Here is a 211478-nt window from a genome sequence, read left to right as displayed (position 1 = left end):
TGGTTCACAGGTCATGTCATTAATACAAAAATGCCATATTTAATTATAGATGCTGCTTGGTATGGTGGGAATGAAAATATGTTGTGCCTAGGTTGGGAAGCATGGGCGAAAGAAGAACACTTTGAAGTAGAGTGGTTCCATGCTTATTCAAAATATCCAGCAGGTTATGGTATTAACACATATGATGGTCCAAATGGAAATTATAAAGGAAATGTAGATGGATCTTATCCATATGGCGTTTTTGCGAGAAAAGATGGCTATATCGATATTGGACAAAATACATGGGTAAAAGAAGAACATTTTAATGTAAGGTAATAACAAAGGGTTTCTTATTCTGCGATTATAAATATTAAATTTAAATATAAAGAAAAAATGTTATGAAAGGGTGCTTTTTTAAGTGCCTTTTTATATCACTTATAAATAGGAAGGAAGATTATTATGGCGAAATTTATTTATCCAACCGATACAACGAGAGTAACAAGTGGTTTTAGGGGGAGTAGACCAGATCATCATGGGATAGATCTGGCTGAATCGGGTTATCATCCGATTTATGCAGCGGCTAGCGGACGAGTTAGTCGTTCTTATGTTTCATCTAGTTATGGTGAATGTATTATGATTGTGCACACTATTGATGGGGGTACATGGGAAACAGTATATGCTCATATGCGTAGCGGTTCTCGAACGGTGAAAGAAGGTGATTATGTTACGCAAGGACAAACTATTGGAGTTATGGGTAGCACGGGAGAAGTTACTGGTCAACATCTACATTTTGAATTGCATAAAGGGTCTTGGAACGTTAATAAGAGTAATGCTGTGAATCCATTAGATTACTTAGGAAAAGGAGACGGTGGTGGTACAACAGATCCTTCTAATAAACCACTACAACCAAAAGGGCTAGGTATCGCAACGTCTAAATACCCAGAAGGATCGGGTATCAATTTATATAGTGGCCCTGGAAAAGATGCCTGGTTCACAGGTCATGTCATTAATACAAAAATGCCATATTTAATTATAGATGCTGCTTGGTATGGTGGGAATGAAAATATGTTGTGCCTAGGTTGGGAAGCATGGGCAAAAGAAGAACACTTTGAAGTAGAGTGGTTCCATGCTTATTCAAAATATCCAGCAGGTTATGGTATTAACACATATGATGGTCCAAATGGAAATTATAAAGGAAATGTAGATGGATCTTATCCATATGGGATTTTTGCAAGAAAAGATGGTTATATCGATATTGGACAAAATACATGGGTAAAAGAAGAACATTTTAATGTGAGATAAGGATATTAGAGTAGGGTCACTCGTGTGATTCTTTTTAATTTTTGAAAAGGAGATGAGAACGATGGAAGAACAAATCTTCAATTCAATGATTCAACAAGGAGCATTCGCAGCTTTATTTGTGTGGATGCTGTTTACTACGCAAAAAAAGAATGAACAGCGCGAAGAACAATATCAAAAAGTTATTGAAAAAAATCAACAGGTCATTGAAGAACAAGCAAAAGCATTTAGTTCGTTGTCAAAGGATTTATCAGATGTTAAGCAAAAAATATTGGGAAACGGGGATGAGAAATAAAATATGATATTAAATTATTTGTCGCGTATGTAGGTTCTCAAATAGAAATTCAATTAATATATAATAATGAGAAAAAGCCCTAATACCGATAAGTATTGGGGCTTTTTCTCATTAGCTATAGTGAATAAGGTTGTGGTGGATTCTTCAAGAGGAAAGAGTGAATGAAGTCTAATATTTAATGTAAATGAAATGAAACCTTGAAGGATGCTTAGTTATAACACAGTCTTATTCAGGGATTCGTTAGTTCGCTTTCTAAATTTAGGGAATAAATATAGCTTAGTACCTTGCAATAAATAATACTAAGTGGTATATTATGGATAAATCAGGTACCGTGTATTGAACAGTACTGAGATAGGGAAGGAGGATGGCACTTGAACGTTCAGTTTAAAAAAGGTGTGCTTGAACTTTGTGTATTAGCACTTGTAAAACGTAAAGATAGTTACGGTTATGAACTTGTTCAGCAAATCTCTAATAAATTTTTAATATCGGAAGGGTCAGTATACCCTTTGTTACGTCGTTTGACGAAAGAAGGGTATTTTCAAACGTATTTAAAGGAATCTACGGAAGGGCCACCTCGTAAATATTATCAATTAACAGAACAAGGGGAGACGCAATTTCATTTGTTAGTAACAGAATGGCGTGATTTTGCGAAAGGGGTACAAGAAATTATTGAAGGGGTGGAATGGGATGAGTAAAGAAGGGTTTCTTAAAGAATTATCAAGTTATCTTAGAAAGTTACCAGAGGAAGAGAGGCAAGATATTTTATTGGATTATGAAGAGCACTTTCAGTTTGGACTAGAAGAGGGGAAAACTGAATCAGAAATAATACAGGGCCTTGGTTCTCCGAAAGTAATCGCAAAAGAATTACTTGCGATGTATCGCTTCGATGAAATGAAAAAAAATCCATCGACTTCAAATGTGACAAGAGCTGTTATGGCAGCGATTGGACTTAGTTTGTTTAATTTTATTATTGTGTTAGGCCCGTTAGTCGCAATTATTGCTTTTATATTTTCTTTTTGGATTGGTGGTATTGCTAGTGTAGTAACACCATTTTTCGTTATTGGAAAAGTATTTATGGGTACTTTTATATGGTTGGATCTTTTCGTTAGTATAACGTTTGTTGGAGTAGGTTTGTTGTTATGTATTATCGCTTTTTATAGTACAAAGTGGTTTAAGAGATTGTGTGTACGATACGTAATATGGAACTTCAAAATGATAAAAGGAGAGTAAATGATGAAAAAACTATTTTTAATCGCTATCGCTTGTATCATTATTGGAGTAATAGGAATTTCCCAAACATATGAAAAAGCAGTACAAACTGCTGAAAAAGGCGATAAAGAAGATGTAATTAAAAACGAAACATTAAAAAATATAGAAGTTAAGTTAGATGCCGGAGATATTGTTATCCAAAAATCTCCTGACTCTTCTTTTTATGTAAAGCAATCAGGAGATGTACGTAAACAAGTGATTCGTATTGCAGAAGATGGTGACACATTAAAAATTATTGGGGAAAGAGAAAAAGGTGCTTCATTTGATTTTTCTTTTTACGATTTTAGGTTCCAAACGTCTAAATTGACTCTCCTTGTGCCCGAACGCTCTTATCAAGATGTAAAAGTAAATTCATCTGCTGGACAAATCGAAATGAGTGATGTGAAAAGTGATAGTGTAAGTGTTAGAACACTTGCTGGAGAAGTAGAGCTGAAACAAGTAACGTCTAAGAATGTGGAGGGATCTACAAAAGCTGGTGAGGTGAACTTTAAAAAAGTAATAGGGAAAGTGACCGCAAAAACAACAAGTGGGGAAATAAATATTCAAGATCATGATTCTAAGTATAATCTAGAAGCAAGTTCAACTGCGGGAGATATAGATATTACTTTATCGGAAAAACCACAAGATGCGGTAATTACTGGGCAAAGTGCTGCCGGAGATGTAACAATTTTTAATGAAGAAAATAATAACGTAACAATTGGAAATGGTAGTAAAAAGATTAGCGGTAAAACGGCTGCTGGAGATGTCACGATTGAAACTCGTTAATAAGAAATAGAGTGCATGGAAATCTATCAAAATACAAAAAGAAGATAATTACCGTATATAAATAAGGTAATTATCTTCTTTTTGTTATTTTTAATGTAAATCACGATATACGCCAATTACTTTCCCGATAACTGACACTTGTTTTAAAATGATAGGTTCTAATGAAGAGTTTTCTGGTTGTAGACGGAAATGGTCTTTTTCTTTATAGAAACGTTTAACAGTTGCTTCGTTATCTTCTGTTAAAGCGACTACAATTTCACCATTATATGCAGACTGTTGTTGGCGAACAACAACTAAATCTCCATCGAAAATACCAGCTTCAATCATACTATCTCCAGAAATACGTAACATGAACACTTGGTCTGCTCCGGAAACAATGCTAGCTGGAAGTGGGAAATGTTCCTCTACGCTTTCGACCGCTGTAATTGGTAAACCAGCAGTAACTTTTCCGACAATTGGAACTTGAATAACAGATTGTGTTTCCGTATCCATTCGGTCTTCGCCTAAAATTTCAATGGCACGTGGTTTTGTTGGATCGCGTCGAATGTATCCTTTTTCTTCTAATCGTGATAAATGTCCGTGCACTGTAGAACTAGAAGCGAGGCCGACTGCTTGACCAATTTCACGTACGGAAGGTGGATATCCTTTTTCTTGTACTTTTAGCTTAATAAAGTCGAGAATGTCTTGCTGGCGTTTCGTTAACTTTTCCATGTTTTCTAACACCTCGTTTTCTTTCATTTTTCTTATTAATAAGTATAACATGTGAAAAAACATTCTACAAACATAAGTTCGAACAAATGGCAGATTTATGTTACACTATAGGGAAATGATAGGGAGAAAGAGGGGTTCAAAATGAATGCAATTATTTATGCACGTGTGAGTACAACGAAAGAAGCGCAAGAAACATCATTATTACGTCAAAAAGATGAATTATTGCATTTAGCTGAGCGCTATCAAATGAATGTTACTAAGGTGATTGAAGAGCAGGCTAGTGGGTATACAATTGAACGTGACGGTATATTAGAGGTGTTAGATACAATTCGGGACGAACAAATTGATGTGTTACTTATACAAGATGAAACGCGCCTTGGTAGAGGGAATGCGAAGATTGCATTAATGCATTGTTTACATAAAGAAGGCATAAAAGTATATACACATACACATAATGGTGAATTACAATTGTCGGATTCTGATTCGATGGTATTAGATATTATTGGTATTGTTGAAGAATATCAAAGGAAGATTCATAACTTGAAAATTAAACGAGGTATGCAACGTGCAGTAGAAAAAGGTTATCGTCCAGAAAATAATTTAAAAAATCGTCATTTAAGTGTAGGAAGAGAGAAAAAAGAAGTGCCAATTGAGGAAATTGTACGTTTGCGAAAAAGTGAACTCACGTTTGAAGAAATTGCAGCAACACTACGTGGATTTGGTCATAATGTTTCAAAGGCGACTGTACATCGTAGATATGTAGAGTATACGAAGCAATTGCTTGATAAAGAAGAGTAACTATTGTATGATAATAATCAGTTTTGATTAGAAGGGGGATTCGAGATGATTAATCACGAACTCGTTGAACGCATTAACTTCTTAGCGAAAAAAGCAAAAGCTGAAGGTTTAACTGAAGAAGAGCAACGTGAGCGTCAATCGCTACGTGAACAATATTTAAAAGGATTTCGTCAAAATATGTTAAACGAACTTAAAGGTATTAAAGTTGTTAACGAAGAAGGTACAGATGTTACACCGACGAAATTAAAAGCTTTAAAAAAGCAAGATAATGCAAAATTAAATTAAAAGATGGGCGAAGCCCATCTTTTTTATTTGTAAAAATCCTTATTTAATAACTTTCCAGTTGTTATTAACGGTTGCTTCTATCGTTCTATGTTCCAATATATAATTAGCGATAAGTTCAGACATATCAGTGGGTATATCTTTTACTATCGGTTTGTTTTGAAACATAAAGAAATTTCCCCCGCCACTTGCACGATAATTATTCATTACAACGTCATATTCGTCATTCATATTAAGAGGAGCACTTTTATGCTGTAAAGATTCTACTCTTTCACCAATTGGTTTTGAAATGTTTAATACATATGAAATCCCTTCCCACATATCATAATTATAATGTTGTGGCTTTGGTTCTATGTAGGTAGGGCTTACGATGATGGATCCATCTGTTTTTAATGTGAAATAAGAAGCAGAGAGTTCAAGAGCATCTTTTATATCTGCTCCAGTTATTCTAATTACTTTTAATGTGTTTGGATAAATATAATTAGAAACGATGTCACGCATTGTTACATGTTCTGGGAAGCCTGGAGATGTATTATGGAACAAACTTGTACAAGAAATTGATACATTAGCTATATCCATCTGTATTTTATTTATGAACTCGATAAAAGGATGATCATGCAAACGAGTTTGCATAGCATCTGAAATTTGCATGTCCCCCTCAATAATTCCAATAGGTTGATCAAGCCACTTTTGTGTTTTCTCTTCGTAATCGGCTACCAATGAAAGTACATCTTGGTCCGCTGCAACCCCTTGTACAGATAATAATTCAGAAGAACTCTCTTTTTTCACCCATTTATGTTTCATTTTTTCGAATGTTACTTTTACTTTTCCAACTGAGTGTCCATTGCATCCGGTCTGTAAAATTGTTACACCGTTAGCCATTGTGTGAGAAATGTCTCGGTGTTGATGACCTGTTAGTAAAAGATCTATGCCTTCAATTTCCTGGCACATTGCATATCCTTGGTTTTCACCTGTTAACACTTCAGTCGGTTCCCCGGTTTGTAAATCACTTTCAAATCCACCGTGATAGGCTACGACTAATAAATCTGGTTTCTCGTGTTCGTGAATATAAGAAACCCATTTTTTTGTAGTCTCTAATGCATCTTCAAATAGTAAATCTTTAATATGATGGGCCTGTTCCCAATTTGGGATGTAATGTGTTGTTACCCCTAAAATAGCAATTTTTATATTTGATTCAATCTGTTTGATTATATAAGGTTTTCCGAAATAGGGTTTCTTTATGTTTTTATCTAAAATGTTTGCTGATAGGTACGGGAAGTTCGCAGTAGTCACAGCATTATTTAATATGTCCATCCCGTAATTAAATTCATGATTGCCGATAACTGCAGCATCATACTGTAGGTAATTCGCTAATAAGGACATTGGGTTTTTTTTGTTTTTTTCGTATGTAACATAATGATAAGTAAATGGTGTTCCTTGAATGAAGTCACCATTATCAATTAAAAGAACGTTTGTATTTTGGGAACGTTCTTTTTTTATAAGAGTAGAAATTTTAGCTAAACCAAGTTCTGCCGGGGAGTTATCTTGGTAGTAAATGGGATAAACAGTGCCATGTATATCGCTTGTTAATAAGATGTTTAAAGTTACAGTTTGATTTTGTTCCAATATGACTCACCTTTTCTATTGTTATCTTCCAATTCATCATATCAAATATGTGAAGTGAATTTTGATGTGAATGTATAGAATGTGTAAAGATTCTGTAAATAACAAATTGTGCATCAAAATATGTGATATATTTCTTCATGTTTACGGAAGCTTATTTCATAACAAGAAAAATGGAGGCAATAATATGTTGAAAAAAGTTTTTGCAATGAGTACAACAGTTGTACTAGCGGCGGGATTATTAAGTGGCTGCGGAGCGAAAGAATCAAGTGCAAGTAAAAATGAAGATACGAAAAAAGGTTATGTACCAAAGACCTTAAATGTTCAATTTGTTCCTTCTCAAAATGCGGATACGCTAGAGGCGAAGGCAAAACCATTGGAAAAGCTATTAAGCGATAAATTAAATATTCCGGTAAAAGTTAGTATTTCAACTAACTACAATACAATTGTAGAAGCGATGGCATCTAAACAAGTAGATGTAGGGTTTTTACCGCCAACAGCGTACGTGTTAGCACATGAAAAGAAGGCTGCTAATGTAATTTTGCAAGCACAACGTTTTGGAGTAGAGGATGAAACAGGAGCTCCTACAAAAGATTTAGTAGACTATTATAAATCTGAGTTTGTTGTTAAAAAAGACTCTAATATAAATAGTGTAAAAGATTTAAAAGGTAAAAAAATTGGTTATCAAGATGTAACATCATCAGCAGGATATGTATGGCCTGCAGCTGTTCTATTAAAAGAGGGAATTGATCCGCTAAAGGATGTGAAACCTGTTACATTAAAAGGCCATGATCAGTCACTTATTGCACTTTTAAATGGTGATGTAGATGCAGCTGTTGTATTCCAAGATGCTCGTAATATTGTAAAAAAAGATTATCCGAATATATTTGATCAAACGAAAATAGTGAAATTTACTGAGAAAATTCCGAACGATACAATTTCTGTACGCTCGGATTTAGATGCAGAGTGGAGTAAGAAATTACAAGATGCTTTCATTGAAATTGGAAAAAATGAGGAAGGCCGTAAAATCATTAAAGAAGTATATTCCCATGAAGGATATATTAAATCTGATGATAGTAAATTTGATATTGTTCGTGAATATGGAAAGACAGTGAAGACGCAATAATACATAGTGAAATGGCGGCTAGCTGGAAGGTGTGAGATTTCAGTTAGTTTGCCGTTTTTTAGTTATTGATAATACATTGAAAGTAGGTAAGATGTGTGATAGAGTTTCGAAATGTTTCCAAAATGTATCCGAATGGCACAAAGGGATTGAATAATATAAATTTAAATATTCAAAAAGGTGAGTTTATTGTAATGGTCGGATTATCCGGAGCCGGAAAATCTACACTTCTCAGATCCGTAAATCGTCTTCATGAGATTACCGAAGGAGAAATCATTATTGAAGGTGAGTCTATTACTTCTGCGAAAGGAAAAGGATTAAGGCGTATGCGCCGGGATATCGGTATGATCTTCCAAAGTTTTAACCTTGTAAAGCGATCAACAGTATTAAAAAATGTATTAGCTGGTCGTGTTGGATATCATTCCACACTACGTACAACGTTAGGTTTGTTTCCGAAAGAAGATGTGGAGCTCGCATTTCAAGCATTAAAAAGAGTGAATATTTTAGAAAAAGCATATGCACGTGCTGATGAATTATCAGGAGGACAACAGCAACGTGTATCGATAGCTAGAGCATTGGCGCAAGAAGCAAAAATCATATTGGCAGATGAGCCTGTTGCATCGTTAGATCCACTTACGACAAAGCAAGTGCTAGATGATTTGAAAAAAATTAATGAAGATTTTGGAATCACGACAATTGTAAATTTACATTCTATTGATTTGGCTAGACAATATGCGACACGCATTATCGGATTACATGCAGGAGAAATTGTTTTTGACGGTTTAGTAGAAGAAGCAACGGATGAAAAATTTGCTGAAATTTATGGGGACGTTGCTCAGAAAAGCGAATTATTAGAGGTGGCAGTAAAATGAATGACATGACGATATATTCAAATGAAATACCGAAGCCGCCGAGTAAATTGAAACATATGTTAACGTTTATTTTAGTTATTTTAATGCTGTGGAGTAGTAGTGTACAAGTAGATGCATCATTTTCAAAACTGGTAGACGGTTTTCCAAATATGGTAGATCTATTGAAAGAAATGGTGCCACCTGATTGGAGTTATTTTCAAGTTATTACAACAGCGATGTTAGATACAATACGTATGGCGATTATTGGGACGACCTTAGGAGCGATTTTAGCTATTCCACTTGCATTGTTTGCAGCAAGTAATGTGTTTACTAACACATTTTTATATAGTCCAGCTCGAATGATTTTAAATTTTATACGAACGATACCAGATTTATTATTGGCGGCTATTTTCGTAGCGATTTTTGGAATTGGGCCACTTCCAGGTATTTTGGCTCTTACTTTTTTTTCAATTGGACTTGTAGCGAAATTGTTGTATGAATCAATTGAATCAATTGACCCTAGCCCACTAGAAGCGATGACAGCTGTAGGGGCTACTAAGGTGCAATGGATTGTTTATGGAGTCATTCCACAAGTAAAAGCACACTTTGTTTCCTATGTACTATATACATTTGAGGTGAATGTACGTGCAGCGGCTGTCCTAGGTTTAGTAGGAGCAGGTGGTATTGGACTATATTATGATCGTACACTTGGATTTTTACAATATCAACAAACTGCTTCTATAATTATTTATACCCTTATTGTTGTTTTGTTAATTGACTACATTAGTACATTGTTGCGGGAGAAACTATAATGAATAGAACGACGATGATTGTGCCAAAACCGAAGAAACTGAGTGTATATCGCTGGGTTATTTTTATAGCAATTACATTTGTTTATGTTTGGGCCTTTTCAGGAGTACCATTAGAAGGGATAAAGGACACAGCAGGTGAAATCACGAAAGCAATTATGACAGGGGTATTGAATCCAGACTGGTCGTATGTATCTTTGCCAGATGGTGAAGATTTATTGCATGGATTAATTGATACGTTGGCAATTGCGATATTAGGTACATTTATTTCTGCATTTTTATCTGTTCCGTTTGCCTTTTGGGCGGCAACGAATATGAGTAGTGGAAAATTAACTTCAGGATCTGGAAAATTTGTACTTAGTTTTGTTCGTACGTTTCCTGAATTAGTTATGGCTCTTTTATTTATAAAAGCTGTTGGTCCAGGCTCTTTTGCAGGAGTATTAGCCTTAGGATTACATTCTATTGGAATGTTAGGAAAACTATATTCAGAAGGAATTGAAAACATAGATAAAGGACCGACGGAAGCGTTACTAGCAACAGGAGCAAACCGTTTTCAAATACTTTGGTATGCAGTGTTACCACAAGTGTTACCAGACTTTCTATCGTATACGTTATACAGATTTGAAATTAATGTACGATCCGCTGCGATTTTAGGGGTTATCGGAGCAGGAGGGATTGGTACACCTTTAATTTTTGCGCTGAGTTCACGGAATTGGTCTCGTGTTGGGATTATTTTATTAGGTATTATTTTAATGGTAATTATAATTGATTTGATTTCAAGTTCGATTCGCAAACGGATTGTTTAACTTATTTGAAAAGCATCGAAGTTAGATGCTTTTTATATTTTTAAAAACGTATTTAAAAACGTAAGTATAGAAGAAATTTGTATAAATATACAGATAATTCTCTTTCTTTTTAAAATAAAAATAATGAAAAAGTATGTCATATTGAATGCCCATACATTCCCGGAAACATTGATTTTTTTATAAAAAATCAAAAAAATATCAACATATTTGTCGATACATGTTGTATAATCTTGCGTGGGAAGCTATCATATAAATGTATAAAACGTTTACTAATATAAGCGAAGGGAAGAATAGCATGTCACATTCAATCGAACAACTTTCTATCAACACGATTCGCACATTATCCATCGATGCGATTGAAAAAGCAAACTCTGGTCACCCAGGAATGCCAATGGGTGCAGCACCAATGGCTTATACATTATGGACTCAATTTATGAAACACAATCCAAATAACCCAACGTGGTTTAACCGTGATCGTTTCGTATTATCTGCAGGTCATGGTTCAATGTTATTATACAGCCTACTTCATCTATCTGGTTATGATGTAACAATGGATGACTTAAAGAACTTCCGTCAATGGGGAAGCAAAACTCCAGGACATCCTGAGTACGGTCATACAGCTGGTGTAGATGCAACGACTGGTCCACTTGGACAAGGTATTGCAACTGCTGTAGGTATGGCAATGGCTGAAAGACATTTAGCTGCTAAATATAACCGTGATGCGTATAATGTAGTAGATCATTATACATACGCTATTTGTGGTGATGGAGATTTAATGGAGGGCGTTTCTGCTGAAGCATCTTCATTAGCTGCTCATTTACAATTAGGTCGTCTTGTTGTGCTTTATGATTCAAACGATATTTCATTAGATGGCGATTTAAATCGTTCATTCTCTGAAAGTGTAGAAGATCGTTACAAAGCATACGGATGGCAAGTGATCCGTGTTGAGGATGGAAACGATATTGAAGCAATCGCGAAAGCAATTGAAGAAGCGAAAGCTGACGAAAAACGCCCAACGCTAATTGAAGTAAGAACGACAATTGGTTTCGGTTCTCCAAACAAATCAGGAAAATCAGCTTCACATGGTTCTCCACTTGGTGTAGAAGAAACAAAATTAACGAAAGAAGCATATGCTTGGACTGCTGAACAAGACTTCCACGTAGCAGAAGAGGTATACGACAACTTCCGTAAAACAGTACAAGATGTTGGTGAAACTACGCAAGCAGAGTGGAACACTATGCTAGGTGAATATGCGCAAGCATACCCAGAATTAGCAAACGAATTCCAAGCAGCAATGAACGGTCAACTTCCAGAAGGTTGGGAGCAAAACTTACCAACTTATGAATTAGGATCAAAAGCAGCAACTCGTAATTCTTCTGGTGCTGTAATTAATGCAATTGCAGAGTCTGTACCATCATTCTTCGGTGGATCTGCTGACCTTGCTGGTTCTAACAAAACATACATGAATAACGAAAAAGACTTTACAAGAGACGATTACAGCGGTAAAAACATTTGGTACGGTGTACGTGAGTTCGCAATGGGTGCAGCAATGAACGGTATTGCATTACATGGCGGTTTAAAAACTTACGGTGGTACGTTCTTCGTATTCTCTGATTACTTACGTCCAGCAATTCGCCTTGCAGCATTAATGCAATTGCCAGTAACGTATGTATTCACACATGACAGTATCGCTGTTGGTGAAGATGGTCCAACACATGAACCAGTCGAACAATTAGCAGCGCTTCGTGCAATGCCGAACGTTTCTGTTATCCGTCCAGCTGATGGTAACGAATCTGTTGCAGCTTGGAGACTGGCTTTAGAATCTACAAACAAACCAACTGCTTTAGTATTAACTCGTCAAGACCTTCCAACATTAGAAGGTGCAAAAGATGATACGTATGAAAAAGTAGCAAAAGGTGCATATGTAGTTTCTGCAAGCAAGAAAGAAACGGCTGATGTTATCTTACTTGCAACTGGGTCTGAAGTAAGCCTAGCTGTTGAAGCTCAAAAAGCATTAGCAGCGGACGGCGTTGACGCAGCTGTTGTCAGCATGCCATCTATGGATCGTTTTGAAGCTCAACCTGCAGAGTACAAAGAATCTGTATTACCAAAAGCAGTAACAAAACGTTTCGCAATCGAAATGGGTGCTACATTCGGATGGCACCGTTACGTAGGTCTTGAAGGAGATGTGTTAGGTATCGATACATTCGGTGCTTCTGCTCCTGGTGAGAAGATTATGGAAGAGTATGGATTTACTGTAGAGAACGTTGTTCGTAAAGTAAAAGAAATGCTTTAATGATTTCAGAAAAATCTCTCCGGCATGGAGAGATTTTTCTATGTAAATGAGTTTTTTCGACAGAAAAAGTTTTTTATCTCTCCGCAGTCAGACAATCATTGCAAATTTTCTTATATATAATGAAGGGAAAAGGTTGTCCAGATTGGGAGGGGAAAAATGAAAACGTATGAATTGTATTTAATTCAAGAGGATATTGCGAAATCTTATTTTGGTCGTGAATATTTGTTTTTTGATTTATTTGCTCGATTTTCAGAATCTGGGTCCCTTTCGGAGAAAAAAGTGTTATATAAACAAATGATGTATATAACGAAACCATTGCAAGTAATGAAAATTCATCATAAATTAGAACAAGCTTTGCGCGTTCTTGGTAAATATGATAGAACACATCATACACATACACTTTATACGGGAGCGGAGTACGGTGAAATAATGGTGAAACCGCACTATATTCGTATGAATACCTCTGGAAATGTCTCTATGGAAACGACTTTCTTTGAGGTGTTAAGAAAGTGTGAATTAACATTTTTAGCTATGGATTATGAAAATACAAAGTACGGATGGCTGAATCCTCTAAAACAAGTACGAACATATGTGTAAAAAATGTCGAATTGTATCTTGTCTTATTGAAAAGGTTTTAGTACACTGTAAGGTAGACAACATGAAGGAGGAAAATATATGCCAATTTGGTTAGGTATTCTAGTGGGCGTAGTAGCACTAGTAGCAGGCGTGGCGTTAGGATTTTTCATTGCCCGCAAATACATGATGAATTACTTACAAAAAAATCCACCAATTAACGAACAAATGTTAAAAATGATGATGATGCAAATGGGACAAAAACCTTCCCAAAAGAAAATCAATCAAATGATGAGCGCGATGAACAAGCAACAAATGAAATAAGCGCTAAAAGACACTCACTAAGAGTGTCTTTCTTTTTGTTAGTTACAGTTTTTAAAACTTTTAAAAATTCTGTATTTTTGGTAAACTGAAAACATCGCTCATTTTAAGGGAGGAGGAAAAAAATGAAAGTGTTTATGAATTTAGCGTGGTTTTTTAAACAAGAAAAACGAGCGTACATAACCGGAATTATTTTATTATTTGGCGTTGCACTTTTAGAGCTCGTAGCACCAAAAGTAATTGGAATCGTTGTAGATGAAATTAATGATGAAACATTGACGACCGATAAGTTACTAAAATGGGTTGTACTATTAGTAATTGTAGGTATTACGATGTACATATTGCGTTACATATGGCGTATTATGATTTTCGGGTCTTCGTTAAAATTAGCTCGCCAATTACGAAAAAATTTATATGAACATTTTACAAAGATGAGTCCATCTTTCTATCAGTCAAATCGAACAGGTGATTTAATGGCACATGCGACTAATGATATTCAAGCAATCCAGCAAACTGCTGGAGCGGGTGTTTTAACGCTTGTTGATTCATTAGCTGTTGGGGGATGTGTACTCGTAGCGATGGGTTTTACAATTAGTTGGAAGTTAACATTGTTAAGTTTAATTCCGATGCCGATTGTAGCCATTTCGACAAATTATTATGGAACGTTATTACATAAAAGGTTTCATAAAGCACAGCAATCGTTTTCGGAAATTAATGATAAAGTGCAAGAGAGTATGAGTGGAATGAAAGTGATTCGATCGCTTGGACAAGAGAAAGAAGATTTGCAGGCGTTTCGAAAAAAATCAGAAGATGTTGTGCATAAAAATGTGTTAGTTGCACGTATTGATTCGTTATTTGATCCGACAATCGCTCTTATCGTTGGATTTTCTTTTTTAATTGCAGTATGTTACGGATCGGTATTAGTTGTAAGAGGTGAATTAACAGTAGGTGATCTCGTTACATTTACGACATATTTAGGTACCCTCGTTTGGCCAATGTTAGCGTTTGGATGGTTGTTCAATATTATGGAGCGTGGGCGTGCTTCATATGACCGTGTAGAAAAAATTCTTTCACAAAAATCAGATGTAGTAAATAGAGAAAATGCTGTACATACGATAGCGAGCGGTAATGTTTCATTTGCCATTGATTCATTTTCGTATAAGAAAAATGAACTGTTACATTTAAACGATATTCACTTTGATTTGAAGAAGGGCGAAACGCTAGGAGTTGTAGGACGTACAGGTGCAGGGAAAACGACTTTATTAAAATGTTTAATCCGTGAGTATGATCATTTTAATGGTGAATTAAAAGTTGGGGAGCGAGATATTCGAGATTTAACACTTCATGGTGTCCGTTCTGCCATTTCATATGTGCCGCAAGATCATTTTTTATTTTCAGCAAGTATTGGTGAGAATATTGCCTTTGGAAAGGCGGATGCTACATATAATGAAATTACCCAAGCTGCAGAGATTGCTTGTATTCATAATGATATCCTCCAATTTTCAGAAGGATATGAAACAGTAGTAGGGGAAAGAGGCGTTTCGTTATCTGGTGGTCAAAAACAGCGAATCTCTATTGCTCGTGCTTTATTAACAAATGCTGAAATTTTAATTTTGGATGATTGTTTATCAGCGGTAGATGCAAAAACAGAAGAGACAATTTTAAGTGCCTTAAAGAGGGAAAGAGCAGGGAAAACGACGATTATTACTGCACACCGATTAAGTGCAATTCAGCATGCTAATCTTATTCTTGTTGTTGATGAAGGTAGAATTGTACAAAGAGGTACACATGAGGAATTAATGAAGGAAAACGGCTGGTATAAGGAAATGTATGAAAGCCAGCAATTAGAAGCTTTAGTCGAGAAAGGAGGCGTATGATGGTAGAGAAGAAGCGAAGTGATTTAAGTAGATTGCTTTCTTATATGAAGCCATATAAAGGGTTGCTATCTTTAGCATTTATCTTTTTAGTTGGTGCGACAGTAACGGAAATGATGGGGCCTTTTTTAATTAAACAATTCCTTGATGAACACCTAGTACCGCGGGATTTTGAACGATCAGCACTCGTTACTTTATTTGTAATTTACATAGTTGCTCATTTATTAAAAGTATTATTTACGTATTTAAATCTATTGTACTTTCAGAACATTGCTTTTAAGATTGTTCAAGATATGCGAGTTGAAGTATATGAACATGTTCAAAAGCTGTCATTAAGTTTCTTTGATCGTACGCCAATTGGTACGCTCATATCTCGTATAACGAATGATACGGAAGCGATTAAAGATTTTTATGTCAGTGTATTATCAACATTTGTGAAAAATGTAGTCTTTTTAGTAGGTATTTTAATAGCGATGTTTTTATTAGATGTAAAATTAGCGTTATTTTCTCTCATATTAATTCCGATAATGTTCGCGATTATGGTATTATATCGCCGGAAAAGTGCAGCTTTTTATTTAGAAGTACGTAATCAACTAAGCGTGTTAAATGCAAAATTGAACGAGTCCATACAAGGAATGAATATTGTTCAAGTGTTCAGACAAGAAAAACGTATGAGAAAAGAGTTTGAAGAAGTGAATAATAAACATTATAGTGCAGGGCGACGTACTTTGAAGTTAGACGCATTACTTTTACGACCAGCTACGGATTTAGTACATATTGTAGCTATTGCGTTAGTACTAGGTTTATTTGGGATTGATGCTTTAAAGAGCCCTGTTGAAGTAGGAGTTTTATATGCTTTTGTTAACTATATACATCGTTTCTTCCAACCTGTAAATGAGATGATGATGAAATTGTCCTTTTTCCAACAGGCACTTGTTTCGTCATCACGTGTATTTCATTTAATGGACGAGAAAGATTTAGCACCGGTTCAAAAAGGCAATGAGAATCCTCAAGTTGTCGATGGAGATATTGAATTTAAAAATGTTACTTTTTCATATGATGGAAAGCGTGACGTTTTAAAAAATGTATCATTTCACGTGAAACAAGGGCAAACGGTTGCTTTTGTTGGGCATACTGGTAGCGGAAAAAGTACGATTATGAATTTGTTAATGCGATTTTATAATATTAAGTCGGGAAATATTGTAATAGACTGTGTAGATTTAGAAAAATTTGAAGAACGAGAAATTAGAAAGAAAATAGGACTCGTATTGCAAGATGCATTTTTATTTGCTGGAAATGTAAAGCAAAATATTCGTATGTATAATGAAGAAATTACGGATGAAGAAGTAAAAGAAGCTGCTCGATTTGTGCAAGCGAATACGTTTATTGAAAAGTTACCAGAGCAGTATGAAACAGAAGTAGTAGAAAGAGGTGCAGCATTTTCAAGCGGTCAACGACAATTAATTGCTTTTGCTAGAACGATAGCAACGAATCCGAAAGTATTAGTATTAGATGAAGCAACAGCTAATATCGATACAGAAACAGAAGAGGCTATTCAAACAGCGTTGCAACAAATGCGAAAAGGTAGAACTACGATAGCCATTGCGCATAGGTTATCTACAATTCAAGATGCAGATCAAATTTTTGTGATGCATGATGGAGAGATAGTAGAAAGAGGAACACATCAAGAATTACTAAGTGAGCAAGGTTTGTATTATAATATGTACTTGTTACAAAATAAAGGGAGTTTGCAAAAGGCCTTGTAAATACAAGGTCTTTTTTATTTTGTATACAAAATATATTTACTCTTTGTTTCTATAGCATAAATGTCGTGTCCTCTTATGAAATTTGTACATATTGTATGTATACGAAGTAAAAAAATTAATAGGAGATTTTATATGCAAAACAGATCGAGTTCAAATGTTACGTTAATTGATGTGTCTCATTGGGAAGGGAATATTGATTGGAATGCAGTGAAGGCATCTGGAATTCCAGCAGCGTATGCAAAAGCGACAGAAGGTGTAAATTACATTGATCCTACTTTTACTAAAAATGTACAAGCAGCCCGAAGTGCGAATGTATTAATTGGTGCATACCATTTTGCACGTCCAGAACAAAATGATGCAATTTCAGAGGCGAAATATTTTGTGAGTATATTACAAAGTAACCAGACAGACTTAATGCCAGTTCTGGATTTAGAATCACCAAAAGATCCGAGTAATAGTAATTTAACTGGTAGCGCTATATCGAATTGGGCAAGAAGCTTCATAAATTATGTGAAACAGGCTACTGGAAAAGATGTAATGTTATATACAGGAGTTTGGTATATTAATGAGTTCGGAATTAGCGGATTAAGTGATATTCCACTTTGGATTGCTAAATACTCGAGTACACCGCCTGCTGATGCTGGTGGATGGACAGCGTGGACAGCATGGCAGTACACAGATTCTGGACAAATTTCAGGTGTAGGAAATTGTGATGTATCAGCTGCAGTTTCACTAGAAGCTTTACAAGGGAATGGAGCAAGTGGTGGAGGGAATGTTTCTCCGCCTAATAATGCAACTCCAGTGTACGGGGTTGCTATAATTAATGGAGATAATGTGAATTTGAGAAGTGGACCATCTTTGCAGTCTAGTGTAATTCGCCAATTGAATCGTGGCGAAACATATGAAGTTTGGGGAGAACAAGATGGATGGCTTTGTTTAGGGACAAATCAGTGGGTATATAATGATCCGAGTTATATTCAGTATAAACATTATGTGGCGACTATTACTGGTGATAATGTAAATTTGCGTGATGCTCCATCATTAAAAGGAAATGTTATAAGACAGTTACATCATGGTGAATCGTATCGAGTATGGAGTAAGCAAGATGGATGGCTTTGCTTAGGGACAAATCAATGGATATACTACGATCCAAGTTATATTCAGTATGGTGTACAATAGAGTGAAAATAAAAGGTGCCCCGTCAGAGGTGCCTTTTATTAAAAATATACAACTTTTACAAAGTCTGTATCGAAACCATAGTATACTATAGTAGATATATTTATAAAAAATAATCGAAAATGAAATAAAGGGGTAAAAATATGAATTATGTGCTAATAGGTGCGGTTTTAATATTATTAGCTGTAGTATTTGTGCTGTTTTATAAAAATAAACAGTTAGAATCAGAGAGTCAGCAAGTAGAATTTGAAAAGAAACAAGCGATTGAAACGTATAAAAATGAAATTGCAGCTACGGTGATAGAGCATACAGAACAACAAAATAATTTGAAAAATATGGAACAGAAAAAATACAATGATTTACAAGTAAGTGCAAATAGAGAAATTGAAAATATGCGTATGATGAAAAATCAATTAGCTGTGCAGCATAGTAAAGAACGTAGTGAAATACAAAATAAACATAATAATGAAATACATATGTTTCAAAAATTAATTGCAAATTTACGAGAATATACTAAAAACGGCGCTGAAATGAATACGTACGAAACATTACATTATATGAAGCGAGGATTCATAGAGCAAGGCATCATATTAGATGCTGAAATTCAAATCATGCCGAATGTTTTTATTAAAAATAATAGTGAAGTAAACGATAATCGAATCCATCATCTCATCTTGTGCAAAACTGGTATTTATCTACTTGAGACGAAAGAATGGGAAGAGAAATTAGTTCATGGTTTAACGAAAGAAAATGCTGGTATATATTCATTTATGATTGATGAAATGGGTAAGTATCAACAAGAAGTTGAAAAAGAAGAGACATTTGAATATATAGTAGGTAAAGATTCGTCAACTATACAAGTGAAAAATGAAGGGAATCCAGTATATAAGGCGAAGAAACTATCTCAAATTTTATACAATTGTTTGAAAGAAATGCAGACTAATAGTATAAAAGAAAAGGTAAAACCAGTTGTATATTTTTATAATGAAAATGGAAAAGAAATAATAGATCTTTCTAGTGAGGAAACACCTAGATTAAAAGATCGGGAGCAAATTGTAACGTTCTTCAGAAATGAAATCTTAGCAGGGAAAATAGTATATACAGTGCAAGAATTAGAACAGATTCGAGAAATGATTAGCAGGATGAATTATATAGTGAGTTAAAAGGGGGGATCTTTCTGAGCGCTATGCTACGTGGCATTTTGTATGTCTATTTTTGTTTGTATATAGTAATGTACATTCTATTTATATTCGTCATCGATATGATCCATATGCCCTTAAGTGTAAGGAGCATTTTTGTAGTATTCATACCATTTGTTTTATTAGTCATGGTTCAAAGGGTTATTTTATATGCTTCTAAAAATCGTAATGAAGAAAAGAAGCAAATGTCTGGGGTTTTAATAGTAGCACTCATACCATTAATAGTATGCACTGTACAACTAAGTGTAAATGAATATACGTCAAAGTTTAATCAAAATAGATGGTTAAATCATGCAGAGAAACGGATACATATGGTAGATGATCTATTACAAAAATATAAATTAATAGGGAAATCAAATGAAGAAATTACACAATTGTTAGGCGCTTCAACGGACACGAGAAGTGGGGAAGAAGGAGTTATCACTTTGTATTATCTTGGGACTGAACGTGGCTTTATTCCAATAGATAGCGAACAGCTTGTTTTCCAATTTGATAGAGATGGAAAAGTCATGGAATATACGGTGCATAAAGATTAAAGAAATGTAGAGGGAAGCTATATGTTATAGCTTCTTTTTTATTTTTCAATATGTCACGGAAGGGGGAGAAGGTTTTTGAGTGGAATAAGGAATGAAAGCGGAGGTGATGCATATATATAGATGCATTGGGTGATTATTAGTCCGATTGGTGAGGGGTAATAATTAATAAGTACGGAAAAAACCCCCACTGATTAAAGTTTCATTTTATCATATTGTATAAATGAAAAGGAGGTAAGACGGTGAAAGCAATCCCGACTGATGTCCTGAGTAAAGAATTGATGGAAAGAGAAGGAGTTATCTCTATTACAGTAAAGGAATTTGAAAAGATAGAAGTAGCTGGAGTGGTGGTCGCTGGTCCAGCAGTTATTTTGATTAATCAAGATTAAGTACATATCATTGAAATAAAAAGCATCCGTCTAGGATGCTTTTTATTTGTATGTAAGGATAAATATGATGGATAATTGTGTTACTGGAGGGAAAGTCTGTGGCAATTATTATAACAATGTTAGTAATGGGTATTTTATTAGGATTTGTTGGAGCTGGAGGAGCTGGATTTATTATCGCGATACTCACTTTGGTATTCCAAATTCCTATTCATGTTGCTCTTGCAACATCTTTAACTGCAATGGCATTTACGACATTATCAGGTGTTGTAAGTCATTACCGTGAAGGCAATGTTGCACTTATTATAGGTGGGATTGTTGGGGGATTTGGCGCAATTGGCTCTTATATTGGTTCTAAATTTGGTTCACTTATACCAGCACATCTTCTTCATTGGTTTACAGCTGGGATGTTATTTTTATCGGCAATTTTTATGTTTATTAAATTAATTATGTTCCAAAAAAAAGAACAGTCGTCTTTATATAAACATAAAGAGTTTTCCGTGAAATACTTGTTGAAATGTGTATGCCTTGGATTAGTTACTGGAATGATGGCTGGTTCATTTGGGATTGGTTCTGCACCGTTTATTCAACTTGGATTAATGGTTCTATTGGGACTTACGATTCAGCAATCTGTAGGGACAACAATGCTTGTTATATTACCGATTGCAATTGGAGGCGGGCTAGGATATAGTTCGGAAGGATATTTAGATTATATATTGTTATTGCAAGTATTGATTGGGACCATGTTAGGGGCATACATTGGTGCGAAGTTTACAAATTATGCACCGCGAACGCTTTTGAGGTTTTCGATGATTATGACACCGGTTTTAGCTGGATGTATGCTATTGATGGAATAAAGTGAAATTATAATCAGCAGGGGGTTACTGCCTACAAATAGCGGGATAAAATTAATATAGCAAACTATTAATATATTTTACGAATGAATTATATAGGTAATTCATATTTCCCATATAAAAGGATTTGTTTTAATATTATGAGTGTAAAGTTCGAGTATTCGAAGTACTACTTGAATTATATCCCTATCCCTTTTCTAAAAATGCGAACAAGTTTTGCCCTATTCTATTCAATAGTTAATTGCATAGAAATATATTGTTCGATGACCATTATGGAACGTACATAATGGGAAAATCCCGATCCTTAAAGAGGATGCCCCTAATCTTCATGTGAAAATATGATCGGATATGAAAGCTGACCAATTTATGGTCAGCTTTCTTTTTGTTCGAAAATTATTTCTTCTTTAATTTCTGTTTGCAATAATACAGTTTTTCCGAAGCGACGTTTGCATTCCGCGCGCACTTTTTCAAGGGCTAGTAGCTGAGTAGTGGCGGGAACTGTGACAATAGCTTGGCGAGGTTTTCGATTTTCTTCACAAAAGACACATTCCACAACATAATTAGAAATCATATTTTCATCCTTCCAGTTTTAATTTCTAAGAAGGGATTGTCTATGAAGTTGATGTAACTTTTCGTCGTTGTTTTATTATTTTCCTCTTTTTTTCAAGGGGAAAATAATAAAGAAGGCGAATTTTAGTAGGGGAGGGATGTTTATGGAGAGATGGATAGGTAGTGCAGCGGTATGTGTAAATGAAAAAAATGAAGTTTTAATGGTATTGCAGGGCAAAGAGGGAGAAGAAAAAAGGTGGTCTGTCCCAAGTGGAGGACTTGAAAAGGGAGAGACACTAGAAGAATGTTGTATCAGGGAAGTTTGGGAAGAAACGGGTTACAATGTGGAAGTTGTAAATAAAATATATGAAAAAGAGGGTATTACATACGGAATTCCAGTGTATGTCCATTATTATTTTGTTAAACAAATAGGCGGTAATATGAAAATCCAAGATCCTGATGAGTTAATACATGAAATTGCTTGGAAAGGGATACATGAAGTTGAACAATTGTGTTTAGCTTTTCCAGAGGATTATGAATTGCTGTGCCAATATATAAATAAAGAAGCAAGTATGTAAATACTTGCTTCTTTAATGTATCCAAGACAAGAAAAGCGGAACGATAACCAAACTAGCGCCTGCTGTTAAAAGCATGGATAAACTTGCAATTGTTCCTTCCACAGGACCGATTTCGAATGCTTTTGATGTACCGGTTCCATTTGCGCTCGTTCCTAACATAATACCTTTTGCGATTGCTGTTTTAATACGGCAAATACGTATGAGAGAAGGACCGAGCAATGCTCCTGTTAAGGCAGTTAAAACGACAAATACAGCAGTTAATTGTGACATACCACCAATCATTTCTGAAATAGCCATTGCGATTGGTGTTGTTACGATATGTGGCGCTAAACTATGTTCTAGTGATGAATCAATTTGAAAATAATTTGCTAGTAGTGCTGAAGTAATGACTGATAAAAACGAACCGACAATGACATTAAGTAAGATAGCCATTCCATGTTTCTTTAATAAATCAAAGTATTTATAGATTGGCCATGCAAAAGCAACTGTTGCGGGTTTTAATAATTCAGTTAACCAGTGACCACCAGATTCATATGTTTCATAAGGTGTATCTAATCCGAGCAATAAAGCAATTAAAATAATGGGACAGACGAGAAGAGGAGAAAGTAGACTCCAATTCCAGCGTTGATACATTTTTTTTGATATCCAATATGTGAATAGTGTTAATAGTAAACAAAGAAATCCGATCATTGCGTTGATCCTTTCCGCTTTAGTAGCAATTCTGTTAAAAGTCCTGTAACTAAGGTAACGCAAAGAGTGCTAATCATAATAATTAAAATGAGATCGATTCCATATTGTGTTAGTGTATCTCTGTAACGTATGACAGCGACTGCAGAAGGGATGAAAAATAAAATAAGTTCTTTTAATAAAAAATCTGCTCCGTCCTGTATCCATTCTTTTTTAACTAGGTTAAATTTTAATGAAATTAATAATAAAAAAATACCGATTATACTTCCTGGAACTGGGAGGTGTGCCTGTTTTGCAATCCATTCACCTGTCCAAGCGAAACAAAATAGTAACAAAATTTGTCCGCTTAACTTCCACCATTTCATACAGTAACCACCTCTTTCTTTTTTTACATAAAAATTGTAAAAAAGAATTAACAATTTCTACTATACGTTCATTCAAAATATTTGTCTAATATATAAATTATATGTTATTAATATATTAGACATATTAATCGAAAGTGAAAAGGGTGTCCAAAAATGGAATTACGGCATTTGCAATATTTTGTTGTTGTGGCAGAAGAGTTACACTTTGGACGGGCGGCTGCTCGTTTACAAATGACACAGCCACCACTTAGTCAACAAATACAGCAATTAGAAAAAGAAATGGGAGTTACATTATTTTCAAGAACGAAAAGAAAGGTTGAACTAACAGAAGCAGGAGAAATGTTTTTAAAAGAAGTAAAAAAAGCGTTTGAACAAATTGAAAAAGCAGTAGAAGTTGCACAAAGTGCGCAAAGGGGAGAAGTGGGATCACTTTCAATTGGTTTTGTAGGTGCAGCGATATACGATATTTTACCATCAATTGTTAGGGAATATAGAAAGAAATTTCCGAGAGTGTCTGTTGCATTACATGAATTGTCAACACCAGATCAAGTTCATGCACTTCATGATAACCGTATTGATATTGGCTTTTTACGTCCGCCAATTCCAACACAATTATTAGAATTAGAGCCAATTCAAAGGTTATCTTGCACCTTATGTTTACCAAAGGCACATCCGCTTGCAGAGAAAGATGAAATACATATAGAAGATTTACGAGATGAGCCGTTTGTATTTATTACGAGACCAGTATGGCCAGCTTTATATGATACAATTTTATCTCTTTGCAGAGAAGTTGGATTTAGTCCGCGTATTGTACAAGAAGCAACAGAGTATCAAACAGTTATGGGGCTTGTAGCAGCAGGAATTGGAATTACAGTAATACCCGTGTCGGCAAATAAGTTATATAAAACAGAAGTTGTATATAAAGAGTTATATGATTCTAATTTTGTTGCAGAAATGTCAGTGGCTTACAAAAAAATGAATAGTAATCCAGAGCTACTAGAGTTTTTAAAAATTGCAAGAGAGAAGAAAAGAATAGAAGTAGAAGATGAGTAATAGTAGTAACAGAAAATGGATTTAATTCAGATTCATAAAAGTACACCTTATTAAACAATAAAGCGGAAATGCAACTTAAGTTGCATTTCCGCTTTATTGTTCTTTTTTTAGCTCGATACTAAATAGATAAACGTGTTCATTTTCTTTTAAGAGTAGATCAATGCCTGTTTCTTCATCAATGATAGGAACGATTACAGTTTCTTTACTGGTTTGGATTACAGCAGCTAAAATCGTTTTTTGATTGTATTTTAAATTTTTTATAGATTGGATTGTAGTAGTTGCAGAGCTATTTACGATTGGTGGCGCTTCTTCAGGAACAAGTGTTGCACCACCATTAATATTAATATACCATTGCCCTTTTTCTGGTACATCTTCATTAAAGTAGGGGTATGGCGATATGAAAGAGAGTTTTATTTTCTTTTCTAGAAAATGTGAGGTAGCAATGTAAGCAATTTCTTTTGTTTTTTTACCATTGTTATAATAATCAATTGTAGCATTTATTTCATCTTTATCATTTTTAAGCGTAATGTTATAAAACATGCTATTTCCTTCTTGAAAAGGAGTCATTTGTAAAATAGAAGCTTGCTCTTTTGTTAATTTGTATGGCTCAACAATGGCAACTTCATTGTTTTTTAGTGGGCTACAACTTGTGAGTAATAATAAAGACAAGATTGATAGTAATTTTATACGCATGCAATCTCCTCCTTTTTACAATTATATTCTAAATGTGATTTTTTTATCATTTCGTTTTCTAGGACTAAAGACTTAGAAGAAATTCCGATTGTAGTGCGATGTTTAAAATGTCATATTTTTATACACTAGTAGTATAGAATGCGTATGTAATAAGGTAGGGGAAGAATTTTATGTCTTTATGTCGGCTAGCGAGAAAAAATATTAGAACATTTGCTACCAAAAGGATGAAGCAATTTATTTGGATTGCTATGAGTACTATGATTTTGTTTTTTATGATATCGTTACAATTTAATGAAGGAGCCATTTGGAAAGTAGGGGATACATTTGTATTTCAAATGTATTTTTACACGCTGTTTATTGTACTAATTTTCATATGTATTTTTACTACATATCAAATGATGTACTCCCTTTTGCATGTGAGGAGAGAGGAGTTTACATCTTATGTAGCAGAAAATATGAAAAGAAAAGAAGTGCTATGTTTATTATTTCAGGAGCAATTATTCATTTATGGAGCAGCATTTGTTTTCGGATTAATTAATGGGATGCTATTTTTAAAATTATTTACGGTTATCTTTATGAAAATCGCAGGGATACAAGGAGTAAATAGTGCGCCAATTACAATATATGCAATAGTAGTAGTGAGTATAATTATGATTGTTATCCTTCTATTATCGATGGTGCAATGTTTTCGATTTGTTCAAAGTTTACAAGATAAAAATTCGTTGCATTTTAAGAAAAACAGAAACGTACGTTCTTTTTTGCTGTAATATCCTTAACGAGGAGGTGAATAAAATGACAAAGGAAAATCCATCAAACTATAAAACTCTTCAAATTTGGATTAAAAAAGGGCATCGTATGTATTCTTATTTTCAAGAATGTTGTCATAACGCTAAGAATATGTATAACACCACAAACTTTTATATACGCCAGGTGTACACTGGATTAACACAAGAAAAAGAGTTGCAGCCTTTGCAAAAAGAAGTTCTGGATAATATTCATAAAAATATTGATAAGATGAATGACACACAACTCCTTGCCTATAGGAAGAAATTGGAAAAAGAGAAATTAAAGCCTAAAGAAGAACAGAAAGAGATTACATGTAATTTGTTTTCAGAACCTAATTTTGAAAAACCTTATGTAGATTACAACTTTCTAGATGCACTATTTAAGGCTATGATTCAAAATGATTATCGAGCTTTGCCTACGCAATGTAGCCAGTCAATCATGAAGGGTTTGTTCCAAAATTGGAAATCTTTTTTTGCTAGTTTAAAAGACTATAAAAAGAATCCAAACAAATATGCTGGAACGCCTAGGATTCCAAAGTATATTCGTTCTTCTGAAAAAGAGATTCTGTATACAAACCAAGATTGTATCATTAAAAACGGTAGATTTTTAAAGTTTCCAAAGACGAAATTACAATTAAATATTGGGAAACTAGGTTTCACTGAAGGTAAACTGAAACAAGTTCGTGTGATTCCAAAATACAATGAATATGTAGTGGAATTGGTAATTGATGTTCCTTCTGAACAACAAATGATTGAAGAGAATGCTCGTTATATGAGTATTGATTTAGGGATTGATAACCTTGCAACCATCGTAACAAACACAGGTATGAAACCTGTCCTTGTTAAGGGCAAACATGTCAAAAGCATAAATCAATATTACAACAAAATGAAGAGTCATTTTACAAGCATTCTTAGAAATGGAAAACAAACGAATGAAGGACCTTTTACTTCTAAAAGGATAGAAAAACTTCATCAAAAACGTTACTTGAAAATAAAAGACGTCTTCCATAAAGTTAGTCACCATATCGTAAAACTAGCTCAAGAAGAAGAAGTTTGTAAAATCGTTATTGGTCAAAACAAAAGTTGGAAACAAGAAACGAATATGGGAAAAAGAAATAACCAATCGTTTTGTCATATCCCGCACAATTTACTGATTCAAATGATTACATACAAAGCAAATGCTGTAGGCATTCAAGGTGTTGTAACTGAAGAATCATATACATCGAAAGCAAGTTTTCTGGATAACGACTTCATTCCAACGTATGGAGAAAATGACCAAAATACAACTTTTTCAGGAAAACGAATAGAGCGCGGCATATATCGTTCAGCAAATAAAACTTTAATTAATGCTGATGTAAATGCTGCGGCTAACATTTTACGAAAAGTAATCCCAAATGCATGGACAAATGGGATAGAGGGGTTAGGCGTGAAACAGCTCGCTAATGTGTTAACTCCTCTGACGTTAATCGTCCGTTAGGTCGAAACGTTAGAAACCCCCACTTCAAGCTTTGCTAAGTGGGGGAGTGTTCATTTTACACATAAAAATAATCATGTTACAGTGAAAAGACCTGACAAAGAATGGGAAGGAAAGGTTGTATAGAATGACAAATGAACAATCAATTGTAAAAGTCGATCGGTTAACGAAGCGAATTGGCTCAAAGACACTTGTACAAAATATTAGTTTTGAAGTGAAAAAAGGCGAGGTTGTCGGTTTACTCGGACCAAACGGTGCTGGAAAAACGACTTTAATGAGAATGATGGTTGGTATGATCCGTATGACAGAAGGTGAAGTATGGATTGATGGTCAATCTGTGAAACAGCAATTTGAAAAAAACGCTGCGAAAATTGGGGCGGTAATTGAGACACCCGAATTTTATCCTTTTTTGAGCGGGTATGAAAATTTAACATATTTCGGACGAATGAATGGTAATGTGACCGAAGAACGTATCGATGAAGTAGTGAAATTGTTAGGAATGGGACAAGTAATTAATCGTAAAGTAAAAGCATATTCACTTGGCATGAGACAACGTTTAGGAATCGCTCAGGCGCTTATTCACGATCCGGATGTGTTGGTACTAGATGAACCGACGAATGGATTAGACCCTAGTGGAATACATGAAATGAGAATGTACATAAAAAAAATTGCACATGAACAAGGAAAAGCTGTACTTGTATCGAGTCACTTACTTTCAGAAGTTGAATTAATGTGTGACAGAGTTATCATTATTCAGCACGGGGAATATGTGGCTACGCAAAACATTCAGCATAGTCAAAGTGAAGAGATGGAGACGATCCGTATACGTGTAGATGATGCGAATAAAGCAGCGGAAATGTTAGGGCATGATGTTTTAGTAAAAGATAATGAATTAATTATTAACGTAAAAGATGAAGAAATCCCAAATGTTATTCGTACATTGCTTGAGAAAAACATTCAAGTGTATCGTGTATATGAAGAAAGAAAAACGTTAGAAGAGCAATTTTTAGAATTAACAGGGGGAAAAGATATTGTTTAATTTAGTATATAACGAACTGTATAAAATATTTAAGCGGAAGCGAACGATTATTCCATTTGCGGTTATTGCAGTATTAATAATCGGATTAGGGTGGGTTACGGTAAAGTATTTTGAACCGGAAACAAAAGGATGGAAAGTAGATTATACAGAACGTACTGTAGAAATTGAGAAAAAGCTTGGCATGAAAAAAGAAGCTATTTTAGCAGAAAAATCAGGGGATGAGCTTGTAAAAGAATACCAGCTTAAGATGAAGCATTTAGATACGGATACAGCACCGGCAAGCAGTTCTCCACTTTCTTTCATGAGAGATACAGGTTTTATCGTATTTCCAATTTTGCTCCCATTTATCCTCGTGTATGCAAGTACAATTTTTGCGAATGAATATAGCTGGGGAACATATAAATTTTTAACAATCCGTCCGGCGAGTCGATTTAAAATTTTAACAGCAAAGTTTTTAGCAATCGTTATATTTGCAGCTTTATTGTTTATATTTAATATGATTTTCTCCGCTTTATGTGGACTTGTTATTTATAAATTCCAACAGCCTGCATGGAGTGAGTTTATTTTCCAAGATGGAAATATAATAAAACAAAATATTTTTGTGGAAGCAAGTAAATATTATGTTTTATCGTGGTTACCAACGGTTGTGTATGCATCGTTTGCATTTATGATTTCTGTGTTAACGAGATCTAGTGGAGGTGCAATTGGTATTTCACTATTCCTTGCTTTATCAGGCAATATTGCGTTATTAGCAGCCACTAGATATAACTGGGCGAAATATTTATTGCCAGCAAACACAGATTTATATAGTATTTCAAAGAATGGAAGTTTTATTGATGGAGTAACATTCCCGTTTGCATCATGTATGTTACTACTTTATTTGTTCGTATTTTTATGTATTTCATATACTGTGTTTTTAAAACGTGATTTAACTTAATAAGAAAAGCCGTTCAGGGTGCTGAGATGCACTTTGAACGGCTTTTTTTATGAGAATTGTTTAAGTGCTCTTTCGGCTAGTAAAGCAAAGTATTCGGCACTTATAGGCAGTGCCTCTTCATTAATTGTAAAAGCAGGATGATGCCATTCATGTGTACCGCTCGTTCCCATAAAGACGAATGAACCTGGTATTTCCTGTTGGTAAAATGAAAAATCTTCTCCAGCCATTGACGGACTAGGCGAGATGATATTAAGATTCATCTTTGTGGCAACGTGAGTAGATAAGTCTGTAAGAGCTTTATCGTTGTGAACAGCAGGAGGACCTGAATAAAAACGAAATTCCGTTTTTACACCTAATGCATCAGATACACCTTTAATAATACGCTCCATGAGTGCTGGGATCTTTTCACGTGTTTCAGCTTGGAACGTGCGAATAGTTCCTTCTAACGTAGCTTTTGCAGGAATCACGTTCCACGTATTTCCCGCATGAATATTTGTAACACTAACAACTGCATTATGAGATGAACTTATATTTCGGCTTACAATTGTTTGCAGTGCCATCACAATTTGAGAGGATGCGACAATAGGATCTACGCCAGCATCTGGTACAGCCGCGTGTGTACCAACTCCGTGAATTTCAATTTCAAATCGATCAACTCCGGCCATCAGTGGACCATCTTTAATGCCAATTGTACCTACTGATAAATCAGGTTTATTATGCATGCCGAAAATCGCTTGCACATTACGTAAATGTCCAGCATTAATAACTTTGCAAGCGCCATTACTACTTTCTTCAGCTGGTTGGAATATGAAGCGAACCGTTCCATTTAGGGAAGATTCTCTTTCTTTTAATAAGAAAGCAGTACCTAAAATAGCAGCTGTATGAAAATCGTGTCCACAAGCATGCATTTTCCCTGGTACTTTAGATGCATAGGACAAATGTGTTTCTTCTTGAATAGGAAGGGCATCAATATCAGCACGAACTGCTACAATTGGTCCGTTTTTATTACCAGACACTTCAGCGATAATTCCTGTTTCTAAATTGGAATCAATGATAGTAATGTTTTTTTCTTCTAACCAATTTTTTATTGCTTTTGTTGTTTCGAACTCTTCATATGATAGTTCTGGATACTCATGTAAATGTCGACGGATGGAAATAAGTTTTTCTTTTAGTTGATTTGAAATAGATACCATGTAGTATGCCTTCTTTCTTCAGCAAAATCTTTACTATAAGTATACAACAATAAAAGAGAGGATTTTCAAATGAAAATCCTCTCTCGTTCATGCTGCTATTTTTTTATGCGTATGATGCTTACGATAACGTCCGCGTCCACGCATTGCGTATGCAATTTGCGGGATTGCAATCCCGATTAAAATAAGTGATACACCGAACCATTGTGAAGATAGTACAGCCTCTTTTAAAACGAATACTGACATAATTGTTGTAACCGGTAGTTCCGCTGCACCAAGAATAGTCGCTAAGCCAGAACCGATTTTTGGAATTCCGATTGTAAAGGCAATAGATGGAATTACGATACTAAATGTTCCTAATCCTAAACCGTATTTCCAAAGACCTTGAGAAATGGCACCATTAAAAATAAATGTTGGTGGAAATACAATCATGACTAAAGTTAAAGCACCAGTCATTAAGAGAACACCGCGCGGTAATGAAGGTACTTCAACAGCAACTTTTCCGCTCACGAAAATGTATGTTGCGAATGTAACAGCAGATAATAAACCTAAAATGATTCCAGTCGTATCGAAAGCACCTGCTGATTGTTCTAGTAAACCACTGGATAAAAATGTCCCTACAAGTAAGAAAATAACAGAAATAACTTTTTCTCTTGAAGGTAATGTTTTTGTTGCGACTGCTTCAATGATAATTCCGACCCAAACGAATTGGAATAAAAGAATAATTGCAATAGAAGCTGGTACAGTTTTTAATGAAGCATAATAAAAAATTCCGGTAAAACTTGCAGATGTTCCTGCAACGAATAAAAGTAATGCTTGCTTTAAAGGAACGCGATGTCTAGAAAATAGAAGTGTAATAGCAAGCAAAATAATCCAACCGAACAAATATTGGCTGCCAATTACTTCTCCAAGTGAAAATCCTTCTGCATATGCAAGCTTAACAAAAATAGCTAAAATTCCATAACTACACGCTCCTAATAAAACTAAAAGAGAATAACGAAGCATGAAAAATTCCTCCCATCTATATGAAGTTGTTCCGTATCGAAAATATATAACTAGAGGGAAGTATACAAAATTAGAAATAAAGGGTCAAATGAAAGAAAAGTATGACATTTTATAGAATAATAATAAAAGTATGATATTTATGCATAATCTTGAAATTATTAATAGTAGAAGTATTATAAAATCAACTTTGCATTGTATAGAGACAGCATTTGAAAAAAATATTTTTTAAACCAATATGTAAATAGGCGTACTAGTAGCGTGCTAATTATTTGAGAAACTATGTTACCTTTGTTATGTTAATAACAATTAAAGGAGTTTCATAATCCATTTGAGTTTTTTCTATATAATAGAAGGAAATGAAAACGTTTTATTAGAAACTGTGGGGAAGTGTGGTTTTTCTTATTGCCACGTTGTAAAAGTGATTTCACGAATTGTTCATAGTATTTTTATGTGTTTTTGTTACAATATTTAGGGAGAGGAGTGGAATGATGCAAGATATTAGTATTTTTTTAGCGTTTGGCGCCGGGTTCTTATCATTTATTTCCCCATGTTGCTTACCGCTTTATCCGGCATTTTTATCGTACATAACAGGTATGTCGGTTTCTGAATTGAAAGAAGAAAATGCAATGCTTCGCAAAAGAAGTATGATACATACAGCGTTTTTCTTACTTGGATTTTCAATTATATTTATTGCAATTGGATTTGGTACAAGTTTTATTGGAGGAATCTTTACTGACTATAAAGATTTAATCAGACAGTTAGGTGGTATCTTTATCATCGTGTTCGGCTTAATTATTGTCGGGGTGTTTAAGCCGAAATTTTTAATGCAAGACCGTAAATTTACATTTAAAAATCGTCCAAGTGGCTATTTTGGATCAGTACTAATTGGATTAGCCTTTGCAGCAGGATGGACGCCATGTACCGGACCAATTCTAGTGTCCGTAATTGGATTAGCAGCAACAAACCCAGAATCTGCAATGATTTACATGATTGCTTACATACTTGGATTTGCTATCCCGTTTTTCGTACTGTCATTCTTTATTACGAAAATGTCTTGGATTAAAAGAAATAGTATGGCCTTCATGAAAATCGGAGGATATATTATGATTGTTATGGGTGTCTTCTTATACTTTAACTGGATGACGAAAATTATCGTATATTTCTCAAGTTTATTTGGTGGTTTTACCGGTTTTTAGTATTATTCTGCGAAAATGTTGGAAATACTAACGGAAAAGCATATAATGAAAGTATATTTTGCATATAGCCACAAAAAAGGATGAGAAAATATGAACATAGTTGTTTTATCCAGTATCGTTGCTGTTTGTATGGCTGTCGGTGCGATGTTTATTCGTTTAAAAGCAGCTAAGAAACCTGCAACATTGAAAAAAATTATACTTCCACCATTTTTTATGAGTACGGGCGCATTGATGTATGTTTTTCCTGAATTTCGATTAACTCCAGCAGAAATGTTAGAAGCAATTGGTGTCGGTTTGATTTTCTCTATTTTTCTTATTAAAACATCTAAATTTGAAATTAGAGGACAAGAGATTTATTTGAAGCGTTCAAAAGCCTTTGTTTTTATATTAATTGGATTACTTGTAGTGCGGATTGTATTTAAAACATACTTAAGCCAATCTCTTGATTTAGGACAACTTAGTGGCATGTTCTTCTTACTTGCGTTTGCGATGATTGTGTCATGGAGAATTGCAATGTATCGTTCCTTTACGAAATTACAGAAGGAAATGGAAAAAGAAGATGGTTTTTATAATGAAAAAGATATGAAGCTAACTTAAAAACTGTATATGTACCAAATAAAAAGACAGCGTCAAAGGCGCTGTCTTTTTTATCGAAAATAATATGAAGTTACTTTGCGAGTAAAGATTGATAGTTAGAATAATCAATCTTTTTTTCTTGTAGTTTTTTAATTAAAAATTTATGATCACGCTTTGGTGTGGCAATGATATATCCTTTAATAATTAAGTCTTGTGTAATTTGAGAGGCATTTTCTTGTAATGCAAGTTCCCCAATTTTGCCAGCGATTTTTGATTTTGCAACATCGCGAAATAGTTCTGGAACAGGACTTACAAGCTCTTCTAACAATTGTTTTTGTTCGTCAGCCCATAAATGTCTCGTTTTATTTATGTAGTGTTCTTCCCAATCCAAAATGGACATGCCGTCTTCTTTTGGTAATCGTTTTAAAAATTTTCTGAACATAAAGTATCCACCGATAGACATAAGTCCTAATAAAATAACCGTCCACAATACAATGAACCAACTGAACCATCCTTCGAGCAAGCATATCCCCCCTTAATGATTACGGTTTTCTTTTATTCATATTATATACAGTGAGATTAATAGAAAGCAAGAACGCTTGGTCATTTTGACCAAGCGTTATAGTTTAAACGAAGTATAGTTGTTCAACACATAAATTATTATTATCGTCTTCAACATACTCAATAATAAGTGTGCCAACTTTACGATCTTTATCTTCAGTTGTGAAAATAGAGTAAGAAGTAAAACGTGTTTTTGATAGGCCGCTTATATGTGTAGGTAAAGAAATGTAGTCGTTATCGCGGAAGAATTCCATCAGTTCAATATCCTCAAATTCTTTTCGGTCAACTTGTTTGTTTGTATAGCGGCGTTGAAGTTGTTTTAAAGATTCATTCCAAGAAATTGCTTTTGTGTCGTATACCATTGTTCTATCTCCTTACTGTATGTAATTATTAAGAACATACGTTCCAATCTAGTATACTCTTTTTATTAGAAAAGGGAAAGCAAAAAATAATGTAAGCTTGGATTTCCAAGCTTACATTATTGATGCGTCCGTCATAATCTCTATTTTTCATTATAAGTTAGATAAGAATAAGAAACAAGATGATATATATAATGTTGAGAGTTTTCAAATTTCTGTATATTATAGGTGTACTAAAGTGTAAGGGAATGAGAGGCATGGCATACGTAATTTCACTGCAAGGGCCGATGGCAAGCGGAAAAACAACATTGGCTAAAAGATTAGAAGAGAGAGGATATTCGGTTATATATGAAAATCCTTATCCAATTGTAGAAAAGCGAAAGCAATTAAATTTGGATGTGAATTCAAAAGAAGGGTTTATCATAAATCAAAAAATGTTTATCGAAGTAAAAATAAAGGAGTTTCAAAATGTGAAAGATTCAGTTGTTATTTTTGATCGTGGACCTGAAGATATTGAATTTTATACACTTTTTTATCCAATGATTATAGGGAAAGAGTGGGATATAGAAACTGGATTGAAAGATGAATTATATAAATTAAGAGAATGTCGTTCAGATGCTATTTTTTATTTAGATGTGACGAAAAAGAATGTATATGATAGAAAAAATAACGATAGGACAAGAAAACGAAGTACATTTGATGAGCAATTTAAATTAGTAGAAACGGAAAAAGATTGGTATAGACAATTTCCTGTAACTTATTTGGACACGAATAGATTAACAGTGGACGAATTAGAGGCATATTTTATGAGATGGTTGAAGGAGAAAGCGTTATGAAAAAAATACTTTTATTCGTATATCCAACATTTGCGGAGTTTGAAATAACGGTAGCTACAGCATTGCTGAAAAAGAAATATGACATCATTACAGTAGGTTTAACTAAGGAATTGGTTATAAGTGAAACTGGGTTGCAAGTGCAGCCGCATATAGAAGTAAGTGAAGTACGTGTAGATGAGTATGAGGGGATACTTATTCCAGGTGGAGAAGAAGTACAGTTAAAAGATGCAAAAACTCTTTTTTCAATCATTCGGCAATTTCATGAACAAGAAAAATTAGTGGCGGCAATTTGCGCTGGACCGTATGCGCTAGCAAAAGCAGGCTTATTTAAGGGGATTTCTTATACTGCGACTATAGATTATCAAAAATTCGATTGTTTTCCAGTAAAAAATTTTGTGTATGAAGAAGTTGTGAAACATTCAAATATTATTACAGCACAGGGGCATGCATTTGTAGCATTTGGAATAGTGATTGCCTCTTATTTTGGAGTGGCAGACGAACATAATACAAATTTTTATTGTGGTAAAGGCAATGTAGTAATGGAGAAACTTTTACGAGAAAACGTGTAAAAGCTAGCAAATGCTAGCTTTTTTCTTTTTTACACCGATAAATTACTAACGTTTTTGGATCGCGCCATATACCGTTATGGAGAGATAATTCCTTGTTGATTTCTTCTGTTAGCCATTCTTTCATCTCGGCTTGAAGATACATATTATCGGGTATATTTAGCGATGGAAACATGCTAGAAATATAGTTTACTATTGGGGTAGCATGATGAAAAACGAGCGCATTATGAATAACTGTTTCTTCAACAGTTGGAAAAACGGATTGTAATATCTCTTTACCGTTTTCTAAACAAAATGGAGTGACTGATGATGTTGTTTTCGGTAAATCAAATGCGTCTAACATGCGGTTACACATTTCAATTATACGAGGTAGTGTATCGTTAGAATTTGTTGTAGCTAAAAGTGAGCCGCCGGGACGAATTACTTTATGTAATCCTTGAATTGTTGTTTCAACGTCTTTCACATGGTATAACATATGTCTTGCAATTATTAGGTCATAACAATTTGTTTCAAAAGGAAGTTTATTAGCATCCCCTCGTTTCCATTCTATTAAGTTATTCGTCTTAGCAGCTTGAGCAAGCATAGCTTGGGATTGATCCAACCCGGTTAATGGGCCTTTATGACCATTTGTTTGTAAAAGGGAAAGGAATTTTCCACTAGCGCACCCAACCTCTAATATGCTTTCTTCCCCTTGAAGTTGTAAATGTTCAATAACGATTTCATCTAAATTCACTTGTTTTTCTTCGTAATGTTTATGCGTATCGATACGTGTTTGTAAATTGTTACTGACGCTATATTGCCGTTTTACATCATTCATTTTTTCACATTCCACCTTCGTGCAAAATTGCTGAATCGCATGTGTTAATACGTCGGTTTTCTTTAAACCTTCATATTGAAGTGCAGATTCAAACCTTTCAAGTAATTTTTCTTCAATTCGAAAATGAATATCTTTTCGCTTCGTCATTGAAATATCGCCCCTTTGCATCTGTTAGTGAGACTATAGCACGTCTGAAAAATTTGTGTAAATCATTTGTGTACACAAATGGAGGAGATGAAAAAAATGTTTGAATGTGAGTTTAAACTATTGACGATTTAACCGTTTTCATATATTCTTAAATTAAGAAATATTCAAATAATTAAAAGAAATGAGAGAGTCACATGCTTCTCCAAGGAACACATCGAATTGGTCGTATGGCCATGTTGTTGGCACTTGCGGATGAGAATGAAAGCCCTGTATTATCTATTCCAAAAGGTTGGAAGTATTGTACGGGGAAAGTGGGTTCGATGAATTCGCAAAAAGTTGTAGCAGCAATGGAAACAGCGGCTAAGAGCAACCAAGTTATTGAAACAGATGTTTACAGAGAAACACATGCACTTTATCATGCAATTATGGAAGCATTGTACGGAGTGACGAGAGGTCAAATTCAGTTAGCAGACGTTCTTCGTACAGTAGGACTTCGATTTGCGATTGTGCGCGGTAGACCATACGACGGAAAAAAAGAAGGCGAATGGGTTGCTGTTGCGCTATATGGAACGATTGGTGCACCTGTAAAAGGATCTGAGCATGAGGCGATTGGTTTAGGAATTAATCACATATGATTTGCCCATAGTCTATTAGTTAGAAGGGGGCCTTACTTTTTTAGGACAGAAGTCTGTCTTAAAAAGATAAGGTCCCCTTTTGCCTTTTTAAGGAGGAAAAAAAGAATGATTACGTTAACAGGACACACATTGACAATTGAAGAAATGAAGAGATTGTTACTTGAAGGGGAAGGTGTAACAGCCTGTCCAACTAGTATGCAAAAGGTGGCGGAGTGCCGCGAAGTTGTTGAGAAAATTGTCGAGGACGGAAAAGTCGTTTATGGTATTACAACTGGATTTGGAAAGTTCAGTGATGTGCTTATTCAAAAAGATGATGTAAAGGCACTTCAACACAATTTAATTCAGTCACATGCATGCGGTATAGGCGATCCATTCCCTGAAGAAGTATCACGCGGTATGTTAATTTTACGAGCGAACACGATGCTTAAAGGAGTATCTGGTGTTAGACCGCTTGTTGTAAATATGCTTCTTGAGTTTGTAAATCGTAAAATTCACCCAGTTGTCCCGCAACAAGGTTCACTTGGTGCAAGTGGAGATTTAGCACCTTTATCTCATCTCGCTCTCGTATTATTAGGCGAAGGTGAAGTGTTCTATAAAGGGAAACGCGTTCATGCAATGGTTGCTCTTACAGAAGAAGGGCTTGAGCCAATTGAACTTGAAGCGAAAGAAGGTCTTGCGTTAATTAATGGTACGCAGGCGATGACAGCACAAGGAGTTCTTTCTTATATAGAGGCAGAAGCAACGGCGTATCAAGCTGAACTAATTGCTTCGATGACAATTGAAGGGTTACAAGGCATTATTGATGCATTTGATGAAAATGTTCATAAAGCACGTGGTTATAAAGAGCAAGTAGATGTAGCAAGCAGAATTCGTGACATTCTTCATGATAGTAAGTTAACAACAAAACAAGGAGAACTACGTGTACAGGATGCCTATTCACTTCGCTGTATCCCGCAAGTACACGGTGCTTCTTGGCAAGTTTTGAATTATGTGAAAGAAAAATTAGAAATTGAAATGAATGCAGCAACGGATAATCCGCTAATCTTTGATGGCGGAGAAAAAGTAATTTCGGGCGGGAATTTCCATGGTCAACCGATTGCGTTTGCGATGGACTTCTTAAAAGTAGGAATGGCGGAACTTGCAAATATTTCGGAGCGTCGTATTGAGCGTTTAGTAAATCCGCAATTAAATGATTTACCTCCATTTTTAAGTCCAGAACCAGGACTTCAGTCTGGTGCAATGATTATGCAGTATGCAGCAGCATCACTTGTTTCTGAGAATAAAACGTTAGCACATCCAGCGAGTGTAGATTCAATCCCGTCGTCAGCTAACCAAGAAGATCATGTAAGTATGGGAACAATTGCTTCACGCCATGCACATCAAATTATTCAAAATGCAAGACGTGTTCTTTCAATTGAGATGATTTGTGCAATGCAAGCAGCAGAATATCGTGGTATTGAAAACATGAGTACAGTGACGAAGAGCTTCTACCATCAAGGTCGTCAGCAAGTACCTTCTATTACAAATGACCGTATATTCTCAACGGATATTGAAAATATTGCGCATTGGTTAAAAACGAATTATTCGATAAAAGAAAGATTAGATGTAAACGCAGCACTATAAAATGAGAAAAGGGAGAGATTGAAATGGAAAAAGTACAACAAACAATTCGCGCGCCAAGAGGTACAGAGTTACAAACGAAAGGGTGGGTGCAAGAAGCTGCACTTCGTATGTTAATGAACAATTTAGATCCTGAAGTTGCTGAAAAACCAGAAGAATTAGTTGTATATGGCGGAATTGGCCGTGCAGCTCGTAACTGGGAAAGCTACAATGCAATTGTAGATTCATTAAAAACGTTAGAAAGCGATGAAACGTTACTTGTTCAATCAGGAAAACCAGTTGCCATTTTTAAATCACATGAAGATGCACCGCGCGTTCTGTTAGCGAACTCAAACTTAGTACCAAAATGGGCGAATTGGGATCACTTCCGAGAACTAGAGAAAAAAGGACTTATGATGTACGGACAAATGACAGCTGGTAGCTGGATTTACATTGGAACACAAGGGATTCTACAAGGAACATATGAAACATTTGGTGAGGCAGCTCGTCAACATTTCGATGGTTCATTAAAAGGTACATTAACACTTACTGCTGGTTTAGGTGGTATGGGTGGTGCACAACCTCTTGCTGTAACGATGAATGGCGGTGTTGTCATTGCTATTGATGTAGATAAGCGCAGCATCGATCGTCGTATTGAAAAGAGATATTGTGATAAGTATACAGAATCATTAGAAGAAGCATTGGCTATTGCAAACGAGTATAAAGAGAAGAAAGAGCCTATTTCAATTGGATTATTAGGTAATGCAGCAGAAATTTTACCTGAGTTAGTAAATCGTAATATTATCCCTGAATTAGTTACGGACCAAACATCTGCTCATGATCCATTAAACGGTTATATTCCAGTAGGTTATACGTTAGAAGAGGCAGCGAAACTTCGTGAAGAAGACCCAGAACGTTACGTACAATTATCAAAAGAAAGTATGACAAAGCACGTAGAAGCAATGCTTGCGATGCAAGAAAAAGGCGCAATTACATTTGATTACGGAAATAACATTCGCCAAGTTGCTTTCGATGAAGGTTTGAAAAATGCTTTCGATTTCCCAGGATTTGTTCCAGCATTTATTCGTCCATTATTCTGTGAAGGAAAAGGACCATTCCGCTGGGTAGCTCTTTCTGGTGATCCAGAAGATATTTATAAAACAGATGAAGTAATTTTACGAGAATTCGCTGACAATGAGCATTTATGTAACTGGATTCGTATGGCGCGTCAACAAGTGGAGTTCCAAGGGCTTCCATCACGTATTTGTTGGCTAGGTTACGGTGAGCGTGCGAAGTTTGGCCGCATCATTAATGAAATGGTGGCAAATGGTGAATTATCAGCACCGATCGTTATTGGTCGTGACCATTTAGATTGCGGTTCAGTAGCATCTCCAAACCGTGAAACAGAAGCGATGAAAGACGGTAGTGATGCAGTAGCAGACTGGCCAATTTTAAATGCATTAATTAATAGTGTAAACGGTGCGAGTTGGGTATCTGTTCACCACGGTGGCGGCGTTGGTATGGGTTATTCACTTCACGCTGGAATGGTTATTGTTGCAGATGGAACAGAAGCAGCAGCAAAACGTATTGAGCGCGTATTAACTTCTGACCCTGGTATGGGTGTTGTTCGTCACGTTGATGCAGGATATGACTTAGCAGTGGAAACTGCGAAAGAAAAAGGCGTTAACATTCCAATGATGAAATAAGGGGGAGAAAACATGCTGGACACTTTACTAATAAATATCGGTCAATTACTAACAATGGATCAAGAAGATGGCTTGTTAAGGCGGGAAGCGATGAACACGCTTCCTGTTATCGAAAACGGTGTGGTTGGAATTGAAAATGATGTAATCACTTTCGTTGGAACAGCGGAAGAAGCGAAAGGACTTCAGGCGAAAGAAGTTATTGATTGCGGCGGGAAAATGGTTTCTCCTGGTCTTGTTGATCCGCATACTCATCTTGTATTTGGTGGATCTCGCGAAAATGAAATCGCACTAAAATTACAAGGAGTTCCGTACTTAGAAATTTTAGAACAAGGCGGAGGTATTCTTTCAACTGTAAATGCAACGAAACAGGCGTCGAAGGAAGAACTTGTTCAAAAAGCGAAATTCCATTTAGACCGTATGCTATCTTTCGGAGTTACTACTGTAGAAGCGAAGAGCGGTTACGGATTAGATGATGAGACGGAATGGAAACAATTAGAGGCAACAGCACAATTACAAAAAGAGCATCCGATCGATTTAGTTTCCACATTTTTAGGTGCTCATGCAGTTCCGAAAGAATATAAAGGTAGATCGAAAGAATTTTTACAATGGATGTTAGACTTATTGCCAGAAATGAAAGAGAAGCAATTAGCGGAGTTCGTTGATATTTTCTGTGAAACAGGTGTGTTCTCTGTCGAAGAATCAAAAGAGTTTTTATTAAAAGCGAAAGAGCTTGGCTTTGATGTGAAAATTCATGCGGATGAAATAGACCCTCTTGGTGGCGCGGAAGCAGCGGCAGAAATTGGTGCAGCATCAGCGGACCATTTAGTTGGCGCTTCTGATAAAGGGATTGAAATGCTTGCAAACTCGAATACAGTAGCAACATTATTACCAGGAACAACTTTCTATTTAAATAAAGAAAGCTTTGCTCGTGGTCGTAAAATGATTGATGAAGGTGTTGCAGTTGCGTTAGCTACAGACTTTAACCCAGGTAGCTGTCCAACTGAAAATATTCAGCTTATTATGAGCATTGCGATGCTAAAACTGAAAATGACACCAGAAGAAGTGTGGAATGCCGTAACGGTTAACTCATCATATGCCATTAACCGTGGTGATGTAGCTGGGAAAATTAGAGTTGGTCGTAAGGCAGATTTAGTTTTATGGGATGCTTATAATTATGCTTACGTACCGTATCATTACGGCGTAAGTCATGTGAATACAGTATGGAAGAATGGTAATATTGCATATACAAGAGGTGAACAATCGTGGAGCACGGCCACTATTTAAAGAAGAATGCAAAGTTTATTGATCGTGAAGTGACAAAATGGAGTGAGATGATTAAAGATTGGGAGGAAGGCGTAGAAATATTCGGTGCTGCCTTAATTGGAGCACCCCTTTCTAAGCCATCTATTAGTCATTCAGGAGCAAGTTTTGCTCCAAAAACAATTCGTGCGATGTTAGATGCATATAGTACGTACGCAATTACAGAAGAACACGATATGAAAGAAAGTGTCTTATATGATTGCGGCGATATCACGATGCATGTGACGGATATAAAAGAAAGTCATAACCGAATTGAGAAAACAGTTGGTCATGTAACGAAAGTAAATCCGAACATGGTACCAATCGTTCTTGGTGGTGACCACTCGATTAGTTTTCCGAGTATAACAGGCTTTACAAACAGTAAAGGAAAGGTCGGGATTATTCAATTTGATGCTCATCATGATTTACGTAATTTAGATGATGGAGGCCCGTCAAATGGTACACCATTCCGTAGTTTATTAGAAAATGATGTCATTACAGGGAAACAACTTGTTCAAATTGGAATTCGTAATTTTTCTAACGCACGTGCGTACCATGAATATGCAATAGAGCATGGCGTAACAGTGTATACAATGAAAGACGTACGAGAGCGAGAAATAAAAGATATTATCACGGAAAGTATTGAAGTATTAAGAAAACAAGGTGTGACTTCTATTTATATTTCTCTTGATATGGATGTACTAGACCAAGCGTTTGCACCAGGTTGTCCAGCAATTGGGCCTGGTGGAATGGATAGTACGACTTTACTAGATGCGATTGAATTCCTTGGTAAAGAACCGCTCGTTCAAGGAATGGATATAGTAGAGATTGATCCAACTCTTGATTTTAGGGATATGACGAGCCGAGTAGCTGCGCAAGTAATTATGAGTTTTCTTTTAGCGAGGGAAACAATTAGTAAGCGGGTTAGTATATAGACGGAAAAGTAGATCTTTATCTATGCATTATCAAAAACACATTACTACTCAAAAGTAGTGATGTGTTTTTATGTTAAAAGAGAATGAATGTGTATGGAACCGTTAATAAAATTGCGGGTTGTTATAGTGTATTGTGTAAATTTAATTTCTTGCTTCTGAAGTGTTGACTTGTAAAATAATTTTATGATAAAATAAAATTTTTGCTAAAAAACTAAAAGTATGTTAAGCTTGAGAAGGTTACCATATATGGAGGTGGATTATTTGTTTCAAATTGGCGATAACATTGTTTATCCAATGCAGGGAGCAGGTATAATTAAAGCCATAGAAGAGAAGGAAATCTCAGGAGAAAAACAACAGTATTATGTTATAAAAATGTCGGCTAGTAATATGGAACTAATGATTCCAGCAGGGAGAATATCGAATTCGAATATACGACCAGTTACGGATATAACCGCATTAGTACACATAATGGATATTTTTCAACATGGGGAGTCAGATAGATTACTTACGTGGAAACAAAGGTATAAATTGAACACTGATAAAATAAAGACGGGTAAAATGCAAGAAGGTGCTGAAGTTGTGCGTGATTTAATGCGTATACAGAAAGAAAAAGCACTTAATGCAAGCGAAAAGAAGATGTTAGATAACGCATATGAATTTTTGATTAGTGAGCTGGGATTAATTGAAGGTATCACAGAAAATCAGATAAAAAGCTTTTGTTAAGGTTCATTACAAATAATGTATTATATCCCAAAAAAGATCTTGAATTTTTTGGGAACATAATTATAGAAAATTTATCATTTCAAAGACATTCAACTCTTTCACACCACTTTTAGAGCATTACCTCTATTGTTATTACTACAATCAAATCCATTTTTATTTTTTAATTTCATTTATGAATGTTCGAAGTTTAATTGAATACTTCGATAAAATAGTTACTTGATTTTTGCAATCCTGATTCACACTGGCACGGACGAGGAGCCGTAAGGATGAAAGAGAGGTAGGGCTTTCATTGTTTTAGGTATATAAGTTATTATTTTTAGAAGAATACTGAACCATATTCACTTCTATTGATAAGGTATTTTTTATATTAAAGAGATAAATGAATTGACAACCATATATGTTCAACAAAAAAGGTTTCCTTCTAAGGAAACCTTTTTAATATTATTTATAGCATTTTATTTTTTTTATATTCGAATTTTTTATTGTAAAGTCGTAAAAATTGACGTTACTATCTAAAAGTAAGTATGATGCGATTATAGTAAGATTTTTTAGGGGGAAGAAAGATGACAAGTTCAAGTAATAAAGCAGCGAGTATTTATGAAGGAACAAATGTAAACGCTGGGGGATCTTTTGAAAACGTTGAAGAAACAAAGTTGTTTGATCCAATTCAAATTGGAGCTTGGTCTCTTCGTAATCGTATAGCAATGGCACCAATGACAAGATGCTTTGCAGATAATGAGACTGGAGCAGTGGGTGCTGATGTAGTGGAATACTATAGAAAGCGTGCTGCTGACGGAGTTGGATTAATTATTACAGAAGGAATTGTCATTAGTCCAAGAGCGAAAGGGAATCCAGGAGTACCAGGAATTTATACACAAGAACAAATCGATTCTTGGAAACCTGTTACAGAGGCAGTACATAAAGAAGGCGGGACGATTATTGCTCAAATATGGCATGTTGGGCGTATGAGTCATCATGAAATAATTGGTGGCCAAATGCCGCAAGCACCATCTGCTATCGCTGCAGAGGGAAATGTTCCACGTTTTCGTAAACCGTTTGATACGCCAGAAGCAATGACGTTAGAAGAAATACAAGAAGTGATTGGTCAATACGCACAAGCTGCGAAAAATGCAATCGAAGCTGGATTTGATGGAATAGAAATTCACGGTGCACACGGATATTTAATTGATCAATTTACGTATGACTCTGCGAATAAGCGAACAGATAAATATGGCGGTAATTTAAAACAAAGGTTAACGTTTATGAAAGAAGTAACGGCTGCTGTAATAGAAGCTGTTGGAGCTAATAAAACACTTCTTCGCTTCTCTGCTTTCAAAGGTGATAATCCTACTTATATGTGGGAAAATCCTGAGCTTGCAATTGAAACGTTCGTAAATATGTTCAAAGAAGTTGGATTAACGATGATCCATCCTTCAACGATGAATTATACGCAAGAAATTGCTGACGGAAAGAATTTTCATCAACTAGTAAGAAAATATTGGGATGGTACAATTGTTGGGGTTGGTAATTTAAATCCGAAAGAGGCCGAAGAAGCGTTGCAAGAAGGAACGATTGATGTAGTGGCATTCGGCAGACCGTTAATTGCTAATCCAGACTTTGTTCATCGAATTAAACATGCTGAAAGTTTAGTTGAATATGACGCGAAAGAGCATCTTGTTACGTTAGTATGAATAAAGATAAAAGGAGAACACATCGAGTGTTCTCCTTTTATTATGGGATTTTATAGGGGGAAGCGGGATGAGTGAAACGCTACTCGTTATTATTAGTATATTACTATTTTTAATGTTGCTTTTAATCGTCTTTTTTATCATTACATTTTTTATAAAAAAACGAACACATCATTCTATTTTAAAGTTACATCCATACTTAGGAAGAATGCGCTACTTACTGGAAAAGATAGGACCTGAATTTCGACAATATTGGTTTGATCATGATACGGATGGAAAGCCTTTCTCACGTTATGATTTTCAAAGTGTTATGTTTTTAGCGAAATATCGCTCTGAAATACTTGGTTTTGGATCAAAACGAGATTTTGAAGCTTCTGGCTATTATATTGCTAATACATTATTTCCGATATTGACTGAGGAATTAAGTGTGAATCTCACGCAAGAGCGAGAAGGTAAAAAGTACGTGATTCATAAAGAAGGGTTATTTTCAAGAAGAGAAAAATTGACAGCGGATACAACGAATCTTTGGCTGTACGAAGAAGATGATGCAATTATAGTCGGTGAGAACCGTAAATATCCGTGGAAGCTACATGGTATGTTTGGTGCATCTGCGACTTCTTACGGCGCGATTGGAGAAAATTATATTTTAGCGAGTGGTTTTGGAGCAAAAATGGCAGGCGGATCGTGGATTAATACTGGTGAAGGTGGCGTTATTCCAGAACATTTACATACAGGAGCAAATATCCTTGCGCAAATTGGTCCAGGGTTATTTGGATACCGCGATGAGGACGGTAATTTTTCAATGGGAAAATTCAGGGAGAAAGCAAAAGAAAGTAATATTAGAGCATTCGAATTGAAATTTGGGCAAGGTGCTAAAATACGTGGTGGTCATCTAGAGGGACAAAAAGTAAATGAGAAAATTGCTTCTGTTCGCAACGTCAGAAAGGGAGAGACGATTAATTCACCGAATCGATTTTCATTTTTAAAGAATGCAACGGATACACTTTGTTTTATTCAACAGTTGCAAGAAAGCGGCGGTAAACCAGTTGGAATGAAAATTGTAATTGGTCAGCAGGAGCCTTTGGAAGATTTATTTAAAACGATGAAAGAGTTAAATATCTATCCAGATTTCATTACAATTGATGGTTCAGAAGGTGGATCAGGAGCGACGTATAAATCGATGGCAGATAGTATGGGAATGCCGCTTATTCCAGCGTTACTGACATGTATTGATACAGCGAATCATTATGGTGTTCGGGACAAATTCAAAGTGTTTGCATCGGGGAAATTAATCACACCAGATAAAGTGGCGATTGCTTTAGCGATTGGAGCGGATGCTGTAAGTTCAGCCCGCGGATTTATGATGGCAAGCGGCTGTATTATGGCCCTTCAATGTAATTCTGGCCAATGTCCATCTGGTGTAGCCACGACGAATCCGCATTATCAAAAAGCGTTAGATCCGTATGAGAAGAAGTGGCGAGTCATGAATTATATTATTAGTATGAGATATAGTTTATTTTCATTAGCAGCGGCAGCGGGAGTGAAGAGCCCGCGCCATTTAACTAGAGAGCATATTGTGTTTAAAGACGAGATGGGGAGAGTAGTTCCTCTTTCGGAATTGTTTCCTATAGTAAATCAAATCTAAAAGTATATTTGATATGTAAGATTTTTCAGAGGAATAATCATATTGTTTGGAAAAATTAGGAGTATAATAGGGAAGTGTTTTTAAAAATGACTATTTTTAGGGAGAGATTTACTTGCAGCAAGGTTCGTACAGTATTACAATTTTTTTACTCGTCATAGGGCTCGTTATATTTAGACGCATGCGTTCTATGAATCGACCAATTAAAAATAAAGGAAGACGATTACTATTGCCATTATTCTTCTTATTACCAGGTTTTTCTTTATATGCTGCACCGATACAACTTGTTGGTTGGCAAATTGGTATAGCTGCTGGGATCGGTCTGTTATTGTCAATTCCACTTATTATTTTAAGTGGGTATGAAGTTAGAGAAGATGGCCAAATTTATGCGAAAAAAAGTATCGCTTTTATTGCTACATTTTTAGTTATCGTTCTTTTACGTGCTTATTTTAGAAGACATTTACAAGGTTTAGATCCAAAGTCAATTGGCATTCTTTTCTACACTCTTGCGGTTTGTTATATAGTACCCTGGCGTATTGGATGCTATATGAAATTTCGTAAAGTATATGTAGAGAAAGAGAAAATTGAGATGTCAATAAGCTAAAAGTCATACATTTGTATGGCTTTTTCTTTTAAAATTTATCGGGTAAACGAATGAAAATAAGGTGTGAAAAAAACATCGTTTAATTTTCTGAATATTTTTACTTGAATTTCTTGAAAAATCATTGTAATCCACTGGGATAAAGGCGTTTATAAAGGTTTTCACATGTAATGAAAAGTGCTCGTTCACTTGAAAGAACAAAAAATGTTTGTTAAGGTAGGGAACCATAAGCGAATACAAGAAAATAGAAAAAGTCATTTTTCGAAATTTTGAATGGCTTATGGGCTAAGGGAGAGATTTGGTGAAGATTGAAATTATGGTTTCGCTTGCTATTTATATGGCAGGTATGTTGTATATCGGATATTGGTCTTATAAGAAGACATCCGATTTATCAGATTATATGTTAGGCGGAAGAGGACTCGGTCCAGCAGTTACAGCTTTATCAGCTGGTGCTTCTGACATGAGTGGTTGGATGCTAATGGGATTACCTGGTGCGATGTATGCAACAGGATTATCAAGTGTATGGATTGCGATAGGTTTATTAATAGGTGCTTATGCAAACTATTTAATCATTGCCCCGCGTTTACGAACGTATACAGAAGTGGCAAATGATTCAATTACGATTCCAGACTTTTTAGAAAATCGGTTTAAAGATCGTACGAAAATACTTCGTTTTGTCTCCGCTATCGTCATTTTAGTATTTTTCACATTTTATGCGTCGGCTGGTTTAGTTTCAGGTGGACGTTTGTTTGAAAATTCTTTTAACCTTGATTATAAAATTGGTTTATTTGTAACAGTGGGTGTCGTTGTTGCGTATACACTATTTGGTGGTTTTCTAGCCGTAAGTTGGACGGACTTTGTGCAAGGGTGTATTATGTTTATTGCGCTTGTACTAGTGCCAATTGTTGCTTTTACGGATGTCGGTGGTGTAACAGAAACATTCAATACGATTAAGCAAGTTGATGCATCACATTTAGATATGTTTAAAGGGACTACAATACTTGGTATTATTTCATTTTTAGCATGGGGTCTTGGGTATTTTGGTCAACCACATATTATTGTCCGCTTTATGGCAATTACCTCTATTAAAGATTTAAAAACTTCTCGTAGAATCGGTATCGGTTGGATGACGATTTCAATTATAGGTGCAATGCTTACTGGTCTAATTGGTATCGCTTATTATGCTAAAAATAATGCGACATTACAAGATCCAGAAATGGTCTTTGTAACATTCTCAAATATTTTATTCCATCCATACATTACAGGATTTTTATTATCAGCTATTTTGGCTTCGATTATGAGTAGTATTTCCTCACAATTACTTGTTATTTCAAGTGCAGTAACGGAAGACTTTTATAAAACATTTTTCCGTCGTAACGCAAGTGACAGAGAACTTGTATTTATCGGTAGATTATCAGTATTAGTAGTAGCTATGATCGCAGTTGTTTTAGCGTATCATCCAAGTGATACAATTTTAACACTTGTAGGTTATGCCTGGGCTGGATTTGGTTCAGCATTCGGACCAGCTATTTTATTAAGTTTATATTGGAAAAGGACGAATAAGTGGGGCGTTCTTGCAGGTATGATTGTTGGTGCAGTAGTTGTTATAGCATGGGTACAAATTCCAAGTTTAAAAGCGACTATGTATGAAATGGTACCTGGATTCTTCTGTAGTTTATTAACTGTTATCGTTGTAAGTTTATTAACGAAAGAACCCGTTAAGGCAGTTCATCGTGAATTTAATGAGATGGAAGCAGTGCTGGAAGAGGAAACGAAATAATTAGCGAAGAGAGTAAACGAAACTGGCGTTTACTCTCTTTTTATTTAAAATGAAAATACGGAATTCGTTGACAACTAAAAGTAAGTAACTTATAATAAATTTGAGTTCAAGATAATTTATGTTACGAATACAGATTTTAAATAGAGTAAATATTTTTTGAGAATTATCTCGAATTTGAGATGATTTTGATAAAGTAGACATTCAAGTGTGATATTATAATTAATATCTCGAATTCGAGATAAGATTATAATGACGGATTTTACTTTTCAGTATGGACAAAATGAATAATGAATTTTAATGAATAAAAGTTTTTAAAATGAAATAAAAAGGGGCGGAGAAAATGACAAAGAAAACGATGGGAATTCACCACATTACAGCAATCGTAGGACATCCACAAGAAAATGTAGATTTTTATGCTGGTGTATTGGGGTTACGTTTAGTGAAACAAACAGTGAATTTTGATGATCCAGGTACGTACCATCTTTATTTTGGAAATGAAGGAGGAAAGCCTGGAACAATTATTACGTTTTTCCCATGGGCAGGTGCTCGTCAAGGTATTATTGGAGATGGTCAAGTAGGAATTACGTCTTACGTTGTACCAAAAGGTGCAATGGAGTTTTGGGAAAATAGATTAGAAAAATTCGATGTTTCGTATACAAAAATGACTCGTTTTGGAGAACAGTATTTAGAATTTGATGATCCGCATGGTTTGCATATAGAATTAGTTGAAAGAGAAGAAGGCGAATTAAATAATTGGAGTTTTGGAGAAGTTACACCAGAAGTAGCAATTAAAGGGTTTGGAGGTGCTGTTCTTTTATCTGCACAGCCTCAAAAAACAGCTGAATTGTTAGAACATATTATGGGTCTTGAGAAAATTGGAGAAGAGGGTGAATTTGTTCGATTCCGTTCTTCTGCTGACATTGGAAATATTATTGATTTGAAATTATCAACAATCGGTCGTGGCCAAATGGGCGTTGGCACAGTTCATCATATTGCTTGGAGAGCGAGTGACGATGCAGATCAGCTAGACTGGAAAGAGCATATGACTCGTTTTGGATATCACGTAACTCCTGTACAAGACCGAAATTATTTTAACGCGATTTATTTTAGAGAACATGGTGAAATCTTATTTGAAATTGCAACAGATCCTCCTGGTTTCGCTCATGATGAATCGTTAGAGACGATGGGTGAGGAATTAAAGTTACCGGAACAATATGAACAACATAGAAAACAGATTGAACAAACGCTTTTACCATTTGAAGTGAGAAATTTAGATTAAAGTGATTGAAGGGGGAAAAGGATTATGATGAAACATGTTTTTCAAAAAGGAAAAGATACGTCAAAACCAGTGTTGTTATTACTTCATGGCACAGGTGGTAATGAATTAGATTTACTATCACTTGCAGAAATAGTTGATCCGGAAGCGTCGGTATTAAGCGTTAGGGGAAATGTGTTAGAGAATGGGATGCCGCGTTTCTTCCGCCGATTAGCAGAAGGCATTTTTGATGAAGAGGATTTAATTTTCCGTACGAAGGAATTAAATGAATTTTTAGATGAAGCGGCTAAAGAATATAAATTCGATAGAAATAACATTGTAGCTATCGGTTATTCGAATGGGGCAAATATCGCAGCAAGCTTATTATTCCATTACGAAAATGCATTGAAAGGTGCTGTGCTTCATCACCCAATGGTACCAAGAAGAGGAATGCAATTAGCAAATTTAGCAGGGAAATCTGTGTTTATTGCTGCTGGGACAAATGACCCAATTTGTTCATCAGCAGAGTCCGAGGAATTGAAGGTACTATTAGAAAATGCAAACGCGAATGTAACAATACATTGGGAAAATCGAGGGCATCAATTAACGATGGGTGAAGTAGAAAAAGCAAAAGAGTGGTATGACAAAGCATTTTAAAAAAGAAGCATCTGCTAACGATTAGCAGATGCTTCTTTTTTATTTAAGACTGGATTGCAAGATGAGATGAAGAAAGTGGTAGCTCAATATCAACAATCGTACCTTTATTTAATTCGCTTGAAATGTGTAATTTACCATGATGTTCTTCAATTATTTTGTAACACATCATTAATCCTAGTCCTGTGCCTTTTTCTTTTAAACTATAAAAAGGTTCGCCTAGACGGGAGATACGATCTTCTGGAATGCCACAACCTTCATCGATAATTCGTATTAAGATGAAATTATCCTCTAATGGTTTTGTTTGAATGAAAATATTTCCGCCATTTGGCATCGCTTCTATCGCATTTTTTAATATGTTTATAAAAACTTGTTTTAATTGGTTACCGTCACATTGAATATCATATACGTAATCAAAATGATCCATGATGATATGAACGCTATGCATAATTGCAGTCGGTAAAATAAATGTAACTACCTCTTCAATTAAAGTTTGTATGTTACAAGTTTGGATAGATAATACTTGTGGCTTAGACATCGCCATAAATTGACTCGTGATGGATTCCATTTGTGAAATCTCACTTAACATAACATCGATATACCATTTTTGCTCCTCATTTATTTCAGGGAGGAGCAACGTTAGAAAACCTTTTAGAGAAGTGAGTGGATTTCGAATTTCATGGGCAATTCCAGCTGTCAGTTGTCCGACTACTGCGAGCTTCTCAGATTTTCGTAATAACTTTTCAGTTTCTTTTAGCTCAGTAACATCTCTCCCCATCACGATAAGACCTTTGCGAGAACCGTCAGGATGATAAAGCGGGACTTTTGATATACTTAAGATTAGATCGAAATCATCTCTATGTATAATAAATTCCTCGCCATGAAGAATTTGTCTTTGTTGCCATGCTAGTTCATCAATTTCTTCACAATGTAAAAAAGCTTCTCGGTATGCTTCATTATATTGAATGAGTTCGCTATCTTTTTTCCCATGGTAAGGTACATGATGGAAATTGAAGCAAGAAAGTGCGTAGTCATTTGCCTCAAGCCAGCGCCCTTCATGATCTTTAAATATAACAAAGGCAGGCATGGAGTTTACTAATGTACGTAATCTCTTCTCACTTTCTTTTAGCATATTCTCAATTCTTTCTGATTTTTCAAGCGGCTTCATAATAGCATATACGCCAGTAAGACGATTTTGAACAAAAATAGGAACTAGTTTTGTCACAACATCTAATAAGAATCCATTTTTATGATAAATAGATAAGATATACTCTTGTTGATTATCCGCTTCAGTATTCTTTATATTTTGTAATACTTGCTCAGAAATATGGGCTTCTAAAATAGAGGTAATATTTTTCTGTTCTAATTCTAAAGAAGTGTAACCTAATATTCTTTCGGCAGAAGGATTTATATGTAGAATAACTCCTTCTAAATTTAATGAAATAATACTATCAGGATTGTGTTCGAACAGAGATGCGTACATTTCTGTTAATGAACGATCTTGTATATGGTTTCGCAAACGTCTAGAAATGTTCGGATGACGTTTTTTTTGAGTTGGTGAATATTTTTTACGACTCATAATAGTTCCTCCGTACAAATAGCATCTAAAAAGATTTGTCTATTCATAACTATAATATAGATGTAATGTGTATTTCTATAAAAAATGGAAGTTATAGAATAAATTTTGTTTTTTTTATTTTTTGCAAGGTGAATGCAGGATGTTAATAAGGGGAGCTTATATTGTTTTATAAACCTCTTGTAAGTTACAGACGGCTGTTTTCCGTATAACATTAGGGTAGAGGAGGGGGAGAGAAAATGAAAAATTATATTCAAGGGATTAATCACGTGCAAGTAGCTGCACCTGTAGGGTGTGAAGAAGAGGCGCGTGATTTTTATGGGAATACAATTGGTATGGAAGAAATTCCAAAGCCAGAAAAGTTGAAAAAACGAGGTGGATGTTGGTTTAAATGCGGAAATCAAGAAATCCATATTGGTGTGGAGCGGAACTTTACACCAGCTAAAAAGGCTCATCCAGCTTTTTATGTGAATGAAATTAATGAATTTAAGCAAACACTTATAGAGCAAGGTGTTAAAGTGATTGATGATTATGCACGGCCAGATGTAATTCGATTTTACGTGTCAGATCCATTTGGAAACCGAATTGAATTTATGCAAAATAAAGACTAGGTGGATTCCCACCTAGTCTTTAACTTCTTCTGAAAAGTCCTAATACTTCTACAGTTTCTGTAATATTAACGAATGCATTCGGGTCGATTTCAGAAATTGTTAGTTTCATACTTGCTAATTCTTCACGAGAAACGACGGTCATAAGTACACGCTTTTTCTCGCTTGAATAAGCACCTTCGCCATCAAGTAACGTTATTCCACGTACAACAGTTGAAAGAAGTTGTTTTTTCATTTTTTCTGCTTCATTTGTTACAATCATAAGTGTAACTTTACGATGTTTTGTATGAACAGCATCAATTACTTTACCAGTTACATAAATTGAAAGTAAGCTTGTAAGTGCAACATCCCAGGTGAAGAAGAATCCTGCGATTATTACAACGACTGCATTTAAAATAATAAGGAATCCGCCAAGTTTAATGTCTCGCTTGCGGGATAAAAGCATACCGATAATATCAAATCCACCAGTGGATCCATTACAGTTAAAAACAAGACCAATACCAGCTCCGGCGATGACACCTCCGAAGATAGAAGATAACAATGGATCTGTTGCTACGACTTTTACTGGAACGTAGTATAATGCAACAGATAATACAACTACAGAGACAACTGTGTTAAAAATTACTTTTTTTCCAAGACCTATGTACCCTAAAATAAGGATAGGTAAGTTTAATACAAAGTTAATAATGCCTGTGTTTACAGGGGTTACAATTCCTAAAATAATAGCAATTCCGCCAATTCCACTACTTAAAATTTTGTGGGGGATAAGGAAAAGATTAAAGGCAACCGCAATAATAATAGAACCGATAATAACACCAAGGAATCTGACCATTTCTTTCCCGTCCTTCACTGAAAAATTCATATTATTTCAAGATTATATATGATATTGAAAGTTTTGGGTAAAAACAGTTTATTTCGGTAAATTAGATTAATCAAAAGAATTTGAGTATTTTATTATTTGAAAGGGGATACAGTTGTGAAGATAAAAACATATCAACAGAAAAGCCCGTTGAAGCAAGAATGTGAGGATTCTTATTTTTGTAATAAAGAAAAAAAGATTTATGGTGTATGTGACGGTGCAACACCACTTGTCCCGTTTGGTGATGAAAATGGACATAATGGAGCATACATCGCTTCGCATTTATTTGCAAGTTATTTTACTTCATTACGAGAGAATCATAGGTTACGATTTGCAGTTGCAAAAGCAAATGAAGCATTGCAAAGCAAAATGTTGGAATATAAAGTAGATACGAGAAAGAAAGATCATTTGTGGTGTACATGTATTGCGGCAGTTCAAATAGATGGTGAGAAAATTGAATATGCGCAGCTTGGGGACTGTATGATTGTCGCAACTTTTCAAAATGGAACGATGCAAGTATTAACGAAAGACACAGTTAAAGGAATTAGTAACCGAGCAAAAAGGAAGAGGGAAGAAGATCGTAAGAAAGGTTTATCTGTCCCGGAGGAACATGTTTTTCAAGATGTTCGAGAACAGTTAAAGTACAATCGTTATCTTGCAAATATGCCAAATGGTTATTCAGTTGCAAATGGAATGAAAGAAGCGATACATTATTTACAACATGGTGAATTACATATAGATGAAGTGAGTGGAATTTTTATTTGTTCAGACGGGTTATTTCACCCAGATTGGCCACTCGAACAAACAGTTGCATATATAAGAAAGAATAGTATAAACGAATATGTAGCAATCATTGAAGAGCTGGAAGGGGAAAAGAGAATAAGACCAGATGATAAAACGATTATTATGATTGATTTTTAAGAGGAGGCAGTTCAAATGGAAATTAAACGTGTCAATCTAACATTTCAAGATGAATTAGTTCCTTTAGAAAAAGTAAACAAACTGATTATTCACCATACAGCTGAAGATGGATGGGACGTGTATAAAACGCATGAATTTCATCAAACTGTAAAAGGGTGGAGTGGGATTGGTTACAACTATTTTATCGAAGAGGACGGAACTGTAGTGGAAGGACGAGGTTTACATATTGGAGCGCATGCGAAAGATCATAACCGCCATACAATTGGGATATGTATGACGGGAAATTTTGATAAATACGATCCAACTCCTGCACAAGTGAATGCATTATATTCTTTATGTAAAATATTTATGAAGCAATTTGCTATAAAGAAAGAGAATATACTCGGTCATAGGGAGTTAGAAGGAGTTACAAAAAGCTGTCCTGGTAATCGTTTTTCTATGGTAGAGTTAAGGAAGATATTATCTTAAATATAGAGGAGTAACAACGATGATGAATATAAAAATACCAAATGATAAAAAAGAAGAGCTTGTAGCACAAATTCAGCAATTTTTCATGGAAGAAGATTTAGATGAAATTGGATGTTTCCAAGCAGAGCGTTTAATAGAAGAGATGATTAAATTAGTTGGACCATTTGCATACAATCAAGCAATTGGAGATGCAAGAAAGCTTGTAAGTGAGAAATTAACGAATATTGAAGAAGATTTATACGTGTTAGAGAAGAATGAAGGAAAATAAAAAAGAGCCGATGGGCTCTTTTTTATTTTTCTTTCTTATGTTCTTTATATTCATGTACTTTTTCTTTCACATTACCAACTGTATCTTTAGCAGTGCCTTTCACCTTATCCCATTTTCCTTCAGCTTGTAATTTCTTATTGTCAGTTACTTTCCCAACAACTTCTTTTACTTCACCCTTTACCTTATCAATAGCACCTTCTACTTTTTCTTTTAAACCATGATCATGTTTAGTCATACATTTCTCCTCCTTGTAGTTTGATTAGAATTCTCTTTTCATAGTGCAAGTTGAATGATGTATCTAGTAATAGCGTAACAAATATAGTTTGAATATTCAAATGATTAATAGGATAGAAAAGAAAGTGTCATAAAATTGTAATGAGAAGAGAAAGAATGTAAATTACATGTCTTTTGCAGTCCATATTGATTTCGTATAAGCAATTTTCATATGGGCACGTTCCATATTATTTTGACTGCTGCTACCGAACTTTGCTTGTCCAACTACTAAGTTACAGTTGGATTCAATAGCCGTCTCTATTCGTTTTTGAATTAATGCAGTATGACAGCCTTTACGCTGAAATTCTGGCAAAGTAGCAGAAGCAGCTAATGATGCAATCCCATTATTTATATACAGGACACCAATACCCGCAGGAGTGTTTTGAACTTCGGCTATGAAAAAATGCCAGCCAGGTTTATTGTAGAGAATTTCGTTATTTTGATGGACGCCATCTTTTGTAAAGGATGGCATGTTAAATCCGCGTACGTATATGTCTGCAAAAATATGAAATTCATTTTCTTTTAGTTCGCGTACTGAAATGTTAGAAGGAAGAAGGGAAGGGTCTTCTCTCGGTATACTATATAAAGCGGTATGGAAGCTGGATTGGTAAAATCCTCTTTGAGATAAGTATTGAAATAATTTGGCTGTACCTTGAGCGGGTGTAATTTCAAAACGACAAGGGATTTGTAGCGATTGATAATAAGAGACGATTTCATCTATCTCATCTGTATTTGTAAATGTAATACCTTTTACCGTATTAAAAGCTGGACCAGCAATTATTTTTGATGAAAAGGCAGTGGCACTCCCGAACTTTTTCATTTGTACTTGCATTGGATTTTCAGCTAATGCTTGTAATGCTTTTAGTCTAGAAGAGAGCATATGTATTTCTGCGTTTTCAATTTCTGTGGCTATATCGAGTGTTATAACAGTAGTCATAAAATTCCTCCATTAATAAATATATTTCATGGTATATATACGATTTTTGTTTTGAGATTCCTGTTGAAATGTGAGAGAATAAGAGGTTTTTTGGAAGGGAAATGGAAGTGAGCTGTCGAAGGGAGTGGAAACAGATTAAAGGTGGTGCTCTCATGAAACAAAAAGCCGTGCAGGCATGCTCTAATTGTGGTTCTCAAAACATAGGAGAAGGTGAGTTTGTCGGATATGCACAAATACGGAAAAAGGAAACGATGTTCACATCTTCACCGGTGGATGCTTATATTTGTACAGATTGCGGGAATATCCTTCTATTAAAAGTACGACATTATGAAAAGTTTAAGCAGAAGCCGTTATGATTATTGGGAAGTGGTCATATCCAACGTTGTATACGAAACGACTTATGTTAAGGAAAATGAATATGAGTGATAGTTTACATATATACGAGTATGCTACAGATAAAGAGATGACAACTTTTACTGTATGGGATGCTCATCGATCGTTATGTGACACATATAACTATGTAGAAGAAATTGTGGGTCAATATAATGAAGGGCAAGTAGCACCTCTTGGAATTGTATTAAAAGAGGAGAAAAAACTTATAGGCACGTGTGGATTTATAAAATATGATTTGGTCACACATACAGCAGAAATTGCATACGCCTTATCTCGAAAATATTGGGGAAGAGGATTAGCTACCGAGGCTGCGTTAGCTTTTTTCTACTATGGTTTTCATGATTTGTATCTTAATAGTATTGAAGCGGGATGTGATTCAGAAAATGAAGCATCTGAAAAATTAATGAAACGTTTGAATATGGAGTACGAGTGCACGATTCAAAAAAATATGTTCATTAAAGGTAAGTATCGTGACACGAAAAGATATTGTATATCTCGAGAAAGATATATGGATAAATGAAATATTTCATATTAAAAACTCCTTTAAATGAATAAGAGAGTTTTTATTTTTTTATAACAATAATTACCTTTAATCGTTATAATTGGTTATTAAAAGGTGAAGGTTTATTAACACCATATTTTTAGAAGGAAAATAGCTAAATCGTATACAAAACCGCTATATAACACAATCGCAACCGTAAGTTGACAAAGTGCAACCGTAGGAAGATAGAGATAGTGACAATGTTTACATACAATTTAGTTAAGAAAACGAAGGGGGACACACATATGGAATTTGGTGAGAAGCTTTTTAAATTAAGAAAGGAAAAGGGTCTTTCTCAAGAAGTGTTAGCTGAGAAATTAAAAACAACAAGGCAAGCAGTTAGTAAATGGGAAAACGGTCAAGGATTTCCTGAAACTGAAAAGTTAATAATGATTGGAAAGGTATTTGAAGTATCACTTGACTATTTATTAAAAGAAACTGCTGAGCAAAGTAACGAAAAGGAAAATGGTTATTATGTAAGTAAGGAAATGGCAGAAGGGTATGTAGTGTATGGGCAAAAAATTTCTAAATATATTGCGCTAGGATTTAGTTTGCTCATTTTATCTACAATACCGTATTTATTATTTAAAGAAAATGCAACAATTTCGACATTCCTTGTTATTATCATTGCTGTCCTTGGAATTGGAGCAATGATGGTACCTGTAACAATAGAAGAGAGTAGATACAATGTATTAAAAAAAGAAGAACTACTATTTGATCAAAACTTTCTAAAAGAATTGACAAAAAGATATGAAGTAATTAAGAAGAAGTATGCTGCAGTAATGATCGTTGGATTTTGTTTTATAGCAGCAGGAGCGATACCATTTTTATTTGAGAAAAAGCATATCACTTCAGGAGAATTAGTACAGTATTATCCATACTGTGTTGTACTTATTGCGATTGGAATCTATCTTTTTGTTCGTGTTGTAGGAGTGTGGGAGATGTATCGGATTTTAGTAGAGAATAAAGAATATAGCAATCGTATTATTTTTAAACTAAAAAAGAAAGTGAGAGATAAAGTGGATAATTTTTAATAGGAGAAAATCTATTTTATTAAAAGCTAAGATAGGAGTGAAATGATGTCAAACATTCTGGAAATTAAAAATTTAAGTAAATCATTTGGAAGCAACGTTGTTTTAAAAGATGTTACATTCAATGTGCCATCAGGGGCAATTATTGGATTCATTGGTGACAATGGGGCAGGTAAATCAACAACATTTAAAACAGTACTAGAATTAATTTCTAAAGATAGCGGTACAGTAAAAATATTTGGTGAAGAGAATATAAATAAAGATGCCAAGAATAAGGGGAAGATTGGAGTCGTATTTGATGCTATGAATCTACCGGCTCATCTTACGATAAAGCAATTAAACAAAGTTTTTAAAAAGATGTTTGAATCTTGGGATCAAGATAATTTTTATCGATTAGTTAATACTTTTTCTTTACCTACTAATGAGAAAGTAGGTAAATTCTCGCGTGGAATGTCAATGAAACTAACTATAGCTGTTGCATTGTCGCATAATGCAAAATTATTAATTCTAGATGAAGCGACAGGAGGTCTTGATCCTTCATCTAGGGAGGAGGTGTTAGAGGAATTAAAAAGTTTTGTGAATAAAAGTAATGGTGGTATATTACTTTCTTCACATATTATGAGTGATGTAGAAAAAATAGCTAGTCACCTTATTGTGATAAAAGATGGAGAAATTTTATTGAATGAAGAAAAGGATAAGGTTTTGGACAATTATGCCATTGTAGATGTTGATGAGGAACAACTAACTTTAATCAACAAAGATATAGTTGTGGTGAAAAGGAATAATGGTTCTTATTTCAATGTACTTGTATCAGATGTGCATAAATTACCAAGTGATATTGCTCATAGAACCATCTCGATAGAAGAAATGAGTGTCTTATTAACGAGGAGTGAAAAATAAATGAAAGGTTTATTATTGACAAACTATTATCTAGTGTATCGAACTTTCTTTACGTTCATGGGAATAGCGATATTAGGAGCCGGATGCGTTTTTTATTTTGGTGATGCTTCAATGTACCGTTTAATTGCTACGTTTATTATCTTTTTTGCTGCAATTCCTGCACTTGAGGTTATTAAATATGAGAGTAAGTCGGGGTATGAAAAATATGTACTTACTTTACCGGTTACTAGAAATAATATTGTACAAAGTCACTATCTTTTCTATTTTTTAGTTGTAATTATTGGTACTTTATTATCGTATGGCATATTTTATGTACATGGTTTAGTTTCAGATACACCAATTGATGATGGTATATTTAAGAGTGTTTCTTTAGGGACGTTCATCATTCTTAATGCCGGAGCAATAGCTTATCCGCTTCTCTATGTTTTTGGAGCAGAAAAATCTGATGCTATTACAATTGGAGGCGCATGTGGGGGACTTGTTACTTATTTTGGATTACAAAGTGTAATTGGATATCTAATAGAACAATTTCCAATATCAAATTTAAATTCATCTGTATACGTTTCAATTCTATATACAACATTTGGCGTTATCATATATATATTTTCTTATTTCATTTCGATATTTATATATCGTAAGAAGGAATTTTAATATATTTTCTCTTAGTATTTTCTGAATTATTTCCAAAGAAATAATTCAGAAAATACAGAAAAATGTCGTAATCATTTGTAGAAGTCTGTTATAATAAACGAAAAAATGAAAACGCTTTAAAGGGGGATATAACCAATATGATGATGAATGTACCGCTAACAATTAGTTCTATGATGGAAAGAGCAGAAAAACTGTTTTCAAAGAAAGAAATTGTTTCACGGACACATGATACAGTTACGACGTTAACGTATAAGCAGTTAGGTGAAAGGACGAGAAGGCTTTCTAGTGCGTTAAAAAAATTAGGAATTAAAGAAGGCGAGCGTATAGGAACGTTAGCGTGGAATCATCATCGACATGTGGAAGCTTATTTTGCTATTCCTGGTATTGCTTCTGTTTTGCACACAATTAATATTCGTTTATCTCCTCAACATATTTCATACATTATTCAGCACGCAGAAGATCACATTCTACTTATAGATGAAGATCTCGTACCACTCGTTGAAAATATTCAATCACAATTATCAACTGTACAAGCCTACATTATTATGACTGATAAAGATGAGCTTCCAAATACTACGCTAGAACCTGTATATCATTATGAAAAACTATTAGAAGAAGGCGATCCAAATTTCAAATTTGTAAAAGATATTGATGAAAATACACCTGCTGGTATGTGTTATACGTCAGCGACTACAGGGAATCCAAAAGGTGTTGTATATACGCATCGTAGTACTGTACTGCATTGTATGGCACTCGGTTTAGCGGATACAGCTGCTTTATCGGAAAGTGATGCGGCGATGGCAATTGTACCGATGTTCCATGTGAACGCTTGGGGACTTCCTTTTGCAGCTACTTGGTTTGGAACTAAACAAGTTCTGCCAGGACCAATGTTTACTCCAAAAATTTTATTAGAGATGATCCAAGCTGAAAAAGTAACGATAGCAGCAGGTGTGCCGACAATCTGGCTCGGTGTATTACAAGAATTAGAAAATAATAGTTACGATTTATCTAGTATAACGAGAATATTATGCGGTGGTGCTGCTGCACCGAAAAGCGTTATTAAAGCATTTGAACAAAAATATAATGTTCCTTTCGTACATGCATATGGTATGACTGAAACAAGCCCACTCGTAACACTTGCACGTTTAAAAAGTTATGAAACAGAATTATCATATGAAGAGCAATTAGAAATCCGCTCAAAACAAGGATATCTTGTCCCTGGTGTAGAGATGAAAGTAGTCGGTACAAACGGTGAAGTGAAGTGGGATGGTACTGAGATGGGAGAGTTATGTTTACGAGCACCTTGGATTGCTGAAAGCTATTATAACGATGATCGTACTGTCGAAGGATTCCGAGACGGTTGGTTGTATACTGGTGATGTTGTTACAGTTGACGAGGAAGGCTGCGTGAAAATTGTTGATCGTACGAAAGATGTGATTAAAAGCGGGGGAGAATGGATTTCCTCAGTTGACCTTGAAAATGCTTTAATGGCACATGATGCTATATTTGAAGCGGCCGTTGTTGCAGTTCCACACCCGCAGTGGCAAGAGCGTCCAGTTGCCTGCGTTGTACAAAAGGCAAATAGTACTGTTACAAAAGAAGAACTATATGAATTTTTAAAACCACAGTTTGCAAAGTGGTGGTTACCAGACGATATTGTATTTATGCAGGAAATTCCGAAAACATCTGTTGGGAAGTTTTTAAAACAGGCGCTTCGGAAAGAACTTGAGCATTTGCATAAGGAGAAATAATTGAAAAAATAATTGTAAACCTATATTTAAAATAAGTTGACAAATACTAAATAGAAAGATAATATAACTCCTATAATATGTTATCTAAAAATCATTTTAAGTTTACAAATAGGAGAAGCAAATATGAATACAAAAAACTTAGTTTTCGTCGCTTTATTTAGTTCTATTATGGGAGTGTTAGGGTTAATACCTCCAATTGCTCTTGCTATTACACCAGTTCCGATTACATTACAATCACTCGGTGTTATGCTTGCTGGTGGATTGTTAGGATCACGTCTTGGTGCGTTAAGTCAGCTTATTTTCTTACTTATTGTTGGAGTTGGGGCACCATTACTTGCAGGTGGACGAGGTGGTCCAGGTATATTTGTTGGGCCAAGCGCAGGATATTTACTTGGTTATATTGTAGGAGCATTTGTTATTGGTTATTTAATTGAGCGTTTACGTGAAGTTTCTATTATAAAAGTATTATGCATTAATATAATTGGTGGTATTTTCGTAGTTTATGTATTTGGTATCATTGTACAAGCATTCGTAATGGATATTTCTATATGGCAGACGATGAAAGTGAGTGTCGTATTTTTACCAGGTGATTGCATAAAAGCGATTATAGCAGCAATTCTTGTAACGAAATTACATCGTTCATTGAAACATATTATTACGCCTGCTCTAAAGAGTGGGAAATATACAAATGCGGGATAAGAAAGAGAAGAAACACGTTCATTGCGTGTTTCTTTTTATTATTTTGTAAAGAAAGGACGTCTCAAATGGGGATTACAAAAGAATATAAAAAGTATGCCTCTTTACTATCAAGTAAAATAGCAATAAAGGAAAATGATCGAGTATTAACATATAAAGAGTGGTTTGAGTCAGTATGTAAAGTAGCAAACTGGTTGAATGAAAAAGAATCGAAGAATAAAACGATAGCAATTGTATTAGAAAATAGTATGGAGTTTTTACAACTATTTGCTGGGGCTGCGATGTCTGGATGGGTTTGTGTGCCGTTAGATATAAAGTGGAAAGAGGATGAGCTCAAAGAAAGAATTGCGATCAGTAACCCAGCTATGATTGTGACAGAGCGATATAAGGTAAATGATCTACCGGATGAAGAAGGAAAAGTAATTGAAATTGATGAGTGGAGAAGAATGATAGAGAACTATCTGCCTGCATATGCCCCTGTAAAAGATGTACAACATGCTCCGTTTTATATGGGATTTACATCGGGATCGACTGGGAAGGCGAAAGCATTTTTACGTGCACAACAATCGTGGGTTCATAGTTTTGATTGCAATATACATGACTTTCATATGAAAAAAGAAGATTCTATTTTAATAGCTGGGACGCTCGTTCATTCTCTTTTTTTATACGGCGCAATAAGTGCATTATATGTAGGGCAAACGGTGCATATTATGAAAAAGTTTATTCCAGATCAAGTGCTGGATAAGTTAGAAACGGAACACGTTTCGGTCATGTATACAGTTCCGACAATGCTAGAATCTTTATATAAAGAAAATAGAGTAATAGAAAATAAAGTGAAAATTATTTCGTCAGGAGCGAAATGGGAAGCTGAAGCGAAAGAAAAAATAAAGAATATATTTCCTTATGCGAAAAGATATGAATTTTATGGTGCATCAGAGTTAAGTTTTGTAACAGCACTAGTCGATGCAGAAAGCGAAAGAAGGCCAAATTCAGTAGGAAAACCTTGTCATAATGTGCAAGTTCGAATATGTAATGAAGCAGGCGAAGAAGTACAAAAAGGTGAAATAGGAACTGTTTATGTGAAAAGTGATCAGTTTTTTATGGGATACATAATAGATGGGGTTTTAACACGGGAGTTGAATGCAGAAGGCTGGATGACAGTGCGAGATGTAGGCTATGAAGATGAAGAAGGCTTTATATATATTGTTGGTAGAGAGAAGAATATGATTTTATTTGGAGGAATCAATATTTATCCAGAAGAAATAGAAAGTGTATTACATGAACACCCAGCTGTTGATGAAATAGTTGTAATTGGTGTGAAAGATAGTTACTGGGGTGAAAAGCCCCTCGCGATCGTAAAAGGAAGTGCTACGAAACAACAATTAAAGAGTTTTTGCTTACAGAGATTATCCTCTTTTAAAATACCGAAAGAATGGCATTTTGTAGATGGAATACCTTATACAAATAGTGGGAAAATCGCTCGTATGGAAGCAAAAAGTATGATTGAAAACCGGGAGAAAATATATGAATAGAGCAGTTATTGTAGAGGCGAAAAGAACACCTATCGGTAAGAAGAATGGGATGTTAAAAGAGTATGAAGTTCAGCAATTAGTAACGCCGCTTCTTACGTTTTTAAGTAAAGGGATTGAGAGAGAAATAGACGATGTCATGTTAGGGAATATTGTGGGGCCAGGAGGGAATATTGCGAGACTATCTGCTTTAGAGGCGGGACTTGGCTATCATATTCCTGGTGTAACGATTGATCGGCAATGTGGTGCTGGTTTAGAAGCAATTCGAACTGCGTGTCATCTCATTCAAGGCGGGGCAGGTAAGTGTTATATCGCCGGGGGAGTAGAGAGTACAAGTACGTCACCTTTTCAAAAAAGAGCACGATTTTCACCTGAAACAATTGGTGATCCTGACATGGGAGTAGCGGCTGAATATGTTGCGGAGCGTTATAACATAACGAGAGAAATGCAAGACGAGTATGCTTGTCTTAGTTATAAGCGGACACTGCAAGCGTTAGAAAAAGGATATATACATGATGAAATATTTTCTTTTAATGGATTATTAGATGAATCTATAAAGCTAGAAATGAATTATGAACGAATCATTAAAAGAACAAAGCCCGCATTTTTACAAAATGGAACAGTAACGGCAGGTAATTCGTGCGGTGTAAATGATGGAGCATGTGCCGTTCTTGTAATGGAAGAGGGACAAGCCCGAAAGTTAGGTTATAAACCTGTCCTTCGTTTCGTTCGTAGTGCTGTAGTGGGAGTGGATCCCAAGCTTCCAGGGACTGGTCCGATATTTGCGGTGAACAAATTATTAAACGAAATGAATGTAAAAGTAGAGGACATCGATTATTTTGAAATAAATGAAGCATTCGCCTCAAAAGTTGTTGCTTGCGCAAAAGAGTTACAAATTCCGTACGAAAAAGTAAATGTAAATGGTGGAGCAATTGCGCTCGGTCATCCGTACGGTGCATCTGGTGCTATGCTTGTAACACGTTTGTTTTATCAGGCACAAAGAGAGTCTATGAAATATGGAATTGCTACATTAGGAATTGGAGGCGGGATAGGGATTGCGCTATTATTTGAGAAAGTAGAAGACTAGCGAGGTAACTAGTTTTCTACTTTTTGAGGAACATAAATATTGCTACCAGGCTTCGCTTTCATTTCGTTCCAAGCAGCAATCGCATCAGCTTTTGCTTTCCCTTTATTATTTGGATCTTCGAAAAAGTCACGAGTAAAGCGATTGTATTCAAATTGTGCACCGATAGTTGTTTTGTATGTAGGGTCTTTTTTTCGTTCGTTTTCTTCATGCCAAAAAGCTACCGCGTCTTCATATGTTTTTCCAACATTCTCTTTGAAAAATTTTTGAAGAGCTACTGTAAAGCGGAAGTTTGTTCCGATTTTTTCTTTGAAAAAAGCACGAACATCTTCGCTACAGCGGTGATTGTTAGTAATAATCGTTTGAAGAGAAAGGTCTTTATAAGAGAGGGAAGCTTTACGCACTTTTTGCCCAGAGCTGTTTTTTAAGACTTTCCCCGTAGTTAAATAATGTGAGATACAATCGGTTATTTCAATCTTAGAGCCGCTAGCTGGCAACCCATTCTCACGACAAAATGTTTGGAGTTCTGCTTTTAACCAATAATAGTTTTGGAAATCTTCAAGTGATATAGACTTTGTTAAAGGTGGACGCATGAATGTAACAACTACTTTCTTCCATAATTTTCTTCAATTATAAAACGTACGTTCTTTTTATGGAAGGGGTAATTTGTAAATATAATGGGAAGAGGAGATTACATATGGAAAATGTAATGCAAGTTCGTGTTACGGGAATTTTAATTGAAGGTGAAAAATTATTGCTAGTAAAGCAAAAAGTTGCTAATAGGAATTGGTCTTTACCTGGAGGAAGAGTGGAGAATGGTGAAATGTTAGAAGAGGCGATGATTAGAGAAATGAGAGAAGAAACGGGATTAGAAGTTAAAATTAAGAAGCTACTCTATGTTTGTGATAAACCGGATGCCAGTCTATCTTTATTACATATTACATTTCTACTTGAAAAGCTTACAGGGGAAATTATGTTACCCTCTAATGAATTTGATCATAATCCAATTCATGATGTGCAAATGGTACCGATTAAAGATTTAAGTCAATATGGTTTTTCGGAAACTTTTATCACTCTTATAAGTGAAGGTTTTGCAAGTGCAGGGAGTTATCAAGGCTTGAAACAAAATATTGGTTTGTAAGTATAGAGTAAGGATAGCTGTTAGCTATCCTTACTAAAAATGCTTTACACCGCCGACTGTAAAGAAGAAACAAGCTGATTTAAAAATTCATCTCCGCTCATAATTGCTCTCCCGCCACCGCGAGCACTCTTCTTATTTCCGCCACCTTTTCCTTCGATTGTAGGAAGAGCGTCTTTTAAAAGAGCATTCATATCGAGTGATACTGATTTTCCGCAAGCGAGAATACATTGTAGTTTGTCATCATTTTCGATGACGAAATACGTAATTGCATGCTCTTGTTGTTCTGTAATAATAGCGGAAAGCTTTGCGATTTCTTGCATAGAACGATTTGTAAATACTTTAGAAATAAGTATGTCAGCATGAATTTTTATGGGCTGTAGAAGTAGTTCATTTGCCTCTGCAAATAATAATTTTTCATTCATTGTTTGTATTGCTTTTTCATTTTCTTTTTGAGAAGTAAGAAGTTGTGCTACTTTTGCTGGGATATCACTCTCGCTACTGTTTAATTGTTTAGAAACATCTTTCATAATTTGTTGCTGTTGTCCCATTAATTTAAGTGTACGCCAACCAGCGATAAACGTTAAGCGTATACCACCTTTATTGCGCTCCCATCCTAGTACTTGAATAGGACCAACTTCACCAGTTCGTTTCGGATGCGTTCCACCACAGCCGTTGTAGTCAAAGTTTTCGATAATAACAACCCGTATATTTTCTGTTATAGTCGGTTCTTTACGAAGGGGGAATGTTTTCGCTTTTTCTAAGTTCATCCATTCGATATGGATTTGATGGTTTTCGAAAACAATTTTGTTGGCAATGTTTATTGCTTTTTCAACCGTTTCTGTATGAAGATTTTCTATTTCTAAATCAATTGTTACCGTTTCTTTACCAAGGTGGAATCCAATCGTAGGTATGTTAAAATGATCCCAAAAAGCAGCAGATAAAATGTGCTGAGCCGCATGTTGCTGCATATGATCAAAACGGCGCTCCCAATTGATTTTACCTTCTACTTCTTCTGTATGTAATTTTTCTACAATGAAGTGACGAATTTCCCCATGTATCTCTTCTACATTGATTACATCGATATCATTTAATGTGCCAGTATCATGCGGTTGTCCGCCACCTGTCGGATAAAATGCGGTCTCGTTTAAAACGACGTATAAGTTACCGTCTTTATCATAATCTTGCTTTATAATTTTTGTAGTAAAGTCTTGCTTATAAGCGTCAGTGTAATATAATTTTTGCTCCAATTTTCTTTCCCCTTTCGCGTTCACTAGTTTCATTGTAAAGCAATTGAAATTAGTTTCCTAATATTTCAGAAGAAAGAAACTATTTTTAGAATTTTCTTGCTATAATAAGAAAAAGAAAATGCGGGGGTGGAATGAATATGTTATATGAAAACGGCGTAGATAAACTTCTTAGTTTAAGTAAAAATATTTCTGAATTGTATCGAGAATTAAATGAAATGACCCGGATTTTAACGGATTGTAATCGAGAAAGTGTGAAGTTTGATCGGTTATATGTAAAAGAGTTACTGTGGAAGAAAGAAGATGTAATAGAGAAATATGACCAGCTACTTGTGCAACTTTGTATAAATGAATGCTTTGATTTAAAAAGTGTCATTACAGGGGAATATAAGTATACATATGAAGAAGTAGAAAACATAGTTTTACAATTTAATGAAAAGTATAATGTCGCAATCTTAATTAAAGATGTGTGTAAAGAATTACAGTTCACATATGGAATTGATATGGACATAACGAGAACAACTCGGGTATCAACAGCTCAAGTATAGAAAAAGGAAAAGAAAGCAGATCCTTTGCTTTCTTTTTTTTATGTAAGAACGGGGAGAGTAGGTTTAGTGATGAAGGGGAAGTTACAAAATATTCATCCGTTAGGAATGACAATTATAATAGGGACTTTATTTGCGAGGTTCGCCACGTCAATGAGCATTCCTTTTTTAGCAATTTATTTAACGACTGTTAAAGGTGTATCAGCTGGAATGACAGGTGCTATTATCGGAACGAGTGCACTTGTTGGTGTTTTTGCTAGTTTTATCGGAGGGAATTTATCAGATCGATTTGGCCGGAAAACGATTATGCTCTGGTCCATGATCGTTTGGATTTTTGTGTTTATAGGTTTTTCACTTGCGGATCATGTTTTAAGTTTCTTTTTATTAAACGCTTTAAATGGATTATGTAGGTCGTTTTTTGAGCCAACATCAAGAGCATTATTATCAGATTTAACGAAACCAGAGTATCGTTTACTCGTATATAATTTGCGTTACGGTGCAATCAATGTTGGAGTGGCGATTGGCCCTCTTGTCGGATTACAGATTGGAAGCGCAAAATCTACAATTCCTTTTTTAGTAGCAGCTGGAGTGTACATTCTATATACAGCTATATTAGCATTCCAATTTAAGAAGTATCCAATTGAAAAAAAGAAAATAAATACAGAAAAACCTGTCACAATGTTAAATGCAATTCGCATTTTGCGAAAGGATGTCGTATTTTTAGTTGCTTTAGTCGGTATTATTTTGAGTAATTGTGGTTTTTCTCACTTAACGACAACAGTATCTCAATATTTTGCAAATGCACATATATTTCAGGATGGAGTGAAATTATTTTCATATATGTTAGCTTTAAATGCGATTGTTGTAGTGATTATCCAATACCCTGTTATTCAAATGTGCAAAAAGTATACACCGTTAACATCAATTATGGTGGGGACTTTATTTGTAAGCGGAGGATTATTTGGCTTTGGAATAGTAGAATCTATGCTAAGTGCTGCCGTTTGTACAATTATTTTTACAATTGGAGAAGTCTTAATGTTTTCGATGACGGATGTATTTATTGATGATATTGCTATTGCGCATCTAAAAGGAACATACTTCGGTGCGATGGGCTTTTCGGGAATTGGAGCAGTAATAGGTCCGTGGTTTGGAGGAGTACTTCTCGATTACTACGGCTACCAAAATGGGTTTGTAGTATTTTCAGCACTAGCTATATTTTCAACTGTGGCATTTCCTGTGCTTTTAGTTACAAAAGGTTTATCGAAAAAAAGATATGATGCAAATTCTAATATAGAAATGCATGCGAAATAACATAAGCCCCAGTAACCAACTGGGGCTTAGTTTATATTATATTAACTCTTAATTTGAAAAAAGAACTTTTTTTTCATGCTTATCAGCAACTTCATTTTTGGAAATATGAATGGCTAAAAATCCGTTTTCTAAGCAGGCTAGCATCTTTTTATAAATGATAGTAGTAGGTAAAGGGATTGTTCGTTGTAAGGAAATGTTTTTATGAAGTATGCATATAGCTAGGCCTGTCTCTAACTTTTTAATGAGTACATTTTGTTCAGTGACATTTTGTACATCTGTTTCCAAAATATATTCTTCTTCGGTTTCGCAAAGGTCGATGTGAATTTGATTTGGAAAGCTAAAGTTACTATAAGAATCGGAACAAAATTGATCCATCCATTCTTCGAAACCATCAACATGAAAAAGACAATTCTTCTTTTTCTTGCCCATGTAAGACACCCTCCGTAAAATATCAATTCATATCATGTTATGCATGAATGAAACAGAGGTGAAGAATAAATGATGAAATACAAACATTTTATGTTGAATGTGCACGGTATGTGAATATTTTTTATTACATATCATGATGTGCATGTTTTTTTTGGCGTGAATGGTTACGGTTTTTTACTTTATGAGATCCGCTTAATGGCTCAGGTTGTCCTTTTTTCTCTTTAGATTCACGATTGTTTTTACTCATTATATGTTACACCTCCTCTTTCTTTTTAGAATGAGAGAAGTTGACGATTTTATACAAGAATGTTTTTAGAAAAAAAGGTAAAGATAAAGGGGACTAACTATTATAGAAAGGGGATTATATAATGCCATATCATAAAGATAAGCAACAAGCCTTTCAAGCGGCACAGCAAGGAGTTACACAAGCAGAAAATGCATTTAATAATATTGTGAAGAATGACCCTAACTATGGTCATGATTTAAAAGAGTTACGCCAAGAGGTTCAGGAAGCATATGAACAAATTCAAAATGCACTAGAGGTAGCTTCAGAAACACAACGTCCACAACTTGAGCAATATGAAAATAATCTCCAAAATATAATGCGAAATGTAGATCAATTAGAAAAGTAAATGAGGTTGTTGTCTATTCGACAACCTTGCTGCTTTAGTGAACGTTATGTTAAAACAGAAAATTCTTTTAATAGTTTTTTCTTTATTATGCGCAGTACATATATTTCAAGTGGAAAAAGTGGAAGCGAAAATGTTGCTCAGAAAAGAGTTAGAACCAACTGGTTATGTAACATGGGAAGTACCTAATAATGAAAAAATTATTGCAATTACATTTGATGATGGGCCAGATCCAACATATACACCGCAAGTTTTAGATTTATTACGTCAATATAAGGCTGAAGCGACATTTTTTATGATTGGATTTCGAGTTCAGCGCAATCCATATTTAGTGAACCAAGTGTTAAAAGAGGGACATGAAATTGGAAATCATACGATGAATCATTTGTATGCGAGTAATTCGTCAGATGAAAAATTAGAAAATGATATTTTAGATGGAAAGAAATTTTTTGAAAAATGGGTGAAAGAACCTTTGCTATTCCGTCCTCCTGGTGGATATATTAACGATGCTGTATTTAAAACAGCGAAAGAAGCTGGTTATCAAACTGTTCTATGGTCATGGCATCAAGATCCACGTGATTGGGCAGATCCAGGGGTTGAATCCATTGTAAATCATGTAGTGAAAAATGCTAAAAGTGGCGATATTGTATTGTTACATGATGGAGGAAATGATCGTAGTCAAACGGTAGCAGCGCTAGCAAAAATTTTACCTGAGTTGAAAAAGCAGGGCTATCGATTTGTAACGGTTTCGGAATTACTACGTTATAAACATTAGAAAAAATCCCAAAAGGAAAATAGACCTTTTGGGATTTTTCTTTACTGGTTCTTTTTACGTTTCTTATTATTTTGTCGCTCTGCTGGAGTTAAAGGCTCGTTTGCAAATTCTTCATTGTAACCAGTTCCTTGTCCTTGTGCAGATGCAACATTCATTCCTGAAATAGTATGATTTGCTTTTCTTTTACCCATTTTATTTCACCTCTATAACATTTTTTGTATGTTGAATGATGAGCAGTTCATAGTATGTATGAACTGTAAGTAAATCGCTGATAGAGCACTTTACTTTATGATAATAGTATTCATAAGGAGCATGAAAGCTATTCAAATTTAGAAACATAAAGAAAACTTATGATAATCTATAAGTTTCTTATTATTTACTTATTTAGAAAGTTGTAATAAGATATTATCGTAAGGTATTGAAAAGTTTGTCTACATTTTATATTCAGACAACTTAGTCACGTTTAACAGGGGGGAAACATAATGGTCAAACATAATCCATTTCAATCACGTGCAACTTTTGAAGTAGATGGAAAAACGTATCATTATTATGATTTGAAAGCGCTTGAAAATGCAGGGGTTGGCAACGTATCTCAATTACCATATTCCGTGAAAGTTTTACTTGAATCAGTACTTCGTCAAGTAGACGGACGTGTAATCACAGAAGAGCATGTTACAAATTTAGCGAAATGGGGAACGAAAGATGTGCAAGATATCGATGTTCCATTTAAACCATCTCGTGTAATTTTACAAGATTTCACTGGTGTTCCAGCTGTTGTTGATTTGGCTTCGCTTCGTAAAGCAATGGCAGACATGGGTGGGGATCCTGACAAAATTAATCCTGAAATTACTGTAGACCTTGTAATTGACCACTCTGTACAGGTTGATAGAGCGGGTACGGCAGACGCGCTTGCATTCAACATGGACTTAGAGTTTAAACGTAATGAAGAACGTTATAAATTTTTAAGCTGGGCACAAAAATCATTTGATAACTACCGTGCAGTTCCACCAGCTACAGGCATTGTACACCAAGTAAACCTTGAATATTTAGCACCAGTTGTTCATGCTGTGAAAAATGCTGAAGGTGACTTAGTTGCATACCCAGATTCATTAGTTGGAACAGACTCACATACAACAATGATTAACGGTATCGGCGTTCTTGGATGGGGCGTTGGTGGTATTGAAGCAGAAGCAGGAATGCTTGGACAGCCTTCATACTTCCCAGTACCTGAAGTAATCGGTGTGAAATTAACTGGCACACTTCCAAGTGGTACTACGGCAACAGACGTTGCATTAAAAGTAACACAAGTATTACGTCAAAAAGGTGTAGTTGGTAAATTTGTTGAGTTCTTCGGTAATGGACTAAAGAGTATGCCTTTAGCTGACCGTGCAACAATTTCAAATATGGCACCAGAATACGGCGCAACTTGTGGATTCTTCCCAATCGATGATATTTCATTAGAATACTTACGTTTAACAGGTAGAGATGAAGAGCAAATTCGTATTGTTGAAGAATACTGTAAAGCGAACGGTTTATTCTATACAGCAGATAGTAAAGATCCAATCTACACTGATCTTGTTGAAATTGATTTAAATACAATCGAATCTAACCTTTCTGGACCGAAACGCCCACAAGATTTAATTCCACTTTCAGATATGAAAGATGCGTTCCACAAAGCTGTTTTAGCACCAGTTGGAACACAAGGACTTGGATTTAATGAGCAAGAGTTCGATAAAGAAGTGAAGGTTACATTAGAAGATAAAGAAGTAACGATGAAAACAGGTGCAATTGCAATCGCTGCAATTACAAGCTGTACAAATACATCAAACCCATACGTATTAATTGGAGCAGGTCTAGTTGCGAAGAAAGCAATTGAAAAAGGACTTGTAGTACCTGAGTACGTAAAAACATCATTAGCACCAGGATCTAAAGTTGTTACTGAGTACTTAGATAAATCCGGTTTAACAACATATTTAGATCAATTAGGTTTCCAAACAGTTGGTTACGGTTGTACGACTTGTATCGGTAACTCTGGTCCATTAGCGCCAGAATTAGAAGAATCAATCGCAGCAAACGACTTACTAGTAACATCTGTTTTATCTGGTAACCGTAACTTTGAAGGTCGTATTCATCCTCTTGTAAAAGCAAACTACTTAGCATCACCACCACTTGTTGTGGCATATGCACTTGCAGGTACTGTTGATATTGACCTGAAAAATGATGAAATCGGTAAAGATGCAAATGGCAATGCTGTTTACTTCAATGATATTTGGCCATCAGCTAAAGAAATTGAAGATGTAGTTCAAAGCGTTGTTACATCTGAATTGTTCAAGAAAGAATATGCACAAGTATTTAACAGCAATGAGCGTTGGAATGAAATCCAAACTTCAAACGAAGCTTTATATACTTGGGATAATGATTCAACATACATTCAAAACCCACCATTCTTTGAAGGTTTATCTAAAGAGCCAGGTGAAGTTGAAACGTTATCAGGTTTACGCATAGTTGGTAAATTTGGTGATTCTGTAACAACAGACCATATTTCACCAGCAGGTTCAATTGGTAAGCACACACCAGCTGGACGCTATTTATTAGAAAACGGCGTACAACCAGTTGACTTTAACTCTTACGGTTCTCGTCGTGGTAACCATGAAGTTATGATGCGTGGTACATTTGCAAACATCCGTATTAAAAACCAAATCGCACCAGGAACAGAAGGTGGATATACAACATATTGGCCAACTGGTGAAGTAACATCAATCTATGATGCTGCTATGAAATATAAAGAAGATGGAACAGGTCTTCTAGTTGTTGCTGGTAAAGATTACGGTATGGGAAGTTCTCGTGACTGGGCTGCGAAAGGTACTAACTTATTAGGTATTAAAGCAGTAATCGCAGAAAGCTTCGAACGTATTCACCGCAGTAACTTAGTATTAATGGGTGTATTACCACTTCAATTTAAAGATGGCGAAAGTGCTGAAACGTTAGGTCTTGTTGGTAACGAGTCATTTGAAATTCAAATTGACAAAACAGTTAGACCGCGCGATCTTGTAAAAGTAGTTGCAACTGATTTAGATGGCAACGAAAAACAATTTGAAGTAGTAGCTCGTTTCGATAGTGAAGTAGAAATTGACTACTACCGTCACGGTGGTATTCTGCAAATGGTTCTTCGTGAGAAAATCGAAGAGTCAAAAGTGTCAAACTAAATAATTGAAATGAAAAATAAGGAAGCTAACAATAGTTAGCTTCCTTATTTTATGGAAAGGGATGAAACCATATGGTTTCATCCCTTTCTTTTTACTACGAAAAGTGGAGGGAACGTCATGAAAGAATATAAAAGAATATTGTGGCCGTTACGAAAAGAGAAAATATTAGTAATGGCAGCTGTATGTAGTGGGATAATTGCTGCCATTTTAAATTTATCACGCCCAATTTTCATGGGATTAATTGTAGACAATCTTATTCAAAGGGAGCTAAAAGGTGCGTATTTATATATAGCTTTGTTTGCGGGTATTCGCTTTTTAATGTGGACGAACAATCTTTTATTTGATTATATAAGTTCAAAAGCGAGTCAACGTATATTACAAACGAAACGTATAGAATTATTGCGTCACTATTTCTCATTACCGTTTGAAGAGAGTGAGAAGATCAAGCAAGGGGAGTTAGAAACTTGGGTCGTATCTGATATTCCGAACTGGATCAGATTATATGGCTTTATATTAATAGAGTATATACACGCTATTGCCCAATTTATTGGAGCTTTCATAGCACTACAACATATAGATATACAGTTTATATTGTGGGTAACTCCGTTTTTATTTTTAAGTACAATTGTTCCAATACTGATGGGAAAAAAGGTAAGAGATATTGCAAGCGTTGCTCAAAAAAATCAATCGAGTGTTGTAGAGATGGTGTCACAGTTTGTAAAGGGTATACAAGATTTACGTAGTTTACAAAAAGAAAAATGGGCTATTCGCTTATTTAAAGGAGTAACGGCACAATCTTATAAATCGGAAGTAAAGAAGACGATGATGCAACACTGCATTGGAGTAGTTGGAACAGTGATTGAAACAGGGGCATATATCGTTGTTCTCATTATAGGCGCGCAAAAAATAATGAAGGGAGAAATGGAAGTTGGCTCAATTGTTGCCGTGTTAGCCACAATTGAAATGCTCTTTTTTCCAGTCCGTTACGTTGGCGATTTATTAATGATGACACAAGTTGCAGTCGCTTCGGCAAATAGAATTTTTTCCTTTTTAGATAAACGAGTGGCAGATAGTAAGGTAGAAAGAGCGATGGGGATGACAGTAACAAATGTTTCATTTCAGGAGAATGATGAAGAGAAATGCAGAATTCATAATATTGATTTGCAAATTAATCCAGGTGAACTCGTTATTATTGTAGGAGAAAGTGGCGCAGGAAAAACAACGCTTTTAAAATTAATGACAGGGTTGTATAAACCATCTAATGGTAACATTGTTTATTATGGTGATGAGGCTCGTATGACTACAGTGTGGCAAGAACCTCGTTTCTTTCGGACGACAGTAAAAGAGAATATGTATTTCGAGGAAGAGGGTTTAGAAAATCAGTTAGAAAAAAATATTGAGCTTGTAAATGTGAAGCCGATAATTAGAGGTTTATCGGAAGGGCTTCAAACTGTACTACATAAAAGCGGTGAAGAGTTTTCGGGGGGGGAAAGAAAACGTCTTGCATTATTACGTGCCATTGTTTCAAATCCGAATCTTATTATTTTAGATGAACCAACTGCGGGATTAGATCCGAGCAACCAAGAAACTATTTGGAATATGATAGAAGGATTAGGAAGAGAGGTCACGAGAATTGTGGCAACACATGATGTAGAGAAAGCGATACTAGCAGATCGTGTTGTCATAATGAAAGAAGGACGTATTGTTGCATGTGGAAGTCCTAAAAAATTAATAAATAGTCATTCGTTTTGCAAGTGATGTGAATAAAGATAAGAGTACTGCTCTTATCTTTATTCAGCATCATTTATTTGATACTCGATAGATTCTGAATGATTCAGATCAACGTTAAAGGTAGCGGTCGTAAGGAAAGTGGCAATTCCAAGAATTAAGAAAAGGACGAATGAGACTAGAGAGACGTAGAGACAAATACGCCCTACTTTCTTTTTTTTAAGGTCTTTACTAAAGAGTGAAATGATCCATGTAATAATACCGACTGGGTATAAAAGAAAACTAAGAATATATAATGTTGTTTTTTCGAATGAATTCATAAAAAATCCCCCTTTTGTTGTAGGTTTATAACTACGAGAGTAAAAAGGTGAATGGGTCCATAAGAAGATAAGCAACACTTCATTTATTTTTCTAATTATATGATAAAAAGGAAAAAATTTCACTTTAAATAAGAATATTCTAATTATTTCGACTGTGAATATTTCCAAGCTCGTCCGTATAAGCTAAAATAAGGTATATAGTATTTGGGTAATTAGGTTAATAAGAAGATAAATACGTTAGGGTGATATAAAATGTGGCGGAAGCTTACGATTATTGTAGTGTTACTTTGTTTAGCGGGATATGCAGCTTATGAACAATTTGGTAAAAAAGATCAGGCGGTACAAGGGGAGCAAGAAAAAAGTGAAGCTGCTATGAAAGAGATGATTGCAAGTAATGGTATCGAAATAGGGAAGAGTGCGCCAAACTTTGAATTAACGAAGTTAGATGGAACGAATGTAAAGTTATCGGATTTAAAAGGAAAGAAAGTGATTTTAAACTTTTGGGCAACGTGGTGTGGACCATGTCAGCAAGAAATGCCGGATATGGAAGCTTTCTATAAAGAACATAAAGAGAACGTAGAAATTTTAGCAATAAATTATACGCCTTCAGAAAAAGGTGGGGGAGTAGAAAAGGTAAGCAATTTTGTTAAAGAAAAAGGAATTACTTTTCCTATTTTATTGGACAAGAACATTGATGTGACAACAGCGTATAAAGTAATTACGATTCCAACTTCGTATTTTATAGATACAAAAGGTGTCATTCAAGATAAGTTTATTGGGCCGATGACGCAAAAAGAGATGGAGAAAAGAGTTGCTAAATTAAAATAATGGTGAAAAGGTAGAGGTGGAGAGTTCCCATTTCTGCCTTTTCTTTTTCAAGTAGTAATAACTTCATGATATGATGTAAGAAATATAAACGTTTAGAGATAAAGGAGTGTATGGAGTGGGGAATGTATCCTTACCGTTAGATTATGTTGTAATTGATTTTGAAACAACAGGATTTAACCCTTATAATGATAAAATTATTCAAGTTGCAGCAGTGAAATATCGTAATCATGAATTAGTAGATCAATTTGTTTCATACGTGAATCCAGAGCGGCCAATTCCGGACCGAATAACGAGTTTAACAGGTATTACTAATTATCGCGTTTCAGATGCACCGACGATTGAAGAAGTGTTACCTTTATTTTTAGCATTTTTACATACAAATGTTATTGTGGCCCATAATGCTTCTTTTGATATGCGCTTTTTGAAAAGTAATGTAAATATGCTAGGGCTACCTGAACCTAAAAATAAAGTAATTGATACTGTATTTTTAGCGAAGAAATACATGAAGCATGCGCCTAATCATAAACTTGAAACGTTAAAGCGAATGCTTGGCATTCGTTTAAGTTCTCATAATGCATTTGACGATTGTATTACGTGTGCCGCTGTTTATCAAAAGTGTGCAGCTATTGAAGAAGAAGGGAACCGAAAAGTAAATAAGGCTGTGCTTGATGAAACTGCGGTATACGAAGCGGTGAAAGAAATGCTTGTATGTAATAAACGTAATGTAGAATGGCTACGTTGTATGAATGTAGGAAGTTATTTAGATATAAAAGCTTTTTATCCAGTTATGAGAGTAAAGGTAAAAGGGCGAAAGAAATATGTATTAACAGAAATATTAGAAGATGATGTGAAAGAAATATGTACAAGCTTAAAATGTGAACCAGCGTTAAAAAGTGAAGTTGGTAATACGAGAATTATGCTTAATAGCTTAGAGGATGTTATGAAATTAGAAAGTTATATTTTAGAACAGTATGATTTTGTGTTACAGGCGCTTCATGATTATAAAGAAAATGAAATGAATGCAGATGAAAAGTTGAAAGAGTATTTAAATATTATGGTATGAAAAACTCCGTGTGCAATATATTGTACACGGAGTTTTTTTAGGAGTACTAAAACATAAAATTTTCTTACAAATCTGATTAAAGAGTTTTTCGTTTGCTCATACTATGTAATAAGAAAGCGAAGGAGAGAGGGTGAACAACATGAGAAGAAGTCGCCGTAAATCGTTTGAAGAACTTGTAAATGAAAATAAACAACAATTATTAAGCGATCGTGATGCAATTGATCGCATTGAAGAGCGCATCGAAAAACGTTATGAAATGAAACTTTTTAAGCAAGCTGAATAATTCTTAACACTAGTACGATACTAGTGTTAAGGAGGCGATAGTAATGGGTAATCCGAAAAAAAATTCAAAAGACTTTGCACCAAATCATATTGGAACACAATCGAAAAAAGCTGGTGGAAATAAAGGAAAGCAAATGCAAGATCAAACAGGTAAACAACCGATTGTTGATAACGGTTAAAAAGGAGAATGTTATCATTCTTCTTTTTTGTGAGGAAATGAAAGATGAGTTTTTAGCAGTAATATGAAAAAAAGGGCTGACTTTTGTCAGCCCTTTTTCGTAATCGTGAAATTTTCAACGAGTAAACGCCAATTTTGCGGGAATGGTAAACCGATTTTCCAGTAACTAATACCACCTATACCTTGTTCTTTCATTAAATTGAATTTACTTTGAACAGACCGTGAATCTTCAAACCAAACTTCGTGTTGCACGCCGTTTTCATCAAAATAATTAAAATGAGGAGCTTGGGCTGTGAAATCATAACGAATAGGAACATTATATTTACGAGCTAGTGCAACAGCTGCGACGGAGCTAATTGCTTTTGCAGGTGGATTTCCTTGTTTAAATGGAAGTTTCCAATCAAACCCGTATAAATTTTGCCCCATCATAATTTTTTGTGGAGGCATTTGAGATTTTGCATATTGAAGTACTTCTTTCACTGGACCGATAGGAGAAATCGCCATCGGTGGCCCGCCCTGCCATCCCCAGTCATATGTCATAATGACGACGAAATCAACAATTTGCCCTTGCGCTTTATAATCATGAGCTTCGAAAAATTTGCCCTTTTGATTGGAACTTGTTTTCGGTACGAGAGTTGTGCTCAATGTGTACCCACTAGGTAAGCGTGTTTTTACATTTCGTAAAAAGCGATTATACGCCTCGCGGTCTTCAGGTGCTACACTTTCGAAATCGAAATGAATGTCTCGCATGCCATATTTTTCAGCTGTTTGCAAAATGTTAGTAATAAATTTGTTTTGAATCGTTGCGTCGCGTAAAATAACTGATGTTAGATCGGCACTGAAATTACCATTTTCAATATTTGTAATAACGAGCATAGGGATTGTTTTACCTTGCGTTGCAATATTAGCAATTTTAGCTGTTTCAGTAGGTTCTTTTAATGTGCCATCTCTTTTTGCCTCAAAACTAAAATAGGCTAAGTATGTTAAAAATGGATTGATGGCGCGTGTCGCATTAACTAAACTCTCTTTAATCGGTATAGTTGAAGGTTGTAAATAAGCGATGGATTCTACAGCTCGTTTTGTGCCTTTTGGTACATATAATTGTTGTCCGACATGGAGAATAGATTTTAAAGATAAATTATTAACTTTAGCTAAACTAGCGAGGGGGACATTATATGTTTGAGAAATTCGATATAGGCTGTCACCAGGCTGTACATAATAATTATTTCCTTTCGTATTAACGATAAGTGCCTGACCAACAACGAGCGTTTCAGCTGGATTTAGTCCATTGTCTTTTACTATTTCGTCAGGTGTTGATCCATATTTTGATGCCAAGCTATATACGCTATCACCACTACGAACAGTTACAATTTGAATCATATGCTGGCTCCTTTCAGTAAAAGATTCACTGTTTTTATTTTATTTTTGATGTTACTGTATTATGATTAAATGTATGCAAGGTAGCAGAAGTGAAAGAAGGCGAATACATATGTTTGTAGCAGAACATGAAGTTGAAATCCGTTATGCGGAAACAGATCAAATGGGTGTTGTTTACCATTCAAACTACTTAGTGTGGCTTGAGTTAGGTCGCACGAAACTTATACAAGATTTAGGTTTTTCATATGTTGAAATGGAGAAAGAAGGAATTATTTCTCCTGTGTTAGATTTACAAATTTCATATCGTAAAGCGATGCGTTATGGAGAAAAGGCAATCGTAAAAACATGGGTCGATACTGTGAGCCCGCTTCGCGTTGTATATGGATATGAAATATATAATGGTGATGGTGATCTTTGTATTACTGCAAGTACGACGAATATTTGTGCGAAAAAAGAAGGGTTCCGCCCTGTATCATTTAAAAAGTTATATCCTGAGTGGTATGCGAAATATGAGGAAATTAAGAAAAAATAAAAAAGCGTGGCAGAAGCCGCGCTTTTTTATTTTTCATAATTAAATTGTGGGAAGTCGTCACCTTCATGAAGTGTAACAGATAAATTATGTCCATCGAAGAACCATTCATCATCGCCTTCAATAAAGAAGTTAATACCTTCTTCTTGAATTTGAACAGCAGGGTGTGCAGGATCATCTTTACGAATACCTAAAGAAAGTCCTTTTTGCACAGTACTGCAACCACCGTATTGTACGAAAAAGCGTAGTGTTTCATTTGATTGTAAGTTTAATTCATTTTTATACCATTGTGCTGCTTCTTTTGTTACGGAAAGATTCATGTATAGTTCCTCCAAGTTATGTTGCTTTTTCTTTAGTATAAAAAATAACGCAAAAAGACGCTATTAATATGCTTCACGTTTTCTTTTTGCGTTATGTGGGTTACGATCTTATTTTTGCTTTTTTGAAAAGTTTGCTTTTGGTTCAGTTTTATTTATAATTCGTCCGATATTTGCACGGTGTTTATAAATAACCATACCTGCTAATAAACACATCGCAATAATGAAGATTTTATCCCCGCTAACAATGGATGCAATAACAGCAACAACTGCTGTTACCATAGAAGAAAGTGATACGTATCTTGTTGTAAATAAAAGGGTGAAAAATACAACAGCCAATATTGCAAAAACAACTGGTGAATAGCATAATAGCACCCCAGCAGAAGTTGCAACTGCTTTACCACCACGGAATTTCGCGAAGATCGGGTAGACATGTCCAAGAACAGCCGCTAACCCGAACCATAGTGGGTGAATATCTAATCCGAAAATCATTGGTAGACTTGTTGCTAATGTCCCTTTTAAAATGTCAGCAATTGTAACGGTAAAACCTGCTTTTTTCCCTAATGTACGGAATGTGTTTGTTCCGCCTAGATTACCGCTCCCGTGCTCACGAATATCGATTCCGTAGCCAATTTTTCCAACAACTAGTGCAAATGGAATCGAGCCAAGCAAGTAGGCAACGATAAATAAAAGATATGTAGTAACCATAAGTTCAGTCTCCTTTATTCAAATGTGTTGATAAAGGGTAAAAAGAGTTTTTCCCGTATATTGTACCATACATTTGTAAAGAGCACATTTCTTTTTTGTAAATGAAAAATTCATTATTTCGTGAAAAAAATTTCACAGTAATGTTACATTTCTCACAGAAACAGCAAGACTATATGTAGTAACATTTTAATCAAAAGACAACAACATATTGGTGGAGGGTTATAAATGTTACAAAATAATACACGTGGAGAAGAATTAATGAAAGTGTTCGAGACGATAGTCCACGGCAATGAACAAGATTTAATGCAAGAAAATGCAAATGTAGACGGCCGCTCTCCAATGGGTGTAATGGGAACGTTCGCATCTGAGAGTGCAAAATATTATGCTGTTGAGAATTTATTGTCAGATCAAGTGAAAAAAGCGATAAATGAAAATATATTATATCCACATGATTTAGATTTTTATGCGACAGGAACGACGACTTGTTCGCAAATTCCGTTAGCGCAAATGCTTGCTAACGGTTTTCATACTGGACATGGACATATGAGACAACCACAAGACATTAAAAGTGCATTGGCTCTTTCGTCTATTATTTTTCAAGCGAATCAAAATATGCAGCATGGCGGTCAATCGTTTGCACTCTTTGATATTGATTTAGCACCTTATGTACGAAAAACAATTGAGAGACATAAAAAACGATTACAATCATATCCGCTTACGAAAGAACAAATAGAAGAATTTGCATGGAAAGAAACGGAAAATGATACGTATCAAGCGTGTGAGGCTTTCGTTCATAATTCGAATAGTATGCATAGTAGGGGCGGAGGACAAGTACCGTTTATTTCTATTAATTACGGAACAGATACATCAAAAGAAGGAAGAATGTTAATTAAACAACTATTAAAAGCAACACAAGCTGGACTTGGTAAAGGAGAGACACCAATTTTTCCGATTCAAATTTTCAAGATGAAAAAAGGTGTGAATTTTGAAGAAAGTGATCCGAATTACGATTTATTTGAATTAGCATTAGAGACAACTGCAGAGCGATTATTCCCTAACTTTTCATTTTTAGATGCTCCGTTTAATACAGTGCATTATGATGGAAGACCAGAAAGTGAAGTATGTTACATGGGATGTCGTACCCGTGTTATGTCTAATATACATGGAGAAGAAACAGCGATTGGTAGAGGGAATTTATCATTTACGTCTATCAATTTAGTGAAATTAGCGTTAATTAGTGGTTCAAAAGAAGCATTTTTTGAAGCGCTAAACTACTATTTAGATTTAGGAATTAAGCAGTTATTAGAAAGATTTGCGTATCAATGTAAGAAGCGAGCAAGAGATTTTCAGTTTTTATATTCACAAGGTGTATGGCGTGGTGGAGAAGCATTGCAGCCTGAAGACTCCGTAGCTTCGATTTTAAAACAAGGGACGTTAAGTGTTGGTTTTATCGGTCTTGCGGAATGTTTAGTAGCTTTAACAGGAAAGCATCATGGGGAAGATGAAGAATCATGGAAACTTGGGTACGAAATTATTTCCTTTATGAGAGATAGAATGGATAAAGCGACAGAAGAACATCAACTAAATTTCTCGATAATTGCAACTCCAGCAGAAGGATTATCAGGAAAGTTTGTGAAAAAAGATAGAGAAGAATTTGGCGTGATTAGCGGTATAACGAACCATAATTACTATACGAATTCATTCCATATTCCAGTTTATTATAACATTCAAGCGATAAATAAAATCCGTTTAGAAGGCCCGTTCCATGCTCTCTGTAATGGAGGACACATTACGTATATTGAACTGGACGGAGCAGCGATGCATAACAAAAAGGCATTAAAACAAATTATACAAGCCATGGCAGAACATGGCGTTGGATACGGTTCAATTAATCATCCTGTTGACCGTTGTAAGTGCTGTAGTTATCACGGGGTTATTGGAAATGAATGTCCAAGTTGCGGGAATGAAGATGAGGCTAATATAGAAAGAATTCGCCGTATAACAGGCTATCTTGTAGGAGATATGTCGAAGTGGAATAGTGCGAAACGTAGTGAAGAGATAGATCGGGTGAAACATAAATGAAAGTGATGAATATTATTCATGATAGTGTAGTAGATGGAGAAGGATTGCGGACAGTCGTGTTTTTTGCGGGCTGTCCGCATCGTTGTGTCGGTTGCCATAATCCGAAATCGTGGAATATTTGCAACGGAACGGAAATGACAGTAGAAGAAATTGTGAAAGAGATTGCAAGTAATCCATTAACTGATGTAACATTTTCAGGTGGAGATCCATTTTTTCAAGCTGCTGAAGTGAAAAAGGTAGCAAAAATCGTGAAAGATTTGAAAAAAAACCTATGGATGTATACAGGTTATATGTTAGAAGAGATACAGAGTTCCCAAAATAATGATATGATAGAGTTGTTACATTATGGGGATGTTTTAGTCGATGGAAGGTTTGAAATTGAGAAAAAAGATTTAACACTTCCATTTCGCGGAAGCTCCAATCAACGTATTATTCGATTGAAAGAGTAAAAAGGCGGGATAGATTATATGAATAAAACAGTATTGCTTGTTGAAGACGAAAGAAGATTACGTGAAATTGTTAGTGATTATTTTCGTAATGAAGGCTTTGAAGTAATCGAAGCAGAAGATGGAAAGAAAGCGTTAGAGTTATTTGCAGAGCATGAAATTGATTTAATTATGTTAGATATTATGTTACCGGAAATAGATGGATGGTCTGTTTGTAGACGAATTAGAAAAGAATCAGCAGTACCAATTATTATGTTGACAGCACGTTCGGATGAGGATGATACATTGCTAGGTTTCGAATTAGGTGCAGACGAGTATGTAACGAAACCATTTAGTCCGAAAGTGTTAGTAGCTCGTGCAAAGACGTTATTGAAACGTGCGGATGGCGCGGTAGGAGTAGCGGAAGAAAATGCTATGTCTTTAGCTGGAATTGAAGTGAATCGTCTATCTAGAACTGTTTTAGTAGATGGAGAAGAAATTATATTGACACATAAAGAATTTGAACTTCTCGTTTATTTAATGGAGAACAAAGGAATCGTATTATCACGTCAACATTTATTAGACCAGTTATGGGGATATGACTATTACGGTGATGACCGAACGGTTGATACCCATATTAAAAAACTTCGAAATAAGTTAGGAGATAAAGCGAAGCATATCGGTACTGTTATTCGAGTTGGTTATAAATTTGAAGAATAATCTAGAACAATTTGTGTAATTTAGCCTAGGAAAATGGCAATTTTATACTCTCTTTTGAAGGTAGAATGTACAAAAAATACTTTTCTTGTCTACAATGTTAGATAGGAGTATTTTTTTAATTGGATTTCACGATGAGTTCACAAGAAGGACACAAAACGTGACTATACTGAAAATACGAATTCACCAGAGAGGGGAAATAAAACATGGGATATTACGACGGACCAAATTTAAATGAAGAGCATAGTGAAACGAGAGAAGTGAGAAAATCAGGTAGTAAAAAAGGCTATTTCTTCACAGGTTTAGTGGGAGCTGTAGTCGGAGCGGTTTCGATTAGTTTTGCAGCACCATATATGCCATGGGCTCAAAATAATGGAGCACCAGTATCATCATTTAGTTCGGATTCAAAAGTAGAAGGTACTGTAGTTCCTGTTGTAAATAAAGCGAAAAATGAAACTGATTTACCTGGTATGATTGAAGGAGCGAAAGATGTTGTTGTAGGCGTTATTAATATGCAACAAAGCGTTGATCCATTTGCAATGCAACCGACAGGTCAAGAACAACAAGCTGGTTCAGGATCAGGTGTTATTTATAAAAAAGCAGGAAATAAAGCATATATTGTAACAAACAACCACGTAGTAGATGGAGCGAATAAACTTGCTGTAAAGCTAAGTGATGGTAAAAAGGTAGATGCAAAGTTAGTAGGGAAAGATCCTTGGTTAGACTTAGCTGTTGTTGAAATTGATGGGGCTAATGTAAATAAAGTTGCAACTTTAGGTGACTCAAGTAAACTTCGTGCGGGTGAAAAAGCGATTGCAATCGGTAACCCACTTGGATTTGACGGAAGTGTAACGGAAGGTATAATCAGTAGTAAAGAACGCGAAATCCCAGTTGATATTGATGGGGATAAACGCCCAGATTGGCAAGCACAAGTTATTCAAACAGATGCAGCGATTAATCCTGGTAACAGTGGTGGTGCATTATTTAACCAAAACGGTGAAATAATTGGGATTAATTCAAGTAAAATTGCACAACAAGAAGTTGAAGGAATTGGATTTGCTATTCCAATTAATATCGCAAAGCCAGTTATTGAATCACTTGAAAAAGACGGAGTAGTAAAACGTCCAGCTCTTGGAGTAGGTGTCGTTTCGTTAGAAGATGTGCAAGCTTATGCAGTCAATCAATTGAAAGTACCGAAAGAAGTAACTAATGGTGTTGTATTAGGTAAAATTTACCCAATATCACCGGCAGAAAAAGCTGGTTTAGAGCAATATGATATTGTCGTAGCATTAGATGATCAAAAAGTAGAAAATTCACTTCAATTCCGTAAATATTTATATGAAAAGAAAAAAGTAGGCGAGAAAGTAGAAGTCACATTCTACCGTAACGGTCAAAAAATGACGAAAACAGCTACTTTAGCAGATAATTCAGCTACAAAGAATCAATAATCGAAATAAAAGAAAGTCTCTTTCATATTGAAAGAGACTTTCTTTATCGGCTATACTAAAGGAATAGGAGGGATTAATTATGACAATTGAAAACCCAACTCGTACGGAAATTGGTGAAGTGTTAAAGAAAAGCAAAACAATTGCGGTTGTTGGATTATCAGATAAGCCAGAACGTACATCGTATATGGTTTCAAAAGCAATGCAAGATGCTGGATACCGCATTATTCCAGTTAATCCAACAGTAAATGAGGTGCTTGGAGAAAAGGCAGTTTCTTCACTAAAGGATATTAAGGAACACGTTGACATTGTAAATGTATTTCGTCGCTCAGAGTTTTTAATGGATGTTGCAAAAGAATTTGTCGAGATTGATGCAGATGTTTTTTGGGCACAATTAGGAGTACAAGATGAAGATACATATAAACTTTTAAAAGAAAAAGACTATACTGTAATAATGGATCGTTGTATTAAAGTAGAACATGCGATGACAAAATAGTATAGACTTAAAGTTAGAAAGATTGATTCAGCCCTCATTATAGATAAGTAGGGCCGATGAACGAGGTGTTCATCATGAGATTTTTTAAAGGCTGTTTTTGGGGATTGTTATTTGTAATCCCATTTTGGATTTTGATCATTTGGATCATAATAAAGGTTTGGAATGTGTAATCTTGGAATACATATCCATTTCTCGTTGACAAACGATTATTTTTCTGAAATAGTAGCCTAGAGGAATCCTTGTGAGAAAACAAGGATTTTTCTATTGAAAATGGTATATAAAAGAGATAAGATAACTTGCCAAAACTATAGTCGAGGCGTTATTCTATAATAGAAACATATGTTCTGATTTTGGATTAGGAAAGGGGCAAGGAGTTTGGCGAAGCATCAGTTCCAATATAATGAAGATGCGATTCAAGTGTTAGAAGGACTTGAAGCCGTTCGAAAACGCCCGGGTATGTATATCGGGAGTACGGATAGCCGTGGATTGCATCATTTAGTATATGAAATAGTAGATAACTCCGTTGACGAGGCGTTAGCGGGATTTGGCGACGAAATTTCTGTCGTAATACATAAAGATAATAGTATTAGCGTTATAGATAAAGGGCGAGGAATGCCTACGGGAATGCATAAACTTGGGAAACCTACACCTGAAGTTATTTTAACTGTACTTCATGCAGGTGGTAAGTTTGGTCAAGGTGGCTATAAAACGAGTGGTGGTTTACACGGTGTTGGGGCATCAGTTGTAAACGCCTTGTCAGAATGGTTAGTAGTAACAATTAAACGTGATGGTAACATTTATGAACAACGCTTTGAAAATGGTGGCGTTCCTGCAACAACGTTAGAGAAAATCGGGAAAACAAAAGAGTCTGGTACAACAATGCATTTCAAACCAGATACAACGATTTTTAGTACGACAAATTACAATTATGAAACATTATGTGAGAGATTACGTGAATCTGCATTCTTATTAAAAGGAATGAAAATCTCAATAAAAGACGAACGTAATGATTTAGAAGATATATTTCATTATGAAACAGGAATTGAAGCTTTCGTTTCATATTTAAACGAAGAAAAAGATTCAATTCACCCGGTTGTATATTTCACTGGTGAACAAAACGGGATTGAAGCAGAACTAGCATTCCAGTTTAATGATGGTTACTCAGAAAATATTCTTTCGTTTGTAAATAACGTACGTACAAAAGATGGTGGAACACACGAAGCTGGATTTAAAACAGCAATGACGCGTGTGTTCAATGAGTATGCTCGTAAAGTTTCATTATTAAAAGAAAAAGATAAAAATTTAGAAGGTACAGATATTCGTGAAGGTGTAGCGGCTATCGTTTCTGTACGTGTACCAGAAGAAGTACTGCAGTTTGAAGGACAAACGAAAGGGAAACTTGGTACAAGTGAAGCTCGTTCTTCTATTGATGCCATTGTATCAGAGCATCTAGCTTACTTTTTAGAGGAAAACCCGGATGTAGCTACACTTCTTGTGAGAAAGGCAGTTAAAGCAGCGCAAGCACGTGAGGCTGCTCGTAAAGCGAGAGAAGAAGCACGTAGTGGTAAGAAAAAGAAAAAATCAGAAGGTACTTTAAGCGGGAAGTTAACACCTGCACAATCACGTAACCCTCAGAAAAACGAATTGTATTTAGTAGAGGGTGACTCGGCTGGCGGTTCAGCAAAGCAAGGGCGAGATCGTCGTTTTCAGGCGGTACTACCATTGCGTGGTAAAGTAATTAATACGGAGAAAGCAAAGCTTGCTGATATTTTTAAGAATGAAGAGATTAATACAATTATTTATGCAATTGGCGGCGGTGTAGGAAATGAATTCGCTGTTGAAGATATTAACTACGATAAAGTTGTTATTATGACCGATGCAGATACGGATGGAGCTCATATTCAAGTATTGTTATTAACGTTCTTCTACAGATATATGAAGCCACTTATCGAAGCCGGTAAAGTGTTTATCGCACTTCCTCCTTTATACAAGGTAAGTAAAGGGAAAGGTAAGAGTGAGGTAATTGAATACGCTTGGTCAGATGAGGAATTAGACGGTGTAACGAAAAAAGTTGGCAAAGGCTATATGTTACAACGTTATAAAGGACTTGGTGAAATGAATGCGGATCAATTATGGGAAACAACAATGAATCCTGAAACGCGTACATTAATTCGCGTGAAAATTGATGATGCAGCAAGAGCAGAGCGTCGCGTTACAACATTAATGGGCGATAAAGTAGAACCGCGCCGTAAATGGATTGAACGTAATGTACAGTTTGGTATGCAAGAAGAAGGAAATATTTTAGAAAATGAAATGATTATGGAGACGGAGGTGGAATAACATGCAAGCAGAGAAGTTTCATGACCTCCCGCTTGAAGACGTGTTAGGTGACCGCTTTGCACGTTATAGTAAATATATTATTCAAGATCGTGCACTTCCAGATGCACGTGATGGCTTAAAGCCAGTACAAAGACGTATTTTATATTCTATGTATGTAGAAGGTAATGTACATGATAAAGCGTTTCGTAAATCAGCTAAAACAGTAGGTAATGTTATTGGTAATTATCATCCACATGGAGATTCCTCTGTATATGAAGCAATGGTTCGCTTAAGCCAAACTTGGAAAGTACGTAATGTTTTAGTTGAAATGCATGGTAATAACGGTAGTGTTGATGGGGACCCAGCGGCAGCGATGCGTTATACGGAAGCTCGTTTATCACCAATCGCATCTGAATTATTACGTGATCTTGATAAAGAAACAGTTGAATTCGTGTCAAACTTTGATGATACGAGTGAAGAACCGGTTGTATTACCAGCAGCGTTCCCGAATTTATTAGTAAACGGATCTACAGGAATTTCTGCTGGTTATGCAACAGAAATTCCTCCGCATCATCTTGGAGAAGTTATTGACGCTACAATGATGCGTATTGATAAGCCAAATAGTACTGTTGATGATTTATTAACAGTTATGAAAGGACCAGATTTCCCAACAGGCGGTATTATTCAAGGGATTGATGGTATTAAAAAGGCGTATGAAACAGGAAAAGGTAAAATTATTATTCGCGGAAAAGCAGAAATTGAAACAGTGCGCGGTGGGAAACAACAAATTGTAATCACTGAAATTCCTTACGAAGTGAATAAGGCAAACCTTGTAAAGAAAATGGATGAATTACGTCTAGATAAAAAGTTAGATGGCATTGCTGAAGTACGTGATGAGACGGATCGTACTGGTTTACGAATCGTTGTTGAATTAAAGAAAGAAGTAAACGCCGAAGGTATTTTAAATTATTTATATAAAAATACAGATTTACAAATTCCATATAACTTTAATATGGTAGCGATCAATAATCGCCGTCCAACACTTATGACATTACCGAAAATTTTGGATGCTTATATTGGACATCAAAAAGAGGTTATTACGAGACGTTCACAATATGAATTAAGAAAAGCAGAAAATCGTCAACATATTGTAGAAGGTTTAAAGAAGGCATTATCGATTTTAGACCAAGTAATCGAGACAATTCGAGCTTCAAAAGATAAACGTAATGCGAAAGATAATTTAAGTGCAAAATTTGGCTTTACAGAAGCACAAGCAGAAGCAATTGTATCCTTGCAATTATATCGCTTAACGAATACAGACATTACGGCGTTACAAGAAGAAGCAGATGAGCTTAATAAGAAAATTCTAGAGCTACAGTCAATTTTACAAAGTGAAAAAAGATTACTTCAAGTCATTAAAACTGATTTGAAGAGAGTTAAGAAAACATATAGTGATGATCGCCGTGCTATTATTGAAGAACAAATTGAAGAAATTAAAATAGACGTAGAAGTGATGATTCCACAAGAAGATGTCATCGTTACTGTAACGAAAGAAGGATATGTGAAACGTACTGGATGGCGCTCACATAATGCATCAAACGGCAAAGACTTCGGTATGAAAGAGGGTGACATCTTACTTGAACGATTCGATACGAATACGACTGAAACAGTTCTTTTATTCACAAGTAAAGGGAACTATATATATCTTCCAGTATACGAAATGCCAGATATTCGTTGGAAAGATTTAGGTCAGCACGTTGCAAATATCGTTTCACTCGACCGAGATGAAACGATCATTTGGGTAACGGTTGTACCGAACTTTGAGGAAGAAAAACGATTTATCGTATTTGTAACACGAAATGGTATGATAAAGAAAACAGAATTAAATCAATATAAAGTTCAGCGTTATTCAAGGGCATTCGTTGCTGTAAACTTGAAAAAAGGTGATGAAGTTGTCGATATATTTGCGACAGATGGAACGAGTGATATCGTTCTTGCTACACATGGTGCATATGCACTTATTTTCCATGAAGATGAAGTAAGTCCAGTCGGTGTAAGAGCTGCTGGTGTGAAAGCAATTAATTTAAAAGAAGATGACTATGTCGCTTCTGGTAAACCGTTAAATGGTGACAAAGATCAACTTATTCTCGTAACGCAGCGCGGTGCTGTAAAACGTCTAAAAGCATCAGAAATTGAGAAATCAACGAGGGCGAAACGAGGTCTTGTTATTTTCAAAGAGTTAAAACGTAATCCATACCGCATTGTCGGTATTGAAATTGTTCGGGACGATGAATTAGTTTATATGAAGACAGAAAAAAATATTGTAGAAGAGATTGATCCGAAAGCGTATCGAAATAAAGACCGGTATAGTAATGGTAGCCTAGTGCTAGATGTTAATGATACTGGTGAAGTAGTAGAAACGTGGACGAAAAAACGACCGGAGTAAAGTGAAACTATAATCAGTGGGGATTTTGTTCATCCCCACTGATTATTAGTTGAACCAATCGGACTTTAACGGGCAGTTGGTCTCCCATCTAACTCCTTCGCGGTCGGGAGCCTTACTGCCCGTTAAAGCGGGTTAAAAAAAGCATCTTGCTATGAATAGTAGCAAGATGCTTTTTTCTAGGCAATTTATTATGTAAATAATAATAATCTTGTTATAATAACTGAATGAAATCGTTCTCATAAAGTGAAACTTTAATCAATGGGGATTTTCTTTATCCCCACTGATTATTAGTTGAACCAATCGGGCTTTAACGAGCAGTTGACTCCTCACCTAATTTCTTAGCTTTCGCTGGATTTTGAGTTAGGAATCTTACTGCCCGTTAAAGCGGGACAAATGGAGGGGCAACATGAAAAAAATAGGTGTAGGGATTGTAGGATTTGGTTTTTCTAGTACGACATTTCATATCCCACTATTACAAACAATAGAAGAATATGATATTCGTGCTGTATTATCCTCAAAAGAAGAGGTAGTAAAAGAAACATTACCAAACGCTAATGTTGTTAGTACAATTGCTGAATTGGTGAAGCGAGCTGATGTTGACTTAGTTGTTATTACATCACCTAATACAACTCATTTTCCATATGTAAAAGAAGCAATTTTAAACGGTAAGCATGTTGTTGTAGAAAAACCATTTGTTGTTTCAATTGAAGAAGGGGAAGAGCTTATTTCATTAGCAGAGCAGCATAATGTAATGTTAAGCGTATATCATAATCGTCGTTTTGATAATGATTTCTTAACAATTAAGAAATTGTTAGGAGAAAACAGAGTAGGGAATGTATACGCATATGAATCAAATTTTGATCGTTTCCGTCCACATGTGCGTGATCGATGGAGAGAAAAAAATCTACCAGGTTCCGGTATATTATACGATTTAGGATCGCATTTAATTGACCAAGCGTTATCAATATTTGGAAAACCAGATGCGATAAGTGCAGATGTAATAAAACAACGACCAGGTGCAGAGGTGGATGATTATTTCCACATAGTACTGCATTACGGAGCTAAACGTGTCATTTTACGTAGTAGCAGTTATGTGAAAAAAGCTGGACCGCATTTTATAGTGCATGGAGAGAAAGGTTCTATCGTGAAGTACGGTATGGATTCGCAGGAAGAGCAATTAAAAAATGGAATGAAGCCAGGTGATAATGGTTATGGAGTAGACGATGAAGAGAATTTTGCTACTTTAGAAACAGAAGAAAGCTTAGAGCGCATTCCAACAGAAGTCGGTTGTTATGATAATTATTATAAAGGTGTACGAGATAGTATATTAAATGGTGAGAAACTACCTGTAACAGCAAAAGAAGGCTTAGATGTTATTAAACTGATTCAATTAGCGATTGAAAGCAGTGAAAAGGGTAGAGTCATTTCTATAAAATAAAAAAGACACGAAATTCGTGTCTTTTTTATTAGGAATATGTGAATATGATTAATTATTTAGTTTAGTCGTTTATCATACATTAATTGGATTTGTATGCCATAAGGATCTTCAATAATACCATATGCTTCACTAAATATATTTTTTTCTAGGGGAGAGATTATTTTCACATGCTTATCGGAAATTAAATTATTATAAAACCTTTGTATTTCTTCTAAATTAGCGCTTTGAATGCAAAGTGACATGTTATTTCCAACGTTATAACGTTCATTAGGCTTCATTGTATCTTCTGCTATCATTAGCTTTGTATTCCCAATTTGTAAAACAGAGTGAGCAATATGATCTTTATTTTCACTTTTAATTTTAAAAGAACTATCTCTTTTCGCCAGTTCTTCATACGTAACAACCATTAACTTTTTGGCTTCTAAATGACGTGTATAAAAGTTAATCGCCTCCTTTGCTTGCCCATTCATTGAAAGAAAAATAGCTATTTCTAATGTCATAAATATATAACTCCTTTATTAGTTGATAATTATAATATAGATTAAAAGGGTTTCAATACATGACACCTTTTTGGGAGGGAAATATGAAAAAAACGGAACGAATAAATGATATGCTTATTTTCTTAAATAATAAAAGATATTTTAATTTAAAAGATTTAATGGTTAGATATGATATTTCTAAAAGTACCGCTTTGCGAGATATTCAATCATTGGAAGAAATAGGTGTACCCATATATTCTGAATTGGGTAGAAATGGAAGTTATAAAATTATAGAAAATAGTGTTTTATCACCAATTTATTTTAGTGTGGATGAAATGTATGCCTTATATTTTTCAATTCTTACGCTAAATGGATACAAGACAAAACCATTTAATGTAGAAAGTATTGCGCTTGAAAATAAATTTAAACATGTATTACCTGATAATGTGAGTAAAAATATTTCAATTATGGAACGAACGCTTTCCTTTGAAGTAACAAATCATAGTAATTTTAGTCCGTTCTTAAAAGAAATTTTACAGGGGATTTTTGCTGAGCGAGTTTATCATTTAACATATTTAAAAAAAGGTGAGGAGAAAGCATTGGTTGCCCAATTTATTCGAATAGAATCTAAATTTGGCCAGTGGTATGCTAAAATCTTTAATTTTGAGACGAATAATGTTCAAATAATTAGATGTGATAAAATTCTTTCTATTGTGGAAACGAGCAATATTAATCCAAAAAATCTTGAAGAATTATTAAGTTATCTTACTACTTTTCACAGAAAGCCTGATGCAATTAATTTTAGCGTCATTGTTAATCAAAAAGGAAAAGACATTTTTGATAAAGAGAATTACCCTTCCATGAGGATGCAAAAGGAAAATGAAAATTACATTATAACAGGCTATTTTAACAAGCAAGAATTTGATTTTATTTCAAATTATTTTCTGAATTTCGGTGAAACGATTATTTCAATTCAGCCTGTTATGCTAAAAGAGTTAATCTATAATAAGGTGTTATCTATAAAGAAGCATTTAACTTCTTTAAGATAAAGTTAGTTTTAGACATTTTTTGATATGAAAAAGCCCTTGCGATTTAAATATCCAAAGGGCTTTTTGGTAATTCTATTTGTTCTTTAGAAAAATTATTTTTCTGGGACGGAGAGTCCATAAAAGAACATCGTAACGATATCTTGTATATGTTTTTCACGATCTCCTTCAAGAAGTTGTGCTCCAAATTCATCACCTAATTTTGTAAACATTTGAATGTAAAGTAACATCATTTCTTTAGTAAGGTGAGGATTAATTTCGTTTTTGCGCTGCGCTCGTTCTAATATTTCTAAATACCAGGGCAGGATTTTTTCATTTTGATAACTATAAATAAACTTCCGGAGTTCTTCGTCCCTTTGCATCATTTGTAGTAACATATCAGGTTGAAATAACCCGCCAGTATTCATTTTTCTTACAATCATTTTTTGCATCATATCATGAAAAGGTAATTTTTCTTCTGCAAGCTCTTTATAATATTGAAATTCAGATATGATAAATTCTTGTATAAGCTCCCTAAATAACGCATCTTTACTTCCGAAATGATTATAAATTGTAACTTGAGAAACGTTCGCTTCTTTTGCGATATGTTCTATTTTCACTTCATTAAATCCACGTTCTGAAAATAATACGAATGCTGCTTCTTTAATGGCACGTTTTTTCTTTTCTTTTACTCTTTCAAATCCGTTCAATGCAATCACCTCACTTAAAATATACAAGAAAAAATAATGGAAAACAATAATTTTGAAATATGGACTAATAAATATTTCAAAAAGTTGTTGCGAATATGAAAGATGAGGAGTACAATGATTTTGAAATATCACATATTAAATATTTCAAAAAATGAGGTGGAATTATGATTTCAGTTCAGGATGTCACAAAACAGTTTTTGAATGGAAAAGGTTTGTTTCATATTACATTTGATGTAAAAGAGGGAGAAGTATTCGGTTATTTAGGACCGAATGGTGCCGGGAAATCAACGACGATTCGTAATTTAATGGGATTTATAAAACCGACAGCTGGTAAAGCGACAATTTTTGGATTAGATTGTTGGAATGAAGCAGCGAAAATTCAAAGGGAAGTTGGTTATCTACCGGGTGAAATTTCTTTTATTGAAGGAATGAACGGATTAGAGTTTTTAAAATTAATGCAAGGAATGCGTGGATTAAAGGATACGAAAAGACGAGATGAACTGATAGATCGTCTGCAATTTGATGTGAAAACACCGATTCGCAAAATGTCTAAAGGAATGAAGCAAAAAGTGGGGATAGTTGCTGCATTTATGCACGATCCAGAGGTGTTAATTTTAGATGAACCAACATCTGGACTTGATCCACTTATGCAGCAAGTATTTATAGAATTAATATTAGAGGAAAAGCAAAGAGGAAAAACAATCTTAATGTCATCACATATTTTCACTGAAATTGAGCGTACGTGTGATCGAGTAGCGATTATTAAAGATGGTCGACTCGTAACGGTTGAAAATATTCACGATTTACAAAGTATGAGACGACAGGTAATAGATGTAACCGTATCATCGCAAGAAGAGATTGAATCTCTTACAAAGTGTAATTTGCAATTTGAAGTGGTAAAAGGTAGAGAGGCATCTATCATTGTACAAGGAAACTATCAAACTGTTTTACAAACAATTTCAAACTATAATGTAACGGCACTTCAAACGAGAGCGATGGATTTAGAACATTTATTTATGCATTATTACGATAAGAAAGAAGGGGTAACGCATGAATAAGCAATTATTTTTAGCTAGTTTGAAAGAAACACAAAAAAATATTTTGAGTTATGCGTTTGGTGCGGCTTTATATTTGTGGTTATTAATTTGGATATTCCCGTCAATGGTATCAGCGAAAGGGCTAAATGAACTAATAGCTGCCATGCCTGATAGTGTGAAAAAAATCGTTGGTATGGAAAGTCCGATTCAAAACGTAATGGATTTTTTAGCTGGTGAATACTATAGTCTATTGTTTATTATCATTTTAACAATTTTTTGTGTAACAGTTGCAACACATTTAATTGCTCGTCATGTAGATAAAGGAGCAATGGCATACTTGTTAGCAACACCTGTATCTAGAGTGGAAATTGCTATTACACAAGCTGCTGTTCTCATATTGGGACTTCTGATTATTGTATCTGTTACGTATGTAGCTGGGTTAGTAGGTGCAGAATGGTTTTTACAAGATAATAACTTAAATAAAGAATTATTTTTGAAGATAAATGTAGTCGGAGGGCTCATATTTTTAGTCGTTAGTGCGTATTCATTTTTCTTTTCTTGTATATGTAATGACGAAAGAAAGGCACTAAGTTATTCAGCGAGTTTAACTATCTTATTTTTCGTATTGGATATGGTAGGTAAATTAAGTGATAAGTTAGAGTGGATGAGAAGTCTATCATTATTCACGCTGTTTCATCCGAAAGAAATTGCTGAAGGAACGTATAATATATGGCCGGTAAGTATAGGTTTAACTGCTGGAGCACTTTGTATTTTCATAGTAGCAATTGTAGTTTTTAAGAAGAGGGATTTACCGTTGTAAAGTAGAAAGTCCACTGAGAAAGTGGGCTTTTTTTATTTGTAAATTAAATCTAGTATGTTTATTACATAACACTTATAAAGGATATTTATCTTTTTATTTACAAAAATATTCAAAAAAATGAACCTTTTCCTAGGTTCCTACGTCTAATACATGTAAAGTTAAATTTGAAGTGAGGATGAAACAGGAGGAGCAATTGTGAAAGTAATCCCTTTATATAAAATGATTATAAAAGAAGAAACCGATGTTTCTTTAGCGAAAAAAGGCGATCATGAAGCCTTTATAACGCTTATACATACAGAAAAAGTGAAGATGTATCGAATAGCAAAGGCGATGTTACGTGATGAGACAAATATAGAGGACGCGATACAGACAACAATTTTAAAAGCTTATGAAAATATAAAAAAACTAAAAAAAGAAGAGTTTTTTCAAACTTGGTTAATTCGAATTTTAATGAATGAGTGTAACAATATTATTAGAGCGTATAAAAATGTAATTGTGACAGAAGAGAATGATTACAATATGAGTGCGTGTGATCAGTATGAAGATGTAGATTTGTATAATGCGATTCAATCGTTACATGAAGAATTAAGAGCTGTTACGGTGCTTTATTACTATGAAGATATGAATCAAGATAGTATTGCGAAGCTGTTAGAAATACCGAAAGGAACAGTGAAATCAAGATTATCGCGTGCGAGGGAACAACTACAAAAACGATTAAAGATGGAATAGGGGGTGTAAAGGGTGGATAGTGAAAAATTATTTGAGGAGAAATTAAAAAAGAGAATAAAAAATGAAAATGTTATAGTACCTCCAGAGTTAAATGAGAAGATTAATGGTACACTACATAATCTTCAGGTAAAAAAGAAGAGTTACAAAATCCATATGATGATAATTAGTGCAGCGGTTTGTATACTTTCAGTGGTATCTATGTCTGAGTTTTCTATACAAAGTTTTGCGCAAAACGGTGGAGTATTTGAATATGTAAAGAAAAAAGCGTTTTCTGATTATGAAAATGAAGAAGAAATAAAATCAAATGTACATTATCCAGATAAAGAAAAGATTCATCAAAAGATGCTAGATTCTATTGATTATTTTAAAAATAGTTCAGGACAATTTGAGGAATATTCTAGCTCATCAAGAATTGCTACAACATATAAGTATGCAATTGATACGGAAAAACAAAGAGGTATCTCTTCGAAAGAAGATAAACTAGCGAAAAAACGAACAATTATATATAACGAGGGCAAGAAAAAAGAGTTTGATGATGAGAAGTATACCTATAAAGAGACAAAATGGAACCCGAAAGAAAGAAACAATGAATTATTAAAGTTAAATCCTACGGAAAGGTTATTGAGAAAATCAGGTGAAAAAAAGCGATATGATGATGAATATGTAGGACTAGCGAAATATAGTATTCAATCAGAATTCGCAGATTTGTTAATTCGATATAAAGATTGGAATTATAAAGAAACGAAATATCTTGGATTAGATTGTTACAAAATTGAAGGAGTCATCAATATAGAGATGCCTGTTAGCACCTCTGAAGATTTAAGAGGGAAATTCGAAATGGTTGTGGAGAAAAATACAGGGATTATGTTGAAATTTCTTAGTTTTCAAGAAGGCTTGATTCAATATTCACTTACGACAGAATGGATACAAATAGATAAGGGATTGAAAGAAAGTATGTTTCAAAAGGATAGCGCTAAATATGAAAAACATATTGGATGAATAGAAACAGGAGGAGAGTAAATGGGGAATCATTCATCTTTAAGAGAAGAGAAAAATAAGCAAAAATATAAAAAGAAAACGATAATAAGTTTATTACTAGCGGTATTGCTATTTGGTGGAATTGGCTATGGAGCCTATGTATATATGAAAACTTCTAGTCTCGTACAAAAATCTAATTTGAATTTAGCACGAGGTGAAAAATCCAATTTACGTGAGAAATCTGTAAAGCCAATTGCAAATCATGTTTCACTTTTAATTATGGGAATTGATGAAAATCAAGAACGACAAAAGGAGTATAATGGTGCATTTCATACAGATGCATTATTGTTAGCGACTTTTAATAAAGACGATAAAACAGTGAAATTAACGAGCATACCGCGTGATACATATACATACGTTCCAGTTGAAAAGAAAAAAGATAAAATAACCCATGCATATGGAAGTGGTTTCGTTAAAAATGGTAAAGATGGAGGACCGCAAGCTTCTGTGGAAGCGGTAGAAAAATTGTTACAAGTGCCCGTTGATTATTTTGTGAAATTTAATTTTGGTTCCTTTACTAAAATTGTTGATGGGTTAGATGGTATTGAAGTAGATGTCCCAGTTGAATTTACGGAGCAAAATAGTAAAGATGAACCTGATGCGATTCATTTGAAAAAAGGATTGCAAAAATTAAATGGGGAAGAAGCACTTGCACTAGCAAGAACGCGCCATATTGATAGTGATGCGATGAGAGGGCAGAGGCAACAACTTGTTATTGAATCGATTTTAAGTAAATTAAAAAGTGTAGGATCGATTACGAAGCTAGAAAAAATAGTTGAGGCAGTTGACGACGATTTTAAAACAAACTTAGTAATGGATGATATTTTATCTTTTTATAAATACGGTTTAAACGGTTCAGTTGAAAAAATACAACTAGCTGGTGATGATTTATATTTACCTAATGGTCCAAATGGGCAACGTGTATATTATTATAATCCTAATAAAAAAGATTTGCAGAGTTTGAGTAATACTCTTAGAACACATCTAGGGTTAAGTGAAAAGCAAATTGAGGAGAATTAAAGCAGACGTAATGTCTGCTTTTTATTGTGTATAATAGTATGTCATTTATTCTTAAATGTTATATACTATTTTCGAATTAAAGATAATAGTGTAACATAAAATTGTGGTTTAAGTTAAATAGCAAGGGGGCTATCACATAGAATAAATGTTATTGCTTAAAATAGTTTGGGAGAAATGAAAATACAGGGGAGTAGCAAAAATGAGAATTGCAAAGAATTTAACATTCCAAGTTATTGTGGCCATTATTTGTAGTATTGCAGTAGGGGCAATTTGGCCGAGTGTTGGACAACAAATGAAGCCAATTGGTGAAACATTCATCAATATGATTAAAATGGTTATTGCACCGATTATCTTTTTAACAATTGTGCTTGGTATTGCAAGTATGGGAAGTATGAAAAAGGTAGGCCGTGTTGGTGGGAAGGCACTATTATATTTTGAAATTGTTACAACAGCGGCTTTAATTATTGGTATCATCGTAGCGAATGTTGTGCGTCCCGGAGACGGATTAGATCCCTCAAAACTAAAGGGCGGAGATGTTTCGCAATATGTACAAAGCGGACAAGAAATGAAATGGATGGATTTCTTTTTACATATCGTGCCGTCTAACATGTTTGAAGCATTCGCCAAAGGTGATATTTTACAAGTTCTGTTCTTCTCCATTTTATTCGGCGCAGGGTTAACGATGTTAGGGAAAAATGGACAACCGGTTATTGACTTTTTTGAAAGATTATCGAAAGTATTTTTTAACATTTTATCAATTGTAATGAAATTAGCACCGGTTGGAGCATTCGGTGGGATGGCATTTACAATTGGGAAGTATGGTTTAAGCACGCTCATACCACTTGGCAAATTAATGATTTGTGTATATGCGGCAATGGCATTATTTGTTTTTATTGTTTTAAATTTTATTTGTAAACTGTACAAATTTAGTTTGTGGAAATATTTAGCTCACATTAAAGAAGAATTACTCATTGTTCTCGGGACATCGTCATCAGAATCAGTACTGCCGCGAATGATGACAAAGATGGAAGACTTGGGATGTTCGAAGCCAGTAGTAGGTTTAGTCATTCCGACAGGATACTCATTTAATTTAGATGGAACGACAATTTATTTATCGATGGCTACTATATTTTTAGCTCAAGTCTTTCATGTCGATCTTTCACTAGGTCAACAATTAACTATAATAGCTATTTTATTAGTTACATCTAAAGGTGCAGCAGCAGTAACTGGTGGAGGTTTTATTGTGCTAGCATCTACTTTATCTGCAATGAATGTTATCCCATTAGAAGGTTTAGCGCTATTACTTGGTGTAGATCGTTTCATGTCAGAAGCACGTGCTATCGTTAATTTAATTGGTAACGGTATTGCAACTGTAGTTGTTGCAAAAAGTGAAAATGAATTTGATGATGAGAAGTATACGAAAGTAATAGAGGAAATGAAAAGAGAAAAAATAGCCGGGTAAAAAGTCAGTTTTGCTGACTTTTTTTATTTTTGTAGGAAAGGAGTTTCTAAAAATATACATTATTTATTAACAAGAGCTCATAGATATTTAATGTGTAAATATGATAAATACCATTAAAGTGGTACATTTATATGAAAGAGAAATAGAATTTGAAGATCATATGGAATTTTTATGAATATTACTGTAAGAAAATAATTTTTTAAAAATTTTCAATAATAATACTTTACAAATTTTAAAAAATTAGTAGAATAAGAAGTAGTAAGAATCGTCTGATAAATATATAGAGAAAAACAGAATTATCAGAAAATTCTTGAATAGCTATCGTTTAGAATTAGGGAGGGTACAGAAAATGAAAAAGAAACAAATGAAAAAACTAACAGCAGTTGTAGCACCGGTTTTAGCAATGAGCATGGCGTTAACAGCATGTTCTACATCAGGTGGAGATAAGAAGACAAGCACAAATTCTAGCTCTGGTGGAGATAGTAAGTCAGGGGAAAAATTAGCAACGAAACAAGTGTTCAATAAAACAGAAAATCAGGAAATTCCAACAATGGATACGTCGAAGAGTACAGATACTTTGGGCTCTCAAATTTTAGGGAACACAATGGAAGGCTTATACCGTTTAGATAAAGAGAATAAACCAATCCCAGCTGCGGCAGAATCAAGCACGAAGAGTGAGGATGGTAAAAAATATACATTTAAATTACGTAAAGATGCAAAATGGTCAAATGGTGATCCTGTAACAGCGAAAGATTTCGTATTTGCATGGCAACGTTTATTAGATCCAAAAACAGCTGCTGAGTATGCATTCATTGCATTCCCAATTAAAAATGCAGAAGCGGTTAATAAAGGTGAAAAACCTGTAACAGAACTAGGAGTTAAAGCAGTAGATGACCTTACTTTAGAAGTTGAATTAGAACAAGCAGTACCATACTTCTTAAACTTAGTAGCATTCCCATCGTACTATCCATTAAATGAGAAATTTGTAAAAGAAAAAGGGGATAAATACGGTTTAGAATCTGATACAACTGTATATAATGGACCGTTCGTTCTTACTGATTGGAAGCATGAGCAAGGTTGGAAACTGAAGAAGAATGATCAATATTGGGATAAAAAGACTGTGAAATTAGATGAAATTAACTATAGTGTTGTAAAAGAGCCAGCAACTAATGTGAATTTATATGATAGTGGTCAAATTGATTTCTCCTTATTAACAGGTGAATTTGTTGACAAATATAGAAATAATAAAGAGGAATATGGGGTGTATAACGAACCAAGTACGTTCTTTATACGTTTAAACCAGAAACGTGGTGGACAAGATACACCATTAAAGAGCAAGAAATTACGTGAAGCAATTGCGCTATCAATTGATAAAAAGAATTTAACAAATGTTATTTTAAATGATGGGTCAAAACCTGCAGATTATTTAGTGCCGAAAGGCTTAGCAGCTGGACCTGATGGGAAAGACTTCCAAGAAACGTTTAAAAACGGTATTAAACCAGATGCGAAAAAAGCAGCTGCTGCATGGGAAGAAGCGAAAAAAGAACTTGGAAAAGATCAAGTTACAATTGAGTTTTTAAACTATGATACTGGTAATGCGAAAAAAGTTGGGGAATATGTAAAAGATCAAATTGAGAAAAACTTAAAAGGTGTAACAGTAAATATTAAACTGCAGCCGTTTAAACAAAAACTTAAATTAGAATCAGATCAAGATTATGATATTTCATATGGTGGATGGAGCCCAGATTATGCGGATCCAATGACATATTTAGATATGTTTGAAAGTAAGCACTCTCATAACCAAATGAGTTTCTCTGATCAGAAATATGATGAAATAATTAAAAAAGCTGGTGGGGAATTAATGAGTGATGCGAAGAAACGCTGGGAGGAACTAGGAAAAGCAGAGAAACTACTTCTTCAAGAAGATGTAGCTCTTGTACCTTTATATCAAAGTGCTAGATCTTATGTTATGAAACCGCATGTAAAAGGTGTTGTTAAGCATAATATTAGCCCAGAATACAGCTATAAGTGGGCATATGTAACTGAAAAATAATAGAGTTGAAAAAGCATTTAAAAGTGGCTTAGCTACTTTTAAATGCTTTTTTTGTGAGCTTAAAATACTAATTTTTAGTATGGTTAAATAGAGGAGAATAAGGTGTATAGTATGTACATATAGTAGATAGAAGATAAATCCTACTAAATAAAAAACAGAATATTTAAAATAAACCTATTTGCAATTACGGAAAAAAGAGTAGAATGACATTAGTTGTAATCTTCTAAAAAAAAGTCTTTAGTAAGGGGTCTCTCAAGGGTTGGTAATGTACATATAATTAGGGAGGGTACAAAAATGAAGAGAAAAAAATGAAAAAGTTAACGGCAGTTGTAATACCAGTTTTAGCGATGAGTGTTGCATTGACAGCATGTTCTGGATCAGGTGGGGAAAAGAAAACGACTACTACATCAAATAGTGGGGAAGAAAAAAATCTGATATTAAATATGCAGCGAAACAAGTATTAAATCGTACGGAAAACCAAGAAATTCCGACGATGGATACTTCTAAATCTACTGATACATTAGGTGCGCAAATTTTAGGGAACACGATGGAAGGCCTATATCGCCTTGATAAAGATAATAAGTCAATTCCTGCTGCGGCAGAGTCTAGTACGAAAAGCGAGGATGGCAAAAAATATACATTTAAACTACGTAAAGATGCAAAATGGTCAAACGGTGATCCTGTAACAGCGAAAGATTTCGTATATGGATGGCAACGCTTACTTGATAAAAATACAGCGGCAGAATATGCGTTTATCGCTTTCTATATTAAAAATGCAGAAGCAATTAATAAAGGTGAAAAACCTCTAACAGATTTAGGAGCAAAAGCGGTAGATGATTATACACTAGAAGTAGAATTAGAAAAGCCAGTACCGTATTTCTTGAATTTAATGGCATTCCCATCGTACTATCCTTTAAATGAAAAGTTCGTAAAAGAAAAAGGAGATAAGTTCGGTTTAGAAGCAGATACAACGTTGTATAACGGACCGTTCGTTATGTCTTCATGGAAACATGAACAAGGTTGGCAGCTAAAGAAAAATGATAAGTACTGGGATAAAAAGACTGTGAAATTAGAAGAAATTAACTATAGTGTAGTAAAAGAGGTTGCAACGAAAGTAAACTTATATGATACAGGATCAATTGATTTTACATTACTATCAGGAGAGTTTGTAGATAAATATAAATCGAACAAAGAAGAATATGGTGAGTATGCGGAATCAAGTACATTCTTCTTACGTTTAAATCAAAAACGTAACGGACAAGATACGCCTTTAAAGAGCAAAAAACTTCGTGAAGCAATTGCATTATCAGTTGATAAAAAAGGCTTAGCGAACGTTATTTTAAATAACGGTTCAAAAGCAACAGATCAATTAGTACCAAAAGGGCTTGCGACAGGTCCTTGTGGTAAAGATTACCAAGGTGCATTTAAAAATGGTCTAAAATATGATTCGAAAAAAGGTGCAGCAGCTTGGGAAGCAGCGGAAAAAGAACTTGGAAAAGATCAAGTTACAATTGAATTGCTAAGCTATGATGATGGAACTGCGAAAAAGATTGCTGACTATGTAAAAGATCAAATTGAGAAAAATTTAAAAGGTGTAACAATTAATACAAAAATTCAGCCGTTCAAACAAAAATTAAAATTAGAAACTGCGCAAGATTATGAAATTTCTTATGCAGGTTGGAGTCCAGACTATGCGGATCCAATGACATTTATTGATATGTTTGAATCGAAGAGCCCGTACAACCAAATGAGTTATTCAAATCCAAAATACGATGAAATGGTAGGAAAAGCAGGTAATGAATTAATGAGTGATGCGAAAAAACGCTGGGAAACGTTAGGGAAAGCTGAGAAATTATTCCTTGAAGAAGATGCAGGGTTAGTTCCTTTATATCAAACAGGAAGATCGTACGTAATGAAACCGAATGTAAAAGGAATTGTGAAACATAACATCAGTTCAGAATATAGCTTTAAGTGGGCGTATGTAACTGAGGATGGCGGAAAAAATAAAGTGAAATGCTTTTTAGTATGTATAAGGGAATAAATCTCGTTAGCCTATTGAGAATCGGATAGGTAATAAAGAAGGTTCTATCCGAGGAAATTAGAGAGGTCAGTAAGTAGTAAGAAAGATGAATGATAGTAAGAGACCTCATGCTAATAAGAAAAATATAGAACGTAGTAATAGAGTGGAATAAGGGAATGGATGTTTACATATAGTAGACGGGGGATAATTCATATAGTAGTTAAAACAACAAGTTACTATCATAAAAAAATAAATTTTTAGAAAATTTACAAAAATACTTTACAAAACTAGAAAAAACAGTAGAATATTAATTAATAAGAATTTTCTGATAACGAAAGTTAGTAGGGAATCTCTAAATGTTAATAGCGTACATATAATTGGGGAGGGTACAAAAATGAAGAGAAAAAAGATGAAAAAATTAACAGCGGTAGTAGCACCAGTTTTAGTAATGAGTATGGCATTAACAGCTTGCTCTGGATCTGGGGAAAAAGATAAAGCAAGCACAACACCAAAAAGCAGTGAAAAAGAAGGCGGAAAGCTAGCGGCGAAGCAAGTGCTTAATTTAACAGAGTCTCAAGAGATTCCATCTATGGACTCTGCTAAAGCGACAGACCAAGTATCGTTTCTCGCTTTAAACAACGTAATGGAAGGTTTGTATAGACTTGATAAAGATAATAAAGCAACACCAGGGGTTGCTGAATCATATAAAAAGAGTGATGATGGTAAAAAATATACATTTACATTGAATAAAAATGCAAAATGGTCAAATGGAGAGCCTGTAACAGCAAAAGATTTCGTATTCTCTTGGAAACGTGCGGTAGATAAAAATACAGCAGCAGAATATGCATACATTATGTTTGATTTAAAAAATGCACAAGCGATTAATGAAGGAAAAGCTGAGCTAGATACGTTAGGAGTAAAAGCTGTAGATGACTATACGTTAGAAGTAGAATTAGAAAATCCAGTTCCTTACTTTGTAGAATTAACTTCATTTGGAACATTTTATCCATTAAACGAGAAGTTTGTAAAAGAAAAAGGAGAAAAGTACGGTTTAGAAGCAGATACAACGTTATACAACGGACCATTTACATTAACAGACTGGAAACATGAAGAAGGTTGGAAGTTAAAGAAAAATGCACAATACTGGGATAATAAAACAGTTAAGTTGGAAGAAATTAACTTTAATGTGGTAAAAGATAGCGGTACACGTGTCAATTTATATGAAAGTGGACAAATTGATCGCTCAGGACTTACATCTGAATTTGTTGACAAATATAAATCAAGCCCCGATTTCTTTACACAAAAAACACCGTCAACGTACTTCTTACGCTTAAACCAAAAACGTGGTGGGCAAGATACAGTGCTAAAGAGCAAAGATTTACGTTTAGCGATTGCAAAAGCGTATGATAAAAAAGGCTTAACGAATGTAATTTTAAATGATGGTTCTACACCTGCAGATTACTTAGTACCAAAAGAATTTGCTAAGAGCCCAGATGGAAAAGACTTCCGTAAAGAAAATGGAGATATTTTAAAAACAGATGTGAAAAAGGCAAAAGAGCATTGGGAAAAAGCGAAAAAAGAACTTGGAAAAGATGCAATTACAGTAGAACTATTAAACTATGATGGTGATGGTGCGAAAAAAGTAGGAGAGTTCTTAAAAGGAGAACTTGAGAAAAACTTACCAGGCTTAACAGTGAATTTGAAAAACCAGCCATTTAAACAAAAGTTAAAATTAGAATCAGATCTAGATTATGATTTATCTTACGCTGGTTGGGGCCCTGACTACTTAGATCCAATGACGTTCATTGATATGTTCGTTACAAATGGGCCTCATAACCAAACAGGATATTCAAATCCTAAATATGATGAAATTGTGCAAAAAGGTAAAGGCGAGCTATTAACGAAAACGAAAGATCGTTGGGATAGCTTACTGAAAGCGGAGAAAATGTTACTGGAAGATGCAGCAATTGCACCATTATATCAACGTGGTGATGCAATTGTTCAAAGAGCAAAAGTAAAAGGAATTGTTCACCACCCAGTTGGTGGAGATTACAGCTACAAATGGGCATATATCGGTGAGGAAAAATAAGCTGAGGGGGCGCGTGATGCGCCCTTTTTTTATGCACTTTTCATTCTTCCTTGAATATATAAAATAAAAAAGGGAGAATCCCATGGAACGAAATACTTACATCGATTTCTTAGCTTATTACGGAATAGGAAGTGCTCATCCTGGTGGTTTTACGTTAACAAAACAATTGCTAGCACAACTGCCTCTTAGACAAGGAGCGGATGTCCTTGAGATAGGTTGTGGTACAGGGAAAACAGCGGCTTACATGACAAAAGAATTCGGTTATAAAGTAACAGCGGTTGAAAAGAATGAAATTATGATTCAAAAAGCGAAAGATAGATGGTTGTTTGAAAGATTGAATGTACAATTGATTCAAGGTGATGCAGAGCGATTACCTTGTTTAAATGATTCATTTGAGTTTGTGCTTGGGGAATCGATACTCGCTTTTACAGATAAAGAAAGGGTTATATCAGAGTGCTATCGTGTATTACAGAAGGATGGTAAGCTTGTTGTCATTGAAATGATTATTAATACACATATTGAGAAGAGTGAGGAAGAAAAAATTGCCCAATTATATGGCATGAAAGAATTATTAACTGAGAATGAGTGGGTACAACTATTTCAGAAAGCAAATTTCAAAAGAATTACAATTGCTGGCGGTGGTACAATTGCAGAAACGATATCTAGCTATATAGAAGAGCCGGAATGGAATGTATCAACATATATTCCGAATGAGTTATATGAGGCATGGGTACAGCATGAAAATGTACGGCTTATGTACCAACATATTTTAGGGCATCGTATTTTTATATGTGAAAAATAAAGAAAAAGAGTTGGCTAAAGGTAGTCAACTCTTTACTATGTTAAATGAAAAATAATGCAGCTAAAGTAATTCCGAAGATGAAACCAAATCCAAGTTCAACGCCCCAGCCACAACCGCCACCACAGCCGCCGCCACCACAATTACCGCAACCACGACCGCCACATCCACAGCTACTGAATCCACCACCGCAACCAAATCCGCAACTATCACACCTGCTAATGCCGCCGCAAAGATCACAACCACCGTTTGCATATGCGTCATAGTATCCGAATCCTGTATCAAAAGATGAGCGCTGTTGCATTGGTTCGATCCATACAGATTCATTTGTCACATCGATTATTTTGCCTAAATGAATGCGACCATCGCGATCTTCAATTCGAACAACTTTACCGAAATAACGTCGGCACGTATCATAACATCTTTGTCTATGCATGTTCTGTCCTCCTTCCCCCTTACAGTAATACGATATGTAAGGGGGACAAGTGCGGCTTGTACGAATGACCTACCTATCATAATTGTTATATGAAAGGGGAAATATAGAGAAAGGATATAGTAAGGAGGGAAAGGCAATGAAATCTACAGATCAGTTTCAAACATACGAAGTACCGTGGAAAGAATTTATAGAAGCATTGCGAGATGAAATGAAGAAACAAGTAGGAGCGGATATTATTGATACAGTAGTTTGCAATTTAGAGGATGGATTTGAAGTGTATACATATATACAGGGGGATTTAGAGTTTGAATATAAAGAAGCGCTTGAAAGAAAATACGGAAGTGATGCTAAGACTCCTAATTTGTTAACAATTATGCTATTAGCCAGCATTTATAATACGAGTGAAGCGAATATACGCTTACATGCAGATAACAAAGATAATCCAATTGTTGAAGTATATGTGAAGCAATGAAACACGCTGTGAAAGGCGTGTTTTTTATTTGTATGATAAAATATTAGAAAATTGAGAAAGAAGGTGGAGGATTGGGAATTAAACATCTTAATTTAACAGTTACAGATGTAACAGCATCTAGAGAGTTTTTAGAGAGGTATTTTGGTTTAATTTGTAGTGGAACAAGGGGGAATGCCTTTGTAGTTATGCGTGATAATGATGGATTTATACTAACTTTAATGAAGGGAAAAGAAGTTCAGTATCCAAAAACATTTCATGTAGGATTTCCACAAGGAAGTGAAGAACAAGTAGATAAGATAAATCAAAGATTGAAGAAAGATGGATTTTTGGTGGAGCCTCCTAAGCATGCCCATGCATATACATTTTACGTTGAAGCACCTGGTGGATTTACAATTGAAGTAATGTGCTAATTAAAAAATCAAACTTTTTGTTGTGTGTTTTTAATATGAAAAGTAGGAAAAGTCTGTTTTAAGTATGAAGCTTAGACAGGCTTTTTTGCTTATATAATTGGATAGAAAATGCTATAAAGAATATTACCAAGTGTATATATATGTTTACATAATAAAGTTATGGTGGGTTAGTTGTCCTAAAATACAAGTCATATATCTTGTTTCCTCTCATAAATTTAAACATAGGAATTTGTCTACAAAGGTGGCGAAGCCTCATCATGAAAATTCGAATTTGTGCCACATTCATGTTGTTTCTATTTATATGGTTACATCCTTATTGGACTTTTGCAAAAGGAGAGGAGGCAAAGGAAAGGGTCGTTTCACTTGTATATGATGATTCGGGCAGCATGAGAAATAACGATCGCTGGAAATATGCCAATTACGCTTTGCAAAGTTTAGTTGCGCTATTAGATGAAAAAGATACATTTTCTTATGTTCCAATGAGCAAGCCGAATAATCCGTTAAACATTTCGTTAACGAAGGATAAAAGGCAAACAGAAATTGAAGGAATTGGAGCGTGGAAAACGTATTTAAATACTCCTTTTAGCGCAGTAGAGACGGCGATGCAATCTATAAAAAAGGAAGCAGATATAGATGGAAAACGTGAATTTTGGCTTATTGTATTAACTGACGGGGCATTTAATGATCTAGAAAAAGATAAAGTTGGCGGAAAAGAACAAATTACACAGAAATTAGCCCAGTTTAAGAAAGAAATGGATGCAAAAAAGATATCGTTACATCCAGTCTTAATTACGATGGAAGAAGATTTAGGACAACAAGAAAAAGAACAACTAAATACGTTCAAGGAAATATGGAAGAAAGAGATAAACGGAGTTACGATGCCGTCAAGCGGAGAGGATGGCATTGTAAAAAGTGTAAATCAAGTGGCAGCATTAGTTGCGAATCGTGATCCATTCTCCTCCGTTGAATCGATTGTAAAAACGAAAGTAGTAGGAAAGAAAGTAGAGATTACAACGCCGTTCCCATTAAAGCGTATGACGCTTGTACGACAATCGCCTTCGCTGTCTAATTATCAGGTCACACAAATTTCGAAACCATTACAGTTACAGTCTTCTTTTTCCATACATGCACCCGGAGAAGCGAAATTATTTGGAAATATAGTTCATATAAGCACGGAAAATCAGGAAGTCATTAAACCAGGAACATATACGATAGAAGTGGATCGGGATATTGAGAAAGAAGGATTGCAAGTACTTGTTGAACCAGCGCTTAACTATACGGTTTCTACTTATGACAAAGATGATAATAGTCAAAAAAATGTTGAACAAATGTACGAAGGTGTTACTGCTGTTATTGAAGCAAAGCCTACTGAGTTACCAATTCAGTCTTCTTACTTTCAAGCAGAAGTAGAAATAGACGGAAAACAATATCCGATGAAGTGGAACGATAAGAGGCATGTGTTTTATTACGAAACGAAGATTGGTAAAGGGTTAGTACGTGGAAAAGTTCATATGAATATAAAGGGATTTTACAGACAGACGAAAGAATTCAAAATTGAAACAACAGAAAAGCCAAAATTATCACTTCAAACTGTTACGAAAGATTATGAAGAAAAAGTAACGAATTTAGAGAATAGTAAACCGTTTATTTTACAACCAAAGTTAGATGGTAAGCCGATGACAGAAGGGGCTGTAAAGAAACTATTAAAATCTACTGGTGTCACATCTAAACAATCAATCAACTATGAAATAAAACAACGTGGTAATCAAATTTACGTTTATCCTCGTCCTTATTACTCCGACACATTCAATTTCACAGATACTGGCACCGTAGAAGCTACCATCGTTATACAAGATGCGAAATTACAAGAAGTAAAGAAGCAAATATCACTCCATATTCAAAGTGCGCCGTTTTATGAAAAGTATGCGCTTATTTTTAAGTTTGTCATTCCTATCACTTTATTGCTGCTAGTAGTAGGCATAATCGTTTTAGGATGGATTGTTCGTCCAAGATTTCACCGGAAAGCGCTATTGTATTACGAATGGGATCAAGAAGTAGCGAAAGATTGGTTATATCAATCTGAACCAGAATTACTTCGAAATAAATGGTGGAAACATTATTTTGGTATCCCATTTCGAGCAGAAAGAAAAACTGTGCAATCCGTTACGTTTATAGCCAAGAAAGGTTCGAAATCTGTCTTTGTAGCGAAAGAGTCACAAGTAGTAGGAATGATTATTGATGGGATGTTTATAACAGAGGAAGAAGTAGGAATGGAGCATAAGACACTATATCCAAATGAACTTTTACTAATTGATAGAGGATATGGTAAGGAGATTTACAAATACGAATGTGAATAGTAGATAGGGAAAAGAAGGGGATGGAGTATTGATTCTCTTTCCCTTTTTTCAAACAAGCAAGAATAGGAAGGTGGTTCACATGACATTACAAGTTCCAACAATATTAATTGGTTTAGGTGGGATCGGTAGTACTGTGACGCATCAAATATATGAAAAACTGCCTGAAGAGCGCCGAAAAAAGGTAGCAATGCACGTATTTGATACAGATGTGAATACTTTGAGTAAATTTGATCATATTCGAAAGTTTAAGACACAAACAAGTTCTAGTAAAACGCCTAGGGAGTATATTGCGGGAGATCCAACGATTCCAGAGTGGTTTCCGATGGATCCGACTATACTTGATAAACCATTAACAGAAGGAGCAGGACAGTTACGTGTCATTTCACGTTTAGCGTTACGTGCTGCGATGAAAGAAGATAAATTGACCTCTTTTTGGCAAGAAATCGAGAAAATTTTTCCTGTTACAAGTGATCAAACAGAATATGGTGTGCGTGTCATTATAGTAACATCACTAGCAGGCGGAACAGGTTCGGGGATGTTTCTACAAATTGCATTATATTTACGTGAAATGCTTCGGAAAAAATTGCAGCATCATAACATTTTAATACGCGGTGCGTTTTTAATGCCTGATGTTTTAGTAAAGACGAGAACAGTTAGTGCGAAAGAGTTTGAGACGGTGCAAGCAAACGGATATGCATCGTTAAAAGAATTACATGCTATTACGCTCGGTTCTACTGGAGAATTATCAAAACGCGGCGGGGTAACAATTGAATTAGAGTATCGCCCTGATCAAGTAGATGAAGACGGAAGAACGAATCATACAATTAAACAACATCATTTACCGTACAATTATTGTTTCTTATACGACTACGAAAACCTACATGGACACCATTTGCACAATTTATCAGATTATATGGAGCAAATGGCAAATACAATTTATTTACAGTTATTTAGCCCGATGTCTACAAGTCATTTTGCACAGGAAGACAATCAAATTCAGCAATTAGCAGAATCAAGCGGAAAAGGACGATATTGCGGGGCAGGAACGGCAAAACTCATTTATCCGTATGAGCATGTGTTAAAATATTGTGCTTTAAAATGGGCTGTGCAAGGTTTAGATGAATCGTGGCTTCATTTAGATCAACTGTTTCAAGAGAAGAAGCAAAGATATGACCAAGATGTAAAACGTGGGATGCAGCGTGAAAAGCCGGAGAGAGGTAAAAGTTATTTAGAGGACTTGGAACATCTTGCTACCCGTCCAGAGCAAGCTCATATTTTCTATAGACAAATGTACAATGAAACGCGTGAAGGAGCAGAGGGTGGTAAGCTCGGAGTTGCGAAATCAAAACTGTTTTTAGAAGCTGTAGAAAGTTATGTACAACGCACGGTGCAAAAAGATGAGGAATTAAATCGTCTGCAACATGAGTGTAAAATTTCAGCTGCGAAGCTGAAAATGATGGAACAAATGAAAGGTGAAGTGGCAAGAGTGGATCATGCGGTGCGTTTATATGCGTATGCGATTCCGAGCCGTGTACATGAACATGTAACGACACTTTTATATGACATGATTGAATCAGACCGCTTTTCACCAAGTGGTTCTGAAGGGCAGTCCTATCAACTAAATACATGGTTTTTAAAGAAAACAGATCCAGTTCACCCAGTAGCAGCACGTTTTATGTTATATGAAATTCGAAAGCAGTTAGTAGAAAAAATGAATCGACTACATGAAAATAATGAACAAAAGCGTAATGTAATTCAAAACTACGATAAAAAATTTAATGTGGGTAATATCGATGGAACGGTAACGGCTGTACGCCGAGTAGAAATTGCTCAACAACAAGGCTGGTTTGGAAAAATGATTAATAATCAGCAACGTTTATTCAAAAGAGAATTTGAAGACATCGTAACGCAATATGTACACAAATTAAATGAATATCGAAAAGAAATGCTATTAGAACTTGTGTATCAATCGCTATATCAAACAGTTAATAAAATGATTCAATATTGGGAAAGGTTTTTTGATAATTTACATGAAACACGTGAAAATTTATTGTTTGAAATCCAAAAGCGCAGTAAGGAATTTGAAGGGAAAACAAACCCGACGAATGTATATGTATTAGCTGAGGAACAGCTGCAAGAAAAGATATGGCAAGATATGCAGCAACATTTAAATTTAGGTGTACTACCGAAAGATATATCAGCGGAAATTTATATGAGTTTGTACGGGGAATATTGTCGTGATGCGAAAACAGAAGAGATTCAGTCGAAAAAGGTAGAGGATTTCTACCGAGAACATATACTGAGCTATTGTTATGACGAACTGCAAGTACGCTATCGTGATAAATTAGAACTGAATATCATTGAGGCGTTGCGAAAAGAAGCGGATTATAAGAAACGTGATCGCGATGAATACGTTCGTGAAAAAATTGAAGACCTGTTCCATTTAGCGAGTCCATTCGTTCCGAAAGTTGCTCATCATAGGGAATTACAATATTGGGGTATACATCCTTCTTTAAAGAAAGAGCTGCAAGAGGAATTAATTCAAGAAATGTTTAAAGAAAAAGATACAGTACATGAAGCCTTTTCGCCATTTGAAGTGATCTGTTATCGAGCACATTACGGCTTATCGCTGCAAGACTTTCCTAAATTATCATCAGGACATATTTCAAACGGATTTATGAATGATAAAGGTGACTATTTCCAATCGTATTATCGCCGTGTAAACAAATTAAATAGTAAAAAATCTAGTTTAACGCCGCATTTAGATAAGTATTGGCACTTACCAGCCTTTATGCCAGATTTAAACGCGACTCAAACAAAATTAGATTATGATAAATGTAATCGTGCATTACTATACGCATATATGTATCGCTGGATTAGTTTAGTTGCTGTTGATGGACAGTTTGTGTATCAATATAACGGTGTGGGACGTAGCTTTTTAATTCAGTCGATGGGGAAAAATATTTCAAGCGAAAGTTATAAATTACACAGAGCATTGCTTCATAATCCGTTTATTTATGAAAACATCTTGTCACGATTTGAAGAAGAGCAAGAAAAGGCGATGATACAAGGTGGACATTTATATACACATCCGTTCGTATTAGGAGCCCAAGATGTAAGATGGCTTAGAAAAGAACATGTCCACAATCTTTTAGACATGATTTTAATGTATGACCGTGAAGCGAAGTATGATCCGACGTTAGAAGAAACATCAGATGAATTATTAAGACTATTCCTTGATGAAATCGAGTTGTATTTCCAGAACTATTACGGTACAGGTGCCGATATGGTGGCAAAGAAAGAGAAAGAAATGTTTATTAAACAATTGTGGGATCGCTCGCATGCAAAAGGATATGTAGATCCAAATAGCGCTCCGTATAAAAAATGGCAAAATTTATTAAGTGTTCAAGATGAAGAAGAAACGCCAAAAACGAATGTATAATGAATGAAAAGGGAATCCTTAAAAGTGGCAATACAACTTTAGAAAAGAGGGATTCTGATGCCGTTTTTAGGAAGTGTATATCAAATATTTGGATTATATCCAGAAATTTATTATGGAATGATTTCAGCTGAACTTGCGGAGCAGCAAAGGTTGGAACAAGCGGAAAACGAAGAACCAGAAACAGAAGCGTAACTGCATAAGCTTCAAAATAAAAAATGAAAACACGCTACTTGCTCTTTAAACGTATAAGAGCAAGTAGCGTGTTTTTTCTATTTAATAATCCCATTTTCTAAAATTTTAATAGTTGGTGCTACTTTCACATTAGCTTTTGAAAAGGCACGTGGCCAATCATCTTCAACTTGTTTCCATTCTTTATAGTGAAATGCTCTCGCATAATCACCAAATCCGAATGGATCGAGTTGCTGTTTTTGAATTTTGTAGATTAATTCGTTTAAATCTTTGTTTAGTTGTTTTGTAATAAGAGAAGTTAATTTCTTTCTATCTTTATCTATATCCATGTTGAATGTAAGTTCAGATACGGCAATTTTTAAATCCATTTTAATATTAAATTTGAAGCGGTTATCGCTATAGTCTGTATCGATATCATGATTCATACTAAGAACGTTTATTGTTATGAAATCGTCGCCTTTTGTATCTTTTAGATGGCTATTACTTTCAACTAAATTAGAGGGGATTTTCATTGTAAGTGAAACGGGTATATTAGCTTTCTTTTGCACCATAAGAAGAAGGGCACTTTCATAGCGATTTAAAGACATCTTATAAGTTCCACGAGAAGTTAATAGTGCCGAACCGGTAACAATAACATCTTTCTTCCCTTTTTTTATTTCTGAAATAGCAGGAGTTACGCCTTTATTAAAAGTTTGTCTATGAAATTCATGGAATGTCGTAAACACGGTCCGATTGTATAGTTTGTTCGTATTAATTAAATCTGTTAAATATTCAGGAAGAGCAGGCTTATCTTTGAAATTATTATATATAACAGAAGAAATGGGGCCATCTACTGCAACCATGCGCATATTTCCTGTATTTTTAGGATCGCGATACCAAACATCCAGATAAGGCATAGCTCCTTCTTGTTTTAAAAAATTTGTGCTAAACAATATGAGCTGTAACTTTTCTGTGGACACTAAACCGCTGCTTGAACTGTTAAACGTATCTTTTGCTTCTCGGGGTGTATGTACTTTCGCTTCATGAATTTCGTACTTTTTCTCTACATCTTCATTAAAAATAGGGTTTACGTGATATACAATTAATTTTCCTTTTGGTTTTGCGTCAAAACCGTAAATTAATGAGATGGATTGTTTTTCTAAATCAAGCCGATCTTCACAGCCTACTAAAAAAATTATGAGGAAACAAAATATAATAAAATGAATACAACGTCTCATTTAAATTTTTCTCCTTTTCCAATGCTGATAAAGTGTCATGTATAAGAGAAATACCACTGGGAATAGAAAAACGATAAAATAACTAGCAGTTCCCCAAAATTCCCGCAACGCACTTATCTGATAAGAAGAAGGGATATAAAAGAATAAGATGAAAATACATCCGAATAATAAAAAATAAATAGGTAATGAACTGCCTTTTTTGTTAAGTAATTGATTAATTCCATCTGAAGCAGTGAAAATATAAGGAATACAGGAATCAAAAATAATAAAGAGATAAAATGACAAAAAGATAATTTCAAATCGCTCAAGAAATGAGAAGTGAAACGGTGTAACAAGAGAAAGTGTCGGCCATAAAAACTTTGTTATACCATCTGGACTAAAATAAATAAAAGAAACGAACGTGATTTGAAGATAAATAAATAACGTAATCAAATTCGCAATAACGATTCCTTTTTTTGCAGATGCTTTGTTAGTTAAATAAGGATAAAGGACAAACGAAAACTCGAATCCGAGAAACGCAATGATAGTTGATTTCACGGTGTTTATAATTGGTAGCCATCCTTCCTTGATAAGAGGAAGTAGATATATAAAATGCCCATCTTTAAGAGGAATAAATAATAATAATGGCATCCAAAGTGTAAAGATGACAGTGAAAACAGCAAAACGACTAATAATAAGTGCTCCTTTACATGCAAGCATAAGCATTGGAATAGATAGCAAAATCATAATTAAAGACATAGGAGATCTAGGTAAAATCCAAATGTGAATAACGTATAAGAGGGAAAAAATTAAGGAAACAGCTGCGAGTACAGCATATAAAATCCAAAAAATCATTACTACTCTTCCTAGCCATTTTCCAAGATAGCGTATCAGCACATCAAGTAAAGTATATCCTGGATGTTTTTCCATAATTTTTACAATACATAGACTGACTAAAGTAGTAATGACACATCCGATAATAATAGACATCCAGCCATCTGTATTCGCCCCTTGTGCAACTTCACGCGGGAGTGTAAGTACGCCGAATCCGACTTGAACACCACTAATAGTTAAAATGTATTGAAATAAAGTGATTTCCCTCTTTGCACGTTTTGTCACTTATTCTCCTCCTTTTCCTCAACATCGCTTTGCCGGTTATTTTGTTTTAATTGTAGAGATAGTGGCCGTTTCTTCATGATTTTCCATGGGAAACGTACAAGGGTATCTTTTAAGTCCGAAGCATATGACGGAGAAAAAGGACTACCATATGGCACACCAAGTGATTCCATAGAAAGAATATGGATGATAATGATTGCCATTCCAACCATAATTCCAATGACGCCAAATAAAGAGGCTGCTATCATCATTGGGAATCGAAGAAGCCGAATTCCTGCTGACATTTCTAAGTTAGGAATAATGAAAGAGGCAACCGCAGTAATTGATACGACGATAACCATAACGTTACTAACAATCCCAGCTTGAACCGCAGCTTGTCCAATTACAATTCCTCCTACGACGCCGATTGTTTGTCCAACAGGCCCAGGAAGCCGAATCGCTGCTTCTCGGAGCATTTCGAGAACTAATTCCATTAATAAAGCTTCTAATATGGGGGGGAAAGGAATTTTGGCTCGAGATTCTCCAATCGTTAACAACAATTTGAGCGGAATTACTTCATAATGGAAGGAAATCATAGCAATATAAAGAGCAGGAGCAAATATTGCAATAAATAGCCCAGTGAAACGAAGAAGTCGTATAAAAGATGGAATCATAGGTCTGAAGCTGTAATCATCTATCGTCTGAAAAAAGGATGAAAAGGTCATAGGTCCTATTAATACGCCTGGTGAGCGATCTACAACAACAGCGATTCGCCCATTCAAAATATGATGTGCCGTTGTGTCAGGACGTTCAGTGATAGACAATTGTGGGAAGAGAGTATAGGAATTATCTTCAACAAATCCTTCTAATTCACCGGTAGTAAGAATAGCATCTACTTTGATTGATTCGATGCGGCATGTCATATCTTGTACAACATCTTCGTTTGCAACATCTGCAAGATAAAGTAAAAAAACTTTAGAGGTTGCTCGTTCGCCAACAGTGAATTCCTTCACTTTTAATTCGCGATTTGGAATATAGCGACGAATAAGTGCGATACTATCACTTGCCACTTCATTAAATCCTTCGTGTGAGCTTTTTATGGAAGTCTCTGTTGTAGGTTCTTCAATGCTCCTTTTTGGCGCCGCTTGTGTATCTAGTTCTAAAGCCGATAATTGACCGTTTATAAATAAAATACTTTTGCCATGTAAGAGAGATTGCTCAATGTCTATCCACTTCTGAACTTTTTTAATATTCCCTATAGAAACAGAAGATTCCCAAAAATCGTCTTCATTCCATTCTTTAAATAAGAGAGGCCGAAGAATATCTACATTAATAACAGTTTTATCTACAAGTCCTTCCGTATATATAAGAGCAGCTTCTTTTCCGTTTTTTAACGGGAAAGTGCGTGTAATTAATTCTGGAATACCACTAAATAATTTGGATAAGTGTTTAAGATTAAGCGGCATGGAGGAAGAAATTTCTTTATGTAATACAGTTTCAGATTGCTCGTGTGTAGAGAAAGATTTTTCGCCCCTTATCCATTTTCGAAAAGAACCCATATATTCACCTTATTCCTCGTTGAACTTTATATGGGTTATTATGGATAGTTACATACAGACATATGCGCAGTTTAAAATTTATATTGTATATTTGTACATTTAACGCTATAATTATAGTGTTAAAGATGGAATCGTGATATGACCTGTTATGAATCTATCGTTTTATTTATGAATAAATGGATTGGTATTTTAGCAAGATGTGCTAATAAACTACTCCACCATGATAATAGCGTGCCAAAAATGTGGTGCGTATATTTTCGTGGTGGAGTTTTTTTATTCTCAAAAAGGGGGAAAGACCATGAATGACAACATGGTTCATATTACAATTGACGGAAAAAAGTATGCAGCGGAGCCTGGTTCAACGATATTGGGTGTGATTAATGAGAACGGGATTGAACATCCGCAAATTTGTTACGTGCCAGAAGTAGATTCTATTCAAACATGTGACACTTGTATTGTAGAAGTTGACGGAAAGTTAATGCGTTCTTGTTCGACGATAGCAACGGAAGGTATGGACATTGAACGTGCTTCTGTTCGCGCAAAAGAAGCACAAACAGAGGCGATGGATCGGTTACTAGAAAATCATTTATTATACTGTACAGTATGTGACAATAACAATGGGAACTGTAAACTGCATAATACAGCAGAATTAATGGAAATCGAACATCAAAAATATCCTTATGAACCGAAAGTAGATGTAAGTGAAGTTGATATGACGCATCCGTTTTATCGCTATGACCCTAATCAATGTATTGCATGCGGTCAATGCGTTGAGGTGTGTCAAAACTTACAAGTAAATGAAACGTTATCGATAGACTGGGAAGCGGAACGCCCACGAGTTATTTGGGATGAAGGAGTAAATATTAATGATTCTTCATGCGTTAGCTGTGGTCAATGTGTAACGATTTGCCCTTGTAACGCTTTAATGGAGAAAACGATGCTCGGTGAAGCTGGATTTATGACGGGATTAAAACCAGATATTCTTGAACCGATGGTAGATTTAATTAAAGAAGTTGAGCCTGGATATAGCGGTATTTTTGCGGTATCAGAAGTGGAAGCGGCCATGCGTGATACTCGTACGAAGAAAACGAAAACAGTATGTACATTTTGTGGTGTAGGTTGTTCGTTTGAAGTGTGGACGAAGGGGCGTAAAATCCTTAAAGTACAGCCATCTTCAGATGCACCAGTTAACGCAATTTCCACTTGTGTAAAAGGGAAATTTGGTTGGGATTTCGTAAATTCTAAAGAACGAATTACAAAACCTTTAATTCGTAAAAATGGAACGTTTGTTGAATCTACATGGGAAGAAGCATTGAATGTAGTTGCAAGTAAATTAGGATCGATTAAAGAAGAGTATGGTAAAGATGCTATCGGTTTTATTTCTTCATCTAAAATTACGAATGAAGACAATTACGTTATTCAAAAACTAGCCCGACAAGTATTTGAAACGAATAATATTGATAACTGCTCACGTTATTGCCAATCACCAGCAACGGATGGTTTGTTCCGTACAATTGGTATGGGCGGTGATGCAGGAACGATTAAAGATATTGCGCAATCTGGTCTTGTTATTATTGTAGGATGTAATCCGACAGAAGGTCATCCTGTTTTAGCTACACGTATTAAACGTGCACATAAATTACACGGACAAAAGTTAATTGTAGCTGATCTTCGTAAAACAGAAATGGCAGAGCGATCAGATGTCTTTATTAGTCCAAAACAAGGAACAGATCAAGTATGGTTAATGGCTGTTACGAAATATATGATTGATCAAGGTTGGCATGATCAAGAATTTATTAATGAGAATGTAAACTTCTTTGAAGATTTCAAAGAGAGCCTGAAAGAATATACACTTAAATATGGAGAAGAAATGACTGGTATTTCAAAAGAAACACTTATTCAAATGGCTGAAATGATTCGTGATGCAGATGGTACATGTATCCTTTGGGGGATGGGAGTAACGCAAAATACAGGTGGCTCTGATACTTCCGCTGCGATTTCAAACTTACTTCTTGCAACAGGGAACTATCGTCGTCCAGGAGCAGGTGCATACCCACTTCGAGGTCACAATAACGTACAAGGTGCTTGTGATATGGGTACTTTACCAGGATGGCTTCCAGGATATCAGCACGTTACTAACGAAATGGAACGTGCGAAATTTGAAACTGCTTACGGAGTGAAAATTGATAGTGAACCAGGTCTTAATAATATTGAAATGCTTCACGCAATTGACGAAGGAAAAATGAAAGCAATGTATCTTGTCGGAGAAGATATGGCTCTTGTAGATTCTAATGCAAATCATGTACATGAAGTGTTAACGAGCCTTGATTTCTTCGTTGTGCAAGATGTTTTCCTTTCTAAAACTGCTCAATATGCAGATGTTGTATTACCAGCAGCGCCATCTCTTGAGAAAGAAGGTACTTTCACAAATACAGAGCGCCGTGTCCAAAGATTATATCAAGTTCTTCCTACGCTAGGAGATGCGAAACCAGACTGGTGGATCGTCCAGGAAGTTGCGAATAAACTAGGTGCAAACTGGAATTATAGCCACCCAAGTGAAATCTTTGCTGAAATGGCAAGTTTATCACCATTGTTCTCGCAAGCGAACTATGAAGTGCTTGAAGGATGGAACAGTTTCCATTGGGGAAGTTTTGATGGAACGAATACACCACTTCTGTTCCAAGATGGATTTAACTTCCCAGATAAAAAAGCTCGTTTTGCGATTGCTGACTGGGTACGTCCAGCTGAATTTCCAGCCGAGTTTGACCTTCACATTAACAACGGTCGTATGCTTGAGCATTTCCATGAAGGGAATATGACAAATAAATCAACAGGTATTCAAACGAAAGTACCTGGTGTTTTCGTTGAAATCTCTCCAGACCTTGCAAAAGAACGTGGCGTAAAAACAGGTTCGTTAGTTCGTCTTGTCTCTCCTTTTGGAGCATTAAAATTACGTGCACTCGTTACAGATCGTGTAAAAGCGAATGAGTTATATTTACCGATGAACTCTACAGATAACGAAACGGCAATTAATTTCTTAACAGGTCCTGCTGTGGATGTACGTACGAATACACCTGCGTATAAACAAACGAAAGTACGTATGGAAGTGTTAGAAGTTGATGGCGAAAATCCGATGCCAAAAGCGAACCCACGCAATAAAAAACGTCACCCTCAAGCTGGAATTGAGGTACATCGTAAGTGGGCACGTACAGGGTATGTGCATTTAACGGATAAGTAGGAGGAGAAAACTATGGCTGCACCTATAAAAATGATTCAAAAACAAGAATTAACTGAGGAAGAAATAAAACAGCAAAAGTTAGATGATTTAAAAGAGCTTCTAACTAATAATGAAGAAGCTCTAAATCAGATGTTTAATATAGTAGGGGAATTAAATGACATTGGAATGCTAGAAGCTGCAAATTCTATGCTAAAAGCGAAAGAACCAATTGCGAAGATTGTTCTAGGTCAAGTAACTCGTGAGCCTGTTACAAATTTAATTAATAATATGATGGGCGCTGCAGGTGCGTTAACTGAACTTGACCCAGAACTTACGAAAAAGCTTATAGGTAGTTTATTAGTCGGGCTAGAAGAAGGTAATGAACATCTAGAAAGTAATAAAAAAGTAGGGGTATTCGATCTTATGAAAGTATTGAAAGACCCAGATATTAACCGTGCGATCGGGTTTGGGCTTCATTTCTTAAAAGGAATGGGGAAAGGGTTAAAAGACGAATAAACTTCATGAAGTGAACCTTTTCGCCCAAATATTTGTACGAAATAGTTTGGGCGGAAGGCTCATTTTGGTAAAATATATAATAAAGTAAAATGAGGCTTTTGGGAGGTATAATTGTATGTCAAAAAAAGTACATGAATTTAATGATATGATCCGAAAACTTCGAAAGGAACTTTTCGGAAAAGGACCGGAACGAATTCATACTGTTTTTGCAGAAAATATGGCTATAGCGACTCTTTATGGAAACTTAACACCTACTGAAAAATTTATTTCAAGTACGATGGACGGTGCGGAAATGGTTCATCTGGCTAGAACAAAAATGATTCAAGAAGTGTATGCTGCGAATTCCCGTGAACATTTGGAGGAACTTGTTGGCGCGAAATTAGTGAATTTGTTTTCAGATATGAAAGTAGAAGAAGATATTGCAGTTTCGGTATTTGTTTTTGATAAAAATATAACGTGAGAGAAGGATACTGATCGTGAAACCGATACAGGTAGAAAGAGAAATCTTTCGTTATGAACAAGAGGTATTTAAGCATATAGAGGACAGCATTGTAACAGAGTTTCCTGTCACCATTAAAATGAACGGACAGGAGTTTGTTACAATGGTTAGTACTCCAGAATATATAGAAGATATGGTAATAGGCTTCTTAGCATCTGAAGGAATCATTCGAAAGTATGAAGATATTGATAGTGTATGGGTGCAGGAGAAAGAAGGATTTGTACATGTAACAACGACAAAAGTAAGTCCGTATTATGAACAAATGCAAAATAAACGATATATTACGTCTTGTTGTGGTATGAGTAGGCAAGGATTTGTTTTTGCAAATGATGCACTAAGTGCAAAAAAGATGAAGGGTGTCCATGTACAGGTTGCTGCCGATGATTGTTTTCGGTTAATGAAAGAAATGCAGCAATCTGCGGATACGTTTCATCATACTGGCGGGGTTCATAATGCAGCTTTATGTGATGTGAATGGTATTATTTTAAGCCGAATGGATATTGGTAGGCATAATGCACTAGACAAAATTTACGGTTATTGTTTAAAAAACGATATTTCTATAAAAGATAAAATCATTGTTTTTAGTGGTCGTATTTCTTCGGAAATATTATTGAAAGTTGCAAAAATCGGTTGTGAAATTATACTATCAAAATCAGCTCCAACTGAGTTAGCTTTGCAACTAGCGGAAGATTTAGGTATTACGACAATAGGATTTATTCGTAATCACTCCTTAAATGTGTATACCCATCCAGAGCGTGTTTTAAATATAAAATAAAAGTGAGGCAATGAAGATGAAATCAGTTACATTAGACAAGTTGCAACGTCCGTTAAAGGATTTACGTATTTCAGTTACTGATCGCTGTAATTTTCGCTGTCGATATTGTATGCCAGAAGAAATATTTGGTCCTGATTACTCGTTTTTGTCTAATGACAAAATTTTATCTTTTGATGAAATTGAAAGGATAACACGTATTTTCGTTTCTTTAGGTGTGAGAAAATTAAGGATTACAGGCGGAGAACCGTTACTTAGAAGAGGGCTTCCAAAGCTTATTGAGCGGCTTCATAAAATAGATGGTGTAGAAGATATCGGTTTAACAACCAATGGATCGTTACTTAAAAAATTTGCTCCTGATTTATATAAGGCGGGACTATCACGTGTAACAGTTAGCTTAGATTCCTTAGAAGAAGAGCGGTTTTTCTATTTAAATGGTAATAGGAGCAAAGTGCAAAGGGTTCTGGAAGGAATACAGGCTGCAGCTGAAGTTGGAATGAAAATTAAAATAAACATGGTCGTTCAAAAGGGAAAAAACGAACAGGACATTTTGCAGATGGCGCAATACTTTAAGGAAAACAAGCATATTCTTCGTTTTATTGAGTATATGGACGTTGGAAATTATAATGGTTGGGATTTAAAAGAGGTCGTCTCTAAACAAGAAATAGTAGATACGATTCATCAAGTTATGCCGTTAGAACGGATAGAAGCAAATTATTCTGGTGAAGTGGCTACTAGGTATCGTTATATAGGAAGCGACGAGGAAATAGGTATTATTTCATCGGTAACAGATTCTTTTTGCTTATCATGTACGAGAGCTCGTATTTCTGCAGAAGGAAAATTATATACTTGCTTATTTGCTTCTAAAGGAAATGATTTAAGAGAATTGCTTCGTTCTGAACATACAGATGAGGACATTACAGATGTAGTACGCGATATATGGAATAATAGGGAAGATCGTTATTCAGATGAACGCTTAAATCATAAAAATAAGAATACAATACCTAAAATTGAAATGTCACATATCGGTGGTTAATATATAAAGCTAGCGTCATAGTGAAAAATGGGGAATTTACAAGAGTTGTGGATTTTCTATTTTATAGTAAAAGTGATGATTGATATCTCTGTAAAAGATGTGCAGAGAAATTAAGCAGCATTCAAAAACCTTTATTTTGAGGAGGTTTTTTGAAGCTGCTTTTTTATTTGGAGAAAATGGAGGAATGGGTAATGGCATTTCATAAGCCGGAACAAATTGCTGAGCTTGTCATTGAGGCCGGTGTTCAAAAAGTAAGACAGACATTGCCAGCGATGCTTATTCTCGGTTTTTTAGGAGGAGCGTTTATTGCGATAGGTTTTTTACTTAACATTCGAGTTTTAGGGAATTTACCTGAGCGCTGGGGGAGTCTAGTGAATGTTTTAGGAGGAGCGGTATTTCCTGTTGGACTTATGCTCGTAGTATTAGCAGGAGGAGAATTAATTACGGGAAATATGATGTCACTGTCTATGGCGCTTTATGCAAAGAAAATTACATTGATAAGTGTACTGAATAACTGGGTTTGGATTACTCTCATGAATTTTATTGGGGCAATTTTCGTTGCGTATTGCTTTGGACATCTTGGCGGATTAACAGAGGGAGAGTATTTAAATAAAACAGTAGCGATAGCGGAAGGGAAGTTACATGAATCATTTGGAAGAACTTTAATTTTAGCAATTGGTTGTAATTGGCTCGTTTGTCTTGCTCTTTGGCTCGCTTACGGGACGAGTGATTTTGTCGGAAAAATCATCGGAATTTGGATTCCAATTATGGCATTTGTAGTGATTGGATTTCAGCAAGTAGTAGCAAATATGTTTGTCATTTCCGCTGTTATTTTTGCTGGTCATCTAACGTGGATGGATTTGGCTAAAAATTTTGTTCCTGTTTTTATCGGAAATGTAATTGGAGGAGCTGGGTTTGTTGGTTTTGCTTACTTTGCTTGTTATCAGAAACAACATTCTAATATGAAATAGAGTTCTTGAGAGGAAGGGTATGTAATGGCTGATCGGTATTCACGACAACAGTTGTTCAAACCAATTGGGAGTAAAGGACAAGAAAAAATTCGAAATAAACATGTGTTAATTGTAGGGGCAGGCGCATTAGGAAGTGCAAGTGCCGAAAGTTTCGTACGTGCAGGTGTTGGCAAGTTGACGATTATTGATCGTGACTACGTTGAATGGAGTAATTTACAAAGGCAACAATTGTACTCTGAACAAGATGCGAGAGAGAAAATGCCGAAAGCAATTGCTGCAAAAAATCGGTTAGAACAAATTAATTCGGAAGTACAAATACATGCTTTCGTAATGGATGTAACTTCAGAAAATATGGAAGGTCTATTAAAAAATGTAGATGTAATCATTGATGCAACAGATAATTTTGATATTCGATTTGTAATAAATGATTTATCACAAAAACATAATATTCCTTGGGTATATGGTTCTTGCGTTGGATCGTATGGTATGAGTTATACAATTATTCCGCAAGAGACACCGTGTTTACATTGTATGCTGAAAAATATTCCTGTTACAGGTGTGACATGTGATACCGCTGGAATTATTAGCCCGACTGTTCAAATCGTCGCAGCATATCAATTGGCAGAAGCACTCAAAATTTTAGTGGAAGATTTCTCAGCAATTAGAAAAACATTTTTCATGTTTGATATATGGAGTAATCAAAATCATTTTATAAAATTAGGGAAAATAAAAACAGACGCTTGTCTCTCATGCGGTTTGAATCGAACTTATCCTTATTTATCATACGAAAATCAAACGAAAGCAGCTGTTTTATGCGGAAGAAATACAGTTCAAATTAGAACAGTAGACAATAGGAAATACAATTTTGATGATATAGAAAAAGTATTACAAAAACTGGGGAAAGTAGATCGGAATCCGTATTTACTATCTTGCCAATTCGATGATTACCGCGTGGTTGTTTTTCGAGATGGTCGTGTTTTTATTCATGGTACAAATGATATTTCGAAAGCGAAACAACTATATTATCGCGTATTCGGTTAATAGAGAGGGTGTCAACAATGGAAAGAAGAGTGCCAATTACGGTTGAAGAAGCTGTTCGTAAAGTGATGGGATTTGCTGATAAAGGCTTAAAGGAGCTATTACCAATTGAATTAGCTTATGGACGTATATTAGCAGAGGATTTAATAGCTGACCATGATGTACCGTCATTTAATCGTTCGCCGTATGACGGATTTGCTATTCGAGCAGAAGATACTAATTTAGCAAGTTATGAAACGCCAATTGTATTTGAAGTAGTGGGTGAAATTGGTGCAGGATCGCTATTCCATGAGAAAGTAGGTCCGTTTCAAGCAGTTCGAATTATGACGGGAGCACAAATTCCGAATGGGTGTGATGCGGTTGTTATGTTAGAGCTGACTCGTCAATATGAGAAGAATGGCAACAATTATATGGAAGTGAAGCGATCATTCAAAAAGGGCGACAATATTTCTTTTCAAGGTGAAGATGCTCGTAAAGGAACGGTTCTTGCAAAGAAAGGATCGTACATTAATCCAGGTATTTCAGCTCTTCTTGCTACATTCGGTTATAGTGAAGTGCCAGTTGCGAGAAAGCCTGTAATTGGACTGTTAGCGACTGGGAGTGAATTGCTTGATGTCGATGATTCATTACAGCCAGGGAAAATCCGAAATAGTAATACGTATATGATATTGTCTCAAATTCGAAGAGCAGGCGGCAGAGTAAAATATTTTGGGAAGTTTAGTGATGATTTTAATACATGTTTTACAGCTGTGAAAGAAGCGCTTGGCCAAGTGGATATGTTAATTACAACGGGCGGTGTATCAGTAGGAGATTACGATTATTTACCAGCTATTTACGAAAAGTTAGGTGCCTCTGTTCTTTTCAATAAAGTTGCAATGCGGCCAGGGAGTGTTACGACTGTAGCACAATTAAATGGCAAGTTATTATTTGGTTTATCAGGAAATCCATCAGCTTGTTATGTAGGGTTTGAATTATTCGTAAGACCGTGTATTCGGGCGTATATGTTTAGTGAAAAAGTACATTTAAAAAGAGAAAAAGCGTTATTAGGAGAAGATTTTCTAAAACCGAATCCATTTACAAGATTTGTACGAGCGAAATTGCAATATGATGAGGGGAAATTAATAGCTTATCCATCAGGTTTTGATAAATCTAGCTCAGTTTCCTCATTGGCAGAATCAAACGTGTTTATCGTATTGCCGGGCGGGACAAGAGGATATAAAAAAGATATGTTTGTCGATGTTCTTTTATTAGAAGATAACGAAGGTAGTGAATGGCCTTGGACATTTCATAAAGTGAGAGGTGGTTCTAATGGGACAAGTGTTATTTGAGATTGTAGATAATCCGATTTTAGTTGAAGAAGTAACGAATAAAGTCGCAAGAAGGGAAGCGGGTGCGATTACAACATTTATTGGTACCGTGAGAGAACTTACAAAAGGAAAACGAACGCTACATTTAGAGTATGAAGCATATAAACCGATGGCAGTAAAACAACTTATGAGAATTGGTGAAGAAATTAGTGAAAGATGGCCGGATGCAAAAGTAGCAATTACGCACCGTGTAGGGCGGCTAGAAATCATGGATATTGCGGTAGTCATTGCAGTTTCATCACCGCATCGTAAAGTAGCTTATGAAGCGAATGAGTACGCGATTGAACGTATAAAACGAATCGTTCCAATTTGGAAAAAAGAATTTCGGGAAGATGGAACGATGTGGGTTGGAGATCAACTTGAAAACACACCATATCCAGAAGGAAAACCAAAGAAGGAAGAATGAGAAAATGATTACAATTTTATTGTTTGCAAATTTGCGTGAGGAAGTCGGATTGGATCAATTAATAATTTCAGAAAAACAAGAAATGACTGTTGGGCAATTAAAAGAATGGTTGAAAGATAGTTATCATTTGCAATCCTTGGATACAGTAATGGTTGCAATTAATGAAGAGTTTGTAACGAATGAAGAGATGATAAAAGTAGGAGATATAGTCGCATTAATCCCGCCCGTTAGCGGAGGGTAATAAGCTTTTTCAACAGATGAAGCGCCGAGAAGATGTTGTATATAAATTAGAATAAGAGAAGGGATGAGTTCTATGCTTACTCAAGAACAAATAATAAATGCATTAAAACATGTAGAGGATCCAGAGTTACACAAAAGTGTTGTAGAATTAAATATGGTTAGAAATATACAAATGAACGGAACAGAGGTTAAACTTGAAGTAGTACTAACAATACAAGGTTGTCCGTTAAAAGCAAAAATTCAACAAGATATTGAAGAATCACTTCACGCAATTGGTGCCTCTAAAGTGGATGTAACATTTGGTTCTATGACACAAGAAGAACGTGCAGCTTTAACAGAGAAGTTAAAGAAAAATAGTAGAACAGAAACTGGTATGCCGAGCATGCTTCGCCTTGATTCAGGAGTACGGTTTATTACTGTAACGAGTGGAAAAGGTGGAGTTGGAAAATCAACGGTGACAATTAATCTTGCAACTGCACTAGCTCGTATGGGGAAAAAAGTGGGGATATTAGATGCGGATATATATGGTTTTAGTATTCCAGCTATGATGGAAACGAATACGAAACCAACGATGATTGATCAAACGGCAATTCCAGTCATTAGTCACGGTGTTAAAATCATGTCGATGGGATTTTTTACAGAAGGAAATAACCCAGTTATGTGGCGCGGTCCGATGCTAAATAAATGGATTCAAAATTTCCTTGCGAATACGCACTGGGGAGAATTAGATTATTTATTACTTGATTTACCACCAGGTACAGGAGATGTTGCGATTGATGTTGCAGCAATGATCCCGCAGGCGCAAGAAATTATCGTTACAACACCACACAATGTAGCTTCGTTCGTAGCATCTAGAGTAGGAGTTATGGCAAAGCATACGAAACACGAGATTTTAGGGATTGTAGAAAATATGGCTTATTATGAAGAGCAAGATGGATCGAAAAACTATCTCTTCGGAAAAGGTGGCGGCGAAATGCTTGCAGAACAATTGCAAACAGAAGTGATCGCGCAAATACCTTTTGCAAAACGAGAAGAAAATAACGGTTCATCTGTATATGATGAAGACTCTCTTGTAGGAGAAGTGTTTACATCGTTAGCTGAGGATATTATTTATAGAGGATAGAGGGGGAAGTTTAATATGGCATGTAACATTGATCATTCTATTGAAGATGTGATGAATAAGCTTGAAAGTCAAAAGAGTTTTTTACCTGAAGGGATCTTTAAAGAGTTAAAGAGTTTTTTGCAAGGTATTCATTCACAGAAATTATTAAATGATGTTTTTCACCTCCTAAAAAAGTATGATTTAGTCAGTGAGGAAGAACGAGAGACGAGAAACGCACAATTATTGTACATTTTGAATTAAGTACTCTTTGGCTTTAGAATTTTTTCAGAAGGGGTGAATGTAATGAATATGAAAAAGATGATTGAAATGGTAGAAGCAACTAAAGTGACTGACGAAGAATTATCGATTTCTACTTTACATCAAAAGCTTGTGAAGTTGTATAGTCAAAAAGATTGTGCAGAGTATACGGAGTTATTAAAATATATTTTATCATTATCCGTGCAGCTGAAGTTGAATCTCGTATTGAAATATTTTGGTGTGCGTCTGGTTGTTGCTGCAGACGAGCGTATGCAATTTCAAGAGATATTTAAATGCTTAGCTAAGAAAGATGAGAATGGGGAATGGTTTCTAAATTTTGTTTCTTTATATGTAGGGCTAATTGTAGTTCTTCATTTTGATGAGAAAGTGATTGAGAGCAATTTTTTTGATGATATGGTAGTGGGTGAATGTAATGAAATATAAGATTCTGCTCATAACGTTTTTCTATTTAAATGCTTTAATTGCGATTTTAGTTGGTTATATAAATATGAAGGCAATTAATTAAGAAAAAGGAATGAAACTAGTTGGATAAAAAGAGTTCTTCAGTTGTTTCCGTCGTTTTTTCGTGTTACTATTAATCGAATTTTTCATAAGGAGAGAAAGCGATGAAATGGATTTATTTTCTTATTATTAACGTTATAGCTTTTAGCCTTATGGGGCTTGATAAACGAAAAGCAAAGAAGAAACAGTGGAGAACGCCAGAAAGTACGTTGTTTTTATCGGCGGCAGCTGGAGGAGCAGTTGGAGCTTGGATCGGCATGTATATGTTTCATCATAAAACTCATAAAAAGAAATTTGTTTTCGGCATACCGTTACTTGTTGTAATAACGGTATGTTTATTATTCGTTGTATGAGAAATGTCGAAAGAAATGCAGATTGATTATTGGTAAAGTGAGCATGTGAGACCGTATAATGGAGAAAAAATGAGAAGGGGAGAAAAAGGAAGATGGGGAGTCAATCAGCAGAGCAAAAAAAAGGGATACTATATGCGGCTGGTGCTTACACGATGTGGGGAATTCTACCGATTTATTGGAAATGGGTTGAGGAAGTTCCAGCAGATGAAATATTAGCGCACCGCATCGTTTGGGCATTTGTTTTTATGTTACTTGTATTAGGTGTTACGAAGAGGTTTCGCCAGTTTATTGGGGAATTTGTGAATCTTTTTAAACGACCTAAATTATTAATGTCATTAACAATAGCTTCAGTCTTGATTAGCGGAAACTGGTTTGTTTACATATGGGCCGTTAATCATAATCATGTTATTGAAGCGAGTCTTGGCTATTATATTAATCCGCTTATTAGTATTTTACTTGGTACAGTCGTTTTAAAGGAAAAGTTAAACTTTTGGCAATATGTTGCAGTTGGTTTAGCAGGAGTAGGGGTTGTCATTTTAACAGTACGTTTCGGATCTATTCCGTGGGTTTCTCTTTCACTTGCCTTTTCATTTGGATTATACGGATTAACGAAAAAACTATTAAACTATGATGCTACAATTGGACTTACGATGGAAACCATGTTAGTGACGCCGTTTGCGATCATTTATCTTGTTATGACAGGAGCACATGGTTTCGGCTCATTTGGATCTATTTCAATGTTATCAACGTTACTTTTAATAGGAGCAGGTATTGTAACAGCATTACCACTATTTTATTTTGCAAAAGGAGCACAACTTATTCCGCTTTATATGGTGGGATTTTTACAATATATTGCGCCAACAATTAGCTTAATTTTAGGTGTATTTGTATTTGGTGAACATTTCACATCTACACATATGATTGCATTTTTCTGTATATGGGTTGCTTTATTTGTATTCTCGGTAGCGAAAACAAAGTTTTTAGTGCAGAAACAACCGAAATTTATAAAAAATAAATCAGCAAAAGTATCATAATGCGTAGTATTTTCTACGCATTTTTCTTTATACTTATATTATATAGAATTTCCATTATAGTCAGTAAGGAGCTGAGAACATGGAAACAATTTTACATAATGATCCGCTTATGGCAGCTGTAATTTCATGGTTTTTAGCACAATTAACGAAAGTAGTCTTTAAATTAGTTAAAACGGGTGAATTTGATTTTGCAAAGTTTTTTGCTTCAGGTGGGATGCCAAGTTCTCATGCTTCAACAGTTACAGCGCTTGCTACAGGAGTTGGAGTTGTGGAAGGTGTGGAAAGCTCGATGTTTGCGGTTGCTGCTATTTTTGCCATTATTGTAATGTATGATGCTTCAGGAGTAAGGCTTGCAGTAAGTAAACAAGCAAAAATATTGAATGACTTTTTTCACGGTAGAGAAACAGAATATAAGAAGTTAAATGAACTTGTTGGGCATACACCGTATGAAGTAGTAGTCGGTGCTTTATTAGGGATTATTGTCGGAGTAGGATATTGTTTATGAGCAGAACATTTTATATGTTCTGCTTTTCTTTGTTTTCATACATATTCAGCTACCTTTTTGAATATCGTTATACGGATTTCGAAAGGGTGGGTGAGTAACTTGTTATTATATGAAAAAGTGCATGAAGAAATAGCGAGAAGAACAACTGCACTTCAAACGATGCAACGGCAAGATGGTACGTGGCGGTTTTGTTTTGAAGGAGCGCCACTAACAGATTGTCATATGATTTTTTTATTAAAATTATTAGGTAGAGATAAAGAGATAGAACCGTTTGTAAAAAGATTAGCATCACTCCAAACAAATGAAGGAACATGGAAATTGTATGAAGATGAAGTGGGTGGTAATTTATCTGCTACAATTCAATCTTATGCTGCCTTACTTGCATCGGAAAAATATACAAAAGAAGATGCGAATATGAAGCGAGCGGAAATGTTTATAAATGAGCGCGGGGGGGTGGCGCGTGCTCATTTTATGACGAAGTTTTTATTAGCGATTCATGGAGAATATGAATATCCTTCTCTCTTTCATTTGCCAACACCAATAATGTTTCTGCAGAACGATTCCCCCCTCAGTATATTTGAATTGAGTAGCTCAGCACGTATCCATTTAATTCCGATGATGTTGTGTTTAAATAAAAGATTTCGAGTAGGGAAAAAGTTATTGCCAAATTTAAATCACATTGCAGGCGGGGGCGGAGAATGGTTTCGGGAGGATCGGTCTCCAGTTTTTCAAACGTTATTAAGTGAGGTGAAGAAAATTATAACGTATCCACTTTCTTTGCATCATAAAGGATATGAGGAAGTAGAACGTTTTATGAAAGAGCGTATTGATGAAAATGGAACATTATATAGTTACGCAACTGCCTCGTTTTATATGATTTATGCTTTACTTGCATTAGGGCATTCTATTCAATCGCCAATTATTCAGAAGGCTATAACGGGAATCGCATCTTATATATGGAAGATGGAGAGAGGGAGCCATTTGCAAAACTCTCCGTCAACTGTATGGGATACAGCTTTACTCAGTTATGCTTTGCAAGAAGCTCAAGTTCCGAAAGCAAGTAAAGTGATTCAAAATGCATCAGCGTATTTACTAAGAAAACAGCAAACGAAGAAAGTAGATTGGAGTGTACATGCACCGAATCTATTCCCAGGTGGTTGGGGCTTTTCGGATGTGAATACGATGATTCCAGATATTGATGATACAACTGCTGTGTTAAGAGCACTGGCGCGAAGTAGAGGGGACGAAAATGTAGATAATGCTTGGAAGAGAGCGGTTAATTGGGTTAAAGGATTGCAAAATAATGATGGTGGTTGGGGAGCTTTTGAAAAAGGGGTAACGAGCCGTATATTAGCAAATTTACCAATCGAAAATGCAAGTGATATGATTACAGATCCTTCTACACCAGATATTACAGGAAGAGTGCTAGAGTTTTTTGGGACATATGCGCAAAATGAATTGCCCGAGAAACAAAAACAAAGTGCGATAAATTGGTTAATGAATGTACAAGAGGAAAATGGATCATGGTATGGGAAATGGGGAATTTGTTATATATATGGTACATGGGCAGTGTTGACTGGTTTACGGTCACTAGGAATACCATCTAGCGATCCATCATTAAAACGAGCAGCTTTATGGCTTGAACATATACAGCATGAAGATGGTGGCTGGGGAGAATCTTGCCACAGTAGTGTGGAGAAAAGGTTCGTTACTTTACCATTTAGTACACCATCCCAAACGGCATGGGCGTTAGATGCTCTCATTTCTTACTATGAAAAAGAAACACCAATCATTCGAAAAGGTATTTCATATTTGCTCTCCAACCCTTATGTAAATGAAAAATATCCTACTGGAACAGGTTTACCAGGTGGGTTTTATATTCGTTATCATAGTTATGCTCATATATATCCGTTGCTTACTTTGGCTCATTATACAAAAAAATATAGAAAATAAACCGAGAGATGTCTCTCGGTTTATTTTGTTGGGTAGTAGGTCCCTTTTGAAAAGAATAAGGTTGTGATGTACCTTATTTTTCGGTTGACTGGGGTTTTTGACGTGCATCAGCGGCATTTGCACGTGCGTTTGCTTCTAAGTCATTGTGGTCAGCGAGTTCGCGAGAGAACTCAACATCAATGCCATCAGTTGCTTTGCTTTGTTTGAAATTCTTTTTGTTCATTCGACACAATCTCCTTGCGTTTATGCGACGTTGCAAAGTTAGTTTGACACAAATAGACTTTTTTATACAAAGAGGAATTGGAAAGCAAAAAGCCGAAATATACAGTATAAGTAATAGAAATGGGGGATAGGAATGGAGTTTTTAAATGGGAAAACAGCTGTTGTAACAGGAGCTGCACAGGGAATTGGAAAAGAGATTGCAAGGGTTTATGCAAAACTAGGGGCGAAAGTATTAATTAGCGATGTAAATGAAGAGAATCTACAAAAGACGACACGTGAGTTATCAGATGAAGGATATGAAGTGTGCTCATATCGATGTGATGTGAGTAATCAAAATGAAGCAAAGTCGTTAATTGAATATGCGGTTCAAAAATTTGGTACATTACATATTTTGGTGAATAATGCTGGAATTACAAGAGACGCAATGTTACATAAAATGGAGAAGTCTGCTTGGGAACAAGTATTACAAGTGAACTTAACTGGAGTTTTTTATTGTATGCAACCAGCGCTTCTTTACATGAGACAACAAGGGTATGGACGAATTATTAACATATCTTCAATTAGTAGAGAAGGAAACATAGGTCAAGCAAATTATGCGGCTACAAAGGCAGGAGTTGTAGGATTAACAAAAACAGCAGCGAAAGAAGTTGGAAGTTTCGGTATTACTTGTAATGCGATTTGTCCGGGGTTTATGGATACAGATATGACAAAAACGATACCAGATAAAGTGAAAGAAAAGATGGTGGGCGCTATTCCAGTTGGTAGAATTGGAACGCCAGAAGATATTGCGAACGCAGCAGCCTTTTTAGCATCAGAATACGCATCTTATATTACAGGTGAAGTATTAAATGTGAGCGGAGGACTGCAAGTTTAAAGGAATACATAATGAAAAGAACCTGACCAGGTAAGTCAGGTTCTTTCTCATTAATTTAAGTTAAGCCAAACGCTCTTCACTTCTGTATAGTTATTTAATGCGTAAGATCCCATTTCACGGCCGAGACCAGATTGTTTAAATCCTCCAAATGGAGATGCTGCATCAAAGACGTTATAACAGTTTACCCATACTGTACCTGCACGTACTTTACTTGCAACATAGTGTGCAGTTTTAACATTTTCTGTCCATACACCAGCAGCTAAGCCAAATTGAGATTTATTCGCACGTTCAATTACTTCATCAATATCGTTAAACGGTATTGCAGAAATAACTGGACCGAAAATTTCTTCTTTTGCGATCGTCATTTCGTCATTTACGTCAGCGAATACTGTAGGAGAAACGAAGTAGCCTTGATCGAATGGATTATTTCCTCCGCAAAGTACTTCAGCGCCTTCTTCAATCCCTTTTTCAATGAAGCCCATTACACGTTTTTGTTGTTCTTCGGAAACGAGAGGACCGATTGTAGTTTCTGGACTTAGACCAGCGCCTTGATTTAATTTTTTAGAATAAAGGACGAGATCAGCCATGACATTATCATACATTTTCTTCGGAACAAATAAGCGTGATCCAGCAGAGCATACTTGTCCTTGGTTAAACATAACACCAGAAAGTGCACCAGGAATCGCGCGAGATAAATCAGCATCTGGCAAGATGATATTTGGTGATTTACCGCCTAACTCAAGTGTAACGCGTTTTAATGATTCGGATGCTTGTCGCATAATTTGTTTACCGACAGGAGTAGAACCGGTAAATGCAATTTTATCAACGAGTGGATGATTAACGAGAGCTTGTCCAGCTGATTCACCGAATCCAGGTACGATATTAATAACACCTTTCGGGAATCCAGCTTCTTCAATTAATTCAGCTAAGTATAGAGCAGATAGTGGAGTTTGTTCTGCAGGTTTTAAAACGATTGTACATCCTGTAGCAAGCGCTGCTCCCATTTTCCACATTGCCATAAGAAGCGGGAAGTTCCAAGGGATAATTTGACCAACGACACCAACAGCTTCATGGCGTGTATAGTTAAAGTAATCACCGGAAACAGGAATTGTTTGACCAACGATTTTCGTAGCCCAGCCAGCGTAATAGCGCATATGCTCAATTGCAAGTGGTATGTCTGCTGCCATTGTTTCACGGATTGGCTTTCCGTTATCTAATGTTTCGAGCTGTGCAAGCTCTTCTTTATGTTCTTCCATTAAATCAGCTAACTTGTACATGAGACGGCTTCGCTCAGCAGTGCTCATACGAGACCAAGGACCTTCGTCAAAAGCCATACGAGCTGCGACTACAGCTTTATGAATATCTTCACGACCAGCTTCAGAAACGACGGCAAGTGTTTCACCAGTTGCTGGGTTAGGTGTTTTAAATGTTTTTCCGGAAGCGCTTTCAATGAAAGATCCATTCACATATAACTTTTTTGTACCTTGAAGAAAATTTTCTACCTTTTCATGAAGATTTACAGCTAGTTGACTCATTGTATAACCCCCTTGAAAATATAATGTAAACGCAGTACGAGACGGCGCTTATTCCGAAATCAAGGATGTGGAAACTAGATGGAAAGCCTCTAATTAAAATCATAATTAATAAATACTGAAAATTCAAATTTCATTTGTGTTACAATTGTAAAAAATATGTAATGTAACAGAACCTTCTATATGATTGTAAAAAATCCTGCTTGTTTTTGCTTTCTAGTAGGAAAAACTAGAAGAACAATGGTACAATAATACATCGTGAGAGGAGGGGGAAAAATGAAAGATTATCATGATGATCCACGCTTTCGAATAGCCCATAGAGAAGCGTTAATTGGTCTTGGACTTGCTATTATTAATTTTATAATATGGTACGGATTCGCTTATGGGCTTGGTAGTAAAAATCCGAGTGAATATACATATGTATTCGGTTTTCCCACATGGTTTTTTTATAGCTGTATCGTTGGATTTATCGTTATGGTTATTTTACTTAGTTTAGTTGTTCGTTTTGTATTTCAAGATATTTCACTCGATGAGGAAGAAAAAAGTGAGGAATAATAGATGAATTGGTATGTAATCATTCCAATGATAATTTCGTTTATCGTTGTATTTTTAATTGGTGTATATGCTTCAAGACGCGTGCAAGCAACTGCTCATAATAAATTTTTACAAGAATATTTTCTAGGTGGGCGTGAGCTAGGCGGTTTATTATTAGCGATGACAATGATTGCTACGTACGGTAGTGCAAGTAGCTTTATTGGTGGCCCTGGTATTGCTTACAATATGGGGCTTGGATGGGTACTGTTATCTGCGATTCAAGTTGTAACAGGGTATATCGTTTTAACGGTTATCGGTAAAAAGTTTGCAATTATCGCTAGGAAGATGGAAGCAATTACTCTTATCGATTATTTAAAAGGGAGATACAATAATAAAGCAGTTGTTATACTTTCTGCGTTATGTATTATTATCTTTTTATTTTCGGCGACAGTAGCCCAGTGGGTCGGCGGTGGACGATTAATTGAGTCACTAACGGGTCTATCGTATACAACAGCACTATTTTTATTTACTTTTTCTGTACTTGTGTACGTATTAATTGGTGGATTTCGTGCAGTCGCGCTATCAGATACATTATTAGGAATCATTATGTTAGTTGGAACGACAATCATTTTAATTGCTACTGTCATTGCTGGTGGTGGAATTGAAAAGATTATGCAGGAACTTGTTCAAATTAATCCAAATTTAATTACACCATTCGGAGCAGATGGCAGTTTAACGAAATCATATGTTACATCATTTTGGATTTTAATTGGAATTGGCGTTGTAGGTTTACCGCAAATTAGCGTGCGTGCCATGTCTTATAAAAATTCAAAAGCTATGCACCAAGCTTTAATAATTGGAACAGTTGTCGTTGGTACAATTATGATCGGTATGCATTTAACAGGTGTATTTGCAAGAGTAGTACTTCCAGGTATAACGGTACCAGATAAAGTAATGCCGCTACTTGCGATGGAAGTGTTGCCACCGTGGTTAGCTGGAGTTTTCTTAGCCGCACCAATGGCAGCGATTATGTCTACAGTAAACTCTTTATTATTACTTGTAAGCTCGTCAATTATTAAAGATATATACGTAAATTACATAAAGAAAGATGCAGCAGACAGTACGATAAAAAAAGGAAGTTTGTGGATTACTGGTATTGTAGGACTACTCGTTTATGCAGCGGCGATTAAACCACCAGATTTTTTAATATGGCTAAATTTATTTTCTTTCGGTGGATTAGAAGCAGCATTCATTTGGCCAATCGTATTAGGGTTATATTGGAGGAAAGGAAATGCTACAGGAGCGCTTGCTTCCATTTTCGTTGGAGTAGGTTCATATATGTGTATTCATCTTTTCTATCCAAATCCGTTCGGTATACATACAGTTGTCTTCCCAATTTGTTTTGCGTTTATCGCTTATGTTATTGGAAGTATGAGTGCTGTAAAAAAAACAGTATAGGTTAGCTGAAGAACGTAGTCCTTATAGGACTGCGTTTTTTCGTATGAATTTGTTCTTTTTTATTCTGTATATCCACGTTTATTCATAAATTAATAACAACTGAGGGGATGGAGTTGAGGTCGATGAAAAAAGTGTTATTTTTAGGAGACCCAGGCATTGATGACTCTTTAGCAATTATGTATGGATTGTTGCATCCTGATATTGATATTGTTGGGGTAGTAACGGGATATGGAAATGTAACACAAGAAAAGGCGACAAGTAATGCCGCATATTTATTGCAAATGGCAGGACGGGAAGATATACCTGTTATTAATGGTGCGAAAATTCCTTTATCCGGAGATGTTACAACGTATTATCCAGAAATTCATGGGGCAGACGGTTTAGGGCCAATTAAACCTCCAAAAACTTTTTTGCCAAATATAAAGCCTTTTTGTGCATTTTTTGATCTTCTTGAAAAATATAAAGGGGAATTAATAATAGTCGATGCTGGTAGATCAACAACACTAGCGACGGCATTTATTTTAGAAAAGCCGATGATGAAGTATGTGAAAGAATATTATATAATGGGCGGTGCTTTCTTAATGCCTGGCAATGTAACACCAGTCGCAGAGGCGAATTTTCATGGTGATCCGATTGCGTCGCAATTAGTTATGCAAAATGCTAAAAATGTGACATTAGTACCACTTAACGTTACATCTGAAGCAATTATTACGCCGGAAATGGTAAAATATATTACGAAACACTCTAAAACGAGTTTTAATAAGTTAATCGAGCCGATATTTACGTATTATTATAAAGCTTATAGAAAGTTAAATCCGAAAATAAAAGGAAGCCCAGTACATGACGTCGTTACAATGATGGTTGCGGCAAATCCATCCCTTTTAGACTATGTATATCGTCGTGTCGATGTAGATACAGTTGGAATTGCAAAAGGAGAGAGTATTGCTGATTTTCGGCCTCAACCTGATGCAAAAGCATTAAAAAATTGGGTGCGAATTGGTTGGTCGTTACATTATAAAAAGTTTCTTGAGGATTTTGTGAAATTTATGACGTAGACATAATGGGAGCATACAAGTTAAAATAATGGAGATGGTTATTTAAATGACCATCTCCATTAATTTGTTTTTTAATGATAAATAGAGAAGAGTTACACAATAGGAGAGGAATTTTACTTGAAAAAAACTATAGTATGCGCAGTAATTGTGGGTATTTTCGTTTTGCTAATATCGGGTAACTTTTTAGTGAAAAAAGTATGGAGTTCAAATAATGATGATGCACAGTATATTGCATCTTTTATTGAAGAACATAAAGATGAAAAAAATAGTGCACTTCTAGTAAAGAGAAATGATAAAGTTGTTTATTCTGTAAATCCCAATGTTGTATTGCCAGTCGCTAGTACGATGAAATTAATTGTGGCGCTTGAATATACGAAACAAGTTACTGAAGGGAAAATTGATTCGTCTAGTTTAGTTTCGATTAATGATGTGAATCGTTATTATGTTCCGAATACAGATGGAGGTGCACAAGATAGATGGCAAAAGTATTTGGAGAAGACAGGCAAGATAACTGAAGGAGCGGTTTCTTTAGAAGAAGTGGCAAAAGGAATGGTTAAGTTTAGTTCGAATGCGAATGCTGAATACTTAATGGAATTGTTAGGATTAGATAACATTAATCGGAATTTACAAAGTTTATCACTTCCTGCACATCAACCACTATTTCCAATCGTTTCATCTTTATATATCCCGGGATATTTGCATAAAGAATTGCATGTTCCAAAATATAAAATAGAAAAAAAGTTAAAAGAAATGTCTCAAGAGCAATATCGTGAATATGCGATGAATATTCATGAACGCTTAAAGAAGAAGGGACCATTATTACAGAAGGAAATTCCGCTTTATTTAGAGGAACGTTACGACAAAATTTGGTCAGATAGATTACCAGCAGCTTCCGCAAATGATTATATGGTATTACTTCAAAAAGCAAACCATAAAGGCGGCTTGACAGAGGCTGAAGAAAAAGTATGGGCAAATATCGTTGAAACAGACATGAGTGCCAAGAAATACCGTAAAACATTTAGACATGCTGGGCAAAAGAATGGTTACACACCATGGACGGTGACAAAAGCAGTTTACGCTATGGATAAACGTGGAAACTGTACAGAAATTGTGTTTTTAGCGAATAATTTAAATGAAGACGATAGTGCAGAAATACGGAAACATTTAGCAAACTTACATTTCCAAGTGTTGCAAAGTGATAAGTATGATGCGACTTTTATTAAATAAACTCGGTGCAGAGAGCACCGAGTTTATTTTTATGTACAAGCACTTTTTTTCTATCTCTGGGTATGATGGGTAGTAATACTTAGGTGAGAGGGGAAAAGGTGATGAAACAGAGTAAGGAAGAGTTTATAAAGAGTGAAGGCGCTGATTTCCCTGGAAAAACATATGTGGATTGTGTATTACAACATGTATTTGATTTTCAACGAAATTACTTATTGAAAGATATGTTTCAAGTGCATAAAGCACATATTACGATGTTGACTGAAGAAAGTTTAATGAAAATAGAAGAAGCTAAAGTTATATTAAACGCACTTAGAAAAGTAGAGCGAATACCAAAAGATAAATTGGTATATACAGAGCAGCATGAAGACCTCTTTTTTTTAGTCGAACATTTAATTTCTCAAGAAGCGAAATGCGATTTTGTAAGTAATATGCATATTGGTAGGAGTAGAAATGATATGGGTGTAACGATGTATCGCATGAGTTTAAGGCGATATGTACTACGGTTAATGGAGCATCATTTGTTATTGCAAGAAAGTATATTACAACTTGCCGATAATCACAAGGAAACGATTATGCCAGCTTATACACATACACAACCAGCACAGCCAACAACATTTGGTCATTATACTTTAGCAATTTATGATACGATGCAAAGAGATTTAGAACGAATGAAAAAAACGTACCAACTTTTAAATCAGTCTCCAATGGGGGCGGCTGCACTCTCTACAACAAGTTTCCCGATTAAACGAGAACGAGTTGCTCATCTACTTGGATTTACAAATGTAATTGAGAACTCATATGATGCTGTTGCCGGGGCGGATTATTTATTGGAAGTTAGCTCGCTACTTATGGTAATGATGACGAACACGAGTAGATGGATTCATGACTTTTTGTTGTTAGCAACGAAAGAATATGACGGTATTACTGTTGCAAAGCCATATGTACAAATCAGTAGTATAATGCCGCAAAAACGAAATCCAGTTTCAATTGAACACGCTCGTGCAATTACGAGTGGTGCTTTAGGAGAAGCATTTACAGTATTTCAAATGATCCATAATACGCCATTTGGTGATATTGTCGATACGGAAGATGACTTGCAGCCGTATTTATATAAAGGAATTGAAAAGACCATTCGTGTTTTTTGTATGATGAATGCAGTTGTTCGAACGATGAAAGTAGAAGAAGAAACGTTGAAAAGTCGTTCCTATAAACATGCAATTACGATAACTGATTTCGCAGATGTTTTAACAAAAAATTATGACATTCCATTTCGGCATGCTCATCATGCAGCAAGTGCTATTGCAAATATGTCATTGGAGCAGAAAAAAGAACTACATGAATTACACTTCAAAGATGTAAATATGTATTTGCAAGAACATTTTAAAATAAATTTATTAGAAAAAGAGTGGAAAGAAATTATATCGCCAGAAGCTTTTATTCAAAAAAGAAATGTATACGGTGGACCGAGTAAAAAAGAAATGGAGCGCATGATTAAAAATCGAAAAGAGTCATTTCAAAATGAAGAAGAGGTATTTGAAAGGGAAAAACAAAGAATTTTACAAGCTGAAACGAATTTGAATTCATTAACTTTGAATATTGTTGAATCGTAAAAGAGGAATTTAGTGAATTAATCGCCAATACTTTATGAAACTATAAATAGAGAGAAGAGATTGTCGATGATTCAATTATATGTATATGAAGAGATTTTTCATTTTAAAGAAGATGTTACAACATTTCTAGAAAAGAATGAGCAGGAAAACAATCTCATATTAGGTGTATTACAAATGGTCCAAGAACCGATATTTATGGGGATAGCGAAACAAGGAGAAGAAATTGCCGTTGTATTTCTGCAAACAGAAGAGAAGAAACAAATCATTGTTGCAACTTCTGAAATTGCAGGAGTAGCTATTGAGGAACTTGCAAAAGAGTTAACGAAAGTATACCCGGATATTCCTGGATTGATCGGTAATAAGAAAATTGTACAGAAATTAGCGGAAGAGATTGCGGTATTAGAAAATAAGAAAACGAATGTTGCAATGGAGCAAGGTGTGTATGAGCTGAACAAAGTAAAGAAGAGGTGTAATGCGAACGGACTTTTCCGGGCAGTAAATAATGATGAATTACCATTAATAGAACAGTGGATATATCAATTTTGTGAAGATGTAAAGCTTCCTACTACGAAAGAAGAAGCAAAACAAACTGCGCATACATTAATAACTACAAATCGACTGTTTGGTTTGGAAGTGGATAGGAAACTCGTTTCTGTAGCTGCAAAAACGAGACCAACTAAAAATAATATAACAGTTAATTTTGTATATACGCCGAAAGAAGCAAGGAAAAAGGGATACGCATCTAATTGTGTAGCGGCACTTAGTCAATGTATGTTAGATGAAGGGTACAAGACGACTACGTTATATACTGATCTAGCGAATCCGACATCTAATAAAATTTATCAAGAAATCGGTTATGAGCAAATTGCGGAGTCTGTGCTTATATTTTTAGAGAAGTAGAACAAAAAGGTGTGCTAAAATAGCACGCCTTTTTATTATTCATCAATCCTAATAACCTCGCCTTGAGGGAAGTCCTCAGTTTCTAGTAAGTTACGAATAGCTTTCGCAACATATTCAGGTGATAATAGTTTTCCTTCTTCTTTTAATGCAATGAAGCGGTCCAAATTTATAAAATCTTCTTTATTTGTTTCACGAATTTGTGATTGCATATTTGTATCAACAACACCAGGTGCAAAAGCGACGATTTTTACTGGATATTCTTTTTCTACTTCTTCAGTTGCTACGCACTGTGTAAACATATTTACACCAGCTTTCGTTGTGCAATAAGCGCCCCAGCCAAAGTAAGGATTTTTTCCTGCACCAGATGAAATGTTAATAACGCGTTTATCTACTTTCCAGCCTTTCGTATGCTTCATAAACGTAGATGTAAGAATCATAGGTGCAAGTAAATTAATGTGAACGTTCGTAATGAATTGTTCGCTTTCAGCTTTTTCAATTGGCTTCATAGGTGCAACTGTACCCGCATTATTAATTAAATGAATAGAGGATACATTTTCTTTTCTAATAGATGAAATGATCTCTTTAAAGTTAGTTTCTAAGTTATGTACATCTTGAAGATCTAGGGAATGAAAAATGCAATTGCTGTTATATTGTTCTGCAAGTTTAGTAAGCTCTTTATTTTCTCTTCTAGAAATAGAGATGACAGTTGTATTTTTTTCTAATAATTGCGTGGCAATAGCTTCCCCTAAACCTTGTGAAGTTCCTGTTATAATAACATAGCGCATAGTTTTATAAACTCCTCTCATATGTGCGGAATTTTGTTGGACAACGTACATCCCATAGGTTGTCTACATTTTATAGTATAGAGCACTTTTTACTATAAATGAAATGAGATGATTGTGTGCCTTTTATAAATCGTTTTACGACAACAGTACCTGGTGCCGTCACGTTCACTGGGAATACACTGGGACTTAGTCCTACATCACCTGCACCAGGTAATATTTTTGGTACACTTGCTGTGTTTACGACAGTAAATACAGCATTGCAAGTACCAGGATTCCCAGCAGGGACAACAGATGAATGGGAATTGAATTCTTCAAGTGCAATTTTAAATCTTCCAGCGGGAAGCAGTGTGTTATATGCAGAATTAGTTTGGGCTGGTACGTTCCGGACTGATACGGAAGATGTGTTACCATTTTTAAATGATAACATTACATTTACAACGCCAGCAGGGACGTTTTCTGTTACGCCAGATCCTGTTACCGCGCAGCAAGGTTCAGTAGGAAACCAGTTTTATTATGCTCGCTCTGCCAATGTAACGAATCTTGTTAGTGCAGGTGGAGCAGGAACATATACAACGGGTGCTGTGCCAGCTGCAAGAACTTCAGCCGACCCAACAATCAGTCGTTCAGCTGGATGGACGCTTGAGGTTGTGTATCAAAATGCCAATTTACCACTTCGAAATTTGTCAGTATATGCAGGTCAAGAAATTATTGATGCTTCATCACCACCAGTTGATGCCACTATTTCAGGATTTGCTACTCCAGCTACAGGAGCTGTAACAGGACGAGTGCTCGTAACTGCTCAAGAAGGTGATTCTAACATTGTTGGAGATCAACTTCGCTTTGGACCGAATGCAAATGCTACAGTTGCATTATTCGGACCGAGAAATCCTGCGAATAATTTTTTTCAGTCACAAATTTGTAATGACAGTGGAAATTTAGATACGAGTGGCACGTTTGGAGATTTGAATCAGCCGTTAGGGATAGCTTTGGCCGTCCGAAGACAGGGGTGGGATATTACAAATGTAGATGCCTCCTCATCTTTAGTAAACAATCAAACATCAGCAACGGTTCGATTCGTTACTAATGGAGATGGATACGCTGCAGCTGGTTTTGGGGTTCAAATTGATGCAACGGGGCCAATTATTAATCCTGTTAAATCGGTCAATAGAACAGTTGCAGGAGTTGGAGATATTCTTACCTACACAATTACAGTTCCTAATACAGGTACAGGAAGTGCAGAAAATGTTATATTACAAGACAGTATTCCGAACGGAACGACGTTTGTTACAGGTAGTGTAACAGTAGGTGGAGTAACACAGCCGAATGCGAACCCTGCTAATGGAATTAATTTAGGCACAATCCCAAATAACACGCAAAGAATTGTTACATTTCAAGTACGAATAACATCGTTTCCGAACCCAAATCCTATTTTAAATCGTGCAATGGTGTCATATCAATTCCGTCCTTTCGTTAGTAGTCCTCCTATTACAAGTACGTCTTCTTCAAACACAGTACAAACGACAGTGAATCAAGCGACTATAAGTATGCAAAAATCTGTAGATTTACAGACGGCAACGCTTAATGATGTATTAACGTACACAGTTAATGTCACAAATAATGGGAACGTTACTGCAAACAATGTTATTTTTGTTGATAGTATACCTGCTGGAACAACATTTGTTCCAAATAGCGTTACAGTGAATGGAGTAGCACGCCCAGGAGCGAATCCAGCAAGTAGTATAAATCTTGGAAGTATTAATGCTTCGCAAACGACTATAGTGCGCTTTCAAGTTCGAGTAACATCTAATCCTCTTGTCAATCCAATTCCCAATCGTGCAAGTGCTACATTTACCTTTACTCCAGTGCCTGGTCAACAACCAGTTTCAGGGCAAGCGACAAGTAACACTGTAGTTACGACCGTTAACATAGCTGATATAAGAACGAGAAAAACAGTGGATAGAGCTTTTGCGACGGTAAATGATGTTCTTACGTACACTGTTACAATTGAAAATACAGGAAATGTACTTGCGACGAACGTTATTTTTCAAGATCCGACCCCAATTGGAACGACATTTATCGCAAATAGTGTGACTGTGGACGGGGTTTCACAACCTGGGGCAAATCCAGCAACTGGGTTTACAGTAGCTAATATATCTCCTGGCGGAAGTAGGACTGTTACATTTCGAGTACGAGTTACATCTACACCATCGGGAGGTACGATTGCGAATCGCGGAAATGTGTCTGCTAATTTCGTCGTTATTCCGAATCAGCCACCGATAACAATTAATAGACAAACGAATACAGTTGTGACACAAGTTAATACAGGCGGTTTAAATGTAATAAAAGAAGTGAATACAACGCAAGCGGCGGTAGGGGATACTTTAACATACACAATTGCCGTCCAAAATACAGGAAACGTTCCGTTAACAAATGTATTTTTCCAAGACCCTATTTCTTCTGCTGTTTCATTTGTTGCAAATTCTGTAACAATTAATGGAGTATCGCAAAGTGGATTGAATCCGAATACAGGATTTTCTCTTCCGAATATTCCTGCGGCTCAAACAGTTGTAGTCACATTTGACGTATTAATTGTACAGGATCCAGAAAATGAAGATATTTTAAATCAAGCAAATGTAACAGCAAGTTTTCAAGTGAATCCGAGTGAACCACCAGTAACCATCAATGTTCCGAGTAATGTTGTGAATACGACAGTACAAACAGGGAACTTTGAAGTTGTGAAATCAGTGAATACGGCTGTTGCAACTGTAGGGGATATTTTAGTATATACAATCGAAGTTATAAATGCAGGTAGTGTACCAGCTACAAATGTATTTTTCCAAGATTCAATTCCACAAGGGACATTATTTATTGAAAATAGTGTAGTTGTGAATGGTGTTTTACAAGAAGGGGCAGATCCAGAACTTGGATTCCAATTAAATGATTTGCCTACTGGCGCGAGTGTTATTGTTACGTTTGAAGTATTAATTGATGAAATTCCCCAAGGGAATAATGTCGTAAATAATGCGAATGTAACTGGAGATTTCCTTGTAAATCCAACAGAGCCACCGATTACTGTAACAGTACCAAGTAATACTGTTATGACGATTGTGAATTCTTCAGGGTTAAATGTAATGAAAAGTGTAAGTGCTACTGAAGCCGGTGTAGGAGATACGTTAACGTATACAGTTCGTATACAAAATAGTGGAACGGTGACAGCGACAAATGTATCATTCCTTGATCCGATTCCAGTTGGAACCACTTTTGTAGCGAATAGTGTAACAATAAACGGGACACCTCAACCAGGTTTAAACCCGACAATTGGATTTCCACTTGCTAATATTCCAGTAGGAGGTATGGTGACGGTCACTTTTCAAGTGGCAATCACGAGTGTACCACCAAATAGAGTTCTTCCGAATAATGCGAATGTAACTGCTGATTTCCAAGTAAGTCCTCTCCAGCCACCAATTACAATTGTAACGATTAGTAATATTGTTGTGACGCGAGTGAATGTAGGATCACTTAATGTAATGAAGAGTGTAAATACACCACAAGCCGGTGTAGGAGATACGTTAACGTATACGATTCTTATTCAAAATACAGGAACTGTTCCTGCAACAAATATTGGTTTTCAAGATCCAATTCCGTCTGGTACTGCGTTTGTAACAAATAGTGTGACGATAAATGGAGTTGTTCAGCAAGGTGCGGATCCTATGCTAGGTTTCCCGGTACCAAATATTCCGGTCGGGCAAACGGCTACGATTACGTTTCAAGTTACAGTGACGAGTGTTCCGAGCGGTGGAAATATAAGAAACCAATCGAACGTTACTGCAAGTTTTCTTATAAATCCAGCAAACCCTCCAATAACGACTGTTACAAATAGTAATTTTGTTGTGACGCAAGTAAACACAGCACAGTTAAATATACAAAAATCTTCATCTGTACAACAAGCAGCACTTGGAGAAACTTACACGTATTCTGTTGTCATTCGGAATAACGGTACAGTAACAGCAACGAATGTCTCTTTCCTTGATCCAATTGCTTTAGAAACAACATTTGTAGCAAACAGTGTAACGATAAATGGAACGCTACAACCTGGATTTGACCCAAATGTTGGTTTCCCGCTTCCTAATATTGCTGCTGGAACATCATTGACAGTAACGTTCCAAGTTACGGTAGTTGCACCGTCTACACGTGGAGCAGTATTAAATACAGCATCTGCTACAGCCACTTTCTTATTAAATCCTTTACAACCACCTGTAACAACCACGAATTCAAGTAATACAACGGTAGTTACAATACCGTTACCTCCTCCTGGTGAAGTAACAGCAACAAAAACAGTTGATGTTGCAACTGGGGCCGTTGGGGATGTATTAACGTATACTGTGCTCATTTCAAACGTAGGAATTATCCCTGTTACAGATGTGTTCTTCCAAGATGTCATACCAGAAGGAACGACGTTTGTTGACAATAGTGTAACGATAGGTGGAGTGCAGCAACTTGGTTTAAATCCAGAAATAGGATTTACAGTTACTCCATTATTAATCGCTGGTGGAAGTATTGAGGTCACATTCCAAGTGACGATTACAGAAATTCCAGATAATGAAGTCATATTAAATGATGCAGATGTTACATTTACTTCACAACCAAATCCGCAGGAACCACCGATTACGGAAACGATATTAACAAATTTAGTCGTTACGGCAATTAATATAGCGTTTATTTTTCCATTGAAACTAGTAGATAAAGAAGTAGCGACGGTAGGAGAAATATTAACGTATGATGTATTGATTTTTAATTTCGGAACAGTGCCAGCGACGAATGTTCAATTTATCGATACTACTTCCGCGGGTGTAGCATTTGTACCAGGAAGTGTGAGCATAAACGGGGTACCAGCACCAGGATTAGATCCTTTCATTGGTTTTACAGTTCCAGATATACCTGTCGATGATTTTGTACTTGTCACATATCAGGAAGTGGTTACAAGCATACCAGAAGGTGGAACGATTGTTAATTTTGTAGACGTTACAGCTACATTTGCTGTAAGTGAAACAGAACCGCCTATTACGGAAACAACGACAAGTAATACGACATTAACAGAAATCAATGAGCCTGGTTTGAATGTTTTAAAATCAGTGAGTCAGCCGGTTGTTGCAGTAGGCGATACAATCACATATACAACAGTAGTTCAAAATACAGGAACAGTGCCAGCAACGAATGTTCAATATAGTGATGTATTACCTTCCTCTATAGCATTCGTGCCGAACAGTGTAACGATAGATGGTGTGTTACAACCTGGATTCAATCCGAATAACGGATTCCCGCTTCCAGATATAAATCCAGGTGAAAGTGTAGAAGTCACCTTCCAAGTAACCGTTGTTAGTGCGCCATCAAACGGAACAATTGCCAATACGGCAAATGTAACTGGAAGTTTTGTATTAGTACCAGGAGAACCACCAGTTATAGTAACAGAGCCGAGCAATACAACACTTACAACTGTAAATAGAGGGCAATTTAATGTTATTAAACAAGTAAATAGGGTTGCTACTCTCGTTGGAGATATATTAACGTATACGGTTCAAATAACGAATACAGGAACAGTAACAGCTAATGCTGTTCAGTTTGTTGATACCATTTCAGCAGGGGCGTCATTTGTACCAAATAGTGTAACGATAAATGGAGCCTCGCAACCAAACTTAAATCCAATTACTGGATTTGGAGTTGGAGATATACCGGTAGGTGAAACAGTCATAGTGACGTTTCAAGCGACAGTTACAAACATCCCGTCATCAGGAACAATTACGAACGTTGCAAATATAACAGGAAGCTTTACTTTAGTGCCAGGAGAACTACCAGTTGTAGTAACAGAGCCGAGTAATACGACGATAACTAGAGTGAATAGAGGACGATTCAGCGTTATAAAATCTATAAATAAAGAAGCGACACGATTAGGAGATACGTTAACGTATAGTGTGCAAGTTACAAATACGGGAACGGTAACAGCAACGAATGTTCAGTTTATCGATGTTCCATCACCTAGTTTAGAATTCGTTCCTGGAAGTGTACAAATAAATGGGGTTCCGCAAGTAGGTTTAGATCCATTTGTAGGCTTTGCATTGCCTGATCTTGCAGTAGGGGATAGTGTATTAATTACATTTGAAGTAAATGTAATCGCAGTTCCGCCTTCTAGTAGCATTATGAATACAGCAAGAGTAACGGGAGATTTCGAATTGATTCCAGGAGAACCTCCGTCTACAATTACAAATTCAAGTAATACGACGGTTACGCCGGTAAATAGAGGCAGCTTAGATATGCTAAAAGAAGTAGACCATTCAGTTGTTGGTGTAGGAGAAACGGTAACGTATACTGTTCGTATATTAAATACTGGTACTGCTGATGCAATGAATGTTCAATTTATCGATGTGCTATCTCAGGAAGCTGATTTCATTCCAAATAGTGTAACGATAAATGGGGTTCCGCAACCGGGGTTAAATCCGCAGATTGGATTTACGATACCTGATATACCAGTTGGTGAGACGGCACTTGTAACATATGAAGCTACGATTACAAGTTTTCCGGATGGTGGAACAGTAGTAAACGTTGCTGGAGCGTTAGCAGAATATATTTTAGTACCAGGAGAGCCGCCAGTTACAGTGATGGACACGAGCAATACAGTTATTGTAACGGTAAATACTGCAATCTTATTTGTTGCAAAAGGAGCAAACTTTGAAGTAGCAATGATAGGGGATGTTGTCACTTACGGAATCGCTGTTATAAATGATAGTACAGTTCCTGTGACCAATATTGTGTTAACAGATATCATTGATCCGAATACGCTATTTATAAATGGTACGGTAACGGTAAATGATGTACCTCTTCCATTTGCTAATCCGAATACTGGTATTCCGTTAGGTGATTTTCAGCAAAATGATGCAGCAATTATTAATTTCCAAGTTGTAATAACAGGAGGGCAAGTAAATAATTTAGTTACAAATACCGCTACAGCGAATGGGCTCGCAACTGTAAATCCGAATGAGCCGCCAGTAGTAGTTGAAGGTGATAGTAATACAGTTGTTATCCCGTTTATTCCTCAAAATGTCTCAACGACAGTCGTAAAAACGGCAGATTTACAGGCAGCAACAATTGGAGATGTCATTACGTTTACGACAGTCATCACAAATACGGGTGATACTGTAATGCAAAATATTCGTTTTCAAGATATGTTAGATAGTAGTGTTCGATTTGTTCCTGGAAGTGTAACGGTTGATAATAGGCCAGTGCCGAATGTAAGCCCGGCAGTAGGGTTTCTTATCGGAATTTTAAATCCTGGTGAAGCAAGGACAGTTTCGTTCCAAGTAGCAGTACAGAGCGCGCCAAATGGCTCAGGAAATTATATAAATCAAGCGAGTATTCGTTTTGAACATCAAGTAGGCACAGTATTGCCACCTGTTACACAAATAGTAGAAAGTAACATAGTTGTCATTCCATTTGTTCCAACGATTGAACAAATTTGTGAAACAAACTTTAATTGCTTAGATAAAATTCCATTTCAATGTTCTCCGTGTAATCATTTGCATGGACATAAAAAATAAAAACAGAAAGAGCATCCTGAAAAATAATTGGATGCTCTTTCTGTTTTAATCATATAGATTCATTTTCGGGTGAGGTGAAAAATTCGTCGGTTTTGTCGGAGAGTAGTAATGGAATGGCTCCTTTTATAACAGAAATGTCCCAGTCCCACCATGCGAGATTCTCTAGTTTGTCAATCGTTTCTTGTGGGAAACGATATCGAACAAATTTTGCAGGATTACCAGCTACAATTGCATACGGGGGTACGTTTTTTGTAACAACGCTTCTGGCGCCGATAATGGCCCCGTTACCAATTGTAACACCAGATAAAATGCAGGATTGATAACCGATCCATACATCATTGCCGACTACGATATCACCTTTTGAAGAAGGGTGACCAGTAATATGTGCTCCTTCATCAAAAAGTGCATTAAATGGATAAGTTGTTATCCAGTCTGCGCGATGTTCACCGCCGAGTATGAAAACGACTTCTTCTGCTAATGAACAAAACTTACCTATTTTTAATTTTGTTTCATCGTTCCAAGAAAAAATGGTTGGCCCTACTTTACTATAAGTATAATCACCAATATCATATTTATTATATTCAGGTTTTTGATTTAAATATAACATGCTTCTTCAGCCTCCTTTCTCAATTAAGCGATACGTATGGAATATTATATGCAAGATGTAGTAATGTGAACTGTATTAATAGGTGAAATGAAAAAAAGGGAGTGGGATGTATGCGATACGAAATGGGTTTATATAATAAACCGTTTCAGTCAATTCAATCAGGAAAAAAAGTATATGAAGTACGCCTATACGATAAAAAACGTCAACTAATAAACAAAGGTGATGAAATCGTATTTACGAATCTTACGACGACAGAAATGATGACGGTAAAAGTAACGGAAATAAAGCGATACGAGAGCTTTAAATCTATGTATGAACAAATTGATAAAAAATTATTGGATTGTGAGAATGATAGTTTAGAGGAAATGTTAGAAAGTACATACAAAATATATACGAAAGAACAAGAAAAAGAGTGGGGAACAGTCGCGATTCGTATTGAGGAAATAAAATGATAAGAAATCGCGGGGCGGCTATCATTGTACAGGAAGGGAAAATTGCTCTTATAAAACGTATTCGAGAAGAGGAAACATATTATGTTTTTCCTGGCGGAGGGGTTGAGGAAGGTGAAACGCCTGAAGAGGCAACGAAAAGAGAGGTATATGAAGAATTAGGGCTACATATAAAAGTGGAGCACCTTATTGCAAAGGTAAAATATAAAGGAAATGAATATTATTATGGTGCCTATATTACAGGCGGAGTGTTCGGAAGTGGAACAGCTGAGGAATTTCAGCGGGAAGGTAGAGGAAGTTATATTCCGTTATGGCTACCGATAAACGAGTTGGAAAAAGTGAATATAAAACCTTATGAAGTGGTCGGAAATATATTTAATCATTATAAAATATAACGTCTGACAACATACAAAAAAAACCATTGACATAGGCTTCTGATTTAAGTATTGTATTCGAGTATGTTTATAATCAGGAGGTTTATATGAGCAATCAAACTACTACACATCATGTGAAAATGACAACAGCGGATCCATCTGGAATTGGTCTATTTGGATTAGCAATGGTAACACTTGTAGCATCATCTCAAAAGTTAGGCTTAACAGATGGCGTTTCACTTGTATTACCATGGGCAATCTTTTTAGGAGGATTTGCACAAATCTTTGCTTGCATTCACGATGCAAAGCATAACAATACATTCGGTACGACAGCATTTGGTGCGTACGGCCTATTTTGGTTAGGTGTTGGAATGACTTGGTTAATTCAACTTGGAGTATTTGGCGAAAAATTAGCACAAGCTGCAGATTCAAAACAGCTTGGTGTAGCCTTTATCGGATATTTGATTTTCACAATCTTTATGACGATTGGTGCAATGGAAACACATAAAGTATTATTTATGATCTTTGTCCTTATTGATTTCTTATTTATTGGTCTTTCATTAAGTACTTTAGGTGTTATGCCGCACGCAATGCATAATTTAGCAGCATATTCTGAACTTCTTATTTCATTATTATCTTTCTACGGTTCAGCAGCAGCAGTGTTAAATACACACTTTGGAAAAGTTGTTTTACCAGTAGGAAAGCCTTTTGGTATTTTTAAAAAGTAATAAAAAAGCACAGATGATTGTATAGTCATCTGTGCTTTTTTATTTATCCCGCTATTTGCCGGGCAGTAAGACCCCCCACCTCAAAATTCAGTGGAAGCAAAGAAGTTAGGTGAGGGCCCTGCTGCCCGTAAAAGTCCGATTGGTTCAACTAATAATGAGTGGGGGATGAACAAAACTCCCACTCATTAAAGTTTCACTTTATTTGAAATAAGTAATATAAATAAAAGTAGAAAAAATCAATTGAAATTGATTCTCATTATTAATATAATGAGAATGAGAATCATTTAATGTTAGAGGGGGATGCCAAAGTGGCAAAAATTTTAATAGCTTATGCAAGTATGTCAGGAAATACAGAGAGTATTGCTGATTTAATTAAAGTTAGTTTAGATGCTTTTGATCATGAAGTAGTATTGCAAGAAATGGAAGGCATGGATGCTGAAGAATTATTAGCTTATGATGGAATCATTTTAGGATCTTATACGTGGGGCGATGGTGAATTACCATTTGAAGCGGAAGATTTTCATGAGGACTTAGAAAATATAGATTTAGCTGGGAAAAAGGTAGCGGTATTCGGATCAGGTGATACGGCGTATGAACTATTTTGTGAAGCGGTAACGATATTTGAAGAACGTCTTGTAGAACGCGGTGCAGAGCTTGTACAAGAAGGGCTGAAAATTGAATTAGCTCCAGAAGATGAAGAGGATGTTGAAAAATGCAGTAATTTTGCAATTGCATTTGCTGAGAAGTTCTAAGAATGGGAGTGTCAACGTGGAGACAATGTTAAGTGCAACTGCTATTGCAAAGTTAAGAGATGGAAAACTGTTGTTAGCTACTACATATAATGGCTTATTTATTGAACAAGACGGAGAATGGAAACGAATTTTAAATGGTTTTCAAAAACGAATTAGGGATTTACATAGCGAAGATAATGTAGTTTATGGTGTAGGTGACGAAGGGATTTTTATTCGTAGTATGAATGGTGGAGAGAACTGGACAATTCAGCGTTTTCCAACAAAAGCAACGAGTTGGAATGTATGTAGCAATGTACAAGGAACTGTCATTGCTCATGGAGAAAAAACGCTGTATCTTTCTAATAATTTCGGTTCGACATGGGAGACTATTCATCCGTTTCTTGAGTATGGCAGTGCGGCACCGTCTATTCGATCGTTATTTTTATATAAGCATTACTTATTTATTGGTACGAAAATACATGCTAAATATGGTGGTGTTTGGCTCTTTGATTTGAAGACACGTAAATTAAAGAGGATTAAAATTGCGATGAATCAAATGATCTCCGCGTTGACTTTACACAATTCTTATTTAGTAGCGGCAAGTGGATCGTGCAAGGGAGTTAGCGGGAATATTTCTTATTGTAAAATAGATGAAAGTATTGCGAGTGAAAAAATATATTGGCATACATGTCAAAGTGAGCAGAAAGCAAGTAGTTATTTAGACTTAAGTGTAGATCAACATGTTTTATATACAACTTCAACACAAAATAAGGCGGGTATTAGTAGTGTGTGCCGTGTGCTTCTTGACGAAGGTATTGTTACAGTATGTGATTCAGTTAAAGGGCACGGATGGCGCATTGTTAATCAAAAAGATGGTTATGTAGTAGCCGGATCAGGCGAATTAAAAGCAATGCAGTGGGAACAAAAAATAATTTAAGAAAAAAACTTTACTTTTATTATATTGATATGATATAGTGTATTTAAACCATTTTACTTTTAATAATATAGAGATTTAAATGAGCTGTAACTTCCGAGGAGGATAGCAATGTTAAATCTCCTCAGGGGTTGCAGTTTTTTAATATCTGGCTTATTATTGTAAGGTGGTTGAAAATGAATATGTACATATAGGTACATTGTAGGAGGATTTTTTTCATGCAAAACGGTAAAGTAAAATGGTTTAACTCAGAAAAAGGTTTCGGTTTCATCGAAGTTGAAGGCGGAGAAGACGTATTCGTTCATTTCTCAGCTATCCAAGGCGAAGGCTTCAAAACTTTAGAAGAAGGTCAAGAAGTTACTTTCGAAGTAGAACAAGGTAACCGTGGACCTCAAGCTACTAACGTAAACAAGAAGTAATTTTTGAAAAAAGAAGGGCTCGCCCTTCTTTTTTTTGCATTTTTATAGATGTCCTCCTACTTACATATCATAACGAGACTGAATTTTCATTTATTTATTCGGAGTATTTTTGTATAAAGTACATGAATAAATAAATACTGAAAATAGAGTGTTTGTGTGAAAAGGAATTTAGAAAGAGGTAAATAAATTGAAAAACGCTACACATTTCATTGTGTTTGATATTGAGAGGAATTTCAGACCGTATAAATCAGAAGATCCGTCAGAAATAGTTGATATCGGAGCTGTAAAAATAAAAATAGGTACAATGAAGATAATTGAAGAGTTTTCGGAGTTAGTAAAACCAAGTGCACGATTAACTCGTCATACGACAAAATTGACTGGAATTACAAAGGAAGATTTAATTGGTGTAGAAAAATTCCCTCAAATTGTAGAGAAATTTATTCAGTTCATCGGCGAAGATTGTATATTTGTTTCATGGGGAAAAGAAGATTATCGCTTTCTATCTCATGATTGTGCATTACATGGTGTTGAATGCCCAAGTATAGAAAAAGAAAATAGAATTGATTTGCAAAAATTTGTTTTCCAAGCGTATGAAGAATTATTTGAACATACGCCAAGTTTACAATTTGCAGTAGAACAGCTCGGTTTAACATGGGAAGGGAAACAGCACCGAGCTCTAGCAGATGCTGAGAATACAGCAAATATACTTCTTAAAGTATATAGCGAGAGAGATATTCATAAACGGTACAAAAGACATGGCGAACTGGAACTTGTAAAGGACGGGAAACTAACGGAAAAAGCGAAAAAAAAGATGCGAAAATGGGTGTTTAAAGAACTAAAGAAAAATACAGAACGCTCTTTTGAATGGAGTACATTTGAAAGTAGTGACACGTGGGAAAGTATTACGGAAAGATATTATATAAGTGAAAATACAGTAGAACTGCTGAAAAAACATTTTCGTACGGCAGTGCGAAAAGCAGAACGGCAGATTAGGTATTTGGCTGAGATGGAGGAGAATGTAGAGGTTAAATGACATTCTCCTTTATTTCTAGCTACATAAATTTAACATCATTATATTGATGGATGAATAAAGTATTCATATTAAATAGGAATTGATTTGTTGTGATTGGGCCATTATAATTGCTTTGAAAATTAAGGGGCGGTAAGAATTTTTAAATACATTCATAAAATTAGAGCCCATAGAAATGAAAGAGGATACAGTTAAATGGAAGCAATCTTTAACATTGTAACAGTTGTAGTTTTGGGGATAATATTTACCACGCTATCAGCAGTAATTATACTTCCTTTCATAGCAAAGAAGAAGAATTGGAAAAAGCTTAATATATCTTTAAAGCGTGGTGTATTAAAGATTAAAATCGAAGAGTAAAATATGAGTTTTATACAAGGGAGGTGTGATAGTGATAGACTTGGATATTAAAGACGTCACCGTACAGATGGAATTAAACGGTGTCTTTTGGAATGAGGATGGGGTTGCTGAAATGACGGTGACTACAAAAGCTGAGCATTCTCTTCTTCTTCGTTTAGTAGTTGACTTAAAAAGTAAAACTATTAGGGCGACAAGTGCCGACATAGTAAATGGATTCTGCCCTCTGTGCAAACAGAAAAAGGACAAATGTAGTGAACTTAATGACTTGCAAAACAAAATGGAAATTTTAGAAGAAGCCTACGATTGGGTGAGAGAGCATCCGGAATATCGTTTTCAATTATCTTTTTACGAGTATAATAAATTTGAGGTAGTGAAGTGAAGTTTTCATTTTACCAACATACATAGTGACTACTCTAATGGAAATACGCTTGCACAACAAGGAAGGAATTTACTTGATTCTGCGACAATTGATATCTTGAATCAATAATAATTTTTAAAAATAAGCATATTTTTGTTATAAATCAGGAAAAACGATTCTATTAAGAATCGTTTTTTAATATAAACATCAACTAAGCTCAAAATAAAAGAGCGCTTATTAAAAGCGCCCAATAAAAACAGATATATGGAAGGATTTATTCAATCCCGTTCGGATCATACGAATACTGTTGCTTATTCTCAATCCGCTCAATCACATCTTGCAGCTCATCTGGCTTCAGAAACTCAATAGGAGAGAAGCCCTTTTCAAATGTAAGTGTGTCTGCTTCAATCATAAGTACATATCGGTCATTTACCTTCGCAATATGTATTTGATCCCCGAAATCAGCAAGTAACGCCTTCACAGAAATATGGTCTGCTTTTAGCTTTAATTCCACTTCAGGAGCATGCTCAACGATTTGAGCGGTAGCTTCCATTACTTCTTCGGTTGAAAATTGTTCCATAATTTCGCGTTTCGGACTGGCAGCCCATACTTCCATCGCTTGGTCGAATTGTTCGCGTTCTTCCGTACCTTCTTCAAATACATCTTCAATTTGGTCGTATACCATGTCCATTACTTGTGTTTTCATAATTTCAGGCATAGAGCGTTCATATTCGACGAATTTTAAGAAGTCTTCAAAGTAGCGGGCGTGTGATGCTTGGTGAATTTTTAATTCGCCCACTTCGACCATACCTTCTTCAGGCATGTACGGATATTGGATAGATTTCATATTCTTTGTTGTGATGGCCATTTCAACGTTACGAATCAGTGTTGATTCATCAGAAATAGAAGCCACCTTTGGTTCGAAGTCGCATTTCATTACAAATACGAATGGATCATCAAAGTATTTGCGTAGTTTTGCCTGAGCAATTAAAAATACACCACCGCGTACAGCGCTTGTGTCAAGATATGTATAAACGAGAGGTTCGCTCATATCTTTAAAGTTTTCCTTTGTTTCTGCAAAGCGAATACGATTAAAAAGGTTGTAATGAGGGTTTGAATCAAGTTCGTGCCCTTCCTCTACAATAAAGCGACCAATTTTTGTTGGGGCTTGTTCTGTTTTTGCATGACGTTCTACTTTTCGCTTCGATATTTTTAATAACTCACCATTCAAAAATTCTTTTAAGGAGCTATCTTCATATTCTTCAGCGTCTAAAGTTTGAAAATGTTTGTAGCGTTTATCAACTGCTTCACCTTTTCCTTCTACTTGTACAACATAAAAGGAAAGATAATTTATTTCAAAATCCATATTTATCACCTTGTTTCATTTCATTAACTCTTATCAGTATAGAGATGGAAAAAACTTTCGTCAATTTATATAAGGAAGGGGGAGCCCCTTCCTTTATATAATTTTTATCCCGCTATTTGCCGGGCGGGCTGCCCGTAAAAGCCCGATTGGTGAAGGTTGATTAAAGTTTCACTTTATTTTCTCGATTAAAATCCGTCTTCTAATGCTGCGAATGGAATGTTTAGTCTGTTTTCTACTGTGCGTAAACGTTGGTTTAAGCGGTTTAGTCTACGTGTATGGCGCTCAACTGTATTTTCTAGTTGACGTACTCTTTGTTCAAGCTCATTTACGCGTCTTTCTAATTGACGATTTCCAGTGCCAGGAAAAGAGATTGGAAGTTGGAATTGTCTATTTTGGTCATATGGATTCGTTTGCTCTGCGTGATCTATATAAGATTGGTATTGTGCTTGTAAGTCATACTGTGGTTGTTGGTACGCATATTGATTATATGGATCATATGGATTGTAGGGATACATAATAACATCCTCCATTTCTTTAAAATAGGTTGAATTCACCATAATGTATGTGCAAAAGCGGAGCGGTGGCACGGCAAATACCTATTTATGTTGAGGGATTTTTCTTTATAAAAAATAGCTTGAGGGTTTTTGATTTGTATTTCTTTTGCTTAATGGTATATACTGGATAAAAGGGAGAGTTTACATAAAAGTTACAATTCTATCAAACTCAAACTTTTATGTAAATATGTATAGACATTTGTAAAAGAAAAGAGTAATTTATATAGAGTGAAAAATAACTTGTAACATTTTATAAACATATTGTAAAATGATTGTAACAAAACATACATAAAAATGAAATAAATACATAATAGTGATGTTGGGGAAAGGGAGAGAGTATATTGTTCCGTAAAGTAAAGGGTATATTAGTTGGGGTGTTATGTGTAGCTGTAGTGAGTGGCTGTGGTACAAAAGTAAGTGATGTTGCATTGGTAAGTGATATTGGTGGGCACACTGTAGAGGCTAAAGCAGAAGTGCAGGATACTATTAGTTTAGTTGATGGTCGAACTGGTACTGAAGTGAAAAAATTAGATTTATCTGGTTTAGGCTATTTTGAAGATGAAGCGAAATTTAAAAAGTCTGTAACAAAGGTTGTTGGTGAGGTTGGAAAAAGCGTCGACAAAAAAATGGTTCCTTCACGTATAGCACCTGATGGAAGTTGGCAAGAAGGAAAACCTTCTTATGAATTAATGGAAAAAGAATTAGTAGATAAATTGTTAAATGTGGGTATGTGGGATGCTACGTATCAGTTGCCGATCGTGGAGAAAAAACCAGTCGCAACATTAAGTGATGCGCAAGGAAATGGTACGGTAATTGGTAGATATGAAACGAACTTAGGCGGTTCAACAGGTGGCCGTATTGAGAATATTCGTTTGTCAGCAGCGAGTATAAATGGAGTTGTGTTAGCAAAAGGAGACCGTTTCTCTTTTAATTCATTAATCGGTGATACAACACCAGACAAAGGATATCAATTAGGGAAAGAAATAGTTGATGGTAAATTAGTAGATGGATACGGTGGTGGTGTTTGCCAAACATCTTCAACTTTATACAATGCAGCAGATCAAGCTGGCCTGAAAATGGTGGAGAGAACTACACATTCTAAAACGGTAGGTTATGTTCCTCAAGGAAGAGATGCTACAATTGCATATCCATATTTAGATTTAGTATTTGAAAATACGAATGATGCACCTGTGAAGCTTTATATGGGCATTCAGGGTGGAAAGCTAGTTGCTGAAGTACATAAAATGAGATAAGCGTTAAAAAGCCCCCTTTTCTGAAAGTTAGAAAAGGAGGCTTTTTTTATTATGAAAATAAAAATGCATGTAAATTCTGACTTTTCTTATTTACATAGGATGATTTTAGTTGTATCCTTCATAGTAACGGTTATATGTAATGGTAAAATATAGGGATAAGGAGATGAAGTTATTCATGGTACGAATTCATCCGAAAACACGTATTGGTCATGTTGAATTTAAAGTGAAAGATTTAGAGCGTCAAATTGCTTTTTATGAGAATGTTGTAGGATTAGAGGTAATTAAGCAAGAGGGGAATAAAGCATATTTAGCAGGAAAAGGTAGTAAGAATACATTACTTGTTCTTGAAAAGATAGAGGACGGGGTACTGCAAGAACCGCGTACGACTGGTATATATCATGTAGCCTTTTTAGTTCCGACTCGTGAAGCTTTTGCTTCTGCGCTATTTGGGGTTCTTCGTAATAAGAATGTAATTGACAGCCCAGCTGAGCAAGAAGGGCGTTATACATATTCAAATGAAATTTTACCAATCTCAAGGTTTAACAGTGCAAGTGATCATACATATAGCGAAGCGTTTTATTTGCAAGATCTAGAGGGGAATGGTATTGAAATTTATGCAGACCGTCCGCGTGATCAATGGGGAGAAGGACCAGGAGGAAGTACGCCACTAGATTTAAAAGAGCTGGCAACACTCGTTGATTATGAGGCTGATGGATTACCTGCTAATACTGTCGTTGGGCACGTACATTTACGAATAGCTGATGTAGAGAAATCACAAGAGTTTTATGTAGAGACAGTAGGGTTTGAAGTGCAACAACGTGAAGATGACTGCTTATTCATTTCTGCAGGAGGATATCATCACCATATCGGTGCAAATACGTGGAACGGAGTAAATAATCCACACCCACCAGTACATGCAACTGGACTAAAGGTATATACAATTGTACTACCGCATAAAGAAGCGTTAGATGCAGTGAAAGAAAGATTAATAGAAAAACAACATGAAATAAATGAAACTACAAATGGGTTTACGGTAGTAGATCCAAGTGGTATTACAGTGCAGTTTGAAATAGAAGCAGTGTAAAATAAGCGAGAAAGTGTATAATCACTTTCTCGCTTATTTGTGATCATTCATAGCTCAATCCAATATCTTCTTACTACATTCCCATCTTCCTCAGTGAAATCATCATCACGAAGCCCGCCGTTATGTAAAATCGTTTTTTCAGAAGCGGTATTCACTGCGTCGCAAACGACAAGTACTTTCGTGATGTCTAATTCCTTCGTTTTTTCTAATGATAATGCTAGTAATTTCGTAGCATAACCTTTTCTTCTTTCAGAAGGGCGAATGCCATAACCGATATGACCGCCAGCGTTAAATAGATGTTCAGTTAAACTATGACGTATATTAACAGCTCCGACAATTCTATTATTATTTGTAACGAGCCAATATGTAGAATCTGGTACCCAAGTTTCAGGGATATTTATTCCGTTATGCGCATCGAGAAGTTCTTGAACCATAGCTGGGAAGTTAGCAGGATTTTTTGAGATAACCCACGGGATCATTGTTTCACCGCTATCTTTCCATTCGATATAGAAATCTAAGTATTCTTCTTGTAAATCAGTAGTAGGTATAAGTAACGAGACGTTCATTGTTAGTAAGCTCCTTTGTTTATGTAGTATTTATAAAAAAATTATGACACAAAATGAAAGCGTTTTCTTAAGTTTCTCAACCTAATTTCATGTAATTCACCTTTGATTTTTTAGAAAATTAGTGAAGATTTAAAATTAGAAGTTATTTATTTTATGTTAATATTTTAAATATTAACATAAAATGGTCGGAGTATTAAGTGTATTTTAGTGGTATTCCTTCATGTTGATAAATGGATGTTTGTGATAATTTTTGTTTTATCTATCTATAATGAATGAAAGGGGGAAGTGCCCGTGAGTGTAGATTTTGATTTTATTATACGAATCGGTGTTGCTGGCTTGTTAGGAGCAATGATTGGTATTGAAAGAGAAATTCGATCGAAAGAAGCTGGATTAAAGACTCATTTCCTCGTAGCGGTAGGAAGTGCGTTAATAATGGTTGTTTCGAAATATGCCTTTTCAGATATTGTGTATGAAGAGCATACGTCTCTAGACCCAAGTCGGATTGCAGCACAAGTCGTTAGTGGAGTTGGTTTTTTAGGTGCAGGCACAATTATTATTCAAAAGCAGGCGGTGAAAGGATTAACGACCGCGGCTGGTTTATGGGCTACTGCCGGCATAGGATTAGCAATTGGAGCGGGAATGTATGTAGTAGGGATTGGAGCGACGATTCTCGTTTTAATTGGTTTAGAAATTGTGAGTCGTATTTTTAAGGTGCAATTTTTATTTCCACAAAATATAACGGTGCAAATGTGTATAAATAAACATGAAGCGGTACAACAAATAGTAGAAACGCTACAAGTGAAAGGCATTCCAATAGTTTCATATGAGGTGGAGGCTTCACAGCAAGGTACAGAAACTGTTTATAAGGTAGGGATGCAACTGAAAAATATATCGTCAGAAGAAAAGAATGAGTTTATTCAGTATATGCAAACATTACCGGAAGTTACGTTTATAAAGTTAAAATCATAGTGTTGAAAACGAGGATAGATGTAGCAGGAATTTTGCTATTATCTATCTTTTTTGATATAAAACGCACATAAAGTCAAGTGCTAATTTTGCGCAGCAAGGATACATATGTGAACGTTCCCTTATTTTTTCTCAATACAGGACAAAAAGTAAAAATAGTAAAATAATGGAGCGGGACACTAAAAATGTAAGGTAGGGGAGAGTATGAAAGGCTATTCAAAAAAAATGTTAGTAGGGGTAAGTTTTGCTAGTTTAATGTTAGGGAGTTTTCAAGGGGTAAGTTTGGCAGAAGATACTAAGGGAGAGCAAGTTTCTTATCGAAATGTACTCAAAATGGAGCCAGTCGGTGTACAACTACCAGTACAAGAATTAGCTCATTCATCGAAATTGCTCGAAAGCAAGTCTTTTGAGCAAAGGATACAATTTGCTGATTTATCACAAAGACCGCCTGAGGTAAAAAAGGAAAGTAAGCAATTAGCTGTAGCGAAAACTTATACAATTGCTGAATTAAATCAATTAAGCAATCAGCAGTTAGTAGATTTACTTATAACCATTGATTGGGAGCAAATTACGGGGCTATTTCAGTTTAATACAGACAGTCTAGCATTCTATCAAAATGATAGTAGAATGCAGGCGATTATTGATAAATTGAAGCAGCAAGGACAAGCCTATACGAAGGATGATTCAAAAGGGATTGAGACATTAGTAGAGGTATTACGTTCAGGATTTTATTTAGGATTTTATAATTCGGAACTTAGTAAATTAAATGAACGGAGTTATCATGATAAATGCTTACCTGCATTAAAAGCGATAGCTAACAATTCAAATTTCAAGCTGGGTACATTAGAGCAAAATAGAGTGGTATCATCATACGGAAAGTTAATAGGAAACGCTTCGAGTGATGTGGAAACGATAACATCGGCTGCAAAGATTTTTAAACAATATAATGATAATTTCTCTACATTAGTAGATAATCTTTCAGCTGGAAATGCTATTTACGATATTATGCAAGGTGTTGATTACGACATTCAATCGTATTTGTACGATACGAGGAAAGCACCGAAAGATACAGTATGGTATCAGAAAATAGATAGTTATATTAATGAACTAAGTCGTTTTGCATTAATGGGAACGATTACCGCAAAAAACGGTTGGCTTATTAATAATGGCATTTATTATACAGGTAGGCTCGGTTCGTTCCATAGTACAGGAACGAAAGGATTACAAGTTGTAACAGATGCGATGAAAATTTATCCGTATTTAGGGGAGCAATATTTCGTAGCTGCTGAGCAAATCGCGACGAATTATGGCGGAAAAGATGCAAATGGTAAAGTGGTGAATTTAGATCAAATAAGAGAAGATGGAAAGAAAAAATATTTGCCAAAAACGTATATGTTTGATGATGGGGCAATTGTTTTAAAAGCTGGAGATAAAGTGACAGAAGAAAAAGTAAAACGTTTATATTGGGCGGCAAAAGAAGTGAAGGCACAATTCCATCGTACGGTTGAAAGTGATCAACCTTTAGAAAAAGGAAATCCTGATGATGTATTAACGATGGTTATTTATAATAGCCCAGCAGAATATCAGTTTAATCGTCAATTGTACGGATATGAAACGAATAACGGTGGTCTTTATATAGAAGGAACAGGTACGTTCTTTACTTATGAGCGTACGCCAGAAGAAAGTATTTATAGTTTAGAAGAATTATTCCGACACGAGTTCACGCATTATTTACAAGGTAGATATGAAGTACCAGGGTTATGGGGTCAAGGGAAAATATATGAAAATGAAAGATTATCTTGGTTTGAAGAAGGGAATGCTGAATTTTTTGCAGGGGCAACGAGAACGGATAATGTTGTACCGAGAAAGAGTATTATAGGAGGATTATCTTCAAACCCAGCAGAGCGTTATACGGCAGAGCGAACGTTAAATGCAAAGTATGGAACATGGGATTTCTATAATTATTCCTTTGCTTTACAATCGTATATGTACAATAAGAGATATGATATGTTTGATAAAATACATGATCTTATTAGGAAAAATGATGTAACAGCATATGATGCATATCGCTCTACATTAAGTAAAGATGCGAATTTAAATAAAGAATATCAAGATTATATGCAAATGCTATTTGATAATCGTGAGAAATATAACGTACCATTAGTATCAGACGATTATTTAGCAAATCATGCACCGAAACCAGTTTCAGATATTGCGGCAGAAATAACGGCGGAAGCAAAATTGAAAAATGTATCAGTGAAGAAAAATAAATCAAAGTTCTTTAATACATTCACACTACAAGGAACATATACAGGAACTGCAGCAAAAGGAGAATATGAAGATTGGAAAATAATTACACAAAACGTTAATGATACGTTAAAACGTTTAAGCGCAAAAGAATGGACAGGCTATAAAACGGTAACAGCATACTTCGTAAATTATCGCGTGAATGCATCAGGACAATTTGAATATGATGTTGTGTTCCACGGTATTAATACAGAAGAAGGTGCAGAGAATAAAGCGCCAGTTGCGGTTATAAACGGTCCGTATAGTGGAAATGTGAATGAAGCAATTTCATTTAAAAGCGACGCATCAAAAGATGAAGACGGGAAAATTACTTCATATAAATGGGAGTTTGGAGACGGTACTGTAAGTAATGAGCAAAATCCAACTCACGTATATACAAAAGAAGGAGCGTATACAGCGAAATTAACAGTAACAGACGATAAAGGAGCAACTAATACTGCTACAGCGACTGTAACTGTTCAAAAGAAAGAAGATAACAGTTTAGAAAAAGAACCGAATAACTCATTCCAAACAGCAAACAAACTGCAGTTAAATCAAGTTTTACGTGCTAGTTTAGGAAATGGAGATACAAGTGATTTCTTTGAAATTAATGTGGAGACTGCTAAAAATCTTCAAATTAACGTAACGAATGAAAATAATATCGGAATGAACTGGGTACTTTATTCTGAAGCAGATTTAAATAATTATGTTACGTATGCTCAGCAACAAGGGAATAAACTAGTAGGTAGTTACTACACGTATCCAGGGAAGTATTATTTACATGTGTATCAGTATGGTGGTGGAACAGGGAATTATACGGTGGAAGTAAAGTAGTAAAAGGGGAGTTGTCTTTTTCAATGAACGGCACAAGGTCTGTACTTTAATGAAAAAACAACTGTAGGAAATGTCCCTAACGATAATAACAAATTAAGTGTCGAGAGATGCTATATTTACATTAAACAAATCTAATTAGTAAAAGAGATAAACTATTATTTCATCCAGATGTAAGAAAAGTTATAAATATTAAGTGCGTTTACTGTAATTAAACTAAAGGATCAGAGTGTATCTGTAACAATAGATAAGCTCTGACCCTTATTATTTTATAAATTTAAGATAATTAATAAGTAAGCTAGCTAGCGGGATTCTTAAAATTCATTTATATAATTAACTAAACAGAAAATTTTTATCACATTGGCAAGGGATACTAATAGAAAAGCGTGTCCCTTTACCTAATTCACTCTCTATCTCTATATCTCCGTTTAATTCTCTAATAATACTATAAGCAATCATAGTACCAAGCCCAGTTCCTTTTTCTGTTGTTGAATAGAATGGCAAAGCAATTCGTTTTATTTGTTGAGATGACATCCCAATTCCTGAATCAATAATATCAATTATGATATTTCCTTTTACTTTTTGTATATTTATTTGTAATAATCCACCATTTTTCATAGCCTCAATTCCGTTTTGGATGATGTTGTTTAGACAGAGTTTGAATTTTTCGGGGTCCCCATTTATATAAAAGGAATCTGTACTGTTTTGTTTGATTTCAACTTTGTATGATAGAGCGAGTGGTGAAATAGTATCTTTCACCTGATTTAAAATGTGATTAATATCTATTTTCTCTTTTAGGGTGTTCTGTGGTTTGGTTAAAGATAAATAGTTATTAATAGTAGATTGTATTTGCTGCATTTCAATTAACATGATTTCTAAGTATTGATCCTGAGATAGCTTAGAGGCATGTTTTTCATTTAATAATTGAGTGAATCCATGTACCGTGGTTAGTGGATTGTGGATTTCGTGTGCAATTGACGCCGCTAGTTCGCTAGCTATATAAAATTTTTCAGCCCGTTGCAGTTTTTCTTCCATTTTATATTTCTCAATCATTCCCTCTATTAAATAAACTGATAATAATACTGTGAAAATATTAATGACTATATAATTTAATAAAAATTCTATGAGAGTAGAGTCTATTTTCCCTCCTGTATTTATTTGAGTTACAATACCGCAAATAGAAAGTGAAGTTGTACATACTAAAATAAGGAGTAAGCTTAATAATACTTTTTTTTCTTTAATATACATAGGTAATAGGTAACGAAAGAGCATTGTTATACCAAAAATAATAGTGAAGATAATAAATGATGGAAGAACGCCATTTCCGCCTAAGTAAAACCGATAAGAAAGATATAAAATTCCTATAAAAATAATGTTTTTTGTATTTCCATATAGAAAAACTAATATAATAGGAATAAAACGTAAATCATAAATAAATCCCACATGTAAATGAAAAGGAAAAGTCATACAAAAAATAATAGCAATGGAGGAAAGGATAGAAAATAACATATTATTACATGTTGTTTTTTCTTTAAACTCTAGCCAAAATACGTGATAGCTAAGGATACAAATTATTATAATAAAGGTATTTAATAAAAGAGTAGAAATTCCCATAGTTTTGCATCTCCGATAGTTTGTAAGTAGAATTATGTATGAGTTGGACATAGATGTTTAGTATTAGTAGACTTTTTGTCTAAAAAAGGAAGGGTACTTGAAAAACATGCTGTTATATTACTCGTATTAAAATTGATAAGGAAAATAGAAAAAATCTATTTAAATTTATGTACATATGAAATTATCAACTAACTTTTGTATGGGTAAAATCGGGATTTAGTTACTGATAAAATAAGGTTTTTAAAGTATGAATATTCTGTGAAAATGATATGCGTGGTGACTTCTGTTTTGTAGCCTCCGTTATATTAACATGGAATATATCAAATTACAAAGTGAAATTTTAGAAAAATTTTATTAGTACATTTTATCTGAAATAGAAATGCTATTTATGTGAGTATTTTGGTACTTACTCGTATAAAACTTTGTTAGAAAAAGACTTTAAAATTTACATGTTTTTTATGAAGCGTAATATTGTAGCTTTATCTATGTGGGGTTCTCAATAACTGTTAATACAAAAAGTTAAGATATATAGTTTTATAGATATGAATTATTACATAAAAACGCACTTGGAAAAGGATGTATGATGGTAATAGAATACAAACATCAAGGGGGAACTTAAAATGAAGTTAAATAAACTAGTGCTTAGTTGTGGAGTAGTTTCAGCATTAACACTTGGTGTGTTAGGGAATAATACTTATGCTGAAGAAGTACACAAAACGAATGATCCAATTCATGTAGTTGAACATGTTTCTGCAGACTTATTATTAACCCAAACAATGGATTATAGTGGCGAGGCTGAAACTTCTTTCGTATATGATGGGAGTACTGACTTAAGCTTCTCTATGAAAAATAATGGTCAAAATACAATGGGATATAGTGTAAAAGGTCCAAATACAGAGCTAATTGTTGGTGGTTATATAAAACCTGGAGAACAACAAATTAATGTTACAAATGTACGGAATGCTTTATCTCCATTACCGAATGGAACATATAAAATTTACGTTTCAAATGATGATGGTTCTAAGGGGCAATTCCAAGTTTCAGTAAGATCTATGAATTAAATTTAAAACGCTTTGTTTTTAAGTTAATTTAATCTTTACTTATTGGAAAGAAGCTAAATTGAATTGAGAATTACCGATAAAAATGAAAACGAGCACCTTATCTAATTGTGAGAGGGTGCTCTTTTTTGCTATTAAACAGAAAACAATTACTTCCAACTACCTATAAATATATTTTGATATTTTCATTGCTAATCTACTAGTTTGTGTCAACGAGAGAATGTCTACTATAAAAGATATTAAAATAAAGATGATGTAACATTCAGCTAAATTATATGGGGAAATAGAAAAACCACTCTTATATGAGTGGTTTTTAGTAATTATTTTTAGGTTATACATTTAAAATTAGGCTAAGTTATAGAAATAATAAACATTTAATCCCGCATTAACTGGCAGTAAGACTCCCACCTCAAAATTCAGCGGAAGCAAAGAAGTTAGGTGGGGGTCGGGCTGCCAGTAAATGCCCGATTGGTTCAACTAATAATCAGTGGGGGATGAACAAAACCCCCACTGATTAAAGTTTCACTTTATCCGTTGTGATTATTTTGGTTCTGGATAATGATTGTAGTAAGAGATTCTAATAAATTCTTGGTAGACATTTGTTAATTTGGCATCTCTAAGAGCATCGTTGAATTTTTGCATACGTACACTACCTTGAGCGTAGCCTCCACCTGGGGCATAAGGGTTTCTAGCTTCAAAGTCATCCAAAAATACTTTTAATTTTTTATAGTCTTGAGATTGATAGAAAGCCACGGCCTCTTCAGGAGTGACATCAAAGTAAGAGGATGATGTTGAGTTATAAGAAGCTGCTTGAGCAGTAGGTGCCTCTAGCATAGTTGCAGCTCCACCGAACATAGTAAGCGCCATAGAAGATACAATAATTTTTTTAAACATAATAAAACCTCCATGTAGAATATTGGACTAATAGCATTCCTGTAATCATTATAGTTACATTAAAAATGATTATCAAATGCAATGTTGCATAATGTATCCTGCTATTTGTGGGCAGTAAGGCTCAAAGCAGAGAAGTTAGATGGGGATCGGGCTGAATAAAGTTTTACTTTATTCTTTGAATGAAGAGTCACCCTTATATCTCAATGAAGGAGCGTAATAGAGAATTAATAGATTAAAAGAGGTGTATAAATTACTCGGATTAACAAGAAAATGAAAAGGCTATTTTTAATAAGGGGAAGGTTAATAGAAGATTAATAACTGGAGCAAAGGAATTGCTATTTATATATTTAACATACATATTTGTCTTTTAAATTGTAGGCGTGTTTTAGAATTTGTATATAGTAAATTCGTTAAAAAACTTGATAAATAATAAAATGTGTAAATTTTTTGACTATTTCATTAAAATTATTTAATATTTGTAATTTATTGTTTTATAATGATAATCGGGTCGATCGTGAATGTTTTAGATATTGCGATATATACTCGGATTAATTTATTCTAGGGAGGTTACAAAATTGGGTAAGAGAGTCATTATAAGAGTTTTTACATTATTATCAGTACTGGCATTATTCCTTAATGTATTTTTACCTAGGGCTAGTGCAGAGGTTATGACGCACGAGAAATATTCAATGAACTGGAGTTATAGTAATAGTTTAGGAAAGCACATTCGAACTGAAATGATTAAAAATTCAAGTGGTCAAATTGCTTATTGCTTAACTCTTGGACTAAAATCACCAAATGGTGAAGATCTTCCTGAAATGGGGAAAACAGATAATGTAGTATATAGGCTCCTATTAAACGGTTTCCCGCAAAAAAGTGTTCAGCAGTTGGGAGTAGCTAATCAGAATGAGGCACACTACGCAACTCAGCTTGCAGTTTGGAATGCATTAGGTCAACTTGATGTAAATGAATTAAAACATGAGAATAAAAATGTTGAAAAAGCAGCTAAGGCTATTATTAGTAATGCTAATAATAGTGAGGAGACTCAAGATGTTTTTATGAATGTGATTCCTGCTGAAAAGCAAAAAGCAGAATTAAAGGGTGAATTCTTCGAAACAAATCTATATTCAGTACAAACAAATGCTAAGGGTGGTTCTTATAAAGTAGTAGCAAAAAATGCACCTAATGGAGTAAAAATTGTTAGTGAAAATGGTGAAGTGAAAGATCAACTTTCAGTTGGAGAGAAATTCCGTATCCAAATTCCTAAAAATACTAAAACAGGTGAATTTAATCTAAGTGTTGCTGCAAACTTAACAAAAGTTCAAGCAATTGCTTACCGTGGTACGGATACTGTTCAGAATGCTACAGTACTATTAGAAAGAAATGAAGAAAAGCTTAGTAGTGATCTTGCAGTAAATTGGGAAGCAGCTGGTTCTTTAAAAATTAAAAAGGTTGGAGAAAATGGAGAAGTTTTAGCTGATGCAGTATTTGAGGTCTTTAATGCAAATAATGAATCAGTTGGAAAAATCACGACTGGTGCTGATGGTATAGCAGAATTAAACAACTTACCAATTGGTACTTACACATTAAAAGAAATTAAAGCACCAACAGGCTATGTTTCAGATGATAAACCACAAACTATTGAAGTTAAGACAGGAGAAACAGGAGCTGTCCAAATAGTAAATAACAAAGTAAAAGGTAACATCGAAATTAAAAAGCTTAGTGATTCAGGAAAGGTTTTACCAAATGTTGAATTCACAGTCTTCACTGAAGATGGTAAAGAAGTGAAAAAAGTAGTAACAAAAGAAAATGGAATTGCAAACGTTGAAGGTCTTACGTATGGTAAATATTATTTCTTAGAGACACAAACACCTAATGGATATATTGGAAATAAAACAAAGTATCCTTTTGAAATTAAAGAGCACAATAAAACACTTACTTTTACAGTGGAAAATACAGAAGTAAAAGGTAGTGTAAAATTACTTAAAGTGGATAATGAAGATGTTAGTAAAAAATTAGAAGGTGCAGAATTCGAGCTAAAAGATGCAAGTGGAAAAGTAATTGGTGAATATAAAACAGATAAAAATGGTGAGATTAACGTCAAAGATTTAGCGTATGGTAAATATTCATTTGTAGAAAAGGCTTCTCCAAATGGTTATGTTCTTGTTAAAGAACCAATTATGTTCGAAATAAAGGAACATGGAAAGATTATTGAGTTATTGGCAGTTAATCATCTTATCAAAGGTGATCTAGAAATTACAAAGGTAGATGTAGCTGATGGAAATAACAAGCTTCCAAATGCAGAATTTACGATTTATAACGAAGCAGGAAAAGAAGTAGTAAAAGGAAAAACAGACGATAAAGGAATCGCTAAATTTGAAAAGTTACCATTTGGAAAATACACATATAAAGAAACTGTTGCACCAAAAGGTTATGTATTAAATGAAGAAACGTTCTCTTTTGAAATTAAAGAGAATGGTCAAATCATTAAACACATTGTCAAAGATGAAAAGATTCCTTCAATAAAAACAACAGCTACTGATAAAACAGATGGTACAAAAGAAATGCACACGTCTAAGTCTGTAACAATCCAAGATAAAGTGGAATACAAAGATCTACAAGTAGGTAAAGAGTACACTGTAAAAGGTAAATTAATGAATAAAGAGACTAATAAACCATTAGTTGTAAATGGTAAAGAAGTAACTGCTGAAACGAAGTTTACACCAACAGAAGCAAATGGTTTTATTACACTAGATTTTACTTTTGATGCAACTGGTTTAGAAGAAAAAGAAGTAGTAGTATTCGAAGAGTTACTGAAAGACGGAAAAGTTGTTACGACACATGCTGATATCAATGATAAAGGTCAAACAGTTAAGTTCGTTAAGCCATCAGTAAAAACGACAGCTACAAACAAAGCTGATGGTGGAAAAGAGATTCATTCAAAGGATTCTATCACTATTCAAGACAAAGTGGAGTATACTAACTTAGTTGTAGGTAAAGAGTACACTGTAAAAGGTAAACTTATGAACAAAGCTATTAACAAACCATTATTAATTGATGGAAAAGAAGTAACAGCTGAAACGAAGTTTACTGCAAAAGAAAAGAACGGTTTTGTAACATTAGACTTTACTTTTGTTGGTGCTGAACAGCAAGGAAGAGAAGTAGTCGTGTTTGAAGACTTATTACATGAAGGTCAAGTAATTGCAACTCATGCTGACATTAATGATGTAGGTCAAACAGTTCGGTTTGTAGAACCTTCTATTAAAACGACAGCTACAAATAAAGCTGATGGTTCTAAAGAGTTAGACGCTTCTAAATCTGTAACAATCCAAGATAAAGTGGAATACAAAGACTTAATCGTGGGTAAAGAGTACGTTGTAAAAGGTAAACTAATGGATAAAGCAACAAACAAGCCATTATTAGTTGATGGTAAAGAGGTAACAGTAGAATCTAAGTTTACTGCTAAAGAGAAGAATGGTTCTATCATACTAGATTTCACATGTAATGCTTCTGCATTACAAGGTAAAGAAGTAGTAGTATTTGAAGAACTGTATCAAGATAATATATTAATAGCTATTCACGCTGAAATTGAAGATAAGGGACAAACAGTGAAATTTAAAGAGGTAAAGCCGGAACAACCTAAACCAGAACAGCCGAATTCGGATGAAAATACTCCAACACCAGAGCAACCTAACGAGCAAGTAAAAGAACAACCACAACCTAAGAAAGAAATCCAATCTAAAATTGGATGGTTACCACAAACAGGTACTAATCTTACAAGTTGGATCTCTATGGCTGCAGGAGCATTACTGTTAATTGTTGGTGGAGTGATTTTCTTAAAACGTAAAAATGCATAGAAATTAAAAATAAGCACATCTGTTTTTATAACAAGATGTGCTTATTTTTATCATTTTAGCCAAGAAAACTCCTATATTTAAGTCTGAATGGCATTTAAAATAGCAACTTTATTTGTAGTAAATAATATATAATTTTGTTTTACTGTTTTAATTAAAATACGGTCTGTTGTCCCATAAGCTGCTCCAATACGTATTACATCTACGTCTTCAACACCAGCATAGGTAGCATCTTCGGTAACCTCAATCACATCACGTAATGGAATTGTAATCTCCGCCAATTGCCATGAAATAATTAACTCTTCATTTGTTTTTTTTACATTAATGCCTAGCATTATACCAAGACCCTTCAACAATAATATGCTACACTTCTAATCTCATTATATAAATTTTTAGATTTTTTATCTATATGTAGCCATAGAATTTATTTATATTTGTGAGCATCTTAATGATGTCAAACAAATAGAAGGATATACAGTCTTTCTATTAAGAAATATGTTAAGAACAAAAGTTCACTTCAAATTAATATGAATTTGATATGGTTGAGATATTATGAACGAGAAACAGTAAGAGTTGCAGGAAGGAAATGAATAATGAGACTTAAATTAGTAGGGATTTTCAGTTGTGTAATTATGATGTTAGGTATTTTTATAATTTACACCAATCAATCTATTGGTAAAGAACCAGATAAGACGAACTATGAATCTCGTGAAAACTCCATAAATAAAGAGAAAGATAGTAGAGGAAAAGGGCAATCAAAATACAATGAAAGTTCTTTTGCTAGTATACAGGCTGTAGTTAATAAGGAATATGGATTACCCGAAGACTATAAACCAGAGGATTTAGTTGTACCAAATGTACCATTCTCATTTAGTGGAACGGTAGAAAAGAGCCACCTCCGTAAAGAGGCGGCAGAAGCACTGGAAAAGTTATTTGATTTAGCAAAGCAGGAGGGGATTCAGTTAAATGCTGTTTCGGGATTTCGTTCCTATGACTATCAACAACGACTGTATGCGAACAATGTGAAAAGAAAAGGACAAGAGCATACGGATCGCTTCTCGGCAAAACCAGGACATAGCGAACATCAAACAGGGTTAACAATGGATGTTTCTTCTAAAAGTGCGAACAATGAATTAGAGCTATCTTTTGCTAATACGAAGGAAGGAAAATGGCTGAAAGAAAACGCGCATCGTGCAGGGTTTATCATTCGTTATCCTAAGGGGAAGGAAAGTATTACAGGTTATGCATATGAACCTTGGCATATTCGCTATGTAGGAGATATTGCTGAAAATATATATGGACAAAAGCAGACTTTAGAAGAATACATGAATCTATGAAAATAGAATTGAAGAATTAAACGGGCTATCAATAGACGTGAGATTGTAAAAGGCAGGGGATATAAATTAAGGTGTTTTTTAATTTTTTTAGTGAAGAGGGAAGGTATCCCTCTTCTTTTTTCATTCCTTGTAAAATTTGAGGATGTCTTAGGGGAGTGAAAAGATGGATTGTGTAGGTGTATTAATAAAGGCTACTTTCGATGGCTTCTGGAGATGTTTTTTGAGGGAATATATTCATTGCAGCAATTGACTATATTATAGGAGCATTCACGTTGGGATATAACAGAGAATTATAGAGTAAAGTAGGATTCAAAAGCATTGTTAACAATGTGGGTGTTATAAGTTATTTTCCTATCAAAATAATTAGTTTTTGTTCAAAATTTAAGAGTGTTATTTTATTATATCTAGTAACTATTTATATTATTTAATAATTACTTGATTTACTATTAAGGTGATTATCTTACAAAATTGTAAGGTTATTTTAATTGACACTCGTATGTATAAGTAACTATACTAGTTACACAATGTTGGTGAGTATATTTAATAATCTTTATCTATAAGTGTATGTCCGAGGATTATTTTTGGAGCAATAATTCGATTTTAAATTTATTATCTGATATATATTAATATAAACAACTTAATCTATTCTTTATTCAAGGTCGTATTATTTAAAGATTAATTATAAATGATATATTTACCAAATTGTAATAATTTGATAGAGGTGTTACATTTTGAAATACAAATTAATTGCTACAGGAATTCTTGCTGGAAGTCTATTAACCTACTCATCTAATACATTTGCAAATACTCATAAGTTCCCAGATGTTCCTGCATGGGCGGACAAATCCGTTAATTATTTAGTTGATAAACAGGTATTGAATGGCTATCCAGACGGAACGTTCGGTTCAAATGACTCATTAGACAGAGCTTCGGCTACAAAAATTATGACAAAAGTTTTAGGTATACAAATTGACTCTAATGCAAAACCATCATTTACAGATTCACAAAACCACTGGGCTACTCCGTATATTGCTGCTGCTGAAAAAGCTGGTATTGTTAAAGGTGAGGGAAATGGAATCTTCAATCCATCCGGAAAAGTAACTCGTGCTGCTATGGCTACGATGCTAGTAAATGCATATAAACTACAAAGCGCAGCAAATCATAATGAGCAGGTTAAATTTGAAGATTTAAAAGGGCATTGGGGAGAAAAATATGCCAATATTTTAATCGGTTTGAAAATTTCCAATGGTACTGAGAACGGTTGGCAACCAAATAGATTTATAACACGTGCTGAAGCTGCTCAACTTACTGCAAAAACAGATATGATGCAACATCGTCCCCAAAACCCATTAGAAAGCAAAACAATCATTATTGATCCTGGACATGGTGGCGAAGATCCTGGGAAATCCACAAAGGGATTACCTGAAAGTAAGATTGTACTAGACACTTCTTTACGTCTACAACAATTACTTGAAAAGCATACACCATTTACAGTTTTATTAACTCGTCAATCTGATAATAGACCGGGGCATGATCAAAAAAGTTCTTTACAGGAACGTGTTAAATTTGCTAAGAAAAATCAGGGTGATATCTTTATAAGCGTACATGCAAATGCTTTTAATGGTAATGCAAAAGGGACAGAAACATATTACTATAAATCTTCTAAATCCGAAAAAACAAATCCTCATGTGGAAGAAAGTCGTGTTTTAGCAGAAAAAATTCAAACACGTTTAGTAGAGGCACTTCAAACACGAGACAGAGGAGTTAAACATGGAGACCTTCATGTAATAAGGGAAAATGACATGCCAGCTGTGTTGACGGAACTGGCGTTTATAGATAATGGTATTGATTACAGTAAATTATCTACGGAAGATGGCAGACAAATTGCAGCAGAAGCCATTTATGAAGGAATTTTAGATTATTATGAATGGAAAGGAAATAATGTATCTGAATATAGGCTGTAATAAGTAATTGAAAATATAGTAATTCTCGAAATGAAGAATTCTATAATTTTTTTGTATTTTTTTAAACAATAATTTTAAATTTGTATTTAAAATTATTGTTTAAATTTTTATTTTATGTTTTAATATTATTGATAATAGTTATCAATAATAGTGAGAGGAAGATTAGTGAAACATGTGTTTTTAGTTAGTGTCATAAAAGTTAATGAATTTCTATATTGTATGGCTATGAATCTATCTCTATTTTTGCGAACTAGAAATAATATATTTATATCTTTTAAATGTTTAAGAAGGAGTGGCTGTCTGTATGAAAAAAGCAAAAGAAATAGCTAAATGTGTTGCGGTAGCGTCCGTTATTATGTCTGGATCATTTAGTTTACAAGCAACATCTGCATTTGCAGATTCTAAAGGAACTGTAGAAAATCTTCAAAATGGTGGGAAGGTCTATAATAGTTTTAAAACTACTTATGACATGAAGCAGAATATCAAAAATTCGATAAAGGTTTCTTTTATTGAGGATCCTTACGCAGATAAAAAGATTGCAATTGTGACCACTGATGGTAGTAATATTGATGCTAAATATACAGTTAATAGTGGATACTATAACGCAGGCTTAAAATGGCCATCAGCTTATCATACTGAAGCAGAAATAACAAGTGGTGATAGTGCTCAGTTCCATAAAGCTGCCCCAGTTAATACAATGACTTCAGCAAAGGTCACTTCTGAGGTAGGGTATACACTTGGTGGAAGTGTTAAAGTAGGAGTAAATGATAAAGGGCCAAATGCCGATGCAAGTATCACAGGTAGCTTTGCTTGGAAAGAAAGTGTATCTTATGATCAAGTAGATTATAAAACGGTATTAGAGACTCACACAGATAAGAAATTAAATTGGAAAGTAGGATTCCAATCATTTAATTTCCCAGAGTGGGGAATTTATAATCGTGATTCATTCAATACTTTCTATGGTAATCAACTATTTATGAAATCACGTAGTTATAATGAAGGGACGAATAATTTTGTTTCAAAAGATACAGTACCAGCTTTAACAGGATATGGTTTTTCTCCAAACGTAGTAGCGGTTATTACTGCTGATAAAACAGAAACTACATCAGATTTAAAAATAACAAATCGTAGAATTTCAGATCAGTACAATATTGAGTGGGTAAGTTCAAAATGGTGGGGAACAAATAATAAAGATACATATAATGAATTCTTTACGAACCACTATAAATTAGACTGGAAAAACCATCAAGTTACTCTTGATAACCAAAAATTCCTTGAAGAACAAATGAATAGTATCAACAGCGTGAATGATAAACTTAACAAAGGAAAAGGGAAGTTATCTCTTTCAATGAATGGAAATCAACTCAAAGCTACGTCTAGCAATGCTGGTTATGGTATCAGTTATGAAGATAAGAATTGGGGTATCTTTGTAAATGGTGAAAAGGTCTATACTTTTAATGAAAAATCAACTGTAGGCAATATATCTAATGATATTAACAAATTAAACATTAAAGGACCTTATATCGAGATTAAACAGATCTAGTCAGAAAATGATGGACGATTGATGGATAATTCTCTCATCAAGCTACGAGTATACTAGTTTATCCCGCTATTTGTGGGCAGTAAGACCCCTCACCTCAAAATTCAGCGGAAGCAAAGAAGTTAGGTGGGGGCCCTGCTGCACCTAAAAGCCTGATTGGTGAGGGCTGATTAAAGTTTCATTTTATTTTAAATCTGTATAATGTAACGAAAGGACCAAAGTTTATCTATAAAATGGATAAACTTTGGTCCTTATTATGTTTTTATTCGCACACGAAATTAAGATAAAATTAGATGTTTTTTGTCTATTCTTTTACTCAATTAGAAAAGAGCGTAAAGTATTTGAAAACTATTGATGCTACGCAAGGGGATATTGTTTAAAGTAATCAGAACTTCATCGGTTGTTAAGTTACCACTTTAAATATATAATTAAATTTCATTAAAAAGATACTCTATTCAAAGTCCTTATTGGGTTTTTGAAGTGAAATATATACTATTTGAGGTGTGTGAAATGGGGAAATCTCGAGAGCAGACGATGGAAAATATCTTAAAGGCTGCTAAGAAAAAATTTGGAGAGCGTGGCTACGAAGGTACGAGCATACAAGAAATCGCAAAAGAAGCGAAAGTGAATGTTGCTATGGCCTCTTACTATTTTAATGGGAAAGAAAACCTATATTATGAGGTGTTTAAGAAATATGGTCTTGCTAATGAGCTACCCAATTTTCTTGAGAAGAATCAATTTAAACCTATCGATGCCCTTAGAGAATATTTAACGGTTTTTACTAAACATATAAAAGAGAACCCTGAAATTGGATCATTGGCATATGAGGAGATTATTAAGGAAAGTGCACGATTAGAAAAGATTAAACCGTATTTCATAGGTAATTTTGAACAGTTAAAAGAAATATTACAGGAGGGTGAAAAGCAAGGAGTTTTTCATTTCTTCTCCATAAATCATACGATACATTGGATCACTTCTATTGTTTTATTTCCAAAGTTTAAAAAGTTTATTGATTCTTTAGGGCCAAATGAAACGAACGATACAAATCATGAATGGATGCCAGAAGACTTAGTGGACAGGATTGTTACTGCATTAACAGATAAACCTAACGTGTAAATTATTCAGTATTTATGAATTCTGTTATTACTATTTAAAGCCTAATTTCTCAATGTATTGTAGAGAAATTAGGCTTTTTTCAACACGTCATTAAGGTTTTTATAGTTCAAGGACTCAAGTTAATGATTATATTTTCAAGTATTCGTTTTGAGCTACATAGATATAGTTTTTGTTGCAACTGTTTGTTGAAATGCTTTATCATGCTCAACAATAACCATTGTGGGATTAAATTGTTGAATAAGTTCTTCAATCTGCATACGGGAATAGATATCTATAAAATTTAGTGGTTCGTCCCATATATATATATGGGCTTTTTCACATAAACTTTTAGCGATAAGCAGTTTTTTCTTTTGTCCACCAGAATAATGAGATATATCTTTCTCGAATTGAATTCGATCAAAGTCCATCTTACTTAGGATGGATTTAAATAAGGTTTCATCAATCTTGTGCTCTTCAATGAAGTCTGATAGCGCCCCCTTCAAATGAGAAGTATCTTGTTGGACATAGGAAATGATGAGTCCTGTACCTAAAGTAACTAAGCCTGTATGCTGTATCGGATGTCCTAGAAGTAGTTTTAGGATACTACTTTTTCCGCTCCCATTCGTTCCATCAAGTACAATTCGGTCACCTTGTTCAACTATGAAGCTAATCGGCTCATTCACAATTTGGTCATTGTACTTAACGGACACGTCAACCAAAGTAACCAATTCATTTGATTTAAATTGCAATTGTTCCAATTTTAATGACTCAGTTTTTTCCACATTTTTTAGTAATTTTGACTTTTCCTCAATAGCTTTTTGTTGCCTTGATTCAAGGTTTTTTGCTCTTTTCATCATCTTGGCTGCTTTATGTCCTACAAACCCCTTATCCAACTTAGAGCCTGAATTCCTCGTTCCATTTTTTGAAGCTTCCACGTCATGAGACCAACTTGCTGATCGTTTGGAAGACTGTTTTAATCTCCCTATGTCTTTTTGTAGACGCTCATTTGTAGCCTTCTCGTGCTCTTGTTGTCTATCAAAATTTAACTTCCAAGAAGAATAGTTACCACTTTGAATTTCAATATTTGCTCTATTAATAGATAGGATATGGTCAACGCACCCATCTAAAAAGATTCTGTCATGTGAAATTAAAATAAATCCTTTTTTCTTCCTTAGATAATTAGAGACTATCTTTCGTGCATCTGTATCTAAGTGATTTGTTGGTTCATCAATTAATAGGAATTGACCCGCATTTAAAAACAGTGCAGCAAGCAACACCTTTGTTTGTTCCCCATTTGATAATGTTTTAAATGGTCTGTACATGACCTCAGCATCAACATTTAAATAGGATATCTCACGTAGAAATTCCCAATCTGCGGCTTGGGGACAAATTTCTTCAAGGATTTCATGAGTGAATTTGTTCCTATCTGAAACAGAGTAGGGGAAGTAATTGAATTCTACCGAAGCAAGGATTTTCCCGCTATACTCATAATTCCCTAACAATAAATTAAAGAATGTCGTTTTACCTCGTCCGTTTCTACCAATAAATCCTAGCTTCCAATCCGTATCTATTTGGAAGTTTACACTTTCAAAAATATTATCAAAGCTACCTGGGTATGAAAAAGTTAAGTCTTGGACCTTTATCATTGACATAATAATTCCTCCTTTATATATCGAAACGTTTCATATAAAGTCGGAACATCCATCCATTTTTTAATTCCTCTATATAAGTTTGATGGATATTAACGACTTATATAGAGCATTACATGTGTAACAATAGTGTCTGAAGTACTCATTTTTCTCGCTCCTTTATTTGTGAAGTACATTTAACAATTAGTAAGTTTCAACTAAGCTAAACGGGAATAAAAAAATCCCCCAATTTGTAATCGGAAGGATTAGTCTTTCGTCTATACTTAATAAGTACTTATTAATCATTTGAATCATGACAAATAAAGTATGAACTGAATTTTAAAAATGGATAGACTAACCCTATATTTTGTAGTTTGAAGTTATAAAATTCAACTTAAAATATAAATTAGTTAATCATTATTCATCCATCATTCCTTTCATAATTCTATTTTTAGAGTAACATTCTTTTTAGGGAGATGCAATATTAGCTTCAATTTCATCTAATCCTAGATCATTTATAATTCTTTGAGTAAGGAGATAAAATTTTACCTCTCTTTTTATAAACATCAAATTTTTGTTCAATAGGTCATGTCTTTTGTCCGTTAAAAAGGGAGGATATGAAATTGACATCAACCTTTGTTGTAACTATAATAGTTACAGTGTGTTCCGTAAACTAATTCGAATTGCTATGTTAATGATAGTATATTTTCATTCCTTTTTAAGTGTGACAGGTAGCAACTAACTATAATCCAATAGAGGATTAGATTCTATCTCATATTTAAAGGGTAGATAAGTTGTACCCGCCAAATTTACGATGCGCAAATACTTAAAAAACTACATTTTTCAGCGTATCCTTTTTGGAATCCTCAGTATTGATAATTGTAAACATCTACAAAAAGTTAGCAAGACTGTTGTATGTAGAAAGAAATCTTTTAAAAAGGTCATAATATGGATAATAGGTAACACACATTTAAATTTAGTAGGAGTTGTGCCACTATCAAGACATTTTTTTAATAAAAGTATAGAAAAAACTCAAGAAGGTGAGTCCATTGCGTAAACATACATATGTGCAATTTTATGTATTGATATTGGCTTTAATAGCTTATATAAGCTTTTGCTTTATATTTATATTTGTTTTTCCAAGTCTTTATTTCGTATCAGATTTTAATATCCGACTATCATCTTTAGTTGTTGAAACTACTGTATTTATCTCACTACTGTATTCTATATTATCCAGAAAAATTAAGTTAGGAGTATTCTGGGTGTGCATTATTATTGCGATAGGTTGTTTCTTGATAGGGAATTTTATATCTGCTTTTCAAGTACTTAATGTAGAATTACCAATAAAAAATTTTAATATCTCTGATGTATTTTTGTTGCTTTTCTTATTCTTCTTTCTCTTTGCGTTCTTTTATAAAATCATGATGGAATGTAATAAATGGGAGAAAGCATATTTGCTTTGTGATTTATGCATTGTTGTTACTGCTATTTTTACATTAGAGTGGTATTTATTTAATAAACCTTCTGCAAATATCTTATTCTTATCAATTGGAGATGTTTTTCTCTCATTTATTTTTCCGATTATAGATTTATTACTTCTATTACTTGGAGTTACACTAATCTTTCGACCTGCTATTTTCAATGCAAAAAGCAAATTGTATATTTTTATCCTAGTATTAACTGGATTAGCTATTACGGACTATTTGTATTTTTACTTACAAGGTGATTTGTCAGAGCGTTCAGTTATATTTTTAAGGTGTTTGTATAGAGTTTTCCTATTATTTATTGCTATTGCTGCTACAATTCCAAAGGATGCTTCTTCTAAAAGAAATTATTTTATTATTAATCCGACATTTGGAGAGAAACTTCTTGGCATATTCCCTTATCTTGCAGTTGCAGTCTTAATTGGCTTTACTTTGAAAGAGCAAACGTCTTCAGCTACATTGATTACGGGAAATTGTATTGCTTTTGTATTTGTACTGATTCGTCATACAATCGTACGAATGCAAAACAAAGATTTAACTGAAACATTAAAAGTGTTTAATAATCAATTAGAACAAACAGTATCTCAAAGAACAAGGGATTTAATAAACAAATCTAATGATTTGGTAAAAAATCAAGAAAGATTTAAGTCATTATATGAGTATCATCCGGATCCTATTTTAACGATTGATTCAACTGGTATCGTATTAAATATAAACCAGGCTGGAAGTATGTTATTAGGAAAAGACAGTGCTGTATTAATAGGGAAAGAGTGCTTCTCTATTTTTTTAGATGAAGATAAATCTGAATTGGAAGCGGCTATAAAGAAAGGGAGACGATGTAGTTCATCTTCACTACAGTTGCGTGTGAAAAATAACAATGAGAAGGACATGCTGTTTTGGTATGTCACTATAGTTCCTATTATGATAGAAGGTCAAACTTTTGGGAGTTATGTAATGGTAAAAGACATAACGAGGATGAAACAACAACAGGATGAGATAAACTACCTTGCATTCCATGATACGGTGACGGAGATTGGAAATCGTATATTCTTCCAACAAGAATTAGATAGATCCATTAAGCGTGTGCAAAAAACACAGGATAAATTTGGGCTCCTGTATATTGATTTAAACCGCTTTAAGACTATTAATGATACACTGGGCCATTCCATTGGTGACAGGGTTTTAAAAGAAGTTGCCAAACGTTTTAGGACATGTCTTTCACCGACAATTCCTCTAGCAAGAATAGGTGGTGATGAGTTTGCAATCATTGTCCATAACCAAACAGAGCAACAGCTATTGAATTTGTGTAAAACTCTATTTCTTATAACTGAAGAACCATTCGTAGTAAATCAGCATAGTTTTTACTTATCTCTTAGTATAGGAATAGCAGTGTATCCATTTGGAGGAATAAATACTACTACACTTTTACAACACGCTGATATCGCTATGTATAGCGCAAAGGAAAAAGGTAACAATGCTGTTTGTATGTATGACGAGACATTATCTCAAAAAGTAACCCGTCGATTACGATTAGAACAGGATTTACCAAATGCAATTGAAAATAATGAGTTGTTTTTATTGTATCAACCACAAATTGACAGTAAGGAAGGTAAGGTTATTGGTGCAGAGGCTTTAATACGTTGGCAACATCCAGAACTTGGGCTGATTTCTCCGTTTGAGTTTATACCTATCGCAGAAGAAACGGCGCAGATTATTTCAATTGGAAAGTGGACGTTACAGAAAGCGTGTCGACAACTGAAAGAATGGCATTCTGCGGGCTTTTCAAATCTAAAGATGGGGATAAATTTATCAGCTATAGAGTTTGAACAGAAAGATTTTGTTCAAACCATTATATATACCATAGAAGAGATAGGAGTACCTGCTAATTCGATTAATTTGGAATTAACAGAGCGAATCGCCATGGTAGATGAAAAAGAAACTTTATCAAAGTTAAAAGCATTAAAATCATTTGGTGTACATTTATCAATTGATGATTTTGGTACAGGTTATTCTTCATTAGCGTATTTACCTCTTTATCCAATTGATACTTTGAAAATTCCAAGAGAATTTGTTAATAGGATTGGAACTTCTACTGATGGAGGTGAAATTATACAGACCATTATTTCACTTGCTCATACTTTAAACATGAAAGTCATAGCAGAAGGGGTAGAAACGAAAGAACAATTAACAGTGTTACAACGTAATGCATGTTATCTAATTCAGGGCTATTACTACAGTAAACCTGTAAATGATGATGAATTTATTGTTTTTTTAAGTACAATACAAAATGAATAAATGAAAAATCAGTATATGTATGAAATAAAGTGAAAAGAGGTTCTATCCATATGGATTTGAACCTCTTTTCACTTTATTTTCAGGAGTTATGCAGCAAGGTTTCAGCCTTTGAAAGTAAAATAAGTATCTATATTTCTTGTATTTTGGGTTAATGGGATATGAGGTGAAAGTTGCTTCTTGTGAAAAAGAATTAGAGCCAGCTTGTATATTCTTAAAGCAATTTGAAAAAGGATTAGCAGTTTGTATGGAATTAGGAAATGAAGAGTATGTATATCATTTCAATATTTTACGTTCTCTTAATGAAGATGAAGCAATTAAACTCTTAGAAGAAGTGAAAAAAGTATTTCTTACTTCGAAAAGCAAGGTTTATGGGATTTCGTAGAAGAATATGCAGATCTAAAAAAGGAAGAAATTATACAATAATCACATGCTATCATTTTTAATAGCTAATTAACAAAGGGACTCCAATTATGGAGTCCCTTTGTTAATGGGGTAATGCTTTGGTTTATCTAATTATAGCAATATTTGTAAAAAGTGTAAAGGGGTCCTAGTTTGGAGGGGGAATTATTTAATCTTTTTTATTTAATAAAAGGGATAATATTTAGTTATCTGCGCTTCTTAATTATGTTTTCTATCACAATTTGAAGTGAATTTCAGTTAATCTTATTTATTTTATGGGAATTATAAGGTATACTAAAAGTAGGTGCAAAATGTACCATTTGAAAAAGAGTGAATTGCAAAAAGGAATCCGTAAAGGATTCCTTTTTTGTTTCTTTGAAAATGAAGCAATGTTCTAATTATCTCATTCATTTTTATGAATACGCTGCGATCTTATAAACTAAAAAGGCTTTTATGGAAATTTGCCATATTCCTGTAACAAAACAAAGGTATGTTATGTGTGTTAAATATAAAGAGAAAGAAGGAAAAGTTGTGAAAAAAATTTTGCCAATTGTTGCGTTATTAGGCATGATGAGTTTTGGAGTACAGGAAATGAATGTAAGAGCTGATACATACCACAAGGGCGATTCGAAAATTAGTTTTTGGGATTCGAAAAGAAAGGGTACTAATTTCATGAATAGTACGTCATTACCTGAAAACTATAAAAGTGCAAAAGAAGCTAATATTGAATATGTACGTTTAGCACCTGATAAATGGGCAAAAGATAAAGATTTTCTATTTGAGGATAAACCAGATACTTCTGGAAAGGATTTTCTGATAGGTAATGCAGATAACTATCAGGGATTAGTAAAGGAGGATTTAGAAAAATTAAAGGCGGATTTAGATGCCGCACAATCACAAGGAATGAAAGTTGTTCTTACAATGTTATCTTTACCTGGTGATCGATGGCGCCAATTTAATAATAACAAGAATGACGACAGAATATGGGAAGAAGAGAGGTATCAAGAACAAGCAAGTCAATTTTGGAAGGACCTTGCTCTGGAATTAAAAGATTATCCTGCGGTGGTGGGTTATAATATTATAAATGAACCACATCCAGAAACAGCTAAAAATAATAGATATAATGATTTTTGGACAGAAGATTACGAGAAATGGTATGCAAAAGTGAAGGGAACGACAGCGGATTTAAACAGATTGTATCAAAAAGTAATCAATTCCATTCGTGAAGTAGACCAAGAAACACCAATTATTTTAGATTCAGGTTTATATGCTACTCCATGGGCTTTTAAATATTTAAAACCAGTAAAGGATAAAAAAACGCTTTACGCATTTCATATGTATGAACCATATGAATTAACGAGTCAAGGTGAAAAGAAAAATAAAGAATATCAATATCCAGGATTAGTAAAAGTAGGAGACTTAGAGAAACCTGTAATGTGGAATAAGCAGGGATTAGAGAAATTTTTGAAGCCAATCCAACAATGGTCTAAGAAAAATCATGTATCATCTAATCGAATTATTGCAGAGGAGTTTGGAATTAACCGTACTGTTCCGGGAGCTACCCAATACATGCAAGATCTTATTTCTATCTTCAACCAAAAAGGTTGGCATAAATCATTCTATGCATTCCGTGAAGACACATGGACAGGGATGAATTATGAATTGGGAACAGGAAAAATAAAATGGGATGAAGAGGGTAAACCGGTGCCTCAAGATAATTCACTCTGGGAAGTAATAAAAAAAGATTTACAACCACATAAATAGTTTAGAATATTTGTCCTAAGGACTAAATGTAAGCATCTAATTCAAGTAGAATTAGATGCTTTTTTTCAAAAAAGGTGGAAGTTTAAACAAATATAGTTGCAATTGAATTGACCTTTAAACTGAAAAATTTTTATGAATTTTTTGTGAGATTCCAACCCTTAAATGTTGAAAATTATTTACTGATTTCTCCAATTGGATATATTTCTCCAATCGGATGGAAGTTTAGAATACAGAATCAAAACATAATAAGCTGTTATCGATGAGTTTATCGTAAAGTTGTTATTTAATGTGTCATCAAATAACATTTATATACAATAATAAATAAAGAAAAGGAGATGTTTATGAAAAAATATAGAGTAATAGATACAACTTAAATAGTATGAATAGTTTAGATTGTAAAAACATGAAGAAGAAAACAAAAAATCCTTAAGAGTACTAAGGAAAAATGAAGGAGATAATATGGGGAATAATTCAAAATATAAAACTAGAAAAATACTTGCAGCTACTGCTACAGTAACTATGCTTGCGACTGGAATGATTTCTTCATCAGATGTCTTTGCGGAGCAAAAGGAGCAGCAAAAAAATTTATCGACATCACTGCAAAGTGAAAAATCAGTTAAATCAGAAAATAGAACATTTACAGTCCCAGGAAAAGGGGATGTTGAGCTAATAAAACAACAGGAAAGAAAAAGTATGGCATTTAGTCCATATGAACCAACTGGTTTATATGCAAAACCAAATGAACAAATAACGATTAATGTAGAAGGTAATCAAGATATTCAGGTATATATTGGAACGTATTCATATGATGCTTCTTGGAGAGAAGATTCTAAGATAAAATCATTTACATTAAAACCAGGTATAAACACAATCCAATCTCCAAATGGGGGGATGATTTATTTTTATAATAAACAACAAGGTGGTACCATTCGAACAACAATTACAACAGGCGGAACGACTACGCCTTTCTTTGAACTAGGAAAGCATACGAAACAAGATTTAATTAACATGCTGGACCAATATCCAAATGCACATGCAGTGGAGTTAAAAGGAGAACGTGTATTAATTACGGCCAGTCCTGCACGTATTAAGAAATATTTGTTGGGTTCTAATACAGATCCTGTACAACTCTTAAAAAAGATGGATGAAGCTACTCGAATTCAAGACAAAGTAGCTGGATTATCTGAAGAACAAGTAGATAAACATTATGTTCATTACGTAGAAGAAAATCATTCTCCCGATTATTATATGTATGCGACTTCTTATCGAACTGCATATGTAGGAGATGCAATTCAATATGTATTAGATATTAATAAATTTATAAAAGATGGTTGGGGTCCATGGCATGAGGCAGGGCATTTGAGACAGCAATCACCTTGGAAATTTTATAATATGACAGAAGTACAAAATAATATATACAGCCTTTCTGTAGAAAAAGCATTTACATCTAATCAACCTTTTAGATTGCAACAAGAGGGTGCTTATACTAAGGCATTTCAATACTTAGAACAACCTAATAAAAATTATGACGAAGTTAGTGATGTTTTTGTTAAGCTTGTTATGCTTTGGCAACTACAGCTAGCATATGGAGAGGATTTCTATCCTAAATTGCATCAATTGTATAGAGACATGCCTTCAAGTGAACTTCCACAAACTGATGAAAATAAAAAACAATTATTTATGATTTCAGCATCAAAAGTAGCCAAACAAAATTTGATTCCTTTCTTTGAGAAGTGGGGATTACGTCCAAATAACGATACTATTCAAAAAGTAGCTGCATTAGGATATCCAATTTTAACAGCAGAGATTTGGAAGAGTACGGATTCTAATCCAATTAAACCAGATATGCCTAATGAAAATGATATTTTAGAAGGAAACCAGTTTGCATGGTCACTAAAAGGAATTAGTGATTTCGAGTTTGCAAAAGTCAATTTTAATAAGTCGACAGAAGAGATGCAAATTGATTTAAAAGCAGGCGTACCACATCATTATTTTAATGAAACATATGCGAGTATTAAAGTACAAAATGCATCAGGAAAAGTAGTATACAATAAAGATATTTATGGGAACAAACAACAAAATGCTGAATCACAAAAAGTTCCAGTTAAAATAGGGGATTATGTTGAGCTGACACATCTAGAAGGTGTGCATAGAGCTACTTTAATAAATGTAGGTAACAGTAAACAAGAAAGTTTTGGAAAAAAAGGCATGTACGAAGTTACAAAAGAAGGCTTGAAGAAAGTAGAAAAAATGCCAGAAACAACGGTTTTAGATGGAAATCATTTTGGGTGGTCTTTAAAAGGATATAGTGATAGAGAAATCGCAAAAGTAGATTATAATAGGACAACAGAGAAAATGCAGGTGAATTTAGAAGCAGGCGTACCACATTCTTACTTTAATAATACGTATGCAAGTATTACAGTAAAGAATTCAAATGGTGGTGTTGTGTACAATAAGGAAATAGTAGGGAATAGACAACAAACTGCTGAAAGCCAAACCGTGCCCGTAAAAGTGGGAGATTACATTGAGTTTACCCATATAGAAGGGGAAGCAGTAAAGGAAAAAACACGCGCTACACTTATTAATCTTGAGAATAATAAACAAGAATATATGGGCAAAAAAAGAACCTATCAAGTTACTTCAACGGGATTAAACAAAATAGATTAACATGAAAAACATTCTAAGTATTAGTTGGATGCAAATAGTCGTTCATTATGAACGGCTATTTGGCTTTTATTTAAAGAAAGGTGAAATGAAAATACTCTCTCTTTTGTATATACTTTCGTTTCCAAAAAATTCTACGTTTTTTTATCAGGGGGAAAATAATTTAAAAAATGTGCTTGAGAATTGATACATGTTTAATTGCTATAGATTTGAGAAAAAAGAAACAGAATAGTAAGGTATTTGTTGATAAATCCTCTCAAGTGTTACAAAATTTTACATATTTGGTATGATATATATGAGTTCTATGTATATTAAGGGAGGAATGGGAATGAAAAGGTTCATAACACGTGCAAGTGGTAATACAATCTCAAAAAGGTTAGTTTTAATGGTGTTGTCGATGGTTTTAATGATAGTGATGATTACACCATCGAATGATGTATCGGCAGCCAATCTATCAAAAGCAGGTTCACTAAAAGGCGTGAATTTATTTAATGGAAGTTGGACAGTTGCTATACAGGCAGCAAATTTACAATATGTTTCGGCTGAGCCTTCGGGAAATATAATAGCAAATCGTAATGCAGTTAATGAATGGGAGAAATTTGAATTAATTTCGACTGGGGAATTATATACGTACGCTTTAAAAGCTAAAAGTAATGGGAAGTATGTTTCGTTTGAGCCAAATGGTAGAGTAGTAGCAGATCGTACATCAATTGGTGCATGGGAAAAGTTTATCTTATATAATGGTGGAGACAATAGGATATATGTATTACAAGCACTAAGTAATGGTAGATATATATCAGCAAATGGTGGTAGAGAATTAACAGCTACTAGTTATGTAGCTGGAAGCTGGGAAAGATTTGTTATTGTATACTTCTAAACTTTGAAGTGTTATATATCTAAATGATAATAGCATGTTTAGTTTGTATAAATACCTAATACAATAAATTGTTAAGTATGTAATACAAGTGTATATTAACGTGTAAAAGGGCTGCAAATAATTAGCGGGCCTTTTTGCATGTTAAATAAGCACTTACTGAGGTTATAATGAAAAGAAAAAGAACCCTATAGGGTTCTTTTTCAAGGCATATTAACAGTAAGGAGAATCATGAAATGCTACTTCAAATCTTTATTAGGGGAAAGATTTTGAATAAGCTTAACATACATCTATTTTTACATAAATGTAATATATAGTAAATTGATAATGTTTATACTTACTATTACTAATATTCAATTAAGATAGTTAGCACTATTTGTATAGTGTTAATGAAGTGCATATTTAGAAAACTAATAATGGCCACAAGTTGGTTATATATGTCTAATATTATATTTTATTTACTAAAAGAGCTTATAGATATATTATTTTAAAAATTAATTAACATTTAAACAATTTTAACTGAAATTGGGTGTGTATTAACTAAAAGTAAATAAAATAAACAAAGACCCTGTAATGAATACAGGGTCAAATACAGGGTTAAGGGAACGCATAGTTTCTCAAAATCATAATAGCATATATTCTTTGTATAGCTACATGAGGATTTTGACAGAATTAAGAAAAAGACAGCAATCTGTAAGAAAGCAAATATATTGCTGGAAATTTGATTTGAAATTAAACTATAAGGCATATTGAAATAGATGGAAACTCTTGAGTACCGTGATTAAATATGAGGTTTAGATTAGAGGGATAATTGGATCTTACTGAAAAGGAAAAATGTTTTTTAGATTAAAAGAAGAAAAGGCACTTTTGGGTGCCTTTTCTTTAGGTAAACAGTTTACATATTGCTGAATTATACACGAAACCATAATTCGACTATGAAGTAAATCTTAATATAATTCTAAATAGAAAAATATGTAATAGTATATTTGAGTTTTTAATTATTTTATCGAATATAGAGTAGCAATGTAAATAAAAGGGCATGCATTCGTATCTGCAGCCCTTTTTAGGAGGAATTCAAGATACCAATAGGACACGTATTGGTAAACAGGTTCAAAAATAGTATATGTGAAAAGAAAAAGTCCTATACCAAAAGTAGACAGGACCTTATTTTTTACAATTTCAAAAATGACATTCTGTCCTTTTTGAAATTAGTACAACACACACTTGGTTTGTAATAAAGTTAGAAAAAGTATACATGAAAATGGCAGACAACTATTTTGTTGCCTGCCGGTGCTAGTGGGTTGAATGAGTTAGTCAATTCAATAAATTGCTACCCCATTACCAGAAGAGTGAAGCCGCTAGTTCAAACGGCTTATACATAGTTTTCCTAATAAAGAAAAAATTATGAGTGAAGATTTTGTTTGCTCTATATGAAAAGATAAATAGATATTCATCAGACAAGGATAATTTAGCATACCTTGAATAGGGTGAAGGAACGAATTAAATAAAAGGATTTTTGTTTAGGAAGGGACTGACTCAGGAATGGGACTTTCGGACAGGGTTTGGGAGGCGATGATTGCCTTTGGCATTGCGACTAATATCGTTGCTTGTATGATGGCAGTATACATTCAAAAATATGAGCTAATGATAAATCATCTTACAAATATTTTATTTTTAATAATTATCTCTTTAACGTTTATTAAGATGAAAATTAACAGATGGGTGGCTTTAGGATTTACATTTGTTGTAATAGAGAAAGGTATTAAGGCGGGATATGACTTCTACACACATGATTATTATGGTGTCAGTTGGAGTTTAGCTATCATTGTCTATTGCATATACGAGATGAAAAAGTATCATATTGAAATAAATGAATAGTCTCAACAATAAGATGTTAGTAGGTGTAATTTTTTAAATAATAAAAAAAAGACACTACAAGAGTGTCTTTTTTTTGAAAATACTCTATAATTAACTTTGGGGAAGGTAATGTTAGAGTATTCGTTTAGCATTATCTTTATATTTGATAAACCATGAAATCGAAGGATTTTGTGGTTTATTTTTTGAACAATAGATATTACAGTATTGGCAGTGAGCTAGTGATCATTTTAAGCATTAGGAGAGAATGGATTAAAAGTCTAACATCGAATAACGGTTCCGGAATATAGTGTTGCGAAATGATCTCCCATATCCCAAACAGTACTTGCCTGTATATAGCCCTTAAAGCCTTCTGAAGAATAATAAATCTCTTTTGGTATACTTTCTTTAGTTTGGAAATGTGCTTTAGAGTACTTTACATAATGGTTTTTAACAACTTTTGCATCTGGAACAATAGTGTTTTTTTGTTCCAATGTTGGCCTAGCACTAGAAGGTGATATAAATTTTACAGTGTCTTGGTAATTAGGATCTAAGGTGTCAGCTTGTACACTGTGTGACGAAACAATTGTGCTTAAACTACTTCCCGCGATTAAAGTTGCAAATACTAACTTTGAGAATTTTGTTAATCTACTCATTCTATAATCTCCTTTTTATTATTTTGTAAGGTATCTCCTTACACCTCACAGTCTATATCCACTACAAAAGGGTGTACATACATATTGATAGACAAAATTCTACAAAATACCTCATGTTTTTGGGGACGTGTATAATAATCCAATGTTTAATAATTTATCAGAAGTAAAAAAGTAAGTCTTATATAAAAGAAAAAGAATAATTTATGCAGGTAATGTATATAAAATTATTGTTTGAATATTCTAAAATGAGTTGATAAAGATGTGGGATTGTTTTTTAGAAAATAAATGATTCCAAAGATTAAATTTAGAAGTTTAATTCTCTTTGTAAGTTTATTTTTATAATACTATTCACAGGTGTAGATTATTAAGATTTAAATATAAAATGTCTAAAGATTTTTGTACAACCAAACAGTTAAAATATAAAAAAGTGAGAAAAATGATAAACATTCTTCTCACTTTCATCAATTAGGGTGGCATATACATAAATATGCGTTTGGGTAGATTTTTGAATGAAAAATCCACATGCATAGTATAACAAAAAAAATAGGGCTTTTCACATGTAATATTGCATATGAAATATAGTAAAGTTTTAAATTTTAATATTACAAACTTGTATATACGTGTTACAATGTAATTCTCTAATTTATTTTATTCAGCTATTTAGAATTTATGTTTTAGTTAATTTATTATGGTAAGGATTTCATCTGATTGGATTAGCGCTAAACTAGATTTTTATCCAAACAAATCCAATAATTATTTTTAAAATGAAGTATATGTTGTATCCAATTTATTTGGAATAATTCGTAGTCTAATAATTGCTGAATCTAGAAAAAAACATATTCGAAAGGAGGACAGATAAAACTCTGCCTGTGAAATTTAAATCGCTAAATGGTAAAGTGCGGATGATAGGATGTAATTGTGATTTCATTTCGAATGGTACCATAAATGAATATGGAAAAATATAGGATAAAATTTAAATGAACTATATAAGTAGTAAAAATGAAAAGGAGAAGTATCTAGTGTTTAATATAAAAGAAAGATTGGGACAAATAAAGCTTAAAACGAAGTTGTCTATGGCATTTATAGCAATATTAATTATACCAAGCCTTATCGTAGGAGTATCATCTTATAATAAAGCAAAAACAGATCTTAATGAAACAATTCTACAATCAGCAAAAGATAATATAATTATTTTAGACAAGATTGTTGATGATGAATTAGAAAATAAGCATACAGATGTCACTCATTTTGCAAAGGTACTCACACAAGGGGATTATAATCCTGAACAATCGCAAAATGTACAGAGTAAATTTGATCAATATATACAGTTACATCCAGAGATAGAAACGATTTATACGGCATCCAGTAACAATCAATTTATTCATGCACCTGTTGGTAAAATACCAGAAGGGTTTAATCCGTTAGAAAGTAGTTGGTATAAGGATGCAGTAAAAGCAAATGGAGAGATTATTGTTTCATCTCCCTATAAATCAAAGTCTACAGGAAATATGGTAATTGCAATTGCAAAGCAAAATGCAGATAAAAGTGGTGTCATTGGCGTAGATTTGAATATTACAGATATCGTAAAAACATCCAAAATGATAAAAATTGGAAAGCAAGGATTTGTATCTATAGTTAGTCAAGATAAAACTATAGTTGTTCATCCATCACTAAAGCCTGGAGAGAAATTAGAGAAAACTTTAGCGGATGAATTGTACAAGACAGAAGATGGAGTAATTACTTATAGCCTCAATGGCGAAGATCGAAACATAAGCTTTAAGACAAATAAAAAAACAGGTTGGAAAATAGCTGGCGTAATGCCTACGAAAGAAATTGAAGAAGCTACTAATCCTATTTTTTATAAAACGTTCACTATAATAGGGGCTTCATTATTGTTAGGTGGAATTGTAATTCTATTCATACTCAGATCTATAATTACTCCACTAAGACAATTAGTCATTTCAGCTCAAAGAATTAGTCAAGGAGATTTAACCGAGAAAATAGATATTCGTTCAAAGGATGAACTTGGTCAATTAGGTGGTAGTTTCAATACAATGGCAGAGTCGTTACGTAATATTATTTCTCAAATTAACACATCTGCAGGACATGTAGCTGCGTCTTCTGAGGAACTAACTGCTAGTGTAGAGCAAGCAAGTGTTGCGACAGAACAAATTACAAAAGAGATGGAAGAAATCTCGAACAGTGCAGAAGTTCAAAATAATGAAGTTGAGTCTGGAGCTGAATTAATTGGTGAGGTAACACGAAATATTCAATATGTAGCTGAGAATGCATCTGAAGTATCGGCTTCATCCATATACACAAAACAAAAAGCCAATGAAGGTGAACAATTAGTAGAACAAACTGTAGCACAAATGCAGTCTATCCATCACTCTGTTTCTCAATCCGATAATGTAATAAAATTATTAGATAAGAAATCGCAACAAATTGGAAGTATATTAGAAGCGATTCAAAATATTGCGGAACAAACAAATTTATTAGCATTGAATGCAGCAATTGAAGCAGCTAGAGCAGGAGAACAGGGTCGAGGGTTTGCAATTGTTGCGGATGAAGTTAGGAAGCTAGCAGAGCAATCATCCGAATCTTCGATGGAAATTGGAAGCTTAATTAAGGAAATACAAGCAGACGTACATGAGACTGTAAAAGCTATGAATGAAGTGGGAGTAGAGGTACAGTCGGGAATTAAAGTTGCGAACGATACAAAGCAAAGTTTTTATGAGATTTCAAAATCTGCAAATGATATTGTGTCAAAAGTGCATGGTATGGTGGAACTATCTAATACAATGACTACTGATGCAATGAAAGTCGATACATCGATTGATCAAATAGCTATGGCTGTAAAAGAGAATTCTTCAAGTATGCAAACGATTGCTGGTTCATCTGAGGAACAACATGCTTCTATGGAAGAGATAAATTCTTCAGCAATACAATTAGCACAGATGGCAGAAGAACTTCAAGAGTTAATTGGTGGATTTAAGATTTAAGTTGAGATTCTAGGAGAGAATGCTAGAATCTTGTTACAGAGTGGAAATGCATAGTAAATAAGTATAATATATACTCTCTATGCGCGTATTGAACAGGCAGAAAACCCATTTAAAAACCCTCCATTTGGAGGGTTTTTAAATACATTTACATTAAATTTGTGGGGGTGCACCACCATAATCGCCAACACTATATGAAGGAGCAGGATAATGCCCATGAGTAGCAAGCTGATCTGTTTTAGAAAACTGAAAAATTCCCACCGTTAATACCCCAATAAAAGCAATGCCTGATAATAATAAGCTAATTTTTTTCATTATTTTAACACTCCTTTTGCAATTGATTTTTGTCTTGCTTGATAACAAATATGGAAATAGTCACTTACTTTTTGGTGGTTCTCTAATTGTCTACATTTTGTGGCAAATAATTCAGCGTATTCGACAACATATTCCCATAATTCTTCTTCCTTAAAGTATAAGATTCCTTCTTGAATGATTTTTTCTAATTCTTCCAATGGAATATTTTCGTTTAATCTTTTTAAAATAGAGAAGTGGTGTGTGTATTCTTCGTTATGAATTTTTCTGCAAATCTGTAATCCCTTATCAATGAGTTGGCTGGCCGTTGATTGTTCTCCTAATTTATAATGTTCCTTAGCTTGTAGGAAGATGGCCTTGAAGTGTGTAGGGATTTTCTCTGTTACTTCTGAAAGGTGACGAATAGCTAAAGTAGACATACTTTGATCAGAATACAGCCACCCCATAGTATTTTTTACATATAACAAGGAATCTTCTTCCCTATTTTTTTGTAGTAAATCAATTGCACAATGTAGATATTCTTCTGCTTGTTCGTACTGTTTTAAATAGATGCAGCAACCACCTAGTAAACTATTACAAAAGGCTGTTTTTACCTCATAACCTTCATACTTTGAAAAGATTGCTCTCGATTTATTTGCGTATTCGATAGAAGCGAGATTGTTATAGGTATGGTGATAGAAAGTAGCAATTCTATAGTAAAATTCAGCATGTTCAATTTCATCTGGTATAGCTACCAATATTTTTTCTGCTAGTTTATAATGTTCTTCTGCCTCAGTATAATTTGATATAAAAGTGGAATGAATGGATTTGAAAAAGTGATAATAGAATCGTAGAAATTGATCTGTAGGCATATCATAATCGCTAATAGTATCAAAACTATTTTGTTGAATACCAAGGCTATCTGTTAAGACCTTGTAACGAAATTCGAGTAGTGAATAGTATAGTAACAAATTTTGATCCTGATGTTCTTGATCCGGTTCAATGCTTAACTTATTAATTTTTTCATCAATTTTCTTTTTTAGATTAGTAGCTTTTATAACTTGTTGAGATAGCATTGCTCGATACCAGTCGTTCAATAGAGAGGTTAATTGCTCATTTCCCTTTACTGAAACACTCATAATATACGCCCCCATTTTCTAAAAAAATCCTAATCCAATTTAATTATAAACATCATAACAAAATAGAAGAAAAAATGGAGTGATATTACAATATTTTTCAAGAAAATTCAGAAAAAATAATCAATTTATGTCGAATATACTCATAATAAAACATCCGAAAATTATCAAAAGATAATATGAGTCTTTATACGTTCTATCAGGTGAACTTAGAAACTGTGATTGAAGATTTATGAAATTTTCTTTTCTTAAAACGGATCAATTACGTATTAATTTTTAAATTATTTTATCGGATACATATAGTATGTATCACCACCAAATGTATAAATCTTGCGTATGTAAATAAGAAAAGAATAAAGAAAACAAAAGAAGAACTTGTAAGAATTTCTACAAGTTCTTCTTTTGGATAATGTAAAAAGGTGAAACAGACTATCTCATTATTTGTAATAGTGAAATTATCTTACTTATGGTTTTGTTTTATAGAAGATGTACTATTATATTGGAAGATTTGTTCTAAATGTTGATTAAAGGAAAATTAAAGACTGGTAGGGGAGAAGTGCATAAAAGAGAAAGCCTTCTTTACTTATTCTGAAAAGATAATTCAAAAAGCAATTTGTGTATAGAATAAGCAATGCATGAATTCATCGACATTGGTGATAATAAATAAGAGAATCATAAGCATGAACTTTAGTGGAATAGCTACAAGAAGGGGATAATTATAAAATTGTTAAAGCTCAGTATAATTCTATAATAGTAGATATAATTATTGGAATTTTCAACTTAGTTACTTTTCGGGTAGGGTAAGTAGAAGAAAATAGGAAGTTTTTCTTTGAAGAAAGCTCTTTTGACAGGAATAGATTTTCTCATAACTAGAACAAATAAATTAATAATCGCATATACTGTATTGTCGTTAAAGCAAGACAGTATTTTCTCATAACAAGGGAATCACTAGAAAAATATGTGATTCCTTTATTCTTCAGTATAATGTCAATAGTTGATTTGAAATAATCGAAGAAATAAAATCTTTGTTAATGGACAATCACATCATTTTAGGTATAGTAGGTTTATAATTTAGACTATAAAAATTAATGTGTCTTTTATTATTTTAACCAAGAAGACTCCCTCCATAAGGAACTCACAGCAAGTATGAGTAAGTGGGAGTAGTTCAAAGCATGCAATATTGTTTGATTTGGCTAATACATAGATTTATCATCTCAGAACTGGTGTAAGAATTATAATGTTTATACCATTCTATTGTATTTTCTAAAGTCTGTTGTAGGGACCATTTTGGTTGCCAATCAAGATTGAATTTTACTTTGCTAATGTCAAGATTTAGTAAATTTGCTTCATGAAAATTTATTGCGCCTATATTTTCTGCAGTCCAATCCCCACAGCCCCAAATATCTAGTAAACTTGTCACTAATTTTTCTACTGGAACAATATTGCTTAAGGATGGCCCGAAGTTCCATGCTCCTGAATAAAGGATACCATTATTTATAATTTTTTCTGTAAGGAGTAAATACCCGCTTAAGGGTTCTAGTACATGTTGCCAGGGTCTAATAGCAGTAGGGTTTCTAATAATAATCTTTTTGTTTGATTCTAATGCTCGTATACAATCAGGAATAATTCTATCTATTGACCAATCACCACCACCAATTACATTACCAGCTCGAACGCTTGCAATTATTTTCTTGTGGTGAGAAAAGTTTTCTTCTGAAAAGTAAGAATTTCGATAGGAAGAAATTAAAAGTTCGCAGCATCCTTTGCTTGAGCTATATATGTCATGGCCACCCATAGGATCAATTTCACGATAACCCCAAGGCCATTCTTTATTTTCATAGCACTTGTCACTTGTCACCATAATTCCTATTTTAGCTGATTCATGTAATCGAATTGCCTCTAGTACATTCATAGTTCCTACAACGTTTACCTCGTATGTTTCTCTAGGATATTCATATGAATACTTAACTAGAGGTTGGGCAGCTAAATGGAATACAATTTCAGGTTTATAATCTGTAAAAACCTTATTTAATTTATTAAAATCCCTAATGTCTCCACGAATATCAATTATATTGTTTTGAAGGTTAGTAATGTTAAAGTTATCATTTTTATTTTTAGGATCCAATGAATATCCGATTACAGTAGCACCTAATTCATTCAACCATAGGGATAACCAAGAACCTTTAAAACCAGTATGTCCAGTAATTAAAATTGTCTTTCCGTAAAAAGCATTATTAAAGTTTTGATTTAACAATTAGTCCACCTCCTTTAGTACCCTATTTTTAGGGGATTAGGTATAAATGTTTATTATTTTTATACCAATTAACAGTTTTTATAATTCCTTCTTCAATATTAATTCTAGGTTCCCAGGAAAGAGAGTTTTTTATTTTTTGCACATCTGCTTCAGGAACCCATCTTTCATTCGTTCTAGATGGAATTGCACCGTAATTTGGTCTGGAATTGGTTTTCAAATGTTTGAATAATAATTCTACATAATGTTTCAAGGGGTAAATAGTGCCACTCCCAATATTAAAGATTTCATTTTGTACAGTAGTATTCTCTACTGCTAGGATACAGGCATCTATTATATTTTCTATATAACAATAATCTCTTAATTGATTACAGAAAGTTAAATTTACATCTTTGTTTTGTAATACTTGCAAGATTATATAGCTAAAAATTTTATGTGGCTCCTCGCTTTCTCCGAATATGCCAAAAGGTCTTAATGTTATAAGATTAATGCTGTTTTCGCTAGCAATTTGATGGGCGAGTATAGTAGCAGCAGCTTTGGTACTTCCGTAGATATCCACAGGAGTTAGTAACATATTTTCATGAATAGGTTCCATCTTGTTACCGTATTCAGAACTACTCCCAAAATTGATAATTTTTTTACAATTCACCAATTTTGCTGCTTGAATAATGTTACATGTCCCTATAATATTTGTTTCTATAGCATGCATGTAATCTGTATGGGCAGAATTTACACCATAGGCTGCCAGGTGAAAGATATAATCCGGATTAACTTTCTTTATTGCATCCTGTACTTGTTTTCTATCTCGTATATCTATTTCATAGGTTTCAATATTTTTTATAATATCCTTTAGTCTCCAAAAATTTGATGGTGTTCTTATGAAAAGAACAATTCGTGCTTGTAAATTTAAAAGTCTTCGTGCCAAGTGAGAACCAATAAAACCGTATCCACCAGTAATAAGGAAAGTTTTATTTTTAAATGAAGTAATCATAGTGAAAATCTATCCTTTATTAAGATTTATTTTTAAATAAGGAGAGTATCAGTCTTAATTGTAATGAGGGGAGGAGTATTTAAAATAATTTTTTATTGTCGTTGTATCAATTTGGTCAGCAAATAAAGAGGAGGGGGATTTTTGAAAAGTATTATGAAGGATAAGATATGTCTTGTTCAATTGTTCAATATAAGGAATGTATATATAATCTAAAACTTCTGGAGGTAATTCTAAAGTTTCTTGTTTCCATAAATCGAACTCATTTGGATTAATAATTTGCATACTTCCAAAATGAAAAGCTATTAATTCATCTTGATCAATAAAAACTTTTTTATCTGTTTTTGATATAGAACTGCTATTTAAAATGACATTCCAAGGTGCTGCATCAATACCTTTATGAGTCATGATTTTTATATTAGAAAAGATGTTAGGAATGTGATTTAAATATTTTTGGTCACCCCATCTATTCATTTCAACATCATAATGATTATTGCAATATTCTAGGCATTTATCTTTCCACCATGTTAAAATTTCTTTGCTATTTTGATCGTTTTTGAAGCCTACTAAACCAGCTTGATATATACCGTGTATGTTTTCAATTTCAGTAGAGCTTCTTTGAGGGCAAAGGAATACAGAGTATTTCCACCATTCATCAAGAATGATATTAGGTGCTGTAAAGAAATACATATCAGCATCACAATATATAATGTGATCAACTTCCGGATAAAGACTAAGGACATGTAGACATAGGGGCGCTTTTAATGTCCAACAATATTCTTGTAAACTTCTATCATTTTTTATACTGAGGAGTTCATGATTTTCAATATCTTTTACTGGAATTAGTATGGCGTGCTTTAATTTTAATGTCTCTAATATTTGATAAGTTAAATCATCCATACAACAAATCCATACAGTAAATTTAGCGTTGAAATTTTCTAAGGAATAATAAGAGGTCAATCCTTGAATTAATCGTTCTTTACTTATAATCATGGAAAAGTTCATAAAATGATTGGATTGATTCATTTTTCTTCTTAATTGTGAATCTTTATATAAGGTTTGAGCTTTATTTATATCTTTTTTACTTAAAAATTGTTTAGTATCTTTATTGAATTTATTTTTTAATTGATTTAAAACAAATTGAATTCTCTCTAAATACGGAGTGTAAATATGGTTTAATATATTATTGGGTATTGAAATTGCTCCTAAAGACCAAAGATCAAAATCATTTTCATTAAAGATAGTAATACATGCAAAATGGTAAACAACTAGTTTGTCGTTTTCAATAAATACATCGTTTTTAGTCTTGTCAATTTTATAATCGTTATTATATATACAGTTCCAAGGCGCAGCATTTATACCTAAGTTATTTGAAATTTTTACTTTTGGAAAATATATAGGGATATAATCTAAATACTTTTGGTCTCCAAATTTCCCCTCCTCAGCCTCGGCACTGCACCAATCTAGACATTTATTTTTCCACCATCTTACACTTTTTAGTCCATAGAGATCATTCTTAAATCCAATTAGCCCAGCCTGATATTTTCCATACATTTTTTCTACCCAATCACGATCTCTTTGGGGGGTAAGGAAAATAGAGTATTCACCCCATTCCTCAAAAATAATATTAGGATCAGAGAAAAAGCATAAATCACCATCACAATATAGAATAGATGGTAAATCATAATTGACCAATAAATATTCTATCAAGACAGATTTTAAAGTCCAACAATATTCATTTACTTTTCTTTTTCTTTTAATTGCTTTTAGTTCACTATCTTCTAATTCTTCAACTTGTAAAAGGTTTACATTAATTAAATTCATTTCTTTTAATAGTGAATATGCAAAAGGGTCTATACAACAAATCCACAATGTGAATTTTTCTGAGTACTGCATTAATGATTGCTGTAAAGCAATGATTTTCAAGACATATTCATTACCTACAATGACACAGAAATGATTATTTAGATCATGTTGTTGATTATAGAATTGGGGATTCATTCTTTTTTGAGTATTTTTTTTGGAGAGATTTGAAGCTTTAATTCCTGTTGAAAGCGGGTTAACTATTTTCTCATTAGAGGGGATATACAATCGAGGTAAACTTATTTTTTTATCATTAGAGTTCAATGTTTATTCAGTCCTCTCCACTAAAATTTATTAGGATTCCAACTTTCATCTACAGTTTTTAAATCTTTAGGTGTATCGACACTAGCCCAAAAGTCATTGTGTTCATAGACTGCGAGCTCATTGTCTTTTATTAAATTGCGAAGAGGATCTTCTTCTAGAACACAATCATCACTATCACCTAAATAATCGAATATTTCTTTGTTAAATACAAAAAAACCGCCATTAATTACTTCATCAAGTAATGGTTTTTCTTTAAAATCAATAGCAATTCCATTTTCGACCGTCAATAGGCCATATTGACTATTTTTTTTAATTCCAGTTAATGTAGCAATTTTTCCTTTTTCTTTATGGAATGCTATTAGTTGATCAATATCTATATTTGCTAATCCATCGCCATAAGTTAATAAAAAGGTTTCATCCTGTACAAAGGGTTCAAGTTTTTTTAGCCTTGCCCCGGTCATTGTATCAATTCCTGTATTTATAAAGTGTATATTCCAATTTTCTAATTCCTGAAGTAGCGTATATTGATTGGTTTTAAAATTCAAACTAAAGTCATTCTCTTTCCAGCTAAAGTCCATAAAATATTCTTTAATTTTCTCACCTTTATATCCTAGGGGCAAAATGAAATCAGAATGTCCATATTTTCTATACCAATTCATTATATGCAAGAGGAGAGGCTTTCCTTGAACTCGAACTAATGGTTTGGGAATGTCCTCTAAAATTCCTTGCATCCGAAGCCCTTTTCCGCCACACAAAATTATGACTTTCATAAATTTCTTTCCTTCCTCTCTATATATTTTACTAATTTAAACTATGTAGTTTGTTTGATAAATGTATACACGGTTGTACCATAATGACAATCAACTAAAAAATATATGTTAGATTTATAATTCAAATGCTGATTAAACGTGAAGAATACGCACTGTAGTTTATTCTCAATCTTATGTAAATTAGGTTATTCTAAAATCAATGCTTTATTTTATTTAATACTAATGAAAGAAATTACTTGTTTGTAAGATAAAAGAAGGGGAGGGGAATCAAGGGAATTAAAGAAGCTTATAATGAAAAATCTAAGAAGGAAATTAACTATTTAAAGGAAGAGTGAACAAATATTACATTGTAGATTTTACAAATTTAAAAAAGAGCACCGTATAAAGGTGCTCTAGTGATGGAATCAATTTTGTAAAGAACCATTTATTCAATAAAGAAGGACTTATGAGTTATTATATGAACGGTTTATTAATTAAGTGTGTATCAATTAGATGGGAATTTTATTTCTCTACACCTATTTTAATTTACTGGAAAAATCATGTTAAAAGTAAGAAGAAAAGTATTAAGTTAATGTTATTTTATTTAAAATATAATTCCAATCGGAATCATCACCTTCCCATCTATCCTGATAACGTGGGAGTTCAATTGAACAAACCCTCGATATTCCCCAATTTTGTTCAACGATATTAGATATATCCTCCTTAAAATTGACAATAAGAATATTAAAATCTTTATTTGTAATTTCGGATAATACGTTTTTTAATTCAACCGCTTCATCTCGATTTCCCCAAATCCTAATGAATAAAATTGATTCACTACTATTTATTTTTTCAAGGAATCGATTAATTCTAGTGTCTAATTTAGCTTTAAAAGAAGGATAGGTTGATTTCCAATCCTTTTCTGAGTCAATAGGAAAGTCATGCATTGAAAAACAATTATAATAAGTGTCCTTTATACAATAGGTAATTCGTTCTGCCCATTTAGTTTGATTATCAAATTCTGATTCAATAAGACCGTAACTTTCTGAACCTTCTATGACCATATTTTCCAACTTCATAAATTTTTCAAATCGATTTTGAAGTAATCTGTTTACATCTGAAAGTGATGGATAATAAAACCAATCTAAAGGTCCAGAAAATGTTCTTAAATGGTGCCTTTTGATTTGGTTAGTGACTTGACACAATCCTCCTAAACTTACAATTACGCCATAGGATTTTTGTATATCATCTAGGTTCATCCTCATCATCCTTTTTAAAAGTAATTTAAATTATCTATTCAGTATATGATGCAATAACATATTGATGTGGACATATATATCAAAGTACATAGAGCTAAGACATTGGTATAAATTTGAAAAGTCAAAATCCCTAAGTTAAGGGGTTATATCTTTAATGTTATATCATTGAGTTGCTATTGGGATGAAAGTTGGTAGGGATTATACTCTCCAGTAACTTAAATTAGAAACCAGTTCTTGATTACTACAGTAAAATTGTTGTGCCTTTAAAAGAATCCTTAGATAAAAAAGAAAAATCTATTGGTTAGCATTTAACCAGTAGATTTTTCTTTGAGTTATTATCTTTTACATAATAATTATAGAAGATGGAAAATTCCACTTAGAAATAATTTTAAGCAGAAGAATAGACTAGTCTAATTTCTAATGGTTCCAGTATCTTTTATTTTGACGTGTGTCTTTACAGTTATTTTAGCCTCTGCTAACGCTTGCAACCAATTTCCTTTTACTTTTTTCCACTCTTTATATTGAAATGCTCTAGCATATTGGGATAATCCGATTGGATCAATTTTATTCTGCTGTATTTCATATAACATATTTTGTAAATTATTATTAATTTCTTTTTGAATAGCACTTTTTAAATTATTTATATTTTTTTTATTATCATAGTGCCCTTTAATTGAATTCGGATTGGTTTTTTCTATTAAAGCTACATTAGCGTAAATATCGAGATTAAATACAAACTTTCCGTTTTGAAAATTAACAACTACCTTCCTTGTCGCGTTCTGTACGAATATAGAAGTGTTTGTTTTTTTGTTGGACTTTTTAGGAGGAAGCGCAAGGTGTAGTATCATTCGCCCGCTACTTTTTTGCTTATTTATAAGATTGAAAAATTTAACATCTTTTTTAGGGATATGAGTTAAATATTTCCCTTTTCGATTTAAAAATGCAATTCCTACTGTATCGATTTCATTCTTTGTTTTTTTGATAATTGGAACAGTTTGCGTCATTCCTTCTTCATTTTGTTCTCTCATTAATTGTTGAATTGTAGAAGAGACGGATTGGTTATTTTGAATTGACGATTCGATTACACCATTTATATAAGATGAAAGTGATGGTTTACTAGGCTTATGAATTGTAAAAATTTGTTCTGCAGGTCCATCTACAAGTACTACTTTAGCATTAATGGTAGCGTAAGGGTCACGGTAAGAAGAATCAAGCTCCTGCAGCCAATTTGCTTCTTGCGCTAATTTTTTTCCAATTAAAATGATTTCAGCTTTGGAAGCTGTCATAAAGCCCGTTAACTTCGTATCTATCTTACTGAATCCAGTATATACAGTTGATGCTTGTGTCCAATGTTCTATAGTACTTTTTTGCTGTTTATGATGAAAGAGTGGTATGCTTGTTCCAACTTTTATGTCTCCATTAGGGGTTCTATCCAAGCCAATTAACAGGATTAATGAAACCTTCTCAAGAGGAATTCTCTGACTACAACCAATTATATATACACAACAAATTACAATCCATATCCATTTTCGAATCAAAGTTGTTTCCTCCTAGTAATCCAAGTAAAAAGAATACTGTAAGCGAAAAATAAGATTGGTAATAGAATAAAGAAAACGACATTTAAGATATCCATAAGAGAATATATAAACAAATATTGATCCACATCGGGATTTAGGAAAATAAATAGGCCAACTATAAATAACATAAAAGCAAGCAGCGCCCAATTGCGGGCGTTTTTTTGAAGTGAAATGGCCACAGATTCAAAACTGAAAAATAAATACGGATATATCGTAGTGGAAAATACAATTAAATAGTAAGCGATATATATAATTTCTAATCGTTCCATGAAAGAAAAACGAACCCCTTTTAACAGATGAAATACTGGCCAGATTACGTCTTTTATCCCCTCTGGACTAAAGTATATATAAGAAAGAATAGTAACATATAGATAGAAAAACATGGTTCCAGTATTCGCTATTAGTAGTCCTTTTATGGCTTTTTGCTTTTTTTGTAAGAATGGATATATATAATATGCAATTTCTAGGCCAGCATAAGGAGTAATGGTTTCTTTTGTTGCCTTTACAATAGGGTATAATCCTTCTTTAAATATAGGTAGTAGGTGTAAAGGATTGTAGTTAGTCTTTAGTGAAAAAAGAAGAAATAGTGGCATCCAAGTAGTGAAGAAGAAAACAAGCATAGAATAACTAGTAAGAGCCCTTAACCCACTCAGGGTTAAAATAATAAAAGGTAATAGTAATAATATGGTGATTTGATAAGCAGGAGTGGAAGGGAATATCCACACTTTTACAATATCGGTTGCCTTTAATAAAGTATTAAATCCAGCAAAAAATAGATAAAAGGCATATGCAAGAAAAAGAATTGTCCCTATCCATTTACCAAAGTATGTTTTTAAGATTTGTGAGAAATTTTTGTTAGGATTTTTTTGTAACATTAATATAATAAATACCCCGATTATAGAAGTAACTATCCATCCGAGAATGATCGAAATCCAGCCATCTGTGCCAGCATTAGTAGCAAGGGGGCTTGGCATAATTAACATACCAGATGCAAGTTGAAGCGAATGAATGAAAATAATAAATTCGAATAAAGTTACTTTTTGGAACTTAAGATTTCCCATGTTAACCACCTTCTTTTTTCTTTCTTTGTTTCGGCTGTCCTGTACTCGAGCGGGTGGTAATCATCGAAATAGGAAATCTTACAAAAGAATCTTTTAACTCTTGGAGACGAAATGGTGCGATTGGCATTCCATATGGTGAACCATAGGAAGTTAGTGAAACAAAATGAGCAAATAAAAGCATTAATCCACTAACAATACCTACAATCCCATAAAAGTAAGCCAATAACATCATTGGAAAACGGATAAGGCGTATAGAACTTGATAAATCATAATTAGAAACAATAAATGAAGCAATGGCTGTAATAGATACGATAATAACCATAACGTTACTAACAAGACCAGCTTGAACAGCCGCCTGTCCAATTACAATCCCTCCAACGATTCCAATAGTTTGTCCAATTGGTTGTGGTAAGCGAATGCCAGCTTCACGTAGCATTTCTAGTGTAATTTCCATTATAAAAGCTTCCAATAAGGGGGAGAAAGGGACTTTGACTCTTGATGTTGCAATAGAAGTGTATAAGTCTATAGGAATAATTTCAAAGTGAAAAGAGACTATAGCAATATAAAATGCGGGTAAAAAAATAGCTATAATAAATCCTGCAAATCGTAATAAGCGAAAAAATGATGCGATGAGCCAATGAATATTATAGTCATCTGGGGTTTGAAAAAATCCAATCAAATTCATAGGAACAACCATTGCACCAGGTGATCTATCCATTAACACTGCTACTTTCCCATCAAGTATATGATTTGAAATGGCGTCTGGGCGTTCGCTTAAATAAGCCTGTGGAAAAGGAGTCCAATTTTGATCTTTTGTATAATTAGATAGCTCTCCAATACTTAATACCGCATCTGTTTTGATTTTACAGATTCTAGTTTCTATTTCTTGGACTACATCTGCGTTTGCTACATCACCTAAGTAAATTAAATAGACTATAGAAGTGGCTCGTTCTCCAATCGTCAGCTTTTTGATCTTTAACTCTGTAGAAGGAATATATCGACGAATAAGACCTATATTTTTTGTGGCATTTTCAATAAATCCATCATGGGATCCTTTAATAGTAACTTCTGAAATTGGCTCTTGAATCGCCCTTTCTGCCCAGCCTTTTGTGTTTATTAGAAGTGACCGCTTTTCTCCCTCCATAAACAGTACACATTGCCCCTCAAGTAACCCTTCTT

At 34.6% G+C, this 211478-nt stretch carries 195 protein-coding genes and 2 pseudogenes (1 of these 197 only partly in view); 145 read left to right on the top strand and 52 right to left on the bottom strand.

The window, feature by feature from the left end; translation table 11 throughout:
- The 6 genes and pseudogenes from DOS87_RS20675 to DOS87_RS20650 form a co-directional block, all read left to right on the top strand.
- Positions 1-315, top strand: a pseudogene (locus DOS87_RS20675) (lysozyme family protein); the annotation flags it as partial.
- Between the two features lie 123 nt (positions 316-438).
- Positions 439-1281: a M23 family metallopeptidase gene (locus DOS87_RS20670; protein WP_001051370.1), complete on the top strand. Its 843-nt coding sequence runs from the start codon at positions 439-441 to the stop codon at positions 1279-1281.
- A 61-nt stretch (positions 1282-1342) separates the two neighbouring features.
- Complete coding sequence (locus tag DOS87_RS20665) at positions 1343-1573, top strand: BhlA/UviB family holin-like peptide (RefSeq protein ID WP_000392443.1); 231 nt, start codon at positions 1343-1345, stop codon at positions 1571-1573.
- 371 nt (positions 1574-1944) lie between these two features.
- A complete protein-coding gene (locus DOS87_RS20660; RefSeq protein ID WP_001102628.1) occupies positions 1945-2268 on the top strand; it encodes a PadR family transcriptional regulator in 324 nt (107 codons plus the stop codon).
- The gene (locus DOS87_RS20655) at positions 2261-2803 is read left to right on the top strand and encodes a DUF1700 domain-containing protein (RefSeq protein ID WP_000031383.1); all 543 of its coding nucleotides are present in this window, start codon (positions 2261-2263) and stop codon (positions 2801-2803) included. The genes DOS87_RS20660 and DOS87_RS20655 overlap by 8 nt, the downstream gene beginning before the upstream one ends.
- On the top strand, positions 2804-3607 hold the full coding sequence (locus tag DOS87_RS20650) for a DUF4097 family beta strand repeat-containing protein (protein WP_000976234.1): 804 nt from the start codon (positions 2804-2806) through the stop codon (positions 3605-3607). It abuts the gene before it with no gap.
- 90 nt (positions 3608-3697) lie between these two features.
- On the opposite strand, the gene lexA is transcribed toward DOS87_RS20650, so the two are convergent.
- Positions 3698-4318 (bottom strand): transcriptional repressor LexA, encoded by a 621-nt coding sequence (gene lexA / locus DOS87_RS20645; protein WP_000413739.1) that lies wholly within the window; start codon positions 4316-4318, stop codon positions 3698-3700.
- A gap of 141 nt (positions 4319-4459) precedes the next feature.
- Here lexA and DOS87_RS20640 point away from each other — a divergent pair, with 141 nt between their 5' ends.
- Both DOS87_RS20640 and DOS87_RS20635 read left to right on the top strand, forming a co-directional pair.
- On the top strand, positions 4460-5116 hold the full coding sequence (locus DOS87_RS20640) for a YneB family resolvase-like protein (protein WP_000991471.1): 657 nt from the start codon (positions 4460-4462) through the stop codon (positions 5114-5116).
- A 45-nt stretch (positions 5117-5161) separates the two neighbouring features.
- Positions 5162-5401 carry a DUF896 domain-containing protein gene (locus DOS87_RS20635; RefSeq protein ID WP_000607015.1) on the top strand — a complete coding sequence of 80 codons (240 nt, stop codon included), beginning with the start codon at positions 5162-5164 and terminating at the stop codon, positions 5399-5401.
- Positions 5402-5440: 39 nt separating this feature from the next.
- Here DOS87_RS20635 and DOS87_RS20630 read toward each other — a convergent pair whose 3' ends face one another.
- Entirely contained in the window at positions 5441-7024 is a 1584-nt protein-coding gene (locus DOS87_RS20630; protein ID WP_000437463.1) for a bifunctional metallophosphatase/5'-nucleotidase, read from the bottom strand.
- 184 nt (positions 7025-7208) lie between these two features.
- Between DOS87_RS20630 and DOS87_RS20625 the strand changes: the two genes are divergently transcribed.
- From DOS87_RS20625 to DOS87_RS20560, 14 genes are all read left to right on the top strand, one after another.
- Positions 7209-8147, top strand: a complete 939-nt coding sequence (locus tag DOS87_RS20625; protein ID WP_000915042.1) for a phosphate/phosphite/phosphonate ABC transporter substrate-binding protein — start codon at positions 7209-7211, stop codon at positions 8145-8147.
- A 95-nt stretch (positions 8148-8242) separates the two neighbouring features.
- Positions 8243-9016 carry a phosphonate ABC transporter ATP-binding protein gene (gene phnC / locus DOS87_RS20620; protein ID WP_098578353.1) on the top strand — a complete coding sequence of 258 codons (774 nt, stop codon included), beginning with the start codon at positions 8243-8245 and terminating at the stop codon, positions 9014-9016.
- The gene (gene phnE / locus DOS87_RS20615) at positions 9013-9807 is read left to right on the top strand and encodes a phosphonate ABC transporter, permease protein PhnE (protein ID WP_000999244.1); all 795 of its coding nucleotides are present in this window, start codon (positions 9013-9015) and stop codon (positions 9805-9807) included. Before phnC ends, phnE (DOS87_RS20615) begins: the two co-directional genes overlap by 4 nt.
- Positions 9807-10610 (top strand): phosphonate ABC transporter, permease protein PhnE, encoded by an 804-nt coding sequence (phnE, locus tag DOS87_RS20610; protein WP_001082385.1) that lies wholly within the window; start codon positions 9807-9809, stop codon positions 10608-10610. The genes phnE (DOS87_RS20615) and phnE (DOS87_RS20610) overlap by 1 nt, the downstream gene beginning before the upstream one ends.
- A 295-nt stretch (positions 10611-10905) precedes the next feature.
- A complete protein-coding gene (gene tkt, locus DOS87_RS20605) occupies positions 10906-12906 on the top strand; it encodes a transketolase (protein WP_000019774.1) in 2001 nt (666 codons plus the stop codon).
- Positions 12907-13062: 156 nt separating this feature from the next.
- Positions 13063-13503 carry a sporulation inhibitor of replication protein SirA gene (gene sirA, locus DOS87_RS20600; protein ID WP_000860652.1) on the top strand — a complete coding sequence of 147 codons (441 nt, stop codon included), beginning with the start codon at positions 13063-13065 and terminating at the stop codon, positions 13501-13503.
- 78 nt (positions 13504-13581) lie between these two features.
- Positions 13582-13803, top strand: coding sequence for a YneF family protein (locus DOS87_RS20595; RefSeq protein WP_001123317.1), 222 nt, complete (start codon positions 13582-13584; stop codon positions 13801-13803).
- Positions 13804-13925: 122 nt separating this feature from the next.
- On the top strand, positions 13926-15677 hold the full coding sequence (locus tag DOS87_RS20590; protein WP_000862447.1) for an ABC transporter ATP-binding protein: 1752 nt from the start codon (positions 13926-13928) through the stop codon (positions 15675-15677).
- Entirely contained in the window at positions 15677-17440 is a 1764-nt protein-coding gene (locus DOS87_RS20585) for an ABC transporter ATP-binding protein (RefSeq protein ID WP_208730122.1), read from the top strand. Before DOS87_RS20590 ends, DOS87_RS20585 begins: the two co-directional genes overlap by 1 nt.
- Before the next feature lie 132 nt (positions 17441-17572).
- On the top strand, positions 17573-18619 hold the full coding sequence (locus tag DOS87_RS20580; protein WP_001181414.1) for a GH25 family lysozyme: 1047 nt from the start codon (positions 17573-17575) through the stop codon (positions 18617-18619).
- A gap of 140 nt (positions 18620-18759) precedes the next feature.
- The gene (locus tag DOS87_RS20575) at positions 18760-19779 is read left to right on the top strand and encodes an NERD domain-containing protein (RefSeq protein ID WP_017763516.1); all 1020 of its coding nucleotides are present in this window, start codon (positions 18760-18762) and stop codon (positions 19777-19779) included.
- 23 nt (positions 19780-19802) lie between these two features.
- On the top strand, positions 19803-20351 hold the full coding sequence (locus DOS87_RS20570) for a hypothetical protein (RefSeq protein ID WP_000943748.1): 549 nt from the start codon (positions 19803-19805) through the stop codon (positions 20349-20351).
- Between the two features lie 239 nt (positions 20352-20590).
- Complete coding sequence (locus DOS87_RS20565) at positions 20591-20737, top strand: BC1881 family protein (protein WP_000644411.1); 147 nt, start codon at positions 20591-20593, stop codon at positions 20735-20737.
- 98 nt (positions 20738-20835) lie between these two features.
- Positions 20836-21591 carry a sulfite exporter TauE/SafE family protein gene (locus DOS87_RS20560; protein WP_000974664.1) on the top strand — a complete coding sequence of 252 codons (756 nt, stop codon included), beginning with the start codon at positions 20836-20838 and terminating at the stop codon, positions 21589-21591.
- A gap of 367 nt (positions 21592-21958) precedes the next feature.
- Here the strand turns inward: DOS87_RS20560 and DOS87_RS20555 are convergent, their stop codons facing one another.
- A complete protein-coding gene (locus tag DOS87_RS20555; RefSeq protein WP_000625226.1) occupies positions 21959-22159 on the bottom strand; it encodes a DUF3903 domain-containing protein in 201 nt (66 codons plus the stop codon).
- A gap of 142 nt (positions 22160-22301) precedes the next feature.
- Here DOS87_RS20555 and DOS87_RS20550 point away from each other — a divergent pair, with 142 nt between their 5' ends.
- Positions 22302-22715, top strand: coding sequence for an NUDIX hydrolase (locus tag DOS87_RS20550; RefSeq protein WP_000442973.1), 414 nt, complete (start codon positions 22302-22304; stop codon positions 22713-22715).
- Between the two features lie 12 nt (positions 22716-22727).
- Here the strand turns inward: DOS87_RS20550 and DOS87_RS20545 are convergent, their stop codons facing one another.
- Together DOS87_RS20545 and DOS87_RS20540 are read right to left on the bottom strand one after the other, a co-directional pair.
- Positions 22728-23405, bottom strand: a complete 678-nt coding sequence (locus DOS87_RS20545; protein ID WP_000578954.1) for an LrgB family protein — start codon at positions 23403-23405, stop codon at positions 22728-22730.
- The gene (locus DOS87_RS20540) at positions 23402-23767 is read right to left on the bottom strand and encodes a CidA/LrgA family holin-like protein (protein WP_000872365.1); all 366 of its coding nucleotides are present in this window, start codon (positions 23765-23767) and stop codon (positions 23402-23404) included. The genes DOS87_RS20545 and DOS87_RS20540 overlap by 4 nt, the downstream gene beginning before the upstream one ends.
- A gap of 153 nt (positions 23768-23920) precedes the next feature.
- Between DOS87_RS20540 and alsR the strand changes: the two genes are divergently transcribed.
- Positions 23921-24820 carry an acetoin biosynthesis transcriptional regulator AlsR gene (gene alsR / locus DOS87_RS20535; protein WP_000423234.1) on the top strand — a complete coding sequence of 300 codons (900 nt, stop codon included), beginning with the start codon at positions 23921-23923 and terminating at the stop codon, positions 24818-24820.
- A 93-nt stretch (positions 24821-24913) separates the two neighbouring features.
- Here alsR and DOS87_RS20530 read toward each other — a convergent pair whose 3' ends face one another.
- Positions 24914-25513, bottom strand: a complete 600-nt coding sequence (locus DOS87_RS20530; protein ID WP_001220622.1) for a hypothetical protein — start codon at positions 25511-25513, stop codon at positions 24914-24916.
- 170 nt (positions 25514-25683) lie between these two features.
- Between DOS87_RS20530 and DOS87_RS20525 the strand changes: the two genes are divergently transcribed.
- The 4 genes from DOS87_RS20525 (at position 25684) to DOS87_RS20510 (ending at position 29748) form a co-directional block, all read left to right on the top strand.
- Entirely contained in the window at positions 25684-26280 is a 597-nt protein-coding gene (locus tag DOS87_RS20525; protein ID WP_000050615.1) for an FtsX-like permease family protein, read from the top strand.
- A 25-nt stretch (positions 26281-26305) separates the two neighbouring features.
- Complete coding sequence (locus DOS87_RS20520) at positions 26306-27775, top strand: RNA-guided endonuclease InsQ/TnpB family protein (protein ID WP_098578355.1); 1470 nt, start codon at positions 26306-26308, stop codon at positions 27773-27775.
- Positions 27776-27899: 124 nt separating this feature from the next.
- Positions 27900-28811, top strand: a complete 912-nt coding sequence (locus tag DOS87_RS20515) for an ABC transporter ATP-binding protein (protein ID WP_208730121.1) — start codon at positions 27900-27902, stop codon at positions 28809-28811.
- Positions 28804-29748, top strand: coding sequence for an ABC transporter permease (locus DOS87_RS20510; RefSeq protein WP_000482759.1), 945 nt, complete (start codon positions 28804-28806; stop codon positions 29746-29748). The genes DOS87_RS20515 and DOS87_RS20510 overlap by 8 nt, the downstream gene beginning before the upstream one ends.
- Before the next feature lie 47 nt (positions 29749-29795).
- Here the strand turns inward: DOS87_RS20510 and DOS87_RS20505 are convergent, their stop codons facing one another.
- Entirely contained in the window at positions 29796-30941 is a 1146-nt protein-coding gene (locus DOS87_RS20505) for a M20 peptidase aminoacylase family protein (protein ID WP_000253664.1), read from the bottom strand.
- Positions 30942-31028: 87 nt separating this feature from the next.
- A complete protein-coding gene (locus DOS87_RS20500; protein ID WP_000947042.1) occupies positions 31029-31943 on the bottom strand; it encodes an EamA family transporter in 915 nt (304 codons plus the stop codon).
- Between the two features lie 322 nt (positions 31944-32265).
- Here DOS87_RS20500 and DOS87_RS30555 point away from each other — a divergent pair, with 322 nt between their 5' ends.
- From DOS87_RS30555 to DOS87_RS20490, 3 genes are all read left to right on the top strand, one after another.
- Complete coding sequence (locus DOS87_RS30555; RefSeq protein WP_074790237.1) at positions 32266-32415, top strand: peptidase T; 150 nt, start codon at positions 32266-32268, stop codon at positions 32413-32415.
- Between the two features lie 16 nt (positions 32416-32431).
- On the top strand, positions 32432-33139 hold the full coding sequence (ccdA, locus tag DOS87_RS20495) for a cytochrome c-type biogenesis protein CcdA (protein WP_001152674.1): 708 nt from the start codon (positions 32432-32434) through the stop codon (positions 33137-33139).
- A gap of 90 nt (positions 33140-33229) precedes the next feature.
- Entirely contained in the window at positions 33230-33736 is a 507-nt protein-coding gene (locus DOS87_RS20490) for a CcdC family protein (protein WP_001028640.1), read from the top strand.
- Positions 33737-33806: 70 nt separating this feature from the next.
- Here the strand turns inward: DOS87_RS20490 and DOS87_RS20485 are convergent, their stop codons facing one another.
- On the bottom strand, positions 33807-34238 hold the full coding sequence (locus DOS87_RS20485) for a DUF2621 domain-containing protein (protein ID WP_000889371.1): 432 nt from the start codon (positions 34236-34238) through the stop codon (positions 33807-33809).
- Between the two features lie 103 nt (positions 34239-34341).
- Positions 34342-34638, bottom strand: a complete 297-nt coding sequence (locus DOS87_RS20480; RefSeq protein WP_000262400.1) for a hypothetical protein — start codon at positions 34636-34638, stop codon at positions 34342-34344.
- A gap of 254 nt (positions 34639-34892) precedes the next feature.
- On the opposite strand from DOS87_RS20480, the gene DOS87_RS20475 reads away from it, so the two are divergent.
- Together DOS87_RS20475 and DOS87_RS20470 are read left to right on the top strand one after the other, a co-directional pair.
- The gene (locus tag DOS87_RS20475) at positions 34893-35471 is read left to right on the top strand and encodes an AAA family ATPase (protein WP_000332115.1); all 579 of its coding nucleotides are present in this window, start codon (positions 34893-34895) and stop codon (positions 35469-35471) included.
- Positions 35468-36040 (top strand): DJ-1/PfpI family protein, encoded by a 573-nt coding sequence (locus tag DOS87_RS20470; protein ID WP_000722190.1) that lies wholly within the window; start codon positions 35468-35470, stop codon positions 36038-36040. Before DOS87_RS20475 ends, DOS87_RS20470 begins: the two co-directional genes overlap by 4 nt.
- 13 nt (positions 36041-36053) lie before the next feature.
- Here DOS87_RS20470 and DOS87_RS20465 read toward each other — a convergent pair whose 3' ends face one another.
- Positions 36054-37001, bottom strand: a complete 948-nt coding sequence (locus DOS87_RS20465) for a class I SAM-dependent methyltransferase (protein ID WP_208730120.1) — start codon at positions 36999-37001, stop codon at positions 36054-36056.
- 194 nt (positions 37002-37195) lie between these two features.
- Between DOS87_RS20465 and hutP the strand changes: the two genes are divergently transcribed.
- The 12 genes from hutP (at position 37196) to DOS87_RS20405 (ending at position 51521) form a co-directional block, all read left to right on the top strand.
- Positions 37196-37636, top strand: a complete 441-nt coding sequence (gene hutP, locus DOS87_RS20460; protein ID WP_000926515.1) for a histidine utilization transcription antiterminator HutP — start codon at positions 37196-37198, stop codon at positions 37634-37636.
- Between the two features lie 105 nt (positions 37637-37741).
- A complete protein-coding gene (gene hutH, locus DOS87_RS20455; protein WP_000631844.1) occupies positions 37742-39259 on the top strand; it encodes a histidine ammonia-lyase in 1518 nt (505 codons plus the stop codon).
- Positions 39260-39282: 23 nt separating this feature from the next.
- A complete protein-coding gene (hutU, locus tag DOS87_RS20450) occupies positions 39283-40941 on the top strand; it encodes a urocanate hydratase (protein ID WP_000416939.1) in 1659 nt (552 codons plus the stop codon).
- Between the two features lie 12 nt (positions 40942-40953).
- Positions 40954-42225, top strand: a complete 1272-nt coding sequence (hutI, locus tag DOS87_RS20445; RefSeq protein WP_000887549.1) for an imidazolonepropionase — start codon at positions 40954-40956, stop codon at positions 42223-42225.
- A complete protein-coding gene (gene hutG / locus DOS87_RS20440; protein WP_098578356.1) occupies positions 42204-43175 on the top strand; it encodes a formimidoylglutamase in 972 nt (323 codons plus the stop codon). The genes hutI and hutG overlap by 22 nt, the downstream gene beginning before the upstream one ends.
- A gap of 261 nt (positions 43176-43436) precedes the next feature.
- Positions 43437-43898 carry a CarD family transcriptional regulator gene (locus DOS87_RS20435; protein ID WP_170264802.1) on the top strand — a complete coding sequence of 154 codons (462 nt, stop codon included), beginning with the start codon at positions 43437-43439 and terminating at the stop codon, positions 43896-43898.
- Between the two features lie 563 nt (positions 43899-44461).
- Positions 44462-45589 carry an alkene reductase gene (locus DOS87_RS20430; protein ID WP_000204594.1) on the top strand — a complete coding sequence of 376 codons (1128 nt, stop codon included), beginning with the start codon at positions 44462-44464 and terminating at the stop codon, positions 45587-45589.
- A 67-nt stretch (positions 45590-45656) separates the two neighbouring features.
- On the top strand, positions 45657-47231 hold the full coding sequence (locus DOS87_RS20425) for an FMN-binding glutamate synthase family protein (protein WP_000005159.1): 1575 nt from the start codon (positions 45657-45659) through the stop codon (positions 47229-47231).
- Between the two features lie 112 nt (positions 47232-47343).
- The gene (locus DOS87_RS20420; protein WP_001183916.1) at positions 47344-47832 is read left to right on the top strand and encodes a cytochrome c biogenesis protein CcdC; all 489 of its coding nucleotides are present in this window, start codon (positions 47344-47346) and stop codon (positions 47830-47832) included.
- A gap of 298 nt (positions 47833-48130) precedes the next feature.
- Positions 48131-49609, top strand: a complete 1479-nt coding sequence (gene putP, locus DOS87_RS20415; protein WP_000687593.1) for a sodium/proline symporter PutP — start codon at positions 48131-48133, stop codon at positions 49607-49609.
- Positions 49610-49949: 340 nt separating this feature from the next.
- Positions 49950-50888, top strand: a complete 939-nt coding sequence (locus tag DOS87_RS20410; protein ID WP_000163260.1) for a ring-cleaving dioxygenase — start codon at positions 49950-49952, stop codon at positions 50886-50888.
- A gap of 24 nt (positions 50889-50912) precedes the next feature.
- Positions 50913-51521, top strand: coding sequence for an alpha/beta hydrolase (locus DOS87_RS20405; protein ID WP_000975496.1), 609 nt, complete (start codon positions 50913-50915; stop codon positions 51519-51521).
- 43 nt (positions 51522-51564) lie between these two features.
- Here the strand turns inward: DOS87_RS20405 and DOS87_RS20400 are convergent, their stop codons facing one another.
- Entirely contained in the window at positions 51565-53097 is a 1533-nt protein-coding gene (locus DOS87_RS20400; protein ID WP_000087650.1) for a BA3702 family sensor histidine kinase, read from the bottom strand.
- A gap of 236 nt (positions 53098-53333) precedes the next feature.
- Between DOS87_RS20400 and DOS87_RS20395 the strand changes: the two genes are divergently transcribed.
- Positions 53334-53705, top strand: coding sequence for a VOC family protein (locus DOS87_RS20395; RefSeq protein WP_000800779.1), 372 nt, complete (start codon positions 53334-53336; stop codon positions 53703-53705).
- Between the two features lie 19 nt (positions 53706-53724).
- On the opposite strand, the gene DOS87_RS20390 is transcribed toward DOS87_RS20395, so the two are convergent.
- Positions 53725-54534, bottom strand: a complete 810-nt coding sequence (locus DOS87_RS20390; protein WP_000251344.1) for a YitT family protein — start codon at positions 54532-54534, stop codon at positions 53725-53727.
- Positions 54535-54660: 126 nt separating this feature from the next.
- On the opposite strand from DOS87_RS20390, the gene DOS87_RS20385 reads away from it, so the two are divergent.
- The 3 genes from DOS87_RS20385 to DOS87_RS20375 are packed head-to-tail and all read left to right on the top strand — an operon-like array spanning position 54661 to position 56218.
- The gene (locus DOS87_RS20385) at positions 54661-55482 is read left to right on the top strand and encodes a protein phosphatase 2C domain-containing protein (RefSeq protein WP_002162635.1); all 822 of its coding nucleotides are present in this window, start codon (positions 54661-54663) and stop codon (positions 55480-55482) included.
- 15 nt (positions 55483-55497) lie between these two features.
- The gene (locus tag DOS87_RS20380; RefSeq protein WP_000403998.1) at positions 55498-55950 is read left to right on the top strand and encodes a peptidoglycan recognition protein family protein; all 453 of its coding nucleotides are present in this window, start codon (positions 55498-55500) and stop codon (positions 55948-55950) included.
- A 19-nt stretch (positions 55951-55969) separates the two neighbouring features.
- Entirely contained in the window at positions 55970-56218 is a 249-nt protein-coding gene (locus DOS87_RS20375) for a DUF2164 domain-containing protein (protein WP_098578234.1), read from the top strand.
- Positions 56219-56240: 22 nt separating this feature from the next.
- Here DOS87_RS20375 and DOS87_RS20370 read toward each other — a convergent pair whose 3' ends face one another.
- Positions 56241-56453, bottom strand: coding sequence for a CsbD family protein (locus DOS87_RS20370; protein WP_000160410.1), 213 nt, complete (start codon positions 56451-56453; stop codon positions 56241-56243).
- Between the two features lie 162 nt (positions 56454-56615).
- On the bottom strand, positions 56616-57428 hold the full coding sequence (locus DOS87_RS20365; protein WP_000214258.1) for a GNAT family N-acetyltransferase: 813 nt from the start codon (positions 57426-57428) through the stop codon (positions 56616-56618).
- Between the two features lie 101 nt (positions 57429-57529).
- On the opposite strand from DOS87_RS20365, the gene DOS87_RS20360 reads away from it, so the two are divergent.
- The 9 genes from DOS87_RS20360 (at position 57530) to DOS87_RS20320 (ending at position 66007) form a co-directional block, all read left to right on the top strand.
- On the top strand, positions 57530-57784 hold the full coding sequence (locus DOS87_RS20360; protein ID WP_003260719.1) for a hypothetical protein: 255 nt from the start codon (positions 57530-57532) through the stop codon (positions 57782-57784).
- Positions 57781-58341: a GNAT family N-acetyltransferase gene (locus DOS87_RS20355; RefSeq protein WP_118961762.1), complete on the top strand. Its 561-nt coding sequence runs from the start codon at positions 57781-57783 to the stop codon at positions 58339-58341. The genes DOS87_RS20360 and DOS87_RS20355 overlap by 4 nt, the downstream gene beginning before the upstream one ends.
- 266 nt (positions 58342-58607) lie before the next feature.
- Complete coding sequence (locus DOS87_RS20350) at positions 58608-59396, top strand: helix-turn-helix domain-containing protein (RefSeq protein WP_315968954.1); 789 nt, start codon at positions 58608-58610, stop codon at positions 59394-59396.
- Positions 59397-59441: 45 nt separating this feature from the next.
- Positions 59442-60293, top strand: coding sequence for an ABC transporter ATP-binding protein (locus tag DOS87_RS20345; protein WP_086390006.1), 852 nt, complete (start codon positions 59442-59444; stop codon positions 60291-60293).
- Positions 60294-60944, top strand: a complete 651-nt coding sequence (locus tag DOS87_RS20340) for an ABC-2 transporter permease (RefSeq protein WP_086390007.1) — start codon at positions 60294-60296, stop codon at positions 60942-60944. It abuts the gene before it with no gap.
- 137 nt (positions 60945-61081) lie between these two features.
- Positions 61082-62695 (top strand): long-chain fatty acid--CoA ligase, encoded by a 1614-nt coding sequence (locus DOS87_RS20335; protein ID WP_098578235.1) that lies wholly within the window; start codon positions 61082-61084, stop codon positions 62693-62695.
- A 123-nt stretch (positions 62696-62818) separates the two neighbouring features.
- The gene (locus DOS87_RS20330; RefSeq protein ID WP_001093320.1) at positions 62819-63394 is read left to right on the top strand and encodes a biotin transporter BioY; all 576 of its coding nucleotides are present in this window, start codon (positions 62819-62821) and stop codon (positions 63392-63394) included.
- 65 nt (positions 63395-63459) lie between these two features.
- Entirely contained in the window at positions 63460-64923 is a 1464-nt protein-coding gene (locus DOS87_RS20325; protein ID WP_000513181.1) for an acyl-CoA synthetase, read from the top strand.
- Entirely contained in the window at positions 64916-66007 is a 1092-nt protein-coding gene (locus tag DOS87_RS20320) for an acetyl-CoA C-acyltransferase (protein WP_001078011.1), read from the top strand. Before DOS87_RS20325 ends, DOS87_RS20320 begins: the two co-directional genes overlap by 8 nt.
- 8 nt (positions 66008-66015) lie before the next feature.
- Here DOS87_RS20320 and DOS87_RS20315 read toward each other — a convergent pair whose 3' ends face one another.
- A complete protein-coding gene (locus DOS87_RS20315; RefSeq protein ID WP_001247749.1) occupies positions 66016-66597 on the bottom strand; it encodes a DUF6434 domain-containing protein in 582 nt (193 codons plus the stop codon).
- Positions 66598-66701: 104 nt separating this feature from the next.
- On the opposite strand from DOS87_RS20315, the gene DOS87_RS20310 reads away from it, so the two are divergent.
- Positions 66702-67145 carry an NUDIX hydrolase gene (locus tag DOS87_RS20310; RefSeq protein WP_000432582.1) on the top strand — a complete coding sequence of 148 codons (444 nt, stop codon included), beginning with the start codon at positions 66702-66704 and terminating at the stop codon, positions 67143-67145.
- 44 nt (positions 67146-67189) lie between these two features.
- On the opposite strand, the gene DOS87_RS20305 is transcribed toward DOS87_RS20310, so the two are convergent.
- Positions 67190-68392, bottom strand: coding sequence for a serine-tRNA(Ala) deacylase AlaX (locus tag DOS87_RS20305; RefSeq protein ID WP_000435889.1), 1203 nt, complete (start codon positions 68390-68392; stop codon positions 67190-67192).
- A 137-nt stretch (positions 68393-68529) separates the two neighbouring features.
- Between DOS87_RS20305 and DOS87_RS20300 the strand changes: the two genes are divergently transcribed.
- Together DOS87_RS20300 and DOS87_RS20295 are read left to right on the top strand one after the other, a co-directional pair.
- Positions 68530-68937 carry a hypothetical protein gene (locus tag DOS87_RS20300; RefSeq protein WP_000965134.1) on the top strand — a complete coding sequence of 136 codons (408 nt, stop codon included), beginning with the start codon at positions 68530-68532 and terminating at the stop codon, positions 68935-68937.
- Between the two features lie 69 nt (positions 68938-69006).
- Positions 69007-70245 carry an MDR family MFS transporter gene (locus DOS87_RS20295; protein ID WP_002082353.1) on the top strand — a complete coding sequence of 413 codons (1239 nt, stop codon included), beginning with the start codon at positions 69007-69009 and terminating at the stop codon, positions 70243-70245.
- Between the two features lie 48 nt (positions 70246-70293).
- Here the strand turns inward: DOS87_RS20295 and DOS87_RS20290 are convergent, their stop codons facing one another.
- Together DOS87_RS20290 and DOS87_RS20285 are read right to left on the bottom strand one after the other, a co-directional pair.
- Positions 70294-70674: an Hsp20/alpha crystallin family protein gene (locus DOS87_RS20290; RefSeq protein ID WP_000516758.1), complete on the bottom strand. Its 381-nt coding sequence runs from the start codon at positions 70672-70674 to the stop codon at positions 70294-70296.
- A gap of 124 nt (positions 70675-70798) precedes the next feature.
- Positions 70799-70921, bottom strand: a complete 123-nt coding sequence (locus DOS87_RS20285; protein WP_000042142.1) for a small acid-soluble spore protein P — start codon at positions 70919-70921, stop codon at positions 70799-70801.
- Positions 70922-71042: 121 nt separating this feature from the next.
- On the opposite strand from DOS87_RS20285, the gene DOS87_RS20280 reads away from it, so the two are divergent.
- Together DOS87_RS20280 and pdaB are read left to right on the top strand one after the other, a co-directional pair.
- Positions 71043-71306: a hypothetical protein gene (locus DOS87_RS20280; RefSeq protein ID WP_001146295.1), complete on the top strand. Its 264-nt coding sequence runs from the start codon at positions 71043-71045 to the stop codon at positions 71304-71306.
- Between the two features lie 46 nt (positions 71307-71352).
- Positions 71353-72078: a polysaccharide deacetylase family sporulation protein PdaB gene (gene pdaB / locus DOS87_RS20275; RefSeq protein ID WP_000917689.1), complete on the top strand. Its 726-nt coding sequence runs from the start codon at positions 71353-71355 to the stop codon at positions 72076-72078.
- Positions 72079-72119: 41 nt separating this feature from the next.
- Here the strand turns inward: pdaB and sspO are convergent, their stop codons facing one another.
- The gene (gene sspO / locus DOS87_RS20270) at positions 72120-72269 is read right to left on the bottom strand and encodes a small acid-soluble spore protein SspO (protein WP_000518060.1); all 150 of its coding nucleotides are present in this window, start codon (positions 72267-72269) and stop codon (positions 72120-72122) included.
- Positions 72270-72560: 291 nt separating this feature from the next.
- Here sspO and acnA point away from each other — a divergent pair, with 291 nt between their 5' ends.
- Entirely contained in the window at positions 72561-75284 is a 2724-nt protein-coding gene (gene acnA, locus DOS87_RS20265; RefSeq protein ID WP_000238552.1) for an aconitate hydratase AcnA, read from the top strand.
- Positions 75285-75401: 117 nt separating this feature from the next.
- Positions 75402-77042: an ABC transporter ATP-binding protein gene (locus tag DOS87_RS20260; protein WP_063675597.1), complete on the top strand. Its 1641-nt coding sequence runs from the start codon at positions 75402-75404 to the stop codon at positions 77040-77042.
- Positions 77043-77074: 32 nt separating this feature from the next.
- Here DOS87_RS20260 and DOS87_RS20255 read toward each other — a convergent pair whose 3' ends face one another.
- Positions 77075-77332, bottom strand: coding sequence for a hypothetical protein (locus DOS87_RS20255; RefSeq protein WP_001083890.1), 258 nt, complete (start codon positions 77330-77332; stop codon positions 77075-77077).
- A 252-nt stretch (positions 77333-77584) separates the two neighbouring features.
- Between DOS87_RS20255 and DOS87_RS20250 the strand changes: the two genes are divergently transcribed.
- The 4 genes from DOS87_RS20250 to sspN all read left to right on the top strand — a co-directional run bounded on the left by DOS87_RS20250 (position 77585) and on the right by sspN (position 79684).
- Positions 77585-78160: a redoxin domain-containing protein gene (locus tag DOS87_RS20250; protein ID WP_000269061.1), complete on the top strand. Its 576-nt coding sequence runs from the start codon at positions 77585-77587 to the stop codon at positions 78158-78160.
- Positions 78161-78275: 115 nt separating this feature from the next.
- On the top strand, positions 78276-79223 hold the full coding sequence (locus DOS87_RS20245) for a 3'-5' exonuclease (protein ID WP_000528760.1): 948 nt from the start codon (positions 78276-78278) through the stop codon (positions 79221-79223).
- A 139-nt stretch (positions 79224-79362) separates the two neighbouring features.
- The gene (locus DOS87_RS20240; protein ID WP_001254699.1) at positions 79363-79506 is read left to right on the top strand and encodes an FbpB family small basic protein; all 144 of its coding nucleotides are present in this window, start codon (positions 79363-79365) and stop codon (positions 79504-79506) included.
- Positions 79507-79549: 43 nt separating this feature from the next.
- On the top strand, positions 79550-79684 hold the full coding sequence (sspN, locus tag DOS87_RS20235) for an acid-soluble spore protein SspN (protein ID WP_000527987.1): 135 nt from the start codon (positions 79550-79552) through the stop codon (positions 79682-79684).
- Between the two features lie 86 nt (positions 79685-79770).
- On the opposite strand, the gene DOS87_RS20230 is transcribed toward sspN, so the two are convergent.
- Positions 79771-81063, bottom strand: a complete 1293-nt coding sequence (locus tag DOS87_RS20230; protein WP_000614855.1) for a glycoside hydrolase family 18 protein — start codon at positions 81061-81063, stop codon at positions 79771-79773.
- A gap of 109 nt (positions 81064-81172) precedes the next feature.
- On the opposite strand from DOS87_RS20230, the gene DOS87_RS20225 reads away from it, so the two are divergent.
- Entirely contained in the window at positions 81173-81592 is a 420-nt protein-coding gene (locus DOS87_RS20225; RefSeq protein WP_000495808.1) for an acyl-CoA thioesterase, read from the top strand.
- Positions 81593-81618: 26 nt separating this feature from the next.
- On the opposite strand, the gene DOS87_RS20220 is transcribed toward DOS87_RS20225, so the two are convergent.
- Together DOS87_RS20220 and plsY are read right to left on the bottom strand one after the other, a co-directional pair.
- Positions 81619-81909 carry a HesB/YadR/YfhF family protein gene (locus tag DOS87_RS20220; protein WP_001054452.1) on the bottom strand — a complete coding sequence of 97 codons (291 nt, stop codon included), beginning with the start codon at positions 81907-81909 and terminating at the stop codon, positions 81619-81621.
- A gap of 108 nt (positions 81910-82017) precedes the next feature.
- Positions 82018-82614 (bottom strand): glycerol-3-phosphate 1-O-acyltransferase PlsY, encoded by a 597-nt coding sequence (gene plsY / locus DOS87_RS20215; RefSeq protein ID WP_000258974.1) that lies wholly within the window; start codon positions 82612-82614, stop codon positions 82018-82020.
- Positions 82615-82839: 225 nt separating this feature from the next.
- On the opposite strand from plsY, the gene DOS87_RS20210 reads away from it, so the two are divergent.
- From DOS87_RS20210 to DOS87_RS20175, 8 genes are all read left to right on the top strand, one after another.
- Positions 82840-84696 (top strand): anaerobic ribonucleoside triphosphate reductase, encoded by a 1857-nt coding sequence (locus DOS87_RS20210; protein WP_000940083.1) that lies wholly within the window; start codon positions 82840-82842, stop codon positions 84694-84696.
- Positions 84693-85145, top strand: coding sequence for an anaerobic ribonucleoside-triphosphate reductase activating protein (gene nrdG, locus DOS87_RS20205; protein ID WP_098577927.1), 453 nt, complete (start codon positions 84693-84695; stop codon positions 85143-85145). The genes DOS87_RS20210 and nrdG overlap by 4 nt, the downstream gene beginning before the upstream one ends.
- Before the next feature lie 18 nt (positions 85146-85163).
- Entirely contained in the window at positions 85164-85841 is a 678-nt protein-coding gene (locus tag DOS87_RS20200) for a response regulator transcription factor (RefSeq protein ID WP_001044679.1), read from the top strand.
- 203 nt (positions 85842-86044) lie between these two features.
- Entirely contained in the window at positions 86045-87286 is a 1242-nt protein-coding gene (locus DOS87_RS20195; protein WP_000542642.1) for a S1C family serine protease, read from the top strand.
- A gap of 79 nt (positions 87287-87365) precedes the next feature.
- On the top strand, positions 87366-87779 hold the full coding sequence (locus tag DOS87_RS20190) for a CoA-binding protein (RefSeq protein WP_000151394.1): 414 nt from the start codon (positions 87366-87368) through the stop codon (positions 87777-87779).
- Between the two features lie 375 nt (positions 87780-88154).
- Entirely contained in the window at positions 88155-90119 is a 1965-nt protein-coding gene (parE, locus tag DOS87_RS20185; RefSeq protein ID WP_001062195.1) for a DNA topoisomerase IV subunit B, read from the top strand.
- A 1-nt stretch (position 90120) separates the two neighbouring features.
- Positions 90121-92544, top strand: coding sequence for a DNA topoisomerase IV subunit A (parC, locus tag DOS87_RS20180; protein ID WP_001147460.1), 2424 nt, complete (start codon positions 90121-90123; stop codon positions 92542-92544).
- A gap of 406 nt (positions 92545-92950) precedes the next feature.
- A complete protein-coding gene (locus DOS87_RS20175; protein WP_000719754.1) occupies positions 92951-93982 on the top strand; it encodes an oxidoreductase in 1032 nt (343 codons plus the stop codon).
- 56 nt (positions 93983-94038) lie between these two features.
- Here DOS87_RS20175 and DOS87_RS20170 read toward each other — a convergent pair whose 3' ends face one another.
- Positions 94039-94482: a VOC family protein gene (locus tag DOS87_RS20170; RefSeq protein WP_000171340.1), complete on the bottom strand. Its 444-nt coding sequence runs from the start codon at positions 94480-94482 to the stop codon at positions 94039-94041.
- Between the two features lie 59 nt (positions 94483-94541).
- Here DOS87_RS20170 and DOS87_RS20165 point away from each other — a divergent pair, with 59 nt between their 5' ends.
- Positions 94542-95510 carry a helix-turn-helix transcriptional regulator gene (locus DOS87_RS20165; RefSeq protein WP_000187494.1) on the top strand — a complete coding sequence of 323 codons (969 nt, stop codon included), beginning with the start codon at positions 94542-94544 and terminating at the stop codon, positions 95508-95510.
- A 92-nt stretch (positions 95511-95602) separates the two neighbouring features.
- Here DOS87_RS20165 and DOS87_RS20160 read toward each other — a convergent pair whose 3' ends face one another.
- Positions 95603-96205: a TetR/AcrR family transcriptional regulator gene (locus DOS87_RS20160; RefSeq protein WP_003309799.1), complete on the bottom strand. Its 603-nt coding sequence runs from the start codon at positions 96203-96205 to the stop codon at positions 95603-95605.
- Between the two features lie 155 nt (positions 96206-96360).
- On the opposite strand from DOS87_RS20160, the gene DOS87_RS20155 reads away from it, so the two are divergent.
- The 10 genes and pseudogenes from DOS87_RS20155 to DOS87_RS20105 all read left to right on the top strand — a co-directional run bounded on the left by DOS87_RS20155 (position 96361) and on the right by DOS87_RS20105 (position 109266).
- The gene (locus DOS87_RS20155) at positions 96361-97254 is read left to right on the top strand and encodes an ABC transporter ATP-binding protein (RefSeq protein ID WP_000626558.1); all 894 of its coding nucleotides are present in this window, start codon (positions 96361-96363) and stop codon (positions 97252-97254) included.
- Positions 97247-98053, top strand: a complete 807-nt coding sequence (locus DOS87_RS20150; RefSeq protein WP_001041417.1) for an ABC transporter permease subunit — start codon at positions 97247-97249, stop codon at positions 98051-98053. Before DOS87_RS20155 ends, DOS87_RS20150 begins: the two co-directional genes overlap by 8 nt.
- Before the next feature lie 195 nt (positions 98054-98248).
- On the top strand, positions 98249-98782 hold the full coding sequence (locus DOS87_RS20145) for an RNA polymerase sigma factor (RefSeq protein ID WP_086397401.1): 534 nt from the start codon (positions 98249-98251) through the stop codon (positions 98780-98782).
- A 12-nt stretch (positions 98783-98794) separates the two neighbouring features.
- The gene (locus DOS87_RS20140; RefSeq protein ID WP_098577925.1) at positions 98795-99781 is read left to right on the top strand and encodes an anti-sigma factor; all 987 of its coding nucleotides are present in this window, start codon (positions 98795-98797) and stop codon (positions 99779-99781) included.
- Positions 99782-99802: 21 nt separating this feature from the next.
- Complete coding sequence (locus tag DOS87_RS20135) at positions 99803-100840, top strand: LCP family protein (protein WP_000526731.1); 1038 nt, start codon at positions 99803-99805, stop codon at positions 100838-100840.
- A 199-nt stretch (positions 100841-101039) separates the two neighbouring features.
- Positions 101040-102302 carry a dicarboxylate/amino acid:cation symporter gene (locus DOS87_RS20130; protein ID WP_098577924.1) on the top strand — a complete coding sequence of 421 codons (1263 nt, stop codon included), beginning with the start codon at positions 101040-101042 and terminating at the stop codon, positions 102300-102302.
- 349 nt (positions 102303-102651) lie between these two features.
- Entirely contained in the window at positions 102652-104355 is a 1704-nt protein-coding gene (locus DOS87_RS20125) for a peptide ABC transporter substrate-binding protein (protein ID WP_000730154.1), read from the top strand.
- Between the two features lie 308 nt (positions 104356-104663).
- Positions 104664-106396, top strand: a pseudogene (locus DOS87_RS20115) (peptide ABC transporter substrate-binding protein).
- Between the two features lie 373 nt (positions 106397-106769).
- Entirely contained in the window at positions 106770-108464 is a 1695-nt protein-coding gene (locus DOS87_RS20110; RefSeq protein ID WP_000823460.1) for a peptide ABC transporter substrate-binding protein, read from the top strand.
- A gap of 82 nt (positions 108465-108546) precedes the next feature.
- Positions 108547-109266: a class I SAM-dependent methyltransferase gene (locus DOS87_RS20105; protein WP_000440865.1), complete on the top strand. Its 720-nt coding sequence runs from the start codon at positions 108547-108549 to the stop codon at positions 109264-109266.
- Between the two features lie 40 nt (positions 109267-109306).
- On the opposite strand, the gene DOS87_RS20100 is transcribed toward DOS87_RS20105, so the two are convergent.
- Complete coding sequence (locus DOS87_RS20100) at positions 109307-109699, bottom strand: hypothetical protein (RefSeq protein ID WP_000555008.1); 393 nt, start codon at positions 109697-109699, stop codon at positions 109307-109309.
- A gap of 136 nt (positions 109700-109835) precedes the next feature.
- Here DOS87_RS20100 and DOS87_RS20095 point away from each other — a divergent pair, with 136 nt between their 5' ends.
- The 5 genes from DOS87_RS20095 to DOS87_RS20075 all read left to right on the top strand — a co-directional run bounded on the left by DOS87_RS20095 (position 109836) and on the right by DOS87_RS20075 (position 116572).
- Entirely contained in the window at positions 109836-110171 is a 336-nt protein-coding gene (locus tag DOS87_RS20095) for a hypothetical protein (RefSeq protein WP_000842916.1), read from the top strand.
- A gap of 71 nt (positions 110172-110242) precedes the next feature.
- Positions 110243-110581, top strand: coding sequence for a VOC family protein (locus tag DOS87_RS20090; RefSeq protein WP_000511532.1), 339 nt, complete (start codon positions 110243-110245; stop codon positions 110579-110581).
- 257 nt (positions 110582-110838) lie between these two features.
- A complete protein-coding gene (locus tag DOS87_RS20085) occupies positions 110839-112938 on the top strand; it encodes a vWA domain-containing protein (protein ID WP_079245820.1) in 2100 nt (699 codons plus the stop codon).
- Positions 112939-113017: 79 nt separating this feature from the next.
- Positions 113018-116380 (top strand): tubulin-like doman-containing protein, encoded by a 3363-nt coding sequence (locus DOS87_RS20080; RefSeq protein WP_000175112.1) that lies wholly within the window; start codon positions 113018-113020, stop codon positions 116378-116380.
- Positions 116381-116437: 57 nt separating this feature from the next.
- Positions 116438-116572, top strand: a complete 135-nt coding sequence (locus DOS87_RS20075) for a hypothetical protein (protein ID WP_001116178.1) — start codon at positions 116438-116440, stop codon at positions 116570-116572.
- Positions 116573-116649: 77 nt separating this feature from the next.
- Here the strand turns inward: DOS87_RS20075 and DOS87_RS20070 are convergent, their stop codons facing one another.
- Genes DOS87_RS20070 through DOS87_RS20060 form a run of 3 tightly spaced genes read right to left on the bottom strand, consistent with a single transcriptional unit; the run spans position 116650 to position 120419 of the window.
- Positions 116650-117786 carry a Ger(x)C family spore germination protein gene (locus DOS87_RS20070; RefSeq protein ID WP_001250481.1) on the bottom strand — a complete coding sequence of 379 codons (1137 nt, stop codon included), beginning with the start codon at positions 117784-117786 and terminating at the stop codon, positions 116650-116652.
- Positions 117787-118884 (bottom strand): endospore germination permease, encoded by a 1098-nt coding sequence (locus DOS87_RS20065; protein WP_000166526.1) that lies wholly within the window; start codon positions 118882-118884, stop codon positions 117787-117789. It abuts the gene before it with no gap.
- Positions 118881-120419: a spore germination protein gene (locus tag DOS87_RS20060; RefSeq protein ID WP_208730119.1), complete on the bottom strand. Its 1539-nt coding sequence runs from the start codon at positions 120417-120419 to the stop codon at positions 118881-118883. Before DOS87_RS20060 ends, DOS87_RS20065 begins: the two co-directional genes overlap by 4 nt.
- A 298-nt stretch (positions 120420-120717) precedes the next feature.
- Between DOS87_RS20060 and fdhF the strand changes: the two genes are divergently transcribed.
- From fdhF to DOS87_RS19975, 17 genes are all read left to right on the top strand, one after another.
- Entirely contained in the window at positions 120718-123657 is a 2940-nt protein-coding gene (fdhF, locus tag DOS87_RS20055) for a formate dehydrogenase subunit alpha (RefSeq protein ID WP_098578231.1), read from the top strand.
- Positions 123658-123669: 12 nt separating this feature from the next.
- The gene (locus DOS87_RS20050; protein WP_000729897.1) at positions 123670-124152 is read left to right on the top strand and encodes a helical membrane plugin domain-containing protein; all 483 of its coding nucleotides are present in this window, start codon (positions 123670-123672) and stop codon (positions 124150-124152) included.
- A gap of 115 nt (positions 124153-124267) precedes the next feature.
- Positions 124268-124612: a Na-translocating system protein MpsC family protein gene (locus DOS87_RS20045; RefSeq protein ID WP_000039580.1), complete on the top strand. Its 345-nt coding sequence runs from the start codon at positions 124268-124270 to the stop codon at positions 124610-124612.
- Between the two features lie 16 nt (positions 124613-124628).
- Positions 124629-125426: a formate dehydrogenase accessory sulfurtransferase FdhD gene (gene fdhD, locus DOS87_RS20040; RefSeq protein ID WP_000802664.1), complete on the top strand. Its 798-nt coding sequence runs from the start codon at positions 124629-124631 to the stop codon at positions 125424-125426.
- 16 nt (positions 125427-125442) lie between these two features.
- A complete protein-coding gene (gene moaA, locus DOS87_RS20035) occupies positions 125443-126459 on the top strand; it encodes a GTP 3',8-cyclase MoaA (protein WP_000844114.1) in 1017 nt (338 codons plus the stop codon).
- A gap of 191 nt (positions 126460-126650) precedes the next feature.
- Entirely contained in the window at positions 126651-127430 is a 780-nt protein-coding gene (locus tag DOS87_RS20030; protein WP_000863998.1) for a formate channel, read from the top strand.
- A gap of 24 nt (positions 127431-127454) precedes the next feature.
- Entirely contained in the window at positions 127455-128471 is a 1017-nt protein-coding gene (locus DOS87_RS20025) for a molybdopterin-synthase adenylyltransferase MoeB (protein WP_098425607.1), read from the top strand.
- A 17-nt stretch (positions 128472-128488) separates the two neighbouring features.
- On the top strand, positions 128489-129796 hold the full coding sequence (gene glp / locus DOS87_RS20020) for a molybdopterin molybdotransferase MoeA (RefSeq protein WP_000442187.1): 1308 nt from the start codon (positions 128489-128491) through the stop codon (positions 129794-129796).
- Positions 129777-130241 (top strand): molybdopterin synthase catalytic subunit MoaE, encoded by a 465-nt coding sequence (gene moaE, locus DOS87_RS20015; protein WP_000531883.1) that lies wholly within the window; start codon positions 129777-129779, stop codon positions 130239-130241. Before glp ends, moaE begins: the two co-directional genes overlap by 20 nt.
- Positions 130242-130245: 4 nt before the next feature.
- A complete protein-coding gene (moaD, locus tag DOS87_RS20010) occupies positions 130246-130482 on the top strand; it encodes a molybdopterin converting factor subunit 1 (RefSeq protein WP_000628473.1) in 237 nt (78 codons plus the stop codon).
- A gap of 72 nt (positions 130483-130554) precedes the next feature.
- Positions 130555-131604, top strand: a complete 1050-nt coding sequence (locus tag DOS87_RS20005; RefSeq protein ID WP_098578230.1) for a P-loop NTPase — start codon at positions 130555-130557, stop codon at positions 131602-131604.
- A 15-nt stretch (positions 131605-131619) separates the two neighbouring features.
- Entirely contained in the window at positions 131620-131844 is a 225-nt protein-coding gene (locus DOS87_RS20000; RefSeq protein WP_000752380.1) for a hypothetical protein, read from the top strand.
- A 42-nt stretch (positions 131845-131886) separates the two neighbouring features.
- Positions 131887-132285 (top strand): hypothetical protein, encoded by a 399-nt coding sequence (locus DOS87_RS19995; RefSeq protein WP_081143771.1) that lies wholly within the window; start codon positions 131887-131889, stop codon positions 132283-132285.
- Positions 132286-132467: 182 nt separating this feature from the next.
- Complete coding sequence (locus DOS87_RS19990) at positions 132468-132716, top strand: DUF1294 domain-containing protein (protein WP_000871349.1); 249 nt, start codon at positions 132468-132470, stop codon at positions 132714-132716.
- Between the two features lie 92 nt (positions 132717-132808).
- Positions 132809-133750: an EamA family transporter RarD gene (gene rarD, locus DOS87_RS19985; RefSeq protein WP_000535541.1), complete on the top strand. Its 942-nt coding sequence runs from the start codon at positions 132809-132811 to the stop codon at positions 133748-133750.
- Between the two features lie 79 nt (positions 133751-133829).
- Complete coding sequence (locus DOS87_RS19980; RefSeq protein ID WP_000447819.1) at positions 133830-134255, top strand: divergent PAP2 family protein; 426 nt, start codon at positions 133830-133832, stop codon at positions 134253-134255.
- Positions 134256-134354: 99 nt separating this feature from the next.
- Positions 134355-136208: a terpene cyclase/mutase family protein gene (locus DOS87_RS19975; protein ID WP_098578229.1), complete on the top strand. Its 1854-nt coding sequence runs from the start codon at positions 134355-134357 to the stop codon at positions 136206-136208.
- 73 nt (positions 136209-136281) lie between these two features.
- On the opposite strand, the gene DOS87_RS19970 is transcribed toward DOS87_RS19975, so the two are convergent.
- Positions 136282-136431 (bottom strand): YfhD family protein, encoded by a 150-nt coding sequence (locus DOS87_RS19970; protein WP_001035811.1) that lies wholly within the window; start codon positions 136429-136431, stop codon positions 136282-136284.
- 132 nt (positions 136432-136563) lie between these two features.
- Here DOS87_RS19970 and fabG point away from each other — a divergent pair, with 132 nt between their 5' ends.
- A complete protein-coding gene (gene fabG, locus DOS87_RS19965) occupies positions 136564-137304 on the top strand; it encodes a 3-oxoacyl-ACP reductase FabG (RefSeq protein WP_000395038.1) in 741 nt (246 codons plus the stop codon).
- A gap of 50 nt (positions 137305-137354) precedes the next feature.
- On the opposite strand, the gene dhaS is transcribed toward fabG, so the two are convergent.
- Entirely contained in the window at positions 137355-138839 is a 1485-nt protein-coding gene (gene dhaS / locus DOS87_RS19960) for an aldehyde dehydrogenase DhaS (RefSeq protein WP_000080306.1), read from the bottom strand.
- A gap of 273 nt (positions 138840-139112) precedes the next feature.
- Between dhaS and DOS87_RS19955 the strand changes: the two genes are divergently transcribed.
- From DOS87_RS19955 to DOS87_RS19930, 6 genes are all read left to right on the top strand, one after another.
- A complete protein-coding gene (locus DOS87_RS19955) occupies positions 139113-139391 on the top strand; it encodes a YhdT family protein (RefSeq protein ID WP_000656243.1) in 279 nt (92 codons plus the stop codon).
- Between the two features lie 3 nt (positions 139392-139394).
- The gene (panF, locus tag DOS87_RS19950; RefSeq protein WP_001104822.1) at positions 139395-140828 is read left to right on the top strand and encodes a sodium/pantothenate symporter; all 1434 of its coding nucleotides are present in this window, start codon (positions 139395-139397) and stop codon (positions 140826-140828) included.
- A gap of 122 nt (positions 140829-140950) precedes the next feature.
- Positions 140951-141883, top strand: a complete 933-nt coding sequence (locus DOS87_RS19945; RefSeq protein WP_000756464.1) for a nucleoside hydrolase — start codon at positions 140951-140953, stop codon at positions 141881-141883.
- Between the two features lie 117 nt (positions 141884-142000).
- Positions 142001-143110, top strand: coding sequence for a serine hydrolase (locus DOS87_RS19940; protein WP_081143774.1), 1110 nt, complete (start codon positions 142001-142003; stop codon positions 143108-143110).
- Positions 143111-143211: 101 nt separating this feature from the next.
- Positions 143212-144720, top strand: a complete 1509-nt coding sequence (argH, locus tag DOS87_RS19935) for an argininosuccinate lyase (protein WP_014895313.1) — start codon at positions 143212-143214, stop codon at positions 144718-144720.
- A gap of 66 nt (positions 144721-144786) precedes the next feature.
- Positions 144787-145620, top strand: coding sequence for a GNAT family N-acetyltransferase (locus DOS87_RS19930; RefSeq protein WP_000615511.1), 834 nt, complete (start codon positions 144787-144789; stop codon positions 145618-145620).
- A 35-nt stretch (positions 145621-145655) separates the two neighbouring features.
- Here DOS87_RS19930 and DOS87_RS19925 read toward each other — a convergent pair whose 3' ends face one another.
- Positions 145656-146405: a (S)-benzoin forming benzil reductase gene (locus tag DOS87_RS19925; protein WP_001271058.1), complete on the bottom strand. Its 750-nt coding sequence runs from the start codon at positions 146403-146405 to the stop codon at positions 145656-145658.
- A gap of 116 nt (positions 146406-146521) precedes the next feature.
- Between DOS87_RS19925 and DOS87_RS19920 the strand changes: the two genes are divergently transcribed.
- Positions 146522-153994 (top strand): DUF7507 domain-containing protein, encoded by a 7473-nt coding sequence (locus DOS87_RS19920; RefSeq protein WP_098853215.1) that lies wholly within the window; start codon positions 146522-146524, stop codon positions 153992-153994.
- Between the two features lie 49 nt (positions 153995-154043).
- On the opposite strand, the gene DOS87_RS19915 is transcribed toward DOS87_RS19920, so the two are convergent.
- Complete coding sequence (locus DOS87_RS19915; RefSeq protein WP_000966311.1) at positions 154044-154601, bottom strand: CatB-related O-acetyltransferase; 558 nt, start codon at positions 154599-154601, stop codon at positions 154044-154046.
- A 110-nt stretch (positions 154602-154711) separates the two neighbouring features.
- Here DOS87_RS19915 and DOS87_RS19910 point away from each other — a divergent pair, with 110 nt between their 5' ends.
- From DOS87_RS19910 to DOS87_RS19870, 9 genes are all read left to right on the top strand, one after another.
- Positions 154712-155053, top strand: coding sequence for an ASCH domain-containing protein (locus tag DOS87_RS19910; RefSeq protein WP_001268365.1), 342 nt, complete (start codon positions 154712-154714; stop codon positions 155051-155053).
- A complete protein-coding gene (locus DOS87_RS19905) occupies positions 155050-155445 on the top strand; it encodes an NUDIX hydrolase (protein WP_000620834.1) in 396 nt (131 codons plus the stop codon). Before DOS87_RS19910 ends, DOS87_RS19905 begins: the two co-directional genes overlap by 4 nt.
- A gap of 86 nt (positions 155446-155531) precedes the next feature.
- Entirely contained in the window at positions 155532-156152 is a 621-nt protein-coding gene (locus DOS87_RS19900; RefSeq protein WP_000070938.1) for an acetate uptake transporter, read from the top strand.
- 308 nt (positions 156153-156460) lie between these two features.
- Complete coding sequence (locus DOS87_RS19895; RefSeq protein ID WP_001062758.1) at positions 156461-156904, top strand: flavodoxin; 444 nt, start codon at positions 156461-156463, stop codon at positions 156902-156904.
- A gap of 16 nt (positions 156905-156920) precedes the next feature.
- On the top strand, positions 156921-157820 hold the full coding sequence (locus tag DOS87_RS19890) for a WD40/YVTN/BNR-like repeat-containing protein (protein WP_000449483.1): 900 nt from the start codon (positions 156921-156923) through the stop codon (positions 157818-157820).
- A 215-nt stretch (positions 157821-158035) separates the two neighbouring features.
- Complete coding sequence (gene cspB / locus DOS87_RS19885) at positions 158036-158236, top strand: cold shock-like protein CspB (protein ID WP_001179150.1); 201 nt, start codon at positions 158036-158038, stop codon at positions 158234-158236.
- Positions 158237-158423: 187 nt separating this feature from the next.
- Positions 158424-159269 (top strand): exonuclease, encoded by an 846-nt coding sequence (locus tag DOS87_RS19880; protein ID WP_000786425.1) that lies wholly within the window; start codon positions 158424-158426, stop codon positions 159267-159269.
- Between the two features lie 192 nt (positions 159270-159461).
- The gene (locus tag DOS87_RS19875; RefSeq protein WP_000387294.1) at positions 159462-159623 is read left to right on the top strand and encodes a hypothetical protein; all 162 of its coding nucleotides are present in this window, start codon (positions 159462-159464) and stop codon (positions 159621-159623) included.
- Positions 159624-159654: 31 nt separating this feature from the next.
- Positions 159655-160002: a hypothetical protein gene (locus tag DOS87_RS19870; protein WP_000566111.1), complete on the top strand. Its 348-nt coding sequence runs from the start codon at positions 159655-159657 to the stop codon at positions 160000-160002.
- A gap of 253 nt (positions 160003-160255) precedes the next feature.
- Here the strand turns inward: DOS87_RS19870 and DOS87_RS19865 are convergent, their stop codons facing one another.
- Entirely contained in the window at positions 160256-161347 is a 1092-nt protein-coding gene (locus DOS87_RS19865) for a DUF3900 domain-containing protein (protein ID WP_000345047.1), read from the bottom strand.
- Between the two features lie 185 nt (positions 161348-161532).
- Positions 161533-161862 (bottom strand): hypothetical protein, encoded by a 330-nt coding sequence (locus DOS87_RS19860; protein ID WP_000283708.1) that lies wholly within the window; start codon positions 161860-161862, stop codon positions 161533-161535.
- A gap of 380 nt (positions 161863-162242) precedes the next feature.
- Here DOS87_RS19860 and DOS87_RS19855 point away from each other — a divergent pair, with 380 nt between their 5' ends.
- Positions 162243-163154, top strand: a complete 912-nt coding sequence (locus DOS87_RS19855; protein WP_000488994.1) for a VanW family protein — start codon at positions 162243-162245, stop codon at positions 163152-163154.
- Between the two features lie 175 nt (positions 163155-163329).
- Positions 163330-164238 carry a VOC family protein gene (locus DOS87_RS19850; RefSeq protein WP_000251641.1) on the top strand — a complete coding sequence of 303 codons (909 nt, stop codon included), beginning with the start codon at positions 163330-163332 and terminating at the stop codon, positions 164236-164238.
- A 47-nt stretch (positions 164239-164285) separates the two neighbouring features.
- Here the strand turns inward: DOS87_RS19850 and DOS87_RS19845 are convergent, their stop codons facing one another.
- Complete coding sequence (locus DOS87_RS19845; RefSeq protein ID WP_098578227.1) at positions 164286-164804, bottom strand: GNAT family N-acetyltransferase; 519 nt, start codon at positions 164802-164804, stop codon at positions 164286-164288.
- 291 nt (positions 164805-165095) lie between these two features.
- Between DOS87_RS19845 and DOS87_RS19840 the strand changes: the two genes are divergently transcribed.
- Entirely contained in the window at positions 165096-165773 is a 678-nt protein-coding gene (locus DOS87_RS19840; protein ID WP_000109726.1) for an MgtC/SapB family protein, read from the top strand.
- 201 nt (positions 165774-165974) lie between these two features.
- Positions 165975-168890 (top strand): collagenase ColA, encoded by a 2916-nt coding sequence (colA, locus tag DOS87_RS19835; RefSeq protein ID WP_000679516.1) that lies wholly within the window; start codon positions 165975-165977, stop codon positions 168888-168890.
- Positions 168891-169220: 330 nt separating this feature from the next.
- Here colA and DOS87_RS19830 read toward each other — a convergent pair whose 3' ends face one another.
- Entirely contained in the window at positions 169221-170501 is a 1281-nt protein-coding gene (locus tag DOS87_RS19830; protein ID WP_000513024.1) for a sensor histidine kinase, read from the bottom strand.
- 620 nt (positions 170502-171121) lie between these two features.
- Here DOS87_RS19830 and DOS87_RS19825 point away from each other — a divergent pair.
- Positions 171122-171562 carry a hypothetical protein gene (locus DOS87_RS19825; RefSeq protein WP_000773517.1) on the top strand — a complete coding sequence of 147 codons (441 nt, stop codon included), beginning with the start codon at positions 171122-171124 and terminating at the stop codon, positions 171560-171562.
- Between the two features lie 537 nt (positions 171563-172099).
- On the opposite strand, the gene DOS87_RS19820 is transcribed toward DOS87_RS19825, so the two are convergent.
- Positions 172100-172453: a hypothetical protein gene (locus DOS87_RS19820; protein WP_000473481.1), complete on the bottom strand. Its 354-nt coding sequence runs from the start codon at positions 172451-172453 to the stop codon at positions 172100-172102.
- Between the two features lie 575 nt (positions 172454-173028).
- Between DOS87_RS19820 and DOS87_RS19815 the strand changes: the two genes are divergently transcribed.
- Positions 173029-176310 carry a VaFE repeat-containing surface-anchored protein gene (locus tag DOS87_RS19815; RefSeq protein WP_000520175.1) on the top strand — a complete coding sequence of 1094 codons (3282 nt, stop codon included), beginning with the start codon at positions 173029-173031 and terminating at the stop codon, positions 176308-176310.
- Between the two features lie 77 nt (positions 176311-176387).
- Here the strand turns inward: DOS87_RS19815 and DOS87_RS19810 are convergent, their stop codons facing one another.
- Positions 176388-176642 carry a SunI/YnzG family protein gene (locus tag DOS87_RS19810; RefSeq protein WP_000900690.1) on the bottom strand — a complete coding sequence of 85 codons (255 nt, stop codon included), beginning with the start codon at positions 176640-176642 and terminating at the stop codon, positions 176388-176390.
- A gap of 258 nt (positions 176643-176900) precedes the next feature.
- Here DOS87_RS19810 and DOS87_RS19805 point away from each other — a divergent pair, with 258 nt between their 5' ends.
- The 4 genes from DOS87_RS19805 (at position 176901) to hlyIIR (ending at position 182264) form a co-directional block, all read left to right on the top strand.
- On the top strand, positions 176901-177644 hold the full coding sequence (locus DOS87_RS19805) for a M15 family metallopeptidase (protein ID WP_208730118.1): 744 nt from the start codon (positions 176901-176903) through the stop codon (positions 177642-177644).
- A 731-nt stretch (positions 177645-178375) separates the two neighbouring features.
- The gene (locus DOS87_RS19800) at positions 178376-179608 is read left to right on the top strand and encodes an N-acetylmuramoyl-L-alanine amidase (protein WP_000875666.1); all 1233 of its coding nucleotides are present in this window, start codon (positions 178376-178378) and stop codon (positions 179606-179608) included.
- Positions 179609-179912: 304 nt separating this feature from the next.
- Positions 179913-181151 carry a hemolysin II HlyII gene (gene hlyII, locus DOS87_RS19795; RefSeq protein WP_000709372.1) on the top strand — a complete coding sequence of 413 codons (1239 nt, stop codon included), beginning with the start codon at positions 179913-179915 and terminating at the stop codon, positions 181149-181151.
- Positions 181152-181658: 507 nt separating this feature from the next.
- Positions 181659-182264 (top strand): hemolysin II regulator HlyIIR, encoded by a 606-nt coding sequence (gene hlyIIR, locus DOS87_RS19790; RefSeq protein WP_000520485.1) that lies wholly within the window; start codon positions 181659-181661, stop codon positions 182262-182264.
- A 152-nt stretch (positions 182265-182416) separates the two neighbouring features.
- On the opposite strand, the gene DOS87_RS19785 is transcribed toward hlyIIR, so the two are convergent.
- Positions 182417-183895 (bottom strand): Lsa family ABC-F type ribosomal protection protein, encoded by a 1479-nt coding sequence (locus DOS87_RS19785; protein ID WP_000061801.1) that lies wholly within the window; start codon positions 183893-183895, stop codon positions 182417-182419.
- A gap of 1025 nt (positions 183896-184920) precedes the next feature.
- Here DOS87_RS19785 and DOS87_RS19780 point away from each other — a divergent pair.
- The 6 genes from DOS87_RS19780 to DOS87_RS19755 all read left to right on the top strand — a co-directional run bounded on the left by DOS87_RS19780 (position 184921) and on the right by DOS87_RS19755 (position 195229).
- Positions 184921-187650, top strand: coding sequence for a sensor domain-containing protein (locus DOS87_RS19780; RefSeq protein WP_118962008.1), 2730 nt, complete (start codon positions 184921-184923; stop codon positions 187648-187650).
- Positions 187651-187801: 151 nt separating this feature from the next.
- Positions 187802-188032 (top strand): hypothetical protein, encoded by a 231-nt coding sequence (locus DOS87_RS19775; RefSeq protein ID WP_002162674.1) that lies wholly within the window; start codon positions 187802-187804, stop codon positions 188030-188032.
- Between the two features lie 512 nt (positions 188033-188544).
- On the top strand, positions 188545-189813 hold the full coding sequence (locus DOS87_RS19770; RefSeq protein ID WP_025989072.1) for a glycoside hydrolase family 5 protein: 1269 nt from the start codon (positions 188545-188547) through the stop codon (positions 189811-189813).
- 459 nt (positions 189814-190272) lie between these two features.
- Positions 190273-192480, top strand: coding sequence for a M60 family metallopeptidase (locus tag DOS87_RS19765; protein ID WP_000527921.1), 2208 nt, complete (start codon positions 190273-190275; stop codon positions 192478-192480).
- 325 nt (positions 192481-192805) lie between these two features.
- Positions 192806-193354: a fascin domain-containing protein gene (locus DOS87_RS19760; protein ID WP_000819434.1), complete on the top strand. Its 549-nt coding sequence runs from the start codon at positions 192806-192808 to the stop codon at positions 193352-193354.
- A gap of 1539 nt (positions 193355-194893) precedes the next feature.
- Positions 194894-195229 (top strand): hypothetical protein, encoded by a 336-nt coding sequence (locus DOS87_RS19755; RefSeq protein ID WP_000524424.1) that lies wholly within the window; start codon positions 194894-194896, stop codon positions 195227-195229.
- A 257-nt stretch (positions 195230-195486) separates the two neighbouring features.
- Here DOS87_RS19755 and DOS87_RS19750 read toward each other — a convergent pair whose 3' ends face one another.
- A complete protein-coding gene (locus DOS87_RS19750) occupies positions 195487-195861 on the bottom strand; it encodes a hypothetical protein (protein WP_000088964.1) in 375 nt (124 codons plus the stop codon).
- Positions 195862-196880: 1019 nt separating this feature from the next.
- On the opposite strand from DOS87_RS19750, the gene DOS87_RS19745 reads away from it, so the two are divergent.
- Positions 196881-198863: a methyl-accepting chemotaxis protein gene (locus tag DOS87_RS19745; RefSeq protein ID WP_208730117.1), complete on the top strand. Its 1983-nt coding sequence runs from the start codon at positions 196881-196883 to the stop codon at positions 198861-198863.
- 150 nt (positions 198864-199013) lie between these two features.
- On the opposite strand, the gene DOS87_RS19740 is transcribed toward DOS87_RS19745, so the two are convergent.
- The 10 genes from DOS87_RS19740 to DOS87_RS19695 all read right to left on the bottom strand — a co-directional run.
- Positions 199014-199175 (bottom strand): hypothetical protein, encoded by a 162-nt coding sequence (locus DOS87_RS19740; RefSeq protein ID WP_000724107.1) that lies wholly within the window; start codon positions 199173-199175, stop codon positions 199014-199016.
- The gene (locus DOS87_RS19735; protein ID WP_000116956.1) at positions 199175-200290 is read right to left on the bottom strand and encodes a Rap family tetratricopeptide repeat protein; all 1116 of its coding nucleotides are present in this window, start codon (positions 200288-200290) and stop codon (positions 199175-199177) included. The genes DOS87_RS19740 and DOS87_RS19735 overlap by 1 nt, the downstream gene beginning before the upstream one ends.
- A gap of 1162 nt (positions 200291-201452) precedes the next feature.
- The gene (gene rfbG / locus DOS87_RS19730; RefSeq protein WP_208730116.1) at positions 201453-202541 is read right to left on the bottom strand and encodes a CDP-glucose 4,6-dehydratase; all 1089 of its coding nucleotides are present in this window, start codon (positions 202539-202541) and stop codon (positions 201453-201455) included.
- A gap of 28 nt (positions 202542-202569) precedes the next feature.
- Positions 202570-203529 carry an NAD-dependent epimerase/dehydratase family protein gene (locus DOS87_RS19725; RefSeq protein WP_000633065.1) on the bottom strand — a complete coding sequence of 320 codons (960 nt, stop codon included), beginning with the start codon at positions 203527-203529 and terminating at the stop codon, positions 202570-202572.
- 54 nt (positions 203530-203583) lie between these two features.
- On the bottom strand, positions 203584-205653 hold the full coding sequence (locus tag DOS87_RS19720; protein ID WP_208730115.1) for a glycosyl transferase: 2070 nt from the start codon (positions 205651-205653) through the stop codon (positions 203584-203586).
- A gap of 20 nt (positions 205654-205673) precedes the next feature.
- Entirely contained in the window at positions 205674-206423 is a 750-nt protein-coding gene (locus tag DOS87_RS19715; protein WP_000864426.1) for a sugar phosphate nucleotidyltransferase, read from the bottom strand.
- Between the two features lie 563 nt (positions 206424-206986).
- Positions 206987-207661 carry a papain-like cysteine peptidase gene (locus tag DOS87_RS19710; protein ID WP_001046794.1) on the bottom strand — a complete coding sequence of 225 codons (675 nt, stop codon included), beginning with the start codon at positions 207659-207661 and terminating at the stop codon, positions 206987-206989.
- A gap of 410 nt (positions 207662-208071) precedes the next feature.
- Positions 208072-209199: a Ger(x)C family spore germination protein gene (locus tag DOS87_RS19705; protein WP_074789815.1), complete on the bottom strand. Its 1128-nt coding sequence runs from the start codon at positions 209197-209199 to the stop codon at positions 208072-208074.
- On the bottom strand, positions 209196-210299 hold the full coding sequence (locus DOS87_RS19700; protein ID WP_000527367.1) for a GerAB/ArcD/ProY family transporter: 1104 nt from the start codon (positions 210297-210299) through the stop codon (positions 209196-209198). The genes DOS87_RS19705 and DOS87_RS19700 overlap by 4 nt, the downstream gene beginning before the upstream one ends.
- 1 nt (position 210300) lies before the next feature.
- A protein-coding gene (locus tag DOS87_RS19695) for a spore germination protein (protein ID WP_000055704.1) crosses the window boundary here: on the bottom strand, positions 210301-211478 show its 3' portion. Its footprint extends 316 nt past the window's final position; the window shows 1178 of its 1494 coding nt (coding positions 317-1494); its start codon lies beyond the right edge, outside the window; its stop codon occupies positions 210301-210303.

Source organism: Bacillus sp. CR71, assembly GCF_003429245.1.
GTDB classification, from domain to species: Bacteria; Bacillota; Bacilli; order Bacillales; family Bacillaceae_G; genus Bacillus_A; species Bacillus_A thuringiensis_S.
This window is presented reverse-complemented; position numbering and strand designations above follow the sequence as displayed.

Excerpts from the sequence above, each read along its gene's own strand:
- DOS87_RS20670 (WP_001051370.1), top strand. The coding sequence starts at position 439 with ATGGCGAAATTTATTTATCCAACCGATACAACGAGAGTAACAAGTGGT.
- DOS87_RS20665 (WP_000392443.1), top strand. The coding sequence starts at position 1,343 with ATGGAAGAACAAATCTTCAATTCAATGATTCAACAAGGAGCATTCGCA.
- DOS87_RS20655 (WP_000031383.1), top strand. The coding sequence starts at position 2,261 with ATGAGTAAAGAAGGGTTTCTTAAAGAATTATCAAGTTATCTTAGAAAG.
- DOS87_RS20650 (WP_000976234.1), top strand. The coding sequence starts at position 2,804 with ATGATGAAAAAACTATTTTTAATCGCTATCGCTTGTATCATTATTGGA.
- lexA (WP_000413739.1), bottom strand. The coding sequence starts at position 4,318 with ATGGAAAAGTTAACGAAACGCCAGCAAGACATTCTCGACTTTATTAAG.
- DOS87_RS20640 (WP_000991471.1), top strand. The coding sequence starts at position 4,460 with ATGAATGCAATTATTTATGCACGTGTGAGTACAACGAAAGAAGCGCAA.
- DOS87_RS20635 (WP_000607015.1), top strand. The coding sequence starts at position 5,162 with ATGATTAATCACGAACTCGTTGAACGCATTAACTTCTTAGCGAAAAAA.
- DOS87_RS20625 (WP_000915042.1), top strand. The coding sequence starts at position 7,209 with ATGTTGAAAAAAGTTTTTGCAATGAGTACAACAGTTGTACTAGCGGCG.
- phnE (WP_000999244.1), top strand. The coding sequence starts at position 9,013 with ATGAATGACATGACGATATATTCAAATGAAATACCGAAGCCGCCGAGT.
- phnE (WP_001082385.1), top strand. The coding sequence starts at position 9,807 with ATGAATAGAACGACGATGATTGTGCCAAAACCGAAGAAACTGAGTGTA.
- tkt (WP_000019774.1), top strand. The coding sequence starts at position 10,906 with ATGTCACATTCAATCGAACAACTTTCTATCAACACGATTCGCACATTA.
- sirA (WP_000860652.1), top strand. The coding sequence starts at position 13,063 with ATGAAAACGTATGAATTGTATTTAATTCAAGAGGATATTGCGAAATCT.
- DOS87_RS20595 (WP_001123317.1), top strand. The coding sequence starts at position 13,582 with ATGCCAATTTGGTTAGGTATTCTAGTGGGCGTAGTAGCACTAGTAGCA.
- DOS87_RS20590 (WP_000862447.1), top strand. The coding sequence starts at position 13,926 with ATGAAAGTGTTTATGAATTTAGCGTGGTTTTTTAAACAAGAAAAACGA.
- DOS87_RS20585 (WP_208730122.1), top strand. The coding sequence starts at position 15,677 with ATGGTAGAGAAGAAGCGAAGTGATTTAAGTAGATTGCTTTCTTATATG.
- DOS87_RS20580 (WP_001181414.1), top strand. The coding sequence starts at position 17,573 with ATGCAAAACAGATCGAGTTCAAATGTTACGTTAATTGATGTGTCTCAT.
- DOS87_RS20575 (WP_017763516.1), top strand. The coding sequence starts at position 18,760 with ATGAATTATGTGCTAATAGGTGCGGTTTTAATATTATTAGCTGTAGTA.
- DOS87_RS20570 (WP_000943748.1), top strand. The coding sequence starts at position 19,803 with ATGCTACGTGGCATTTTGTATGTCTATTTTTGTTTGTATATAGTAATG.
- DOS87_RS20555 (WP_000625226.1), bottom strand. The coding sequence starts at position 22,159 with ATGATTTCTAATTATGTTGTGGAATGTGTCTTTTGTGAAGAAAATCGA.
- DOS87_RS20550 (WP_000442973.1), top strand. The coding sequence starts at position 22,302 with ATGGAGAGATGGATAGGTAGTGCAGCGGTATGTGTAAATGAAAAAAAT.
- DOS87_RS20545 (WP_000578954.1), bottom strand. The coding sequence starts at position 23,405 with ATGATCGGATTTCTTTGTTTACTATTAACACTATTCACATATTGGATA.
- DOS87_RS20540 (WP_000872365.1), bottom strand. The coding sequence starts at position 23,767 with ATGAAATGGTGGAAGTTAAGCGGACAAATTTTGTTACTATTTTGTTTC.
- alsR (WP_000423234.1), top strand. The coding sequence starts at position 23,921 with ATGGAATTACGGCATTTGCAATATTTTGTTGTTGTGGCAGAAGAGTTA.
- DOS87_RS20530 (WP_001220622.1), bottom strand. The coding sequence starts at position 25,513 with ATGCGTATAAAATTACTATCAATCTTGTCTTTATTATTACTCACAAGT.
- DOS87_RS20525 (WP_000050615.1), top strand. The coding sequence starts at position 25,684 with ATGTCTTTATGTCGGCTAGCGAGAAAAAATATTAGAACATTTGCTACC.
- DOS87_RS20520 (WP_098578355.1), top strand. The coding sequence starts at position 26,306 with ATGACAAAGGAAAATCCATCAAACTATAAAACTCTTCAAATTTGGATT.
- DOS87_RS20515 (WP_208730121.1), top strand. The coding sequence starts at position 27,900 with ATGACAAATGAACAATCAATTGTAAAAGTCGATCGGTTAACGAAGCGA.
- DOS87_RS20505 (WP_000253664.1), bottom strand. The coding sequence starts at position 30,941 with ATGGTATCTATTTCAAATCAACTAAAAGAAAAACTTATTTCCATCCGT.
- DOS87_RS20500 (WP_000947042.1), bottom strand. The coding sequence starts at position 31,943 with ATGCTTCGTTATTCTCTTTTAGTTTTATTAGGAGCGTGTAGTTATGGA.
- ccdA (WP_001152674.1), top strand. The coding sequence starts at position 32,432 with ATGCAAGATATTAGTATTTTTTTAGCGTTTGGCGCCGGGTTCTTATCA.
- DOS87_RS20490 (WP_001028640.1), top strand. The coding sequence starts at position 33,230 with ATGAACATAGTTGTTTTATCCAGTATCGTTGCTGTTTGTATGGCTGTC.
- DOS87_RS20480 (WP_000262400.1), bottom strand. The coding sequence starts at position 34,638 with ATGGTATACGACACAAAAGCAATTTCTTGGAATGAATCTTTAAAACAA.
- DOS87_RS20475 (WP_000332115.1), top strand. The coding sequence starts at position 34,893 with ATGGCATACGTAATTTCACTGCAAGGGCCGATGGCAAGCGGAAAAACA.
- DOS87_RS20470 (WP_000722190.1), top strand. The coding sequence starts at position 35,468 with ATGAAAAAAATACTTTTATTCGTATATCCAACATTTGCGGAGTTTGAA.
- DOS87_RS20465 (WP_208730120.1), bottom strand. The coding sequence starts at position 37,001 with ATGACGAAGCGAAAAGATATTCATTTTCGAATTGAAGAAAAATTACTT.
- hutP (WP_000926515.1), top strand. The coding sequence starts at position 37,196 with ATGCTTCTCCAAGGAACACATCGAATTGGTCGTATGGCCATGTTGTTG.
- hutH (WP_000631844.1), top strand. The coding sequence starts at position 37,742 with ATGATTACGTTAACAGGACACACATTGACAATTGAAGAAATGAAGAGA.
- hutU (WP_000416939.1), top strand. The coding sequence starts at position 39,283 with ATGGAAAAAGTACAACAAACAATTCGCGCGCCAAGAGGTACAGAGTTA.
- hutI (WP_000887549.1), top strand. The coding sequence starts at position 40,954 with ATGCTGGACACTTTACTAATAAATATCGGTCAATTACTAACAATGGAT.
- DOS87_RS20430 (WP_000204594.1), top strand. The coding sequence starts at position 44,462 with ATGACAAGTTCAAGTAATAAAGCAGCGAGTATTTATGAAGGAACAAAT.
- DOS87_RS20425 (WP_000005159.1), top strand. The coding sequence starts at position 45,657 with ATGAGTGAAACGCTACTCGTTATTATTAGTATATTACTATTTTTAATG.
- DOS87_RS20410 (WP_000163260.1), top strand. The coding sequence starts at position 49,950 with ATGACAAAGAAAACGATGGGAATTCACCACATTACAGCAATCGTAGGA.
- DOS87_RS20405 (WP_000975496.1), top strand. The coding sequence starts at position 50,913 with ATGATGAAACATGTTTTTCAAAAAGGAAAAGATACGTCAAAACCAGTG.
- DOS87_RS20400 (WP_000087650.1), bottom strand. The coding sequence starts at position 53,097 with ATGAGTCGTAAAAAATATTCACCAACTCAAAAAAAACGTCATCCGAAC.
- DOS87_RS20395 (WP_000800779.1), top strand. The coding sequence starts at position 53,334 with ATGAAAAATTATATTCAAGGGATTAATCACGTGCAAGTAGCTGCACCT.
- DOS87_RS20390 (WP_000251344.1), bottom strand. The coding sequence starts at position 54,534 with ATGGTCAGATTCCTTGGTGTTATTATCGGTTCTATTATTATTGCGGTT.
- DOS87_RS20380 (WP_000403998.1), top strand. The coding sequence starts at position 55,498 with ATGGAAATTAAACGTGTCAATCTAACATTTCAAGATGAATTAGTTCCT.
- DOS87_RS20375 (WP_098578234.1), top strand. The coding sequence starts at position 55,970 with ATGATGAATATAAAAATACCAAATGATAAAAAAGAAGAGCTTGTAGCA.
- DOS87_RS20370 (WP_000160410.1), bottom strand. The coding sequence starts at position 56,453 with ATGACTAAACATGATCATGGTTTAAAAGAAAAAGTAGAAGGTGCTATT.
- DOS87_RS20365 (WP_000214258.1), bottom strand. The coding sequence starts at position 57,428 with ATGACTACTGTTATAACACTCGATATAGCCACAGAAATTGAAAACGCA.
- DOS87_RS20360 (WP_003260719.1), top strand. The coding sequence starts at position 57,530 with ATGGAAGTGAGCTGTCGAAGGGAGTGGAAACAGATTAAAGGTGGTGCT.
- DOS87_RS20355 (WP_118961762.1), top strand. The coding sequence starts at position 57,781 with ATGATTATTGGGAAGTGGTCATATCCAACGTTGTATACGAAACGACTT.
- DOS87_RS20350 (WP_315968954.1), top strand. The coding sequence starts at position 58,608 with ATGGAATTTGGTGAGAAGCTTTTTAAATTAAGAAAGGAAAAGGGTCTT.
- DOS87_RS20345 (WP_086390006.1), top strand. The coding sequence starts at position 59,442 with ATGTCAAACATTCTGGAAATTAAAAATTTAAGTAAATCATTTGGAAGC.
- DOS87_RS20340 (WP_086390007.1), top strand. The coding sequence starts at position 60,294 with ATGAAAGGTTTATTATTGACAAACTATTATCTAGTGTATCGAACTTTC.
- DOS87_RS20335 (WP_098578235.1), top strand. The coding sequence starts at position 61,082 with ATGATGATGAATGTACCGCTAACAATTAGTTCTATGATGGAAAGAGCA.
- DOS87_RS20330 (WP_001093320.1), top strand. The coding sequence starts at position 62,819 with ATGAATACAAAAAACTTAGTTTTCGTCGCTTTATTTAGTTCTATTATG.
- DOS87_RS20325 (WP_000513181.1), top strand. The coding sequence starts at position 63,460 with ATGGGGATTACAAAAGAATATAAAAAGTATGCCTCTTTACTATCAAGT.
- DOS87_RS20320 (WP_001078011.1), top strand. The coding sequence starts at position 64,916 with ATGAATAGAGCAGTTATTGTAGAGGCGAAAAGAACACCTATCGGTAAG.
- DOS87_RS20315 (WP_001247749.1), bottom strand. The coding sequence starts at position 66,597 with ATGCGTCCACCTTTAACAAAGTCTATATCACTTGAAGATTTCCAAAAC.
- DOS87_RS20310 (WP_000432582.1), top strand. The coding sequence starts at position 66,702 with ATGGAAAATGTAATGCAAGTTCGTGTTACGGGAATTTTAATTGAAGGT.
- DOS87_RS20300 (WP_000965134.1), top strand. The coding sequence starts at position 68,530 with ATGTTATATGAAAACGGCGTAGATAAACTTCTTAGTTTAAGTAAAAAT.
- DOS87_RS20295 (WP_002082353.1), top strand. The coding sequence starts at position 69,007 with ATGAAGGGGAAGTTACAAAATATTCATCCGTTAGGAATGACAATTATA.
- DOS87_RS20290 (WP_000516758.1), bottom strand. The coding sequence starts at position 70,674 with ATGGGCAAGAAAAAGAAGAATTGTCTTTTTCATGTTGATGGTTTCGAA.
- DOS87_RS20285 (WP_000042142.1), bottom strand. The coding sequence starts at position 70,921 with ATGAGTAAAAACAATCGTGAATCTAAAGAGAAAAAAGGACAACCTGAG.
- DOS87_RS20280 (WP_001146295.1), top strand. The coding sequence starts at position 71,043 with ATGCCATATCATAAAGATAAGCAACAAGCCTTTCAAGCGGCACAGCAA.
- pdaB (WP_000917689.1), top strand. The coding sequence starts at position 71,353 with ATGTTAAAACAGAAAATTCTTTTAATAGTTTTTTCTTTATTATGCGCA.
- sspO (WP_000518060.1), bottom strand. The coding sequence starts at position 72,269 with ATGGGTAAAAGAAAAGCAAATCATACTATTTCAGGAATGAATGTTGCA.
- acnA (WP_000238552.1), top strand. The coding sequence starts at position 72,561 with ATGGTCAAACATAATCCATTTCAATCACGTGCAACTTTTGAAGTAGAT.
- DOS87_RS20260 (WP_063675597.1), top strand. The coding sequence starts at position 75,402 with ATGAAAGAATATAAAAGAATATTGTGGCCGTTACGAAAAGAGAAAATA.
- DOS87_RS20255 (WP_001083890.1), bottom strand. The coding sequence starts at position 77,332 with ATGAATTCATTCGAAAAAACAACATTATATATTCTTAGTTTTCTTTTA.
- DOS87_RS20250 (WP_000269061.1), top strand. The coding sequence starts at position 77,585 with ATGTGGCGGAAGCTTACGATTATTGTAGTGTTACTTTGTTTAGCGGGA.
- DOS87_RS20240 (WP_001254699.1), top strand. The coding sequence starts at position 79,363 with ATGAGAAGAAGTCGCCGTAAATCGTTTGAAGAACTTGTAAATGAAAAT.
- sspN (WP_000527987.1), top strand. The coding sequence starts at position 79,550 with ATGGGTAATCCGAAAAAAAATTCAAAAGACTTTGCACCAAATCATATT.
- DOS87_RS20230 (WP_000614855.1), bottom strand. The coding sequence starts at position 81,063 with ATGATTCAAATTGTAACTGTTCGTAGTGGTGATAGCGTATATAGCTTG.
- DOS87_RS20225 (WP_000495808.1), top strand. The coding sequence starts at position 81,173 with ATGTTTGTAGCAGAACATGAAGTTGAAATCCGTTATGCGGAAACAGAT.
- DOS87_RS20220 (WP_001054452.1), bottom strand. The coding sequence starts at position 81,909 with ATGAATCTTTCCGTAACAAAAGAAGCAGCACAATGGTATAAAAATGAA.
- plsY (WP_000258974.1), bottom strand. The coding sequence starts at position 82,614 with ATGGTTACTACATATCTTTTATTTATCGTTGCCTACTTGCTTGGCTCG.
- DOS87_RS20210 (WP_000940083.1), top strand. The coding sequence starts at position 82,840 with ATGTTACAAAATAATACACGTGGAGAAGAATTAATGAAAGTGTTCGAG.
- nrdG (WP_098577927.1), top strand. The coding sequence starts at position 84,693 with ATGAAAGTGATGAATATTATTCATGATAGTGTAGTAGATGGAGAAGGA.
- DOS87_RS20200 (WP_001044679.1), top strand. The coding sequence starts at position 85,164 with ATGAATAAAACAGTATTGCTTGTTGAAGACGAAAGAAGATTACGTGAA.
- DOS87_RS20195 (WP_000542642.1), top strand. The coding sequence starts at position 86,045 with ATGGGATATTACGACGGACCAAATTTAAATGAAGAGCATAGTGAAACG.
- DOS87_RS20190 (WP_000151394.1), top strand. The coding sequence starts at position 87,366 with ATGACAATTGAAAACCCAACTCGTACGGAAATTGGTGAAGTGTTAAAG.
- parC (WP_001147460.1), top strand. The coding sequence starts at position 90,121 with ATGCAAGCAGAGAAGTTTCATGACCTCCCGCTTGAAGACGTGTTAGGT.
- DOS87_RS20175 (WP_000719754.1), top strand. The coding sequence starts at position 92,951 with ATGAAAAAAATAGGTGTAGGGATTGTAGGATTTGGTTTTTCTAGTACG.
- DOS87_RS20170 (WP_000171340.1), bottom strand. The coding sequence starts at position 94,482 with ATGACATTAGAAATAGCTATTTTTCTTTCAATGAATGGGCAAGCAAAG.
- DOS87_RS20165 (WP_000187494.1), top strand. The coding sequence starts at position 94,542 with ATGACACCTTTTTGGGAGGGAAATATGAAAAAAACGGAACGAATAAAT.
- DOS87_RS20155 (WP_000626558.1), top strand. The coding sequence starts at position 96,361 with ATGATTTCAGTTCAGGATGTCACAAAACAGTTTTTGAATGGAAAAGGT.
- DOS87_RS20150 (WP_001041417.1), top strand. The coding sequence starts at position 97,247 with ATGAATAAGCAATTATTTTTAGCTAGTTTGAAAGAAACACAAAAAAAT.
- DOS87_RS20135 (WP_000526731.1), top strand. The coding sequence starts at position 99,803 with ATGGGGAATCATTCATCTTTAAGAGAAGAGAAAAATAAGCAAAAATAT.
- DOS87_RS20130 (WP_098577924.1), top strand. The coding sequence starts at position 101,040 with ATGAGAATTGCAAAGAATTTAACATTCCAAGTTATTGTGGCCATTATT.
- DOS87_RS20125 (WP_000730154.1), top strand. The coding sequence starts at position 102,652 with ATGAAAAAGAAACAAATGAAAAAACTAACAGCAGTTGTAGCACCGGTT.
- DOS87_RS20110 (WP_000823460.1), top strand. The coding sequence starts at position 106,770 with ATGAAGAGAAAAAAGATGAAAAAATTAACAGCGGTAGTAGCACCAGTT.
- DOS87_RS20105 (WP_000440865.1), top strand. The coding sequence starts at position 108,547 with ATGGAACGAAATACTTACATCGATTTCTTAGCTTATTACGGAATAGGA.
- DOS87_RS20100 (WP_000555008.1), bottom strand. The coding sequence starts at position 109,699 with ATGCATAGACAAAGATGTTATGATACGTGCCGACGTTATTTCGGTAAA.
- DOS87_RS20095 (WP_000842916.1), top strand. The coding sequence starts at position 109,836 with ATGAAATCTACAGATCAGTTTCAAACATACGAAGTACCGTGGAAAGAA.
- DOS87_RS20085 (WP_079245820.1), top strand. The coding sequence starts at position 110,839 with ATGAAAATTCGAATTTGTGCCACATTCATGTTGTTTCTATTTATATGG.
- DOS87_RS20080 (WP_000175112.1), top strand. The coding sequence starts at position 113,018 with ATGACATTACAAGTTCCAACAATATTAATTGGTTTAGGTGGGATCGGT.
- DOS87_RS20075 (WP_001116178.1), top strand. The coding sequence starts at position 116,438 with ATGCCGTTTTTAGGAAGTGTATATCAAATATTTGGATTATATCCAGAA.
- DOS87_RS20070 (WP_001250481.1), bottom strand. The coding sequence starts at position 117,786 with ATGAGACGTTGTATTCATTTTATTATATTTTGTTTCCTCATAATTTTT.
- DOS87_RS20060 (WP_208730119.1), bottom strand. The coding sequence starts at position 120,419 with ATGGGTTCTTTTCGAAAATGGATAAGGGGCGAAAAATCTTTCTCTACA.
- fdhF (WP_098578231.1), top strand. The coding sequence starts at position 120,718 with ATGAATGACAACATGGTTCATATTACAATTGACGGAAAAAAGTATGCA.
- DOS87_RS20050 (WP_000729897.1), top strand. The coding sequence starts at position 123,670 with ATGGCTGCACCTATAAAAATGATTCAAAAACAAGAATTAACTGAGGAA.
- DOS87_RS20045 (WP_000039580.1), top strand. The coding sequence starts at position 124,268 with ATGTCAAAAAAAGTACATGAATTTAATGATATGATCCGAAAACTTCGA.
- moaA (WP_000844114.1), top strand. The coding sequence starts at position 125,443 with ATGAAATCAGTTACATTAGACAAGTTGCAACGTCCGTTAAAGGATTTA.
- DOS87_RS20030 (WP_000863998.1), top strand. The coding sequence starts at position 126,651 with ATGGCATTTCATAAGCCGGAACAAATTGCTGAGCTTGTCATTGAGGCC.
- DOS87_RS20025 (WP_098425607.1), top strand. The coding sequence starts at position 127,455 with ATGGCTGATCGGTATTCACGACAACAGTTGTTCAAACCAATTGGGAGT.
- glp (WP_000442187.1), top strand. The coding sequence starts at position 128,489 with ATGGAAAGAAGAGTGCCAATTACGGTTGAAGAAGCTGTTCGTAAAGTG.
- moaE (WP_000531883.1), top strand. The coding sequence starts at position 129,777 with ATGGGACAAGTGTTATTTGAGATTGTAGATAATCCGATTTTAGTTGAA.
- moaD (WP_000628473.1), top strand. The coding sequence starts at position 130,246 with ATGATTACAATTTTATTGTTTGCAAATTTGCGTGAGGAAGTCGGATTG.
- DOS87_RS20005 (WP_098578230.1), top strand. The coding sequence starts at position 130,555 with ATGCTTACTCAAGAACAAATAATAAATGCATTAAAACATGTAGAGGAT.
- DOS87_RS20000 (WP_000752380.1), top strand. The coding sequence starts at position 131,620 with ATGGCATGTAACATTGATCATTCTATTGAAGATGTGATGAATAAGCTT.
- DOS87_RS19995 (WP_081143771.1), top strand. The coding sequence starts at position 131,887 with ATGAATATGAAAAAGATGATTGAAATGGTAGAAGCAACTAAAGTGACT.
- DOS87_RS19990 (WP_000871349.1), top strand. The coding sequence starts at position 132,468 with ATGAAATGGATTTATTTTCTTATTATTAACGTTATAGCTTTTAGCCTT.
- rarD (WP_000535541.1), top strand. The coding sequence starts at position 132,809 with ATGGGGAGTCAATCAGCAGAGCAAAAAAAAGGGATACTATATGCGGCT.
- DOS87_RS19980 (WP_000447819.1), top strand. The coding sequence starts at position 133,830 with ATGGAAACAATTTTACATAATGATCCGCTTATGGCAGCTGTAATTTCA.
- DOS87_RS19970 (WP_001035811.1), bottom strand. The coding sequence starts at position 136,431 with ATGAACAAAAAGAATTTCAAACAAAGCAAAGCAACTGATGGCATTGAT.
- fabG (WP_000395038.1), top strand. The coding sequence starts at position 136,564 with ATGGAGTTTTTAAATGGGAAAACAGCTGTTGTAACAGGAGCTGCACAG.
- dhaS (WP_000080306.1), bottom strand. The coding sequence starts at position 138,839 with ATGAGTCAACTAGCTGTAAATCTTCATGAAAAGGTAGAAAATTTTCTT.
- DOS87_RS19955 (WP_000656243.1), top strand. The coding sequence starts at position 139,113 with ATGAAAGATTATCATGATGATCCACGCTTTCGAATAGCCCATAGAGAA.
- panF (WP_001104822.1), top strand. The coding sequence starts at position 139,395 with ATGAATTGGTATGTAATCATTCCAATGATAATTTCGTTTATCGTTGTA.
- DOS87_RS19945 (WP_000756464.1), top strand. The coding sequence starts at position 140,951 with ATGAAAAAAGTGTTATTTTTAGGAGACCCAGGCATTGATGACTCTTTA.
- argH (WP_014895313.1), top strand. The coding sequence starts at position 143,212 with ATGAAACAGAGTAAGGAAGAGTTTATAAAGAGTGAAGGCGCTGATTTC.
- DOS87_RS19930 (WP_000615511.1), top strand. The coding sequence starts at position 144,787 with ATGATTCAATTATATGTATATGAAGAGATTTTTCATTTTAAAGAAGAT.
- DOS87_RS19925 (WP_001271058.1), bottom strand. The coding sequence starts at position 146,405 with ATGCGCTATGTTATTATAACAGGAACTTCACAAGGTTTAGGGGAAGCT.
- DOS87_RS19915 (WP_000966311.1), bottom strand. The coding sequence starts at position 154,601 with ATGTTATATTTAAATCAAAAACCTGAATATAATAAATATGATATTGGT.
- DOS87_RS19910 (WP_001268365.1), top strand. The coding sequence starts at position 154,712 with ATGCGATACGAAATGGGTTTATATAATAAACCGTTTCAGTCAATTCAA.
- DOS87_RS19905 (WP_000620834.1), top strand. The coding sequence starts at position 155,050 with ATGATAAGAAATCGCGGGGCGGCTATCATTGTACAGGAAGGGAAAATT.
- DOS87_RS19900 (WP_000070938.1), top strand. The coding sequence starts at position 155,532 with ATGAGCAATCAAACTACTACACATCATGTGAAAATGACAACAGCGGAT.
- cspB (WP_001179150.1), top strand. The coding sequence starts at position 158,036 with ATGCAAAACGGTAAAGTAAAATGGTTTAACTCAGAAAAAGGTTTCGGT.
- DOS87_RS19875 (WP_000387294.1), top strand. The coding sequence starts at position 159,462 with ATGGAAGCAATCTTTAACATTGTAACAGTTGTAGTTTTGGGGATAATA.
- DOS87_RS19865 (WP_000345047.1), bottom strand. The coding sequence starts at position 161,347 with ATGGATTTTGAAATAAATTATCTTTCCTTTTATGTTGTACAAGTAGAA.
- DOS87_RS19860 (WP_000283708.1), bottom strand. The coding sequence starts at position 161,862 with ATGTATCCCTACAATCCATATGATCCATATAATCAATATGCGTACCAA.
- DOS87_RS19850 (WP_000251641.1), top strand. The coding sequence starts at position 163,330 with ATGGTACGAATTCATCCGAAAACACGTATTGGTCATGTTGAATTTAAA.
- DOS87_RS19845 (WP_098578227.1), bottom strand. The coding sequence starts at position 164,804 with ATGAACGTCTCGTTACTTATACCTACTACTGATTTACAAGAAGAATAC.
- colA (WP_000679516.1), top strand. The coding sequence starts at position 165,975 with ATGAAAGGCTATTCAAAAAAAATGTTAGTAGGGGTAAGTTTTGCTAGT.
- DOS87_RS19830 (WP_000513024.1), bottom strand. The coding sequence starts at position 170,501 with ATGGGAATTTCTACTCTTTTATTAAATACCTTTATTATAATAATTTGT.
- DOS87_RS19825 (WP_000773517.1), top strand. The coding sequence starts at position 171,122 with ATGAAGTTAAATAAACTAGTGCTTAGTTGTGGAGTAGTTTCAGCATTA.
- DOS87_RS19820 (WP_000473481.1), bottom strand. The coding sequence starts at position 172,453 with ATGTTTAAAAAAATTATTGTATCTTCTATGGCGCTTACTATGTTCGGT.
- DOS87_RS19810 (WP_000900690.1), bottom strand. The coding sequence starts at position 176,642 with ATGCTAGGCATTAATGTAAAAAAAACAAATGAAGAGTTAATTATTTCA.
- DOS87_RS19805 (WP_208730118.1), top strand. The coding sequence starts at position 176,901 with ATGAGACTTAAATTAGTAGGGATTTTCAGTTGTGTAATTATGATGTTA.
- hlyII (WP_000709372.1), top strand. The coding sequence starts at position 179,913 with ATGAAAAAAGCAAAAGAAATAGCTAAATGTGTTGCGGTAGCGTCCGTT.
- hlyIIR (WP_000520485.1), top strand. The coding sequence starts at position 181,659 with ATGGGGAAATCTCGAGAGCAGACGATGGAAAATATCTTAAAGGCTGCT.
- DOS87_RS19785 (WP_000061801.1), bottom strand. The coding sequence starts at position 183,895 with ATGTCAATGATAAAGGTCCAAGACTTAACTTTTTCATACCCAGGTAGC.
- DOS87_RS19775 (WP_002162674.1), top strand. The coding sequence starts at position 187,802 with ATGGGATATGAGGTGAAAGTTGCTTCTTGTGAAAAAGAATTAGAGCCA.
- DOS87_RS19770 (WP_025989072.1), top strand. The coding sequence starts at position 188,545 with ATGTGTGTTAAATATAAAGAGAAAGAAGGAAAAGTTGTGAAAAAAATT.
- DOS87_RS19765 (WP_000527921.1), top strand. The coding sequence starts at position 190,273 with ATGGGGAATAATTCAAAATATAAAACTAGAAAAATACTTGCAGCTACT.
- DOS87_RS19760 (WP_000819434.1), top strand. The coding sequence starts at position 192,806 with ATGAAAAGGTTCATAACACGTGCAAGTGGTAATACAATCTCAAAAAGG.
- DOS87_RS19755 (WP_000524424.1), top strand. The coding sequence starts at position 194,894 with ATGGGACTTTCGGACAGGGTTTGGGAGGCGATGATTGCCTTTGGCATT.
- DOS87_RS19750 (WP_000088964.1), bottom strand. The coding sequence starts at position 195,861 with ATGAGTAGATTAACAAAATTCTCAAAGTTAGTATTTGCAACTTTAATC.
- DOS87_RS19740 (WP_000724107.1), bottom strand. The coding sequence starts at position 199,175 with ATGAAAAAAATTAGCTTATTATTATCAGGCATTGCTTTTATTGGGGTA.
- DOS87_RS19735 (WP_000116956.1), bottom strand. The coding sequence starts at position 200,290 with ATGAGTGTTTCAGTAAAGGGAAATGAGCAATTAACCTCTCTATTGAAC.
- DOS87_RS19725 (WP_000633065.1), bottom strand. The coding sequence starts at position 203,529 with ATGATTACTTCATTTAAAAATAAAACTTTCCTTATTACTGGTGGATAC.
- DOS87_RS19715 (WP_000864426.1), bottom strand. The coding sequence starts at position 206,423 with ATGAAAGTCATAATTTTGTGTGGCGGAAAAGGGCTTCGGATGCAAGGA.
- DOS87_RS19710 (WP_001046794.1), bottom strand. The coding sequence starts at position 207,661 with ATGAACCTAGATGATATACAAAAATCCTATGGCGTAATTGTAAGTTTA.
- DOS87_RS19700 (WP_000527367.1), bottom strand. The coding sequence starts at position 210,299 with ATGGGAAATCTTAAGTTCCAAAAAGTAACTTTATTCGAATTTATTATT.